197 protein-coding genes, 6 pseudogenes and 1 riboswitch (2 of these 204 running past the window's edge) are annotated in these 230686 nt (G+C 62.1%); of the genes and pseudogenes, 56 read left to right on the top strand and 147 right to left on the bottom strand.

The genetic code is table 11. The annotated features are described in order from the left end of the window. On the bottom strand, positions 1-2426 hold the 5' portion of the coding sequence (locus ACWGKN_RS10875) for a hybrid sensor histidine kinase/response regulator (protein WP_052160213.1). 337 nt of this gene lie to the left of the window's left edge; the window shows 2426 of its 2763 coding nt (coding positions 1-2426); its start codon is at positions 2424-2426; its stop codon lies beyond the left edge, outside the window. Between the two features lie 329 nt (positions 2427-2755). Here ACWGKN_RS10875 and ACWGKN_RS10880 point away from each other — a divergent pair, with 329 nt between their 5' ends. Together ACWGKN_RS10880 and ACWGKN_RS10885 are read left to right on the top strand one after the other, a co-directional pair. Continuing rightward, positions 2756-3094, top strand: a complete 339-nt coding sequence (locus ACWGKN_RS10880) for a tRNA-binding protein (RefSeq protein WP_424252802.1) — start codon at positions 2756-2758, stop codon at positions 3092-3094. Positions 3095-3127: 33 nt separating this feature from the next. Further along, positions 3128-3430: a Dabb family protein gene (locus ACWGKN_RS10885; RefSeq protein ID WP_035231964.1), complete on the top strand. Its 303-nt coding sequence runs from the start codon at positions 3128-3130 to the stop codon at positions 3428-3430. Between the two features lie 33 nt (positions 3431-3463). Here ACWGKN_RS10885 and ACWGKN_RS10890 read toward each other — a convergent pair whose 3' ends face one another. Continuing rightward, positions 3464-5827: a fatty acid cis/trans isomerase gene (locus ACWGKN_RS10890; RefSeq protein WP_424252804.1), complete on the bottom strand. Its 2364-nt coding sequence runs from the start codon at positions 5825-5827 to the stop codon at positions 3464-3466. A 153-nt stretch (positions 5828-5980) separates the two neighbouring features. Next, positions 5981-6589, bottom strand: a complete 609-nt coding sequence (locus ACWGKN_RS10895) for a hypothetical protein (RefSeq protein ID WP_035231959.1) — start codon at positions 6587-6589, stop codon at positions 5981-5983. Positions 6590-6776: 187 nt separating this feature from the next. On the opposite strand from ACWGKN_RS10895, the gene ACWGKN_RS10900 reads away from it, so the two are divergent. Beyond that, positions 6777-7223: an Hsp20/alpha crystallin family protein gene (locus ACWGKN_RS10900; protein WP_052160212.1), complete on the top strand. Its 447-nt coding sequence runs from the start codon at positions 6777-6779 to the stop codon at positions 7221-7223. A 58-nt stretch (positions 7224-7281) separates the two neighbouring features. Here the strand turns inward: ACWGKN_RS10900 and ACWGKN_RS10905 are convergent, their stop codons facing one another. The 4 genes from ACWGKN_RS10905 to ACWGKN_RS10920 all read right to left on the bottom strand — a co-directional run bounded on the left by ACWGKN_RS10905 (position 7282) and on the right by ACWGKN_RS10920 (position 12683). Continuing rightward, a complete protein-coding gene (locus ACWGKN_RS10905; RefSeq protein WP_424252807.1) occupies positions 7282-8493 on the bottom strand; it encodes an AI-2E family transporter in 1212 nt (403 codons plus the stop codon). Between the two features lie 174 nt (positions 8494-8667). Continuing rightward, on the bottom strand, positions 8668-9915 hold the full coding sequence (locus tag ACWGKN_RS10910; RefSeq protein ID WP_035231956.1) for a cation:proton antiporter: 1248 nt from the start codon (positions 9913-9915) through the stop codon (positions 8668-8670). Further along, positions 9908-10813 carry a universal stress protein gene (locus ACWGKN_RS10915; protein WP_035231954.1) on the bottom strand — a complete coding sequence of 302 codons (906 nt, stop codon included), beginning with the start codon at positions 10811-10813 and terminating at the stop codon, positions 9908-9910. The genes ACWGKN_RS10910 and ACWGKN_RS10915 overlap by 8 nt, the downstream gene beginning before the upstream one ends. A 163-nt stretch (positions 10814-10976) precedes the next feature. Beyond that, complete coding sequence (locus ACWGKN_RS10920; protein WP_452095188.1) at positions 10977-12683, bottom strand: vWA domain-containing protein; 1707 nt, start codon at positions 12681-12683, stop codon at positions 10977-10979. A gap of 103 nt (positions 12684-12786) precedes the next feature. Here ACWGKN_RS10920 and ACWGKN_RS10925 point away from each other — a divergent pair, with 103 nt between their 5' ends. Both ACWGKN_RS10925 and ACWGKN_RS10930 read left to right on the top strand, forming a co-directional pair. Beyond that, positions 12787-13668 carry a hypothetical protein gene (locus ACWGKN_RS10925; protein ID WP_452095189.1) on the top strand — a complete coding sequence of 294 codons (882 nt, stop codon included), beginning with the start codon at positions 12787-12789 and terminating at the stop codon, positions 13666-13668. Positions 13669-13747: 79 nt separating this feature from the next. Then, positions 13748-14734: a hypothetical protein gene (locus ACWGKN_RS10930; protein WP_452095190.1), complete on the top strand. Its 987-nt coding sequence runs from the start codon at positions 13748-13750 to the stop codon at positions 14732-14734. A 45-nt stretch (positions 14735-14779) separates the two neighbouring features. On the opposite strand, the gene ACWGKN_RS10935 is transcribed toward ACWGKN_RS10930, so the two are convergent. The 6 genes from ACWGKN_RS10935 to ACWGKN_RS10960 all read right to left on the bottom strand — a co-directional run bounded on the left by ACWGKN_RS10935 (position 14780) and on the right by ACWGKN_RS10960 (position 23094). Further along, a complete protein-coding gene (locus ACWGKN_RS10935) occupies positions 14780-15577 on the bottom strand; it encodes a 4Fe-4S binding protein (RefSeq protein WP_452095191.1) in 798 nt (265 codons plus the stop codon). A gap of 246 nt (positions 15578-15823) precedes the next feature. Continuing rightward, a complete protein-coding gene (locus ACWGKN_RS10940; protein WP_424254120.1) occupies positions 15824-17632 on the bottom strand; it encodes an IS1634 family transposase in 1809 nt (602 codons plus the stop codon). Between the two features lie 1256 nt (positions 17633-18888). Further along, positions 18889-19131, bottom strand: a complete 243-nt coding sequence (locus ACWGKN_RS10945; protein ID WP_452095192.1) for a hypothetical protein — start codon at positions 19129-19131, stop codon at positions 18889-18891. Positions 19132-19153: 22 nt separating this feature from the next. Next, entirely contained in the window at positions 19154-19327 is a 174-nt protein-coding gene (locus tag ACWGKN_RS10950; RefSeq protein ID WP_452095193.1) for a hypothetical protein, read from the bottom strand. Between the two features lie 395 nt (positions 19328-19722). Next, positions 19723-22563 carry an ATP-binding protein gene (locus ACWGKN_RS10955; protein ID WP_452095194.1) on the bottom strand — a complete coding sequence of 947 codons (2841 nt, stop codon included), beginning with the start codon at positions 22561-22563 and terminating at the stop codon, positions 19723-19725. A 42-nt stretch (positions 22564-22605) separates the two neighbouring features. Beyond that, the gene (locus ACWGKN_RS10960; RefSeq protein ID WP_452095195.1) at positions 22606-23094 is read right to left on the bottom strand and encodes a hypothetical protein; all 489 of its coding nucleotides are present in this window, start codon (positions 23092-23094) and stop codon (positions 22606-22608) included. A 212-nt stretch (positions 23095-23306) separates the two neighbouring features. Between ACWGKN_RS10960 and ACWGKN_RS10965 the strand changes: the two genes are divergently transcribed. Further along, the gene (locus ACWGKN_RS10965) at positions 23307-24557 is read left to right on the top strand and encodes an IS701 family transposase (RefSeq protein WP_452095196.1); all 1251 of its coding nucleotides are present in this window, start codon (positions 23307-23309) and stop codon (positions 24555-24557) included. Here ACWGKN_RS10965 and ACWGKN_RS10970 read toward each other — a convergent pair. From ACWGKN_RS10970 to ACWGKN_RS11025, 12 genes and pseudogenes are all read right to left on the bottom strand, one after another. Then, positions 24527-24847, bottom strand: a complete 321-nt coding sequence (locus ACWGKN_RS10970) for a hypothetical protein (protein WP_452095197.1) — start codon at positions 24845-24847, stop codon at positions 24527-24529. The two genes, ACWGKN_RS10965 and ACWGKN_RS10970, sit on opposite strands and share 31 nt — an antisense overlap. A 2-nt stretch (positions 24848-24849) precedes the next feature. Beyond that, positions 24850-27759, bottom strand: a complete 2910-nt coding sequence (locus ACWGKN_RS10975) for a DUF1156 domain-containing protein (RefSeq protein WP_452095198.1) — start codon at positions 27757-27759, stop codon at positions 24850-24852. Then, complete coding sequence (locus ACWGKN_RS10980; RefSeq protein ID WP_452095199.1) at positions 27725-28357, bottom strand: hypothetical protein; 633 nt, start codon at positions 28355-28357, stop codon at positions 27725-27727. Before ACWGKN_RS10980 ends, ACWGKN_RS10975 begins: the two co-directional genes overlap by 35 nt. Before the next feature lie 149 nt (positions 28358-28506). Next, complete coding sequence (locus tag ACWGKN_RS10985) at positions 28507-29067, bottom strand: retron system putative HNH endonuclease (RefSeq protein ID WP_452095200.1); 561 nt, start codon at positions 29065-29067, stop codon at positions 28507-28509. Next, on the bottom strand, positions 29064-30485 hold the full coding sequence (locus ACWGKN_RS10990; RefSeq protein WP_452095201.1) for an AAA family ATPase: 1422 nt from the start codon (positions 30483-30485) through the stop codon (positions 29064-29066). The genes ACWGKN_RS10985 and ACWGKN_RS10990 overlap by 4 nt, the downstream gene beginning before the upstream one ends. A 172-nt stretch (positions 30486-30657) precedes the next feature. Continuing rightward, positions 30658-34170: a helicase-related protein gene (locus tag ACWGKN_RS10995; RefSeq protein WP_452095202.1), complete on the bottom strand. Its 3513-nt coding sequence runs from the start codon at positions 34168-34170 to the stop codon at positions 30658-30660. Between the two features lie 358 nt (positions 34171-34528). Further along, positions 34529-35968, bottom strand: coding sequence for an IS66 family transposase (gene tnpC / locus ACWGKN_RS11000; protein ID WP_452095203.1), 1440 nt, complete (start codon positions 35966-35968; stop codon positions 34529-34531). Positions 35969-37055: 1087 nt separating this feature from the next. Next, positions 37056-37319 (bottom strand): hypothetical protein, encoded by a 264-nt coding sequence (locus ACWGKN_RS11005; RefSeq protein WP_452095204.1) that lies wholly within the window; start codon positions 37317-37319, stop codon positions 37056-37058. A 150-nt stretch (positions 37320-37469) separates the two neighbouring features. Beyond that, a complete protein-coding gene (locus ACWGKN_RS11010; protein WP_035225835.1) occupies positions 37470-38264 on the bottom strand; it encodes an ABC transporter ATP-binding protein in 795 nt (264 codons plus the stop codon). Positions 38265-38296: 32 nt separating this feature from the next. After that, a pseudogene (locus ACWGKN_RS11015) lies at positions 38297-38875 on the bottom strand (ABC transporter permease); the annotation flags it as partial. Between the two features lie 12 nt (positions 38876-38887). After that, complete coding sequence (locus tag ACWGKN_RS11020; RefSeq protein ID WP_452095205.1) at positions 38888-39850, bottom strand: ABC transporter substrate-binding protein; 963 nt, start codon at positions 39848-39850, stop codon at positions 38888-38890. 200 nt (positions 39851-40050) lie between these two features. Then, positions 40051-40497 carry a periplasmic heavy metal sensor gene (locus ACWGKN_RS11025; RefSeq protein ID WP_452095206.1) on the bottom strand — a complete coding sequence of 149 codons (447 nt, stop codon included), beginning with the start codon at positions 40495-40497 and terminating at the stop codon, positions 40051-40053. Positions 40498-40941: 444 nt separating this feature from the next. Between ACWGKN_RS11025 and ACWGKN_RS11030 the strand changes: the two genes are divergently transcribed. Next, positions 40942-41769: a GGDEF domain-containing protein gene (locus tag ACWGKN_RS11030; protein ID WP_452095207.1), complete on the top strand. Its 828-nt coding sequence runs from the start codon at positions 40942-40944 to the stop codon at positions 41767-41769. Positions 41770-41790: 21 nt separating this feature from the next. Here ACWGKN_RS11030 and ACWGKN_RS11035 read toward each other — a convergent pair whose 3' ends face one another. Then, entirely contained in the window at positions 41791-42240 is a 450-nt protein-coding gene (locus ACWGKN_RS11035; protein ID WP_424253518.1) for a RapZ C-terminal domain-containing protein, read from the bottom strand. A gap of 118 nt (positions 42241-42358) precedes the next feature. Here ACWGKN_RS11035 and ACWGKN_RS11040 point away from each other — a divergent pair, with 118 nt between their 5' ends. Next, complete coding sequence (locus ACWGKN_RS11040; protein ID WP_052159575.1) at positions 42359-43765, top strand: MATE family efflux transporter; 1407 nt, start codon at positions 42359-42361, stop codon at positions 43763-43765. Positions 43766-43776: 11 nt separating this feature from the next. Here ACWGKN_RS11040 and ACWGKN_RS11045 read toward each other — a convergent pair whose 3' ends face one another. Further along, positions 43777-44928: an MFS transporter gene (locus ACWGKN_RS11045; RefSeq protein WP_452095208.1), complete on the bottom strand. Its 1152-nt coding sequence runs from the start codon at positions 44926-44928 to the stop codon at positions 43777-43779. 184 nt (positions 44929-45112) lie between these two features. Then, positions 45113-45502, bottom strand: a complete 390-nt coding sequence (locus ACWGKN_RS11050; RefSeq protein ID WP_035234024.1) for a response regulator — start codon at positions 45500-45502, stop codon at positions 45113-45115. Positions 45503-45682: 180 nt separating this feature from the next. Between ACWGKN_RS11050 and ACWGKN_RS11055 the strand changes: the two genes are divergently transcribed. After that, on the top strand, positions 45683-46483 hold the full coding sequence (locus tag ACWGKN_RS11055) for a spermine/spermidine synthase domain-containing protein (protein WP_035234026.1): 801 nt from the start codon (positions 45683-45685) through the stop codon (positions 46481-46483). 21 nt (positions 46484-46504) lie between these two features. Here ACWGKN_RS11055 and ACWGKN_RS11060 read toward each other — a convergent pair whose 3' ends face one another. Beyond that, positions 46505-47512, bottom strand: a complete 1008-nt coding sequence (locus ACWGKN_RS11060; protein WP_035234029.1) for a serine/threonine protein kinase — start codon at positions 47510-47512, stop codon at positions 46505-46507. A 146-nt stretch (positions 47513-47658) separates the two neighbouring features. Between ACWGKN_RS11060 and ACWGKN_RS11065 the strand changes: the two genes are divergently transcribed. The 5 genes from ACWGKN_RS11065 to ACWGKN_RS11085 all read left to right on the top strand — a co-directional run bounded on the left by ACWGKN_RS11065 (position 47659) and on the right by ACWGKN_RS11085 (position 53722). Continuing rightward, complete coding sequence (locus ACWGKN_RS11065) at positions 47659-48447, top strand: hypothetical protein (RefSeq protein ID WP_052160344.1); 789 nt, start codon at positions 47659-47661, stop codon at positions 48445-48447. Continuing rightward, positions 48428-49075 carry an RluA family pseudouridine synthase gene (locus ACWGKN_RS11070; RefSeq protein ID WP_035234031.1) on the top strand — a complete coding sequence of 216 codons (648 nt, stop codon included), beginning with the start codon at positions 48428-48430 and terminating at the stop codon, positions 49073-49075. The genes ACWGKN_RS11065 and ACWGKN_RS11070 overlap by 20 nt, the downstream gene beginning before the upstream one ends. A gap of 73 nt (positions 49076-49148) precedes the next feature. Continuing rightward, complete coding sequence (locus ACWGKN_RS11075; RefSeq protein ID WP_452095209.1) at positions 49149-50783, top strand: ABC-F family ATP-binding cassette domain-containing protein; 1635 nt, start codon at positions 49149-49151, stop codon at positions 50781-50783. Positions 50784-50858: 75 nt separating this feature from the next. Beyond that, positions 50859-52487, top strand: coding sequence for an ABC-F family ATP-binding cassette domain-containing protein (locus ACWGKN_RS11080; RefSeq protein WP_452095210.1), 1629 nt, complete (start codon positions 50859-50861; stop codon positions 52485-52487). Positions 52488-52765: 278 nt separating this feature from the next. Continuing rightward, positions 52766-53722, top strand: a complete 957-nt coding sequence (locus ACWGKN_RS11085) for a hypothetical protein (RefSeq protein WP_452095211.1) — start codon at positions 52766-52768, stop codon at positions 53720-53722. 121 nt (positions 53723-53843) lie between these two features. On the opposite strand, the gene ric is transcribed toward ACWGKN_RS11085, so the two are convergent. The 11 genes and pseudogenes from ric to ACWGKN_RS11140 all read right to left on the bottom strand — a co-directional run. Further along, entirely contained in the window at positions 53844-54560 is a 717-nt protein-coding gene (gene ric / locus ACWGKN_RS11090; RefSeq protein WP_452095212.1) for an iron-sulfur cluster repair di-iron protein, read from the bottom strand. An 87-nt stretch (positions 54561-54647) separates the two neighbouring features. Next, a complete protein-coding gene (locus tag ACWGKN_RS11095) occupies positions 54648-54839 on the bottom strand; it encodes a ferredoxin (protein WP_035234038.1) in 192 nt (63 codons plus the stop codon). A gap of 107 nt (positions 54840-54946) precedes the next feature. Further along, on the bottom strand, positions 54947-56608 hold the full coding sequence (hcp, locus tag ACWGKN_RS11100) for a hydroxylamine reductase (protein ID WP_452095213.1): 1662 nt from the start codon (positions 56606-56608) through the stop codon (positions 54947-54949). A gap of 107 nt (positions 56609-56715) precedes the next feature. Further along, complete coding sequence (locus tag ACWGKN_RS11105) at positions 56716-57444, bottom strand: type 1 glutamine amidotransferase (protein ID WP_035234050.1); 729 nt, start codon at positions 57442-57444, stop codon at positions 56716-56718. Positions 57445-57638: 194 nt separating this feature from the next. After that, positions 57639-59204 carry an ammonia-forming cytochrome c nitrite reductase subunit c552 gene (locus ACWGKN_RS11110; protein WP_424254404.1) on the bottom strand — a complete coding sequence of 522 codons (1566 nt, stop codon included), beginning with the start codon at positions 59202-59204 and terminating at the stop codon, positions 57639-57641. Continuing rightward, positions 59197-59673: a cytochrome c3 family protein gene (locus tag ACWGKN_RS11115; RefSeq protein WP_035234055.1), complete on the bottom strand. Its 477-nt coding sequence runs from the start codon at positions 59671-59673 to the stop codon at positions 59197-59199. The genes ACWGKN_RS11110 and ACWGKN_RS11115 overlap by 8 nt, the downstream gene beginning before the upstream one ends. 292 nt (positions 59674-59965) lie before the next feature. Continuing rightward, the gene (locus ACWGKN_RS11120; protein ID WP_452095214.1) at positions 59966-60535 is read right to left on the bottom strand and encodes a TorD/DmsD family molecular chaperone; all 570 of its coding nucleotides are present in this window, start codon (positions 60533-60535) and stop codon (positions 59966-59968) included. Beyond that, positions 60532-61761, bottom strand: a complete 1230-nt coding sequence (gene nrfD, locus ACWGKN_RS11125; protein ID WP_452095215.1) for an NrfD/PsrC family molybdoenzyme membrane anchor subunit — start codon at positions 61759-61761, stop codon at positions 60532-60534. Before nrfD ends, ACWGKN_RS11120 begins: the two co-directional genes overlap by 4 nt. A 2-nt stretch (positions 61762-61763) precedes the next feature. Continuing rightward, positions 61764-62437 (bottom strand): annotated as a pseudogene (locus ACWGKN_RS11130) (4Fe-4S dicluster domain-containing protein). Then, the gene (locus ACWGKN_RS11135) at positions 62434-63660 is read right to left on the bottom strand and encodes a molybdopterin dinucleotide binding domain-containing protein (protein ID WP_452095216.1); all 1227 of its coding nucleotides are present in this window, start codon (positions 63658-63660) and stop codon (positions 62434-62436) included. Before ACWGKN_RS11135 ends, ACWGKN_RS11130 begins: the two are co-directional and overlap by 4 nt. An 89-nt stretch (positions 63661-63749) precedes the next feature. Then, a pseudogene (locus ACWGKN_RS11140) lies at positions 63750-64421 on the bottom strand (molybdopterin-dependent oxidoreductase); the annotation flags it as partial. Between the two features lie 194 nt (positions 64422-64615). Here ACWGKN_RS11140 and ACWGKN_RS11145 point away from each other — a divergent pair. From ACWGKN_RS11145 to ACWGKN_RS11195, 11 genes are all read left to right on the top strand, one after another. After that, positions 64616-65218, top strand: coding sequence for a CBS domain-containing protein (locus tag ACWGKN_RS11145; protein ID WP_452095217.1), 603 nt, complete (start codon positions 64616-64618; stop codon positions 65216-65218). Between the two features lie 11 nt (positions 65219-65229). Next, positions 65230-65766 (top strand): HPP family protein, encoded by a 537-nt coding sequence (locus ACWGKN_RS11150; protein ID WP_452095218.1) that lies wholly within the window; start codon positions 65230-65232, stop codon positions 65764-65766. 129 nt (positions 65767-65895) lie between these two features. Next, positions 65896-65992: riboswitch (TPP riboswitch) on the top strand. 80 nt (positions 65993-66072) lie between these two features. Next, a complete protein-coding gene (thiS, locus tag ACWGKN_RS11155) occupies positions 66073-66270 on the top strand; it encodes a sulfur carrier protein ThiS (protein WP_035228849.1) in 198 nt (65 codons plus the stop codon). Between the two features lie 2 nt (positions 66271-66272). Continuing rightward, positions 66273-67043 (top strand): thiazole synthase, encoded by a 771-nt coding sequence (locus tag ACWGKN_RS11160; protein WP_452095219.1) that lies wholly within the window; start codon positions 66273-66275, stop codon positions 67041-67043. Positions 67044-67087: 44 nt separating this feature from the next. Then, positions 67088-68197 carry a 2-iminoacetate synthase ThiH gene (gene thiH / locus ACWGKN_RS11165; RefSeq protein ID WP_452095220.1) on the top strand — a complete coding sequence of 370 codons (1110 nt, stop codon included), beginning with the start codon at positions 67088-67090 and terminating at the stop codon, positions 68195-68197. After that, a complete protein-coding gene (thiF, locus tag ACWGKN_RS11170; protein ID WP_035228850.1) occupies positions 68194-68736 on the top strand; it encodes a sulfur carrier protein ThiS adenylyltransferase ThiF in 543 nt (180 codons plus the stop codon). The genes thiH and thiF overlap by 4 nt, the downstream gene beginning before the upstream one ends. Beyond that, complete coding sequence (gene thiE / locus ACWGKN_RS11175) at positions 68723-69397, top strand: thiamine phosphate synthase (protein WP_424253497.1); 675 nt, start codon at positions 68723-68725, stop codon at positions 69395-69397. Before thiF ends, thiE begins: the two co-directional genes overlap by 14 nt. Positions 69398-69432: 35 nt before the next feature. Continuing rightward, positions 69433-70719: a phosphomethylpyrimidine synthase ThiC gene (gene thiC / locus ACWGKN_RS11180; RefSeq protein ID WP_035228853.1), complete on the top strand. Its 1287-nt coding sequence runs from the start codon at positions 69433-69435 to the stop codon at positions 70717-70719. Between the two features lie 112 nt (positions 70720-70831). Further along, positions 70832-72475 carry a DUF2868 domain-containing protein gene (locus ACWGKN_RS11185; RefSeq protein WP_452095221.1) on the top strand — a complete coding sequence of 548 codons (1644 nt, stop codon included), beginning with the start codon at positions 70832-70834 and terminating at the stop codon, positions 72473-72475. Next, complete coding sequence (locus ACWGKN_RS11190; protein ID WP_424253501.1) at positions 72465-73874, top strand: GTPase/DUF3482 domain-containing protein; 1410 nt, start codon at positions 72465-72467, stop codon at positions 73872-73874. Before ACWGKN_RS11185 ends, ACWGKN_RS11190 begins: the two co-directional genes overlap by 11 nt. A 52-nt stretch (positions 73875-73926) precedes the next feature. After that, on the top strand, positions 73927-75102 hold the full coding sequence (locus ACWGKN_RS11195; protein WP_452095222.1) for an RtcB family protein: 1176 nt from the start codon (positions 73927-73929) through the stop codon (positions 75100-75102). 16 nt (positions 75103-75118) lie between these two features. On the opposite strand, the gene pdxH is transcribed toward ACWGKN_RS11195, so the two are convergent. From pdxH to ACWGKN_RS11210, 3 genes are all read right to left on the bottom strand, one after another. Further along, on the bottom strand, positions 75119-75808 hold the full coding sequence (pdxH, locus tag ACWGKN_RS11200) for a pyridoxamine 5'-phosphate oxidase (protein ID WP_452095326.1): 690 nt from the start codon (positions 75806-75808) through the stop codon (positions 75119-75121). Between the two features lie 5 nt (positions 75809-75813). Then, on the bottom strand, positions 75814-76737 hold the full coding sequence (locus tag ACWGKN_RS11205) for a Tim44 domain-containing protein (protein ID WP_035228859.1): 924 nt from the start codon (positions 76735-76737) through the stop codon (positions 75814-75816). 168 nt (positions 76738-76905) lie between these two features. Continuing rightward, positions 76906-77121 (bottom strand): response regulator, encoded by a 216-nt coding sequence (locus ACWGKN_RS11210; RefSeq protein WP_035228861.1) that lies wholly within the window; start codon positions 77119-77121, stop codon positions 76906-76908. A 345-nt stretch (positions 77122-77466) separates the two neighbouring features. Between ACWGKN_RS11210 and ACWGKN_RS11215 the strand changes: the two genes are divergently transcribed. Next, positions 77467-78996, top strand: coding sequence for a B12-binding domain-containing radical SAM protein (locus ACWGKN_RS11215; protein WP_452095223.1), 1530 nt, complete (start codon positions 77467-77469; stop codon positions 78994-78996). Here ACWGKN_RS11215 and ACWGKN_RS11220 read toward each other — a convergent pair. Beyond that, positions 78993-79421 carry an FKBP-type peptidyl-prolyl cis-trans isomerase gene (locus tag ACWGKN_RS11220; RefSeq protein WP_035228865.1) on the bottom strand — a complete coding sequence of 143 codons (429 nt, stop codon included), beginning with the start codon at positions 79419-79421 and terminating at the stop codon, positions 78993-78995. The genes ACWGKN_RS11215 and ACWGKN_RS11220 overlap by 4 nt on opposite strands. A gap of 325 nt (positions 79422-79746) precedes the next feature. On the opposite strand from ACWGKN_RS11220, the gene pyk reads away from it, so the two are divergent. Then, positions 79747-81489, top strand: a complete 1743-nt coding sequence (gene pyk / locus ACWGKN_RS11225) for a pyruvate kinase (protein ID WP_424255440.1) — start codon at positions 79747-79749, stop codon at positions 81487-81489. After that, positions 81486-82721 (top strand): BaiN/RdsA family NAD(P)/FAD-dependent oxidoreductase, encoded by a 1236-nt coding sequence (locus ACWGKN_RS11230; RefSeq protein WP_424255438.1) that lies wholly within the window; start codon positions 81486-81488, stop codon positions 82719-82721. The genes pyk and ACWGKN_RS11230 overlap by 4 nt, the downstream gene beginning before the upstream one ends. A 45-nt stretch (positions 82722-82766) precedes the next feature. Here the strand turns inward: ACWGKN_RS11230 and ACWGKN_RS11235 are convergent, their stop codons facing one another. Further along, positions 82767-83906, bottom strand: a complete 1140-nt coding sequence (locus ACWGKN_RS11235) for a S1C family serine protease (RefSeq protein ID WP_452095224.1) — start codon at positions 83904-83906, stop codon at positions 82767-82769. Positions 83907-83949: 43 nt separating this feature from the next. Beyond that, a complete protein-coding gene (locus ACWGKN_RS11240; protein ID WP_452095225.1) occupies positions 83950-84441 on the bottom strand; it encodes a YbaK/EbsC family protein in 492 nt (163 codons plus the stop codon). Between the two features lie 134 nt (positions 84442-84575). Here ACWGKN_RS11240 and arfB point away from each other — a divergent pair, with 134 nt between their 5' ends. Beyond that, positions 84576-84992: an alternative ribosome rescue aminoacyl-tRNA hydrolase ArfB gene (gene arfB, locus ACWGKN_RS11245; RefSeq protein ID WP_035228869.1), complete on the top strand. Its 417-nt coding sequence runs from the start codon at positions 84576-84578 to the stop codon at positions 84990-84992. A gap of 137 nt (positions 84993-85129) precedes the next feature. Here arfB and ACWGKN_RS11250 read toward each other — a convergent pair whose 3' ends face one another. The 5 genes from ACWGKN_RS11250 to ACWGKN_RS11270 form a co-directional block, all read right to left on the bottom strand. Next, the gene (locus tag ACWGKN_RS11250; protein ID WP_452095327.1) at positions 85130-85621 is read right to left on the bottom strand and encodes a DUF4388 domain-containing protein; all 492 of its coding nucleotides are present in this window, start codon (positions 85619-85621) and stop codon (positions 85130-85132) included. Next, positions 85525-85809 carry a hypothetical protein gene (locus ACWGKN_RS11255; RefSeq protein ID WP_452095337.1) on the bottom strand — a complete coding sequence of 95 codons (285 nt, stop codon included), beginning with the start codon at positions 85807-85809 and terminating at the stop codon, positions 85525-85527. The genes ACWGKN_RS11250 and ACWGKN_RS11255 overlap by 97 nt, the downstream gene beginning before the upstream one ends. Continuing rightward, a complete protein-coding gene (locus tag ACWGKN_RS11260; protein WP_452095226.1) occupies positions 85806-86054 on the bottom strand; it encodes a response regulator in 249 nt (82 codons plus the stop codon). The genes ACWGKN_RS11255 and ACWGKN_RS11260 overlap by 4 nt, the downstream gene beginning before the upstream one ends. 185 nt (positions 86055-86239) lie before the next feature. Next, positions 86240-87580 (bottom strand): sigma-54-dependent transcriptional regulator, encoded by a 1341-nt coding sequence (locus ACWGKN_RS11265; RefSeq protein WP_424254642.1) that lies wholly within the window; start codon positions 87578-87580, stop codon positions 86240-86242. Next, positions 87561-88472: a sensor histidine kinase gene (locus ACWGKN_RS11270; protein ID WP_035228872.1), complete on the bottom strand. Its 912-nt coding sequence runs from the start codon at positions 88470-88472 to the stop codon at positions 87561-87563. Before ACWGKN_RS11270 ends, ACWGKN_RS11265 begins: the two co-directional genes overlap by 20 nt. 342 nt (positions 88473-88814) lie before the next feature. On the opposite strand from ACWGKN_RS11270, the gene ACWGKN_RS11275 reads away from it, so the two are divergent. Together ACWGKN_RS11275 and ACWGKN_RS11280 are read left to right on the top strand one after the other, a co-directional pair. Beyond that, the gene (locus tag ACWGKN_RS11275; RefSeq protein WP_424254646.1) at positions 88815-90611 is read left to right on the top strand and encodes a DEAD/DEAH box helicase; all 1797 of its coding nucleotides are present in this window, start codon (positions 88815-88817) and stop codon (positions 90609-90611) included. A 17-nt stretch (positions 90612-90628) separates the two neighbouring features. Beyond that, positions 90629-91465: a ribonuclease H-like domain-containing protein gene (locus ACWGKN_RS11280; protein ID WP_452095227.1), complete on the top strand. Its 837-nt coding sequence runs from the start codon at positions 90629-90631 to the stop codon at positions 91463-91465. Between the two features lie 78 nt (positions 91466-91543). Here the strand turns inward: ACWGKN_RS11280 and hisA are convergent, their stop codons facing one another. The 4 genes from hisA to ACWGKN_RS11300 form a co-directional block, all read right to left on the bottom strand. Further along, positions 91544-92302 (bottom strand): phosphoribosylformimino-5-aminoimidazole carboxamide ribotide isomerase, encoded by a 759-nt coding sequence (hisA, locus tag ACWGKN_RS11285; protein WP_424254650.1) that lies wholly within the window; start codon positions 92300-92302, stop codon positions 91544-91546. Positions 92303-92404: 102 nt separating this feature from the next. Next, a complete protein-coding gene (locus ACWGKN_RS11290; protein ID WP_424254652.1) occupies positions 92405-93085 on the bottom strand; it encodes a P-loop NTPase family protein in 681 nt (226 codons plus the stop codon). Positions 93086-93205: 120 nt separating this feature from the next. Then, on the bottom strand, positions 93206-95290 hold the full coding sequence (fusA, locus tag ACWGKN_RS11295; protein WP_035228876.1) for an elongation factor G: 2085 nt from the start codon (positions 95288-95290) through the stop codon (positions 93206-93208). A gap of 170 nt (positions 95291-95460) precedes the next feature. Further along, positions 95461-95757 carry a hypothetical protein gene (locus ACWGKN_RS11300; RefSeq protein WP_452095228.1) on the bottom strand — a complete coding sequence of 99 codons (297 nt, stop codon included), beginning with the start codon at positions 95755-95757 and terminating at the stop codon, positions 95461-95463. Between the two features lie 89 nt (positions 95758-95846). Here ACWGKN_RS11300 and ACWGKN_RS11305 point away from each other — a divergent pair, with 89 nt between their 5' ends. After that, positions 95847-98816: a PEP/pyruvate-binding domain-containing protein gene (locus ACWGKN_RS11305; protein WP_452095229.1), complete on the top strand. Its 2970-nt coding sequence runs from the start codon at positions 95847-95849 to the stop codon at positions 98814-98816. Between the two features lie 104 nt (positions 98817-98920). On the opposite strand, the gene gdhA is transcribed toward ACWGKN_RS11305, so the two are convergent. From gdhA to ACWGKN_RS11345, 8 genes are all read right to left on the bottom strand, one after another. Then, a complete protein-coding gene (gdhA, locus tag ACWGKN_RS11310) occupies positions 98921-100267 on the bottom strand; it encodes an NADP-specific glutamate dehydrogenase (protein ID WP_035228879.1) in 1347 nt (448 codons plus the stop codon). 347 nt (positions 100268-100614) lie between these two features. Continuing rightward, positions 100615-100872: a hypothetical protein gene (locus ACWGKN_RS11315; protein ID WP_035228880.1), complete on the bottom strand. Its 258-nt coding sequence runs from the start codon at positions 100870-100872 to the stop codon at positions 100615-100617. A 53-nt stretch (positions 100873-100925) separates the two neighbouring features. Continuing rightward, positions 100926-101108: a CooT family nickel-binding protein gene (locus ACWGKN_RS11320; protein WP_424253904.1), complete on the bottom strand. Its 183-nt coding sequence runs from the start codon at positions 101106-101108 to the stop codon at positions 100926-100928. 60 nt (positions 101109-101168) lie between these two features. Beyond that, positions 101169-102101, bottom strand: a complete 933-nt coding sequence (locus ACWGKN_RS11325; RefSeq protein WP_035228882.1) for a methylenetetrahydrofolate reductase — start codon at positions 102099-102101, stop codon at positions 101169-101171. Positions 102102-102103: 2 nt separating this feature from the next. Then, entirely contained in the window at positions 102104-102766 is a 663-nt protein-coding gene (locus tag ACWGKN_RS11330) for a methylenetetrahydrofolate reductase C-terminal domain-containing protein (RefSeq protein ID WP_424253901.1), read from the bottom strand. Positions 102767-102826: 60 nt separating this feature from the next. Then, positions 102827-103336, bottom strand: a complete 510-nt coding sequence (locus ACWGKN_RS11335) for a hydrogenase iron-sulfur subunit (protein ID WP_424253899.1) — start codon at positions 103334-103336, stop codon at positions 102827-102829. Between the two features lie 23 nt (positions 103337-103359). Continuing rightward, complete coding sequence (locus tag ACWGKN_RS11340) at positions 103360-106395, bottom strand: FAD-dependent oxidoreductase (RefSeq protein WP_052159877.1); 3036 nt, start codon at positions 106393-106395, stop codon at positions 103360-103362. Positions 106396-106704: 309 nt separating this feature from the next. Continuing rightward, positions 106705-107514 carry a DUF3786 domain-containing protein gene (locus tag ACWGKN_RS11345; RefSeq protein WP_035228888.1) on the bottom strand — a complete coding sequence of 270 codons (810 nt, stop codon included), beginning with the start codon at positions 107512-107514 and terminating at the stop codon, positions 106705-106707. 215 nt (positions 107515-107729) lie between these two features. Here ACWGKN_RS11345 and ACWGKN_RS11350 point away from each other — a divergent pair, with 215 nt between their 5' ends. Then, on the top strand, positions 107730-107921 hold the full coding sequence (locus ACWGKN_RS11350; RefSeq protein WP_035228889.1) for a ferredoxin: 192 nt from the start codon (positions 107730-107732) through the stop codon (positions 107919-107921). A 21-nt stretch (positions 107922-107942) separates the two neighbouring features. After that, positions 107943-108515, top strand: a complete 573-nt coding sequence (rbr, locus tag ACWGKN_RS11355; protein WP_035228891.1) for a rubrerythrin — start codon at positions 107943-107945, stop codon at positions 108513-108515. A 56-nt stretch (positions 108516-108571) separates the two neighbouring features. Here the strand turns inward: rbr and dfsP are convergent, their stop codons facing one another. From dfsP to ACWGKN_RS11380, 5 genes are all read right to left on the bottom strand, one after another. Then, on the bottom strand, positions 108572-109225 hold the full coding sequence (gene dfsP, locus ACWGKN_RS11360) for a DUF166 family (seleno)protein DfsP (RefSeq protein ID WP_424253911.1): 654 nt from the start codon (positions 109223-109225) through the stop codon (positions 108572-108574). Positions 109226-109248: 23 nt separating this feature from the next. Beyond that, positions 109249-109644, bottom strand: coding sequence for a hypothetical protein (locus ACWGKN_RS11365; protein ID WP_424253896.1), 396 nt, complete (start codon positions 109642-109644; stop codon positions 109249-109251). A gap of 165 nt (positions 109645-109809) precedes the next feature. Continuing rightward, complete coding sequence (gene fdhF, locus ACWGKN_RS11370) at positions 109810-112500, bottom strand: formate dehydrogenase subunit alpha (RefSeq protein ID WP_424253894.1); 2691 nt, start codon at positions 112498-112500, stop codon at positions 109810-109812. Between the two features lie 3 nt (positions 112501-112503). Further along, on the bottom strand, positions 112504-114255 hold the full coding sequence (gene nuoF / locus ACWGKN_RS11375; protein ID WP_035228919.1) for an NADH-quinone oxidoreductase subunit NuoF: 1752 nt from the start codon (positions 114253-114255) through the stop codon (positions 112504-112506). A gap of 34 nt (positions 114256-114289) precedes the next feature. Next, entirely contained in the window at positions 114290-114757 is a 468-nt protein-coding gene (locus ACWGKN_RS11380) for an NADH-quinone oxidoreductase subunit NuoE family protein (RefSeq protein WP_424253892.1), read from the bottom strand. Positions 114758-115769: 1012 nt separating this feature from the next. On the opposite strand from ACWGKN_RS11380, the gene ACWGKN_RS11385 reads away from it, so the two are divergent. From ACWGKN_RS11385 to ACWGKN_RS11400, 4 genes are all read left to right on the top strand, one after another. Beyond that, entirely contained in the window at positions 115770-117488 is a 1719-nt protein-coding gene (locus tag ACWGKN_RS11385) for a 4Fe-4S dicluster domain-containing protein (RefSeq protein WP_035228895.1), read from the top strand. Further along, positions 117485-118411, top strand: a complete 927-nt coding sequence (locus ACWGKN_RS11390; RefSeq protein WP_052159879.1) for a CoB--CoM heterodisulfide reductase iron-sulfur subunit B family protein — start codon at positions 117485-117487, stop codon at positions 118409-118411. Before ACWGKN_RS11385 ends, ACWGKN_RS11390 begins: the two co-directional genes overlap by 4 nt. 234 nt (positions 118412-118645) lie before the next feature. Further along, entirely contained in the window at positions 118646-119404 is a 759-nt protein-coding gene (locus ACWGKN_RS11395) for an ATP-binding protein (RefSeq protein ID WP_035228898.1), read from the top strand. 247 nt (positions 119405-119651) lie between these two features. Beyond that, positions 119652-120359 (top strand): HD domain-containing protein, encoded by a 708-nt coding sequence (locus ACWGKN_RS11400; RefSeq protein WP_452095230.1) that lies wholly within the window; start codon positions 119652-119654, stop codon positions 120357-120359. Positions 120360-120584: 225 nt separating this feature from the next. Here ACWGKN_RS11400 and ACWGKN_RS11405 read toward each other — a convergent pair whose 3' ends face one another. The 30 genes and pseudogenes from ACWGKN_RS11405 to ACWGKN_RS11550 form a co-directional block, all read right to left on the bottom strand. Then, positions 120585-122669: a molybdopterin-dependent oxidoreductase gene (locus ACWGKN_RS11405; RefSeq protein WP_035228901.1), complete on the bottom strand. Its 2085-nt coding sequence runs from the start codon at positions 122667-122669 to the stop codon at positions 120585-120587. A gap of 35 nt (positions 122670-122704) precedes the next feature. Beyond that, positions 122705-123490, bottom strand: coding sequence for a 2Fe-2S iron-sulfur cluster-binding protein (locus tag ACWGKN_RS11410; RefSeq protein ID WP_035228902.1), 786 nt, complete (start codon positions 123488-123490; stop codon positions 122705-122707). A 9-nt stretch (positions 123491-123499) separates the two neighbouring features. After that, a complete protein-coding gene (locus ACWGKN_RS11415) occupies positions 123500-123946 on the bottom strand; it encodes a CBS domain-containing protein (RefSeq protein ID WP_035228904.1) in 447 nt (148 codons plus the stop codon). 112 nt (positions 123947-124058) lie between these two features. Next, entirely contained in the window at positions 124059-124268 is a 210-nt protein-coding gene (locus ACWGKN_RS11420; RefSeq protein WP_035228906.1) for a hypothetical protein, read from the bottom strand. A gap of 26 nt (positions 124269-124294) precedes the next feature. Next, positions 124295-126460 carry an FAD-dependent oxidoreductase gene (locus tag ACWGKN_RS11425; RefSeq protein ID WP_035228908.1) on the bottom strand — a complete coding sequence of 722 codons (2166 nt, stop codon included), beginning with the start codon at positions 126458-126460 and terminating at the stop codon, positions 124295-124297. A gap of 154 nt (positions 126461-126614) precedes the next feature. Next, positions 126615-127130 carry a 4Fe-4S dicluster domain-containing protein gene (locus tag ACWGKN_RS11430; protein WP_035228909.1) on the bottom strand — a complete coding sequence of 172 codons (516 nt, stop codon included), beginning with the start codon at positions 127128-127130 and terminating at the stop codon, positions 126615-126617. A 328-nt stretch (positions 127131-127458) separates the two neighbouring features. After that, a complete protein-coding gene (locus tag ACWGKN_RS11435) occupies positions 127459-127926 on the bottom strand; it encodes a ferritin-like domain-containing protein (RefSeq protein ID WP_035228911.1) in 468 nt (155 codons plus the stop codon). Between the two features lie 207 nt (positions 127927-128133). Further along, a pseudogene (locus ACWGKN_RS11440) lies at positions 128134-129840 on the bottom strand (sulfite exporter TauE/SafE family protein). 15 nt (positions 129841-129855) lie between these two features. Continuing rightward, positions 129856-131571: a GAF domain-containing protein gene (locus ACWGKN_RS11445; protein ID WP_452095231.1), complete on the bottom strand. Its 1716-nt coding sequence runs from the start codon at positions 131569-131571 to the stop codon at positions 129856-129858. Further along, positions 131558-131932, bottom strand: a complete 375-nt coding sequence (locus ACWGKN_RS11450; protein ID WP_035230185.1) for a response regulator — start codon at positions 131930-131932, stop codon at positions 131558-131560. Before ACWGKN_RS11450 ends, ACWGKN_RS11445 begins: the two co-directional genes overlap by 14 nt. Positions 131933-131958: 26 nt before the next feature. After that, positions 131959-133539: a two-component system sensor histidine kinase NtrB gene (locus ACWGKN_RS11455; protein ID WP_424253875.1), complete on the bottom strand. Its 1581-nt coding sequence runs from the start codon at positions 133537-133539 to the stop codon at positions 131959-131961. Beyond that, positions 133536-133979: a hypothetical protein gene (locus tag ACWGKN_RS11460; RefSeq protein ID WP_424253873.1), complete on the bottom strand. Its 444-nt coding sequence runs from the start codon at positions 133977-133979 to the stop codon at positions 133536-133538. Before ACWGKN_RS11460 ends, ACWGKN_RS11455 begins: the two co-directional genes overlap by 4 nt. Positions 133980-134392: 413 nt before the next feature. Next, the gene (locus tag ACWGKN_RS11465; protein ID WP_035230189.1) at positions 134393-135826 is read right to left on the bottom strand and encodes a sigma-54-dependent transcriptional regulator; all 1434 of its coding nucleotides are present in this window, start codon (positions 135824-135826) and stop codon (positions 134393-134395) included. A 54-nt stretch (positions 135827-135880) separates the two neighbouring features. Further along, positions 135881-136486 carry a DUF3786 domain-containing protein gene (locus ACWGKN_RS11470; protein WP_052160019.1) on the bottom strand — a complete coding sequence of 202 codons (606 nt, stop codon included), beginning with the start codon at positions 136484-136486 and terminating at the stop codon, positions 135881-135883. A 2-nt stretch (positions 136487-136488) separates the two neighbouring features. After that, a complete protein-coding gene (locus ACWGKN_RS11475; RefSeq protein WP_452095232.1) occupies positions 136489-136686 on the bottom strand; it encodes a hypothetical protein in 198 nt (65 codons plus the stop codon). Further along, a complete protein-coding gene (locus ACWGKN_RS11480; RefSeq protein ID WP_424253868.1) occupies positions 136679-137128 on the bottom strand; it encodes a hypothetical protein in 450 nt (149 codons plus the stop codon). The genes ACWGKN_RS11475 and ACWGKN_RS11480 overlap by 8 nt, the downstream gene beginning before the upstream one ends. Before the next feature lie 118 nt (positions 137129-137246). Then, entirely contained in the window at positions 137247-139208 is a 1962-nt protein-coding gene (cooS, locus tag ACWGKN_RS11485) for an anaerobic carbon-monoxide dehydrogenase catalytic subunit (RefSeq protein WP_424253866.1), read from the bottom strand. A gap of 287 nt (positions 139209-139495) precedes the next feature. After that, entirely contained in the window at positions 139496-140275 is a 780-nt protein-coding gene (locus ACWGKN_RS11490) for an ATP-binding protein (RefSeq protein WP_035230197.1), read from the bottom strand. 60 nt (positions 140276-140335) lie between these two features. Further along, entirely contained in the window at positions 140336-140677 is a 342-nt protein-coding gene (locus tag ACWGKN_RS11495) for a DUF3110 domain-containing protein (RefSeq protein WP_452095233.1), read from the bottom strand. 57 nt (positions 140678-140734) lie between these two features. After that, complete coding sequence (locus tag ACWGKN_RS11500; protein WP_452095234.1) at positions 140735-141625, bottom strand: dihydropteroate synthase; 891 nt, start codon at positions 141623-141625, stop codon at positions 140735-140737. A gap of 144 nt (positions 141626-141769) precedes the next feature. Next, positions 141770-143113, bottom strand: a complete 1344-nt coding sequence (gene acsC / locus ACWGKN_RS11505; RefSeq protein WP_452095235.1) for an acetyl-CoA decarbonylase/synthase complex subunit gamma — start codon at positions 143111-143113, stop codon at positions 141770-141772. 87 nt (positions 143114-143200) lie between these two features. Then, on the bottom strand, positions 143201-145414 hold the full coding sequence (gene acsB / locus ACWGKN_RS11510; protein ID WP_452095236.1) for an acetyl-CoA decarbonylase/synthase complex subunit alpha/beta: 2214 nt from the start codon (positions 145412-145414) through the stop codon (positions 143201-143203). Between the two features lie 57 nt (positions 145415-145471). After that, positions 145472-147502 (bottom strand): anaerobic carbon-monoxide dehydrogenase catalytic subunit, encoded by a 2031-nt coding sequence (cooS, locus tag ACWGKN_RS11515; protein WP_452095237.1) that lies wholly within the window; start codon positions 147500-147502, stop codon positions 145472-145474. 68 nt (positions 147503-147570) lie between these two features. After that, positions 147571-149124 carry an acetyl-CoA decarbonylase/synthase complex subunit delta gene (locus ACWGKN_RS11520; RefSeq protein WP_452095238.1) on the bottom strand — a complete coding sequence of 518 codons (1554 nt, stop codon included), beginning with the start codon at positions 149122-149124 and terminating at the stop codon, positions 147571-147573. Between the two features lie 211 nt (positions 149125-149335). Then, positions 149336-151279, bottom strand: coding sequence for an ASKHA domain-containing protein (locus ACWGKN_RS11525; protein ID WP_452095239.1), 1944 nt, complete (start codon positions 151277-151279; stop codon positions 149336-149338). A gap of 328 nt (positions 151280-151607) precedes the next feature. After that, entirely contained in the window at positions 151608-152402 is a 795-nt protein-coding gene (locus tag ACWGKN_RS11530; RefSeq protein ID WP_452095240.1) for a cytidylate kinase-like family protein, read from the bottom strand. Positions 152403-152446: 44 nt separating this feature from the next. After that, positions 152447-152629: a hypothetical protein gene (locus ACWGKN_RS11535; protein ID WP_035230214.1), complete on the bottom strand. Its 183-nt coding sequence runs from the start codon at positions 152627-152629 to the stop codon at positions 152447-152449. Positions 152630-152729: 100 nt separating this feature from the next. Next, positions 152730-152873, bottom strand: coding sequence for a hypothetical protein (locus tag ACWGKN_RS11540; RefSeq protein WP_424253854.1), 144 nt, complete (start codon positions 152871-152873; stop codon positions 152730-152732). A gap of 69 nt (positions 152874-152942) precedes the next feature. Beyond that, positions 152943-153833: a bifunctional methylenetetrahydrofolate dehydrogenase/methenyltetrahydrofolate cyclohydrolase FolD gene (folD, locus tag ACWGKN_RS11545; RefSeq protein ID WP_035230218.1), complete on the bottom strand. Its 891-nt coding sequence runs from the start codon at positions 153831-153833 to the stop codon at positions 152943-152945. Positions 153834-153925: 92 nt separating this feature from the next. Beyond that, positions 153926-155698: a formate--tetrahydrofolate ligase gene (locus tag ACWGKN_RS11550; protein ID WP_035230220.1), complete on the bottom strand. Its 1773-nt coding sequence runs from the start codon at positions 155696-155698 to the stop codon at positions 153926-153928. 428 nt (positions 155699-156126) lie between these two features. On the opposite strand from ACWGKN_RS11550, the gene ACWGKN_RS11555 reads away from it, so the two are divergent. Then, a complete protein-coding gene (locus ACWGKN_RS11555) occupies positions 156127-158052 on the top strand; it encodes an ASKHA domain-containing protein (RefSeq protein ID WP_452095241.1) in 1926 nt (641 codons plus the stop codon). A 37-nt stretch (positions 158053-158089) separates the two neighbouring features. Here the strand turns inward: ACWGKN_RS11555 and ACWGKN_RS11560 are convergent, their stop codons facing one another. The 13 genes and pseudogenes from ACWGKN_RS11560 to ACWGKN_RS11620 form a co-directional block, all read right to left on the bottom strand. Beyond that, positions 158090-159595, bottom strand: coding sequence for a sensor histidine kinase (locus tag ACWGKN_RS11560; protein ID WP_052160022.1), 1506 nt, complete (start codon positions 159593-159595; stop codon positions 158090-158092). A gap of 82 nt (positions 159596-159677) precedes the next feature. Continuing rightward, a complete protein-coding gene (locus ACWGKN_RS11565; RefSeq protein WP_035230225.1) occupies positions 159678-160064 on the bottom strand; it encodes a response regulator in 387 nt (128 codons plus the stop codon). 48 nt (positions 160065-160112) lie between these two features. Beyond that, complete coding sequence (locus tag ACWGKN_RS11570) at positions 160113-161039, bottom strand: methylenetetrahydrofolate reductase (protein ID WP_035230227.1); 927 nt, start codon at positions 161037-161039, stop codon at positions 160113-160115. Continuing rightward, positions 161039-161704: a methylenetetrahydrofolate reductase C-terminal domain-containing protein gene (locus ACWGKN_RS11575; protein ID WP_035230231.1), complete on the bottom strand. Its 666-nt coding sequence runs from the start codon at positions 161702-161704 to the stop codon at positions 161039-161041. Before ACWGKN_RS11575 ends, ACWGKN_RS11570 begins: the two co-directional genes overlap by 1 nt. A gap of 20 nt (positions 161705-161724) precedes the next feature. Further along, positions 161725-162153: a hydrogenase iron-sulfur subunit gene (locus tag ACWGKN_RS11580; RefSeq protein WP_424253909.1), complete on the bottom strand. Its 429-nt coding sequence runs from the start codon at positions 162151-162153 to the stop codon at positions 161725-161727. A gap of 97 nt (positions 162154-162250) precedes the next feature. Further along, positions 162251-165880 (bottom strand): annotated as a pseudogene (locus ACWGKN_RS11585) (FAD-dependent oxidoreductase); the annotation flags it as partial. Continuing rightward, positions 165877-166743: a CoB--CoM heterodisulfide reductase iron-sulfur subunit B family protein gene (locus tag ACWGKN_RS11590; protein WP_052160026.1), complete on the bottom strand. Its 867-nt coding sequence runs from the start codon at positions 166741-166743 to the stop codon at positions 165877-165879. The gene ACWGKN_RS11590 and the pseudogene ACWGKN_RS11585, both read right to left, overlap by 4 nt. Next, positions 166740-167303, bottom strand: a complete 564-nt coding sequence (locus ACWGKN_RS11595; RefSeq protein ID WP_035230235.1) for a 4Fe-4S dicluster domain-containing protein — start codon at positions 167301-167303, stop codon at positions 166740-166742. Before ACWGKN_RS11595 ends, ACWGKN_RS11590 begins: the two co-directional genes overlap by 4 nt. Then, entirely contained in the window at positions 167293-168840 is a 1548-nt protein-coding gene (locus ACWGKN_RS11600) for an ATP-binding protein (RefSeq protein WP_452095242.1), read from the bottom strand. Before ACWGKN_RS11600 ends, ACWGKN_RS11595 begins: the two co-directional genes overlap by 11 nt. Before the next feature lie 14 nt (positions 168841-168854). Then, positions 168855-169742, bottom strand: a complete 888-nt coding sequence (locus tag ACWGKN_RS11605; protein WP_052160028.1) for a methylenetetrahydrofolate reductase — start codon at positions 169740-169742, stop codon at positions 168855-168857. A gap of 669 nt (positions 169743-170411) precedes the next feature. After that, positions 170412-172205, bottom strand: a complete 1794-nt coding sequence (locus ACWGKN_RS11610) for an NAD-dependent malic enzyme (RefSeq protein ID WP_424253848.1) — start codon at positions 172203-172205, stop codon at positions 170412-170414. 838 nt (positions 172206-173043) lie between these two features. Continuing rightward, complete coding sequence (locus tag ACWGKN_RS11615; protein WP_452095243.1) at positions 173044-173580, bottom strand: rhodanese-like domain-containing protein; 537 nt, start codon at positions 173578-173580, stop codon at positions 173044-173046. 23 nt (positions 173581-173603) lie between these two features. Next, complete coding sequence (locus ACWGKN_RS11620; RefSeq protein ID WP_424253844.1) at positions 173604-174158, bottom strand: MauE/DoxX family redox-associated membrane protein; 555 nt, start codon at positions 174156-174158, stop codon at positions 173604-173606. 286 nt (positions 174159-174444) lie between these two features. On the opposite strand from ACWGKN_RS11620, the gene ACWGKN_RS11625 reads away from it, so the two are divergent. Genes ACWGKN_RS11625 through ACWGKN_RS11645 form a run of 5 tightly spaced genes read left to right on the top strand, consistent with a single transcriptional unit; the run spans position 174445 to position 178997 of the window. After that, entirely contained in the window at positions 174445-175596 is a 1152-nt protein-coding gene (locus tag ACWGKN_RS11625) for an ABC transporter substrate-binding protein (protein ID WP_452095244.1), read from the top strand. A gap of 57 nt (positions 175597-175653) precedes the next feature. Continuing rightward, positions 175654-176571: a branched-chain amino acid ABC transporter permease gene (locus tag ACWGKN_RS11630; protein ID WP_452095245.1), complete on the top strand. Its 918-nt coding sequence runs from the start codon at positions 175654-175656 to the stop codon at positions 176569-176571. Further along, entirely contained in the window at positions 176568-177554 is a 987-nt protein-coding gene (locus tag ACWGKN_RS11635; protein WP_452095246.1) for a branched-chain amino acid ABC transporter permease, read from the top strand. The genes ACWGKN_RS11630 and ACWGKN_RS11635 overlap by 4 nt, the downstream gene beginning before the upstream one ends. Beyond that, complete coding sequence (locus tag ACWGKN_RS11640) at positions 177547-178293, top strand: ABC transporter ATP-binding protein (protein WP_452095247.1); 747 nt, start codon at positions 177547-177549, stop codon at positions 178291-178293. Before ACWGKN_RS11635 ends, ACWGKN_RS11640 begins: the two co-directional genes overlap by 8 nt. Before the next feature lie 2 nt (positions 178294-178295). Continuing rightward, positions 178296-178997 (top strand): ABC transporter ATP-binding protein, encoded by a 702-nt coding sequence (locus tag ACWGKN_RS11645; protein WP_452095248.1) that lies wholly within the window; start codon positions 178296-178298, stop codon positions 178995-178997. Positions 178998-179030: 33 nt separating this feature from the next. Here the strand turns inward: ACWGKN_RS11645 and ACWGKN_RS11650 are convergent, their stop codons facing one another. The 11 genes from ACWGKN_RS11650 to ACWGKN_RS11700 all read right to left on the bottom strand — a co-directional run bounded on the left by ACWGKN_RS11650 (position 179031) and on the right by ACWGKN_RS11700 (position 188909). Further along, positions 179031-179720, bottom strand: coding sequence for a TIGR04282 family arsenosugar biosynthesis glycosyltransferase (locus tag ACWGKN_RS11650; RefSeq protein ID WP_052159893.1), 690 nt, complete (start codon positions 179718-179720; stop codon positions 179031-179033). Continuing rightward, positions 179717-180841, bottom strand: a complete 1125-nt coding sequence (locus tag ACWGKN_RS11655; protein WP_452095249.1) for a TIGR04283 family arsenosugar biosynthesis glycosyltransferase — start codon at positions 180839-180841, stop codon at positions 179717-179719. Before ACWGKN_RS11655 ends, ACWGKN_RS11650 begins: the two co-directional genes overlap by 4 nt. Further along, the gene (locus tag ACWGKN_RS11660) at positions 180826-181611 is read right to left on the bottom strand and encodes an ABC transporter ATP-binding protein (protein WP_452095250.1); all 786 of its coding nucleotides are present in this window, start codon (positions 181609-181611) and stop codon (positions 180826-180828) included. The genes ACWGKN_RS11655 and ACWGKN_RS11660 overlap by 16 nt, the downstream gene beginning before the upstream one ends. Then, complete coding sequence (locus tag ACWGKN_RS11665; protein WP_452095251.1) at positions 181608-182402, bottom strand: ABC transporter permease; 795 nt, start codon at positions 182400-182402, stop codon at positions 181608-181610. The genes ACWGKN_RS11660 and ACWGKN_RS11665 overlap by 4 nt, the downstream gene beginning before the upstream one ends. A gap of 56 nt (positions 182403-182458) precedes the next feature. Beyond that, entirely contained in the window at positions 182459-183415 is a 957-nt protein-coding gene (locus ACWGKN_RS11670; RefSeq protein ID WP_452095252.1) for an ABC transporter substrate-binding protein, read from the bottom strand. Continuing rightward, positions 183412-184461 (bottom strand): radical SAM protein, encoded by a 1050-nt coding sequence (locus ACWGKN_RS11675; protein WP_452095253.1) that lies wholly within the window; start codon positions 184459-184461, stop codon positions 183412-183414. The genes ACWGKN_RS11670 and ACWGKN_RS11675 overlap by 4 nt, the downstream gene beginning before the upstream one ends. Before the next feature lie 52 nt (positions 184462-184513). Beyond that, positions 184514-185209: a TVP38/TMEM64 family protein gene (locus ACWGKN_RS11680; RefSeq protein WP_035229018.1), complete on the bottom strand. Its 696-nt coding sequence runs from the start codon at positions 185207-185209 to the stop codon at positions 184514-184516. Further along, the gene (locus ACWGKN_RS11685) at positions 185206-186018 is read right to left on the bottom strand and encodes a sterol desaturase family protein (protein ID WP_452095254.1); all 813 of its coding nucleotides are present in this window, start codon (positions 186016-186018) and stop codon (positions 185206-185208) included. The genes ACWGKN_RS11680 and ACWGKN_RS11685 overlap by 4 nt, the downstream gene beginning before the upstream one ends. Next, the gene (locus tag ACWGKN_RS11690) at positions 186019-187542 is read right to left on the bottom strand and encodes a mercuric reductase (RefSeq protein ID WP_035229017.1); all 1524 of its coding nucleotides are present in this window, start codon (positions 187540-187542) and stop codon (positions 186019-186021) included. Between the two features lie 198 nt (positions 187543-187740). Continuing rightward, complete coding sequence (locus tag ACWGKN_RS11695; protein WP_424255791.1) at positions 187741-188478, bottom strand: DUF3047 domain-containing protein; 738 nt, start codon at positions 188476-188478, stop codon at positions 187741-187743. 2 nt (positions 188479-188480) lie between these two features. Continuing rightward, on the bottom strand, positions 188481-188909 hold the full coding sequence (locus ACWGKN_RS11700; RefSeq protein WP_052159890.1) for a hotdog fold thioesterase: 429 nt from the start codon (positions 188907-188909) through the stop codon (positions 188481-188483). A gap of 189 nt (positions 188910-189098) precedes the next feature. Here ACWGKN_RS11700 and ACWGKN_RS11705 point away from each other — a divergent pair, with 189 nt between their 5' ends. Then, complete coding sequence (locus tag ACWGKN_RS11705; protein WP_035229016.1) at positions 189099-189899, top strand: sugar phosphate isomerase/epimerase family protein; 801 nt, start codon at positions 189099-189101, stop codon at positions 189897-189899. Between the two features lie 4 nt (positions 189900-189903). Continuing rightward, positions 189904-190137 (top strand): acyl carrier protein, encoded by a 234-nt coding sequence (locus ACWGKN_RS11710; RefSeq protein ID WP_035229015.1) that lies wholly within the window; start codon positions 189904-189906, stop codon positions 190135-190137. A 16-nt stretch (positions 190138-190153) separates the two neighbouring features. Here the strand turns inward: ACWGKN_RS11710 and treY are convergent, their stop codons facing one another. The 5 genes from treY to ACWGKN_RS11735 all read right to left on the bottom strand — a co-directional run bounded on the left by treY (position 190154) and on the right by ACWGKN_RS11735 (position 202108). Next, a complete protein-coding gene (treY, locus tag ACWGKN_RS11715; protein ID WP_452095255.1) occupies positions 190154-195334 on the bottom strand; it encodes a malto-oligosyltrehalose synthase in 5181 nt (1726 codons plus the stop codon). After that, a complete protein-coding gene (treZ, locus tag ACWGKN_RS11720) occupies positions 195324-197195 on the bottom strand; it encodes a malto-oligosyltrehalose trehalohydrolase (RefSeq protein ID WP_035229034.1) in 1872 nt (623 codons plus the stop codon). Before treZ ends, treY begins: the two co-directional genes overlap by 11 nt. Positions 197196-197263: 68 nt before the next feature. After that, complete coding sequence (locus ACWGKN_RS11725) at positions 197264-198499, bottom strand: glycosyltransferase (RefSeq protein ID WP_452095256.1); 1236 nt, start codon at positions 198497-198499, stop codon at positions 197264-197266. After that, a complete protein-coding gene (locus tag ACWGKN_RS11730) occupies positions 198496-199164 on the bottom strand; it encodes a DUF5752 family protein (RefSeq protein ID WP_035229013.1) in 669 nt (222 codons plus the stop codon). The genes ACWGKN_RS11725 and ACWGKN_RS11730 overlap by 4 nt, the downstream gene beginning before the upstream one ends. 250 nt (positions 199165-199414) lie before the next feature. Further along, complete coding sequence (locus tag ACWGKN_RS11735) at positions 199415-202108, bottom strand: bifunctional acetate--CoA ligase family protein/GNAT family N-acetyltransferase (RefSeq protein WP_452095257.1); 2694 nt, start codon at positions 202106-202108, stop codon at positions 199415-199417. Between the two features lie 157 nt (positions 202109-202265). Between ACWGKN_RS11735 and ACWGKN_RS11740 the strand changes: the two genes are divergently transcribed. The 6 genes from ACWGKN_RS11740 (at position 202266) to ACWGKN_RS11765 (ending at position 207944) form a co-directional block, all read left to right on the top strand. Continuing rightward, positions 202266-202754 (top strand): MlaD family protein, encoded by a 489-nt coding sequence (locus ACWGKN_RS11740; RefSeq protein WP_452095258.1) that lies wholly within the window; start codon positions 202266-202268, stop codon positions 202752-202754. 83 nt (positions 202755-202837) lie between these two features. After that, entirely contained in the window at positions 202838-203263 is a 426-nt protein-coding gene (locus ACWGKN_RS11745; RefSeq protein WP_052159888.1) for a CAP domain-containing protein, read from the top strand. Between the two features lie 16 nt (positions 203264-203279). Beyond that, a complete protein-coding gene (locus ACWGKN_RS11750) occupies positions 203280-203747 on the top strand; it encodes a flavodoxin family protein (RefSeq protein ID WP_035229007.1) in 468 nt (155 codons plus the stop codon). 75 nt (positions 203748-203822) lie between these two features. Then, entirely contained in the window at positions 203823-204785 is a 963-nt protein-coding gene (locus ACWGKN_RS11755; RefSeq protein ID WP_452095259.1) for an amidohydrolase family protein, read from the top strand. After that, positions 204764-207397: a sigma 54-interacting transcriptional regulator gene (locus ACWGKN_RS11760; protein WP_452095260.1), complete on the top strand. Its 2634-nt coding sequence runs from the start codon at positions 204764-204766 to the stop codon at positions 207395-207397. Before ACWGKN_RS11755 ends, ACWGKN_RS11760 begins: the two co-directional genes overlap by 22 nt. 238 nt (positions 207398-207635) lie before the next feature. Beyond that, positions 207636-207944, top strand: coding sequence for a hypothetical protein (locus ACWGKN_RS11765; protein WP_035229004.1), 309 nt, complete (start codon positions 207636-207638; stop codon positions 207942-207944). Between the two features lie 153 nt (positions 207945-208097). Here ACWGKN_RS11765 and ACWGKN_RS11770 read toward each other — a convergent pair whose 3' ends face one another. Beyond that, entirely contained in the window at positions 208098-208421 is a 324-nt protein-coding gene (locus ACWGKN_RS11770; protein ID WP_452095261.1) for a hypothetical protein, read from the bottom strand. A 98-nt stretch (positions 208422-208519) separates the two neighbouring features. Between ACWGKN_RS11770 and ACWGKN_RS11775 the strand changes: the two genes are divergently transcribed. Both ACWGKN_RS11775 and ACWGKN_RS11780 read left to right on the top strand, forming a co-directional pair. Continuing rightward, complete coding sequence (locus tag ACWGKN_RS11775) at positions 208520-208810, top strand: hypothetical protein (protein ID WP_424254581.1); 291 nt, start codon at positions 208520-208522, stop codon at positions 208808-208810. A 17-nt stretch (positions 208811-208827) separates the two neighbouring features. Further along, positions 208828-209994 carry a nucleotidyltransferase family protein gene (locus ACWGKN_RS11780; RefSeq protein WP_452095262.1) on the top strand — a complete coding sequence of 389 codons (1167 nt, stop codon included), beginning with the start codon at positions 208828-208830 and terminating at the stop codon, positions 209992-209994. A gap of 89 nt (positions 209995-210083) precedes the next feature. Here ACWGKN_RS11780 and ACWGKN_RS11785 read toward each other — a convergent pair whose 3' ends face one another. From ACWGKN_RS11785 to ACWGKN_RS11800, 4 genes are all read right to left on the bottom strand, one after another. After that, positions 210084-210539 (bottom strand): YaiI/YqxD family protein, encoded by a 456-nt coding sequence (locus ACWGKN_RS11785; RefSeq protein WP_452095263.1) that lies wholly within the window; start codon positions 210537-210539, stop codon positions 210084-210086. A 69-nt stretch (positions 210540-210608) separates the two neighbouring features. Continuing rightward, the gene (locus ACWGKN_RS11790) at positions 210609-211049 is read right to left on the bottom strand and encodes an RNA recognition motif domain-containing protein (protein WP_452095264.1); all 441 of its coding nucleotides are present in this window, start codon (positions 211047-211049) and stop codon (positions 210609-210611) included. 353 nt (positions 211050-211402) lie between these two features. Further along, a complete protein-coding gene (locus tag ACWGKN_RS11795) occupies positions 211403-211828 on the bottom strand; it encodes a universal stress protein (protein WP_035228997.1) in 426 nt (141 codons plus the stop codon). A gap of 11 nt (positions 211829-211839) precedes the next feature. Continuing rightward, entirely contained in the window at positions 211840-212580 is a 741-nt protein-coding gene (locus ACWGKN_RS11800; protein WP_035228995.1) for a TerC family protein, read from the bottom strand. Positions 212581-212935: 355 nt separating this feature from the next. On the opposite strand from ACWGKN_RS11800, the gene ACWGKN_RS11805 reads away from it, so the two are divergent. Beyond that, positions 212936-214057, top strand: coding sequence for a S1C family serine protease (locus tag ACWGKN_RS11805; protein WP_452095265.1), 1122 nt, complete (start codon positions 212936-212938; stop codon positions 214055-214057). Positions 214058-214076: 19 nt separating this feature from the next. On the opposite strand, the gene ACWGKN_RS11810 is transcribed toward ACWGKN_RS11805, so the two are convergent. Then, on the bottom strand, positions 214077-216572 hold the full coding sequence (locus tag ACWGKN_RS11810; RefSeq protein WP_452095266.1) for a hypothetical protein: 2496 nt from the start codon (positions 216570-216572) through the stop codon (positions 214077-214079). Between the two features lie 349 nt (positions 216573-216921). After that, positions 216922-217422, bottom strand: coding sequence for a hypothetical protein (locus ACWGKN_RS11815; RefSeq protein WP_035228990.1), 501 nt, complete (start codon positions 217420-217422; stop codon positions 216922-216924). 411 nt (positions 217423-217833) lie between these two features. Here ACWGKN_RS11815 and ACWGKN_RS11820 point away from each other — a divergent pair, with 411 nt between their 5' ends. Next, complete coding sequence (locus tag ACWGKN_RS11820; RefSeq protein ID WP_424254592.1) at positions 217834-218304, top strand: hypothetical protein; 471 nt, start codon at positions 217834-217836, stop codon at positions 218302-218304. On the opposite strand, the gene ACWGKN_RS11825 is transcribed toward ACWGKN_RS11820, so the two are convergent. The 13 genes and pseudogenes from ACWGKN_RS11825 to ACWGKN_RS11885 form a co-directional block, all read right to left on the bottom strand. Then, positions 218257-218877, bottom strand: coding sequence for a sulfotransferase family protein (locus tag ACWGKN_RS11825; RefSeq protein ID WP_424254570.1), 621 nt, complete (start codon positions 218875-218877; stop codon positions 218257-218259). The two genes, ACWGKN_RS11820 and ACWGKN_RS11825, sit on opposite strands and share 48 nt — an antisense overlap. 96 nt (positions 218878-218973) lie before the next feature. Further along, positions 218974-220005, bottom strand: a complete 1032-nt coding sequence (locus tag ACWGKN_RS11830; protein ID WP_035228986.1) for an NAD-dependent epimerase/dehydratase family protein — start codon at positions 220003-220005, stop codon at positions 218974-218976. 706 nt (positions 220006-220711) lie between these two features. Beyond that, positions 220712-222139: an MBL fold metallo-hydrolase RNA specificity domain-containing protein gene (locus ACWGKN_RS11835; RefSeq protein WP_452095267.1), complete on the bottom strand. Its 1428-nt coding sequence runs from the start codon at positions 222137-222139 to the stop codon at positions 220712-220714. 231 nt (positions 222140-222370) lie between these two features. Continuing rightward, positions 222371-223426: a radical SAM protein gene (locus tag ACWGKN_RS11840; protein ID WP_035228983.1), complete on the bottom strand. Its 1056-nt coding sequence runs from the start codon at positions 223424-223426 to the stop codon at positions 222371-222373. Between the two features lie 971 nt (positions 223427-224397). Further along, positions 224398-225840 carry a hypothetical protein gene (locus ACWGKN_RS11845; protein ID WP_035233493.1) on the bottom strand — a complete coding sequence of 481 codons (1443 nt, stop codon included), beginning with the start codon at positions 225838-225840 and terminating at the stop codon, positions 224398-224400. Beyond that, positions 225837-227135, bottom strand: coding sequence for a ParA family protein (locus tag ACWGKN_RS11850; RefSeq protein WP_035233497.1), 1299 nt, complete (start codon positions 227133-227135; stop codon positions 225837-225839). The genes ACWGKN_RS11845 and ACWGKN_RS11850 overlap by 4 nt, the downstream gene beginning before the upstream one ends. After that, complete coding sequence (locus ACWGKN_RS11855) at positions 227132-227698, bottom strand: SAM-dependent methyltransferase (protein WP_452095268.1); 567 nt, start codon at positions 227696-227698, stop codon at positions 227132-227134. Before ACWGKN_RS11855 ends, ACWGKN_RS11850 begins: the two co-directional genes overlap by 4 nt. A 782-nt stretch (positions 227699-228480) precedes the next feature. Next, a complete protein-coding gene (locus ACWGKN_RS11860) occupies positions 228481-228693 on the bottom strand; it encodes a sugar transferase (protein WP_452095269.1) in 213 nt (70 codons plus the stop codon). A 32-nt stretch (positions 228694-228725) separates the two neighbouring features. Continuing rightward, positions 228726-228974 (bottom strand): WbuC family cupin fold metalloprotein, encoded by a 249-nt coding sequence (locus ACWGKN_RS11865; protein ID WP_052160181.1) that lies wholly within the window; start codon positions 228972-228974, stop codon positions 228726-228728. A 35-nt stretch (positions 228975-229009) separates the two neighbouring features. After that, on the bottom strand, positions 229010-229471 hold the full coding sequence (locus ACWGKN_RS11870; protein ID WP_424255560.1) for a protein-export chaperone SecB: 462 nt from the start codon (positions 229469-229471) through the stop codon (positions 229010-229012). Next, entirely contained in the window at positions 229468-229878 is a 411-nt protein-coding gene (locus ACWGKN_RS11875) for a helix-turn-helix domain-containing protein (RefSeq protein WP_035231684.1), read from the bottom strand. Before ACWGKN_RS11875 ends, ACWGKN_RS11870 begins: the two co-directional genes overlap by 4 nt. After that, complete coding sequence (locus ACWGKN_RS11880) at positions 229875-230306, bottom strand: hypothetical protein (protein WP_424255562.1); 432 nt, start codon at positions 230304-230306, stop codon at positions 229875-229877. Before ACWGKN_RS11880 ends, ACWGKN_RS11875 begins: the two co-directional genes overlap by 4 nt. Before the next feature lie 84 nt (positions 230307-230390). Then, positions 230391-230686, bottom strand: a pseudogene (locus ACWGKN_RS11885) (DegT/DnrJ/EryC1/StrS family aminotransferase); its annotated part runs 345 nt beyond the window's last position; the annotation flags it as partial.

A 230686-nucleotide genomic window follows, 5' to 3' on the forward strand; every position in this document is an offset into this window, starting at 1 on the left:
TGGGCCCGGTTCCAGTACGAAGCCCGGGGGACCGGGGCCTCCGCACCGATATCGTCCGCAATGCCGGCATCGATGGAGACGCCGAGCCAGGGAAAGAGCCTCTCCGCCAGGACCTCGGGCTTGATCGGCTTGGTGATGAAATCATCCATCCCGATGGCGAGGCACTTGCGGCGTGTGGTCTCCATGGCGTTGGCGGTCATGGCAATGATCACCACCCGATCGCGGCCTTCCTCCTGCTCGCGCTTGCGGATGATCTCGGTTGCCTCGTAACCGCTCATCTCCGGCATCTGGATATCCATCAGGACCAGGGAGTAATCACCGCCCTGCACCATCCGCACCGCCTCCCAGCCGTTGCCGGCCACCTCGGTCTCCAGACCGAATTTCTGGAGGATGGCCTCGGCCACCTTCTGATTGATCGGTTCGTCATCAACGAGCAGGACCTTGCCATGGAGACGCAGTTCCCTCTTCTCCTTCTCCTCGCTTCGTTTCAGCGAATACCAGCGGCCGGAGATGACCGAGACCAGAATATCATAGAGCTGGAGCTGACGGATGGGTTTGTAGATGATCGACCTGATTCCCGCCTCGACCGCTTTGTCCCTGGGAACACTGCCCGAACTCAGCAGGATCATCTCCGCCACCCGGTCGGCATGGTGTTCCCGGATTCGGCCGGCCAGCACCAGGCCGTCGCCTCCCGGCATGTGGTAGTCGAGCAGGGCGACATCGACCGACTCACCCCTCTCCCGCATGGTTTCCAGCACAGCGAGTGCGGACTCGGCATCGCTGCAGGACAGGATCTCGACCTGGCAGACATGGAGATAGTGTTCGATGAGCGTCCGGTTGGTGACACTGTCGTCGACGACAAGGAAGCGTTTCTTCTTGAACTTGGCGCAGGGAACGAACGGGATCGAATCCTCCACCGCCTCGAAGGCAAGGGTAAACCAGAAGGTCGAGCCCTGCCCCAGTACGCTCTCGACTCCGATCTCGCCGCCCTGCATCTCGACCAGCTGCTTGCAGACACTCAACCCGAGACCGGTTCCGCCATACTTTCTGGTGGTCGAGCCATCCGCCTGGGTGAACTTGTCGAACAGCCTGTCAATGACGGTGGAGGCAATGCCGATACCGGTGTCCTGGACGGAAAAACGCAGCGTCTGCCGGTCTCCGTCCCGGCCGGCCTGCTCGACCCTGAGGACGACCTCGCCCTGTTCGGTGAATTTCACCGCGTTGCTGACCATGTTGGTCAGGATCTGCCGCAGCCGGGTCGGGTCGCCCTTGATCCGGCAGTTGATGTCGAGCGGGACGAAACAGACAAGTTCGAGATTCTTCGCATTGACCGCATCGATAAACAGTTCCGAGGTCTCCTCCATCAGTTCCCGGAGATCAAGCGTGATCGATTCGAAGTCGATCCGGCCGGCATCGATCTTCGTGAAATCAAGAATATCGTTGATGATCAGCAGCAGCGAATCGGCCGAACGGGTGGCGCTTTCGAGCAGCCGGCGGAATTCCTCGGCCAGCGGCGCATCCCGCAGGAGCGAGAGAACCCCGATGATGCCGTTCATCGGCGTGCGGATCTCGTGGCTCATATTGGCGAGGAATTCACTCTTGGCCTTGGCCGCAGCAAGGGCCTCATCCCTCTTCATCCGCAATTCCTCGGTCCGCTCCTGGACCAGGAGCTCGAGATTCTTGCGGTGTTCCTTCAGTTCGGCCTCCCGCAACTCGACCGCCTCGACCATATTATTGAAATCATCGATCAGTTCACCGATCTCGTCATTGTACTTGCGGGACACCCGGATCGTATAGTCACCCTCCTCGGAGATCCGGCGTGCCATTTTGGCCAGCGAATAAATCGGTTTGGTCATCAGCTGCTGCAGGCTCGACGAGATCAGCTGGGTCACCAGCAGGACCACTACCAGGCTGGAAAACAGCAGCAGGGCCGAATCCCAGATCTGGTCCGTCTCCCTGTTGGTATTGGCAAGGATATAGACGGTGCCGAGACGGCGGCCGTCGGAAACGATGGGGTGAAAAAGCCGGAGCTTGACATTGCCGCCGCTGAAGATGAAATCATGCCCGGAATCCATGAGCCGGTCAGGCACCATCGAAGCCGGCGCGTACCCGGGCGGGATGAAACGGGCCAGCGGCTCCCCCGCTGCTCCATAGATTATCGCCATCTCGATTTCCGGATCGGCCTGTAGGCCGGCCAGGATTTTCTCCATCTGGCCGGCCGATCCGGCGGCGACCGCGGGAGCGCTGAGATTCGATACCGATTCGGCGAGGATCGTGAGATTGTCGAGCATCGACTGGCGCAGCAACCAGATCTGGTTGATCGAGGAGAGTCCGGCGAACAGCAGCAGGGCCAACGTGGTAATGACCAGGATCAGGATCGTCAGCTTGCGTTTGATCGGCAGGCTGTGAAAAAACGGTTTAAGCATGCTGGTCCCCTGCCCTGTACCCTGTCATTTCCCCCTCCCGATGCCACTGTTTACCAGCCCATCGTCCGCGCGCTCCCATTCGTATCAGTTGTATCGCAAAAGCAATTTCTGTTTCAAGGCAAATCCTGCCGGCCGGCCCCGATGCATCCGATGTCCCGGGCGCCGGGAGATCAGGCATAACGGACCTGGTTGTCAACAGTGGCCATCCGCGACGGTATCTCACCCCCCGGCCGGCGCTAAAATGAGTCGGCTGTGCAGATCGGCATTGCCCGGCGGTACGACTGCGGCTAAGATGGTGGTTCCGTCATCATCAAACAGCGAGGAGAGGCATGGACACCATCACCTGGCAGGATTTCACCGCCGTTGAACTGCGCGTCGGCACCATCCTCACCGTCGAGGATTTTCCCCAGGCGCGCAATCCCGCCTATATCATCACGGTCGACTTCGGCGACGAATTAGGGATCAGGAAAACCAGCGCCCAGATCACGGCCCTCTACGGCAAGGACGACCTCGTCGGCCGGCAGATCGTCGGGGTCGTCAATTTCCCGGCCAAACAGGTCGGTCCGGTCAGGTCGGAATTCCTCCTGACCGGCTTCTACGCCGATGACCGGGAAGTGGTGATCGCCATCCCGGAACGACCGGTGCCGAACGGGGCCAAGCTCCTCTGAACCATTCTCCCCTCTCACGCCGAGGAACATGCCATGATCAAGCACATCGTCTGCTGGAAACTCATCGATCGCACAACCCCGCTGGAAGAAAACAGGGACGCCATCGCGATTCGCGAGGCGCTGCATGGGCTGCGGGGCCGGATACCGGGTCTGCTCCACCTCGAAGTCGGGTTCGATTTCAGTGCCGATCAATCATCGGGTGACATCGTCCTCTACTCGGAGTTTGCGAACAGGGAGGACCTGGCCGGCTACCAGCATCATCCCCTTCATGTCGAGGCCGGGACGATCATCCGCCCGCGCACCTGCGAGAGACGGATGATCGATTACGAGGTCTGACCGGCCTGCTGCCGGTGATCGGGATCGCCCCGGTCAGATGGCAGGGCGGGCGTAGCTGTTCAGGTCGATGCTGCCGGGGCGGCCGCCGCCGCTTTCGGCGAATCGTTGTTGAAACCAGTCGTAGATCTCCCAGAACCGCTCTTCACCGCCATCCACCCGGTACTTCGCCAGGCGTTCGTCAGCCCCCGGCGAGGCCTGATAGGAGCGGAGGACCTCGAGGAATGCCGGCAGCTCGTCGACATCGACATCGTAGAAATGGTTCGGTGATGAACCGATGAAGCCGGCAAAGAACCCGACCCGGTTGCGGGAAGGATTGAGGCGCCGTTCCTGGCGCAGGACCGTGACATCATCGTGCCAGCGGTGCAGCACCAGCGAAACGACCGCATCCCCCCGTTCCGCCCCATTGATCCTGATATAGGCCAGGCTGTCCTGGCGGTCCTCACCATCGGCGAAATACGAAGGCCCCGGCGCCGCCGCCGCCCGCAGGCCCAGCAGAAATTCGTCGATGTTCCGGTATTGCGGCAGCGGCTCCGGATACTGCTCGCCATCTTCGAGATAGTTGTCATCGAAATCGATCCCGGTCTCGACCAGGAAATGATGATGCACCAGGTACTCGACAAACTCCCGCTTGGCGTCATCGGTGGCAAATTCGATCCGGGCAGGCAGGGACGAGGGGGAGGCATCCAGCTCCTGCAGGTCCATGCCGCCGTACCAGTACTGCAGTGAATTACGCCGCTGCTCCTGCGGCAGGAAATCGAGGAACTGGGTCTCCGCCTCCTGGCGCAGCCCGTCCATCCGCACCCGTGCCGCCATCCGCCGCTCCGCCGGTCCGTAAGGAGAATACCCCGTCACCATCGTGGCGCAGATCCTCTCGAGGAGGGGATAATCGAGGACCCACATGGTCTTCGGCAGATCCCCCAGGCCACCCTTGTGCACCGACGCAGTGGCGGCATGGCGGAAGACCGTCAGCAACGGCGCATCCTCCGCCCGGGACCCCCGCCAGATTTTTTCATAACCCCGGCCCTGATAACGATAGAAGATGTCGTACAACTGGCTGCGCTTGCGGGCGAAGTGGGCCGTATCCCGCCGCAGCTGCCTGTTGGAATCCGGCGGCGCCGTCCCCTCGACCGCCCGGACGGTTCTCTGGGGCCCGAGCAGCCCCTCGTTGTCGATCAGGAATCCGGGCAGCCGGACACTGAGGTCGTATTCCGGATCGAGGAACATGACCCAGAACTGGTCGTCAAGGACGTCGAGGGTCGCCGCCGCGGAGGCGGCCGGTCCCTCGAAACAGCTCTGGAGGATAGGCAGGGCGTTGTCGAGCAGGAAGCGGTAGCGCGATTCCGGCGGGATCTGCTCGAAGGTGCTGAATGGGTTGGCGGCGAACCGCGGCGCATACCCGACCCGATGCGGCGGCATCAACCAGTCGGGACGGATGAAGAGATCATGGACCCTTTTCAACTGCTCCCCGCCGAGATTGAAGACGACGCGGCCGGTGGCGGCGGTGGCGGCATATATCCGCCGGAAACGATAGAAAAACAGACCTCCGGGGTCGTCATAGGGCAGGACGGTCGGCACCGGCACGACCGGCTCACCCGGAGCGGTACGGGAGCGGACCAGCTCGTAGAAGGCCCCGGTCCCGGTGGCGAAGGTGGTATGGGTGGCAAAGATATGCTCATAGATGTAGCGGGACGTCATCACATGCTTGGGATCCTGGCGATTGAGGAAATCCTCCCAGTCGCCGACACTCGAGAGATCCCGGGCCGGGATGGCGGTGAGACCGTCCATCTCCTCCGGATCAGGGCCCTTGGCCCCGGCCGCCAGCCAGTCGACGATGATCCGATGTTCCTCCGCCGTGACCGGCGGGAACCCGGGGGGCATGCGATGATCAGGATGGGCGGCAAGAAAGGTCTCCATCTCCCCCGTGCCGAAGGCGCAGGCAGAGCCGTCGGCCGCCGGCGGTCCCTCCCCGGCGGCGGCAGATCCCTGCGGCCGGCGGGAGAGCAGTTGCACCAGCGTTGCCTCCTCCGGCCCGGTCTCGGCACCGCTGCCGATGATCGGGACGAAACCTTTTTGCCGCCATCCTTCAGCCGTCTGGGCATCGACCATGAGCCTGGCCGGCTCGATTTCCGCCTGCCGCCGGCGATCGAGTACCGTCTGGGGACTGCCGCCCCGCTCCAGCCCGGCAAAGGATCCCAGATCGATCTGGCAGGGGGCGGCGGAGCCGCTGTGGCAGGCGACGCAGCGTCTGCCGAGAATCGGCTGCACCTCTTTCAGATAATCGATCTCTTTCGCCGTTGGCGCTGTGGCAACCTGATCCGGACGAGTCGCCCCAGGTCCGGTGGTGCAGCCGGAGAGCGCGAGACAGAGCGACAGCAGCAGACTGCAAAGACAGCGCATGAAAAGGCCTCCGCGACAAGAAAGACGGGTTGCACGGCACCCCGGGATACACGTCCGGCGCCGCAATGAAAACATTGTCGCAGTATACGAAATACCGGTTTCTTTTCAATGGCTTTTCGGTTTGAGAGATCGATAGGCTCCTCCCGGCCTGCCTCAGCCATTCACGCCCTGATTCGCGAAATCCTCCATCCTGCGCCCCCGGTCGACGCACTCCTCGACCGCGGCGCAGCAGCCATCAACGGTCTTCAGCATCGCCAGCAGCTGCTGAAACACCGGATCGTCGCGGCCGAGTTCGCTCTCCGCCCGCCGCACCATCGCCGCGCTCCGCGCCAGATGCTCTTTCAATTCAACGAGAAACTCCTTGCGGCGTTCGTGCTTCTCCCGCTCCCGGCGGATGAGCGGCAGGATCCGTTCGATCGAAACCTCCACCAGCACATCCCGGGGCGTATTGTAGCTGGTCGAGATCTTTTCGAGATTCTCCAGGGTCCGGCGGGAGATGACATAGGTCTTGGCCACGCGCGGTTCAGCGGTCCCGGCCGGTCCGCCCCCCTCGGCGATGACGCGGAGGGTCTGGACATCATCGACCAGATAATCGAACAACGATTTCTGGCGGATGCCCATCTGGGAGGCAAGGATGCTCAGGGCATGAATCGACCGCGGCGACAGCTTGAAGGTGGTCCTGACCGATTGCCGCCCCCGCAGATCGCGCACCGAATCTTCACGAATTTCAAGATGAATCAATGATTTGATCTGGTCTTCCATATCTTCCCCCGTGACTCATGCACCGCATTGTAAATTACTTTTTTATATATAGCATAAAAAGTAATATTTCTATTCTTGACTTTACTGATTGAATTATTACCATTCTGAGTGAAGAGATAAAGAGTGAATTCCACTCGAGGAAAAATAACCGGCAGCATCCAGCACATCATTCAAAGGAGGAAACACCATGGAACTTGCACGCTACATGCCCCGTCAGTCTCTGATCAATCGGCCGGATACGTTCTCCAGCATCGTCGATGAGTTCTTCACCCCGTTCTTCAACTTCGAGCGGCGGCCCGCCGTCGTCAGCACCGGCGGCCTGCGGGTCGACATCTACGAGAAGGACGACCGGATCATGGTCGATGCCGAACTTCCGGGCATCGACAAGAAGGACATCACCGTCGACATCAAAGGCAGACTGCTGACCATCGGCGGCGAGCGCCGGATGAACGAGGAGATCAAGGAGGAAAACAGCTACCGCCGCGAGTGCCGCTACGGCAAGGTCGAGCGGACCTTCAGCCTGCCCTTCGAGATCGATTCGGAGGGCGTCGTCGCCAGATACGAAAACGGCATCCTCCATCTGGAGGTAGCCAAACCGGCGGAACTGACACCGAAGCAGATCGAAATTCAGTAACAGCAGAGTCCGCCCGGGCGTTGCCGCACCGGCGGCGAAGTGAGGGGACGGGACGGCCTCAGGCCGTCCCGTTTTTTTGTTCAGGATCGGCAGACGGCTTCGTCTCTGCCCCGGCCGGGGGCTCCGGCGCGGGGAGGTCCTGATCTTCTTGCAGCAGCAGCCCATCCTCGTCGCCGCCATCGGCCGGCTCTTCCTTCATCCGCCGCAGCACCACCCCGACATCGGGGAGGTGGTCGCGGAAGGCGTCGCCGTAGATCTCCCACACGGTGATGAACAGGGCGGCGACGATCGGGCCGATGATGATGCCGAGCAGGCCGAACATTGCAATCCCGCCGAGGGTGCCGAAGAGGACGAAGAGATCGTGCATCTCGGTATCCTTGCCCACCAGCCGCGGCCGGATCAGGTTGTCGAGGTTGCCGGCGATCGCGCCGCAGACCACGCCGAGGATCACCGCCCCGACGAACTGCCCCTTGAGGACGAGGATGATCAGCGCCGGCACCCAGACGATCGCCGTGCCGAAGGCCGGGATGATCGACATCACCGCCATCACCGTGCCCCAGAAGACCGGCCCCTCGATGCCGGCCAGGGCGAAGGCGAGGCCGCAGATCGCCCCCTGGATGATACCGATGATCAGGGTGCCCTTGATCGTCGCCCGCGCCACCGAGGTGAAGCGGCGCAGCAGCAGCTGTTCGTCGCGGTCGTGGAGCGGGAGGAAGTACAGGATCTTCATCAGCAGCCTGTCGCCCATGGTGAGGAAATAGAACATGACGTAGAGCATGATGATCGAGCCGAACACCGCCTGCATCGTCATCTTGGTCACCGAGGAGAGGGAGTCGATGAGGAAGGTCGAGATCGAACCGACGATCTGGCCGATCTTTTCGAGGATAACGTCGCGGTAGGGCAGGATCTGGTCGTAATAGGGGATCTTTTCGAGATAGAGGGTCATCTCGGTCGGTTGACTGACAAATTCCTGGATCCAGGGGGTGACCGACTGGCCGACATGGATGGCCTGGGCGACCACCACCCCGACCAGGATCGACAGCGGCCCGAGAACGAGGACGACGATGCCGATGATGGTCAGGATCGAGGCGATGTTCTCCCGCCCGCCGAGCCGGCGGCTGAGCCAGTGGTGGGCCGGGCTGACCATCGCCGAGAACAGCCCGGCCATGAACAGCGGCATCAGGAACTGGTGGATCATCACCAGAAAGACCGCCGAGATGCAGCCGACGATCACCAGCAGAACAGCCTTGTTGACGATACCGCGCTTCATGTTCCCTCCCCGGGACAGACTCAGACGAACGACCCGCACCGATGGCGCCACCGCAACGACGGCAGGTTGCCGGACATATCGTGCAACCGGGCGCCCGGCCGGCACTGGCCCTATCCTAGAGTATCCCGTGTGCCGCGACAAGCCCTTTTCGCCGGACCGATTTCCGCAACGCCGCTATTTTTTCCGGTCGAGGAAGAGCCGTATCAGCGGGGCACTGGTGATGCTGGTGACCAGGGCCATGACGATCAGGGCGACGAAGACCTGGCGATTGATCAGCCCGGCCTCGAAGGCCAGGCTGCCGAGAATGATCTCCATCGCCCCGCGGGCGTTGAGCCCGAAGGCGACGGCCATCGCCTTATTGGGCGGCATGCCGCCCAGACGGGCGCCGGCCCCGGCGCCGAGCACCTTGCCGGCGAAGGCCAGCACGAGGACCAGGCCGACGATCACCGGGTCGAAGTGCTCGACGAAGTCGACCTTCAGGCCGATGGAGACAAAAAACAGCGGCGCGAAGAAATTGGTGACGAACTGGTGCATGATGCTCCTCGCCTCTTCCCGCAGGTGAACGGAATCGCCGATGGCCTGGCCGGCGATGAACGCCCCGAGGATGGCATTGATATGGATATACTCGGTAAAGGCGGCGCAGAGGAGACAGAAGCCGAGGCTGAGCGACAGGACGCCGCCCGGCCATGACAGCCGGGTCTGGATCCAGGGGAGGATGCGGTTGAGCAGGAACCGGCTGAACAGCAGCATGCAGACGGCAAAGGCGATGATGGCAATGATCGGCCGGACGATGCCGACATCGCCGTTTCCCTGCCCGACCATCGACAGGATGAAGGAGAAGACGAACCAGCCGACGATGTCGTTGAATACCGCCGAGGCGATGATGATCGCCCCGACATCGGTCTTCAGCAGCTTCATGTCGAGCAGGATCCGGGCGATGACCGGCAGGGCCGAGATCGACATGGCGGTGCCGAGAAAGAGGGCGAAGAGCAGGTGCGTAGACCCGCCCGCCGCAACCGAAAACCAGGCAGGGAAATACCAGGCGAGGGCAAAACCGGAGACGAAGGGCAGGACCATGCTGCCGATGCCGGTGGTGAGGGCCACCACCCCGTATTCGAGAAACAGCGAAAACCGCAGTTCCAGGCCGGCGACAAAGAGCAGCAGGATCACCGACAGTGAGAAGATCGTCTCCAGCGAACGGGCGAAATTGGCATTGTCGGCAAACGGAAAAATGGTGTCATAGACCCCGGGAAGGAGTGTCCCCAGCAGCGTCGGCCCGAGCGCGACCCCGACCAGCAGCTCCCCCATGACCATCGGCAGACCGAATTTGCGGCCGATCTCCGAGGCGATGCGGGACAGGATCAGCATCGTGCTGATCGCCAGTAGCAGGATGACGAGATCGTTCGGCGCAAAATCAGCCATCCGTACGCCTCGCATCAGGCCCTGCGGCGGGCCGCGAATGGACGATGAGGATATTGCAGGGGAGATGCTCGAGGATATGCTCCATGCCGTGGGTGAAGATCCGGTCGATGATGCCGTAACGGCCGTCCGGCGAGTTGACGGCGAGCAGGTCGGCCCCGCAGTCCTCGGCATAGCGGCGAATGGCGAAACCCGGCCGGCCGCTGAGCACCAGCCGTTCGCCCCGAAGGCCGTCATCTTCCAGACCGATGGCCAGCTGCCCCAGTTTCGCCTCTTCGTCGCGCAGCAGTTGTTCCCGGATCCGGGCGGTCTCGACCGTCGTGCTGTCGCCGGACATCGACATCGCCAGGCCGGCCTGGTCCATCTCCCAGGCCAGGCGGAGGTCGGTGCAGCCTGTGCCGGCGGCGAGGTAGCGGACCGTCTCCACGGTATGCGCCGTCTTGCCGTGGTCGACGCAGCTCACCACGATCCGCCGGAACGGGGTGCCGGTGATGGCAGGTTCGATCAGCAGCAGCAGGGAGCACTTGGCGCGGCGGCTCATCCTCCGGGCCACCGAACCGAGGTAATAACGGAGGATGTTTTCCCGGCGGAGGGCGCCGAGGATGAGGAGATCGACCATGTTGGTCTTGCAGGCCTCGAGCAGGGAATCGACCGCATCCCCCTCCAGCCAGATGATCCGGACCGCCGCGCCGGCCCCCAGCCGGCCGTGGATCTCGTCGAGCATCACCTCCTTGGCGGCGGTCCGCCTGCCGACATGGATCAGCAGCAGCTCGGCGCCGAAGATGGCGGCCAGCCGGACGGCCTCGGCCACCATCGCCTCCAGCCGCGGCGAGAAGGCGATCGCCGCGGCGATGACGGCAAAGGGGAAGGGTGGACGCCCCTTCAGACGACTGTCGTCCATCGGCATGCTCCGGGTCGGTGATCATGCCGGGGAGGCTGCGGCTTCCCCGGTCCTCGGCTCTTCTCCACAGTCACCAGCCTAGCCGATTTGGCCGGTCCCGACAACAGGGATGATCCCGCCCCCGCACTCCGGCATCTTTCCGGCCAGAATGCCGCCGTCCCGCTCAGTTCGCCAGCATCTCGCTCATCTCCACCAGTTTGACGAACTCCGCCCGCCAGCCGTCGCGGTCCTCACCCCTGGCCCCCCGCGCCAGGGTGATGATATCGTCGTAGGAATAGCCGTTGAGATATTCGGAATCGCCGAGCCGCATGCCGAAGGCGGCCACCGCCGCGGCGAAACGGAAATCGGCGCTCACCTCCGTCAGGCTTTTCGTCTCCCGGCCGAGGCTCCGCTCGATCGTGGTCGAGACCGTCTGCTGCAGCGGTTTGTAACGGACCTTGACCGTCAGCAGTTCGTCACCGGCTCCGGCCGTCCGCGCCGGCTGCTGGTACCTGAGCGGATCGACCGACACCGGAACCTCGCCGCCGGCAGGGACGACCTCGTAAAGGGCGGTCACCCGGTGGCCGACCCCGATCTCCCCGGCATCCTTGCGGTCGTCGTTGAACTCCTCGTCGGCCAGGGCCCGATTCTCGTAGCCGATCAGCCGGTAGGCGGCAACCCGCGCCGGGTTGAACTCGACCTGGACCTTGACGTCGCCGGCCAGGGCGAACATCGTCCCGCTCATCTCCCTCACCAGCACCTTTCTGGCCTCGAGCAGCGAGTCGATATAGGCGTAGTTGCCGTTGCCGCGGTCGGCGAGGATCTCCATCGTGTCGTCGTGGTAGTTGCCCTCGCCGAACCCGAGCAGGGTCAGGTAGACCCCCGACTGCCGCTCCCTTTCGATCAGTTTCTCGAGGTCACCGCGGCTGGTCAGGCCGACGTTGAAATCGCCGTCCGAGGCCAGAATCACCCGGTTGTTGCCGCCGGGCATGAAGGTCTGGCGGGCCAGCTCATAGGCGGTGACGATGCCCTGCGAGGCATGGGTCGATCCCCCCGATTCGAGGGTATCGATCGCCGCCAGCAACGTCTTTCTGTCACTCCCCGCGGTCGGCGGCAGCACCAACCGGTCGCAGCCGGCATAGGCGACGATCGCCACCCGGTCGCGGCCGTCGAGCTGGTCGACCAGCAGGGCCATCGCCCGCTGCAGCAGCGGCAGCTTGTCGGGGGCGCTCATCGAGCCGGAGACGTCGATGAGGAAGACCAGGTTCGACGGCGGCAGGTTCTTTTTATCGATGTCTTTCGCCTGCAGACCGATACGGACCAGACGGCGTTGCGGCTGCCAGGGACAGGGGCCGCCTTCGAGGGTCAGCGACAACGGCCCCTGGTCGGGCTGCGGATAGTCGTAGTCAAAGTAGTTGATCATCTCCTCGATGCGGACGGATCCGGCCGGCGGCAGGCTGCCCTGGCCGATGAACCGCCGGATATTGCTGTACGAGGCAGTATCGACGTCGATCGAAAACGTCGACAGCGGGTCGTTGCCGACGGCGACAAAACCGCTTTCCCTGTTCGGGGAATAAGACTCGGTGGTCATCGGCGGCGGCTGATACAGGACCTGATCGGCGGCCACCATCGGCGATGCCATGCCCGTCCTCATCGGCAGGACCGGGCGGCCCGGCGCCGCCGGTGCCGCCGGGACGGCCGCCTTTTCCTCCCGGCTGCCGGCAACGATCGCTCTCCGACGCCGCTCTTGGCCCTGGTCCCCGGCCACAACCCGTCCCTGTTCCGCCGGTGGCCGACCCGGGGTCGCATCGGTCTGGGGCTCAGTCTGCCGGATGCAGCCGGCAAGCAGGCAGAGTACGGCCAGCAGCAGATGCCATTTTCCTCTCTTCATCCTCTTTCCTCCGTTATGGTTAAGGTTGATGGGACCGCGATCGCGCCGTCCCTTCCTACCCTGACGGACCCGATGGTCGAATGTGTCGCAAAAATACGTTTCTATGAGTATCTTCAGCGCATCCGACGGCACGGCCGTCATACCATCGACCATCGCCCCAGAGACCATCGCCCCAGAGACCATCGGCATGCAGGACAAGGACAGGGTGTTAGCCGAACTCGGCACGATCAGCCGCCTCGCGACGCGGCGCTTCACCAGCCCGGCCCTGGCCGGGGAGGCCGTACTCCATGTCCTCGACGCCCTGGAGAAGGACAACTGGCAGCGGGTCAGGGATCATGCCGGGCCGGGCCCCTTCGCCATCTATCTCGCCTCGCTGTCCTGGCGCCTTATGGAAGACTTCGCCCGCCGCCGGTTCGGCCGCAGGCGGCCGCCGCTGTGGATCCGCGCCCTGGGCGGCATCCATGCCCTGCTCTTCCGCCTGCTCTGCCTCGAACGGCTGGACCTGAACGCGGCGGTCGAACTCGTCGCCCAGCGGCAGGAACTCCCCGACCGGGACGAGATCGAGACGGCGGCCTGGACCATCCTCGACCGGATCATCGACTGCCGCGCCCACCAGGCCCTCGAGGTCGACATCGCCGAGGCCGACGACTGCCGTCAGGATCACAGTGCCTTCAATCGCTTCGAGGACGACGACCGGGACTGTTTCCTCGAGACCCTCTTTTCCGGGGTGTTCGACCGCAGCGATACAGCGCGGCGTAACCGTACCCATACCGCGCTGCGCCGCCTGCGCCTCGAACTCAGCGCCGAGGAACGGCTGCTGCTGCAGCTGTGCTATCGGGACAATCTCAGTGTCACCAGGGCCGGCGAACTCCTCGACCTCAACCGGCACCAGGTGCACGGCCGCCTGCGCCGGCTCCTTGCCCGGTTGCGGCAGGGGCTGGAGCAGGCCGGACTCGCCGCCGAATTGCGGGAACTGCTTGACTGAGGCCGAAGATGGGACACAATGCGATGTCGGGGCCGCCAATGAAATATAAACTTCCAACCCTTGCTGTTGCGTGAGCGCCATGGCCGAAGATCAGATTGCCGAAAAATCGGCAGCCCGGAAAAGAACAGCTTTGCTGGGACTGGCAACGGAAACGAAGGCGGGGGCGGGCGAATGCCTGAACCCGGAGGCGATGGCCGCCTTTGTGTCCGGGTACTGCACCGCTGAAGAAAAGCAGGAGGCGCTGCGCCATATCAGTCTCTGCCGGCGCTGCTACGGGGAATGGCTGGTTTTGATGGAACTGCGGCTGGATAGCGGGCGGCGGCAACGGCGGGCGGAGAAGATCCCCTTCTATCTGAAACCGGCCAACCTCGCCGCCCTGGTGTCGGCGATGGCGGCGGTGATCTGCGTCGGCCTGTTCCTCGACATCAACCCCTTCGGCTACCGGATCGACGGCGAGCCGGTGCCGGTTGCGACGATGCAGCAGAAATCGGCAACGGCCCCCGCCGCCAGCGATCAGGCCGAGGGCACCACCGAAGCCCCGTCCCGGTCCCGGCAGGCCGACAAGGCGACCCGATCGGAGCAGATCCCGAGCGCCAGTGACCGGAAGACCGCAACGGGGACCATGGACCGGAATGCCGTGGAACCATCCTCGCCGGCGTTGAAAAGTGCCGCCCCGGCCCCGGCTGTCCCCCGACCCGAGGCCGCGCCTCCCCCGCCGGCAGAGAGCGACCTGCAGGCCGAACCGGCGGCACCGACGGAGGAACGGGAGTCGGCCGGAGGCCGGGACCCGATGCCCCTGCCCCTGTCGTTGCGGCAATGGCACCAGGAATTGACGGCGGTCTGCCGCGACCGGGAAGGTCAACGTGCTGGGCGGATGGGTCTCGACGATCTCTTCCGTGCAGGCAAGAGGGCGCTCCCCGCCTGGCGCCGGCAATCGCCGTCATCGCCGGCGGACCGCAGCCTGCAGCAACGGCTGCTGCCCCTGCTGGATCAGTTCCAAGACATGGAGCAGCTGCTCGCCCGCTGCCCGGAGATCCTGGCGGCAGGCGGCACGACCGCGGAATAGCCGCTTTTCCCCGACTCCGGCCACCCGGGGCAAAACCGGCGATCGTCAGAGATACAGTTGCGGTTCCCGCCGCGCCGTGCAATGCTCATGGAGCCACTGCCGTACCTGCCGGACGGGAGCGGCGTCGATGACCAGGGCCTCCTCCGGGCACGATTTGATGCAGGCGCAGCAGAAGATGCAGCGCTCGACGTCGATTGCGATTTTTTCCTGCAGCGTGATCGCCTCGTTGGGACAGACGGTGAGGCAGATTCCACACTTGGTGCAGGCCGCCTCGACCAGCGCCGGTGTAAGCGGCAACGGCGGCGCCCCTTCCCGATAGGGGACGTTGCCGGGCAGATCCGGACAGCAGGCGGCATCCAGGGTCTCCAGCGCTGCCAGTCGCGCCCCGATTCTCGCCCCGAACGCCTCGGCGATGGCCAGATCCGGGCCATCCGGCCGGCCCGCCGCGATCGGGGTCTCTGCGCCGGAAAAGGAATGTTCGCCGATGAAGGCGCCGGCGGCCAGCGGTACGAAGGACGCCTGGCGGGCGATATCCCGCAGCTCGACCAGGGCGTCTTCGAAATCGCGGTTGCCATAGGTGGCGACGATGACCGCCGGGGTACGGTCGCCCTGCAGGGTTTGCAGTCGCTCGACGGCCAGCGGCGCCACCCGGCCCGCATACACCGGCACCCCGATAATGACCAGCTCGTCCGGCCCGAAGCGCCGCCGCCCGACCCCGGCGGCATAGGTCAGATCGCATTCTTCACTCGGAATACCCGTCATCGCCGCAGCGATGGCGGTGATTACCTTTCTCGAGCTCCCGGTCGGGGAGAAGGGAACCAGCCATATCTTGCTTATTTTCATTGCAATCCACTCCGTTCAGTCTGGAATTGGTCTTCCGCTGTCAGCGGCATCGCGCCGAAAATCCGGCCCGTTAACATCCACCAATGGTGAAAGTCGATGTCGCCCCAAAATTGGGGGCACTCAATCCAAATCTTGATTCAGTGATTGCGCCAACCCATGTTTAACACCAGGAATTATTTCTCTCGCCAAAACAGCCAGATAGTCGGCAGAAAATTTCCCAGTGGCACTACATCCACGTCGTTGACCTCACACCACCATCTTCCTGACGCCAACCGGAGAGGCTGAGAGGCCCAGCGCTTCGTAGAGCTGTTGCAGTTTCGGTTCGGCGACGGTGGTCTTGCGGACATGCAGCGTTCTACCGTCCTTCTGTCTGAAGGTCGCAGTGATCCGGCGCTGTCCTGCAAAGATCCGTCGCAGGGTCGACCAGCTCTCCTGGAAGCCTTGATCCTTCAGGCGGCGACGCAGCGCCTGTACCGCCTGATAGGCCAGGACGGTGATGAACAGGTGCCCCTCCGCCCGATCCTCCCGGTGATGGTAGATCGGCCGCAGACCCAACTCCGACTTGAGGCTGCGGAAGACCGCCTCCAGATCGGTGAGCATGGTATAGGTGCGCCACAGGGTGTCCTCATCCCAGCTCAACTCGTTGGTGCGCAGGCAGTAGACCCCGGGGTGGGTCACCATCGTCCCGGCAACCGGCTGCTTTTCCCAGTTCAAGGCCACGATCTTGTCGCCGGCGGCATCCGGCGTCAGTTCGATCCGGTAATGCTGGGCGATGCCGTGGCTCTTCTCCTGCAGCCGGCCGAGTCGCTGCAGGATTTTGTCGCGACGTTTGTCGCCGCGCGGGGTTTGCAGGGCGGCGGCAAGCTTTGCCAGGCCGCGCTCGAATCGCTCGCTGAACCGCTGCGTTATCGCGGTTTCCTTGTTCTCTCGCTGGCCGGAGTGGCAGTAGAGGCGCAACTCGGTACCATCCTCGCTCAAGACCCGTTGAATCCGCACCGTATTCTTTGCAGCCGTAGTCACCGCGATCGCCTGCTCGGCGGCGAATTGCCGTTTTCTCTCGCGGCTGACCACCAGATAGCGATAGTGCTGGCCCGTCAGCCAGGCAATATTGGCCTCGGTGGCTATCCCCCGGTCCATGATTACCAGGGCCCCTGCCGGGGCCGCCAGCCCGGTCAGCATCTGTTCGAGGGTGGCGGCCTCGATGGCGTTGCCCTCGAACATCCGCGAGCGCCGAACAAACCCACTGCCATCGAGGACCAGGCCGAGGGTCACCAGCGGACAATCGGACCGTTTTTCCTTGGAATGGCCCCGTCTGGCCTTGCCGTTACCGGCCATCGCCCCCTCGAAATAGGTATTGGTCAGATCATACAGCGTTACCGTGGCCGGCAGCGAAAACAGGTCACTGATCCGGGAGAACAACCGTGCTTCGATGGCCTGGCGGTGTCGGACCAGCAGATCCGAGGTTCGATACAGCCGTATCAACGGCATCGCCTCGTAGTCGACATCGAGCAATTCCCCCAGCCCGCTCTGTCCGGTCAGCCAGGCATAGGTCGCCAGCTCGCTCCCCGGCTCGGCCATCCGGCCGATGATACTGCCGAGCGTGGCCGCCTGCTGCACCCCGTTCAAACCGACCTCCGCCAGGATCCGCGGCAACTGAAGCTCCGCCAAAGCCGCCAGCCCGGCATGCTCCACGCCGATGGAGCGGGGACGGACCAGTTCCAGGGAATCAATGTCGACCTCCTGATAATCGACGGTCTCCCGGACCTCGCCCCTCTCCTCCTTCGGGCCGCTCATGACCAGGCGGGCGGCGTAGCGCTGCGCCAGCTTCTCTACCGCAGGGGCTCCGGGGATCAGGCTCAGCTGACCGGCCAGAATCTGTTCGATTCTGGTACAGAGTTGCGGCCAGAGCTCCTTGGCAAGATCGAAATTTTTGCCCAGATTGAGCAGGGTCTGTTGCCGCACCTTGCCGCCGGTCCGTACCGAGGCGACCAGGCGGAAGGTGCTGTAGGTTTCCCCGGTCGGGCTGCTGCTGGTTTTGGTTTGTCGAATATACATGGCCACAGCATAGCCATATCCGGGGGCAAAAGTCAATCCCCTTGAATAATATTATGGCACTACAAAGTGACCCTAACAATTATCACGCAGAAATACCAATAGTTACCGGTTACGATGGAGCGGTTATAACGGCTACATGGAGCGGATGCGTTAAGCTTGGGCCAGGAGGACTCCGTAAATCTGCGGAGCCAACCAACGTAAAATTGCTCCGCTCAAAACTGAGCCAAGCCGAAAATTCGGCCCATTAACTTCCACCATTGGTGGTTGTTGGACTCGCCCCGGTTTCCGGGTGGTCGAGGACTCCCCGATTTTGGGGAATCAAATTCCCCGCCATTGGCGGGTAATTCAATCGTGGTCGCCAGGCGATAAATTTTGCTCGCCAGAACCAGAAAAGGCCGGGTAGATCGTTCTGCCCGACCCGTCCTGCCGTCAATCGTCAATCCCCGCGTCCTGTGGCCGGGGTCCTCTGCTCCGCTACTGGGGCCTTTCTCTTTGCCGGTGGTCCCGGTTCATCGATGATAGATCGAGGGTGACGGTCTCTGTATCGTCGGCAGGGTGAAGGCTGGGCCTCGGTGTGGCCGTGGTGACTTCTTGCCTGAAGGGATGAACGATTCGTTCACCCGGTCGGCCTTCTGCCCAAGGTGATTTTTAACTTCCTCAATTTGATGGAGTTGTCGAACGTGTTGATTTTATTAAATTCTCCCAAAGAGGCGAAAGCTGGTATCCACTCGGGTATCCACCAAAGAGCTGTGAAAAAGAGATCGTAGCTGTCAACGGGACCAGTTTTGGGTTGGTCGAATACAAGGTACATCGGGTGCGTGGGTGCATCCATCGCCAGGGGTTGGAAAAATGTTCACATCTTTTTCATCGTCATAGCGCCGAAATGACGATACAGCCCGAGAACATAAATTCCCGCCGCACCACCAACCCGGCAACAGGATTGTCTTCAGCGATGTCCGCACCTTATTGCCCTCATTTTTGAGTTGGTGCGCAGTGAGGTGCGCACCAATGAGGCCGCTTGATTTGGTTCACAGCGAAGTTTGCACCCTTTGGTCCGCACTTTGGTTCGCACCCCGGTACGCACCCCTAAGGGGGGGGTGAGAACTTGCGGACAAGGTGGGGTATCCCGGGACTACTCATGGATGGTTGCGGGGGTAACTGAAGGTGTAACTATCAGCCCCCCTCAACGTGGCGATGTGCTTTCAGGCATCGGGGTAGACGTGACAGTCAACCCGCACCATTCCGCCGATCTTTGCTCACCCTTTAGGGGGAGCAAACAGGATCCGTGTCTTCGAGGTCGCTGTCGTTGCGGATGAAGACGACTCGCTTTCCGAAAACTGTTGCAAGAGATTGGGCGGCACAGGCACCATCCTCCGCCGCCTGAACAGGTGTAATTCTGCCGGTGGCTGGGTCTCCCACTCTTCTTTCGGGATCTCGCCGCTCTCGTATTTTCTCAAGAACTCGTTGAAGAATTCTTCCATCTCTTTGAGATTGCTCATCTGTGGCTTCTCCGGAATGCTGCTATGCCGTTTCTTGATCCGTGGAAGAAGATTCTTGGTTCTCCGGTTTCTGGACGAAGTCGCCATACTTGTCGAGCATCGCCAATTGCTCCGGTGTCAGCTCCGGCAGGCATCCGAGATGCCTCCTGATCTTCTCGTCCAGAATCTTTTTCTCTTCCGCCGTCAATTTCTTCATTTTCCCAGTCTCCGAACCATGCCTTGAACGCCGGTGTCCTGGCCTGCACCCATTTCTCGGTCAACAGTGTCGGCTTTTGGGGGGGCATAAATACAGTATGGGTTCTGGCAGCTGATTGATATGGTCCCAGAATGATATGGAAAAGGTTGAACGATACTTCGCCGTCTTCGATCTAATTCGCTCGTTGTAATCCTGCCCCCTTTTGCCTCACCCCCAAATCCTCTGATTGTCCATTATATGGCCCCCCGCGCATCGATCAGTATTGACACCTGCAGTTGGAAATACGACACCTGAATAGGGCTTGGCTGCGCATACGATCGAGAAGATCGAGGCGCCGTTCTCAAATTTGAGGGCTCGACCCAATAATACTGCGGACAGTTCTGCCGAATGCAAAATCAATCCCATTCGGCAATTTTAAGCCCAAGGGTACGGGAGTTTTCTGATACCGCTCTTTTAACTTGGTCAGAGGCCCCGCTTGGGAACTCCACCTCAATCTCCAAACTCACTTTGATTGTGGCATTGGGGTCAGCAACGAGGACTGTAATGATCTCTTCGGCCACTTGAAGTAGGCGCATTTTGGCAGTCGCCGCAGGGATCTCAGCCATGCCATGAAATGATGTCGATTTGGGCACAACTGATTGTACAGGTATAGCAGGAGTTGCCACTGGCGTTGAGATACCTGTTTGGAGTGGCACTGCCGAACCAAGTTCAGCTGTCATGCATTGCCCTGTATCGTTAGGAGCCGGTACTATAGGTTTAGGCCGATTTGCCTCTTCATAGATCTTTGCAGCTCCTGGCTCAATTAAAAGCAAGGTGTCATCCAGTTGCACATTGGCATTACCCAGTGAAAAACCTGTAAAGGTGTCCTCATGGCTGCCATAGGCGGTGCCGAAAAAATCACGACTGCCTGCTCCCTTGATGATGGCCTGGGCCAGAACCTCACGAGCTTTAAGTCGGGGGAGGTAGATATACCGCAATGTATCTTCCCAGAACGTTATTGCACTTACAGCTGACCGGTCAGTTTTCCAATATAAGGTTTGTAACGACTCCCGCAGATGCACCGGCGACCAGATATTGATCACCAGTTCATTGTCTACGCACACCCTCTCGATTTCACTCCCCAGCCCTGAGCCTCCCGTATTGAGGGGAAAGAATTCAACCTCAATTTTTGGGTCACTGGGTGTATGTTGACTAGGGCATAGCAGCCACTTATAGCACTCACGAGCCACCCGAGGAAGAACCTCCTCGGCACCCTGCAACTCTTTTTCTGCCTGTTTCTTCTGCAGGAGATCGATGTTCAGCCGTCCTTCTTTCACATCATCAACAATGGAACTCCAGGCAAGCGCAACCCTGATAGCATCCTTCAGTCGCCCTGCAGAACCTTGGTCCGGTGCCAGGAAAAGAAGGCGATTGCCGCGATAACGTGGTTTTGCGCCGTTGTTCCGCACGAAATCCAATACCTCATCTACGGCCAGACGCATCTCCTGGCGGAGGAAGAAATGTTCAATATCAAGGATCACCAGCCGCAGGGCAGAATCGTCCGGGACGTCGGCATGGGGTGTGAAGATGTGGATACCGTCAAAGAAAGCGATGCCGGAAGTGAGCCTCTTCATGACAGTAGCCAGCTTGGTACGCACATCACTCCGTTCGTCAAAGCGATTCTTCCTCTCCTCCATCTCCCGGCGCAGATTAGCCCGGGTGTCAAACCAGAACCGAGTTGTATCCTGGGTCTTGTCGCCGGAGCTGTTCAGGTAATGTAACCGGTCTGCCAGGCGGCCAAGTGCGTCGGCATAGATCGATGAGGTCTGGCCAGGCTGCAGACAGCCCAAAAGTATCCTGCCGCGGTCAAGTCCACGGATACCTGCCTTGGTTGCCACCGATGAAGGCGCGCTCCCTAAAAAAATAGTCCGGGCCACTCGCCGTGCGGCATTGACTGCCCCGAAACGCGGTTCCTTGTTTTCCAGCTCCGTGGTCTCAGCCCGTTCTCCATCGATATCCTTTTCCACGACCGGGTCCCAGCCCGGCCCAAGGTGATAGGTCAATTCATTGCGACTGGCGCCATCGTACAATGGCAGACTACCGGGCAGGATCATCAGATCCTTGTTATCATCCTTCCACAGCCGGTAGATCACATTGGCCATCAGCTTCAAGACGCCTCGGGTGCGCTGGAAGCCATCAATGGTGGTCCAATCTTCATACAGACGATCAAAAACTTCCGGGTGGATAGGGTAGGCCTGCAACAGGCGGTCAAAGTAACGACTCTCCTGAGTTTCACCTGGGAGCCTCTCCCCTTCACTCAGATAGGAATCCGCAAAAGCACGGCAGACAGTCTCACGGGCCTTGCCGTCCCGGACTTCATCAAAGAGACGCCGTCTGACAATCTCGAAGGCCTCCTCAGTGGCTACCGGTTTCCACAAGGCCTGCACCCTGCCAAAGGTCTTTTCCAACGCCCGCAGGGTTGAAATCCCGCGTTGACTGCCTGATTCCACTTCAGATTCCGGCAGGGAGCCCAATACAATGGCGTTGGGCACCAGTTTTACCGCCTCGGTCAGGGCCTGAAGAAAGGATAAATTGCTATCGAAGCTGCCGCCGGAGAGCACCTGCCCCTCTGGAAACTGGCGAATATAAGCAACAAGTTCATCGATCAACACCACGCAAGGCGCGTAGCGCTCCAGCAATGCCTTCAACACCTCCTTTCCGGGGGAGGTGCCGGTGTTGTCTGCCTCTCGCACCAGAGCAAAGGCCTCTTCACGACCAAGCTGCCAAGCCAGTTCGCCCCACAGGGTTTTTACGGTCTGCGTACCGTGCCACCAAGGTTGGCCGGGGGCGTGCTCATGACCGTCCAGAACGGCAACTGAGGCCTGAGGCGCATCCATGAGCCCGGCTTGGTCGATCAAAGCCGGGATACCCGGCATCTCACTCAAGGGACAACTACGAGTGGCCAGATGATACACCGCCAGCATGGTGTGAGTCTTGCCGCCGCCAAAGGCAGTCTGAAGCTGAATTACCGGCTCACCTCCCTTGCCGTTCAATCGCTGTGTCACCTGAATCAGCAACCGCCTCATCCCCTCTGTTATGAAGGTACGCTGGAAGAAAGCAGCTGCGTCCTGATACTCGCGCGTTGCCTGCCCATTGCGGACTGCAGTGATATCAGCGGCAAACTCTGATTGCTGAAAGGTGCCTTCCAGTACATCGGGATGAGGGACAACGATTTCGCGCCAGGGTTTTAAAGTCATATATTCACCTTCTATCCTACTGAAGCAAATGCGGTATCTTCCTTAATCCAGAATCCCCACGATCTCACGCCCGATTCCATAAAATTCAGATTTGGCAAAGTCTTCGTTTAGATCTTGAGGGTTTGCTAAAATTTTTTCCAGATAAGCCCCAGCACTCAGATATGAAAAAATTCCAAGCCGCCACGGTTGAGGCTCAATTAGGGCATATTCTCTGAGAATGCTATTGGCCGCTGCTAATATACTCCAAAGACGACGAAAAAGTTCCCTGAGCAATCGAGCATCATCTACCGTCATCTTTGTGGAAACCAATGGATCTGCACCCTTAATTGTTGGGAAATCGTTATGGGCCTGCACCTTGTCACGGTGTTCTTTCAAAGATCTGAATTTCGCTCCGTTCCAGTCTCGACAAACAGCTGCGAAGTCTGCGGAAGTTTCGACCAGATCGGATTGATTTGAGCAAGGGCAAAATAATCTGCGGAAACTGAGGTTCTGGTTAGTATTATTTCTCCCGCTTTCCTTCGGGTCCATCATCCGTGCCAACCTGATCAGCACACATTCAATCAATGCTGATTGAACCCTACAACGCAATTTAATCAATTTTAACTTGATGTTTGTCAGGCCCTTCTGGTATGGTGAAATAAAAAAACCTACAAGGAGGTGGAGCCATGTTACCAGATATTCGACAATCGGACTATCTCTATCAAATACCTCAGTTTCAGTTGGATCGCGATGATATAGTAAATATGGCCTACGAACTCAAAGGGTTCCACGAGAACTTCGCAGAGTGTTTTCAGCGCAGCGAATCCCGTGACAATTTCTATCGGTACATGACCGGTCAATTCAGCCACCTCGAGCGCAAGTCAATCGAGCCGATTGCCATTGCTACGGAAGGCGGCAAAGTCCGAGCGATGCAACGTTTTGTTTCCGACGCGCCGTGGGATGATGCCAGGATCATAGATATCTATCGTAGTCTTGTTAACGACGACCCGGGGCATCCCGATGGAGCCATTATTTTCGACGAGAGCGGTTTCGTCAAAAAAGGCAACGACTCTATCGGCGTCGGCCGCCAATACTGCGGTACCATCGGCAAGGTCGACAATTGCCAGGTCGGCGTTTTCGCTGCCTATGCTTCGCGGCATGGCTACACTCTTATCGATAAACGGCTCTATGTTCCCGAGAAGTGGTTCTCCGATGCCTATCGTGCTAAACGGGACAAATGCAAACTACCGACCGACGTTCTCTTTCGCACCAAGCCACAGCTTGCTGTCGATATGCTCTCGGAGATCTCCGACCAAGGCATACTGCCGTTCCGTTATGTCCTTGCCGATTCCGTCTATGCCAACAGCAGCGAGTTCATAGACGCCATCGAGGCTCTGACCGGGGTCACATATCTCCTGCAAATACCGGAAGACACGTTATGCTGGCTCAAGCACCCGGTCGTAATTCGAAAGACCTATCAATACGGCGGGCAACAGCATACGAAAGAGCTGGTTTCCGACCAGGTCAAAGCATCGATTTCCGTTAAATCCTTTGCCGCGCGGATCAACGATTTCTTCTGGTACCGGCGAAAAGTCTCCGAGGGCACCAAGGGACCGATCGAGTATGAGTTCACCAAGCGACGGGTGACCCTCTCTCGGCATGGGATGCCGTGGAAAACAGTCTGGCTGTTAATTCGTAGGACGCTTGAGCCTGAACCGACGTATTCCTATTTTATTTCCAATGCACCGCTCAGTGTTCCTTTGGCCAAACTTGTATGGCTGAGCGGGCTGCGCTGGGCGATCGAGCAATGCTTCGAAGAAACCAAAACCGAACTTGGCATGGACCAGTATGAGGTGCGCAAATTTCCAGGCTGGCACCACCATATGCTGACATGCATGCTGAGTCATTACTTTCTCTGGCATCTCAAGATCCGGTTGGGAAAAAAAAGTACCAGTTATTACGCCATCGCAACTGAGGGTTTTACTCAAGGCAATATTGCCCTTGCGTGTGTTTGACATCGACATGGCAATTGCTCTGATACGATGGGTTCAGGTGCGGAACCACCGGTCTTACCTTTCGCATCGGAAAAAGCGGTTACGGATGTCGACGGAAAAATCATATGTGTCGTTGTAGGGTGAACAAGGGCAAAGAAATTGGGATCTGCTTTCTCCAGCAATTTCATTCTTCTCGGATCTATATGTTCAAAAAGACCCACATAAGCATAGAGATAGGCCCATACTGCCGTCATTTCTTGTATGAGAGCTTCAAGAAGCTCGGTTCTTTTATCCGGTATGTCCTCACCCATTTTCAAAATAATCTCCCCTGGGTAGGACTTGGCTGGCGTGCTTCTTGCGCTTTCTCTTCAATGCCGGACCAGGAAGTGATGAGTTCATTATAGGCACGGGCGTCTTCAGCCCACCCCTGGCGTTCGCAGAGGGTGTAAAGTCGGTAGGAGAGCTGACGGATAGCCTCGGTCTTGTTGGAAAGAACAGTGAGGAGCACCCCGGAAGCACTCTCGCCACCCTCTTTCAAGGCGCGGATCAACTGGTGCAGGGCCTCCCAGACCGGCAGACGGCTGTCGGTAGTCGGGTCCCAGTCGCTGGAATATTCGCTCCACTTGCGCAGCCGGACGATGCCTCCGCCGGATTCGATGACTCCGGCCTCACAAACCCCTGCGACAGAAGTTCCTTTGGCCCGTGACAGGATATCGGCATCGCCAAAGCTGCCCTCCTTCCAACCGTTCTGCTCGAACCAGTGCAGGCAGAACTGGGTGTCGGGATCGAAATCGTCTTCGGCGAGAAAACGATTGATCAGTTGCAGCGCCGTCTTGACGGACATGGGTGTGCCATCCGCTTCCAGTACGGCACTGTATTTGGAAAAAATCGCCATGCCCGGCCCGATGATGGCTTGTGAGAGATCCACCGGGGCCACGGGAGAATGATCGCCCTCCGCACCCCTTGTCATCTCATCCAGGGCCTCGGGGAGGATGGCATTTAACTCTCGCTGGAACTGGCGGCGGGAAATAGTTGGGGCATCGGCATGGCGTTTGTGACAGACGAGGACGATGGAGGAGGCGAGGGCGTTGGTGCCCATACTTACCATACGAAACTCCTGTTCACTGCGCAGTGGCCAGGTCCCAACAATTGAAAAACCGGCCAAGAGTACCGCCTCAAGAAAAGTTTCCCAGCCTGTTGAGGCTGTATTGCCGCTTTTGGTTTCTGCGGCTTTGAAGGCATAATAGATGGTGACCGGGAAGGCTGGGTGAGATTGTTCTGCCACCTTATGAATCGCATGGGTCATCCCATCGAGGAAAAAAGCCTCTGCTTTTTCTTTGCTGCCGTGACGATAAGGCGTTGCGACCAACTCCTCGGCCTTGGGTACAGCCAAAGTGGCAAAGAGCTCCGGATAAAGGTGTCGTAACGACCTACGCAGCCAAATATAGAAAAAATCCGACAAGTCCGCGTAACCAATATTGTCATAATAAGGCGGGTCGGTAGATACAACCTTATTGACAGAAGTTGTCTGAGTTTGAGCATCAAATTGGATGGAGAAACCTGCTTCGCTTGGAGACAGCTTCTTAATGCAAGAGGAGATATATTCTTTAACCTGACTAAAACCACCGACCGTATCTGCGAGTATATTGGCCTCGGGGTAGTCCCACGTCATGGCAATCGCCTGTTTGCCAAACAAGTTCATTACTTTTTGGTTTCCTGGCACCCACCTTGTAACCGAATTTGAAAAGTCAGCACAACGATTCACTGCAAACGCCAAATACACGCTCACCGCCTCAGCATAGGCAAGCGCACTGGTGCCGCCAGTATTCAGGCCTTTATTGTCATCAGTCAGGCCTGAGGCCAAAGCATCGTGGTGATTTTTTTCCCGCGCCTCGGCCACCAGATCACTGAAGGTGGTCAAGGCCATCAGTTGGCGTGGGGTGAAAAGATCGCCGTATGTCGTGAGGCCATAGATCGGCGGAGAGAACCACCGGGGATTTTCTGGCATGGCCAATTCCGGAATCCAGGTTAGATGTGTCTTGACAGCGATCTCTTCTATAACTGAGGTTGGATCAAGATAAACCCTGCCTCTCACGCCTTCGGCCACAACCGCCATTAGGCGTGTCCCCAGGCGTTTGGCTAACGCCTCGGCATAGATGTATTTCGGCTCAATCACTGTTCCGGAAACCAGACAAGAGAAGTTGGCTCCTCGCGCTAGTTTAGTTCCGCCTTTCGCCTCCTCCGCTGGGGCGCCGACCTTGATGGTGAAACGATAGCTGTCTCTTTCTACCACTGGCTGCACCCATGCCTCTTTCCCCTTCTTATTGGAAAGGATAAAAGTTGAAACCAGTGGCACATCGACATGTGAGAAGGCCGGGTTGGGGCTCTTCACTGTCCGTGCCCAGATCCAAGCAATGACGGTGAGTTTCTTGCCAACCAACTCTTGCAAATCGGGCCGCTCACTGGCCATCTCGCGGGTGACCTCAATCGGCGGATAAAGATGACCAATGCGCTTTTTCGCCTCTTCCCGCATCCATGCACCATAGCGACGCACATCCTCGGCCAGGCCTGTAGCTCCCGGCCAGGTCTTCTCGTAAAGACTCGCTTCAACCTTTTCACTTGGTGGCAATGGCCCCACCGGCGGTTGACCGGCAAACCTGGGCGGAATCTCAATCATCGCCTTGTTGATCAGCACTGCCACAGGGTTGAGGTCGGAAGCGTAGGCAACCAGGCCCAGACGCTGGGCCTCCAGCGGGATAGCGCCTCCACCGGCAAAAGGGTCATGAAAACCCGGCAGAATGTCCGGGTTGAATAGCTCAGCCGCTTGGGGATGATCCTGATTGAGTTTACAGACCTCCCACCAGGATTTTTTAATCTCTATACGTGCTTTTTCGAGCACCATCTCGTCAGTGGTGTTCTCCCATTGCACCAGATCTTCAATAATTTTGAATAAACGGTTCCGGCTGGCGGCCCATGAGGCTTTGAGGTTGCCCGGCGGTACCTGGCCCGGATGCTCCATCTCCCATTTCCATGAAGGGTCATTGACCATCTGGGAAAAAATCACCGCCCGCGCCGCTGCTAAGGGACGCCTAGCCCACCAAAGATGAATTCCGCGAGGATGAGCCCCAATACCAGGCATTTTTTCGTGAGCGCATGCCGTATTGATGATATCGAGCGGCAGAGCGACTTCAATAAGCTTCTTTGGACTTTTTACGCTTATCATTTTTCTTTTTGATATTCTCTTTGACCACCCGTTCAGCAATTTCAATTTCGCCAAACTCGGTGAATGTTTTCTCAATCATGCACAAGTTTTTGCATTCAGCCATCACAAACGGTTGCAAACAGGCAGCCCCAGATCCCGGCACCACCTTAATCAGTGCTTGGAAAAGTGGCAGGTAAAGTTGCCAGTAGGGGACGGATTGAACAAGTCTTCTGACCGGCGGCATTACACCGAGGGCAAGTATGTTCGATGACCAGGTTGGAACGATATCAAAATCTCTCAAAGCACCCTTGTTTTCAATGAGAAGGCAGTTTCCCAATGTGACTGTTTGAGCATCGAGATCAACTGTATCGAAGAATGTGTGCTCACAAGCATGTGCCCTCCATAGGACCGAAAGAAAAAAACGAGCAAGCCTGTTGTAATCATATTCCCCAAAATCCAAACCTTGGCTTGTAACAACTGAAGATTGAAGGAGAATCGTTGCAGCATAATTATCCCAAACGGCAAAGCGTTTTTCACAGTTCGGGCACACAAATGAACCATAGATTCCTGTTTGAGATCTCTGCTGTTGTTCTCCTTGATATGAAGACGCAATCTGCATAGGCCGGTCATCATGAGGAAGCAATTTATACATCCACTGCGGAATAACATGTGAGCATGGATGCAACGGCCCGATTGATCTGCAGAGTTTACAAGATATTGAAGCGGGCTTGATGTGCTTCCTGGAGACTTTGCCCGGCTTGGCCATCATCAGAGTCCTCGCAATGACCATCGGAAGGGTGATATTTTGAGAAAATCATCTACATCCTGTTTGCTGGACAAACAGCGCACAGTGTAGGCAAAACTTTTTCGTTGCCTGGCCAGAGCGGGAGTATTGAGACAGAGAATTTGAATGGTCTTCATGGCTCGCTCGGTGTCAGCCTGACTGAGTCCGGGGGTGGGGACAAGCTTTCCGTCCATTGCCATTAAATAAAAGAAGCGATTACAGTCAGGGCGAGGCTCCACAGGGAGCACTTGACTCTTTTTGTGATGGCCGCAATGGCGAGGACCATCACAGCTGTGGGCCAAGTTGTCATAGACAAAGGTGAGATGAGGATTAAGACCTTTCGATTTGATATGCTCTACATGACCCTCATTCTCGAGGAGTAGCATTTCGCAATAGATACAGAGACCTTCCTGCTCACGATTGAGTTGCCGACGAACAACGGGCCGAACCAATTCAAATGCCGGATCATCCCATGAACTTCCTGGATGAGCACTGCGGTAATCGCGCAGTTCAACCGGCTCGTGAAAGTGTTGTAGTTCAATCATTGATCACTGGCCTTTTTTTGATTCACCTTTCTGGTAAGGAAATCGAACAGGGCCTGATCTGCCTTGCTAAACTCATAGCCGGCAGCGTCGAGCCTTTTCTTGATGTCACGGGCCGCATCGGAATCAACCTGTCCAGCACGAGCCAGTTGCTCATAGGCATGAACATCCGACAGAATACCTGGAAGTTCAGGACGTGGATGAGTATCCATAATATAGGCCAATGCATCCCCTGATTCTTGCCCAAGAGGACTGATGGCTGGTTCTTCGGCCGTCCATTGCCCCTCTTCATCACAAGCCAAGATGCGAACATTCTCCTTGCGCAGAGTGGTCAACACCTGCGGACTGTGGGTGGTAACGATGAATTGAGTACAGGGGAAGGCGCGCATCAGATCGCCCAGTACCCGCTGTTGCCACGAGGGATGAAGATGGAGATCGATCTCATCCACCAACATGATAGCCGGAGCAAAAAGCGGCGGAGATTGCCAAATATTGGAATTATCAATGTCTCTTGAATAGATAATCTCCTTATTGGCCTCAATGATTGGCGCCATGTTGTTATGTTCGAGGTGGTCATTAGCCAGCGCCAGCCTGCGTGCAAAATCCATCGCCAAAGCCAACATGCTTTGGTAACCTTGGCTGAGTTGCGATATCTGGAGTACAGCCGGTCCTGTTCCCGACTCAATTACAAATTTATGCTGTCTATTAAAATGCGGATTTCTGTAAGTGCCTCCCAAGAGCGAGCTGATCGCATTCCGAACCGCTAATAGCGAAGAAAAATCCTCGTATTCTTCGGGGGTGCTTGTCTTGTTGGCCCGAGATTCTGCAGCATCCTCTTGATAAAACCAATTGACCAACTCTCTAAAATCGGTCAAGTCGTCAAGTGCTCCGTAAAGAGCCGCTGTAGGTTGAGTATAATCAACTTTTGATCCGCGTAATCTCTCTGGAATGACTATCCATCCCCTACGTGCGCCATAATAAGCAAAGACCGGCAACAGTTTTGGCTCTGAAGTTTTTAGACTGTCAAGCAGGCTGGATGCATAGGCAGCAAGACCACTCTGACCTATCTTGGTTTCAGGATGTTTCCCCTTAGTTGCAGCACGCCAGTTATCCCACCTAAGTCCGTTCGTGGTCTCTATTACGACTTGAGCATAATCACTCTTTGTTTCGCGTTTCTTCCCTTTGGCTACCGACATTGTCATAAGGCGAAAGTCAGTATCCTCAATACCAGGGCCGGAAAGTCGCTGGTTGGCTGACGACAGATAACGCAGCACAGGTGATAGGCCAATGGCAATACCATCAAGAATGGCAGTTTTACCGCCACCATTCTCCGCCACCAAGACTGTTAACTGTGGGTGAAGATCAATGTCTAGCTTCTCGAAACAACGGAAATTTTTCAGTGTGACTTTCTTGAGATGCATGATCCCCTCTACGTAAGTGCATTTTCATGACTTGGGTGCACATCCACATTTATCTGCCCAATATTATCGACTACTATCTATTTTGCAGGATAAACAAGCTATTAGCCTCACCGATGAGCATATCGTCGACCCAACGCCTCTGTAAAGCACAAGCCCCATAGGCATTTTTTTGTCAGTCTTTAGTAGATCTTCGCAACAATTCTCCCAAATCAAGATTGATGCTGCTCACCGCCCAATCGGGTTCTTGACTGAAAGGCTCCCGGATATAATACGGCCCCTCGGCCTTCTCTCCATCCACTATGACAATAGCCAAGATGAATTTATCTGCTTGATTCAAGGCATATAGTACTTCATTGCGGCTGACGGTAACAGTGGTTTGTCCTTTAGCCCGGCCTTTAACCTCGATGTGGCGGGCCAAAGGCTGCTTGCCGTTCACAGCAGGCGGATAAGAAGTAACATCCCATCCGCATTTCTGGGCCGAAACGTCAACCACTTGGCAGTTTTGCGCTTCTTCTGCTCGGCACACTGCGTCCATCGCTATCTTCTCGATACGGGCACGGGCAACAGGATCGGCAGCCAAGACCGCTTCAGTTGCGTCTTCCATTGACTCGCCGCGGAGGGTTTTCAAGAGACCTGCAGGGATGACCAGAGCTCCACTCAAAACCACCGGCGTGGCCGAAGTCACATGACGCATGGACTGGAGTTCTTTTTTTCGGCTTTCCAGGCGGGACTCAAGGTCGGTCAAGGTTCGACGGACATTTTCAAGATTCAGCCGGACATCTTTGCCTGCTGCCTGGTCTTCGCTGAGGCGGATATAACGGTCTGTCCAGAAATTGATTTCCGTGGTCAACCTTTCATGAACGGCATTTATGGTCTTATCCACATGGGCAATGCGGCGGCCGGCGACGTCATTGAAATGCTCCGGCACCAAGGTGGAAGCTGCCAGAGCCAATGCTCGGTGTTCAAGACCCGAGGACAGCCATGGTTGGGCCAGGGTATCGGTCAGGAGCGGAAAGTCGTCCGGCCGCAACGATTCAAGATCAAGATGAGGTGCCCAGCCCGCGAAACTGGCAGATCCGTCAGGGAAGACATGAACAAATTGCAGCCGCTTGGAAATGACCTGGCCGTCACCGGATTTAATTTCATGGGTTAAAAGAAAGAGAAGCGACGGTCTGTCGCCATCGTCAGCTGGATCCACCAAGATGGCACCCTGACGGAGCAAATTGGCATGTCGTTCCAGCACGACATCGGTTACAGCCAGCATAAGCGGGTGGCCAGGGTGAATCATGCTGGCAAAAACCATACCGGGCCGCTTAATCGGTCGCACCGCTTCTTTTGTGAAACAAACCCGTTCATAGCGACGTAAAACCGGAGCCAAATCACGACGGTTGCGGCCAGTGATAACACGGTCGCGCTCTCGTAATGCGGCAGGGACATGTGTGATTTCGTAACGTTCCAGCTCACGAGGGTAAATCGAGCCGTTCAAGGAAGCAAAGGCTTTCATGAAAAACGAACGGATGAAATACGGTTGCAATCTCCTGGCCTCGGCTTTTTCCATCTCCTCTTTGACGAGGAAGAGTCGCTCCGGCGTGATAGTCTCAGCAGCCAAGGCGTTACGTGCAAGGATATCCTTCAAATGCTCGTGATCGAGGGCATTTTCAATTTTGCGGCCAAGGCGGTCGCGGACCTCTTGCTGATCACCGTAGCGAATTGCTTGCATGAGTAAATCCTTGAGACTGGAATTCTCAAAGACTTCACCCAGGATGTCAAACACGCGACCGTTAAGAGCCTGGCTTTCAACTTCCAACTTCTTTAATAGCCGGTGGAAGACGTCGCCTTCTCGGGTTTCTTTGGCAACCAGGTTCCAGAGATGACAGACCTCAGCCTGCCCGATCCGGTGGATCCGGCCAAATCGCTGTTCGAGACGATTTGGATTCCATGGGAGGTCGTAGTTGACCATTAAATTTGCGTTTTGCAGGTTCACACCTTCCCCGGCGGCGTCGGTAGCGACCAAAACCCGGACATCAGGATCGGAACGGAACAGTGCTTGCGCCTTCCGACGGTCATCACGATGTGTACCGCCGTGAATCGTGATAATGGCTTCGTGGCCGCCCAAAACACCGGCAATCTTTTCATGCAGATAATTTAAGGTGTCACGGTGCTCACTGAAAATGATGATTTTACGTTGTCGGCCTCCAGCATCGTACATTTGCGGTTCATTCTGCAGGATACGGGAGAGTTCATCCCATTTACGGTCTTGGCCGGAGGCCACAAGTATTTTCGCCTGCTGTTCGAGGCCTTGGAGGATAACGATTTCTTGCTCCAGTTCGGCAATGGTTTGGGATGCCGTTGCCTTGTCGACCAGTGATTCTTCCAATAGTTCCTGCTCGTCCGCGTTTAAGTCGTCGTCATCCTCGGGTAGAGCATCAAGAGTCTCGGCCAGGATTCGTTGCCCACGGGCACCTACTTTTTCTTCGCGCAAACGGCGTTCAAGTCTTTCCCTGCGTCGTTTGAGAGATTGGAAGATAGCCTCAGGGCTAGAGGCGAGGCGTCGTTGTAGGGCGGTGAGCGCAAAGCCGATTGACCCTTTGCGTTGGCCATCCAGTTGGTCTGCTTTACCCATCTCAGTCTGCACGTAATGGGTAACCGCCTCGTAGAGCGCTGCTTCGAGGTCGGAGAGCTGATAATTCACTGTATAGGCACGACGCTCCGGAAACAGTGGCGTACCATCGAACTTCACCAGTTCTTCTTTCACCATCCGGCGCATGAGGTCCGATGTGTCCACCTTATGGACGCCATCTCGAAACTTGCCATAAAAACGGTCGGAGTCGAGCAACGACAGAAAGAGTTGGAAATCTTCCTCTTTGCCGTTATGCGGCGTGGCCGTCATGAGTAACAGGTGACGGGTCATCGCGCCAAGATTTTCGGCCAACCTGAAGCGACCAGTCTTTTCAAGTTTATTGCCATAAAAATGGGCTGCGAGTTTGTGGGCCTCGTCAAATATCACAAGGTCCCATCCAGCGGCGCAAAGCTTCTCCTGCAGGTCCTCACTGCGAGACATTTGGTCAAGTCTAACAATAAAATGATCGAGGTCTTCAAAAGGGTTACCGGATGGGGTGGCGGATTGGAGTTCCTTGGAGAAGACGCGAAATTCCAGACCGAACTTCTCAAACATCTCATCTCGCCACTGCTCGACCAAACCACCGGGAGCAACAATGACAATACGCCTGGCATCCGCCCTCATTATGAGCTCACGAACATAGAGACCAGCCATGATGGTCTTGCCTGCCCCAGGATCATCTGCCAAGATAAATCGCAAAGGTTGGCGGGGTAGCATGGATTCGTAGACCGCCGTTATCTGGTGCGGCAATGGGTCTACATTGGATGTGTGAACAGCCATCATCGGGTCAAAAAGAAATGCGAGATCGATACGTTTAGCCTCGACGGTGAGTTTGAAATCTTCGCCGTCGCCTTCAAATGACCATGGTCGCTCAACCGTAGCGGCGGAGATGTTTGTTTCATCGCCACGATTGAGTAACCTATCCTTAAGTGTACCATCAGCGGTCTTGTAGATGACTTGTACCGCACCTTCTCCGATAGGTATCACCGCAACAACGGTGCTAATGACCAAGGGTTCTAGGCCAACGAGGGATAGGCCCGGAGTGATTGATTCTAGAGTGATCATGCTGACTTTTTGATAGAAAGAAAATTCAGATATCTAATTATGACATAGCGGTTATTGGAAAAAGTAAGCGCTTTACCGGTTTCAAAGATAAATTTGAATTGTGATTGCAAGTTTACAACAATAGGCGCGATGAATAGAGTTCATAATAGTCTCCACGTTAAAAAAAATTAGACGGTATAAGATAGCGATTATTGTTTTGGGTATCAAGTCTACAAAATTCTTCAAATTCCATGTTCATTCCCACTATGCGGTTGTGTTCTAGATAAAAATCACGTTTCTCTCTGAGAGAAATAGCAATATTCAGTGGAATTTAATATGGATATCTGGTTTCTATATACTATAAAAAGAAATTTTGTATCTATTCAGCATCTAAATGAACATCCGAGGCAGCCATGAATGCCGGCCATTTACCCTCGAACAGCAGGCGCAATGCTTCAGTCGCAGTAACGCTCTGTTTTCTGCAGGTTGTCAAGTAACTGCGGATGCGACAAAATACCTTGGCGCCGTCCATCGATCGGAAGCAGCCCGACACCTTTTGTTGGACCTTGATCATGCGAAGATCATTCTCTGCCTGGTTGTTGGAAAAGGGGACGAGTGGGTCGACCATGAAGCGGAGCACGGCATCCTCAAATTTTCCGAGCCGCTCCAGGAGATTTCTCGCTTTTGATCTGGCAATTCTTCCCGGTTTCAGGTGGTATGCCTTTTTCTTCGGCTCAGGGCACTCGATTTCGGCTTCGGTCAACACTTCCCGGTATCGCTGCCGAAACAGCTCGGCGTCTGGCGGGTCGAGAGAACCACCGGCCTCATCCACCGCCCGGTTGATTTCCAGGAGGAGGTCACTCATCTGTTTGGCCCACTGCTGTCCATCCTGTTCGACGACCCTTTCCAGTTCCCGGAGATGATGGGCATTGCACAAGGCGTGGGCCGCACCATAGTTGAAGTAGGGCTTCCAGTGGTCATGGCAGAGTATGCCCTGGTAGCCGAAGAGGATGCCGATTTCATCAAGGGCTTCTCCGCCGCGTTTCTGATGCGGGTAAAAATAGCTGTAGCTGTCGGTCGAGGTGTTGTGAAGCCAATATCGGCTGCTGTTGACATTGACTCCGGTTTCATCAAGATGAACCACGGGGGCTTCGGCCAGCCGATTCTTGACCCGGGTATCGAACAATTCCAGCCGCTCGAAGGCATCCCTGTTGAAGTTGACGATGGAGCCGGCACTGATCGGGATCTGCAGCTGATCGGCGAATTGCTCCTCGATACGATTGTACGGAATCATCTGGTATTGTGACATGTAGACCGAGTTGATTTTGATTCCGATGCCATACTGAATCGGCCGCGTAACGCCTTCGGGGAAGGGTGCGACATGCTTCTTCCCGTTTTGATCGACAAGGATTTCCGCCTGCCATTCGGTGACAACGATGCTGATATCCAGATCGATAACCTGCCTGGCCTCATGGCCGCCACTCCTGTACTCCCCCGGCGGCAGGAGACTCCTGTCTATCGGGATGGGCTTGACGATATCGGGGTCGCTGAACTGTTGCAGGGTCTTGCCGACATGGCCATGCTGCCCGCCTGGTTTTCGTCCACCAGCGGTTTTCCGCTCTTTTTTCCGGAACGGATCCGACGCCGGCGGTTTGCTGCTGTTCCGACTGTTGAGTCCAAGACGGTTGACCAAGATGGAGATCAGTAAAAGCAAAACTTCAAGACTGCTCTTGAGTGCCGGGGAGAGATTTTTCTCCTCGGCGATCAAGGCCGTGACCCTTTTTACCGTATCATCCACATTGATATTGTCCACCGTCATGAAAAGCTCCCGTGTTAAGCGTTACCGTATTATAACACGGGTTTTTAAATCGAAATTTTTGTCTCCAGGATGCCCGTCACGGCATTTTCAAAAAATTTACACCCGGGGGTGCACACCATTGTCACAGTGCTGCAATAACAGTCCGCCTGGGTTGAATAAAGCAATAATCTGTGCGACATCGAAAACCGGTTGGATTTTGAAAAAATTCAACAAATAACCTGTCAAGAACTTTATTTGATTTGATTAAAATAATTTGTGCTGAATAGTTACGAAATTTTTTCCTTCAGCATATCCCAGCCAATAGGAAAAAATAGCAGTGTTACCTCGGTCAGTCACAGGTTGCTGTGATAAGTCTCGACCACCTTAGGGGCCGTTACGAAATAACCGTTACATTTTTCACCATTTCGTTACGGCCCCTTATGCCGGAAAGGTATTTCTGTGTAACGGTTATTGTTTGACGACGGCTTAGCCAGAGCGACCGCTCGGTTCAGTGTCGCCTCTACCGACATTCACCAACAGCGATCTTGAGGTAATCTTGGAAAAATCTGAAGCACCGGCCGTATTGGGTATGACGATGCTGACAGGACTTATCCTTGGCCGCAGCGATCAATTGTCCCAGGTAAGAGCCACATGGCCACCATGTAACCGCGCTAAGCTTCCACTACGGTCCTCCTAATCTCATGCGATTCCCCCCTCGACCATCCGATTGTGATCAAGTCAGCTGTAGGGGCCTTATTCCGGGTTTACTGGCTATTCATAGGCTACTGCTACTGCTACATTCGATACTCTTGCTACAGTTCGTCATTATTGAGGAGATTCAAGTGTAGCAACTGTAGTAGGAGTAGATGTAGCAACTGCTCGAAATTGAAAAAATGGAAATAAAACGATTGGTCGGTTTGCATTTTAACGAAAATGCCTAACTTATTCTCGGGTATCCGACAGCAGGTATCTATCGTGGTATCCATCAAAAGGGGTTACTTTCCGGCATTGTCAGCGGCGTCAATCAGCGACGTGCTGCCGGCACTCCGCCCGGTGGTTGTCCATCCCGGCCGGCAGATACGGCCGGGATGGACATTTCGGCGCGGTATCAGCTCAGGCCCCAGATGCCGTAATTGGGACCGAACAGTTCCCAGTTGCTGGTGTTGCGGTCCATGAACCAGGCCATGAACTGCAGGTCGGTTCGGACACCATGGAAAGGAAAACAGAGATAGAAACGGGCATTGCCGTGCCGGTCCGGCTTGCGGCTGAGCCGCATGTCGGGGTATTGGGTCCGGGCCTCGTCGAGGAGAACAATCGCCGTGTCGAGGTCCGCCAGCGGCACCGTCAGGTTGAAATTATATTCCTCTTTCATTACGCCCTCCTCGGTAAAAAGAAAGACAATTTCGGCAACCGGCCCTGCCGTTGTTCCTCCCCCGGCACCGGCACCTGCGCCGGTCGCCATCCTGCCGGATACGGCCTGTCACCGGCGGCGCGGCAGGCCGGAGACGTCAGGACGGGGGAATCAGCCGAGCAGCAGCGAGTCGAGGGCCAGTTCCTCCCCCTGGGACCGGTAGAACTGGGCCAGGAGATCGCTGACGGTCAGGTCCTGCTTGGCCTTGCCGCTGAGATCGAGGATGATCCGGCCCTGGTGGAGCATGATCAGGCGGTTGCCGAAGGCGATGGCATGTTTCATGTTGTGGGTGATCATCAGGGTGGTGAGCCCCTGCTGCGCGATGATATCCCGGGTCAACTGGAGGATCTGGCTGGCGGTCTTCGGATCGAGGGCGGCGATATGCTCGTCGAGCAGCAGGACCTCCGGCCGGACCATCGTCGCCATCAGCATGGTCAGGGCCTGCCGCTGCCCGCCGGACAGCAGGCCGACCTTGTCGAGCAGGCGATGCTCGAGCCCCAGCCCGAGCTGTTCGAGTTGGCGGCGGAACAGTGCCCGATCGGCAGGCTTCACCCCCCTGGCCAGGCCCCGTGTCCGGCCGCGGCGAATGGCCAGGGCCATGTTCTGCTCGATGGTGGCCGAGGGACAGGTGCCGAGCAGCGGGTCCTGGAAGACCCGGGCGATCAAACTGGCCCTCCTGTATTCCGGCCAGCGGGTAACGTCCTCGCCGGCGATCGCGATCGAGCCGGAATCAGGGAAGAAACCACCGGCGATGCAGTTCAACAGTGTCGACTTGCCGGCCCCGTTCGAACCGATGACCGTCACGAACTCGCCTTCGGCCACCCGCAGGCTGAGATCGTTGAGGGCGAAGACCTCGTTGACGCTGCCCCGATGAAAATATTTGATGATGCGTTCCAGCCGGATCACCGTTGTATCAGCCTCTTCTTGAGATTGGGGGTGATCAGGGCGTTGGAGAGGCCGACCCCGAGGATGATGATGGTGTGGGTATTGACGCCGAGGCTGGTGATCATCTGCGGGTTGTCGCCGGTGGCCAGGATCGCCTGGCCGAGCTCGGTGCCGAGGAACCAGATCATCAGCCCGACCACCAGGATCGCGAAGGCGCCGAAGATCATCAGGCCGGCGAAGTGGGGCGGGACGCCGAAGCCGGACACCGCATCGAAGACCGTCGCCGAGCCGAGCAGGGCGACATTGGGACCGGCCATGATGCGGATGTTGATCGAATAGAGGGCGATCATCGTCAGGATCGAGGCCAGCAGGTGGAGAATCCGGAACTTGGTGTTCAACACCGCCGTCACCATCCCGGCAACGAAGCCCCCGGCCAGGGCGAGGAGCAGGGACAGAAACGGATTGATCCCGTGGGTGATGGCCACCGCCGAGATCGAGGCCCCGAGCGGCAGACTGCCGTCCACCGTCAGGTCGGGGAAATCGAGGATGCGGAAGGTCAGGTAGACCCCGATAACCATGATGCCATAGACGAATCCCTGCTCTATGGCCCCGAGCGCCGCGTACAGTGTCATCGGCCCGATCCGTTAGCGATGAACCTTGGTCGCCTTCCGCAGCAGTTCGGCCGGCGGTTCGATCCCCATCAGCCTGGCATACTTGAGGTTGATGTCAAGCTGCAGGTCTTTCTGGAACTCCACCGGGATATCGGCCGGTTTCTCGCCCTTGAGGATCCGCTCGGCCATCGCCCCGGTCTGGTAGCCGTGGCGGTAGTAATCGAACCCCATCGCCGCCACCGCCCCGCGGGCAACCGAATCGACGTCGGCGGCAAACACCGGCAGTTTGTTCTCGACCCCGACCTTGAGCACCGACTCAAGCGCCGAGACGATGGTGTTGTCGGTCGGGATGAAGATCGCATCGGCCCGGCCGACCAGGCTCCGGGCGGCGGCAAAGACGTCGGCGGTCCTGGCGACGGTGGCCTCTACCACCGTAAAGCCCATCCTGCCGCTCAACTCCCCGATCCCGGCGACCACGGTCTTCGAGTTGGCCTCGCCGGCGTTGTAGAGCAGACCGAGACGCTTGATATCGGGCTTGAAGGTCAGCACCATCTTCATGTGCTCTTCGAGCGGCAGCAGGTCGGAGACGCCGGTGATATCGCCGCCCGGGTGCTGCAGGTCCTTGACCAGCCCGGCCGAGACCGGATCGGTGACGGCGGTGAACAGGAAGGGCCGCTTCATGTCGGCCGGGGCCTTGGCCAGGGCCTGGGCGCAGGCCTGAGCGCTGGGGGTGGCGATCGCCACCAGCAGATCGGCCTTCTCGCCCACCATCTGCTGGGCGATCTGGGTCGCGGTGCCCATGTTGGCCTGGGCGTTGTGGACGCGATAGTCGACCGCCACGCCCTTATCCTTCAGGTAGTCCTGGAGGCCTTTGAGCACCGCATCGAGGGCGGGATGCTCGACAAACTGGTTGACCGAGACCACCGCGGGCTGCGCCGCAACGCCCTGAACCATTGCCAGCACCAGCAACAGGGCGGCAATTCCTGATCTCCCCATGTCTTCCTCCGCGCAAAGTGAACCACTCCCTTACTCTCCGCTTCCTTACCGATCCAGTCGTACGGATGCGGGCCGTCTGTTCCACAAGACATCTAGCCCACTTTTCCCTTTTGGTCAACGAGGCGCAAATAAAAAACCCCCCAGACAGCAGGGCTGCCTGGGGGGTTCCGGGGTGGGGAGGAGGTGCCCCGAAATTGAAGTTACATCCTGCCGCCCATCATGCCGCGACCGCCATGGGGGCCCATGCCCATGCCCCCGCCCATGCCCATGCCCATGCCGCATCCACCGGCACCGATATACTGGGAAACCCCGGCGGCCTTGGCCTTGTCCTGGATGGTCGCCTGGAGGTCGAACAGCTCACCGCTGAGTTTCGAGGCGGCGGCCGGGTCGGCATTCTGGCTGGTCATCAGGGCCCGCATCGCCGCATGCTTCATGACGATCTGCTTGCGCAGGTCCTGGGTGTCACGATAGAAGCCGTCGATCTTGGTCCGGGTGGCCTCGTCGAGCTGCTGGTACTGGGCAATTCCCTGCGGGCAGCCCATGCCGGCCCCCGGACCCATGCCCATTCCCATGCCGCCCCGGGCCGAAGCGATACCGACGGTGGCCAGACTTAAGACGAGAACGACTGCTGCGATTTTCTTTTTCATGGTGTTTCTCCTTGTTCGATTGGTGATGAAGACCCGAAACCGAATTCTCCGGGTTTCTTCGCGTCGTGCTGAAGGTTGACGGCGACTGTCGCCATCACTCCAATTGCCTTGTGCCATAGTTGTAGCAACAACAATGCCAATGGTGATATATTTATGTATATATCTGTAATTTCAGTATTTAAAAGTTGTACCGCCCGGCCACATCCTCCACCAGCTGAAAAAATGTGGGTAAAAAATATCCACTTCCCGGAACAGGGTGGCACCCTTTTTCCTACCTCCCGACCGCCTGATCGCTGCACCGACCGCAAGGGGTAAAGCGCTTGTCTATTTGGATCGGGATTGCTATCATTTCAACGGTTGCGGATATCATGCCGATCTCTTCAGCCCGTCTGTCTGACGATGGCGGACGCAGAATCCGGCCCCACCGACGCCCCAGGAACCCTCATGGCACAAACGATCGAGACGCAGATCAAGGAATTCTGTACGGCGGCAGGCCAACCCTTCAGCTACGATATCTTCCGCAATGTCTATATCTGGTTCGGCATCCTCTGGGGTCTGCCCATCCCCCTGGTGACGACCAGCATGCACTACGCCTTCCTCGCCTCCCACAACATCCCTTCGCCGCTGACCACGGTCCTGACGACGCCCATCCAGTGGTTCTTCATGATCCATCCGCTGCTGTTCGGCACCCTGTTCGGGATCCTGGGCTGCGTCAGAAGGGAAAAGGAGCGCCAGGTAACGGCCCTGATCGATGAGCTGCAGGAACTGTCGACCCACGATCCCCTGACCGGCCTCAGCAACCGCCGCAACTTCACCCGGATCTTTGCCGACGAGCTGGCCCGCATCAGCAGGAGGAATGCCGACCTGTCGCTGATCTTCGCCGATCTCGATCACTTCAAGTTCATCAACGATACCCGCGGCCATCAGGTCGGCGATCAGGTGCTGAAGGCCACCGCCACCCACCTGCGGGCCTGCTGCCGCCCCTATGATACCCCGGCCCGGTGGGGCGGGGAGGAATTCGTCATCCTGTTGCCCGATACCGACGAACAGGCCGCCACGCTCTTTGCCGAACGCATCCGCACCAGCCTCCAGGCCGGCCTCAGTCCAGCGATCTCCTTTCCCATCACCATCTCGATCGGAGTCGCCCAGCATCTTGACGGCGAATCCCTGGATGGCCTGATCGAACGGGCTGACCGGGCCCTGTACCACGCCAAGCAGCAGGGCCGGAACCGGGTGCTGCGCTGGCGGTCGATTCCCCCGGCCTCCCGCTGAGGAGCGACGCCCCGGCGGCGGTTACCACCCCGGAGCCGGCTCAGCGGCCGCCGTCCCGGGGCAGTCGCGGTGGCGGACCACCAGGTCGACCGGCAGGTCGAGCAATCCCTGCCCCAGGGCCTCGACCACCGCCACCGACCGGTGCTGACCGCCGGTGCAGCCGATCGCCAGCCACATCTCCGGCCTGCCGGCGGCAAGGTTCTGCTCCACGAGAAAGGCCAGGAAGGGCCGGGCCAGATGAAGAAAGCGGCGGCCGGCGGGATTATCGAGGACATAGGCGGCAACCCGGGGATCAAGGCCGGTCAGATCCCGCATCTCCTCGACCCAATAGGGGTTGGGGAGAAAACGGACGTCCCACAGATGGCTCGCCGTAAGCGGCGGACCGTATTTGAATCCGAACGAGGAAAGGGTAAATTGCAGCCGGTCATCCATCGCCACCTCACCTCCATTGTCGCGGCTTGCCGCTCCCACGCCGTCGCCGACCGATGGCGCAAATACGTGCTACCAAATTGTCCGGTCTTCGGGTAAGAGGACATTCCGAACCTCCACCCAGCCCGACCGCAACTCCTGCCGAGACCATACCGCCCGCATGCTCCAACTGATCAGCCATTGGCGCCGTCGCAGCCGCTACCATGACGTCATCCGGGTCTGCCTGCCGCTGGTGGCGAGCATGTCGGCGACCACGGTAATGGAATTCACCGACCGCGCCTTTCTCGCCAACTACAACCTCGAGGCGATCTCCGCCGCCGCGCCGGCCGGCATCACCGCCTTCCTGTTCATGGCCTTCTTCGGCGGGGTCGGCAGCTACGCCGGGGTGTTCATCGCCCAGTACAGCGGCAGCGGCGCCCATCGCCAGATCGGCCGGGTGCTGTGGCAGGGGATCTATTTCACCCTGTTCTCCGGCCTGATCTTCTGGCTCCTTTCCCTGGTCGCCGGCGGGCCGCTGTTCCGCCTCGCCGGCCACAGCCCGGAGGTCCAGGCCCTGGAGCGGATCTATTTCGATATCCTCTGCCGCGGCGCCGTCCTCCATGTCGCCGTCGCCACGCTGTCGACCTTCTTCGCCGGCCGGGGGATGACCCGGCCGGTGATGCTCAGCACCCTGCTCGGCATGATCGTCAACATCCCGCTCGACTACGCCCTGATCTTCGGCCGCTGGGGTCTGCCGGAGATGGGGATCGCCGGAGCGGCGGTCGCCACGGTCTGCGCCTGGGCGGTCAGTTTCCTGCTGCTGAGCCTTTTGATCTTCACCCGCGATCACGACCGCCGTTTCGCCGTTCTCAGCCACCGCGCCTTCAGCGCCGAGATCTTCCTCCGCCTGATGCGCTACGGCGTCCCCGGTTCGCTGCAGTTCAGCATCGACATATTCGCCTTCACCATGTTCATCCTCCTGGTCGGCCGGATCGGCACCATCGAGCTGGCGGCGACCAACATCGTCCTGTCGATCAACGCCCTGGCCTTCATGCCGTCGATGGGCGTCTCCCAGGGCGTCAGCGTCCTCGTCGGCCAGGCCCTGGGCGCCAGGCAGCCGCAGCAGGCCCGGGCGGCGGTGTGGAGCGGCATCCATCTGCTGCTGGTCTATATCGCCATCGTCGACCTGCTGTTCATCCTCTTTCCCCAGGCCATCCTCGCCCCCTTCCTCGCCGCGGCCCGCAATCCCGCCGCCGCCGGGGCGGTGCTCGCCATGGCGGTGCCCATTCTCCGCATCGTCTCCGCCTATCTCTTCTTCGACGCCCTGTACATGGTGTTCAGCGGGGTACTCAAGGGGGCCGGCGACACCCGCTTCATCATGGTCAGCATCGGCCTCGCCTCGGTGCTCTGCCTGATCCTGCCGGTGGCGGTGGGAATCGCGGCGTTCGGCATGGGCATCATCGGCGCCTGGCTGTGCGTCCTGCTCTTCGTCTTCGTCCTCTTCCTGCTGGCGGCCGGCCGCTATCGCCACGGCCGGTGGCAGCGGATGCTGGTGATCGAGGCATCGGCGCGCAGGGAGCCATCCTGACCCCCGGCCGTTCAGGCCAGGTTGCTGACCGCACGGCTGAGCCGCTGCACGAACAGCAGGGCCAGGACCAGGACACAGAGCAGCGAGGCGAGAAAGACCTGCCAGCCGAACCGCTCGAAAAAGTAGCCCGGCAGAAACGACCCGATCGTCCCGCCCAGGTAGTAGAAGGAGATATAGACGCCGTTGGCGATGGCCTTGTTGTCCCGCGCCAGTTTGTTGACGAAGCCGGAAAGCAGCGAATGGGCAAGGAAGGAGCCGGTGCAGAAGACGAACATGGCGAGGAACATCACGCTGTAGCTCTCAATCATGAAGATCATCGTGCCGATGAAAAAGATGACGATGCCGGCGCTGATGGCGGTGGTCTCGCTGCCGAACAGGCGGATGATCCTGCGGCTGTTGAAGGAGACGAAGACGCCCATGGAGTAGCCGAGATAGAGCAGGCCGACCCCGGCCTCGCCGAACAGGGTCCCGACCTTGCGCAGTTCGAAGGGGAGGATGTTCATCAGGGCGGAAAAGACGAAGAACAGGCAGAAGATGGCGAGATAGAGCCACAGGAACTCGCCCTGCCTGAGCAGGCCGGTAATCTCGGCCAACCGGGGGCGGGCGTAGGTCATCTTGACATCGCGCTCGAGGCAGGACAGGAGATAGCTGGCGACCAGCAGCAGCAGGCCGAGAACGAAGAAGAAGACCCGCCAGCCGAACAGCTCGGTTAACAGGCCGGAGAAAAAACGGCCGAGGAAACCGCCCATGATGGTCGCCCCGACATACATGGCGATGGAGTGCTGCACCTCCTCCCGGGCCGAGGAATAGGAGATATAGCTCATCAGCGAGGTGAGGATGGCCGGGATGATCAGGCCCTGGACCGCCCGCAGGAACAGGAGGGTGAAGTAGTCGTTGGTTGCGGCGAACAGAAATTCCAGGATGCCGAGCAGGGCCAGGGCCCAGCGCACCAGCAGCTTGGCCGAAAAGGCCTCGAGGAGATAGCCGTAAAACAGCGGGGCGCAGCCCAGCGGGGCCATCATCAGGGTGGTGAACAGGATCGCCTGGAGGCTGCTGAGCTGGAATTCCCTCTGGAACACCGGTTGAATGGGCTGGGCGGCGTAGAGAGAACAGATCGTGACGATGGTGGCGAAATATATCAGGCGGATCGGTGTAACGGACAAGAGCGTTCTCCCCCGGGTTGGAAAATGGAATCGCACAACGGAGGCTCACCATACCAGACTTTTGCCGAATTGCCACCCATGCTCACGCCTGAAGCACCCGCCCCGGGGAAGGTTCAGCGTCGTTGCCGGCAGGGGCGACAACCGGCTCTGGTGAGGAAATCGCCGGCCGATTGCCGGCGGGAGATCAGAGGACAGCCTCGATGGCTGCCTTGAGGGACGCCAGATCGAACGGTTTTTCGATATGACCGCAGAACCCATACCTGCTGAAGTTGACCATGCCGGGATCGTTGGAATAGCCGCTGGAGACCAGGACCCTGGCCTGCGGATCAAGGGCGAGGAGTTCGAGCACGGCCTCCTTGCCGCCCATACCCTTCGGGATCGTCAAGTCCATGATGACCGCGGCGAAAGGGTCGCCCGCTTCAAGATGCTGCCTGTAGAGCGAGATCGCCTCCTCCCCGTCGAGCACATGCCGGGCCTCGTAGCCAAGAAAGGTGAGCATCTGACAGGCAATCTCGCCGATCATCTCCTCGTCATCCATGATCAGGATCTTCTTTTTTCGTGCTGCTGAAGCCACTCAAACCTCCTCGTTGATCTCAACCGCCCCCGGCCCCATCTCATTTGAAATGATGCCAGAATGGATCTGTCGCCGTCAAGCCAATTGCCCTGAAAAATCGCTGTTTTTTTGACAGGATAGTCAATTCGGGTATAATGGCGGAAGCACGATCCACTTTCAATTTTCAGGAGAATCCGTCCCATGGACACGATAAGCGGCGAACTCCTCCACCGGGAAGAATGGAATGGCGATCTGGTCGAAATCGTCGTCAACGACGGCCTCCGTTCCCTGTTCTTCGCCTCCCGCTTCCTCCAGAGCAGCATGTCCCCCGATCACCCGGAACGGCTGGAGTTGTCCTATACCCGGTACATGCTGCTCGGCCTGCCTGCCCTGGATTCGATCGAACGCATCCTGATCGTCGGCATCGGCGCCGGATCACTGGTCCGCTATTGCCACCATCATTTCCCGGAGAGCATCATCGATGCGGTCGACAATTCCCCCCTCGTCATCGCCCTCGCCCGCCGTTATTTCCTGCTGCCGGAAAATGATCGCGTCCGTATCCACTGCGAGGATGGTCTCGCCTTCCTCGCAGCGACCGCCGCCGACCGGCGCTACGACCTGATTCTGGTGGATGCCTTCGATCACCGGGGCATGGCGGCAAACATCTATTCAACCCCCTTTTTCATGCAGTGCGCGACAGTGCTGGCGGACGAGGGCATGCTGAGCTGCAACCTCTTCAGCGGCGACGCCGGCCGGCTCGACGCGATCAGGGAAAGCATCGCCTCCTGCCTCGACGGCCAGATCTTCGTGCCGGTGCCGGATCGCGGCAATGCCGTCATCCTCGCCTTCCGGCATCCGGTGCCGTGGGGCCGCTTCGATCGCAGCAGGGAGGAGTGGCTGGCAGTGGAGGAGCGGTTCAACCTGGAATTCCGCGCGATGCTCAAGGTAGTGAGGAGGCAGAGCCGCAGTCTGCTGCAGCGCCTGTTCCCGATCTTCTCCTGAGCCGTGCGGGTCGACTCCGGCTCAGAGCAGGTTGCCCCCTGCGGACGGGACGCGCCGGATCTCTTCCAACTGGTCCTGCAGGTCCTTGATCTCCCGCTGCCAGTACTCCGCCGAGCCGAAGTCATCGATGGCCCGGGTGTCGCCGTCGTCGCAGACCTGGTGCGCGCACCAGGCCATGTAATGGATGTAGCGCATGGCCCGCAGCGGTTCGATGAGCCTGAGGCTGCGGCGGTCGAAGGGACGGAAGGTCTCGTACCCTTCAAGGAAGAGGTCGACCTCGGCCATGGAATCCATCAGCCGGCCGGGCAACAGCATCCACAGGTCCTGGACCGGCGGGCCCATCGCCATGTCGTCGAAATCGATCAGGTACAGCGGTTCCCCGGGCCGTTGCAGCAGATTGGCGAAGTGGCAGTCGCCGTGGATCCGGATCCGCTCGCTGCCGACGAAGATCGGGCGGATCTCGTCGAGAATCGCCGCGCAGACCTCCTGCAGACGTCCCTTCAGCTCGCCGGGCACGATATCGCCGTCGAGCAGGGTGCGGAGATGGCGGGCGGTGGAGTGATCAGGGGCCATGACCAGCCGGTGGCGGGCGCTCCGCACCGCCCCGACGCTGTGAATGCGCCCGAGCAGACGGCCGATTTCGAGCCACTGGTCGTCGTTGTATTCGTCGTGGCTTCGCCCGCCGCGTTTGGGGAAGATGGCATAGCGCAGCCCTTTGGCGGTGCCCAGCGTCGCCCCCGATTTGAGTTTCAACGGCGGGACCACCGGGATTTCGCGCTCGACAAGTTCCAGTACGAAGGCATGCTCGTCGAGCAACGCCTTGTCGGTCCACCGTCCGGGACGGTAGAATTTGATGATCAGGCCGCCGCCCCGGCGCCGCTCGAGCTCATAGACCTTGTTGATATAACTGGTCATCGGCCGGAAAAGGTTGGTCAGTCGCAGACCAAGCTCTTCTTCTGCCAGGCCGAGCACCAGTTCAGGTTCCAGCTGGTGAAACAGGTGCGATTTCTTTCTGGTCGATGTGTTCATGGATCGGGGATATCCTCGCCTCTTGCCGGTTGGGTGCGGTCACGTCGTTCTTCCTTCTTTGTAGCCGATCGGGTAAAAAACTGCTCATGATTATCCGTCATCCAGACTGCACCGGCGAAAATGACCCGCCCGGACAGGGAACAAATTTGCCCCGGGACACCTGCCGACCCGACGCCCGGCCGGTGGCCTGCCGCGGTTTCTGCCGGGCCTGCGGTCGGGACCATCAGCTCCATGAAAACGGCGCCCGCCGCCACGGTCTCGAGCTGATGGAGCTCCTCCGCACCCGCCGCTCCCTCGATCTCGGCGCCGCCGCCACGGACTCCGCCCCCCGCCTCTCCACCGACTGGCTCTACGGCGAGGCCCGGGGCAAGATGTTCGGCGTCCTGGAATGCCTGGCCCCGGACGGCTCGACCCGGATCCTGCGAGCCTTTTCCGGCCAGTACAACGGCCTGTGGGAGATCGACGGCTGGGCCCCGCCGCTGTTCGACAGCCGGCAATTAGCGGCGATCACCGCCGCCACCGAGGCGGAAATCAAGGAGTTGGGGGCGGCGCTGGCGTACGCCGGCGATCCGGAGGACCGGAGGACGCTGCGGCGTCGCCGCCGCCAGCTGTCGCAGGACCTGATGCGGCGGATCCATGGCCTCTATCGCCTGACCAACTTCCACGGCCGCGAGGCCTCGCTCTTTGCCGCCGCAACGAACGGCAGCGGTATTCCCACCGGTACCGGCGACTGCTGCGCCCCGAAGCTGCTCAACCTCGCCGCCCGCTCCAACCTGGTGCCACTCGGCCTGGCCGAATTCTTCTGGGGCCGGAGCAACCGTTCCGGGACCAGGGAGGAGGGCCGGTTCTACCCCTCCTGCGCCGAAAAATGCGCAGCGATCCTCGGCTTCATGCTCTGCGGCGTGGAGGGCAGCCATGCCGGCCCCGCTGCCTGACCCCGTCGTCATTTATCGGGATGCGGCGCTGCTGGTGGTCGACAAGCCCGCCGGGCTGCTCGCCGTCCCCGGCCGCGGTCCCGACAAGCAGGACTGCGTGGTGGCCCGGCTCCGGCGGCTGGTGCCGGCGATGATCGCCCAGCCGGCGGTGCATCGGCTCGACATGGCCACCTCCGGCCTGATGCTCCTCGCCGTCACCGCCGAGGCCCACCGTCGCCTCAGCCGGCAGTTCGAGGCCCGCCAGGTAGAAAAACGCTACACCGCCCTGCTCGACGGCATCGTCGCGGAGCGGGAAGGCGGGATCCGCCTGCCCTTCCGGCTCGACCCCGACAACCGCCCCTGTCAGATCCATGACCCGGTCCGCGGCAAGCTGGGCATCACCTCCTGGCGCCGCCTCGCCATCGAGGGCAACCGGACCCGGATCGAATTCACCCCGTTGACCGGCCGCACCCACCAGCTCCGGGTCCATGCCGCCCACCGGCTCGGCCTCGGCATCCCCATCGTCGGCGACCGGCTCTATGGCCACGGCGGCGAGGGGGAGCGAATGATGCTCCACGCCTCCTTCCTCGCCCTCGCCCATCCCGCAAGCGGCGCCGCGCTGGCCTTCGCATCGCCGGCGCCGTTCTGAAGACCTGCCACATCGGGCTTGCGCCGCCTCCGCCGATGGAGTATATTACTTCTTTTTTCGCCGCAACCACGCCATGATCCACCTCACCAACATCAGCAAACAGCACGGGACCCGGGTCCTGTTCCGGGACGCCAGCCTCCAGATCCTGCCGGGCTGCCGCACCGGCCTGGTCGGCCCCAACGGCGCCGGCAAGACCACCATCTTCCGCCTGATCGTAGGCGAGGAGGAGGCCGACCGCGGCGAAATCAGCTGCGCCAAGAAGACCGTGATCGGTTATTTTTCCCAGGATGTCGGTGAGATGGCCTGCAGTTCGGTGTTGGCCGAAGTCATGTCGGCCGCCGGCGAGATCGTCGCGATGGGTCAACAGATGCGGGCGATGGAGGCGCAAATGGCCGAGCCGTTGAGCGACGACGAGATGGCCGAGCTGCTCGAACGCTACGGCGACATCGTCGAGGTCTTCGAACACCGCGGCGGCTACGATCTCGACGCCCGGGCCAAGGCGGTGCTGTCCGGCCTCGGTTTCGCCCCGGAGGATTTCGACCGGCCGGTGGAGCACTTCTCCGGCGGCTGGAAGATGCGGATCGCCCTGGCCAGGATCCTGACGATCAACCCCGACGTCCTGCTGCTCGACGAGCCGACCAACCACCTCGACCTCGAGTCGATCGTCTGGCTCGAGGAATGGCTGGCAAGCGACTTCAACGGCGCCCTGCTGATGACCTGCCACGACCGCGACTTCATGAACCGCATCGTCACCCGGATCATCGAGGTCGCCAACCGCGGGATCACCACCTACAGCGGCAACTACGATTTCTATCTGCAGGAGCGGGAGATCCGCCGCGACCAGCTGCTGGCCAGCTACCGGCGGCAGCAGGAGATGCTGGCCAAGGAGGAGGAGTTCATCGCCCGCTTCGCCGCCCGCGCCTCCCATGCCGCTCAGGTCCAGTCGCGGGTCAAGAAGCTGGAGAAGATCGAGCGGATCGAGGTGCCGCCGGAACAACGGAGCATCCGCTTCGCGTTCCCGACCCCGCCCCGCAGCGGCGACGACGTATTGCACCTGCACGAGCTCGGCAAGGCCTGGCGGCTGCCCGACGGCGGCGAGAGACCGGTGTTCAGCGGCCTGACCGGCACGATCCGGCGGCAGCAGAAGATCGCCGTGGTCGGGGTCAACGGCGCCGGCAAGTCGACCCTGCTCAAGATCATCAGCGGCAGCACCGAGCCGACCGGCGGCAGCCTGAGCCTCGGCGCGAATGTCACCTGCGGCTATTTCAGCCAGCACGCGATGGACGGCCTCCAGCCCCGGCAGACGGTATTCGAGGCGATCCAGGAAGCGGCGCCGCTCGAGAACATCGGCGTGCTGCGCAACCTCTGCGCCGCCTTCCTGTTCCGCGGCGACGCCATCGACAAGCGGGTCGGCCGGCTGTCCGGCGGCGAGAAGAGCCGGGTGGCCCTGGCCCGCCTGCTGATCCAGCCGCTCAACCTGCTGGTCCTCGACGAGCCGACCAACCACCTCGACATCCAGTCGCGCGAGGTCCTGCTCGAGGCCCTGCGCAAGTACGACGGCACGGTGATCCTGGTCAGCCACGACCGCCACTTCCTCCGCCATCTGGTCGACCGGGTGTTCGAGATCGACCATGGCGCACTGCGGATCTACGACGGCCACTACGACGATTACCAGCGCACGTCCCGGCAGACCGCAGCCACCCATTGAGACCGGCCGGCGGCCGGTAAAACCCCACTCCGCCCTCCCCGCTTCGGGCCGGCGGAACTACCCCATGGAAACCCAATGATCCACGCCTCCAACATCGCCCTGTCCTACGGCAAACGCGTCATCTTCAAGGACGTCAACATCAAGTTCACCCCCGGCAACTGCTACGGCCTGATCGGGGCCAACGGCGCCGGCAAATCGACCTTTCTCAAGATCCTCGCCGGCCAGCGCGATGCCGACCGCGGCGAGATCTTCGTCGGCTCGGGCCTGCGCATCGCCTATCTCAACCAGGACCAGTTCGCCTTCGACGACCAGACCGTCGCCCGCACCGTGCTGATGGGCCATCCCCGCCTGTGCGAGCTTATGGCCGAGCGCGAGGCCCTCTACGCCAAGAGCGAGTTCACCGAGGCCGACGGTATCAGGAGCGGCGAACTGGAGGCCGAATTCGCCGAGATGAACGGCTACGAGGCCGAGTCCGAGGCGGCGGTGCTGCTCAGCGGCCTCGGCATCCCGGAGGAGTTGCGGGAGCGGAAGATGAAGGAACTCGACGGCGGCGACAAGGTCCGGGTCCTGCTGGCCCAGGCCCTGTTCGGCAATCCCGACATCCTGCTGCTCGACGAGCCGACCAACAACCTCGATATCCGCTCGATCGCCTGGCTCGAGGGCTTTCTCGAACGCTTCGCCAACACCGTCATCATCGTCTCCCATGACCGCCACTTCCTCAACCAGGTGTGCACCCACATGGCCGACATCGACTTCGGCCGGATCCAGATCTACGTCGGCAACTACGACTTCTGGTACCAGGCCAGCCAGCTGGCCCAGCAGCAGCGCCAGGACGCCAACAAGAAGGCCGAGGCCAAGGCCAAGGACCTCAAGGAGTTCATCCAGCGCTTCTCCTCCAACGCCTCCAAGGCCCGCCAGGCCACGGCCCGCAAGAAGCTGCTCGACAAACTCGAAATCGACGACCTGCCGGCCTCGTCGCGCAAGTACCCCTTCATCCTGTTCAAACCCGGCCGGCCCTGCGGCGACGTGATCCTCGAGGTCGACGGGATCGGCAAGAGCATCGAGGGGGTGCAGCTGCTGAAGAACTTCACCCTGACCGTCAACCGCGGCGAGAAGATCGCCTTCGTCGGCACGGGCGCCCCGGCGATCACCGCCCTGTTCCAGATCCTGGCCGGCGAAGAGGCACCCGATTCCGGCACCTTCCGCTGGGGTCAGACGATGAGCACCGCCTACTTCCCGAAGGAGAACAGCGCCTTTTTTCAGAGCGAGATGACCCTGGTCGACTGGCTGCGCCAGTACACCCCGGTGACCGAGGGCGAGAGCTTCGCCCGCGGTTTCCTCGGCAAGATGCTGTTCTCCGGCGACGAGGCGCTGAAGAAGACTTCGGTGCTGTCCGGCGGCGAACGGGTCCGCTGCCTGCTGGCGAAGATGATGCTGAGCGACGCCAACGCCCTGATTCTCGACGAGCCGACCAACCACCTCGACCTCGAATCGATCACCGCCCTCAACAACGGCCTGCAGGCCTTCAGCGAGATCATCCTGTTCTCCTCCCACGACCACACCCTGGTCCAGACCGTGGCCAACCGGATCATCGAGATCCTGCCCGGCGGGGTGGTCGACAAGATGATCCCCTACGACGACTACCTCGCCGATCCGGAGATCCAGGCCTTACGCGAAGGCCTCGGGGCGCCGCGGCGGGTATGAGCTGGTGCGCCGGTAAACCACCATCCCGCGGGAGCCATCGGGCGTTTCGATTCCCAGCGGGATCGGGATGCCCGTCGCATTCCAGTTTGACATCCACCGCCCGCATCACATAGCATTGAAGCATGACGACCGAGGCGAGGCCTCGGTCGACCATCTTCACATCTCGACCATCATTCATTACCTGGAGGATCCTTCCCGCCCGCGGGGCCGCCGGAACAACCCATACCGCGCCTTCCCCGCATCTGTCCCCTTCCCACCCTGAACCACAGGAGGTCTTCATGAAGACCTCGATACCACCCGGTTTTTCGGACATGCTCTCCTTCCCGCTGATCGAGGCCCTGCTGGGGCGGCGTTCGCGGCGCTTCTTCGCCGGGGCCGAGATTCCCGACGGGGTGCTCGCCTATACCTCGACCAGGGAGCCGGTACCGCTCACCGAGGCCCACAACACCCGAGTGTTCAACAAGCCCTCCACCCTGGTTGTGATCCCGGTCGGCGACCTGTCCCAGCACGTCCTGCTCGCCCTCTGCTACATGCTGCAGAACGGCCTGGTACTGTACGACGACATCAACCGCCGGAGCATCCCGGGCCTCGGCCGATTCGCCGACATCGTCGATGTCGCCAATGTCTGGCCGATCACCTTTGTCGAGCAGTGGTCGCTGGCCGAGCTCACCGTCGAGCTGGCGGCCGGCTGCTATGCCGGGACCCTGATGCTGCAGGCAATGGGACTGGGGGGCTGGATGTTCAACGGCGTCGATCCCTTCGCAATGCTCGGCTGCAGCGGCGACCCGGCGATTCCGGGCCTGGGGTTCAGGTTCGAGACCGACGACCGGTGGCCGTATCCCGACCCCACCGGGCTGGAAGGGGTGATGGAGGGCTTCTGTCCACCCCATCACCCGGATATGCGAGCCGCCGTCGAAGCGCTGTGCGAGCGCAAGTTCGGTCCGGGCGGACCGTTCCATCCCGACACCCCCGGCCCGTGGAAGGACAGCCGCAAGGTGCGCTCCGCCGCCACGGTGCACGATGACCGGTTCCGGCAATGCGTCGCCCTCCAGGCCCAGTACCTGGTCGACACGTTCGGCAAGTTCCCGGCGACGGTGCCGTCGATGTTCCTGATCATGTATCTGCAGGCACACCACCTCGATCCGGATTTCTACGACGAGTTTTTCAAGCCGGGTTCCTACCTGCGGATCCATGCCGCCCACATGGACCGCTGGCACCGACCCGATGTCGAGTAGCCGGCCGCCGGCTCCCCCATCCATGCCGCAGGCGCATCGGCCAGGAGGGATGGGGCCCAGGTGAGGCGGCCGGTATCCGACGCGACACCGGCCCGGGATTCGGCGGATCGGCCGGCAGCGCCTATAGCAGCGCCGCCTTCGGGAAGAGGATGTTGTTTTCGAGGTGGACGTGGAGATGGAGATCTTCCTCGAACTCCTGGAGCTGGCGATAGGTGAGCAGGAAGGTGTTGCAGGCGTCGGCCGGCAGGGCATAGTCCCCGGCAAGACGACGGACGGTGTGGACCGCGTCGCCGATTTCCTCATGCTCGCGGCCCAGCCTGGCCAGCGAGGCCTCGACCACGGCGCGATCGGCGGCCGATGACGCCACCCCGGATTTTCGCGCCGCGGCCAGCCGTTTGACCGCCGGGAAGAACACCCCTTCCTCCTCCCGCAGATGGGCCTCCATGGCAACCGCGATCCTGTCGAAGATCCGGGCGATTTCAATCACCTCCGGGTGGTTGAGGCCATGGACGGCGGCGACCTTGGCGGCATGGGCGGCGATCGTTCCGTCATTCTCCCATAGGTAGGCATGATGGGTGTTGACGATATAGTCGGCCAGAAACGGCAGCTCCCAGGCGGCGAAATTGCGGTTGCGATCGACCGGCCCTCGCTGCACCGCCTCGATCTCCCGCAGCAGGGCGGCCGGATCAAGCCCTCGGTCCCGACAGACCGTGGCGAGGGGAACCTTGCCGCCGCAGCAGAAATCGATCCCATGGCGGTCGAACACCGCGGCGGTCCGGTAATCGCCGGCCACGATCTCGCCGATGGTCTTCCTCAAAATCGGGTCTTCGTTCCGCATGACTGCCTCCTGTACCAGTCCGATCGGTCCCTCCCCCCGGCCATGTGGTGGCCGGGGAGCGGCCAGCCGGGACACGACGCACCGCCTTCATTCGACCGTGATGCAGCTCACCGGGCATGAATCCACCGCCTCGTCGATGCACCCCTCGGTGCCGGTCATCGTCGCGCGGACCTCGGCCTTTTCGGTCGCGTCATTGAAGCTGAACACCTCCGGGCAGAGTTCGACGCAGGTCTGGCAGCCGATGCACTCTTCTTCGTCGATCGTCACTTTTTTCGCCATATCGTTCCTCCCTGTGCTGTTGTTCGGCCTTTCCGGCCGCCCCGGTCTTCACCCGGCCACCGGACATCCGTTCCTGGGGAGACCCGGTGGTCGGTCCAAGGGCGGGCCTAGCGGCCGGCCATCATCGCCGCGATATCCTCCTCGGCGGTGCCGATCGGTTTGATATCGAATCTGTCGACCAGCACCTTCGCCACCCCCGGCGACAGGAAGCCGGGCAGCGTCGGGCCGAGGCGCATGCCCTTGACCCCGAGGTACAGCAGGGCCAGCAGCACCGCCACCGCCTTCTGCTCGTACCAGGCGATGTCGAACGACAGCGGCAGCTGGTTGAGATCGTCGAGGCCGAACACTTCCTTGAGTTTCAGGGCGATGACGGCGAGGGAATAGGAATCGTTGCACTGGCCGGCATCGAGCACCCGCGGGATGCCGCCGATATCGCCGAGCTGGAGCTTGTTGTAGCGGAACTTGGCGCAACCGGCGGTGAGGATGATCGTATCCGGCGGCAGGTTGGCGGCCACATCGGTGAAATACTGCCGCGAGTTGTGACGGCCGTCGCAGCCGCCCATGACCACGAAGCGTTTGATCGCCCCGGACTTGACCGCCGCGACCACCTTGTCGGCCAGGGCCAGGACCTGGTGGTGGGCGAAGCCGCCGACGATGGTGCCGGTCTCGAGTTCGGTCGGAGGCGGGCAGGATCTGGCCCGGGCGATCAGCGCCGAAAAATCCTTGGCCCCGCCGGCCGGGCGGTCTTGGATATGGGTCGCGCCGTCGTAGCCGACCACCCCGGTGGTGTAGAGGCGGTCGAGGTAGGTGCTGCTCTTGCGCAGCGGTACCAGGCAGTTGGTGGTCAGCAGCACCGGGCCGTTGAACGACTCGAACTCGTCCGGCTGATGCCACCACGACCCGCCGTAATTGCCGACGAAATGGGAATATTTCTTGAACGCCGGGTAGGAGTTGGCCGGCAGCATCTCGCCGTGGGTATAGACATCGACCCCGGTGCCCTCGGTCTGGTGCAGCAGTTCCTCCAGGTCCTTGAGGTCATGGCCGCTGATCAGGATGCCGGGGTTGGTCCGCACCCCGATATTGACCTCGGTGATCTCGGGATGGCCGTAGGTCGTCGTATTGGCCTCGTCGAGCAGGGCCATGGTGGTCACCGAGGTCCGCCCGGCCTTCATCACCAGGGCGAGCATCTCGTCGATCGGCAGTTCCTGCGTCGCCGAGGCCAGGGCCTCGAACATGAAGTCGCCGATCTCATCCTTGCGGTAACCGAGGACCATGGCGTGCTCGGCATAGGCGGCGATCCCCTTGAGACCGATGATCAGCATCTCCTTCAGCGAGCGCACATCCTCGTTGGCGGTGCGCAGCACCCCGACTGTCCCGGCCTTGGCGGCGAAGTCGGCGGCGGTGCCGCTCCAGGTCGCCTCGTCGGGCAAAGAATCGCCGAAATCCTGGCCGTTTTTCGCCTTGTAGGCAGCGAGAAAGGCCGTCCGCAGGCTGTCGCGTCGCCTGAGCCCGTCCTCGATCATCGCCACGAAGCGGCTGTCGGCCCAGTTGGCGTTGGTGATGGTGGCGAACAGCCCCTTGAGGACGAACTCGTCGTGGCTGCGGTCGGGTTGGCCGAGCTGTCGCAGCCCGTCGCCGTAGACCGCCATGCCGCGCAGGACGAAGAGCAGCATGTCCTGCAGGTTGGCGGTCGCCTCCGGCTTGCCGCAGACCCCCTTGATCGTACAGCCGCTGTTCTTGGCCGTTTCCTGGCATTGAAAGCAAAACATCGTAGACCTCCCTTGGTGAATTTCCGTAATTTGACTGTCTTCATTCCCCGCCCATCCCGCCGCCTGGGATTGATCACGGCAGGATCGATGGATCGGTTGGCCGGGGTTTACCACTCCGGTCGGACAGACTCCCTTCCCCCGGCAATCCCGCGGGCGAGATAGTCGAGGAGGCCGTACATCAGGCCGTTGATCCGGGCAAAGCGCCGGGAATCGGCGGTCATGGCCGCAGCGCTCTGGATGAACGGTCCCGGCACGATCTCCCCGGCGCACATCGCGATCAACTGCCGGGCGCTGTCGCCGGTGGTCTCGAGGTGAAACTGCAGGCCGACGGTCCGCTCCCGGTAGACGAAGGCCTGATGGGCGCAGGCGGCGCTGCGGGCGATATGGTCGGCCCCCGGCGGCAGGTCGAAGGTGTCGCCATGCCAGTGGAAGACCTCGACCTCGGCGGGAAAGCCGGCAAAGAGCGGGCTGTCGGCGGCGGCGGGCAGCAGCTGCAGCGGCCACCAGCCGATTTCCCGTTCCGGGTTGGGATACACCTGCGCCCCGAGCGCCGCGGCGATGATCTGGGCCCCGAGACAGATGCCGAGGACCGCCAGGCCGCGATCGATGCAATCGCCGACAAAGCGTTTCTCGGCAACCAGCCATGGACAGCTCTCCTCGTCATGAACCCCCATCGGCCCGCCGAGGACGATCACCAGATCGATCCCGGCGACCGCCGGCAGCACCGGCGAGTCGAAGAACCGGGTAAACGAGACCTCGTCCCGGCGATCGGCCAGCCACCGTTCGATACTGCCGAGCCCTTCAAAAGGGACATGCTGCAATACGTGGACCTTCATAGCACTCCTTGCCTGGCCACCGCGACACCGGTCGACAGGCCCGGGCGGGACAACCGCCATCGCGGCGCCCCGCCTGGCAAAAACCGGCGGACAGCGTGTCCCCTCGCTGTCCGCTTCCTGGAATCATGGTTGATACTGCTGCACCGGAGTCCCGCCCATGCAGGACTCCGGCAGTGAACTGGCGGCGACTGCCGTCAGTTGGTCGTCGCCGCCGGCACCAGGCGCCGGTTCTCTTCCCACACCTTTTCGGCCTTCGGCGTCAACGGCAGGTACTTGAGCCAGACGTGGCTGGCCAGATGCTCCGGATCCATCTGCAGTTCGCGGCTGTGCTTCATGATCGGCGGCACGATCTTCTTGATGTCGCCGGCCAGGTCCTTGGCGGTGGTGAAGGCCGCCGCCTCGACGGCGATGTCGACCGCCTGCTGGCTGTAGCGTTGCGACTGAGCCAGGGTGTTGAGGGCCTTGGTCGGGTTGTGGAAGCCGACCGAGTTCTCGGCCGAGACCAGATCCCAGAAGAACTGGCCCTTGCGGCACATCTCCCGGGCATCGATCATCAGCTGGTCGTAGTTGGCCGGCTTGTCGCCGGTGTATTCGGCGGCCAGCCGGATCGCCTCGTGGGCCTTGACCGAGATCTCCTGGGCGATCAGCAGCTGTTCCCACACCTTGTTTTGGGTGAAGAGCACCCGCTCCCGCAGGTAATCCGGCGACTTGTCGGTATGGCACTGCCGGCAGGCCTTGAGATCCGGGTCCTTCAACGGCGAGGTCCAGTGATGGTTGGACATCTTCTTCTTGCCGTCCATCCGGACATAACTCATGTGACAATCGGCGCAGGTGACGCCGGCGGCGCCGTGGATGCCGTTCTGCCAGGTCTCGTATTCGGGATGCTGGGCCTTGAGCATCGGCGTCTTCGACACCGGGTGGACCCAGTCGACGAAGTTGCCCTCGAAGCCGGGGATCGTCGTATCGCCCTTGGTCTTGTAGTAGGTGTAGATCTGCTCCGGGTCCATGCCATTCGCCCACGGGAAGACCGGCTTCTTGGCCGGGCCGAAGCTCTTGTCCTGGAAATAGTACTCGACATGGCACTGACCGCAGACCAGGGCCCGCTGGTCGTTGCGCGGCAGGGTCTTGAAGTCCTTGCCCACCGATTTCAGGTAATCGTTGAGCGGCACCGAGTAGAGCCGCAGTTCCATGGTCGCCGGATCATGGCAGTTGGCGCAGCCGATGGTATCCTCGACCAGGTCGACCTGGTCGCGGTACTGGTTGAAGTCCTTGGCCCAGAAGCCATCGCCCTCAGCCTTGAGCCAGACGTTCATCTTCGCCGTCTTGCAGTTCATGCAGGTCGCCGGCAGACCGGCCTTCTCACCGTAGCGGTTGATCCGGTCGATGTTGAGGATGTCCTTCATCGCGTAGGTGTGACCGCGCGCCGCCCGATACTCGTAACTGAACGGGTAGCCGAGCCAGAGGTTCTTCAGGTAGGGCTGGGCATGATTGTAGCCTTCGGGCAGCGGGTTGACGTTATCATGCTTGTTGTAGGCCACGGAGCCGTTGTACTCGGTCATGATCTTCGATTCGTTGTTGCGCTCGTAGGTCTCGTAGTGCAACGGGAACTCGGCCTTGAAGGCGGAGTTGCGGATCTCGTCGGTGGCCAGTCCGGTCTTGAATTGCGGGGTCCGCGGCTCGGCCGGCTCGCTGGAACAGCCGGCCAGGATCAGGACCACAGTCATCGTCACAATCGCGGTTACGGTTCGCAGGTTACGCATCGGCGGCACTCCTCATGGCTACTGGCAGTTTGGAAGAATGGGGGACATGACGGTGGCAATCGGTGCAGTACTGCTTGCTCTGCATCACCACGCCGGCGGTGGTGGCGCTATGGCAGCGCCGGCAGTTGCCCTGGATCACCTGCCTGGTCTCTTCACCCGGATGGATGAGATCGGGGACGGAACTGGTCAGGGTGGCAACGACATCCCTCGTCCCCTCTTTCGCCTTGAACGGGATCTTGGCCAGCAGATTGTGTGGGGCGTGGCAGTCGTTGCAGGCCAGGGCGGCGTGGACCGACCGGCTGTGCGTCAGCTCGGCCGCATCCATCGAGTGGCAGCTGCCGCAGAACATCGCCTGATCGGTCGCGGTCATGGCGATCGCCACCCCGACGGTCAGCACGACCCCGGCGATAAGCGGCAGGAACAGCGATCGCGATCTTCGTCTTCCGGATTCATCGTTTCCCAGACGCATCCCTCCCTCCCTTGAGAAATGATTCCGCACTCATTCCGCCCGACGGCGGCAAGCCCCTTCCTGCTTTGATTTCCGATGAGTGCCTGACATGGCTGTTGTTCATGTGCCACCTTCAGTGTATAAAAAAGTGACGATCCAAGTCAAACCATAAAACCCGCCGATCCGCTTTCGGCTTGCATGGTTATGCCGCACAATGCCGCGCCGGAAGAGGACAGGCGCGCCGCCACGCGGAAGGCTGGACGGTGGCTCGGGGTCGTGGCGGCGGTGGGGAGGTCGAGGGGGATTTCCGCTATCAGTGAAGGAGCGTACCTGCCGTTCCGGGATCGTCCGTCCCACTGCCCGCGGCGGCGACGACGGACCGGCCGAAGGCGGCGGCCTGGCGGTAGATGCCGAGCTTATCATGGCGGTCGACGAGATCGAAGAAGGTGCCGACCCAGCTCTGCAGGTGATCAACGAAGAAGCGGCAGTCCGCCGCCGCCGAGGCATCATCGCCGACGAAGCGGTGCAGCAGGGCGAGGAACTCGCACTCGACGGCGATATGATCGGCCGCCTCCTCGCAGACCAGGCCGTACCTGCGATAGCGGGCGGCGAGCTCGACCGTCGTCCGGCCCATCACCGAGCCCTCGAGGTGGACCGAGCCGTAGGGCGGGCACGGCAGGGTCGGCATGGCGTCGATGAACAACCGGACATATTCGCCCTGCAGGACGACGGCGTCGACGGCGCGCATTCGGGCCAGCAGCGCCGCGGCCTGGGCGCCGCTTTCAGCCGGCGCCGGCAGCGAGGCCCAGGCGGCGTCGGGGTAGCTGAACAACAGCGACAGGCAGCGGAGATCGGCCGCGATCGCTGCGGCTCGGGGGCTCATGACCGCTCCCGGGAGAGAATCGGCAGCCGGGCGACCGCCAGCACGACCAGGAACACCGCATAGGCGCCGATGCCGAGGAGGATGACGATCTCGATTAGCGAGGGGAAGTAGCCATACTGGTCGAGGAAGGTGCTCATCCCCGGGAGCAACCGGCCCGAGGCGATCGGCAGGGACCAGTGGCTGTCCGGCAGGCCGAACGGGGCCATGGTCATCGGGATGGTGTTGTAGGCCGCCGGCATGATCAGGAAGCGGTGAACGAACACCCCGGCGATGAGCAGACCCGAGTTCAGCAGCAGCCGCGGCAGCGAACCGAGGATCTGCGGCCGCATCAGCAGCCAGGCGCCGAGCAGGGGCGCGGCGACCTCGAAGACATGGGCGAGGCCGAAATCGCCCCAGGCGACGGCCATGATCCGGTGGGTCTCGGCATTGCCGTACCAGGCATGAATCACCAGGTCGTTGGCCATCAGGAAGATATGGACGCAGGTGGCCATGAAGATGATCAAACCGAGCATGCGATACGCCTCCTGGTATTTTTCGCCGGTACCGTAGGCCAGGGCCGCCGCCACCAGGACGACGGTGGTGCCGACGGCGATGGCGACCGAGACGAAATCCGGGGCCATGACCGGTGAAAACCACCAGTCCCGCGCCCCTTGAGTCGAGAAGATCCAGGCCGTGACCACATGGATGCCGATGGCGAACAGCAGGGCCACCGGCGCCATCCGCCTGGCCCACCGGTCGGAGAAGGCCCGGGGGTCATCGACCGTGATCGCCAGCCAGGCCAGCCGGCCGGTCAGCTCGGGCAGCATCAGGATATAGAGATAGACCGCCGCGGCCAGGGCATAGAGGTTGAGGACGATGACGTCCCAGACCAGCGGCGACATCCAGTTGGGATGGAGCAGCAAGTTGTAGAGGCGGATCGGCCTACCGATGTCCGGCAGGACGATCAGCATCGCCGCGGTGACATTGGCGAAGGCGGTCAGGGCGCCGAGCTTGGCCAGCGGCTTGAGCTTCTTCACCCCGAACAGGTGGATCGACGAGGTCAGGACCAGGCCGCCGGCGGCATTGCCGACAAAGAAGGCCAGCCCCGAGATGTACAGCCCCCAGCTGTAGGAGTTCGGCAGGTTGGTGAGGATCAGGCCCTCCTTCAGCTGATAGATCCAGGCAGCGATGGCGACGAGAAAGAGCGCGCCGCTGAACATCAGGCCAATTCGCATTTTCAGAGACATGGTCATACCTCATTGGCCTTGGGCGGCAGGTAGAAGACGGTCGGTTTGGTGCCCTTTTCCGGCAGCAGGGTAAAGGCGTTGCGGCCCTTGATCATCCGGCTGACGTCGCTGTCGGGATCATGAAGATCGCCGACGAACCGGGCCTTGCCGGGGCAGCCCCGGACACAGGCCGGCAGCTCGCCGCGGTCGCGGTACTGGGCGCAGAAGGTGCATTTCTCGACAATACCCTTCGGCCGCAGCGGGCTGTAGACCAGACGCCCTTCATGGCGGTGGTCCTCGGGGTAGCCGTAATGGTACTGTTCCTGGTACTCCGACCGCTGATGGGCCTTGGCCGGATCTTCCCAGTTGAACTGGCGCACGCCGTAGAGGCAGACCGACATGCAGTAGCGGCAGCCGATGCAGCGCTCGTAGTCGATCAGCACCGCCCCGTCCGCGGCATGATACGTGGCCCCGACCGGGCAGACCTTCTCGCAGGGGGCGTTCTCGCAGTGCTGGCAGTGCACCGGCAGGAAGAACTCGACCCCACTTGCCGGTGGCGTCAGGTGGCGATGGCTGCCGGGGTGAAGACCCGGTTCCGCCAGGTCTGCGGCGGCTGGGCGTTGTGCTGTTTGCAGGCCACCATGCACGAGCGGCAGCCGATACATTTTTCCAGATCGATGACCATGCCCATTTTCATGCGCTCATCCTCCTCACGTCGACAAGACACTCGTTCCACACCGTGGTCGGCGACCACATGCCGGGGACGAAATAGACTTCGTGCAGCGGTTTGATCCAGGGGAAGGTCAGCGAGTTGTAGCCCTCGCCGGCCAGGTAGCGGGACCACCAGCCCTCCTCGAAGATCGCCGTGCCGGCGCTGCAGCCGGGATCGAGGATGGCATAGGCCCGGGTCTTGCCGCGATCGTTGTGGATCTGCACCAGATCGCCGTCCTTGATGCCGCGCGTAGCGGCATCGCCGGCGTTGAGGAAGACTTCGTACCAGGACGGGGCGGGAAAGACCACGTCGGACCACAGGCAGCTGGTGGTCATCCGGAAATCGGTCGTCATGATGAACTCCAGCTCGCCCGAGGCCGCCCGATCCTTGAGGATATTGCTCATGTTGTGCTGATCGAAGGGGTTGCCCCAGGCCCCGACCATCGCCTTGATGCCGTTCTGCGGATAGTTGGGACCTTTGCCCTGGAGGAAATGGAGATAGGCGACCCAGTTCAGTTTTCCGCCCTCCGGAAACCACCAGCTCCTGAGGTCAAAACGGATGCGGTACTGACCGGCATAGGTCGAGATGCCGGCCCCGCTCCTGCCGATGCTGCCGGTCAGAACCGGCAACAGCGACAGGGCCCGGCCCTTGAGATCGCCGTTGTACCACTGATAGTTGCTGGCCCCGTAGATGACATGCAGCGGCGTGTTGCCGGCGGCGTCGACCGCCACCCGCTCGATCTGCAGCGGATCGAGACCGGTGATCGCCGCCACCTTGTCGAGGTCATATTCAACCAGCAGCTTCTGCAGGGCGGTGAAGACCGTCTCCACCTTGACCGAACTGCCGTCGGCCAGGGTCACCTCGAACTCACCTTCCAGTTCGGCCCGGGTTGCGGCCAGGTTTTCCGGATCGAGGATGCGGAAGTCACCGCCGCTGCGGATCACAAAGAGGCGGCGATATTCGGGAATGGTTCTGCTCCCGGCCTCCGTCGCCAGCGCACCGACATCGCCGGCCAGCAGCCGCTTGCCGTTGTCCTGCCGGACGAGGATGGGGAAATCGGTGAAGTCGCGGAGAAAATCGGCATCGTAGAGTTTGCGTTCGATGATGATCCTGGCCATGCCGAGTGCCAGGGCGGCATCGGTATCGGCCTTGATCGGCAGCCACTCGTCGGCCTTGGCGGCGGTGCTGCAGAAATCGGGATCGACCACCACCACCCGGCCCCGGCCTTGGCCTCGAGCAGGTGATGGGCATCGGGCAGCCGGGACTGGATGACGTTGGAGCCGAAGATCATCGTGGTCCGGGCGTTGAGCCACTCGAGCGACTCCAGTTCCTCGCTCTGGACCCCGAAGATCATCGGCCAGAACATCGGCAGGTCGCCGTTCTGGTCGTAGCCGTGGTGCATGGTCCAGCGGGCCGGGCCGGCCAGGGCGACCAGCGCCCCCTTCTGGACGTAGCCGGTGCCGGGGACCTGGATGGTGGCGGCGATCGCCTCCGGCCCGTACTTGGCGGTGATCTCCTTCAGCCGGCCGGCCGCATGGTCGAGGGCCTCGTCCCAGCTGGCCCGCCGGAACTGGCCGCTGCCCCGCTCGCCGGTGCGGATCAGCGGGTACTTGAGCCGATCCCGGCCGTAGATCAGGTCCATCATCGACAGGCCGCGCAGGCAGCCGCGCGGATTGTACGAGTCCTCGGGATAGTCGGCGGCCTGGATCAGGGTGCTGATCCGGCCGTCCGTGACCCTGGCCTTGAAGCCGCAGGCCCCGGTGCAGTTGGGCGAACAGGTGGAGCGTACCAGCCGTTCGACCTCGGCGGCGCAGGCCTCTCCGGCATCGATGAAGCGGAAGAAATTCAATTCCAGGGCGAGGGCGCAACCGGCCCCGGCTGCCCCCGCAACAATTCCCGTCTGTCGATATGCATGCTGATTCCCCTCCCGTGAAGTGGTGACCGTTGCCAGACCTTTCTCCGCAACCAATCCGCTGCGTCGACCGCATCGTCTCTACATGGCCACGACGCAGACTGATGGATGCCGATGGCAGTATGTGCTGTCTTTTTTCCTTCTACCGGAGAAAATCGACAAAAAGATTGACCTAAGTCAAACCATAAAATTATTTTCATGATTGAATGAAATCATATCACAGATTGATATATCCAACCAAGGGAGCCACCATGACGAAACCTGATACAAGCTGCACCTCGATCGAGATCGCCGAGCCCGATGTCATTGCGGCGATGCGGCAGATCGAGGGCTACATCGACATCAGCCCGGGCGATTTTCGGGAGGTCTATCGCCTCGCCTTCGACCACGCGATGCAGCGGCTGCGGGACTCGGTCACGGCCGCCGATATCATGACCGCGCCGGTGCAGTGCATCGACGCCGACATGGACCTGCAGCAGGCGGCCCAGGAACTGGCCGACAAGGTCTATTCCGGGGCCCCGGTGGTCGACGGCGACGGCAGGATCGTCGGGGTGATCTCGGAAAAGGATTTCCTCGCCCGGATGGGGCTGGAACAGCCGGCCACCTTCCTCCGCATCATCGCCCACTGCCTCACCACCAAGGGCTGCATGGCCATCGCCCTGCGCAACCACGCAGTGCGGGAGATGATGACGGCCCCGCCCGTCACCGCCGGGCCGGAGATCACCGTCGGCGAGATCTCCCGGCTGTTCATCGACCGCAGGATCAACCGCCTGCCGATCATCGACCCGGACGGCCGCCCCTTGGGGATCGTCACCCGGACCGACCTTGTGCAATCCTATTGCATAACCCGCTAGAGGACCGAACCATGGAATATTTCACCAAGATGCGGGGCAATGGCCAGGCCCCGCCCCGCGTCAGTCTGGCCGAGGTGTGGTGGTCGTGGATCGGCAGCTTTCTCGGCATCACCGCCGTCGCCCTGCTCCATTACCGGCTGGTCGATCCCAGCGGTCTGGTCCTGCTGATCGGCTCGTTCGGGGCCTCGGCGGTGCTGATCTACGGCGCCATCCGCAGCCCCCTGGCCCAGCCGCGCAACCTGATCGGCGGCCATGTCCTCTCCGCCTTCCTCGGGGTGACGGCCTTCCAGTGGTTCGGCGACCAGACCTGGCTGGCGGCGGCGGTCGCCGTCTCCACCGCGATCGCCCTGATGCACCTGACCCGGACCCTCCATCCGCCGGGCGGCGCCACCGCCCTGATCGCGGTCATCGGCGGCGACAGCGTCCATCGGCTCGGCTACCTCTACGTCCTGATGCCGGCCGCCTCCGGTGCCCTGGTGATGCTGCTCGTGGCCCTGGCCATCAACAACATCCCGAAAAACCGGCGCTACCCCGAATTCTGGTTGTAGCCCGGAGTCGTTCCCTGGGCCGGGATCGCCCCCTCCGCCCCCTGTGTGACCGGAGGCCCGGAACGGGGGATAAATTGGCCCCGCCATCGGCATCCGCTTGACAAAGCCCGCTCTCCCGTCTTACACTGTATCCATCGCTAGGGGTGCACTCCGCTGAGAGGAATTTTTCCAACCCTATGAACCTGATCCGGGTAATACCGGCGAAGGGAAGCGGCCAGAAAAGGGATTGTCGTTTTCATCCTCAGTTTTTTTCGAGCCGTTTACCCCCCGCCGGGTGAACGGCTTTTTTTTTTGGGGAGCGGCAATATGGACATCGTGGTCAACGGCAGCCAGGAGAGCTGCGCCCCCGGCAGCGTCGCCGAACTGGTGGCGGCCAGGGGCCTGCCGCCGGAAGCATTGGTCGTCGAACTGAACGGGAAGATCATCCGCCAGGAACAGTGGTCGCAGGTCCGGCTCGGGGACGGCGACCGCCTCGAACTGCTGAGTTTCGTCGGGGGAGGCTGATCATGACTGACGATATCCTGCAACTCGGTCCCAAGGGCTTCACCAACCGCCTGTTCACCGGCACCGGCAAATTCGCCGCCAACGCCCTGATCGCGCCGATGCTGGCGGCCAGCGGCAGCCAGATGATCACCGTCGCCCTGCGGCGGATCGACTCCAGCGGTCGGTCGGAAAACATCCTCGATTTCATCCCCCCCGAGGTCACCCTGCTGCCCAACACCTCGGGCGCCCGAACCGCCGAGGAGGCGGTGCGGATCGCCCGGATCGCCCGGACGGCGGGCTGCGGCGACTTCATCAAGATCGAGGTGATCACCGACATGAAATACCTGATGCCCGACGCCATCGAGACCCTGAAGGCGACCGAGATCCTCGCCGGCGACGGCTTCGTCGTCCTGCCCTACATTCTCCCCGACCTGACCCTGGCCCGGCGGCTGGAAGCCGCCGGGGCGGCGGCGGTGATGCCGCTGGGAGCGCCGATCGGCTCCAACCTCGGCCTCGAGACCAAGGCCCTGATCGCCCAGCTGATAGACAACTGCCGGGTGCCGGTGATCGTCGACGCCGGCATCGGCCTGCCGTCGCAGGCGGCGGCGGCGATGGAGATGGGGGCGGCGGCGGTGCTGGTCAACACCGCGATCGCCACCGCCGCCGATCCGGTGGCCATGGGCTTCGCCTTCGACCTCGCCGTCAGGGCCGGGCGCAGCGCCTGGCTCGCCGGACCGGCGGGGACATCGAGTACCGCCAGGGCCTCGTCGCCGCTGACCGGCTTTCTGGAATAGCCGTCGCCCACCGGACCGCGGCCATCATCGGAGGATTGCAGGACATGTCGTTTTATTCGTTCATCGAGCGCTTCAGGGACTTCGACTTCACCGGCTTTTTCACCACGATCGACGAAGCGGCGGTGCGGCGCGTGCTCGCGCGCGACCGGCTCGACGAACTCGACCTGCTGACCCTGCTCAGTCCCGCCGCCAGCGTCTGCCTCGAGGCGATGGCGCAGAAGGCCCATCGCCTGACGGTCCAGCACTTCGGCCACACCATCCAGCTCTTCATCCCCCTCTACGTTTCCAATTTCTGCGCCAACCATTGCGCCTACTGCGGCTTCAACCGGACCACCTCCATCCACCGCCGCACCCTGAGCCTGGCCGAGATCGAGGCCGAGGCCAGGGCCATCGCCGCCACCGGGATGCAGCACATCCTCTTTCTCACCGGCGAAGCGCCGGCGGCGACGCCGATGGACTACCTGCTCGCCGTCGCCGCCTGCCTGAAACGCCATTTCGCCTCGGTGTCGCTCGAGATCTACCCGCTCGAGGAGGAAGCCTACCGCCGGCTGCGGCAGCAGGGGGTGGACGGCATGACCCTGTTCCAGGAGACCTATGACGAGGAGGTCTACCGCCGGGTCCATCTCGCCGGCCGCAAGACCGACTTCCGCTGGCGCCTCGACGCCCCGGAACGGGGGGCGCGGGCCGGGTTCCGGGCGGTCAACATCGGCGCCCTGCTGGGACTCGCCGAGCCGCGGCGGGACATCTTCTTCACCGCACTCCACGGCCGCTGGCTGGCCGACACCTTCCTCGACACCGAGGTGTCGTTCTCGCTGCCCCGCTTCAACCGCACCGGCACCGCCTTCGAGCCGACCGGCCTGGTCGACGACCGCACCTTCGTCCAGTTCCTGACCGCCCTGCGGCTGTTCCTGCCGCGGGCCGGCATCACCATCTCGACCCGGGAGAGCGCCCGCTTCCGCAACCAACTGCTGCATCTCGGCGCCACCCGCTACTCGGCCTACTCCAAGACCGGGGTCGGCGGCTACGCCGCGGCCGAGGACCCGGACAGCCGCCAGTTCGAGATCACCGACACCCGGACGGTCGATGAGGTGATCGCGGCGATCGTCGCCGGCGGCTGCCAGCCGGTATTCAAGGATTGGGACACGATCGGATGAGAATCGCCATCGCCGGGGCCGGCGGCATCGGCTCCAACGTCGCCGTCAACCTGGTGCGCAGCGGGGTGGCGTCCCTCAAAATCGTCGATTTCGACCGGGTCGAGGCCGGCAATCTCAACCGCCAGTTCTATTTCCACGACCAGATCGGCCGGCTCAAGGTCGAGGCGCTGGCGCTCAACCTCCGCCGCATCCGCCCCGACCTCGACATCGAGACCGTGGCGGTCCGGCTCGATGGCGCCAACTGCCTCGCGCTCCTCGGCGACTGCCGGCTGGTGGTGGAGGGGCTCGATCAGGCCGGGGCCAAGAAGATGCTGCTCGAGGCCCTGACCGCAAGTGGCCGGACCGTGGTCTCGGCCTGCGGCATCGCCGGCAGCGACCTCGACGGCATCCGGGTGCGGCGGCTCGGCAGCTGCCATATCGTCGGCGATTTCCGCTCCGACTGCGTCCGGCTGCCGCTCTTTGCCCACAAGGTGGCGGCAGTGGCCTGCCGCATGACCGAAATCATTCTGCGTGAAGGTGGCTATCATGGACAGCAATAAGCCCCGCCGGGTGCTCCCGCCCGGCATCTACGGCATCACCGCCGAGAAATACTCCCGCGGCCGCAGCACCATCGAGGTGGCGAAGGCGATGATCGCGGGCGGCATCGCCGTCCTCCAGTACCGCGAGAAACGCCCGGCCAAGAGCCAGCGGGCGATGCTCGATGAATGCCGGCAGCTCCGGGATCTGACCCGGGAAGCCGGCATCCCCTTCATCGTCAACGACCATGTCGATCTGGCGCTGCTGGTCGATGCCGACGGCGTCCATGTCGGCCAGGACGACCTGCCGGTGGCCGAGGTCCGCCGCCTGCTCGGTCCCGACCGGATCATCGGCCTCTCGACCCACAGCCCGGCCCAGGCCGCGGCCGCCGTCGGCGCCGGGGCCGATTACATCGGCGTCGGCCCGATCTTCGCCACCGCCACCAAGGAGGATGTCTGCGCCCCGGTCGGCCTGGCCTACCTCGACCATGTCGTCAGTTCCTGCCCCCTGCCCTTCGTCGCCATCGGCGGGATCAAGGAGCACAACCTTCCCGAGGTGGTGCGCCACGGGGCGACAACCGTCTGTCTGGTGACCGCCATCGTCGGGGCGACCGACATCGCCGCCGCCGTCCGCGGCCTGCGCGCCATCCTGGAGCAGGCCGGCCCCCTCGCCACCCAACCCTGAACCCCGATCATTCTTTCCCTACAGGAGATTTGCCCATGACCACCCCCACCCAGATGGCCGCCGCCCGCCAGGGCCTTGTCACCAAAGAGATGCGGCAGGTGCTGGCCGACGAACCGATCGGCGAGGCCGAGCTGCTCGAACGGGTCGCGGCCGGGACCATCGCCATCCCCGCCAACCGCAATCATACCAATCTGCGGGCCAGGGCCATCGGTGCCGGGCTCTCCACCAAGGTCAACGTCAACCTCGGGGTCTCGGAGGACTGCTGCGACATCGAGGCGGAGATGGCCAAGGTCCGCCTCGCCCTCGACCTCAAGACCGACGCCCTGATGGATCTCAGCACCTGTGGCGACACCCGGGGCTTCAGGCGGCGGCTGATCGCCGCCAGTCCGATGATGATCGGCACGGTCCCGGTCTACGATGCGGTGGCCCGGTACGGCAAGGACGTCGGCCGCATCTCGGTGAACGACTTCTTCGACGTGGTCCGCATCCATGCCGAAGACGGGGTCGATTTCATGACCATCCACGCCGGCCTGACCAGCGACGCCATTGCCCGCCTGCGCCGCAACCCCCGCCTGACCCACATCGTCAGCCGCGGCGGCTCGCTATTGCTGCAGTGGATGACCGAAAACAATCAGGAAAATCCGTTCCTCACCCACTACGACCGGCTGCTTACGCTGTGCCGCGAATTCGACATCACGTTGAGCCTCGGCGACGGTCTGCGGCCCGGCAGCCTCCACGACGCCACCGATGCCGCCCAGATCCAGGAACTGATCGTCCTCGGCGAGCTGACCCGGCGGGCCTGGCAGGCCGATGTCCAGGTCATGGTCGAGGGGCCCGGCCATGTGCCGCTCAACGAGGTCGTCACCAACATGCAGCTGCAGAAGAAACTGTGCCACGGCGCCCCGTTCTACGTCCTCGGCCCGCTGGTGACCGATGTCGCCCCCGGCTACGATCACATCACCTCGGCCATCGGCGGGGCCCTGGCCGCCGCCCACGGCGCCGATTTCCTCTGTTACGTGACCCCGGCCGAGCACCTGCGGCTGCCGGACATGAACGACATGAAGGAGGGAATCATCGCCGCGCGGATCGCCGCCCATGCCGCCGACGTCGCCAAGGGGCTGCCCGGCGCCATAAACTGGGACAACGAGATGAGCCGGGCCCGCAAGGACCTCGACTGGCAGCGGATGTTCGACCTGGCCATCGACCCCGACAAGGCCCGGGCCTACCGGGCCTCGTCGCAGCCCGGCGACCAGGAGGTCTGCACCATGTGCGGCGACCTCTGCGCGGTCAGGAAGAGCCGGATGATCCTCGAAGGAAAGTAGGGAGGCGAACTCCGGCGGCTCTGTTGCCCCGCAGGCGGCAAGGGCGTGGAAAATCTTCGGGGTCGGTGAATAACAGGGGAAAGGGCATATTCCATTTGGTATAGTTGCCATCATGAAACCCCTATGGAACTACAAGGATATCTTCGATCTCGAGTTTTTTTTCCACAAGGACTCGACCATGCGGAACGGATCTTTGGTTCAGCGGGATCGTGATATCTTCCTCCGCCATATTGAACCGACCCTGGCGACGACGGCAACCGGCCAGAACTCCGGCCGGCTCCTCCATCTCTGGCTGGAGCACCGGCGGCGGACGGAATTCGGCGCCCGGGGCAGCCTCAGCCCCGGCGCCCTGTTCATCGAGGCCCACCGGACCCTGAGGCTGGTCATCCTGGTCGCCGGTCTGTTTTTCGGCTCGATGATCGGTCTCGGCTTTTTCAACTACGCCGGCACGACCCCGGTGAACATCTTTTCCTTCCTTGTCTTCTTCATCTTCACCCAGGTCCTCGTCCTCGTCGCCCTTCTCCTGTCGGCCGGCCTGCGCTCGCTGCTGCGGCATCGAAGAATCTCGCCGCCGCTGGCGATTCGCCTGATGGCCGACCTGGTCATCAGGACCATCCTCTGGGGCCACCGCAACCTCCTCGGCCGGATGTGGGCCGATTCGCGGGACAGTCTCGCCGCCTCCCTCGGTCTGCTCAAGAGTGCGCAACGGATCTACGGCTCGCTCTTCTTCTGGCCGTTGTTCGCCCTCCTCCAGATGCTGGCCATCGCCATGAACACCGGTCTGCTGGCGGCGACGCTGTTCCGGATCCTGACCTCCGACATCGCCTTCGGCTGGCAGTCCACCGTCCAGTTCAGCGCCCAGGCCCTGCATCGGCTCGTCGCCCTGATCTCGCTGCCCTGGTCGTGGTGTTGTCCCGAGAACACCGGCTACCCGAGCCTGGCCGCCATCGAGGGCAGCCGGATCATCCTCAAGGATGGCATTTCGGCCCTCGCCACCAGCGACCTGGTCTCCTGGTGGCCCTTTCTCGTTCTCTGCCTGCTCGTCTACGGCCTGCTCCCCCGCATCATCCTCTATGCCGCCGCCCTGATCATCCAGCGCCGCTGCCTCAACCGCCTCAGCTTTCGCCATCCTCCCTGCCTCAACCTGCTGCAGCGGATGCAGACCCCCACGGTCTCCACCCAGGCCGCCCCCGAGCCGGGACCGCCGGCCGCGGAACCCGTATCGGAGACGGTCGCCGCCGACGAGATGCCGGCGCAATCGATGCGAGACCGGCGGATGGTGGTGCTGATTCCCGAAGATCTCGCCCCCGCCTTCGCGGCGGCCGAGCCCCTCCGTCTTCTCGACCAGCACGGCTTCAGCCATGGCGGGACCATCAGGTTCATGGAGAATTACGACAAGGACCGGGAGGTGCTGAACGACCTGCGGCAGCGCGACTGGACAGGCGACGGCGGCATCCTTATACTGATGGAATCCTGGATGCCGCCGCTGATTGCCTTCCTCTCCTTCCTCGGCGAGATCCGGCAGGCCATCGGCCCGAACGTCCCGATCCTCATCGAACTCCTCGGACGCCCGGACACGGCCGCCGCCACCCCGGTGATCCCCGAGGGGGACTGGCTGGTCTGGACCAGGAAGATCTCCGCCCTCGGCGATCCGTTCCTCGACATCGCCCCCGTTCACCACCGGCCGGCGACAGGGAGCCTCTCTCCGGCACCGTCTCCTGCCTCAACCTCCGCTACGGGAACCGATGACACCTGAGATCGCCATCATGGGCCACCCCAACGAGGGCAAGTCCTCGGTCCTGTCGACCCTTGCCGAGGATGATTCGGTACGGGTCAGCCCGACTCCCGGCGAGACTACCCGCTGCCGGACCTTCCCGGTCGTCATCGACGGCCGCGAGGTCCTCCGCTTCACCGACACCCCCGGGTTCCAGAACCCCGCCAGGGTCCTCAGCATGCTGCAGGGGATGGCCGGCGACAGCGGCAATATCATCCGCCGGTTCCGGGAACAGGTAAAAAACATCCCCGAACTGAGCGACGACCGGGAACTGCTGCTGCCGGTCGAACGCGGGGCCGGCATCATCTACGTGGTCGACGGCTCCCGCCCGGTCCGCAACGTCGACCGCGAGGAGATGGAGATCCTGCGCCTCACCGGTCGGCCGCGGATGGCGATCATCAACTGCAAGGACCAGGGCGAGCGGTACCTGCAGGAGTGGAAGGACGAATTCCGCAAGGCCTTCAACTCCAACCGGGTATTCAATGCCCATCGGGCCACCTATGCCGAACGGATCCTGCTGCTCACCGCCCTGCAGTCGATCGACCAGGACTGGCAGCCGGTGCTCGGCCAGGTGATCACCGCCTTTCAGCGCGACTGGACGGCGCGCAACCGCGCCACCGCCGACCACATCATCGCCATGCTCAACGACTGCCTCCGCTACCGCCTGACCGTCGATGCCGGCGACCAATCCGCCGCCGGCCGCCGGGAGGAGGAACTGGTCCGCCAATTCAACCAGAACCTGGCGGAGATCGAAAAGAGGACCCACCAGCAGATCAGATCGCTCTACCGCCACCATATCTTCGACTACCGTCTTCCCCCCCGTTCGATCCTGCGCGAGGACCTGTTCAACGATCGGACCTGGCAGGTCCTCGGCCTCTCGAAAAAGCAGCTGGCGATCATCGGCGGCATTGGCGGGGCTGCCGTCGGCGTCGGTCTCGATGCCGCTCATGCCGGTCTCAGCATGGGCGTCTACGCCGCGCTGGGCGGGGCCATCGGCGCCCTCGGGGCGCTACTGGGCGGCGAGACCATCTCGGCCAACGCCTCCATCATGGGGATCAAATTGGGGGGACAGCAGCTGCAGATCGGCCCGGTCAACTCGATCAACCTGCTGTTCGTCCTGCTCAACCGGGCCCTGCTGTTCTACTCCCATACCATCAACTGGGCCCATGGCCGCCGGGATTACGACACGGGGGGGGCCGCAGAGGGACCGGCGCCGGACCAGATGGGCTTCACCAGGAACTGGTCGCCGGGTCGGATCAGGATCTGCACTGCCTATTTCCGGGGCCTGCAGCAGGACGGGGGGAACGATGCGCTGCGGAGAGAGAGTGATCTGCGGCAGTTGCTGGAAGAGGTCCTGCTGGAGATCTCGCAACGGGAATAGCCTCTGCCGGGGACCGTCCACCCGGCGACCACCGCCATCGGGAGCTACGATCATGGAACGCAGCATCACCACCGAGAAACACCCGATCAAGCTCTGGCTCAAGGATATCGACGAGGACACCCTGACCCAGGCGCGCAACCTCGCCGCCCTGCCTTTCATCCACAGCCATATCGCCATCATGGCCGATGCCCACGTCGGCTTCGGCATGCCGATCGGCGGTGTCGCCGCGACCAGGGACGTCGTCATCCCGAACGCCGTCGGCGTCGATATCGGCTGCGGGGTCTGCGCCGTCCGGACCTCGCTCACCGCGATCGACCGGAAGACCCTCAAGTCGATCCTCGGCGCCATCCGCCTGGCGATTCCGGTCGGCTTCTCCCATCACCGCAACAAACAGAGTGTCAGGCGGATGCCCGAACCGCCGCCGGGGATCGATATCGCGGCGCTGCCGATCGTCAGCAGGGAGTACGACAATGCCCTGACCCAGATCGGCACCCTCGGCGGCGGCAATCACTTCATCGAGATCCAGCAGGCGGACGACCGCCATATCTGGATCATGATCCATTCCGGCAGCCGCAACATCGGGTTCTGGGTGGCCAATCATTACAACGAACTGGCGATCGAGCTGAACCGCAAAAAGGGGAGCGCCTTCGCCGCCGAGCGACAGCTGGCCTTCCTGCCGCTCGACCTCCCGGTGGCCTTGCGCTACCTCCAGGAGATGCGCTACTGCGTCGATTTCGCCCGGGCCAACCGGCGACTGATGATGGAGCGGGTCGAGGACATCCTGCAGCACTACTGCGCCCCGGTGTCCTTCGCCCCGCCGGTCGACGTGGCCCACAACTACGCCGCCGCCGAGACCCACTTCGGCCGCGAGGTCCTGGTGCATCGCAAGGGGGCGACCAGGGCCGGCCGCGGCGAGACCGGGATCGTCCCCGGCTCCCAGGGGACGGCCAGCTATATCGTCCGGGGACTGGGCAACGTCGACAGCTTTTCATCCTGCTCGCACGGCGCCGGCCGCCGCCTCGGCCGCAAGCAGGCGCAGCGGCAGCTCGATCTCAAGGCGGAGATCCAGCGACTGGAGGAACGGCAGATCCTCCACGCCATCCGGGGACGAAGGGACCTGGAGGAGGCCGCCGGGGCCTACAAGGATATCGAGGTGGTGATGGCCAACCAGCTGGACCTGGTTGAGATCGTCACCCGCCTGCAGCCGCTGGCGGTGATCAAGGGATGAGGAGATACGGGACAGGTTACGGGGCCAGGCGTTCGATCTTCCAGCCGTCGCCGCCGTCGTTGCGGGTGTAGAGGAAGCGGTCGTGCAGCCGGTTCTTCCGGCCCTGCCAGAACTCGACCTCCTCCGGCCGCACCCGGTATCCGCCCCAGAAAGAGGGGAGCGGCACCTTGCCCTCGCCGATCTTCCGCTTCATTTCCTGAAACTTCTGCAGCAGCATCCGCCGCGACGACAGGGGATGGCTCTGGCTCGACACCCAGGCCGCAACCTGGCTGTCCTTGGGCCGCGACATGAAATACCTGGCCGACTCGGCTACCGAAATCCGGCTGGCGATGCCGTTGATCCGGATCTGGCGCTCCAGTTCGAGCCAGAGGAAGTGGAGGCTGACCCGGGGATTGATCGCCATCTCCCGGGCCTTGCGGCTGTCGTAGTTGGTGAAGAAGACCAGCCCGCTGTCGTCGTAGTATTTCAGCAACACCGCCCGCTGGCTGGGCTGGCCGTCGGCATCGACGGTCGCCAGGACCATGGCGGTGGGTTCGGCGATATCGGTGGCCCGGGCCTGTTCGAACCAGGCGGTGAACTGACGGACCGGATCGGGGGCGAGGCTCGAGCGCGACAGCCCGCCCTTCAGGTAATCACGGCGAAACCGACTCAGATCCACATCCCGCCCCGTCCTGTTCTGTCCCGCCTTTTCCGCCAGGTCCTGCATCGGGGTCAACCGTTGACCACCTTGATCCCCTCGAGACGCCATTCCTGGGTACCGGTGGGGCGCGCCCAGGTCCACTCCTCCTCGAATTTGACCGGTGTGGTCATGCTGCCGGCCACCACCTCGCTGGTCTTCTCATCGACCGTGTAATCGAGGAGGTTGGCGAGGAAGTGGACGGTGACGAAGTCCTCCCGGCCGTCGCTGCCGGCGGCGGTGATCTCCACCCGGCGGATGGCGATGCTCTCGAGCTTGTTGATGTGGCCGAGACGGCGCATCTCGGCGAATTCCTGTTCGTACTCACCGGCCAGCTGGGTACCCAGGAGATGGCGATAGGAATCGAGATCGCGTCGCATCCAGCCGGCCTGGACCTGGAAGAAGACATCCGAGGCAACCTCGGTGAAATGCTTGGGATCAAAGTTCCGGTCGCTCCTCCTGATCTCGGCCAGGCCGTCATCGAGGTCCGCCACCGATCCCGGCGGCGGTGGAGGGGGGGCGGACGGCATCGGGAAGCCGCCACCACCGACTGGACCGACCGGACCGCGCTGCCCGCCCGGAAATACACCCGACGACGAGTTTCCGGAGCGCGAGGCCGACATTTTGCGATAGAGAAAATAGGCGATACCGGCCAGCAGCAGGATCGGCAGGATGCCCATGCCGCTGCCCGGGGCGCCGAACATCGAGCCGAACAGCAGGCCGCCCAGGGCCCCGCCGACCAGCCCTCCCATCAGGCCCCGGCTGAAGCTGCCGCTCCGGTTGGTCGTCGCCCCCGGCTGGGTATTCTGGACCGGGGCCTTTCTCGGGGCCGTGCTGAACGATCTGCCGCCACCCCGGGATCGGGCATCGGCCGTGTCGACGACCAATCCGGTTTCGATCAGCGAAACGGCAAAGAAGACAAGCAGCACCGGCAGAATTTTTATCCATACGGAATTCATAGCAATATCCTTTCATTCAGGTTGGCTGGATGTCGCGACAGGCGACCTTCAGTACAGGCAGTCAGTGTAACAGGAGACCGTCGATTTGTCATGCCAAAACGGGAATGGCCGCCGGGGCCGGGCGGTGCGGAACGAAGCCGGAGGGACGGATATTCAAGGACGGAGGGATCAGGCGCTGTTGAGGACCCGGCGGATCGTCAGGGCAAGATGAGTCATCGACAGCGGCTTCATCATGAATTCGCGGATGCCGATCCGCTTCGCCTCGCGGCCGTTGACGGAGGCGGAGTAACCGGTATAGAGGATGACCGGGATGTTCGGCCGCACGGCCAGGATCTTGCGGGCCAGCTCGAGCCCCTGTTCAATGGCATGTTTGAGGATCGACATGTCATTGATCGACCACCCGATAGTCGTAATCCTCGAGATAGGCATGGATGCTCCGACGGATAACGGCCTCATCGTCGATGGTGAGGATGGTTGTCTGCCTGATTGGTTTCATTTCGTTCCGATGCCGACTTCCCGGTCACAGCCGCCTGCCTTTGCCGGCCTCAGTCCGGAGGGAGACCGCACAGCACGCTGGTCTTTTGCCGGTGCCCAGTATATAGTGACCCATTTCACGATGTCAATTTCTATCCAGGAGATCGAAGCGCAGCCGGCCGCATCGTCGCCATGGCCGGAATCACCGCCTGACGCTGGTCCGGCTGCTCTCTTCGTCCCGACAGGTCACTGCCGATGCTGCTCCTTCACCCCCCCGCCGCCAAGCCCGGCGAACCGCCGGCCGCCCTTGCCCACCTGGCCGCCGCGCTGCGGGGCGGCAATCACCCCTGCCGGGTCTGCGATCTCAATCTCGAGGCGATGCTCCATGTCCTCGGCTCCGCCCCGCCGGCCTCCGACGCCTGGAGCCGGCGGGCCGGCCGGAACCTCGCCGCCAATATCACGGCCCTGCAGGGCCCGGATCTCTACCACACACCGGCCCGATACCAGCGGGCGGTCAGAGACTGCAACCGGGTGCTGGAAACCGCCGGCGGGGTACAGGGGCTGCACCTGTCGTTTGCCAACTACCACGACGGAGCCCTCTCGCCAGCGGTCAGCGACGACCTGATCAAAGCGGCCCGGAGTTACCGGGGGAATATATTCTTCCCGCATTTTTCGAGACGCCTGACGCAATTGCTGGAGGACGAGACGCCGCCGCTCATCGGCCTGTCGCTCAATTATCTCGGCCAGGCCCTCACCACCTTCGCCATCATCGGCTTTCTGCGGGCGCAGGCGCCGGCGATTCCAATCGTCCTCGGCGGCGGCCTGGTGACCACCTGGCTGCGCAACCCATCCTGGCGCAACCCGTTCACCGGCCTGGTCGATCATCTCGTCGCCGGGCCCGGGGAGGGGCCGCTGCTCGCCCTGCTCGGCGTGGAACCATCTTGTCGCAAGGAGATCCCCGACTACAGCGGGCTCGTCGACCTTCCCTATCTCGCCCCCGGCTTCATCCTCCCCTACGCCGCCGCATCCGGGTGCTACTGGCGAAAATGCTCCTTCTGCCCGGAGACCAGCGAGGCCAACCCCTATCTCCCCCTCACCCCGCCGACGGTTATGGACGAACTCGCCGGCCTGGTCACGGCCTATAAGCCACGCCTGCTGCACTTTCTCGACAACGCCGTCAGTCCGGCGGTGCTGCGGGCCCTGATCGACCGTCCGCCGGGAGTCCCTTGGTACGGCTTCGCCCGCGTCAACGATCGCCTGGCCGATCCCGACTACTGCCGGGAGCTGCGACAGGCCGGGTGCGTCATGCTCAAGCTCGGCATCGAGTCGGGATCACAGCAGGTGCTGGACGGCATGAACAAGGGGATCGATGTCCGGCAGGTATCGAAAGCGCTCGAGGCCCTGGCCGGAGCCGGTATTGCGACCTACGTCTACCTCCTGTTCGGCACCCCCGGCGAATCGATCGAAGAGGCGAGGGAGACGCTGGCCTTCGTCGCCGGTCACCACCAACTGATCACCTTCCTCAACCTCGCGATCTTCAACCTGCCGGTCGGCAGCGGGGAGGTGTCGGAACTGGAGATCACCACCCGGCACCAGGGCGACCTCACGCTCTACCATGACTTTCGCCACCCGCGAGGCTGGGGACGGCGGGAGATCCGTCGCTTTCTCGACCGCGAGTTCAAGCGCCGGCCGGCGATCCGGGCCATCCTTCAGCGTGACCCGCCGTTCTTCACCTCCAACCACGCCGCATTCTTCGTCGGTCCGAACGGCGGGCCCCGGATCTAGCCGATCGCCACCAACTCGATCTCGAAGGTCAGGGCCTTGCCGGCCAGCGGCGGATTGGCGTCAAGGGTGATCTGGCTGTCGGTGATCTCGGTGACGACCACCCGGATCAATTCACCGTTGGCGCCGCCCATCTCCAGGCGCATGCCCAGCTCCGGATCCAGGCCCGGCGGCACATGCTCGAGCGGAGCGGTGATCACCATCTCTTCGTTGCGGGCGCCGTAGGCCTTGTCGACCGGAATATGGACGGTCTTCGACTGCCCGGTCGCCATGCCGACGACCGCCTCGTCGAAGCCGGCGATGACCTGGCCGCTGCCGACGGTGAATTCGAGCGGATCCTTGCCGTTGGAGCTGTCGAAGACCGTCCCGTCCTCCAGCCTGCCGGTGTAATGGACCTTCACATTATCGCCTTTTCTCGCTTCCGTCATTTCTATGTCCCTCGGTTCCGCAGGTTGTTCAAATGTTCTTTCAGGTTGTTGCCGAATTGAAGGGACCCAATATAGCACAGCAGCGGGGTGAAAGATACCTCTAACGTTTTTGCCGCAACCGCCGCTCGCCGCCGGCAGCGCCGTTCCCCCGCCGCCGATGGGTCGCCGGACCCCGCGCCGATCCTCCACCGCTGTTTTTGTTCTTTTTCTTTCCGGCAGGTTGTAGTAATTTTTACCCGGTACGGTGATTCCCCGCCCCCGGCCAGCAACCATCCGGATCGGCATTTTCCGCCCGATCCCTCCTGTCATCAGGAATACAGAGACCATGAACAAGACCAAGATCGTCGCCACCCTCGGTCCCCGCAGCCAGACGGAGGACGAGGTCTTCGCCTTCATCGATGCCGGCATGAATGTCGCCAGGATCAATCTCTCCCACGGCGACCGGCAGACCCACGGACGACTCATCGACCTGGTGAAGAAGGCCCGACGCCGGGCCGATACCGACACCGCCATCCTCCTCGACACCCGCGGTCCCGAGATCCGGGTCGGCGACCTGAAGGCCGACCTGATCCTTCAAGACGGCCAGGAGCTGACCATCACCTCGGATCCGGCTACCTGCTCGGAGACCCGCATCGCCGTCAATTATCCGGAATTCGCCGCCCAGGCGCAGGAAGGCCATTCGATTCTTCTCGACGACGGCAAGCTCGCCCTCACCGTCATCCGGATCGAGGGCGGCGACGTCATCACCCGGGTGGTCGCCGGCGGCCGCCTGATGAGCCGGAAACGGGTCAGCCTGCCCGACACCGTCATCGATCTGCCGTCCCTGACCGATGAGGATATCGACGATATCGCCTTCGGGATCGCCAAAAATGTCGATTTCATCGCTGCCTCGTTCGTCCGCAGCGCCGGCGATGTCTGGGAAGTCCGCAGGATCATCGAGGAACACGGCGGCCGCCAGGCGATCATCGCCAAGATCGAAAACCGCCAGGGCGTCGACAATCTCGACGAAATCCTCGAGGCGGCGGAGGGCCTGATGGTCGCCCGGGGCGACCTGGGGGTCGAGATGCCGGCGGAAGAGGTGCCGATCATCCAGAAGCGGATCATTCACCATGCCAATCTCGCCGGCAAACCGGTGATCACCGCCACCCAGATGCTCGAATCGATGATCACCAGCCCCACCCCGACCAGGGCCGAGGCCAGCGACGTGACGAACGCGATCTTCGACGGCACCGACGCGGTGATGCTCTCGGCCGAAACGGCAACCGGACGCTACCCCGTCGAGGCCATCCGCTTCCTCACCCGCTGTGCCAGGATCTCGGAACTCGCCCTCGATTATGACGCCATCCTGGCGTCAGGACTGCGCCACCGCCGCCAGGTGGTCACCGACTCGATCTCCTATGCCTGCTGCGCCACCGCCGCCGATCTCGATGCCGCGGCGATCATCACCGCCACCACCTCCGGTTCCACCGCCAGGATGGTCGCCCGGCACCGGCCCAAGGCCCCGATCATCGCCGTCAGCCCGCAACTGGAGACGATCCGCCAACTCCAACTGGTCCGGGGAGTGGTGCCGCTGTACTGCGCTTCGGCCTCGACGATGGACGAACAGCTCGACCGGGCCATCCATATCGCCACCCAGGCCCAGCTCATCACCAATGGCGACCTGGTCGTGATCACCGCCGGCATGCCGCTGCAGACGCCGGGAACCACCAACATGCTCAAAGTCCACACCGTCGCCGACATCTGCTTCTCCGGCCAGGGGATCGGCTCGACCACCGCCCACGGCCTGGTGCGGATCATCGAGACCGACAGCGACTGGAACAACCTGCCGGAGGAGGTCATCGTCGTTGTCTCGTCAACCAACCAGGCGATGCTCGAACAGCTCGGCCGGGTCAAGGGGATCATCGCCGAACAGCCGGGTCTCACCTCGCATGCCGCGATCGTCGGGCGGGAACTCGGAATCCCGGTGGTCTGCAACGTCCACAACGCCACATCACTCTTCGAAAACGGGCAATTGATCACGATCAACGGCACCACCGGTCATATCTGCTATGGGTCTTCCTGCTCATGAACCGCCACCGGGTGATCGTCATCGGCGGCGGACCCGCCGGGCTGATGGCTGCCGGCGAGGCCGCCGCAGCCGGCAGGCCGGTGCTGCTGCTCGAAAAGATGGCCAAGCCGGGACGCAAGCTCGGCATCACCGGCAAGGGCCGCTGCAACCTCACCAATATCGCCGAAATTTCCGATTTCATAAAACATTTTGGCAGCAATGGCCGTTTTCTGCACCAGGCCTTCGCCCGATTTTTCTCACCGGAGCTGATCACTTTTTTTGAAGGTCGGGGGCTGGCGCTGAGTACCGAACGGGGCGGGCGGGTGTTTCCCACCTGCGGCAAGGCCCTCGAGGTATTGAAGGTCCTGCGGCAATGGGCCGAGCGGCAGGGCGTCGAGATCCGCTGCTCGGCCCCGGTCGAGTCGCTGGTCATCGACAACGGCCGAATCCACGGGGTGGTCAGCAAGGGGGCGCCGATCGAGGGCGGCAAGGTGATCCTCGCCACCGGCGGCGCCTCCTATCCCCGCACCGGTTCGACCGGGGACGGCTATCGGCTGGCGGGACAGGCGGGCCACAGCATCGTGGCGATCCGCCCCGCCCTGGTGCCGCTGGAGTCGGAGGGGGCCTTGGCGAAGAGGTTGGCCGGGCTCAGCCTCAAAAATATCGAGGCCCGGGTCTTCATCGACGGCAAACGGCAGTACCAGGATTTCGGCGAGCTCTGCTTCACCGGCTTCGGGGTGAACGGCCCGCTCGTCCTGTCGTTCAGCCATCTGGTCGTCGACAGTCTGCGTCAAGGCAGAAAGGTGGCCCTCGCCATCGACCTCAAACCGGCGTTGTCCGAGGCCCAGCTCGATCTGCGGCTGCAGCGGGACTTCACCGGCCGCAGCGGCGAACCGGCCGCCAGCGTCCTCAGGGCGCTGCTGCCCCGGGAAATGGTGCCGATCTGCCTCGAACAGAACGGGCTCGAGGCGAAAAAAACGGCCGGCACGATCAGCAATGACGAGAGGAAAAGGCTGATCGCCTGGCTGAAGAATTTCCGTCTGCCCATCACCGGCCACCGTTCCTTCGACGAGGCCATCATCACCGCCGGCGGGGTCGATCTGCGGGAAATCGATCCGCGGACCATGGAATCCCGGTTGACCAGGGGACTCTTCATCGTCGGCGAACTGCTCGATCTCCATGCCGATACCGGCGGCTACAACCTCCAGGCCGCCTTCTCCACCGGTTGGCTGGCCGGCCAGGAAGGCGACTGAGAGTTCATTGCCCGGCAATTACCCGTGGCACCGTTACCCCCGGGTTCAGCGCAGCAGGGAGATGAATTCCTCGAATACCACCCCGATCGGGATGGCGAAGCCGATACCTTCGGTGTCCCTGAGGATCATCGTATTGACCCCGAAGACATAGCCCTTCTCATCGATCAGCGGCCCGCCGCTGTTGCCGGGATTGATCGCGGCGTCGGTCTGCAGCAGGACCCCGCCGTCGTCGGTTCGCACCCGGTAACCGGAAAAGATCCCCGAGGTCACGGTATGACGCAGGCCGACGGGACTGCCGATCGTGTAGACCTTTTCGCCCTGCTGCAGCCGGCGATCAAGCGGGGCTCTCCGCAGATACGGGTTGTCGACGGTGTGCAAGGCCAGCAGCGCCAGGTCATGCCGGGTGCTGAGCTGAACAAAATCGGCCGTCAACTCCCGGCCGTCGGCGAGGATGACCTTGATATCGGAGGCGGAGGTCCCCCTTTCCATCGCCGCGACCTGAGCCTCGCCCGCTTCGAGCTGCGGCACGATCCGGGCCAATTCGGCCTCGCGGGTCTCGAGGATCAGGGCCAACTGCTGCCGCGACGGCCCATCCGGCAGCCGCCCCATCTCCTGCCGCAACTGCTCCAGTTTCTCCTGTTCCAACTCGACGAGCCGGCGAAAGGTTTCCACCTTCGACCTGGTCTCGGCCAGTCCCTGCTGGTCGACCTCGACCACGTGGCGGTTGGTGACGATATAGTTCTTGGTGACGAAAAAACCCGAACCGGTCCCCCACGGGGTCTCGAGCGAAACCGTGGCATTGCGGGCCTCCTCGATCGAGCTGCCGCGTGCTGCAACCGCCTCGCCGCCGGCCGCAACCGTTGGCGGCGGCGGTGTCTTCTCCTCTGCCACCGACTGCTCCGGGACTGCGGCGTGGTGCCGGATGGGTGGTGCCGGCGGCTCCGGCTCTTCTCCCGCCGGCCGAACCAGATAGTACGTCAATCCGGCGGTCGTTAGCACCAGCAGGACAATGCCTCCCAGTTTCAGACCGGTGGCGGAACCCTTGCCGGCGGCGGCTTGCTCCTTGTCCTGCTGCCGGGCCAGGTGTTGCCGATAGCGGGCGAAAATAAGCCCGCATGCGCCACATTCAACCGTGTTGGTCTGCTCATGGGAGCATTTCGGACACCGAATCGTTGTATTTCCCATTTTTTTCCTCCGATTATCCTGCTCGGCGCCGGACCCCCATCCTTCAGCCGCGATCCTCGGCGAGTTCGACCCATCTGCCACCGGTCATCGCTTCAAGCTGACACGGATCGACGGCGAAGACGGCGAACGGGGTCCCCGCCGCCGCCCAGACGACCTCGTGATCTCTCAGATCCGGGTCGAGCAGGGTCACCAGGGCCGTGTCATGGCCGGCCGGTGGGATGCCGCCGATGGCGAAGCCGACCTTGGCCTTGACGAATCGACCGTCTGCCCGCCCGAGCCGCAGACCCGTCGCCCGCTCGATCTTGTGCAGGTCGACGCGATTTTCGCCGGAAGCGACGACGAGTATGGCCTCACCGGATGAGGCCTCCGCAAATACCAGGGATTTGGCGATCTGGGCGACACTGCAGCCGATGGTCGCGGCGGCCTCCTGCGCCGTCCGCGTCGATCCCGGCAGTTCCCTGACCTCGCAGGGGAATCCACGGGCGGTAAGAAAGGTCTGCACCCGCCGGGCGCTGTCGTGGAGTTGCGATGTCATCTGAACCCCGAGCGAAGGTTTTCCGTCTCCGGAAGACTTTCCCGGAGCATTGGTATAGAATGATCTGTCGCCGGCAACCCGGCAATGTCGTCTGCTATCAGGCCGTTGCAACCTTACCAGGAGAAGGATATACCATGCAACAGATACAAATTACCGACAGTCTCTTTCTGCCGGAACGGGAAATCGAGTTGACTTCGATCCGGGCCCAGGGGGCCGGCGGCCAGAACGTCAACAAGGTGTCGAACGCGGTCCACCTGCGGTTCGATATCCGCCGATCGTCACTGCCCGATCTCTACAAGCAGCGCCTGCTCGCCCTGCACGACCACCATATCACCGCCGACGGCATGATCATCATCAAGGCCCAGGAATACAGGAGTCTGGAAAAGAATCGCGAGGCGGCGATCGCCCGGCTGACCGAGCTTATCCGTCAGGCAGGGATGATCAGGAAGAACCGTCGGCCCACCCGGCCGACGCCGGCGGCGAAACAGAAACGGATCAAGGCGAAGATCAGGCGGGGTTTGACCAAATCGCTGAGGAAAAAACCCGACTGATCTTCGAAGAATGCACCGCCATGCAACGGAAGGAACGCCAGGGGATACACCGCGTTCCTCTCGTTTGCCCGCACACCGGCCGGGCGGCTCCACCGTGACCGAGGATGAACATCGATCACCGAAAGGCGGCCGCCGCTTCATGGATGACCGATTCCAGCTTGATCTTCGCCATCGCCAGATTGCCATCCTTGCTCAGGATCAGAACCATGTGCAGATGGGCCTTGCCCGCCGCGGTGACGGCAAAGTCCTCCGACTCGTTGAGGCACCTGGCGATGACATGGGCCTTGGGCGCATCCACACGGACCACCTGCCCGCGACCGACATTCATCAGGTCCGAGGCCTTCTGGGCCTTCGGCAACACGTCGTTGGCCAGGGCTCCGATCTCGGCGAGCTTGATGCCCGACACGTTGATGGAAAATCTGGCGGCGGACCTTTTTCGTCGGCGTCTTGCGAAATGTCAGCTTGACATTGTCCAGAGCCAGCATCCGGTACACCGCCTCTTCACCCTTGGCCTCCCTGGCGACAGCCGCGGTCAGGTCGCCGCCGTCGAAAAACATGAACCCCTCCTCACCTGAATCGGCCTGAATCTGGAGCAGGCGGGTTTTCTGCTCCATCGCCGGCAGCTGCATGAAACTGGCCAGCGAAATACCGACCATGGTGCCGTCCTTCGCCGATTGTTCGAGACCGTCGCCGATTGTTCGAGACCGTCGCCGATCGCCTCGGCCAGCCGGTCGAAATCGAGCGGCTTTTCCAGCAACACGAAGGACCCGGCGCTGCTTATCCGTTCTTCGATCTCCGGGGTGGCAAAGGCCGTCATGACGATGGTGGGCAGAAACGGATAGGTCTGGGAGATATGATATGGGCGAGCAGTTCGAAGCCGTCGACCTCCGGCATCCGCAGGTCGGTGACGACGAGATCGACCTGCTGGCCGGCGAGCACATCGATGGCCTCCCTGCCGTTCAAGGCCGTCAGGACGGAGAATTTGTCCTGACAGCTCTTCAGACCCGCCTGGATGCTCTGCAGCAACCTGGATTCGTCGTCGACTATGAGTATGCTCTTCATGGCTGACCTTTGCTGTTGATAAAGGAAGTCGGTATCCTTCTCCCATCAAATGCAATGCCAGATGCAGCTTTATTTTTTATAATGAATTATCAAACAGATACCTGACAGGATCAGGCAGAGAGTGGAGGTCGTCCCAGATTGACTGTACTGTTTTGCGACACCGTATCGATTTGCGACAGCTCGATTCAGGAAAACTGACTCAATTTTCGCAATAACGTTGAGCGAGAGATGCCCAGGAGTCGGGCGGCCTGGCTATGATTGTCCCGGCAATGGTCCAGAACGGACAGAATGTGCCTTTTCTCGACCTCGAACAGCGAGTCGATCGATGGCGCCGCAACCTCTTGCAGCGGTGCAACGGCAGGGAGCTCCAGCAGACGGGACGGATGGATGGCGCTGCCCCGGCGCAGGATGATCGACCGCTCCACCACGTTCTTCAACCCGCGCACGTTGCCGGGCCAATTGTAGGCCATGAGCCGGCCGACCTCCTCGTCCTCCAGATTCACGCTCCCGTCCCGGGTCGTCGTGCGCAGAAAGAAGCGGCACAGTTCAGGAATGTCCTGCCGCCGTTCACGCAGGGGCGGGAGATGGATCTTCATCAGCGCCAGGCGGTAATACAGGTCCTCCCGAAACCGCTTCTCCCTGATCGCCTGGCGCATATCGATATTGGTGGCGGCGATGATGCGGACATCGACCTTGCGCACCGTCTGACCGCCGATCCGCATCAACTGCTTGTCGTCGAGGACGCCGAGCAGCTTGGCCTGCAGATGGAGGGGCAGATCGCCGATCTCGTCGAGGAACAGGGTGCCGCCGTCGGCCATTTCGAAGATGCCCTTTCTCGTGGCCACCGCCCCGGTGAAGGCGCCTTTCTCGTGGCCGAACAGCTCCGATTCGATCAGATTCTCGGGCAGGGCCGCACAGTTGATGCCGACGAACGGCATGCTGTCCTTCTCCCGCAGGGCATGGATGGCCCTGGCGACCACGTTCTTGCCGGTGCCGGTTTCGCCGGTGATCAGCACCGACGCATCGTGGCCGGCCGACAACCTGACCAGTTCCGCCACCTCCCGCAACCCCCCTTCCGCCCCGATGAGCATGTATTCCCTGCTCTCCTGCCGGTTCTTGAAGGTCTGGATGCGCTCGACCCGTTCGAGTTCCTGGGTCCGGATGACCTTCTCGACCACCATCCCCAGTTCCTCGATCTCGATCGGTTTGGCGAGGTAATCACAGACTCCGCGCCGCAACGCCGCCAGAACGTTGTCAAAACTGGGATAGGCGGTGATGAAGACGATCTTGGCGAGATCGTTGATCTCAAGCAGGGTCGGGCAGAGATCGACGCCGTCGCCATCCGGCAGGTGCTGGTCGAGGAGCACCACGTCGATCCGCTCCTGTCGCCCCAGTCGCTCCCCTTCGGCCATCGTCTGGGCGGAGAGGACGTGGAGGTCCCGGCCGGCGAAATAGGACCGGACCAGATCGCAGAAAAAACGGTCATCATCGACTACCAACAGGACCTTACCGGCCAATCCGCTCATCGCCGTCCGCCTCCGGCGGCGCTACGGTGACCGTGGCGCCGCAGTTCTCGTAACTGGTGACGTTGATCCGTCCATCCATCTTGCGCACCATCTTCCTGACGATCACCAGTCCCAGGCCGGTACCGTGCTGCTTCGAGGTGAAGAACGGCCGGAAGAGATTCTTCTGGTCCGCCTCGCTGATCCCGCGGCCGTTGTCGTCGACCTTGATCTCCACCCATGGCCCCGATTTCATGGCACTGATGATGACCTTGCCGTCCGGCCGGTCTTCGACGGCATCGGCGGCATTGGTCAACAGGTTGAGGAGCACGTGATGCAGCGCCCGCGGATCGGCCATGGCCCAACCGGTATCGTCGGCACACATCACCCGCAGTTCGACCCGGCGCCGCTCGAATTCATCCCGAACCAGGGGAATGAAATTGCCGATGAAGTCATCCATCCGGATTCGCTGGATATCCGGACTTTCGAAGAGACTGTAGTTCTTCAGCGCCTTGAGCAGGTATTCGATCCGGGTGACCTCCATCAAGGAACGGTCGACAAATTCGGCGATGGTCGGCCGGTCGTAATGATCCAGGTTCTTCCGGAGGACATTGAGGGCGACCTTGATCGAATTGACCGGGTTGCCGATCTCGTGCCGGATGCCGGAGAAGACGTAGCCCAGCTTGTCGGTCAGGTTGGCCGCCTCGACCACCGATTCCATCTTCCTGACCTCGGTGACATCGGACAGCAGGAGGATCCTCCCGCCCTGCTCCCTCCCGATCGGCACCACCTGGACGAGGAGATGGCGATCATGGGTCCGCACCGGGACATACGCCTCCCCCTCTTCCTCGGCGTCGGTCCCGCCTTCGGCAAAAAGCGGGGAGATCTGGCCCCAGTTCGTCGGAGAGAATATCATTATCCGGTTACTTCTCCCGGCGAGGTGGAGTGAACGGACGCTCGGTAACGGGAGAATTCTGTTGATTGCCTGACGATATTCATTGTCCAATCGTTCCAAACCGGTTATAAGACAGAGTTCAACTCATGAGTGTCGGACCAGACAGCGATTCACTGCAGTAACGGATTTGAAACTGGACAGACACGCACCGGATCAGCGCCAGAGATATCGATTCTCACGGAGGTCGGCAGCCCAACAGGCCGAGACTTCCCTCTTTTGTTCATATCCCGCTCATCCTCACTCCGCAGCGGCACGGCCGTCATCGCCCGCTGCGGGTCTCCCAGTACCGCCAAAGGAATTCGCATGTCCGCAGACACCAACGCCACACCCCTGTTCTCCGACCTCCAACTCAGCAGCCCCCTGCTCAAGGCCCTCGAAGATGCCGGGTATGAAAGCCCGACACCGATCCAGAGCCGGATGATTCCCCATATGCTCGCCGGCCGCGACGTCGTCGGCCAGGCCCAGACCGGGACCGGCAAGACTGCCGCCTTCGCCCTGCCGCTGCTGATGCACCTCAAAGCCGAGAAGCCGGTTCACCCGCAGATCCTCGTCCTCGCCCCGACCCGGGAACTGGCCCTCCAGGTCTCCGACTCCTTCCAGCAGTACGGTCGCCATCTCGACAACTTCCGTTCCCTGGCGATCTTCGGGGGACAGGACTACGGGGTGCAGCTGAGCGCGCTCAAGCGCGGTGTCCAGGTGATTGTCGGCACCCCTGGCCGGGTGATGGATCACATCCGCCGCGGCAGCCTCAACCTTCAGCACATCCACAGCCTGGTCCTCGACGAGGCCGACGAGATGCTGAAGATGGGCTTCATCGACGATGTCGAATGGATCCTCGAGCAGACCCCGGCCACCCGCCAGATCGCCCTTTTTTCCGCCACCATGCCCCAGAGCATCCGGCGGATCGCCCAGAAACATCTGTCGTCGCCGGTCGAAATCACCATCGAGACCAAAACCGTCACCGCCCCGACGATCAACCAGCGCTATATCCCGGCCAACGGCTATGCCAAAAAACTCGAAGCGTTGCAGCGCCTGCTCGAGGTCGAGCCATTCGACGCCATGCTGATCTTCGTCCGGACCAAGCTGCAGACCATGGAGCTGGCGGAGGCCCTGGCCGACAAGGGCTATGCCTGCGCCCCTTTAAGCGGGGACATCCAGCAGGCCAACCGCCTGCGCACCATCGACCAGCTCAAGAGCGGCCGGATCGACATCCTCGTCGCCACCGACGTCGCCGCCCGCGGCCTCGATGTCGAGCGGATCAGTCACGTCGTCAACTTCGACATCCCCTTCGACGCCGAGGCCTATATCCACCGGGTCGGCCGCACCGGCCGGGCCGGGAGGAGCGGCGAGGCCATCCTCTTCGTCCACCCCCGCGAACAGCGGATGCTCGGCGCCATCGAAAAGCTGACGCGGCAGAAGATCGCGCCGATGGACATGCCCTCGGCCCGCGCGATCAACGAGCAGCGGATCAATAAATTCAAAGAGCGGATCAGCGGCGCCCTCGAGGCCGACAGCACCGTGTTCCAGACGATCATCCGCGATTACCAGCAGGAGCACGGCACCGACCCCCTGCTGCTGGCGTCCGCCCTGGCCCGCCTCGTGCATGGCGAACGCCCGTTCCTGATGGCTGAGACGGAACCGCGAAAAGAGAAAATGGCCACTACGGCCCCCAGGCGCGCCGAAAGGCCGTCGAGTCGCAAGGAGACCGGCCGCCCGGCCAGGACGCCGCTCACCCTTCCCGCCGACGAGGCGAAGGAGCGCTATCGCCTCGAGGTCGGCCTCCGTCACGGGGTCAAGCCCGGCAATATCGTCGGGGCCATCGCCAATGAGGCCGATATCGAGAGTCGCCATATCGGCCAGATCTCGATCTTCGATGACTACAGTACCGTCGACCTGCCCTATGGCATGCCCGCCGAGATCTTCCGCCTGCTGCAGAAGGTGCGGATCAACGAACGTCCGATGCACCTCAGCCGGATTGAATCTTCCGGGCAGACTGGGAAAAGAGGCGCCAGGCAGGGACTGACCGGCAGAAAAAACACCGGGGGGAAGACCTTCCACAGCCGCGCCAAGAACCCGGGACAGGGCCAGCAGCCGGCCTGAGCATCCGCCGCAGGCCCATGCTCGAACACACCTTCTGCCATATCCCCGGACTGGGACCGAAGACGGAGCGCCGGCTGTGGCAGGCCGGGATCAGCTGCTGGGACGAGTGGCGGGAACCGCCGCCGGTGTCGATGAAGACCGCCTGTCCGACCGAGATCCCGGCGCTCCTCGCCTCGTCGCGCCGGGCCCTGGCCGCCGATCCGGCATTTTTCACCGGCCGGCTGGCCGCCAGCGAACACTGGCGGATATTTCCCCACTACCGGGATGCCGTCGCCTACCTCGATATCGAGACCACCGGCCTCGCCGATGATGCCGAGGTCACCACCATCGCCGTCTACGACGGCGACGCGGTCACAACCTTCGTCAATGGCGAGGATCTCGATCGCTTTCCCGCCTTCATCGACCGCTTCCGGGTCCTCGTCACCTATAACGGCAAGGGCTTCGATGTCCCGTTCCTGGAACGGTTTTTCGGCATCCGCCTGGCCCAGGCGCAGATCGATCTGCGCTATGTCCTGGCCCGACTCGGGTTCAAGGGCGGCCTGAAGGGCTGCGAGCGAGGGTTGGGAATCAGCCGCGGCGCCCTGGACGGGGTGGACGGCTATTTTGCCGTCCTGCTGTGGAACGAGTACCGCCACACCGGCGACCGGCGAGCACTGCACACCCTGCTCGCCTACAATATCGAGGACACGGTCAACCTCGAACGCCTGGCGGTCGAGGCCTACAACCGGCAGGTGGCGACAACCCCGTTCGCCGCGGAGTTGAGCCTGGAGTGGCCCGCCCCGCCGCCCTTGCCCTATAGTCCCGATCTCGATGTGATCGACAGGGTACGGCGGAAATATCGGTTGGACTGGTAAGGGGAGGCCTTCCCGGCATCGCCGGGAAACTCTCTGGAGAGGAACCGGACATCGTCGCCGAACGGGCAACCCATCCAATCAGCCGCTGAAGGCCACGGCCTGGCGATAGGTCATCATCGTGCCGCCGAAGATGTCGAGGGCGCTGCCGATGGTGAAGTCGAGCCGCCCCCGCCCCTTCTCCCGCAGCAGCACCAGGTCATCGACATGGCGGATACCGCCGGCGTAGGTCGTCGGCACCGGGCTGGACGCGCCGAGCAGGTCGATCAGGCCGATCTCCATCCCGTTGCACCTGCCCTCGACATCGGCGGCATGGATCAGGAATTCGTCGCAGCTGCGGCCAAGGTCGTCGAGGACCGCGGCGGAGATGGCGACATCGGTGAATTTCCGCCACCGGTCGGTGACGATCAGGTAGTCGTCACCCCGCCGGCGGCAGCTGAGGTCAAGGACCAGTCGCTCCTTGCCGACCTTGCGCACCAGTGCGGCGAGACGGTCGCGGTTGACTGCCCCCTTGTCGAAGACGTAGGAGGTGACGATGACATGGGAGGCGCCGTGGTCGAGCCAGAAGCCGGCGTTGTCGGCGGTGATTCCGCCGCCGATCTGCATCCCCCCCGGCCAGGCGGTCAATGCGGACAACGCCGCCTCGTCGTTGCCCGGACCGAGCTTGATGATATGCCCCCCCGTCAACCGGTCGGCGCGGTACAGGGCGGCGAACCACGATGCCGGCCTGTCGGCGACGAAGTTGGTCTGCAGTCGGTCGGGATTGCCGTCGTCGAGACTGGAACCGACTATCTGCTTCACCCGGCCCTGGTGCAGATCGATACATGGCCTGAATCTCATCGCCGCATCCCCCATACGCAAAGAAAAAGCGGCTCACCTTAAGGGGTGGCCGCTTTTTTTGTCTTCATCCCATTCGGTCTGCAACCCGTCGGATGCTGCAGATCAGTTTTTCTGGATCAGCATCGTCGCCGGGTCGAGACCGAGACTGGTGCCCGGATGAACGGCGCAGTCGTCGCACTTGATGATGTCGAGCTTCATCGCCTCGCCCTCCGGCTTGATGAAGAGGACGATGTCGAACAGATCGTCGACCTCGTGGCACGGCGCCGGCACCCCGTTGGCGCTGACCCGCTTGTCCTCGCGGTGGCTGACCGCCGAGAACCAGATCATCTTCAGGCCGCGCTGTCCCATGAAACCGCGGAGTTCCTCCATCGAGGCATAGTCGTTGTGCTCGAAGTCATAGCCGTCGATGATCAGGCATGTCGGCTTGTAGATATCCTGCTTGACCAGATCGTCCAGCCGCTCCTCGAGCTTGGCCCGGGTAAAGGCACTCTCCTTGAAGGTCATGATCATCCGGTTGCGCATGATCTCGGGGATGGACTCGATCTTCTCCCCATCGGTCAGCATCGACAGGATATCGTCGTACCATTTGCGGGTCTTGTCGACACTCTGGCCGATGGAGACATGCAGCACCTTGTTGCCGAGCAGCATGCAGTCCAGGGCGAACTGGACCAGTATCGCGGTTTTGCCGAGCCCGGCGCGGGCAATGACCAGGCCCATGCTCTGCAGCCCCTCGCCGGCCGTGTTGTCCAGACCGAGGGCCCGGATCGGATTATTGACTTTCATAGAACTGTCACCCATACACTCACCTCATTCCTCTTCAATGTTGGACTGCCGCCGCCCACCGGGATTTTAGCCGGAACACCATCGTCGATGTTCTCTTTCTAGAATCTTCGGCAGCGCAGATCAACCGTTCTTTTTCTCTTCCTGGTATTTCTTTACCAGTTCCTCGCTGACGCCCCTCGGCACGGGCTTGAATGTTGCGAATTCCATCGTGAATTCCGCCTTGCCCTGCGTCAGGGAGCGCAGCGTCGTGCTGTAGCCGAACATCTCGGAAAGCGGCACCTCGGCCTCGACCACGGTATAGTTGCCCTCTTCCATCGACCCGATGATCATGCCGCGCCGCTGGTTGATGCTGCCCATGACCGCGCCCTGGAATTCCGACGGTCCCTCGACGGCGACCTTCATGATCGGCTCCATTATGACCGGCTTGGCCTTCATGTAGGCGTCCTTGAAGGCGCCGATGGCGGCCAGCTGGAAGGCGATGTCGGACGAGTCGACCGCATGGAAGGCGCCGTCGTTGATGACGCAGCGCACGCCGGTAATCGCCGCGCCGCAGAGCGCACCCTTCTCGACGCTCTTCCGGAAGCCCTTGTCGCAGGAGGGGATGAACTCACGGGGGATGACGCCGCCGACGATCTTGTCGACGAATTCATACTCACCCTCTTCCAGGGGCTCGATATAGCCGGCGACCCGGCCGAACTGGCCGGAACCACCGGTCTGCTTCTTGTGGGTGTAGTTGAAATCGGCCCGGTTGGTGATCGTCTCGCGGTAGGCGACCTGGGGCGCGCCGACCTCGACCTCGGCCTTGTACTCGCGCTTCATCCGCTCGATGTAGACCTCGAGGTGCAGTTCGCCCATACCGGAGATGATCGTCTCGCCGGTCTCGTGATCGACGAAGGTCTTGAAGGTCGGGTCTTCCTTGGTGAAACGGTTGAGGGCCTTGGACATGTTGATCTGGGCCTTGTTGTCGACCGGAATGACCGCCAGCGAGATGACCGGCTCGGGGATGTGCATCGAACTCATCGAGCACGAGATCTGGTCGCTGGTAAAGGTGTCGCCGGAGGCGCAGTCGATGCCGAAGAGGGCGACGATGTCGCCGGAACCGCACTCCTCGATCTCCTCCATCTCGTCGGCGTGCATGCGGACGAGGCGACCAACCTTGACCTTCTTGCCGGTCCGGCTGTTGTAGATGGTATCGCCCTTTCTGACCTGGCCCTGATAGGTCCGGACATAGGTCAGCTGGCCATAGCGCCCATCCTCGAGCTTGAAGGCCAGCATGACGAGCGGATCGGCGGGGTTGTTGGTGACCTTGAACTCGGCCTCGTTGTTCTTCAGATCGAGGGCGGTGTTCTCGACATCGATCGGGCAGGGCAGGAAGGCCTCGACGGCGTCGAGCAGCAGCTGGATGCCCTTGTTCTTGTACGCCGAGCCGACAAAGACCGGAGTGAACTCGAGATTGATGGTCCCCCTGCGAACGGCATCGTAGATCAGGGCGGGATCGATGTCACCGCCTTCGAGAACGACCTCCATCAGCTCATCCGAGAACATCGAGACCTCCTCGAGCAGCGCCTGACGCCGCTCCTCGGCCTCGGCCGCCATGGCGGCGGGAATGGCCTCGTAGCGCAGCTTTTCGCCATTTTCGCCATCGAAATAGACGGCCTGCATCTTCACCAGATCGACCATCCCGGTCAGATCGCCTTCCAGGCCGATCGGCATCTGCAACATGTGGGCGTTGAGGTTGAGTTTCTCCCGCAGCTGCCGGGTCACCCTCTCCGGGTTGGCGCCGGTCCGGTCGCACTTGTTGACGAAGGCGATGCGCGGCACCCGGTAGCGGGTCATCTGGCGGTTGACGGTGATCGATTGCGACTGGACCCCGCCGACCGAGCACAGTACCAGGATCGCCCCGTCGAGAACCCGCAGGGCCCGTTCGACCTCAACGGTGAAATCGACATGGCCGGGGGTATCGATGATATTGATATCGATATCCTTCCAGGAACAGAAGGTGGCCGCGGACTGGATGGTGATGCCCCGCTCCTTCTCCAGTTCCATCGAATCCATCTTCGCCCCGACGCCGTCCTTGCCGCGCACCTCGTGGATGGCATGAATCCTGTTGGTATAAAACAGGATACGTTCGGTCAGGGTCGTCTTCCCCGAATCGATATGGGCGCTGATGCCGATATTCCGTACTTTTGTTAAATCTTTATTCATGAGTATAGTCCTCTACCGCTTCTCGCAACCGGATCAGATTTGCCCCGCTGCCAACGGCTGCGGGGATGAAAACAAAAAGAGTCACAGCGTACTGCAACCCCTTCATCAACTGACAATGAGACACAACCAGATTCAGGAATGAAGATACTGTCTTTGGCCCCGACAGGGCTTCAGGGAGACGTACAGCCGGGATGATCCCCGCTCAGGCATTCCGCCAGAATCGGGCGAAATTCTTGGATATCTACAAAAACGCCAGATGGAACGCGCGATTGACCAACAGAACAACCAAGAATAAACTCAGAATTATATCCGGATTTGAAATGATTTGCCAATAATTTTTTACACCATTTTTGATTTTCTCTCCCCCCGGTCTGATCGGCCCCCGGTTGCGCCGGACAAACATTGACGACGAGCTCTTGGCCAATCTGCCGGCTGAGAGTATCATGGAAATGAGACGAACGAACCACATACTCCGTGGAGGCGGACCTCCCGCCGCTCCCGGCGGGAGGTCCGCCTCCACGCGGCAACCATACCGGCGACCACCCAAGGATCAGCGATGGCCGACACCAACGGCAAAAGACTCAGTTCACGGTTCAAACTCTTCCATGAACTGATGCCCACCAAGGTTCAGCACATCCTCCTCATCAGCACCTCCTACGAGGCCTGGATCATGGAGGAGGATGGCCGCCTGTCGGAGCAGATCGTCAACGAGTACCGCGGCCTCAACCTCAGCCGCCCTCCCCGCCTGACCTGGGTATCCTCGCTCGACGAGGCCATCGGGCGCCTCGTCGAACGCCCCTTCGATTTTGTCGTCACCTTCGCCCAGACCGTCGACGACAAGGCCCAGCAGACCGGGACGGCGATCAAGCGGGTCAAGCCGGGGATCCCGGTGGTCCTGCTGACCTACCAGGAAACCATCGCCGAATCGTCCCTCATCGGCCGCCAGGAGGTGCCGGACATCGACCGGATCTTTTTCTGGACCGGCCAGGCCGATATCCTGCTGGCGATCATCAAGTGCATCGAGGACGAGATCAACGCCGTCCCCGATACGACCACCGCCGGCGTCCGGGTCATCCTCTTCGTCGAGGATTCGCCCTACTACCTTTCCCAGTTTCTGCCGGTGCTGTACAAGGAACTGGTGGTCGAGACCCAGACCGTGATCGAGGACGGCCTCAATGAGGAACACCGGCTGTTGTCGATGCGGGCCCGGCCGAAGATCCTGGTGGCCCACTCCTTCGAGCGGGCGATGGAGCTCTACGAACAGTTCAAGCCCTTCGTCCTCGGGGTCATCTCCGACGTCCGTTTTCCAAAGAACGGCGTGCTTGACGGGTGCGCCGGCATCCGCCTGCTCCGTCACATCAGGCAGGACCGCTTCGATATCCCGCTGCTGCTGACCAGCTCCGAGCCCGGCAACGCCCGGCAGGCCGAGGCCATTCCGGCCTGCTTCGTCGACAAGAATGCCGCCGCCCTGAACGAGAAGATCCGGTCCTTTCTCACCGAGCACCTCGGCTTCGGCAACTTCGTCTTCCGCATGCCCGACGGCACCGCCTTCGATCAGGCCACCGATCTCTATTCACTCGAGAAAAAACTGGCCGAAATCCCGATTGAATCCTTCCTCTTCCACTGCCGGCACAACGATTTCTCGCGCTGGTTCTACACCCTGGCCGAGGTCGAACTGGCCTCCCGGGTCCGGCCGCTGCGCGATTCATCCTTCGCCACCGCCGAGGTCCACCGCCGGCGTCTGGTGCAGATGATCAGGGCCCAGCGGATCGAGCGGCAACGCGGCGTCATCGTCAACTTCGACCCCGATCACTACGAGCCGGATATCGAATTCGCCAAGATCGGCAACGGCTCCCTCGGCGGCAAGGCGAGGGGATTGGCCTTTTTTGCCGCCACCCTGTACCGCAACGCCGACCTCCTGGCCCCGTATCCGCTGATCGAGGTCTTCGTGCCCCAGACCCTGATCATCACCACCGACGCCTTCGATGCCTTCCTCCGCCTCAACGGCCTGCAGTCACCGGCCCTGGAAGACCTTACCGACGAGGCCATCGCCGAGCGGTTCCGCCGGACCCGGTTCCCCGAAACGCTCCGGGCCCAGCTCGCCGCCTTTCTCGATACGGCCCGCAAACCGCTGGCGGTGCGCTCATCGAGCCTGCTCGAGGATGCCCGGTTCAAGTCCTATGCCGGGCTCTACCACACCTGCATGCTGGCCAACGACCACCCCGACCCCGCCGTCCGCCTCGACCAGCTGCTCGACGCCGTCCGGATGGTCTACGCCTCGACGTTCTTCGAGGCCCCCAGGGCCTTCACCCGGCGGGTCGGCAACCGCATCGAACAGGAGCGGATGGCGGTGATCCTGCAGCAGGTCATCGGCAGCCGCTACGGTGACACCTACTACCCGGCGATCTCCGGCCTCGCCCAGTCGCTGAACTACTACCCCTTCGCCCGGATGGACAGCGGCGAAGGGGTCGCCAGCATCGCCCTCGGTCTCGGCAAGACGGTGATGGAGGGGGAGAAGATCCTCCGCTTTTCGCCGCGCTACCCCGAGATCCTCCCCCAGCGTGCCAGCGTCGGCGATATCCTCGACAACGCCCAGAAGCACTTCTACGCCCTGCGCCTGGGCCGGCCGGAGGCCCTCGTCGATCGCCATGCCGGCGGCGCCCTCTGCCGCCTGGAAATTGCCGAAGCGCAGGGAGACTTCCCGGTCCAGTTCCTGACCAGCTGCTATATCCCGGAAGAGCAGCGGATCCGCGACCAGAGCCCGGGATACGGCATCCCGGTGCTGACCTTTGCCGCCATCCTCAAACACCGGACCCATCCCCTGCCGCCGGTGATCGAGGCCCTGCTCGCCCTCGGCCGGCGGGAGATGGGCTGTCCGGTGGAGATCGAGTTCGCCGTCGACTTCCCCGGGGGCGCCGCGCAACCGGCCCGACTGGCGGTGCTGCAGATCAGGCCGATGAGCGCCCGCGAGGACATGCTCGAGGTCGAAATCGGTGCGGATGAGCTGCAGCAGGCCTTCTGCGTCTGCCACCAGTCCCTCGGCAACACCGACAACCGGAGCTTTCTCGACCTGGTCTTCATCCGGCCGGACACCTTCGATCCCGCCCGCACCGCCGAGATCGCCCGCGAACTGGCGAAGATCAACAGCACGCTGGTCAGAGAGGAGAGGAAGTATATCCTCATCGGCCCCGGCCGCTGGGGTTCGGCCGATCCCTGGCTCGGCATCCCGGTGACCTGGGCCGATATCGCCGGGGTCGGGGCGATCATCGAGACGACGCACCCGCAGGTTCATGCCGATCCCTCCCAGGGGTCGCACTTCTTTCACAATATCACGTCACTCGGCATCAACTACCTCAGCCTCGGCACCCATCCCGCCGACCGCCTCGACTGGCAGTGGCTCGCCGCCCAGCCGGTGCTCCAGGAGACCGCGCATGCCGCCCATGTCAGGCTGGCGCGGCCGTGCACGCTGAAGGTCGACGGCCGCCGGCGGATCGGCATTGTTTATGCGATGACCGCGGATCGATAGGAATAATCAGCAGCGAGGTGGAAAATCAGGCGTCGATCCGGCGGGGCGCCGGATCGGGGTTATGCAGCAACCGCCTGGGAGGGCGGGGAGGGGACCGATGCCGTTCAGACCACCCCCTGGTCGATCATCGAATCGACGACCTTGACAAACCCGGCGATGTTGGCACCCGTCATGTAATTGCCGGGTACGCCGTACCGCTCGGCCGTTTCCCTGCACATCCTGTGGATATCCTTCATGATGCCCTTGAGGCGCTTGTCGACTTCCTCGCGCGGCCAGTTGAGCCGCATGCTGTTCTGCGACATCTCGAGGCCGGAGACTGTGACCCCGCCGGCGTTGGCGGCCTTGCTGGGACCGTACAGGATGCCGCGGTCGATGAAGATGTTGATGCCGTCCGGCGTCGTCGGCATGTTGGCCCCCTCCGACACCAGGTAGACCCCGTTGTTCACCAGGTGCCGGGCGTCCTGATCGTTGATCTCGTTCTGGGTAGCGCCGGGGAAGGCACACTCGGCCTTGTGATCCCACAGGGGGTTGTACTCCCGCGCCGGGTCGACCGGGGTGAAGACCGCATCAGGGCAGAATTCGACATACTGCGATACCCGGCCGCGCTGCACGTTTTTCAGCCTCTTGAGGTAGTCCAGCTTGGGGCGGTCGATCCCGGCGGGATCGTAGATATACCCGGAGGAATCGGAGAAAGTGACCGGCCTGGCCCCCAGATCGATCAATTTTTCGAGCGTGAACTGGGCGACATTGCCGGCCCCGGAGATCAGGCAGGTCTTGCCTTCCAGGGTCTCGCCGCGGGTGGCCAGCATTTCGGCGGCAAAGTAGACATTGCCGTAGCCGGTGGCCTCCGGCCGGATCAGGCTGCCGCCCCAGTTCAGGCTCTTGCCGGTCAGCACCCCGGTGAATTCACGGGCCAGCCGCTTGTACATCCCGAACAGATAGCCGATCTCCCGCGCCCCGACCCCGATGTCACCGGCCGGCACGTCGGTGTCGGGACCGATATGGCGGAACAACTCGGTCATGAAACTCTGGCAGAACCGCATTACCTCATTGTCGGATTTGCCCTTGGGATCGAAGTCGGCACCGCCCTTGCCGCCGCCCATCGGCAACGAGGTCAGGGCATTCTTGAAGACCTGCTCGAAGGCGAGGAATTTGAGGATGCTCAGATTGACGGAAGGGTGGAACCGCAATCCGCCCTTGTAGGGACCGATCGCGCTGTTCATCTGGATGCGGAAACCGCGGTTGACCCGTACCTGCCCCTGGTCGTCGACCCAGGGCACACGAAAGATGAATACCCGCTCCGGCTCGACGAGGCGCTCGAGAATCGCCTCCCGACGGTAATGGATGTTCTTCTCCAGCACCGGCTGGATCGACTCCAGCACCTCACTGACGGCCTGGTGAAATTCCCGTTCGTACGGGTCCCGATCAATGACAAACTGGATACTGCTCATGATGTCTCCTTTTCGTGTACCGATCCTGTGAACAACCACTGTCGCCGGCAGTTGCCGGTCCGGATCGCGGGCCGGCAGCGCTCGGGCTGCACATCCATTTTATGTCCAAAAACCAGAGTACTCCAATGAAAAACGGCACTGTTGCCCCCCGCCTTGCCGTGGCCGCATCGACACAACGCCAATATTCTATCGATATTCAGCAGCTTGTATTGATCGGAAGAGATCGCCTGAGATCCACCCGGAAGCAGCACCGACTTGGCCGATGCAACGAAAAAGGCCCTGGCCGCCGCAGCGTTTGCCGCCGGCGCCAGGGCCCTGCCGTTCTCCGGTGGCCGCGGAGCGGCCTTTCAGTGATGATGGTGGTGATGATCGTTATGGTGGTGGTGACCGGAAGCCTCATCCCGGCCTCCGGCCTCTTCCAGCGCCTTGTCGAGATAGGCATTGACCTTCTGCATTTCGCCCACCGCCGCGCTGATATAGCCGGCGATCGGTGCCAGCCCGTCATCGACCAAGGTTTCCTGCCATCTCTCGTACTCGGCGGCATGCTCTTTGTTGTGATCAATCCAGTGCTGCAGCAGAATCCGTATTTTTTCCGTATTCTTCACCCGTTATCTCCGATCTGATTAGAATTTTACATGCTGTGTTGTATCTCCGCCCCTCAGCCGAGCGACAGGTAGACCTTGCCTGCCAGGAAATCAATATGGCGGAGGGCCGCCCCGTCGATCTCCCGCGAACCTTCAAACAGGGTGGCGACGGCGATCCCCTGCTCGAGCACCTCCAACCGCGTCACGTTCTCGACCATCACCTCTTCCTTCCCTTCCTTCTCAACAACTACACGCATCTGACACATTTCTCAACCTCGCCTGTGATGCCGCCCGCTTTCTGTCGGGCGACGGAACGTTCAATCGATGACCGGCCGCGGGAACAACCCGGACCGTTCGACAATTTCCGGCACCTTCTCCTCCCATTCGATGGCCATGATGTGGAAACCGGCCACACCCTTGACCTCCTTGAGCCGCTGGATGGTTTCGACGGCGATGGTAATGCCTTCGGCCGCCTGCTTCTCCTTTTCGACACCGGCCAGCCGATTGATCAACTCCTCCGGGACATCCATGCCCGGCACCGATTTGCGGAGGTACTTGGCCATACCGACGGAACGCATCGGGGTGATGCCGGCGAGGATGAAGACCTTCTCGTGAAGGCCGCGGTCACGCACGCCCTGCATCCACAGCTCGAACTTGTCGACATTGTAGATACACTGGGTCTGGATGAACTCGGCCCCGGCCGCCACCTTCTTGGCCAGGCGCGGCACCCTGATCTTGAACGGGTCGGCGAAGGGGTTGGCCGCCGCCCCGACGAACATGTTCGGCGGCACCTTGATCTCATCGCCGCTGAGGAACCGGCCCTCGTCGCGCATCCGTCGAACCGTCTGCACCAGCTGCATCGAGTCGATATCGAAGACATTCTGGGCCTGCGGGTTGTCGCCGAAACTCTGGTGGTCGCCGGACAGGCAGAGGACGTTGTTGATGCCGAAGGAGGCGGCGCCGAGGATATCGCTCTGCAGGGCGATGCGGTTGCGGTCGCGCACCACCATCTGCAGGACCGGGTCGAGCCCCTGCAGTTTCAGGTGGACGCAGGCGGCAAGGCTGCACAGCCGGGTTACCGAAGTCTGGTTGTCGGTGACGTTGATGACGTCGACATGGTTTTTGATCAGTTCGCCCTTCTTGATGATCCCTTCCGGGGCACTTGACCGGGGCGGACCGCACTCACTGGTGACGGCCAGCTGACCACTCTTCAAAACCTTTTCCAGTCTGCTGTTCGTTTTCAGGTCCACGGTTAAATGTCCTCCAGCTTGAATGACCGGGGTCCGCCGGCTCTGTCCTTCGACCAGTCCTTGAGAGGGGGGATCTTCTCGTAGTCGTCCAGGCGCCCCAGGGCCTCGAGACGGTCGACGATCAGCTGCCAGGCGCAGTCGATTTCCTTGGAGATCTCGCACTTGCCGTTCGACGAGCCGCCGCACGGACCGTTACTCAAACGCTTGCAGCAGCGGCTGACCGGACAGACGCCGCCGGTGAGCCCGAGGACGCAATCGCCGCAGGCCTGGCATTTCTCGGTAAAATGGCCGACAGCGATGACGTCGCCGAGGAAGGTGGTGTTCAGGGCCGGATAGACCGGCAGCATCTGATATTTCGTGGCTACAAACTGGACCCCGATGCCGCAGGCCAGGCTGAGGACCGCCTCCGATTTCGCCATCAGATCACGGACCGATTCAAAAAAATCATGCTCGCACTGGCGCTCGATGCCGCTGTCGACAATCTCGATATCCACCCCTTCCTGCACGGCCTTCATCCTCAGCAGCGAGGCGAGGATCCCGGCCTCCTTGTTGCCCCCCTGGTGGCACACGGCGACACAGGTGTTGCAGCCGAAGACCGTGAGCCGCTTATGCCTTTTAACCATCTCCCAGATTTCTTCGAGCGGTTTCTGTTCTCCAACTATCATGGCCTTTTGACTCCTTGTTCGTTAGGCACGCAGGATCGGCGGGCAGTCGATGACGGCACGCTACTCGTCATGCTTGTTTGTCTCCTTCTTTCTCTGCAGTGCCAGCCAGACGGGCGAAGGACCCAGATGAATGATCTTTTCGGTGAATTCATTGCAGATTTCGGCCCATCGCGGCCCCATGGCGGCCGAGAGGTTGTAGAAGTGCAGTCGTTCGGGATCGATGCCGACTGTGCTCAGCAATCCCTTCAGACGTTTGACCCGCTTGGCCGCATTGGTATTTCCTTCCAGGAAATGGCATTGGCCCTCGAGTCAGCCGGCGACGAACACCCCGTCGATGCCGCGCTCGAAGGCCCGCAGCACATAGATGTGGTCGAGCTTGCCGGTACAGGGCAGGCGGATCACCTTGGAGTTGGGAGAATAGGAAAGACGCATCACCCCGGCCAGATCGGCGGCGGCGAAGGCGCAGTAATGACAGGCGAAGGCAATGATGTTCGCCTTCCATCCCGCGGGGATCTCGCACGGTTTTTCCGGGCTCCGCCGTTCCTCGATCTTTTCTCCATCAGCTGTCATTGGTTGGTTCCTTCCTCTCTACGTTAGTCGTTACCGGTCACCGAATCGATCATCGCCAGGATCTGGTCGTCACGGAAGCAGTTGACCTGGAAGGCCTTGGCCGGACAGATGCCGGCACAGATTCCGCATCCGGTGCATTTCACCTCGTTGTGGCTCACCCGGCCATCCGCGTCGATGAAGGGTGACCCGAAGGGACAGGCCCGGAAGCAGGCCAGACAGGACATGCAGATATCGCGGTTATGCTTGGCGATGATCCCCGAGACCGTCAGGTTGTCGCGGGACAGCAGCGTCCCGGCCCGCCCGGCGGCGGCCAGCGACTGGCTGATGGTCTCCTCGAGGTTCTTCGGGGCATGGGCCAGGCCGGCGAGGAACAGGCCTTCGCTGGGGAAATCGACCGGCCGCAGCTTGACATGCGCCTCCATGAAGTAGCCGTCGCCGTTGCGGGTGACCTTGTAGGTCTGGGACAGCTGCTGGGCATCCTCCCGGGGCCGGAGGCCGGTGGAGAGGATGAGGTAATCGGCGTCGATCTCCATCTCCCCGCCCAGGACCTTGCCGTCGACCCGCACCTTGAAGCCGCTGCCGTCGGCGATGATCTCCGGTTTCCGCTCCGGCACATAGAGGAAGAACAGGACGCCGAGGTCGCGTGCCTTCCTGTAGTAATCCTCCTTCAGCCCGTAGGCCCGCAGATCGCGGTAGAGCACTACGACCCGGGCCCGAGGCTGCCGCTCCTTGATGGCGATACTGTTTTTCAGGGCATCCTGGCAGCAGATCCGGGAACAGTAATTAGCCGGCTCCTCGCGCGACCCGACGCACTGGATCATGACGAACCGGTCGCTCGCCTTCGGATCGCCGGCGGCCAGCCACGATTCGAGCTCGCGCTGGGTCATGACGTTCGGCGAAGTGCCGTAGCCGTACTCCGTCGGGACATACTCGGCGCCGCCGCTGGTGAGGAGGACGGCCCCGTGCTCGATGGCCGTCCCATCCGTCAGGCTGGTCTTGAAGTTGCCGACAAAACCCTCGGTGGCGGCGACGGTCGCCCCGAGATGGACGGTGATCCGCGCCTCCTGCTCGATTTTATTCCTGACATCGTCGAGATAGGCCTGGACGTCATCGCCCTCGAGATTGCGTCGGACCTTGTTCAGCAGACCGCCGAGGACAGTGTCCCGTTCCACCAGATGGACGCCGTACCCCTGCCCGGCCAGGGACAGCGAGGCGGTCATGCCGGCGATGCCGCCGCCGACGACCAGGGCCGCATGGGTCACGCCGACTGAATTCGACGTCACCGGATCGAGCAGGCGGGTCTTGGCCACGTTCATATTGACGATCTCGATGGCCTTGGCGGTCGCCTTTTCCTTGTCGTTCATGTGGCACCAGGAACACTGTTCCCGGATATCGGCCAGTTCGAAGAGGAACCTGTTCAGTCCCACCTCGCGGATGGTGTCCTGGAACAGCGGCGCGTGGGTGCGCGGGGTGCAGGAGGCGACGACGACCCGGTTGAGGCCTTTTTCCTTGATCAGATCGCGGATCTTCTGCTGGCCGTCCGGGGCGCAGGCATAGATGATGGTCTCGGCATGGGTCACACCGGGCTGGTGACTGGCGGCCTCGGCGACCTTCTGGACATCGACGGTGCCGGCGATATTGACGCCGCAGTGGCAGACGATGACCCCCACCCGCGGCTCTTCTCCGGTAATATCCCGTTCCTCCGGCAGCACCACCTCTTCGATCTCGCTGCCGCGGCTCTCGCCGAGCAGGGCCATGGCCTGGGCCGCCGAGCCGCTGCCCTGGATGACCGTTTCCGGGATATCCTTCGGCCCCTGGTAGGTGCCGGCGACATAGATGCCGGGACGGCTGGTGGCGACCGGCGCCAGTTTCGAGGTCCGGGCAAAACCGTACTGGTCGGTCTCGATGCCGAAGATCTTCGCGAATTCGGCGGCATCCGGCCGGGGTTCGAAGCCGATGGAGAGGATGACCATGTCGAACTCTTCGTTGACGAGCCGTCCCTCTTCATCGACCGAGTGGATCCGCAGGTTCTTCGTCACCGGGTCCTCGATGATCTCGGAGATCATCGCCCGCCGGTATTTGACCCCGCTGCCGAACTTGGCCTTGTCGATGTACTTGTCGAAGTCCTTGCCGAAGGCCCGCAGTTCCATGTAGAAGACGGTGGCCTCGACCTCCGGGTCGTGCTCCCTGGCGATGATCGACTGCTTGGCGGCATACATGCAACAGACCGAGGAGCACCACGGATTGGCATTGTGGGCGTTGCGGGAGCCGACGCACTGGACCCAGGCCAGCCGTTTGGGGTGGCCGCCGTCGGAGGGTCTGGTCACCACCCCGCCGAAAGGGCCGGAGGCCGACAACAGCCGCTCGAACTGCAGCGAGGTGACGACGTTTTTCAGCCGGCCATAGCCCAGTTCCTGGCGGATGGCGGGGTCGTAGGTCTTCAACCCGGGGGTGAGGATGATCGAACCGACCTGCAGCTCGTATTCCTTGTCAGTATCCTCGAAGTTGACGGCGTTGGCGTCGCACACCTTTTCGCACTTGCGGCAGACGCCGCGGGTGAGGAAGAGGCAGTGCTCGGCATCGATGGCCCGGGTGTTCGGCACGGCCTGGGGAAACAGGGCATAGATGGCCTTGCGCTTATCGAGGCCCTGGTTGAAGACGTTGGCGACCCTGGCCGGGCACTCGGCCTCGCAGGCCCCGCATCCGGTGCAGCGGTCGGCATCGACATACCTGGCCTTCTCGGCTACCGTCACCGTGAAGTCGCCCTCCTGGCCGGTGACCTTGACGGCCCGGGCCAGGGTATGCATCCTGACGTTAGGATGGCGGCTGCTTTCGACCATCCTGGGCGAAATCATGCACATCGCGCAGTCGCCGGTGGGGAAGGTCTTGTCCAGTCTGGACATCGTTCCCCCGATGGAGGGCTCATCGTTGAGCAGATGAACCATGAAGCCGCTTCCCGCCAGATCAAGGGCTGCCTGCATCCCGCCGATTCCGGCACCGGCAACCAGCACTGATCCGATCCTGTTTTTTGTGTCCTGTTTCTGGCTCTGTTCGGTCAAAACAAGTCCTCCTTCAGACCGGCCCCGACAGTTTCGCCACTGCCGTCATTGTGTGCTCGACCTGCGAGCGAGTATGTAAGGGGCGTAATCAGAGTACAACGGTGAGAAATACCATCGGTGGACGCTCTTCAGTTAAGAGTCATTATCATTGATATACCGCGCAATGACAATCTTTTTTATTTCCACCCATCACAAAAATGTGCGGTTGTTTAAAACACTGAAGATTTCACCGTTTTGCCTGCCGCAACCTCCGGCCTGAGGGCGGGAATATCGCCCATGCGGCCGAAAATACGGAAAAAATGAACTTAATCATGCGGCTGGAAGGATGATCCCATGCCGCAGGGCCAGCACCTCGAACATCCGCGCCATCCCCGTCCCCAGATTGAAGACGGCGCCGGCGTCGAGACACCTGTCCACGGCAGCATCGAAAAAGACGTTGAGCGACGAGGCCATCCCGTCGGCCGGTTTCCAGTAGCAGATCATCACCGGCACTTTCGGCAACGGTTTGAGGACGACCGAGATATCCGCGTCGAACTGTACCGGCAACCGCTCGCCGCTGAACAGATGGACAATGTCGTCGAACAGGTCGGGCCAGGTATCAGCCACCTGTTTCATCACCTCCTCGCACCGTTTCCGAAACAGCGGATAACGCTCCCTGCCGCCGGCGATCTCCCGGTAGGCTATCCACTCCCCGGCTGGCTGATCGCCGCGACACTGCACGAGGTAGGTGAGAAACGGCACGACGACCCAGTTGTTGACATGGATATCGGTGGTGAAATTGCCATCGGCGTCGATACCGAAATCCTTTCCCAGCACCTTGAGAACGATCCGGTTGCCGACCACCGTCCCGCCGGTGCGTGCCGCCGTCTCGACCGGATCGAGCCTGCCGACCTGGTCGAGCAGGGCGGCGAGAAGCGTGTCATCCCCTTCCGGTGGCGGTGATTTCTCGGTCCCATACCGGGCGCAGGTTGCGGGGTCGAGCCCGGGGCAGGCGGAAATGGGCTTGATCCCCCGGTAGACCGCCCCGGCAAAGGCCATACAGGTCTTTTCCCCGCATCGACGGCAGTTGCTTCTGTCGAGCAGGCTGAACACCTCCATTGCGTTGGCAAAACCGACCATAGCTATACCCTCCGGCATCCCGTTCCCGCACGGGTGGCCGACAGACGCATGAAACCGTGGGAACAGTCGGCGAGAGACCTGATATCCACGGCAGATAGATTTGATTTGACGGATGCCACTTGGACCGATAAGACTATTATTACAGGTGGTATTGTACAGGCAATGTTACCGGACTAACCGGGGCTATCACGATCAACCCGCACAAGGAGACGAACATGAAGGCTACGATCACCAAAGAATGCATGGGAGACAGAAACTGCAACAAACTCTGCCCCGAGGTCTTCGAGTATGACGAGGACCAGCTCCTCTCCATCGTCAAGTTCGATACCATCCCGGCTCACCTCGAGGACGTCGTCCGGCGGGCCGCCCGCGAGTGCGGGGCCGAGGCAATCATAGTCGAAGAATAATCACGACACCGGAAAAAGCCAATGTCTTTTCGTGACAGCAGAACGGCCAAAAACCTGCTTATCTCCTTTTCCGCCGAGGCCCAGGCCCGAACCCGTTATAATTTTTTCGCCGGCCGGGCCAGGGAGGAAGATTATATCCAGATCGCCCGGATTTTCGATGAGACTGCGGAACAGGAATACGAACACGCACTGCGCTTCTTCAAGTTCTTCAACGGCGGTGAAATGGAGATCCGCTGGCCATTTCCCGCCGGCGTCATCGAAGACACCCGTTCGAACCTGCTGTCTTCGGCCGAACTCGAGCTCTACGTCCATGGCACCATGTACCGGCTCTTTGCCGAGATCGCCCGCGAGGAAGGAATGACGCGGGCCGCCGAGACCCTCGACGCCATCAGTGTCGCCGAACGGCACCACGAGCAGATATTCCGGGAACTGGCGGAAAACATCACCGTCGGCAGGATATTCTCGCGTCCGGAGGAAACGGTCTGGAAATGCCTCGGCTGCGGTTACCTCCATTCCGGCACCGAACCGCCTGCCAAGTGCCCGGCCTGCGTCCGCCCCCGGGGATATTTCGAACTGCTCGGCAGGAACTGGTAGCCATCGGATCCGCCCCTCGGGCCGGAAATGCCCGGCGCTCCGCCCAGGGGGTACGCTCAGATCCCGGCCTGGCGTGCCAGCGCGTCCTTCATCGCCTTGCTGTGCACCTTGCCGGCGAAATGAACAGGACTCTGGCCGTAGATCGGATCCCACCCCGCCGGGTTGGCGGAACAGAAGTACTGGACCTCGAGACCAATGATCCGCTCGGCCTCCCCGGCCAGGGAACCGACCAGTTTTTTCGCGGCATCCCAGGTGGCCCCGCACGGGGCTCCCCGCACCACCGTCACCCGCACGATCCTGCCGTTTTCGACCTCGACCTCGAGTTCGGGAGCGCCGAACCGCTCACCATAGGGACCGAGACAATCCTGCCTCGGCAGCCCGCATCAGGTGGGCGGGATCATGACCTGCCGGCCGGTTCTCTTCTTGCCCGAGGAAACCACCGGAATCCCCTGCTCCACGCACATCAGGACCAGATCGTGGGAGAGGTCCTGATGCCGCAGATAATCGAGGACGAGGTCGGCGTCGATCCGGTCCGGGAGATAACTTCGAGCATCATCGATCACCGGCGGCAGGGCGCCATCGATCGCGACCGTCTCGATCCTGACGATATCGGCGCCATGCTCCCTGACCCCGGCTATCTTCCGTTCACCACTGCCATTCTGCTGAAAAACAACTACTTTTTGCACTGAGCCTCCACGGCTGTCATTAATACGTCAATCCCTTCAATCGGTTGTCAGATGTCCAGCCGGATCCACCGGGTACAGAAGCGGTAGGCCGCTTCGATCAGTCTTTTCCCGTCCTGTCCCTCGTGCATCAGCGCGTGAAACCGCCCCTCCGTATCCCGGTAGAGCGCCAGGCCGGCGACCAGTACCTCCGCTTCCCCTCGCACCGAAACACGCACACTGCCTTCCAGTGGTGCAATCTCGAGTTCGCCATCCTGAAACTGGAAATACGCCATCTGCGCCATCGTATGAAATTCATGCTTGGCATGGGCGGATGCCCCGACGGTCACCGTCGTGATATAGCCGGGCTCGGTGATGGCGATCTTCGGCACCAGGATGATGCTGCTGCAATCCGTGATCGTCTTCCCTCCACACTCCACAATAATGGATTCGATTCCCGTACTCACACTTCCTTCCCGATTCTTCGTTGGACTGAGTTGATCACGTAACCGGCCATCCTCCCGACACACTCATGCAGATTGGGCCGGTTGTCCAGCATATCGACGAAAAAAAGGGGACCGGTTCAATGAAGAACCAGTCCCCGGATTGTCAGCCTGTTATTCCCGACCGGATCAGGCTGCCTGTTTTTCAACCCGTACCGCGCAGACCTTGGCTTCCATGATCTTGCTGATCGGGTCGAGGGCGTCGCTCGTCAGCATATTCGCCGCCGCCTCTTTGTAGTGGAACGGGATGAAGACCACCTTGGCCGGAACGATATCCGAGACCCGCGCCTTCACCTTGATACTGCCGCGCCGCGAACTGACCGAGAGCAGTTCGGCGTTGCTGATCCCGAGCACCGCCGCATCGGCGGGGTTGATCTCGATAAACGGTTCGGGCGCTGCGGCGGCGATTCCGGTCGATTTTCTCGTCATCGTCCCGGTGTGATACTGGAGCAACTCCCTGCCTGTCGTCAGCAGGAAAGGATATTCGCTGTCGGGCAGCTCGTCCGACACAACGTACGGCACCTTGGTGAACAGGGCCTTGCCCCCCTCCCTGGGGAAGGCTCCCTGGAACAGATACGGCGTCCCGGGATGATCGGCCGTCGGGCAGGGCCATTGCAGGCCGTTGCCGTCGAGACGATCGTACCGCATCCCGGCAATCCCCGGCCACAGGGTGGCCACCTCGGCGAAGAGCTCGGCCGGGGCGACGTTGAAGGATGCCGCTGCCGGGTCGATCCGCTTGTACACCTCATGGATGATGGCAAGGTCGCCTCTGGCCTCGCCCGGTGAGGTGATGGCCGGCCGCACCCTCTGCACCCGGCGCTCCGAACTGGTGAAGGTGCCGTCCTTCTCGGCAAACGAGGCGCCGGGCAGGACCACGTCGGCCAACTCCGCCGTCTCGGTCAGGAAGATATCCTGGACCACCAGAAAATCGAGGGCCTTGAACGCCTTGATCGAATGCGACATGTTCGGATCGGACAGCGCCGGATTCTCACCGAAGATGTACATCGCCCTGAGACTGCCGGACAGCATCGCCCCGGTCATCTCGCTGGCGGTCAGGCCCGGCTGCGGCGACAGCGACTTGCCCCAGGCCTTCTCGAACTTGGCCTGTATCGCAGGATTGCTGACCTTCTGGTAGCCGGGATAGTCCGTCGGCAGACAGCCCATATCGCAGGCGCCCTGGACGTTGTTCTGGCCACGCAGCGGATTGACGCCGGCGGCGTCCTTGCCGAGGTTGCCGGTCACCATCGCCAGATTGCCGACCGCACAGACGTTGTTCGTCCCCATGGTATGCTGGGTGATGCCCATGGCGTAGTAGATTCCGGCGGTGCCGGCGCCGGCATAGATCCGCGCCGCCTTGCGGATATCGGCGGCGGCGACCCCGGTCACGCCCTCGGCGAACTCGGGGGTGAACGTCGCCAGGGACTCGACGAACTCGGCATAGCCCTCGGTCCGCTCGGCGATGAAGGTCTTGTCTTCAAGCCCTTCGGCCAGGATCACGTTCATTATCGCATTCAACAGGACGGAATCGGTCCCCGGCCTGTGCCGCAGCCACAGCGTCGCAAACTTGACCAGCGGAATCTTGCGCGGATCGGCGACGATCAGCTCGGCGCCGTTGGCCACCGCCTCCTTCATCCTGAGGCCGATGATCGGGTGATTCTCGGTGGTGTTGGAACCGATGACGAACAGGACATCGTTGCGGGAGATTCCCTCGACCGAATTGGTCATTGCGCCGGATCCGAACTTGGTGGCCAGACCGGCCACCGTCGCGCTGTGTCAGTATCGGGCGCAGTGATCGACATTGTTGGTGCCGACCCCCGCCCGCAGCAGTTTCTGAAAGAGATAATTTTCCTCGTTGGTGCAGCGGGCCGAGGCCAGACCGCCGATGGCGTCGGCGCCGTGCTGCTCCTTGACCGACTGCAGCCGCGAAGCGACCAGATCGAGGGCCTCGTCCCAGCCGGCCGGCTCGAGCGGGCCGCCTTTCCGGCGGCGGATCAGCGGGGTGGTCAGCCGCTCGGGGCTGTTGATGAACTCGTAACCGAACCGACCTTTGACACACAGCCAGCCGCGGTTATGGTTATCGGAGCGGGATGAGACCCGGGCGACCGTGTCGCCATGGGTGTGGAGGGTGATATTGCAGCCGCAGCCACAGTAGGTGCAGGTCGTCTCGGTGGGCTGGAGACCATCCAGACGGGGCTGGCCGACCCACATCTTGGCCGACAGGGCCCCGGTCGGGCAGACGGAAACACACTGGCCGCAGAACTCGCAGTCGAGCTGCTTCTTGAACGGCGGACAGATGTCCGACTCGAAACCGCGGTTGGCGTAGCCGATCGCCCCCACCCCCTGGACCTCGTCGCAGACCCTGACACAGAGGCCGCACAGGACGCACTTGTCCTGATCGCGGAGGATGAACGGATTATTGTCGACCCGTTTGTGCTGGCGGACCGCGCCGCTGAAGCGGTTGTCGCGGATGCCGTAGCGATAGGCCAGGTCCTGAAGGCTGCAATCCCCGGCCTGGATGCAGACCATGCAGTCGTTCGGGTGGTCGGAGAGCAGCAATTCCACCGTGGTCTTGCGCAGACGCTCCAGGCGCGGACTCGATGTCGTCACCACCATCCCTTCGGTGGCCGGGGTGGTGCAGGAGGTGACCGGCCGCGGCAACCCGGCAATATCCACAATGCAGAGCCGGCAGGCTCCGAATGGTTTCATCCGCGGGTCGTGGCAGAGGGTCGGGATATCAATCTTGGCCAGACGGGCTGCTTCCAGGACGGTCGCACCGTGCGGCGCCTCAATTTTCTTATCGTCAATCGTCAGGCTGATCATAGGTTAATCCTTTACAACAGCGTTGAATTTACAGACATCAAAGCATGATCCGCATTGGATGCAGAGGGCGTTGTCGATACTGTGCGGCTGTTTCAGCTCACCCGAGACCGCCTTCACCGAACAGGCCTTGGCGCACATGCCGCAGCCGACGCACTGGTCGGGGCGGATGAAGAAGGTCAGCAACTTGTTGCAGACCTTGGCCGGGCACTTCTTTCGGTTGATATGGGCCTCGTACTCATGGCGGAAATACTTGATGGTGCTGATGACGGGATTCGGTGCCGACATCCCGAGACCGCAGAGGCTCGAATCACGGACATCCTCGGCCAGTTCCTGCAGCAGTTCGATATCCCCCTTCTTGCCCTTGCCCTCGGTGATCCGGGTCAGGATCTCGAGCAGGCGCTTGGTGCCGATCCGGCAGGGGACGCACTTGCCGCAGGACTCCTCCTGGGTGAAGGTCAGGAAGAACTTGGCGATGTTGACCATGCAGTCGGTTTCATCGAGCACGACCATACCGCCGGAGCCCATCATCGAACCGACCGATTTCAGGCCCTCGTAATCGACCGGCAGATCGATGAACTGCTGCGGGATGCAGCCGCCGGAAGGCCCGCCGGTCTGGACCGCCTTGAACAGCTTGTCGCCCTCGATGCCGCCGCCGATCTTGAAGATGATGTCATTCAGCGGCATGCCCATCGGGATCTCGATGAGGCCGGTATTCCTGATCTTGCCGGTCAGGGCGATGACCTTGGTGCCCTTGCTCTTCTCCGAGCCGATCGAGGCGAACCACTCGGCCCCCTTGTTGATGATCGGCGGCAGATTGGCCAGCGTCTCGACGTTGTTGATGATCGTCGGCTTGCCCCACAACCCCTTGTTGGCGGGAAACGGCGGCTTGGCCCGCGGCATGCCGCGTTCACCCTCGATCGAGGCGATCAGCGCCGTTTCTTCGCCGCAGACGAAGGCCCCGGCGCCGAGTTTGATCTTGATATCGAATTCGAACGAACCGCCGAACAGCTTCTCGCCGAGGAAGCCTTTCTCCCGGGCCTGGTCCAGGGCGATGCGCAGCCGATGGACGGCCAGCGGGTATTCAGCACGGATATAGACGTAGCCGCGGGTGGCCCCGATCGCGTAGGCGGTGATGATCATGCCTTCGACCACCGCATGGGGGTTGCCTTCGACGACCGAGCGGTCCATGAACGCCCCGGGGTCGCCCTCGTCGGCGTTGCAGATGACATAGCGCTGGTCCGCCTCGTTGGCGGCGCACAGGCTCCACTTGAGCCCGGTCGGGAAACCGCCGCCGCCGCGGCCGCGCAGGCCGGAGTTCTTGACTTCGTTGATGACCTGCTCGGCGGTCATCGTCGTCAGGGCCTTCTTCGCCGCGGTGTAGCCGTCAACGCTGAGGTAATCGTCGATCGATTCCGGATTGATCTTGCCGAGATCGTGGAGGACGACCTTGGTCTGGTTGTCGTGGAAGACATGGTAGTCGTCTCCGGCCATCCATTCCTTGATCGGTTTGCCGCCGACGACATGATCCCTGACCAACCGTTTGACCATATCCTCCTGGATATACTGGTAGGTCGAGACCTCGCCGTTGACACTGATGTCGACCAGGACGTCCTTGGCGCAGAAGCCGCGGCAACCGACCTTGTGCAGCTTGCAGCGGTTCTGCACGGTGGCATTCTCGAGCCCGGCAGCGGCAAATTCATCCTGAAACGCCTTCATCACCATCTCAGCACCCGCCGCGATGCCGCCGGTGCCCATGCACACATTGACAATTATTTCGCCATTCACGGTGTTATTCCTTATAGGTTTTGAGGGTTTTGGAGATCTTCTCCGGATTCATCTTACCGAAGACCTTCTCGTTGACGACGACAACCGGGGCGATGCTGCAGGCCCCGACGCAGTTGACGTTTTCCAACGTAAACAGCATGTCCTTGGTGGTCGGTTTGTCTTCCGCGAGTTTCAGATCGTCACGGATCCGCGAGATGATCCTGGATGCCCCCTTGACGTGGCAGACCGTCCCCGAACAGACGGTGATGATGTTCTTGCCGCGAGGGGTCATGTGAAACTGGGAATAAAAGGTGATGACGCCGTAGAACTTCGAAGCCGGTATATTGGTTCTCGCCGAGAACCAGTTCACCGATTCCTCCTGGACATATCCGAACGCATTCTGGATCTCCTGCAGCACAGTGATTATATTATCTCCATGTACCACCGTTTTCTGGTAGATTCCTTCCAGCACTTCTTCCATCTGATTTTCCATATCCACATGCTCCAACTGAAGATTGATCAAAACCCGCTTCACCTCATCGAGGAAATCAAACCACCACACACCTCCCGGAAATAGGTATCGTGGATCAACAACCCCGTACGGCTAACAAGAGAAAGGATTCAACTATACATGCCACTGCATTCTCCCGTGCCATGCATACCTATGAAGATGTACTGACAAATGACGCAATAACCTGCAGCTGACAAGATCAACCGAGTACCGGATGTAATGATTTTCTCAACCCGTCCCGGCCGTTCCCAGACAAACTGTATCCCGTTCTTGTGCAAAGGTCGAGAAAGAAAACCGGCGGCAACGGAAAAACCTCACCCAACCCGAAGAACGCCCGCACCGGTGGGCTTGCCGATCATTTCTCCCTGGAAAAATCGTCCGGAACGCCTCCCGAGTCTGATTCGCAAAAAGAATGCGCCGGAGGTGCGGCGCACGTGTTTTATATTGTACAACCGTCCTTCTCCCGTTAAACTGAGAATGATACTTCATCTCTGCATTTCCTCTCTCTTGCACCAAAGGATCAGGCCATGGAAATCACGGTGGCCGGAAATTTGGTCGAATTCCCGCCGGAGAAGGAACAGAAGTGAACGCCTGCCGGAGAGCCGTTGTCAATTGCCTCATATTCAACAGAAAGCTCGTTCCCGGCCGGAGAAAATCTACCGGGGAACCCCAGAGTCGCCCGGTTCGCTATTGAGGACTGACCTCCCGGCAGCCTGCGCCCGCATTGTGCGCCCGCAATGATGAGGGAAGTCCTTCCCCGACTGCCGGGCCTTACGTTTCGACCGCCGACCCGGCGGCGAAGCAGTAATGAATGTTTCTCCCATTATCAACCTGTCGCCAGCCGGCGACGTGAAGCCACCGGCCGCAACCGCCGGTGCCACCATGAACGTTCAATGCGTCTCCGCCTACTGCCCGGTATCGCTCAAACATGGCCTGATACACCGCAACCATGTTCCGTTAACCAATAACACGATCGAGGATATTGAGATTTGTCATGAATTTCACACTGCTTCTGACGGTCGCCGTCTCTGTCTGTCTCATCGGCATTCTCCTGCGCCTGTATGTCTGGTTCTCGCAAGGAATCCACCCCCCCGCAGCAACCTTAACCCTGCCGCAGCGCCTGGCAGCTGCTGGAAAGGCCCTGGGGGGTGCATTGTTCGGCCCCAGGTCGATAACGGTCCTCAAATCCATATTCCTTGATCTGCTGTTCCAGCAACGGGTCTTCGACAAGAACACCCTCCGCTGGATCGCCCATGGTCTGATCTTCACCGGTTTTCTGCTGCTGTTCTTCCTTCATGCCCTTGATTCGCTGATCACCGAACGGCTTTTCAGCGACTATCAGTCGACCCTCGACCCCTATCTGTTCCTCCGCAACCTCTTCGGCCTCATGGTCCTTGCCGGCGTTGCCATCGCCGTCTACCGCCGGATCACCCTGCGGCCGCAGCGGCTCATGACCTATGCCGGCGACTGGGCGGCCCTGATCTTTGTCGGCGGCATCATCCTCTCGGGGATGCTGCTCGAAGGGGCGAAGATTTCGTCGTACTCGACCTTCCAGCGGATGCTTGACGACACCGGTATTACCGACGAACAGGAGATCCAGGCCCTCGCCGCCTACTGGATCGAAAAGAACGGTCTGGTGATCGCCCACAACCCACCGGCCATCACCCCCGAACTGGTGGCCCAGGGCCAGGAAATCAGCGCTGGCAGCTGCGGCGAGTGTCACGCCGCCAATTCCTCCGCCTTCGTCAGTTTCGGCCTGGCCAAGATCACCGGACCGCTGATGGCCTCCGGCGAAGCCGGTGCGGTCAGCTTCCTGTGGTACCTCCACATCCTCTTCTGCCTGACCTTTCTGGCCTGGTTGCCCTTCTCGAAGATGTTCCACATCATCTCCGCCCCGGTCAGTCTGATCATCACCCGGATCATGGGCAAGGAGAACGGCGAGCCGGCCAATGTTCTGACCCGGCAGATGATCGGCCTGTCGGCCTGCACCCACTGCGGCGCCTGCAGCCTGGAATGTTCGTCGAACATGTTTTTCGAGTCGTTCCACAACGACTTCATCCTGCCCTCGGAAAAGGTCCAGTTCCTCAAGCACATCGCCGCCGGCAAGGAGCTCGACAGCGCTACCCTGAAAAAGCTGCAGCAGGGGCTCTACATCTGTACCAGCTGCGACCGCTGCACCAATATCTGCCCCTCCGGAATCAACCTCAAGGAGCTCTTCGTCAGCTCGCGCTATGCCCTGCTTGACCGGGGCATTCCCGAGACCTCGATGCTCAGCCATTTCTCCTTCCCGCTGGCGCTGGCCCAGAGCTACACCGGCGATCATCTCAAGGCGTTGAAGGTCGTCGAGCAGCTGTTCCGCAAAAGCTTCACCGCCCTGGCCGACATGGTGCGACCGCTGACCCTCGAGAGGGGCGGGACATTTGCCAACCCCTCGTACCGGAGCTGCTATGCCTGCCAGCGCTGCACCAACATCTGCCCGGTCGTCCGCAGCTACGACAACCCGGGCGAGGCCCTGGGCATGCTGCCGCACCAGATCATATTCAGCCTCGGCATCGGCAAGGTCGACCTGGCGATGGGGGCGAAGATGATCTGGAGTTGTTCCACCTGCTATCTCTGTCAGGAGCACTGCCCGAATCAGGTTGAACTGTGCGATATCTTCTACGGCCTGAAAAACGCGGCCATTGCCAGGATCGAAGAGGGAGGCAGGTCATGAAATTTGCATTTTTCCAGGGATGCAACATCCCTGTAAGGGTAGAGCAGTACGCCGATTCGACCGAGGCGGTCCTGCAGACCTTCGGCATCGAACTGGTCAGGATTCCGGAATTCAACTGCTGCGGCTACCCGATGCGCAACGTCGACGAGAAGGCCTACATCATGCCTTCCGTACGGAATATGGCGATTGCCGAAAAGGCCGGCCTCGACATCCTGGTCATCTGCAACTGCTGCTTCGCCAGTCTGCAGAAGGCGAAATCCGTCGTAGACAAAGACCGCGCCCTGCGGGAGGAATTCAACACCCTGCTGGCCAAGGAGGGTCTGGCCTACTCCGGCACGGCCAGGATCAGGCACTACCTCACCGTTCTCCATGAGGATGTCGGCATCGAGACCATCAGGAACAAGCTGGTCAACACCTGCAAGGGCCTCAAGCTCTCGGTCATCCATGGCTGCCATATCCTGCGGCCCCGCGAAATTACGCAATTTGACGACTCCTTCGTGCCGCGGATAACCGAGGATCTCGTCGGGGTTACCGGGGCGACAAGCCTCGACTGGCGCGGCCGGATGGAGTGCTGCGGCGCCGCCCTGGCCGGCCTCAACGACGAGCTGTCACGCAAGCTGCTGCAGGAAAAGATCAGCGGCGCCAGGCAGGCGGGGGCGGACTACATCACCCCGATCTGCTCCTACTGCCACCTCCAGTTCGACACCACCCAGAGTAACATGGCCGCCGAGGCGCCGGGATCGGAGATCCTGCCGGTGCTCCTCTATCCCCAGCTTCTCGGCCTCTGCCTCGGCATCGACGAACGGCGGCTGGGCATGACCGGAAACCGGACCATCGCCACCAGCGACATCGATCACATCAAATCCCTTCTCGGCCCCCCGGTCGAAGAGAAAAAGAAGAAGGTCCGGCAGCAGGCGGCCTAGAATCCGCACCGCAGGCAAGGCAGGAGCAGGAACGGGCTGCTGCCTTGCCCGCATGCCATGTGCCGACATCACGGTCAATCGGTCTTTCCCCGAGTTCCCCCTCCATGCCACACCCGAACCGGCCCGGAAATCGTCCGGGGGCGACAGAATCCTGCTGGCAAACGGGAAAAAAGTACATATATTCATCGCAATACGTCAAATCACCCGCAATTCAATACTTCAGATGGAGAGTTTATGAGCAAGATCATTGCGTTCGCCGGCAAGGGCGGCGTCGGCAAGACCACCGTCGCAGCCCTGGTCATCCGTTATCTCTCAGCCACCGGCAAATCCCCGATCCTCGCGGTCGACGCCGACCCCAACAGCAACCTCGGCGAAACCCTGGGACTGGATGTGACCTCGACCATCGGCGACATCCGGGAGAATTACATGCGCGACCCCCAGGGTGTACCCTCGGGGATGGACAAGGTCAATTACATCGAGACGCTGGTGGAACAGGCCCTGATCGAGAAACCGGCCTTCGATCTCCTCGTCATGGGGAGGCAGGAAGGCCAGGGCTGCTACTGCATGGTCAACAATATCCTCAACAAGTTCACCGACAAGCTGGCCGCGAGCTATAAATACATGGTCGTCGACAACGAGGCCGGGATGGAGCACCTCAGCCGCCGCACCAGCGGCAAGGTCGACATGCTCTTTCTCGTCACCGATTACTCGTTGCGGGGGCTGAGGGCGGTCCGCCGCATCAACGAGATGCTGCCGGGACTGCATCTCGAGGTCAACAAGATCGGCCTGATCGTCACCCGCGGCCCGCAGCAGCTGAACGAGGTCTTCCTGCGCGAGGTCGAAGAAATCGGCATACCGCTGGTCGGGATCATCCCTGACGACCAGGCCCTTCTCAACTTCGACATGGAGAAGCGTTCCCTGATCGAACTCCCCGATGATTCCCCATCGGTCATGGCGGTCAACAAGCTGATTGCCGACAACTGCGCTTTCTGATCACCACGCTTCAGACCTCGCCCCGGGCCGGGAATAGCCTGATATCCCCGGCCTGTTTTTTTCCATATACTTGACCCATGTCAAGGTCCACCCGGTGGATCCGGTCTATGCTGTACAAAAGACCAGAGGGCGTCGCACAGACCGCGCCCTGTACGGGTTCTCTTCCACGCTTTCCGGGAAGCACATTTCCGGAATGTCATTGGATACACCACCAAGGAGTGCAGCCATGAAATGCCCGGGACAAGACATGCAATACTGGAACGAATCGGCCATCTATGAGGAAACCTGTCCCAAATGCGGCGGGACGGTCGAATTCTACAAGGATGACACCAATCGCAAATGCGGCCGGTGCGGCCACCGGATGGTCAATCCCCGCCTGGATTTCGGCTGTGCCGCCTACTGTCCGTTCGCCGAGCAGTGCCTCGGCACCCTGCCGGAGGAATTTGTCGGCAATCAGGACAACCTGTTGAAGGATCGGGTGGCGGTCGAGGTGAAACGCTATCTCAAGTCGGATTTCCGGCGGATCGGCCACATCATGCGGGTGGCCCAGCAGGCGGAGAAGATCGCCAGGGACGAGGGGGCCAACCTCGGAATCACCCTGTGCGCCGCCTATCTGCTGGAAATCGGTGAAATCGAGGCGGCCGCCAGATACGGCACCCCCACGGCGGACCAGATCATCGCCGAAGGACAGCGCCTCGCCGCCGCCATCCTCGGCCGGCTGGCGGCCAAGGAGCCGATAGTTCAAGGGGTCGGCACCCTGATCGAGGCCTACCATCGTCGGTCGGATCGTGATTCCCTGGAAATTCAGGTCCTCGCCGATGCGGCGGACCTGGCCCGGCTGGAAGAGATGCGCCGGGACGACCCGCTTCAGGTACGGGAATTCGGACTACCTATGGTAGAGAGGCTGCTGACCGCAAGCGCCCGCCAGTTGGCGCAGAAAATGATCGCTCTGTAGCCGGAAAGACGGAAAGGCGGACCCGGGGGTCCGCCTTTCCGTCTTTCTGCATCCAAACGTCGGCAATACATGCCCAGGCGATCAAGCACCGGCAGGTCCAGACTCCGGCGACGCGCTTCATAACCGGCCGGCCCCCCCCGTCCGGCAATCCGCATCATGCCTGACCGCCGAGTTGTGCCCGGATCAGGTCCCGACGCCCACGACGATCAGGGAACCGGCCTTAAATCAGGCCTTGCGCACCGAGACGAAATGCTCCTGGTAGGCGATGGCCCCGCCGGCCCGATCCCATTTGTCGAGGCCGCCGCGCATAAAATTCTGGTCGGCGATGCCCTTGCCGAAGGCCCGGCTCTCCACCGGGATCTTATGGCCGAAGCCGTGGATGATGAACACCGCCTCGGGGTGGATCAGGTCGGTGACCTTGGCCACCGTCGTTTCCGAGTAATCCCTCTGGCTCACCACCACCGTATCGCCGTTGCTGATCCCCAGTTTCGCCGCGGCCTTGGAGTTGATCCACAGGGGATTGATCGGCATCTGCTCGTACAGCAGCGGATTGTTGACCGTATGCCCCTGGGTATGGAGGGCGCAGCGGCCGAAGGTCAGGCGGAACATCCCCTCCGGCGGCGTTTCCGGGGCCTCGAAGGGCTTGAGCGATTGCAGCCCGGCCTTTTCCAGCTTGGCCGAGACGATCTCGAGCTTGCCGCTCGGGGTCTTGAATTTCAACTTGTCCATATCGCGGTAGATCGGCTTGGCGGCCAGGTTGACCATGCCGGTGGCGTTGAAATCAGCTATCGCCACGTCGGTGCCCTGGAGCTGGAAGTTCCAGACGTCCTCGACCGAGTCGAACACCAGTTCGGGCAGGCCCAGCCGCTTGGCCAGACCGCCGACGATCTGCCAGTCGGCCTTGGAGTCGTAACGCGGCTCGATCGCCCGGTGGCGCACGAAGAACTGGGGCTTCAGCGCGTTCTTGGTGGCGATGACGCTCTCCCGCTCCAGATAGGGCGACAGCGGCAGCACGACGTCGGAGAACCAGGCGGTGTCGGACCAGCTGAAGGTCACCGATACCAGGAGATCGAGGTTATTCAGCATCTCCTTGAGGCGGTCCGGGTCGGGGAAACCCATCAGCGGATCATGACGGTAGGCGATATAGGCCTTGACCGGATAGGGGTCGCCGCTGCCGATCGCCTCGTACATCAGGTGGGCCAGCCCCGGCCCCTCCTCGAAGTGGGTGTAGCGCCAGCCGAGGCCGTCGGCCCGCTTGTCCGCCGGTTTGGGGTAGAGATCGACAAAGGCCTTCAGATCGGCCCGCCCGACGTCACCGGGTTTGCTGACCAGCGGCATTCCGCCCTTGGCGCCGATGGAGCCGAGCAGGGCGTTGATGATATAGGCGGTGCGGCAGACGTAGAACGAGTCGCGATAGCGGGCCGCCATCCAGCCGGGATGCCAGATCACCGCCCCCTTGGCGGCGACCAGCTCGCGGACGAAGGCGCGCAGTTCGGCCGGGGCGATGCCGGTCTCCCCTTGGGCCCATTCCGGCGAGTAGGGTTCGACGAAGGCCTCGAGATCCCGCAGCCCCTCGATATAGCGGCCGGCGTATTTCTCGTCGTAGAGCCGCTTGTTCATCAGCTCATGGATCACCGCCAGGTTGAAGGCATAGTCGGAACCGGGCCGCACCTGGAAGTAGCGGGTCGCCTTGGAGGCGGTGACCGTGGCGCGGATGTCGATGACCGTCAGCTTGCAGCCGTTTTCCATCGCGTCCATCAGGTTGTTGACCTCCTGGACGTTGATCGCCTCGAAGATGTTGCGCAGCTGCAGCACCACATGCTTGGCGTTCTTGAGGTCATAGGCGACGCTCTTGCGGCCCATGCCGGTGACCGACAGGCTGGCGTGCTGGACGTTGCGGGCGCAGGAGGAGTCGTGGTTGCAGTAGTTGGGACTGCCGAGGCCGCGCAGCAGGGCCCGGTGCATATCGCGGAACGGGCCGCCGCGGTCGGTCAGAGCGATGCCCTTGGCCCCGTATGTGGCTTTCACTTCCTTGAGCTTGTCGGCAACGTAATCGAAGGCCTCGTCCCAGCTGACCTTATGCCATTTGCCCTCGCCCCGGGCGCCGACCCGGATCATCGGGCTCTGCGGTCGTTCAGGGTCGGTGATCAGGGCGTTGCCGGCAGCGCCGCGCGGGCAGACCGCTCCCTTCATCGCCGGAACATGGGGGTTTCCCTGAAGAAATGTTACCTGGCCGTCCTCGACCGTGACCTGGATCGGACATCTCACCGTACACATCCCGCATACACTGAATACTGATTTGGCAACCATGGATAGTTCTCCTTGCTATGAGCTGTACTGGCAGCCTATTGCTGCCGCTTGTTGTTGGTTGGTTGTCTCGGCGGTTGTTTTTCCATGACCTGCAGCCGATCGGAAAAGAGCTTGGCGCAATTGGCGCAGTAGCTGTGATGCTCCTTGACCTGGGGATGAGGTGCGGTACGTGCCTCCATCAACCGTATCTGCTTTTCGGTGGCGTAGTATTTGCCGCAGCCCTGGCAGCGCTGGAGCGGATGGCGGCCGAAGGCGATGTCGCGAATGGAGACGGTGCGCATCCCGCCGTCTTCCACCACCGTTATTGCCTGGGTCGGGCAGATATTGGCGCAGGTGCCGCAACCGATGCAGCGGTCGGGGTCGGGGAGCACCAGCTGCCGGCCGTCGATTTTCTCCATGCGCAGGGCTTCCTGACCGATAACCTCCTTGCACACCCGGATACAGAGGCGGCAGCGGATGCAGCCGTCCGGCGCCGGCGGCAGCTCGATCCCTTCCTTTTCGGCGAGATGGCGGATGCGCTCCGACATCGGGGCCATGGCGATCAATTTCAGCAGGGCCCTGGTCCGCGCCTGGCGCACTTCAGCCCCTTGGGTCCACAGTCTCATTCCCGGCTTGACCTTGAGCAGGCAGCTCAGCATGATCGTCCTGTCGCCGGTGACCTTTTCGACCGCCACTGCGCAGATCTTGCACGAGCCGGAGGGTTTCAGGGCCGGATGGTGGCAGAGTGTCGGGACCGTTATCCCATGGCTCCGTGCCGCCTGGAGGACCGTCGTCTCCGGTTCGGCGCCGACCGCCTGGTCGTTGATGTAGAGAGTAATCATCGTCTTCCTTCAGTCGTTGGGCGCGTCGTGCAGCGCGTCGATATAATTTTGCAGGTGCCGCACCTCGTCGTGCAGGAGGGCGTTTTCCGCCAGGAGCAGGCGACAGAGGGAAGCCACGACTATTCCCTGCGTCACCGCCACCGCCTGGTGATCGATGCCGGCCGCCGCCATCATTTCTATCGCTTTACCAACCGATTCTTCACCGGAAACGGTTGCCACGGGCTCGCCCAGTGCCGCCGTCACCGGGCCATGCCAGGCATCAGCCGGCGAGGCTGCCATGGTCAGACGGCGCAGAATGTCACCGGCCGTCAGGATCTCCCGGAACCGGTCGTTTTCCACAATTATCGCCGTCGCCTCGGCCTCCAGCATCGCCCGTGCCGCCTCGACCAGGCTGGCCTCCAAGGTGACGGTCACCGTTTTCACGCAGCATGTGTCGATTACTTCGGCCAGTCGCATTCAGCAGCCGTTCCGTAATGGAGTGTTTGTTTTCTGCATCCCGATGCGGCCCCCGATACCGTTTTCAGTACCTCTTTTCCGCAGGTTCCTGCCGGACGACGATCTCGACAGCCTACTCCAGCACCTCGAGGCAATCCTGGGGCAGCCGAAAGGTCCCCTTGTCCTCGAGACTGACCTCGATGAGAGAATCAGGGTCGTTGATCTGGGAATCCGGATCGGTGACCATGCCCCGACTCCCAACCAGTCCGTCCATGTACTCTTCCCAGCTTTCATCGCTGCTGCGGCGCCGTACCCGCACCATCTGACCTTTATGGAATACCATCGCTGTTCTCCTCCATTCACTTTTTTTCAGGTGGCAGCCATGACCGTGGAGCCGCCATGATGGCCCTTTTTCCGGGCACAAACGTCGCACTGCGGGCCGTCGCCGTTGTGCGGCGCCGGCGCCAGCGCCCCCAGGCGGCCACGGATAAACGCCAGGTAGCGTTCGGTACCGATGACCGCGCCGCAGTCGGCGCAAAACAGCAGGGGTTGCCGGCTGAGGACGGTACCGCACAGGGAAAGAATCCGCTCGTCACCGCGGTCCTCGATGCGCATCGCCCCGGTCGGGCAGTTGGCGGCACAGGCCCCGCAGCTGATGCAGCGCTGCTCGGTGCGGCGGAAATCGCTCTCATGGGGATGGTCGAACGACAGGTAGCCGAGGGCCAGGGCATCGACCCCCATCTTCTCCTTGCAGACCGTCACGCACTTGCCGCAGCGCCGGCAGATGTCGCAGCGCAGACAGCGGCGGGCCTCTTCCCGGGCCTGGTTTTCCGTGTAACCGAGTTCCACCTGCTGGAAGGTGGTACGGCGGCGGTCGATCCCGAGGAGCGGCATCTCCGGCCGTTTCAGCGCCATCTTGGTGTGGGCCGGGACATCGATGTAGGGAATGCGCTGCTGCCGCACCGGCACCGGCGGCAGTTTCGGCTGCGGAATGCCGCCCAGGTAGCGGTCGATGGCGATCGCCGCCCGTTTGCCGCCGCCGATGGCCTCGATCACGGTCGCCGGCCCGGTCACCGCGTCGCCGGCGGCGAAGATGCCCGGCAGACTGGTTTCCATGGTGATGGTGTTGACGCGGATGGTGTCGCGATGGGTCCAGGTAAGCCCCGGCATGTGCGCGAACCACTGCTGTTCGACCCGCTGGCCGATGGCGCTGATGACCGCATCGGCGGGCAGATGGTAGTCGCTGCCTTCGATGGGCTTGGGCGACTGGCGGTTCGAGCCGGTTACCGTCACCAGTTTGGCCTTGAGGCAATGCAGGGCCCGGACCTGCCCGTGATCACCGGTCACCGCCATGGGCACGGTGAGCATTTCGAAGTGCACCCCTTCCTCTTCCGCCTGCTCCACCTCTTCATGGTCGGCAGGCATCTCCTTGCGGGTCCGGCGGTAGGCGATGGTGACCTGCTCGCTGCCGAGGCGCAGGCAGGTGCGGGCGGCGTCGATGGCGACGTTGCCGCCGCCGATGACCACGACGTTCTTACCGGGGCAACGGCGTTCGCCGAGCGCCACCCGCTGGAGGAAATCGACCGCTCCATGGACCTGGGGAAAATCGTTTTCGCCGGCGATGCCGAGGTTGAACGAGGCGTGGGCGCCGACGGCAAAGAAGAAGGCCTCGAAACCCTCGGCCCGCAGCGACTCCAGGTCGACGTCCTTGCCGAAACGGGTGTTGAAGGAGAACTCGACTCCCAGCTCTTCGATCTTGGCGACCTCGCGGTCGATGATGTCCGACGGCAGGCGATAGCGCGGGATCCCGACCAGGATCATGCCGCCGGCCCGGGGCAGGGCCTCGACGACCCGCACCGCATGGCCGTGCAGGGCCAGGTAATAGGCGGCGCTGAGCCCCCCCGGCCCGGCGCCGATGACGCAGACCTTGCGGCCGGTGGCCGCCGCCTTCGGCGGATTGTGGTAGCGGCCCCAGGACATCGCCCGTTCGGCGGCGAAGGCCTTGAGAAATTTGATCGACACCGGGGTGTCGATCCGCGCCCGGACGCACATCAGCTCGCAGGGCCGGGTACAGACCAGGCCGCACACCCAGGGCAGGGGATTGTCGCGGCGAATGACCTCGATCGCCTCGTCGTCACGACCGAGGGCAATGAGCGACACATAGGTGGGGACGTCGATACCGGCCGGACAGGCCATCTGGCAGGGGGCCGGGGTGAGATGGTCGCAGACCGAGGCGGCGCAGTTGCGGTCCAGGGCATGGCTGCGAAAGACCTCCTGGTATTCGGTAAGCCGTTCCTTGAGCCATTCACCGGTGTCAACGCCTGCCGGGTCATCGGTGAAGGCACACACTTCGGCCACCAGCGCGTCAATGCTCGGCAGATGATCGGCTCCGGCCCGGGCGGCAACGATATCCTGGATCAGGGTGGCGATTTCCTCGAAGAGGCGACGGCTGCGCGGATGGATTATCCGACGTTCGGCCGGGATCTTTTGCAACTCCAGCAAGGTCTCATGGACCGGGCACTGACTTGGGTTCATGGCAGGCTCTCACAGCGAACAAGGTGCAGGGAGGGCAAAGCCGCCGCAAGCGGCGAGCCTTGTCCTGCGGACAGAGGTCCGACCCCCCCGCAAGGGGGGAGAAATATCTTCACGTACTACTTTCTCAACACGCAGGAGATGAATTTCCAACGCCCTAAAACGAGCTGTTTTCAAAGGATGTGACCGACTCGGCATGGCGTTTTCGTTTCTTCTCCGTCATCGCCTGCCCTTCCCCGAATTCGAGACACTGGGTGGTGCAGCCGGTGACGCAGGCCGGTCTCAGACCCTGGTCCAGCCGGTCCTTGCAATAATCGCATTTGACCACCTTGCCGATTTCCGGCTGCCACTGCGGCGCTCCCCAGGGACAGGCGGCGATACAGGTCTTGCAGCCGACGCAGAGGTCGTGGTCGACAAAGACGATGCCGTCGCCGGCGCGCTGCTGCATGGCGCCGGTGGGACAGGCGGCGACGCACCAGGGGTTCTCGCAATGGAAGCAGGGCATGAAGACGAAGGCGGTGCGCGGCAGACCGCCGATCAGTTTTGGCCCGACCTCGACGATCTGGCACAGACGGGGGCCCGACGGCAGGCTCTTATTGGCCTTGCACTGGATTTCGCAGGCATGGCAGCCAATGCATTTGCGGGTATCCTGGGTGAGATGGTACCGGCTCATGAAAATTCTCCTTTAGGCAAAAGTTCAACACAACGGGGGAACACGTCCCCATGAAATCTGGTCGGCGGATCAGCGGATTCCGTACCGGGCGGTTTCCCCGGGGAGGTCATCCGCGTGCCGCCGATCCGGGAAAAGAGCAACGCGCCCGGAGCAAACGAGCTGCGGGCGGCAGCCTCCCCGTATCCGGGGAGGGGCAGGTTTCGGCAGGAATATCGTTGCCTGCCGCCGGCGCGCCATCGGCTTTTCGTTCGCACTCACGTGAATGGGCAAGTCTCTACATGCGGTTCAAATAAAATTTCAGCCCGGGACAGTTCATCTGCCGCTGTCCTCAGTCTCCCATTTCTGCCATATAGGCGTCAAGGGTGCCCTCGAGGGCGAGCTTGTGCTTCGCCTCTTCCTGGCACAGCATCTTGAACACCTTGCGCGCCCCCTCGTCCTCGGCCTTGGCGAGCAGAAGATTATAGAGCGCCAGCGCCTTCTCCTCCCGTTGGGCGGCGAGCATCAGGATCTCGCGGTACGACATGCCCGGGTGGTAGTCGATCTCCGCCACGTAGTTGCTGCGCTTGATGTCGACGATCCAGGTGAAGCGGTACTCGTCGAGGACGCCGCCTCCGCCGCCGCCTTTGAGATCCTCGAGCAGCCGGCGGTGCCTGTCTTCTTCCTCGGCGAAGCGGAAAAAGAGGTCCTTGGTCCCTTCCCGGGCCTCCTTGTCGCCAACCCGGCGATAAAAGTCGGCCGACTCCCGCTCCTGGGAGATGGCGAAATCGATGATGGCGGTCAGGTTGTTAAAGTCCATAGGTCGTCTTCACAGTCAGTAGGCAATTTTCGTGGTACCGGGCGGTCGCCCTTATCCAATGGTTCAGGGCTCCTTTCCCGACATCGACATGACCATCGTTTCCGCCCCTGCCGGCACGAACCGCGATCTGCTCGCGGCCCACCGGCTGAGGCCGATGGCATGAAACCCGTTTCATGCCATCGGCGCCGGGGCTCCGCCGGGGACGGATCAATATACCCCCAACAGGTTGAGGGCCAGCAGCAACAGCCCGGCCACGGCAACGCGCTTGACCACCAGCGGGCTGACCCGTTTGGCGATCTGCGGCCCGATATAGCCGCCGAGCAGCGCCGCCGGGAACATGGAGAGGAAGAAGATCAGATCGAAGTTGCCGAACTGGTAGTGACGCATCGTGCTGACCGTGGTGTTGAAGAAGATGGCCAGCAGCGAGCTGCCGACGACGAGATACATCGGCAGACGGAGGAAGACCGTCATCAGCGGCACCATGAAGGGACCGCCGCCGAACCCGAACATCGACGACATGATGGCGATGAGAAAACCGCCGATGCAGCCGACCACCATGTTGACCTTAAATTCCTGACCCCAGAATTCGACTTTCATATGCTTTGCCTCCCTTGAGAGCGATTATTTACCTGTGGATGCCTGTTCAGCGCGTTTCTTGAATTCCTTGAGAATGGCCTGTTCCTTCTTGTTCTTCTCGAGATAGCCCGGCGTCGTCTGCCAGAACATCAGGCCGGCAAGGACGATGAGGATCCAGCCGAAGGCGAACTTGAACTGGTCAAGGGTGATCATCTCGGTCAGCTTGGGGCCGATGAAGCCGCCGAGCAGCATGGCACAACCAATGCTGGCACCGAGCTTCCAGTTGATGAACTTGATCTTCGAATAGTTGTAGATACCGCTGCCCTGGGAGAAGAGCACGGTCGGCGTAACGGTGCCGGCAACGATGGTGTGCGGCAGGGCCGGGAACAGGGTGACCAGCAGCGGGTTCATGATGAAGCCGCCGCCGGCACCCATCAGCACGCCGAAGATGGCGACAACCAGGGTCAGCACGAAGGGGTAGATCAGGTTCATGCTGGTGCCGGCGTTATCCATGTAGACGGTCGGGAAGGAGATCTTGTTCTCGAACACCGCCGGCTCGCTCTTGACCTGCTTGTCGACCACGGCGACAATTTTATATTTGCCCGGGGCCAGGCCGCTGCGGATATTCAGGTCGGCGGTATAGGAGCCATCCGGCTGGACGTCGATGACCGCGCCGAACACCTTGTCGATGCTGCGGAAGCGGGCCTTGACCAGCTGCATCGACCGTTTTTTGGTCTCCTTCTCGTCCATGACCGGCAGCTGTTTGCCGCGGCTGCCGACGATGCTGGCCATCAGGGTCGATTGAAAATGGTCGATCTTGATCTTGGCGGGGACAGAGTAGGCAACATCGGCACCGAGATCCTTGAGCAGGGCCGAATAGCTCCACTTGTTGCCGGCTTTCTTGGCCTCGTCGATCGTCGGCTGCAGGTCTTTCTGCACAAAGATCTTGTAGTAAGCCGGCATCTCGCCGGACATGTAGAAGATATACGGCCGCTTGCCGGTCTCCTTGTCCTTTTCGCTATCGAAGCGGCTGGCCCGCACATCATGATCCTCGGACCAGACCTCGAGATAGACCGCTTTGCCGGGTTCGGCCTGGCCGCTGACCTTGATCGTGCCGCCGTTTTTCAGCTCCGTCTTGTCGATCGCGATCGTCGGCGCCGTCGTTGCCGCCATCTCTGCCGGTGCCGCTGCCGGTGCCGCCGTCGCATCGCCGCTCTCGACCGCATGTCCCGTCCTGGCGCCAAGCAACATCACCATCGCCAGGCCAAGCCATGGCAGGATTCTGAATCTGCTTTTCATCATTCCTTCTCCTTGTTGAACAATCGTTTGATTTTTCATTCGCACCCCGTCTCCCTAGAGATTGACGATGCGCGTTTCCCCAACGTAATCACGGCTCGAATACCCGGTCATGATCGTCATCTTCGCCGTCAATTCACTGATTGTTTTCAGGTTCCGCACCACGGTCCCGATATCCTCCTCCAGCTCGCCGCCGGCCAGGTCGCCCTCCAGCATCTGGGCGGTGCCGAGGGCGGCAAAGAGCGGCGAATTGATCTCATGGGCCACGGCGCCGGCCATCTCGATCACCCCCGCCAGCTTGCTCCGTTCCGCCTGCTCCGCCTCGAGACGGCGCTGGGCGGTGATATCGCGGATGATCTCGATGACGAACTCGACCTCCCCCGAATCACCGGTCATCGGCGTCGCCGTCCGTTCGTACCACCGCGTGCCGTCCTCGGCCTGCACCTGCTGAACCGAGACAGCCATCCGCCCGGTCACCAGGACCTGCCGCACCGGACAGGGCGGATCCTCCGCGGCCGCCTGGCACAGGCGGCCGTACTCCATCCCCAGCACCTCGGCCTCCTGCCGGCCGTTGGTCTCGAGGAAGGCGCGATTGGCCATCACCGCCCGGCCCTGCCGGTCGACCACCAGCAACTGCGGCCGGATGCAGTCGAGGATGTTGGCCAGGAAGCGCTCGTGCTCCTCGATCTGGTTGAACAGCAGGGTGATCTTGCGGTAGGTCCGGGCGTTGGTGATCGCCGATCCCCCGGCCTCGGCCACGGCCAGGGAGAAATCGATCTCGGCCTCGCTGAAGGTCCTCGATTCCCGAGCCAGAACCCTGATGATGCCGATGACCTCGTCCATCACCTTGATCGGCACCGCCAGCAGCGAGCGAATCCCCTCCTTCTCCATGTGCTCGTGATACAGCACCCGATCGTCCCGGGCCACATCCTGGATGGCCACCGCCTGGCCCCGCAGGGCCTGGATGGTGTTCTTCTCGTCGACCACCTCGCCCCGGTCGAGATACTCCCGCGACAACCCGGCCGCGGCCGCCAGGACCAGCTCCTTCGCCGGCGGGGTCAGCAGGCGGATGGTGCACCCCTGGGCCCGCAGGCTGCGCGGCAGCAGCTCGACGATGGTCTGCAGGACCATGTCGAGATCAAGGGTCGAGTTGACCAGCTGCGAGATCGACTGCAGTTCGTGCAGAAAATCGACCTGCTGCTCCAACTGCCTGAACATCCGGCCATTGGAGATGGCGATACCCACCTGCTCGGCCAGGGCCACCGAGAACAGGATCTCATCCTCGGCAAATACCCGTGGTGTCCGGGTGAGCAGGCGCATGATGCCGATCACCCGTTCCTGGAAGGCGATCGGCAGGGTCAGCACCGACTCGATACCCTCCCGCAGGGCCGCCTCGCGGAACGGCCGATGGGGACTGTCGGCCACCACGCTCAACGCCACCGGATGGCCCGAGGCCACCATCGCGATGGTCTCCCGCGAATCGACGTCCGGCCGGGCCAGGTATTCCGGCGACAGGCCGGCGGCGGCGCCGAGGACGAAGGTGCCGCTGGCCTGGTCCAGCAGCCTGATGGTGCAGGCGTCGATGGCGAGGAGCTCCGGCAGGCTGTGGACGATATTGGTCATGACCTGGCGGGGGTCGCGGACCATCGAGATCATCCGCGTCACCTGATGGAAGACCTGGAGATACCGGTACTCCCTGCCGTGGTCCATCATCGTCCTCTCCGTGCCGTCATCCGCCGCCGCATCGACCGTTGCCCTCTCAGATCCGGCCACTCCGGCCCTCGAGGATCTTGGCGACCTTGTCTTCCAGTTCCTGCTTGTCAATCGGCTTGACGCAGTATTCATCGGCGCCGAGATTCACCGCTTCCCGCGCCGTCTCGACCGTCGGGTACCCGGTCAGCATGATCGCATGCATGTCGGGAACAGCCTGTTTCATCAGCCTCAGGACCTCAATGCCGCTCATCTTCTGCAGCTTGATATCGAGGATGGCGAGATCGACCGGATGGGTCCGGACAAAATCCAGAGCCGCATCCTCCTCGGTGAAGGTATGGACCACATGCCCCTTCCTGGTCAGGATCTTGCCGACCAGCACCGTCGCATCGAGAACATCGTCAAGGACAAGTATTTCCGCCATTGTATTCTCCATTGTCGTAGCAATTGTCAGGCCCGGGCGCCGGACATGTCGGTCATTTGCCGGCGATCGGCACCGCTGCGCGGCAACCGGATGCGAAAGAGGGTCCCGGGCAGCGCCCCCTGCTGCTGATCGAGCACCGGGCTTTCCACTTCAATCGTGCCGCCGTGCTCATGGATGATGCCGTAGGAGACGGAGAGGCCGAGTCCCGTCCCCTGGCCGACCGGCTTGGTGGTGAAAAAAGGATCGAATATCCTGGCCAGGTACCTCTCGGGAATGCCATGGCCGCTGTCGCGGACCTCCACCATCACATCGCCATTGTCAATCCGGGTCCGCAGCAGCAGCTCGCCGCCGCCCTGAGCCAGCATCGCGTGGTGGGCGTTGTTGACCAGGTTGACGAAGACCTGCCGCAATTTTTCCGGATCGCCGTCGACCCCCGGCAGGTCGTTGGCCATTTGGCGATGGATGGCGATATTGCTGAGACCGAGGGTGTGCTCGGTCACCGCCACCACGTCGGCCAGGATCTCGTTGAGATCGACCTCTTCCCGAGTGCTGCCGGACTGCCGCGAAAACTTCAGCAGATCGGCGACAATCTTGCGGCTGGCCTTGGTCTGCCGCTCGATCACCTTGAGACTCTGATAGGCATCGCTGTCCTCCTGGACATCATCCATCAACAGCTGGGAATAGCCGAGGATGATGCCGAGCGGGGTGTTGATCTCATGGGCGACCCCTGCCGCAATCTGGCCGACCGAGGCCATTTTTTCGCTCGATGCCAGCTGTTCCATCATCGTCTTGAGTCGGGTCAGATCCTTGGCAATGACCTCGGAACCCTGGACCTCCCCTCTCTCGCCGATGATCGCCGTCGCCGACAGCAGCACCGAAACGATCTTGCCGTCCCGCCGGGCCAGATCGACGTTCAGATCCTTGATGTAACCATCCCGGGACAGCCGTGTGATGAAGGTATCGATCTCATCCGGGTTGAGAAAAATATCGGCGAGTTGCAGCGTCGAGGTCTCCTCCCGGCAGTAACCGAGCATCTCGAAGCCGGAATCGTTCATATCGACCACCCGGTTGCCGGCATCGCTGAAAAAGACCATGTCCTTCGAGGCCGAAAAGAGATGGCGAAACTTCTTTTCCGACTGCGACAGCTCCTCGGTCCGCTCCTCGACCTTCTGTTCCAGGGTCTGGTTCAGATCGCGCAGTTGGACGGCGGCGGCGGCGAGTTCGCGGTTGGCGTTCTTCAGCTTGCCCGCCTCGTGTTCAAGGGCCTCGTAGGCCTGGACCCCTTTGTGATAGAAGATCATCACCGCCGCCACCGAGATCATGAACAGCGTGTTGAAACCGCCGGAGTACGGTGAAATCTCTCTCCATAAATCGGCCTGGCCGGCGATCAACAGAAACTGCTTGATCAGGTGGCCGACTGCCCGGGATATGGTGAACGCGGCGATGGCGAAGGTGACATAGAAGAGATACCCCCAGACGAAGTTATCGGGCTGCCGTCTGGACAACAGCAGGGCATAGCGCCAGGACAGGAAGGCCAGGACGATATTGGCGGCCGAACCGATGATATCGAGGAGAATCGCCGGCAACAGCGGGACACCGGCGATCATCGTCGGTCCTCCGCCTGTTCCGCTGCAACGGCCCGGTACAGAGAGCGCATGGCGAGAAAGAGCAGGATGAGCGCCGGGGTGATGAACAGATGGTCGAAGGCGGTGACATAATAGACCCACCGGCCGAAAGTCTCCGGCAGCAGCAGGGCCGAGAGGTAGCCGTCGTCGGTGGATATCGCCGTATCCGACAGGCCCATCTGGGCGAAGTGACCGATGAAGGCGATGCCGTTCCAGATCATCATCATCCAGCAGAACCACTGGAGATAGCGCCAGCCGACCCCGGCAAAGCCGCTGCGGCGGATGTCCCACAGGAGATAGCCGAGGGCGCCGAGATACTGGACATGGGCGGCCTGATGGACGACCACGCCTTCCATGCCGCCATGGGTCTGCAGGGCCCAGGCATCCTGACAGAACAGCATGACGGTCACAAGCGGCGTCAAGGCGAGTATGCGCAAGCAGGCTGGTATCATTCGTCCAGTTGTGAAGTGCAACGTTCATGTTGCAGGCCGGGGTCAACAGGACCGGACTGCGTGAATCATGGAGAACGGCTGATCAGGCCGAGGAAGGCAGACGGGTTCCTCCGGGCAATGCCTTGCTCAGCCGGACTCCATTGCCCCTTGTATTGCAGAATCGATACCAGAGGAACGATGAGGACGAGAAAAACCGAAATTGATAATAATATATCGATATTTATATATTATTTACAACGTGCCGCCACTCCCCGGCATAACCACCGACGGCTGTTGCCCGCAACCGGATTGAAGCAGTGCAACATTTTTATTGCGGCATCGGGGAACGGCAGGAGATCGTGGTGTTGGGGGTGGCGGCGTCTCTGCGGCGATGACGGTGCAGCCTATGATCGAAAATCGCTGATCGCAATCTGGTAGCGCCGCAGCAGGCGCTGCAGGGCCTGGCGCTCCATGCCGCAGTTTTTGGCGGCAAGGGATATATTGCCCTTGGTGCGACCCAGGGCGGCCCGCAGGTAGCTGGCGGTAAATTCCTTCAGCACCGCCTCCTTGGCGCCGGCATAGTCGAGATGCTGCACCTGGTCGAAGCACAGGTCGGGATGCGCATTGGTCGAACCCTGGGCCTGGACATCCAGCCTCAGATCCTTTTTGTCGAGCGTCGGCCCGGCCCCGAGCAGCACCGCTCGATTGATGGTGTTCTGGAGTTCACGGACGTTGCCCCGCCATGGACGGCGCAGCAGCAGCTGGATCGCCTCTTCGGAAAACTCGTGTTCGGGCCGCTCGTATTCGGTCCGGTATTTTCCGAGAAAATGATGGATGAGGAGGGGGATGTCGGAACGGATCTCCTCGAGGCTCGGCATCCTCACGGTCACCACGTTGAGACGGTAGAACAGGTCTTCGCGGAATTCTCCCCGGGCGATCTTGGCCTCGATGTCCTGATTGGTCGATGCCACCACCCGCACATCGACCGGGATGGTCCTGGTCTGGCCGAGGGGCTGTATCTCCTTTTCCTGAAGGACTCGCAGCAGCTTGGTCTGGATCGATACCGGGATGTCGGCGATCTCATCGAGGAGAATGGTCGATCGGTGGGCCTCAACGAACAGGCCGACCTTGTCACGATCGGCGCCGGTAAAGGCCCCCTTGCAATAACCGAACAGCTCGCTCTCGAGGATATTTTCCGGCAGGGCCGGACAGTTGACCGTCACCATCCTCCGACCGGCCCGGCCCGACATCGCGTGCAGGGCCCTGGCCGCCACTTCCTTGCCGGTCCCCGACTCGCCGCGGATCAGCACGGTCATGTCGCTGGGGGCGAGCCGCCGGAGCAGATCCTCGACCTCCAGCAGCCGCGGCGCATTGCCGATAAACCCAAAAAAATCCCCACGCTCGGGATTTTGCTGTAGTTCGTGAAACCGCCGGTTTTCACGCAGCAGCCAGGTCCTCTCCATCGCCCTCGCCACCGCATGGAGGATCTGGTCATTATCGAAGGGTTTCTGGAAGAAATCGTAGACCCCGGTCTTCAACGCCTCCACCGCCATCTCCACCGTGCCGTAGCCGGTCATGATGATGGTGCTGATCGTCGGATCGACCTCCTTCAGGCGCCGGAAGAATTCCACCCCATCCATCCCCGGCATCTTGACGTCGGTGAGGACCACATCGGGCAGCCATTCCCTGACAATCACCAGGCCGACGGCGCCCGAGTCGGCTTCAAGAACCTCGTATCCCCCTTTCTTGACCAGGAGCCTCGCCAGGAGTCTCCGCATGTCCGGCTCATCGTCAACGATGAGAACCCGCCTGGAACTGTTTCCAGTCAGTTCGTTCATGGTGATTCAACCGGTTTGTCGTTCATGCACGCCTCGACGGCAACCGTCCTCGGATCACGGCCGGATCAGTCTTCCAGCCAGCAAGGTGCCGGTGATGGCCAGACTTTCCATGTCGAGGAAGACTTCGGCCGAGGCCCGGTAGAGAACAGAGGCGGAGGCGGCAAAGAGGTCGTCCCGGTCGTTGAAATTGAGCAGCACCGGTATCCGCGGCAGGGCCGCGAATTGCAGCGACAGATCATGGGTGGTCGAGTCGAGCCTCACCCCGCCCAGCCGTTCGGCCCGTTGCAGCAGCAGGGGAATCTGACCGGCGAAGGTCGTCTCGATAATCTTGTTGGTGTTGGCGGTGAAATAGGACACCAGCGGACCGGCGTCTTTGAACTCGCGATAGGTCACCAGGCGCTCGGAGAGCGGCGGCAGCTCGTCAGGGCAGGTCAGCAGGTACCGGCACAGCACCACCCGCACCGCAGGCGTGGCCTCAGCGCCGGTCGGATCGGTTATTCCGTCGTACGACACATGGTACTGACGGCCGTACAGCGGGACCCGCAGGATTCCCTCTTCTCTGCCGACCCCGAGGAGTTCGGCCCTGGCGAATATGTCGATTTCGCGGAGTTTGACAAGATACCGTTGGTACGTCTCCTCAAAAACAGGGGCCTGCTGCATGCTCATGCTCCTCGCAACCGTTCGATTCTCTCGAGCACGAGGTCGCGTTCATCTTCAAGGGCCAGAAGATCCATCATCACCGGCGGTTTGACGGAGTGGGCCGGAAGACGGCGCTTGGTTTCAGCAATCTGTCCCTCGAGTTCCAGGAGCCGTTCCTTCAGCTTCCGCTTCTCTTCCGTCATCGCATCCATCTCATCCATCCCGTTTCGCCCCTGCCGGTTCCTTCCACCGCGCCAGGGCCGCCAGTTCCTTTTCAATCAAATGCACCTCGCCGGCGGTGGCCCGCCGTTTTTCGACGCTGTAGAGGGAGGCATCGGCGAGGTGGCCGCTCTTTTTGAAGACCACGATTTCATAACGGTCGGGTTCCTGAAGCAGGTCCTCGACCCACAAGACCTTCTCGATATCGAGGGAAAACCGGCGGCATATCTCACGGGCGAATTTTTCCGGGTGGGCCGAGATCGACAGCCCGTCTCCCGTTCTGGCATAAACGCAGAGAAACGGTTTGAGGTGGCGAACCCGTCCCTTGTCTCCATCGGGCAAGGCCACGATCTTCAGATCATAGGTCCCGGGAAACCAGGCGATGGGATCATGGTCGTCATGTTTTTTGCCATCCCAGCTGAACTTGCCGTCAAAGATCTTCATGGTTGTAATGTATTGCAGCCGTAGCGAGAAATCCAGCATAAAGAAAGGCCGTTCGCCGGCGGCCCGGGCCGTGGCGAGCCCGGGCGAGCCGAGGAACGGCCTCAATCAGCCCGATCGATCAGGCCATGGCGTCAAGGACACGCCGGTCAGCCATATCCATCAGGACCCTCTCCCTCGCCTTGTCGATCCCGAGGGCATGACGTTTCTTGTCGATGTGAGCGATCATCAGCCGGGCCATCTCCAACGGGTCGTCGGCGAAGCCCCACTTGCCGAAGCCCTTGGTCTCGAGTTCCTCGAACAGGTGCTTCTCGAACTTGGTGCCGTTGGTCATCGGGAAGGTGTGGCCGAATATGGTATATATCCCCGAGGCCACGAAATACTGGCCGATCGCGATGGCCTTTTCACTCATCCATTCCGGGGCGCAGCCGGCCGCCGGCAGATCGGCGATCGAATCGCCCAGACCGCCGGTCCGCACCATTTCCGAGGCGGCGATGAGGATCCGGCTATTGTCGACACAGGAACCGAGCCCCAAAACCGGCGGCATCCCGACCGTCTCGCAGACCTCGGCCAGACCGGGCCCGGCCAATGCCGCGGCTCCCGGCCCGGTAAGTCCGGCCTTGGCCAGGGCGAGCTGCGAGCAGCCGGTCTGCAGGACCAGGACATCGTTGCGGATCAGTTCCTTGACCAGTTCGACGTGAGAGAAATCCTGTTTCGAGCGGGGATTGGTGCAACCCACCACCCCGGCCACCCCACGGATACGACCGTTGATAATGTTGTCGTTGAGCGGCTTGTAGCTGCCCCTAAACGATCCGCCCAGCATGTAATTGATATACTCATAACTGAAGCCGTGGACCCCGCGTCCGGTTATTCGTGGAATCTGGATTGTTTTGCCGCGGGTCTTGAAGCGGGTGATGGCCTTGATGACGATCTCTTCCGTGCATTTGAGCGGCTCATGCTCATCGAGCTGGATATGCAGGGCGCCCTCGATTTTCGCCCGATAATTGGTGGTGATGAAGGGGGTGTCATAACAGTCGGCGACCCGTTTCATATCCTGTTTGATGCACTGGACATCGACGCACATCGCATCGACGGCCCCGGTGACCAGGACGGCCTCGGTCGAGGAAAAGTTACCGGCATGGGGCAGACCGTGCCGTGACAGGGCATCGAGACCGGAGCAGCACATGCCGATCAGATTGATCCCCTTCGCCCCGGCATCGATCGCCATCTGTTTGAGTTCCGGATCGGCGGCGGAGATGATCATCGCCTCGAGGAGAATGGGTTCGTGCCCGTGGACGATGATGTTGACCTTGTCCTCCTTGAGAACACCCATCCCCACCTCGACCTCGACCGGTGTCGGCGTCCCGAACAGGATGTCGGTGATGTCGGTCGAGACCATCGAGCCGCCCCAGCCATCGGCCAGAGCCGTCCGCGAAATCTGCTTGGTCAGGTTCTCGTAATCCTGGTCGACGCCGATGGCGGTCCGGTGCATCATTTCCATGATCTCCCGCATTGCACCGCGCGGCACGATCCCTTCCTTGCGCCACAACTCCAGGGTCTTCGGCGGAACCCTTTTCATCATCGGGATCTCGCCATCGACCTGGGTATAGGTCTTCTCCAGTTCAGTATAGAGATCGAGGGCAATCTCCTTCAATTCCCGCCCCTCGGTGACGATGTCGAGTGCCTTGGCCACCTCCAGCAATTTTAACGGATCCTGAATCTTGAATTCCGTGTTCTTGCCGTTGACGACGTCACGAAAAAGCTCCAGCATCCCCATGCCGTGATCGGTGTGCGCTGCCGTTCCGGCAGCGACCATCCTCCCGAAATTCCTGGCCACAATGGTATCGATGGTGGCGCCGCATACTCCCACACGGTCATAGGGGGAATTAACATTCATCCGGCAGGGACCCATTGAACAGTGCTTGCAGCAGGCCGACTCGGAACCGATCGGACATGGCTTCATGTTGCTGGCCCGGTCGAAGAATAATTCCACCCCATCCTTCCGGGCTTTGGTGATCATCTGTGCTGTCGCATCGCAGGTTGTAAGATCTTCAACCCTTATGAGTTCCTGTAATTTGGCCATGGCACTTCTCCTGGTCTGATATGAAAAAGAGACACCCGCGTGGCTTCCCCTCCGGCAATGGGTGCATCACGATGGCGCGATCCCGCCTCTATGCCAAGTATGCAAACGGCTGGCGGTAACATTGAGAATAATTCCCAACCTAATGATACACTACGATGTAGTATTGTCAAGCCGCCACGGAAAAATCACGACGAATCTTTTTGAACTGCAGGATGCCGGGATGGGCGATGATATGGAAATTTAAAGAAAAGGGTGGAGTACAAGGACGGGAGACAAGCTCCCGTCTTTTATCTTTTCAAGGCAAGGAGCCGGTCGACGATGGTGGAAAGTTCGCTCGGGGCGGTATTGAGGTCTTCGTGCGGCCGCCGTCCTTCCCGGTCGGCGGTAACGATTTCCTGGTCCTCGGGAAGAAACCCGAGGATCTCGAACCCCGGCAGTGACTGGCGGATGAGTTCCTCGTCCTCCGGCCCACTGACTCGGTTGCCAAGAACGATGATTTTCTTGATGCCGATATCCCGGCCGAGCTTGCGGATTTTTTCGGCGGCGGCCCGGCTCCTCGCCCCGGGATTGACGACGATGACCAGGGCGTCGACGGACGAGGAGGTGGCCCGGCCGAGATGTTCGATTCCGGCCTCCATGTCCATGATGACGATATCGTCGCGATAGAGGACCAGATGGGTCATCAGCGCCTTGAGGACCGTGCTCTCCGGACAGATGCAGCCGGAACCGCCGGTCTGGACCGTGCCCATGACCAGCAGTTTGACCCCGTCGCGCTCCAGCGAGAACCGGTCGGGGATATCGTCGACCTTCGGGTTGAGGGTGAAAAAGCCGCCCATCGTCCCGGGTTTGGCGCCGGTTCTTTCGGCGATCAGATCGGACAGTTCGGAGACTGGACGGATCGGCTGGTCCTCGGGGATGCCGAGACCGGCAGCGAGGTTGGCAACAGGGTCGGCATCGATGGCGATGACCGTGTTGCGGGTATCGGCGGCCAGCGAGCGGGCGAGCAAGGCGGTAACGGTAGTCTTGCCGACCCCGCCCTTGCCGCCGATGGCGATTTTCAGGCTCATGGTTGAATTCCTCCTGATCCTTTATGGCGGATCAATATGTACTGCCGGATAATCCGTACATCATTTGATAATATGACCATCCTTATCGACCATCGCCACCACGAATCCGTTTTTTTCTGCGATTTCTTTCAATTCATCGATATGTACCGCCTGGACCTCATATTTCCGGCCCCTCTCCCGGGGCAGGGTCAGGAGACAATCAGCCGCATCCTCTCTGGAATTGAAGGCCGGAATAAAATCCACATCCTGTTCCTTGTCGTGCAGGCCGAAAAAATGCTCGCCCGGGCCCGGATCGCAGACCACGGCATAAATCCAATCAGCCCGATTCTTCTTGTCTTCCATAATCATTGTTCCTCTCAGAGCTTTACCCGCACAGTTCGGTGTCTCGGCCGATCGACGCACAAAAGCCCCATTCGCACAGCAATGGGGCTTTCTTTTGCGATATCGAAATCCAAAGGATCAGATTTCGAGATACGAATCGGAGAACAGGGTTTCACCCATGATGACCTTGACGGTCTTGACATAGTCGCCCAGTTCCTTCGGCAACGTGCTTGGATCCGGAGCGGCGCCGTCCATCGCCTTGTGGACGACGTCGACGATATCCGGCCGCTGGCCCTTGGCCACCGCGGTCAGGTTGGTGTCGAGCGGATCGGAAATAACCGCTTTCATGCCATAGCGCTCGAGCATGATCATGTAGGTGGTGTTGAGGATCGGCCGCAGATGGACCGGCGGACCATTGGAGATATTGGACAGACCGCAGGTGCTCTTGGCCCCGGGAGCGATGTCCTCGAGCATCATCTGGAAGTTGAGCAGGCTTACACTCTGGGCCTGCTGGATATTTACCGGGGTGACGATGCCGTCGACCCAGATCTTCTCGTTCGGGATGCCGGCCTCGTTGGCGGCATAGAGCAGTTCGACGCAGAGCGCGGCCCGCTCGTTCTCGTCCCGCGGCAGCCCATCCGGTCCCCACATCAGGGCCACGATATCGGCCCCATACTTGGCAGCCATCGGCAGCATGACCGTATACCGCTCGGGACGGGCCATGATCGAGTTGATGATGTGCGGTTTGCTGGCCGGCTTGAGCACCTTCAGGCCTTCCTCGATCGCGGCGATATTGGAGGTGTCGAGGAGCAGGGGAATTTCCGGCACCACCTCCTGGACCACCTGGCAGACCCACGGCATCAACTCGTGGCCGTCCTTTTTCGCCGGTCCGAGATTGATGTCGATATAGTCCATGCCCTTCTCCTTCTGCTCGAGAGCTTCGGCCTGAATGGGCTTGGGATCGCGTTCTTTATAGGCCTTGCCGATCACCTTGGAGATTACATTCAGGCTTTCGCCGAATAGGATCATAGTCTTCCTCCTTTACCGAATTGAATAAAAAAAATCGTTTTCTTGGAGCCGGAAACATTGCAGAGACCACCGGGAATGCAGATTGCCAGTGGTCTCTGTATTATGCTGTAAATACAATATAAACATCAAACAAAAACTGCCTGCCTACTGTCTGGCCTTGAGGAACCCGGCGATATGGGCTGCCTCGCGCGGGCCGACGGTGACGGTCCAGCCGCTCAGTTCTTCCTCGACGTCTCCGGCAATGGCCGCCGCATACCCGGGAATGATGAGTTCACGGGTCTTGACCTTGTCGGCGATGCCGCTTTTCTTGACGAAGGCGCCGACATCATCGCCGCCGAATTTGCCGGCAGCCCAGGCGGTGAGTACCGAAAGCCCTTCCGAATCCTTGATCAGAAGCCACGCCGGAACACGGCTGGCCTCGATCTCTCCGGATACGATGAAGTAGGTCAGAGCGAAGTTGGTCGTCACCAGCACCGGCGAGTTCTCATCCGGATTGCCGATTTCGAAGATGCCCTCGGTAACCGTCATCGGCCGCTGCGGGTCGGTGAAGATATTGAGCCGTTCCAGGAGCAGCGGGAACATCACCTCGGTCGTCAGGTCGGACAGGACGACGATGCTGCCGTATTTGGCGATGAACATGGCCGCGATGAGCCCTTCCATCTCAAGATTCGAGGCCATCTCGCAGGGGAAGACGATGGTCGGGAAGCCGACCGATCGATTGCCGTCTTTGAGGGCCGAACGTCGCATGCCGACCAGATCGGCCAGGGCCGGCTTCAGATCCCTCGCGCCGCTGTCGATGACCAGATCCTTCAGTCCCATCGCCGTCAGTTTCTCGGTGAGGGCGATAACGCCGTCAATCGAATCGGCCTTGACCGCCAGGGGCAGATCATTGTCCTTGGCGAGTTTGCCCATCGCATCGGCATTGGCCTCGGTGGCGGCATAGAGCAGCGGCCGTTTGAACCCGCAGGCCTCGACCGCAGCAGCCATCACCGCGGCATCCTCGGTCATCAGCACCAGGTTGAATTCCGAGGTCTCGGCAACCTGTTTGGCCAGCGCCGCAAAGGCGGCCTTGTCGCCGTTGACATCCTTCAAAGCGACCAGTTCCGGCCGCAGGTTGAGGCCGACGCGCTCGAACTGGATTGCGTTCCAGACCTTGAGTTTGGCCTCGGCATCGACGACAGAGATGTCCGAGGGCAAGAGGCCGGCGAAGGCGGTAGGATTGAAAAAGGTCTTCTCGTGACGATAGAGCACCGTCTCGCCGCCGACCGTCAACTTACGCACACCCTTGCCGATCACCACCGGTCGAATCGGCGGTGCGGCGGCTTCGGCCAGTTGTTCCCTGGCCTCATCCGATACGTACGGGCAGGAGTCGAGTTCCGCCTTGCTCGAAGCAAGGTTCATCGCAAAGGCCAGACAGGTCGGGACACCGCATTCCTTGCAGTTGGTCTTGGGCAGAAGTTTGAATATCTGTATACCTGTTAACGCCATTTCTATAATCTCCTTATATGTGTTCGGAGCAGTCGCTATCGTGCCCGGCCGGATGATAATGCATCCGGCCGGACCTTCTCTATCTGACTAGCCGATGAGAGGTTCCATGCTCAGAGCCGGATGGCCTTTCTCCTGGAGGAAGGGCATGATCTCTTCTTCGGTGATGCCGACAGTCTCGTCGGCAATCTTATCGACAAAATTGTCGACACCCATTTCCTTGCCCCGGGCGTTGATCTTGTCATGCAACTCTTCCTTCAGCATCTTCGGCATCCAGACCATGCGCAGGAGACCGCCGTCACCAAGGATGAACTTCTTCTGGGTAATATTGAACTTCGAATGACCGACGAAGCCCGGGGAAGATGCGCCACCGCCCATGACGCCGGCAAGGGTGGTAAACTTCATGCCGGAAGGCGTATCACCAGTGTAATCACGGCCGACGGTCATGATACCGTTGCAGGAGGGCAGCATGGCGGCGATGCACTCGCAGCAGCCGCAGGTGGTCATCGGTGCATGAACCATCGAGTAGAAGTTATACGTGTCGATTGCTCCCTTCGAGGCTTTCTTGATGAATTCATCGACACCTTCGAAACGGCCGAGCTTCGGGTCGAGAACCTTGCCCTTCAGTACCGGCTGGTTCGGCCCGGTGGGGTTGATCTCGAAGGAGGCCTTGCAGTCCATCCAGTTATAGGCGCCGCAGAGTCCGGTCCGCTCGGGGCTGACCGTACAGACATGACTCGGGGCGAAGGACTGGCAGAGGGTGCAGGAGTAGAAGGTGTCGACATCCTCGTCGGTCATCTTGTCGACGCGCTCGTCGCGAACCTTGTACTCGGCCCGGGCACGGGCGGTCAGTTTGTCGACATCTTCCTTGTTGGTGAACAGGGTCACCTGAACTTTATCGACGATCTTCTTGAAATCCTGGTGGAATTTCGCATGCAGCACAACGCCGATATCCTTCAGGGTGAAACCCTTCTCGATGGCCGCCTTGCTCACCCGTACCCAGGAGATATCCCTCTGACCGATGTGCATGATACCCTGGATATAGTTGATCAGATGGTGGATCTGCCGTTCCATGATCGGCTCGAAATCGGTCTGGAACTCACGGCCGGCGATCTGGATATAGATGCCGAGCGGCAGTGTCTCGCCTTCCTTCATGTCACCGATATCCTTGCCGACGATGACGACTTTGCCGTCTTCGATCTCGCTCATCTCCGCCATCTTGACGAGTTCGGTGCACTGGGTCTTGCCGCCGCCCATCTGGCAGTAGAGGTCACCGCCGCGGACGCGCTCACCCTCGAAGGCCGGACCGAAGGCGCAGGGGATGTCGATCTCGGTGATATTGATCTTGAGCCCGCGCACTTCGACCGACTTCTGGCAGATCTCGTTGTGGGGAACGTTGGCGACGACATGCTCGTAGGTACAGATACCGGTCGGCAAAATCTCCGGGATATCGGTATCGGCCAGGGTCGGGAAGCCCCAGTTGACGCAACCGGCAGCGGCCAAGGCCCATTCGGTGCCGACATCGCCGAGGGCGTTGACGAACGCGAAGATACGGTTCTTGTTGTACATCAGTATCTTGCGATAATCGCCCGGCTCGACACCGCCGAAGGCCATCGCGGCCCGGTTGGCAAAACCGAGGGCAAAAACGGCCGAGGAGATATCCGGCCCGAAGGGGACGATACGGGTGCTCCAACCGACCTGCATCCCGGCCTCGAGACACTGCTCGGTAACGGTCTTGCCGTTGTGGTTGGCGGCGCAGAAGATGTACAGACTCTTCTTCTGGTAATCCTCGACGATCATCTTCGCGGTGGCCGCATCCGGAGCGGCACCGACGATGGCGGCAAAACCCGGGGCCGAGCCGTCGACGAACTCGACACCACGCTTACGCAGGATGGTGTCATCGGCAGGACCGACCCAGATCTTACCGGCCTCGATATCAGGATCCTCGCCTACAACATAGAAATCCGGCTCACGCAGAATGCGCAGGGCCTCTTTGATCTCATAGGCGAAGATGCCGGCCATGCCGGCATCGAGCAGCGGACCGAGGTAGGGGAGATGGTTGGCGCCCTTGACATGCGGCGGCAGCAGGCCGCGGGCGAAGGCCATCGGTTTTTTGAGGTCCTCGAGGGTCTCGCACTTCATGCCGGTGAGTGAATAAATGACCGGCAGATAGTAGGCCGTGTTTGGAAAACCAATTTTGGTGTTGGCATCGTAGGTCTGAAGGGCTTTTTCGAGTTCGCCTTCCACCTGGGAAACAACTTTATAGCCACCCTGTATCGCGGCAAATGCAACTAATTTTGACATGCTTTCCTCCTTCTTTGAGGATCGATCGAACAGTTACGGTAAGATTGCCTACCAGAATTATTCCATTCCAAGTTTCTGTCTGTCGGCCATATCCATCAGGACGCGGTCGCGGGCCTTGTCGATACCCAGTTCTTTACGTTTTTTATCGATATGGGCAATCATCTTATGGGCATGCTTGATCGGGTCGGCCTCGCAGTCCCACATGCCGCCATAGAGTCCCTCCATATCCTTGTAGAGATGATTCTTGAAGACCGGAGCGCCCTCGAGCGGCAGGGAATAACCGAAGACGGTATAAAATCCTGAGGCGACAAAGTACTGGCCGATGGAAATGGCCTTCTCACTCATCCATTCGGGGGCGGATCCGGCTACCGGCAGGTCGCAGATATCCTTGCCGAGGCCGCCGGCCTTGACAACCTCGGTGGCGGCCAGCAGGATGCGGCTGTTGTCGACGCAGGAACCGAGATGAAGGACCGGGGGGATACCGACCGTCTCGCAGACCTCGGCCAGGCCGGGACCGCAGTAAACCGCGGCGGCGCCCGGGGTCAGCAGACCGTGGATACCGGCGGCGATAGCGCTGCAACCGGTGGTAAGAACGATGACATCGTTCTTGATCAGTTCCTTGATGATCGTGATATGCTCTTCGTTATGCTTGGTCCTGGCGTTGTTGCAACCAACCACGCCGGCGATACCGCGGATCCGGCCATTGATGATATTATCATTCAACGTGTAATAACTACCGCGGAAGGACCCGCCAAGATGGTACTGGATCGATTCGACACCGAAGCCGGCAATCTGGGTGGTCTTATGCTGCGGAATCATTACCTCGGCGCCACGGTTCTGGAAGTTCTCGACAGCCATTTTGACGATACGCATCGCATCCTGCATCGCATAGTGCTCGTCGAACTCGATGTGGATGACATTTTCCTGCTCCATCCTGGCGATGGGGTGAGTCGTGATCAGTTTGGTGTGGAAGCATTTGGCGACATTGGCCAGATTCTGGAAGATGCACTGGACATCGACGACCATTGCATCGCAGGCCCCGGTGATGATCGCCAGTTCCTGCTGCAGGAAGGTCCCTGCCGGCGGGATACCGTGACGCTGTAACAGTTCGTTGGCGGTACAGCAGATACCGCTGAGCTGGATACCCTTGGCACCAACCTGTTTGGCCAGATCGATCATCTCCTGGGATTGGGAGGCGGCAACGATCATCTCGGAGAGCAGCGGCTCATGGCCGTGAACGATGATGTTGACGTGATCGGCCTTCATGACGCCAAGATTGGCCTCGGCCTGCAGAGGAGTGGGTGTGCCGAACATGACATCCTGCAGGTCGGTACCGATCATCGATCCACCCCAGCCATCGGCCAACGAGGCTCGGGCGCCCTGCTTCAGCAGGTTCTTGTAATCCTGATCGACACCCATGTGGGTCCGGTGCATGATTTCAACAATTTCCCGATCAATATTACGGGGCTTTACTCCCTGCTTTTCCCATTTATCCTGCAATGGTTGCGGCGCTCTTTTCAGATAGCTGAGGAATCCGTCAGTTTTTCCCCATTCGGCCACGGCAGCCTCAGCGACCCCCAAGGCGATCTCGTCGATATCTCGATCCAGCTTTTTGCCATCGACCTCGACCGTCGTCGCGACACCAAAATACGGAGCAATCGAAATCAGCTTGGCCGGATCCTTGATGGTATAATCCTTGGTCTCCTTGCGAGCGACGGAGAGAAAAGTCAAAGCGACGCCACGGCCGTGATCGGAGTGGGCGGCGGCACCGCCGGCTATCATCCTGATCCAGTTACGAGCGGCGATGGTGTTCGGGGTGGCCCCGCACAATCCTTTTCTGGTGTCCTCACCTTGCACTCCGCCCTTCGGCAACGGCAGACGGCAGGGGCCCATTGCGCAGTTCTTGCAGCAGATACCCTGCATGCCTATGGCGCAGGGTTTCATGGTTACGGCACGATCAAAAACGGTTTCTATCTGGAGCTTTTGGGCACGTCGTATCATCTCCTGGGTCGACACTTCGATGGAAGCCTCCATCGGGTCTGCCTGTTGCGGGGCTTTTACGGCACTCACTTTTGTTTCTTCTGCCATGAGAAGTTCCTCCTCGAATAATAATCAAATAACCAATGTATCTTTTGCCATAACGAACCGCAGTCGGATCACTGCACTCGTTTGTGGAACCTGTTGAGCATTGCCAGGATCTTCTCCTGCTCGGTCAACTGCAGCGTTGCCGCCGTCATGGTAACCGGGCCCGATACTGCAACGTGCGCAGCCGAGCTCTTGCGCTCTTTTGCCCTCTTCTCCTGCAGGGCCTTTTCTTCCGCCTCCCGGGCCTGTCGTGCTGCGGCTACCGCATCCGCTTCCGCCTTGGCCTTGGCTTCCGCCTCAGCCTTGACTGCCGCCTCGGCATCAGCTTTCGCCTTGGCTGCTGCTGCCGCCTTGGCCGCTGCATCGGCCTCCGCCTTCGCCTTGGCATCGGCTTCAGCCCTGGCCTTGGCTTCCGCGTCGGCCTTGGCTGCGGCGGCTGCATCTACAGCCGGAGCGGCCGGGGCCGCTGCCTTGGCTTCAGCCTTCGGGGCCGGGGCAGCCGCTGCCGCCGGGGCGGCCTTTGGTGCTGCGGCCTTGGCGGCCGGGGCAGCCGGGGCAGCCGGTGCCGCTTTTTTCTTTTCTTCTTCGATGGTCAGATCAAGTTTCGGGGCCAGAGCCGCAAAATCGACTTTCACATCGCCCAGTTTCTTGGTGATGGGGGCCGTCTCCTTGGCTGAGCCGCCATCGGCGAGGATCTTGATGAAATCTTTGGCCAGCCGGATCGATTCCGGATGGCGCATGATGAGCATGCTCGACCCGGCCATCAGATAGGAAACGGCACCGATAGCCTCCATCATGATACCGCGCTTCTCGGGATCACCGAGGAGGGGGGCATCGTCGACAACCTGTTTCGCTTCCTTGCACTTCCATACCTCGTTGCCGAGATTGTTGATCATCGGAAACTGAAGTTTCTCATCGCCCTGGGCCATCGCTGCCAGTGTCAACCGCTCCATGACCGAATACGAGTACTCAAGTCCATACCCGAGTCCGCCGGTAGTGGGATCGACCAGCACTCTGTCCATCGGCATGCCGAAGTTCTCGAGCAGGATGTTGATCTGCTTGGCCAGGTTGACATCGATCGGCGAAGAGGCGATGACACTGTGGCCATATCCCATCGCTGCGGCGGCGATGCCTTTGTAGTTCTTCTCCTCAACCGGCCCAAGCATGAGGTTTCCATTCTGGCAGACCTCGCAGACAACCTTGAAGACCTCTTCGTCCTTGGCCGGGTTGGCGCATCCCCACACGATCAACGGGACATTGATCGCATCCATGACCTTCTTGACCGTCGCCGCCGCCGCATCGGCCTTGGCATCCTTGTCATTCGGGTCGATACTTTTCAACTGCAGAACGATGGCTTCAGCGCCAAATTGTTCGACACATTTTTTAGCCCATGCTACCGGATCAGCTGTCACGTCCTTGAAATAGGCAAGAGCCGGTTCCGCCCAATCTTCCGGTTCCATGTCCCAAATTTCCATGGCAATAAGCGGCTTGTTAGGCATCTCGCCTTCGAACGTATAAAAGGGATAGCAACTCTGGCCGCCAACTTTCCTGGCTGCGTCGCCCTTGCCAATGGATATCTCCTTTATGCCTCCGGTATAGGATTCCTTCTTCATTTCAAATCCCACGACTACCTCCTTGCATCTGAGTGTTGTACTCCTCAAGGTTCCTGTGCCATAAGCCAGCCTTGTCTGCTGTTATTCGGCTGCCTATAACGCCAACCTCCCCTTTTACTTCTAAATCAGCTACTCCAACTGCCAAACATCACTTCCAGTATGTCGAAACGGTCTTCTGGGTGAACTCCCCGGTACAGCGGGCAATCCCTCTCCAGATCGACTGTTATTGTCTTCCGCGCCCCTCGATACGTTGCTTTGTCCGCGGGAATTTCTCAATCTCCGTATGCGGCAGGAACATCGCCGCCACATAGTTGCTCATATAGGAAGGTGTTTCGGACAATTCAAAATTTGTCATTTTCTTCGTCACTTCCACCACATCCTTACGAATCCTTTTGGTCAGCGAGCTCATTCGAGCACCCAACAGCGATCCGTTACCGATAAATGTCACCCGGTCTGCCTCGATCTCCGGCAGAAGGCCTATGGTCATTGCCCGGTCGAGGTCGATATAGCTGCCGAAGCCGCCGGCCAGGATAATGTGTTCTATCATGTCCATCGTCAGGCCGACCTCTTCCAGTAGCGTCATGCAGCCACTGTAAATCGCCCCCTTCGCCCTGATCAGATTATCGATATCCGGTTCGGACAGGGAAATATCACGGTCGATCTGCGTCTCCTCGCGCCAGGCAAGGACGTATTCCCAGATTCCATTGTTGCTGCGGATGCGAGGGGTGTTGAGATCGCGGTTGAAATGTCCCCGGTTGTTGATAACCCCCATCTCCAGCATCTCAGCGGTCATGTTGATCAGCCCTGAGCCGCAGATCCCTTTCGGCCGGATATTGCCGATGGTCAAAAGCATCGGTTCAAACGTTACCGGATCGAGCGAAAAATCCTCGATCGCTCCCTTGGAGGCCCGCATCCCGAATTCGATGCCGCCGCCCTCGAATGCCGGCCCGGCGGAACAGGCGGTGCACGCCAGCCAGTCCCTGTTGCCGATAACTATTTCGGCATTGGTCCCTATGTCGAGGTACAGCGTCAGCTTCTCGCTCCGGTACAACCCTGACCCCATGACTCCGGCGACAATATCGCCACCGACATAACTCGACACCACCGGGTAGAGCAGAGCGATGACCTTGGGATTGATATCGATGCCGATAGTCGCGGCGCTGAATGGGGGATAGAGCGACGAGGCCGGAACATAGGGAGCCCTTCTGAGGTAACGGGGCTCAATATCCACCAATAATTGGGTCATGGTGGTATTGCCGGCCAGGGTGATGGTCGCGATGTTGTCACCATCGACCTTGGCCTGGCGGAGTATCTCCCCGATGACCTTGTTGATCGTAGCGACGACGACTTCCTGCAGCTTTTTTCGTCCCTCAGGTTTTTCGGCATAGATGATACGACTGATGACATCCTCGCCGTAACTGATCTGACCATTAAATTCGCCGTATTCACCAAGGCACTCACCACTGCTCAGATCGATCAGCTGACCGTAAACGGTCGTCGTACCGATATCCATCGCGATCGCGTAATTCGCCGCCGTGGTGTCACCGGGCTGGACATCGATAATCAGGGTTTTGCCATCGTCACGAACAGGGCGAACCAAAGTAACGGTAATCCTGAAGTCGTTATGGCGAAGGACATCCGGTAATTTTCTGATGACCGCCAGTGTCAGTTCCAGCTTGTGCTCATCGCCCTTCAGCTTGAGATATTCGATCAATCTCGTGACATCCGGCATATTGTTCTGCACGTCCGGCGGCGGCAGTTCGAGGTATATTTTTTCAACCGGAGGAATAAACAACCCCTGCTCTTTCAGACTGTTGAAATCAACATGCTTGATTGTGGCCTTGCGCCGCGTAGACGCCTGCTTGTTGAGCACACTGACATCGATCGAGGACTCGACCGGAATGCGGACCACCACATCGGCGATAACCTCGGATAGGCAGGCGAGACGGTAGCCTTTTGCTACATCTTCAGCACTGAGCCTCTCCGAAACGCCGCCGGCAACCTCTCCCTCTTCGATCAGGACCCGGCATTTACCGCAGACACCTTCACCTCCGCAGGAAGCGTTGATATGGACCCCGGCATTGAGAGCGGCCCGGATCAGGCTCTCCCCGGCAGGCACTTTTATTTCCCTGCCATGAGGCAGGAATGTCACCTTGTTCATTTGCATGTGTCGATCCAACACGGGTAACCGGACCGCTCGAAGCTGAACCGAAAATTATCAAAGACGGGAGACAAAGAATAATGAGAGAGAAATATCATAGTAGAGATTTTTGGCGTCATGGCAGGAAGGGAAAGGATTTGCTTAAATATACACGAGTTCTCAGATAAACAATCATTCTTTTTGTTCGAGTATATCATCATTTGTGTTGATAAGAACCTTTCCTATCTCCTGATGACCTGAATAAAGCCCATTCTCGGTTTCTTCGACAAAAAAGCAACAATCGCCGATCAAACATCATCTAACTATCTATCATATCATTCGATTCAACAACCGCTCAATAGTAGGGAGCTATCCTGATCTCCAGCGATCCCATACCTTCCATGCCGGCAAGGGCCTTTTCAATTCTTGTGACGATCGCCGGTGACTGTTCTTCGGGGGCCTTGACATGGACATGAACCCGACCTTCGTCGACAAAGACACCGGCGGTCGGGAAATCAAACAGTGCGGCCCTGACCTCGGCGGTGAGCGCCAGATCTCTTATCCGCCGAACAGAGGCATCGGTCGGGAGGTAGCACGGAAAACTGACCGCCTTGATGATCAACTCAACAGCGTTATCGACGCTCATGGCACTGATGTTGAGCACCATGTCATACAGCCCCGGATCGACGATATCGATACCGTACAGCAATAACGCCCACTTGCGTCGCTCCTCATCGTCGATCCGCAACTGCCTTCGCGCCTCATCACGGGATATCTTCGCCCGTTCCGCCTCATCCGCGACCCGCTCTTCCATGTCGGCAATGATGCGTACCTTCAGGACGTGAGCGACGTCACGGAGAAAGAACTGGCCGGCCACCCCATGATAGACATACATGTCATTTTTGAGGTGCTTCAAAATCGACGCGGAGATGAAGTTGACAAAACGCTCCCGACCGAAGGATTGTCGTTCAAGGATCTGGACTGCATATTGGAAATTATGCATGATCTTCAGTTCAGGGATATCGTACTCCTTGCTCGACTCAAGTATCGTATCCCTCGAAATGCATGCATATCCCAGGTCCGCGGCTACTTTAAGCGCAACTTCCTTGCCCCGGTAATAGCTGCCCCGGGATATGCTGATGATCGACATTGCCCTCTCCTTGCCTCAGGTGATTGTCATCCCGAGAAAAGCCTTTATTGCCCCGATACTTTGCAGCTTTTTGGATCGAAGGTCGCCTTGCATTTGGGGCATGTAGCCTTTTTATCGATCTCATCGGAAAACATCTCCATCTCCGCCTTGCAGGCAGGACAGGCGACTTTGATCGCACTCAACGACTTGTTGCTCTCAAAACCCGGACAATGCTGTTGATCTGTCATGACAATTCTCCTTCTTCATTCAATTCATCCAACGGATGCACCATCTCATCATTACCTTCCCCTTGTCGTTGATATAAGGGAGCGACCGGAATCATCAGGGTCATTCATTCTCCCGACGTTCTTTTTTCCGTCGCTCCTTCTCCTTGAAGTGGATGGCACAGGATGAGCGGTACTTGCAGTAAAAAGCCGCATCGTTGCAGAAAAGGCAGGCATCACAGAGATAGTATTTATGTTTGAGACACATATGGGACGTCTCTACGTCCGGGTGATTCCTGCATTTTCCCATTACACCATCTGTCGGCCCCCACCGCGCCTATGCGAGGCGCAGCCAGGCCGATTTCACCGTATTCTTCATCAGCATTGCGATCGTCATCGGGCCGACACCACCAGGTACTGGCGTGATCTTGCCGGCAATTTTCTTCGCCGCCTCAAAATCGACGTCGCCCTTGAGGATCGCCTTACCCGTTGTTTCGTTGACCCCGACCCGGTTGACACCGACATCGATAACCGTAGCGCCGGGTTTGATCCACTCGGGTTTGACGAGATCAGGCACGCCGGCGGCAACGATGAGGATATCGGCCCGCTTGCAGTGGGCGGCGAGATCCTTGGTCCGGGTATGAACGATGGTCACCGTGCTGTTGGCACCCGCTCCTTTCTGGGCCATCATCATCGCGATCGGCTTGCCGACGATGTTCGAGCGGCCGACAACGACCACCTCGGCTCCCGAAGTTTCGGTGCCGGAGCGGACGATCAGTTCCTGAATGCCCGCCGGGGTACAGGGCGGGTACTTGACCTCGCTGCCGCCGATCATCAGACGGCCGACGTTGACCGGGTGGAAGCCGTCGACATCCTTGTCCGGATCAATGGCGTTGAGGACCTTCTTCTCATCGATATGCTTGGGGATAGGCAGCTGAACGAGGATGCCGTCGATGGTCGGGTCATTGTTGTATTTGTCGATCAGGGCGAGGAGGTCGGCCTCGGAGATGTCCACCGGCTGGCTGTCCTGTACCTCATGGAAACCGAGTTCCTCGGCTGTCTTGATCTTCAGGGTCACGTAGCTGATCGAGGCCGGATTCTCGCCGACCAGGATAGTGACCAGCCCCGGGCCCCTGCCATGTTTGGCCTTCATCTGCCTGACTTCTTCGGACAACTCCGCAAGGATCTCCTTGCGGATCTGGGTTCCGCTGATAAGCTCTGCAGTCATGCTGTTCTCCTTCAGGTTGAAAATACTAAAAAACCTTCTGTTACCGGCGGGTTGACGGTAAATTGGTCCGCCCGCCGGTCATACCTGATCGATTAGAACACACCCTTGACCTTGCCGGTCTCGACATCGACATCGACCCGCTTGAAGGCCGGGTTGGAACTGGTCCCAGGCATCAGGCTGATGGCCCCGGCCACCGGCACGATGAAACCGGCGCCGCCATAGGTCAGGACCTCGCGGATGGTCAGCCGCCAATTCTTCGGCACACCCTTGATTGACGGATTATCGGAGAGCGACAGGTGGGTCTTGACCATGCAGATACCCATTTTGGACAGTTTCGGATCGGCCTGGAGCCTCTCGACGGATTTGGCGGCCGCCGGAGAGAAATCAACGCCATCGGCGCCGTAGACCTCCTTGGCGATCAGTTCGATACGGTCCTTGATCGGCATATCGAGATCGTAGAGGAATTTGAAATCATTCTTGTCTTCGCAGGCCTCGACCACGGTCTTGGCGAACTCGATGGCACCTTCGCCACCATATTCCCAATGCCTGGAGAGGGCGACCCTGGCGCCTTCGGCCTCGCACAGCTCACGGACCTTGGCGATCTCGGCATCGGTGTCGGTAAAGAAGGCATTGATACAGACGACCGGGCTGATGCCGGCCTTGCGGACGTTGCGGATGTGGTGGATGAGGTTGGCACAGCCCTTGGCCACCCACTCGACGTTCTCGGTCTTATACTCTACCGGCATGGCCTTGCCGGGGACCGGCACCGGAGCGCCGCCATGGCACTTGAGGGCGCGAATGGTGGCGACGACAACGGCGCAGTCCGGTTTGAGGCCGGAATAGCGGCACTTGAGGTTCCAGAATTTCTCGAAGCCGATGTCGGCACCGAAACCGGATTCGGTTACATGGTAGTCGGCCAGCTTGAGGCCGATGCGATCGGCGATGATCGAGCTCTGGCCGATGGCGATGTTGGCAAACGGGCCGGCATGGACGATGACCGGCTGCCCCTCCAGAGTCTGCATCAGGGACGGATTGATGGCCTCGACCATCCAGGCGGTCATCGCCCCGGCGACCTGCAGGTCCTCGGTGGTCACCGGTTTGCCGGTCTTCGAGTAGGCGACGACGATCTTGCCCATTCTCTCCCGCATATCCTTGAGGTCGGTGGCCAACGACAGGATGGCCATGACCTCGGAGGAGACGGCGATGCCGAACTTCGATTTCATCATGAAGCCGTCGGTCTTGCCGTTGACGCCGTCGATGCCGATGATGATGTTGCGCAGGGACTGGCAGCAGAAATCCATGATGAAGCCCATCTCGACGTTGGTCGGGTCGATGTCGAGCCGCTTCATGCCGGACAGCCGCTCCAGCTGCTCGTCATTATAATTCCTTTCATGCTGCAGCCTGGAGGTCAAAGCGACCATGGCCAGGTTGTGGGCGTTCATGATGGCGTTGATGTCGCCGGTGAAGCCGAGGGAGAACGGAGTCAGCGGGATACACTGGGCGAGACCGCCGCCGGCTGCCGAACCTTTGATGTTCATCGTCGGCCCACCGGAAGGCTGACGGATGGCGGCACAGACCTTCTTGCCTATTTTGCCCAAACCCTGAACAAGACCCATGGAGGATGTCGATTTGCCTTCGCCAAGCGGCGTCGGGGTGATGGCGGTAACGTCGATGTACTTGCCGTTCGGCTTGTCTTTCAAGCGTTCAAGCACCCTACGGAAATCAATCTTGGCGATGTAATGCCCGTGGGGAAGCAATTCATCCTTGGTGAGGCCCAACTGCTCGCCGATCTCGTAGATCGTCTTCATCGTTTTTTCAGCGTCTTCAGCAATTTCCCAGTCCTGGTGTTTTGTTGGATCTAACATATGGAATTCCTTTCACGTTGTTTCGACCCACGGGATGGCCAAAATTGATTGATGAAGTTCTGCATCAGAATGTTGGGCACAATTCGCCCAACCTGCAACATTCCCACACTGCTTTCCCCCGGATAATCGCCATTCTCGCTGCCCGAGGCCCCCGACCGCCTCAGATCAGCCCTCATTCCGGAGACATACCCTTCCCTTATCGCCAGAAAACATTAAAAAACGGGCAACCACGCAATCCATTGAGTTGTAAAGTTTAATTGAAAGAAGTTGTAGCTTAACGACCACGTCAAAGCAACTCATTTCTTCATGGGAAACAGCATTCTTACTGATAAATAAATGTGATATATATATTCAGACATATTAATCGACCGCACCTATTTTCCCTGGTATTCTTGTCATATGCAAGTATTTTTTCGATGAGGTTGAAAATGACTCACCGGATCCGGTTTCTCCCTGAAAATGTCTCTATCGATGTGGAGACTGACGAGAGTATCCTGACGGCCGCTGCCGCCGCCGGTATTTATATACACGCCGCCTGCGGCGGCGAGGGTGTCTGCGGCAAGTGCAGGATTCAACTGGAGCGGGGGGACGTCAGGAACACCCACGGGACTGGTCTGACCGAAAAGGAATATGGTGAGGGCATCAGGCTGGCCTGCACCTCCAGAGTCGTTTCCGACCTGGTCGTTCGCATCCCGGATACCGTCGGCGCGGATGGCAGATCCCTCGCCTGCCGGCCGAAGACCACGCGGCCCTTATCGGCCCGATCCCTCGAGACGCTGGTCGGCACATGGGAAACAGCGCCTCCGGTCCGCAAGATCGCCCTCCAGCTGCCGCCGCCGACCCTGGACGACAACATCTCCGACATGCAGCGCCTGCTGCGCGGCATCCGCCAGACGCTGCCCGATAGCCCCGAACCGTATTACGACCACACCGAACTGCTGAAGGAACTTCCTTTCATGCTGCGCGAGGCGAACTGGCACGTCACCGTCATCCTCCTGCACGGCAAACACGCCGAAGATCCCGAGACCATCATCGCCGTCGAGGAGGGCGACACCACCGACCGGCTGTACGGGCTGGCCTGCGACATCGGCACCACCACCGTCTGCGGGCAGCTCATCGACCTCAACACCGGCGCAACGATCGCCGAGTCCTCGAGCTACAACGCCCAGGTGTCCTGCGGCGCCGACATTATCTCACGCATCATCTATTCGCTGAAGGATCACGGCCTCAAGACCCTGCAGAACAAGGTCGTCTCCACCATCAATACCGTGATCGAGGATGTCTGCCGCAAGGCCACCATCTACCCCAGCGACATCAGCTACATCATGACGGCCGGCAATACCGTCATGGCCCACCTCCTCCTCGGCATCAGCCCGAGGTTCATCCGCGAGGCGCCCTATGTGCCGGGGATCAGCATCTTCCCGCTGACCAGGGCGGCCGAGCTCGGGATCATGGCCCACCCCTCGGTACGGATCTACCTCTACCCCTGCGTCTCCTCCTATGTCGGCGGCGACATCGTCGCCGGGGTGCACGCCTGCCGGATGCATGACAGCGATGAGATCAGCCTCTTCATCGACATCGGCACCAACGGCGAGATCGTCGTCGGCAACCGCGAGTGGCTGATCTGCGCTGCCTGTTCGGCCGGTCCGGCCTTTGAGGGCGGGGGCATCAAGTACGGAATGCGGGCCAGTCCCGGGGCCATCGAGAACTGCCACATCCACCCCGAAACCCTTGACCCGATGATCGTCACCGTCGGCAACACCCTGCCGCGCGGCATCTGCGGCTCGGGGTTGATCGCCATCGTCGCCGAAATGCTGGCTACCGGCATCATCGACCAACGCGGCAAATTCAGCCGCTCTCTGAAGCACCCGCGAATCAGACAGGGGACGGACGGATGGGAATTCGTGCTGGTCTGGTCGCGCGATTCTCTGACCGGGGAGGACATCGTCCTGACCGAAATCGACCTCGACAACCTGATCCGGGCCAAAGGGGCCCTGTTCGCCGGCTACCAGACCCTGCTCGAATCGGTGGGGCTCAGTTTCGACAATCTCGACCGGGTCATCCTCGCCGGCAATTTCGGCGCCCATATCGATCTCGAACGGGCCATCGCCATCGGTCTGCTCCCCGACCTCGACCGCAACCGATTCTTCTACCTCGGCAACGCCTCACTGCTCGGCTGCCGGATCAGCCTCACCGACCAACGCCGCTTCATGGAGCGGGCACAGGTACGGTCATTGATGACCAACATGGAACTCTCCGACAATCCCGGCTTCATGAACCATTATGTCGCGGCGCTGTTTCTGCCGCACACCGACCTGAGGCTTTTCCCGACCGCCGGCAGGAACCGGGCCTGACCCCGCCCGGCCGTCACCGGGACAGCTTGAGAGATGCTCACTCGACGACGGCCATCTTCTCCATCGCCGCCACATCCACTTCGGCCAGCGGGAAATGGAGGGAGAAGGCGGTGCCGACTCCCGGTTCCGACTGCACGTCGATATAGCCGTTGTGGGCCTCGACCACGCTCTTGACAAGCGCGAGCCCCAGGCCGGAACCGGTGATGTGGCGGGTCGCCTTGCCCTTGACCCGGAAGAAGCGGTCGAAGATATGCGGCAGGTCCTCCTTGCCGATCCCGATCCCGGAGTCCCGGACGACGAGACAGGCCTGGCCCCCGGCCAGGGAAGTGGCGATCTCTATCCGCCCCCCTTCCGGCGTGTACTTGATCGCATTGGAGATGATGTTGAGGAAGGCGGTACGGAGGTGATCGTAATCGACATTGATCCACCAGTCCTGCCGGCAGGGTTTGTATTCCAGCTGCAATCCCTTGCCCTGCGCCTGCGGAGTGACGATGTCGATGATATCGGCAAGGATTTCGTGCCCCCGCACCGGTTCCAACCGGAAGATCACGGTGCCGCTCTCGAGCTTGGACAGGTTGAGGAGGTTTTCGATCAGCTGCAGCAGATCCCGGGTACGGACGATCATCCGTTTGTGCAGGGCGTTGCAGGAGTGCAACGCCTCATACTGACAGTCGACCTGGAGGGCGTAGATCATCTGCTCGATCGAAGCGAGCGGCGATTTCAGTTCGTGGGCCACCATCGCCACGAAATCCGATTTCATCCGGTCGATTTCCTTGTGGGTGCTGATATCCTCGAATACCGTCACCGATCCGAGGATCCCGCCACCGCTGGACCGTACCGGCGAACAGTGGGCCCGGAGGAAACGACGGGAGATCGATCCGGGAGCGAACTCCCGGGTCACCACCTGCGAGCCGTCGATGGCCTCGCAGACCATTTCCACCGCCGCCCCGTCCCTGATCGACGCCGCCAGCGGCTTGCCGACGACCGGATCGGTCTGGATCTCGAGGATGTTGATGGCCGCCGGGTTGTGGTGGACCACTACCCCTTCGCGATCGGTGATGATCACCGCCTCGGCCATACAGCCGAAGACCGTCTTCAACCGGCTCTGTTCCTGGTTGATCGCCGCCAGGCTGAGGGTGCGCTCCTCGCGGAGCTGTTCCGCCTCGGCCTGCAGCCGCAGCTTGTCGACCGCCTTGCCGACGACGATCCTGATATAATCGGGGGTGAAGGGTTTGCCGACGAAGTCGAAGGCCCCCTGCTTCATCGCCGAAACCGCCTTCGACACCGTCGCGAAGCCGGTGATGACGATAACCTCGATTTCCGGTCGGTTCTCCTTGACCCAGTTGAGCACGGCGAAGCCGTCGATGCCCGGCATCATCAGATCGAGCAGGAGGATGTCGCACCTCCCGGCCCCGATCATCTCGATGCCCCGTTCACCGCTTTCAGCCTTGGTGATGACATAGTCCTTTCCCGCCAGGGCCCGTTCAACCCCGTCGCGGATTACCTTCTCATCGTCTACGATCAGGATGCGGATTGCGTCCATAGCTCTCTCCGGCCGGCGAGTAACGTTCACCGAAGCGCCCCCGGTTCCCTCCCGGGCCAGCGAAGGGAACCGGAAAACCGGATCACTTCAGCCAGTGTTTGATAAGATTGAGAAGCTCCGTCGGTTCGACCGGTTTCGGCATGTAATCCTCGGCCTGACTCTCCAGCATGTCACGGTGGGTGTAGGTGCTGGTCGTGACCCGGTCGGCCACCGCCGTCAGCAGGATGATCGGTATCTTCGCCGTTTGCGGATCGGCCTTGAGCTTGGCGCAGGCCTCGTGTCCGTTCATCACCGGCATCATCACATCGAGGACAATCAGATCGGGTTTCTCCTCGGCCACGGCCTCGAGCCCCTCGGCCCCGTCATAGGCCACCCGGACATCGTAGCCCCCGTTCGCGACTATGACCTTGACCGCCTCGACAAAATCAGGATCATCATCCACCAACAGTACCTTTTTCTTGTCAGCCATATCTCTCCTCCATTGGTCGTACAGCGTTATCTTGCGGCTTCTTTTGTCTCAGTCTACAACCGGCCGGGGCAGTAATCCAGCCCCACCGATGATTTCCTGCAGTTTTTCCTCCCATTCGATCGCCATCACATGGACCCCGGCGATCCCCTCCATCTCCTTGAGCTGATGGATGAGTTCGATGCACATCTCAATGCCCTTGGCGGACTGCTTCTCCTTCGGTTCGTCGGCAATGCGCTTGATCACCGCGTCGGGGATGTCCATGCCGGCGACCATCTTCTTCATGAACTTGGCCATCCCGGCCGACTTGAGCGGAGTCACCCCGGCCAGGATCTTGACCTTCTCGTGCAGCCCCTGGCGTTTGGCATCCTCCAGGTAGACCTTGAACTTGTCGAGATTGTAGATGCACTGGGTCTGGACGAAATCGGCACCGGCCATCATCTTCATCTTCAACCGGGGCACCCTGATCTCGAACGGGTCGGCGAAGGGGTTGACCGCGCAGCCGATGAAAAACTTCGGCGCCCCATCGAGCTTCTGGCCGGACGGGAAGGTTCCCTCGTCGCGCATCGTCTTGACCAGATGGATCAGCTGCATCGAGTCGATGTCGAAGACGTTCTTGGCCTGGGGATCGTCGCCGAATTTCTGGTGATCGCCGGACAGGCAGAGCATGTTGCGCACCCCCAGCGCCGAGGCCCCGAGCAGGTCGGACTGCAGGGCGATGCGGTTGCGGTCGCGCACCACCATCTGCAGCAGGGGCTCGATCCCCATCTCCTTGAGCAGCATGCAGCCGGCGACCGAGCTCATCCGCACCACCGAGGTCTGGTTGTCGGTGACGTTGCAGGCGTCGACGTTGCCCTTGACATAGGCCGCCTTCTTCCGCACGATCTCCGGATCGGCGCCGCGGGGCGGACCGCATTCGGCCGTCACGGCGAAATGGCCGGCGGCGAGGACCTTTTCCAGATTGCTTCCCGCTTTCATCAGATCATATCCTCCCTGACAATGCGGCGAGGGCCGCCATCTCTTGAGGTGTTCCATCCCTTGTAGGGTTTCAGCCTGGTGTAGTTGTCCATCTGGTCCAGCGCCTTGAGCCGGTCGATGATCAGCTGCCAGCCGCAGGGGGTGTCCTTGCCGACCTCGCAGTGCCCCTGTACCGATCCGCCGCAGGGCCCATGGAACAGCGACTTGGCGCAACGGGTCACCGGGCAGATCCCCCCGGTCAGGTGCAGCACGCAGTCGCCGCAGCCCTGGCAGCGCTCGGCCCACTCGCCCTGGCGTTCGGTGACACCGAGGAAACCGGTGTTGATCCCCGGCAAGAGCGGCGTGGAGGTGTACTTTTCGGCCAGGAACTGGATGCCGGCGCCGCAGGCGATCGACAGCACCGCCTGGTAGTCATGGACATAGGAGCGCATCTGTTCGATATACTCGGGATCGCACTGGCGCTCGAGACAGACCTCCTTGATCGTTATCTTCTTTCCCGCGGTCTCCCGCGCCAGGCGCAGGGTCGAGGACAGCACCTGGACCTCCTTCTCCCCGCCCACCCGGCACACCGTCACGCAGCCATAGCAGCCGGCAACGACAATCCGGTCATAGGGATCGACCATCTCCAGAATCTCCTCGATGGGTTTCGGCGTTCCTGTGATCATTGCACTCCTCCTGAGGCCGGTCAGGCCGCGTTCTTCCGGACGATATTGATGGAACTGGGGCCCAGTTCCCGGATCCGCCCGACGAATTCATTGACATAGGCGGCGAATTTCGCCCCTTCGCCGGCACTGAGATTGAACATCCGGATCCGGTCGCCGCCGATGCGGATGCTCTCGAGAATCTTTGCCACCCGGGCGACCCGGGCCCGGGCCCGGATATTGCCGGCAAGATAGTGGCAATCCCCCTCCAGGCAGCCGATGACCATCACCCCGTCGGCGCCGTTCTCGAAGGCCTCGAGCATCAGCGTCTCCTCGATCCTCCCGGTGCACGGCAGCATGACGATGCTGGTCGACGCCGGGTACCGCCTTCTTTCCGAACCTGCCAGGTCCGCAGCGGTGTACGCTCAATGACGACAGGCAAAGATGATGACGTTGGCGGTGAACTCATCCATCATGCGACTCCTCCACGGTAATGGCTTCCGGCTTCGCCTGGGCGTAGGACCGGATCTTGGCCTTGAGATTGATATCCTGGTAGCGTCCGAGGGTGATGGCCTTGGCCGGGCACTCGGCGACACAGATGCCGCAGCCCTGGCACAGGGCCGGATTGATCTCGGCGGTATGCTCGGCGTTGATGAACGGCACGCCGTAGGGGCAGGCCCGGACGCAGGTCAGGCAGACGGCGCAGTGGGTCGGATCGACCCGCGACACGACGCCGGACAGCCGCAGGTTCTTCTTCGACAGCAGGATCGCGGCCCGGGCCACCGCCGCCTGGGCCTGGGCGATGGTCTCCGATACGTCCTTCGGGGCATGTACCGTCCCGGCCATGAACAGCCCTTCGCTCGGCAGGTCGACCGGCCGGAGCTTGGCATGGGCCTCGATGAAGAAACCGTTGCTGTTGCGCGGCACCCGCAGCATCGAGGCCAGTTCCTCGGTATCGCGGGGCTTCATGCCGGTGGAGAGCACCAGCAGGTCGGGGGCCAGCGACACCTTGCGGCCGATCGACGGATCGCGGACGGCAACCCGGATCTCCCGGTCCTCGACCTCGATCTCCGGCGGATTCTCCTCCGGGTCGAAACGGATGAAATTAATCCCGAGCCGCCGCGCCTTTTGATAGTGGAGTTCACCGAGACCGTAGGTGCGCATGTCGCGGTAGAGGATGTCGATGCGCGCCGTCGGGTTGATCTCCTTCAGGTGCAGGGCGTTCTTGACCGCCTGGTTGCAGCAGACCCGCGAACAGTACGGCAGGTGGGCCTGGGTTCCGGCTGTCGTTGCCGACGTATCGCAGGGCGTGCCGGTATCGGGCTCGCTGTAGGAGGCCTGCTGCACCGTGGCCCTGGAACCGGCGCACTGCAGCATCACCACATGGCCGGGAACCATGTCCCGGCCCCCGAGCAGACGGGCCTCGAAATCGGTCTGGGTCATGACCCGGTCGGCGGTGCCGAGACCGTGGAGATCGGGCCGCGCCTCCTCCGCCCCGGTGGCGACGATGATCGCCCCGTGGGCGATGGTGCGCAGCGCCCCGGTGGGGGTCATGATATCGGTCGAGAAGGCGCCGACGAAGCCGGAGTGTTCGACAACCTCGGAGTTGAGGAAGACCCTGATCCGTTCATTGCTCTCGACCTGTTCCTTCAGCTCCAGCAGATAGCGCGAGAAATCCTGGCCGCCCCAGGACCTGCCGAGGTGCTGCACCTGGCCGCCGAGGGTCGGCTGCCGCTCGATGAGAGAGACAGTGAAACCCTGCCGCGCGGCCTCGACCGCCGCGGTCATCCCCGCCACCCCGCCGCCGATGACCAGCAGGCCGGGATTGACATCGAACTCCAGTTCGGCCAGCGGTTCGGCCTGGCTGGCGTTGGCCACCGCCATCCGCACCAGCCGCCGGGACTTCTCGGTGGCCATCGCCGGGTCGTTGGGGTGGACCCAGCTGCACTGGTCGCGGATATTGGCCATATCGAAGAAATATTTGTTGATCCCGGCCTGCCGCAGGGTCGACATGAACAGCGGTTCATGGGTGCTCGGCGAGCAGGCGGCGACCACCAGCCGGTTGAGACGATGCTCGCTGATGATGGCCCGGATCGATTCCTGTGAATCCTGGGAACAGGTATAGAGCGGATGGCCGGCGTAGACAACGCCGGGCAGGCTCTTGGCATATTCGGCCACGGCGGCGACATCGACCACCGAGGCGATGTTGGTGCCGCAGTGACAGACGAAGACCCCGATCCTCAAGTCCTCCCCCGCCTCCGGCACCCGTTCCGCCGGCAGGGCCTCGACCGTCACCTCGGTCCCGCGCGCCGGCGCCAGACCGGCCGAGGCCGCCTGGGCCGCACCCGAGGCCTCGATCACCGTCTCGGGGATATCCTTCGGCCCGTTGATCACGCCGCTGACATAGATGCCGGGCCGCGATGCGGCCAGCGGGGTAAAGTCCTGCGACACGGCAAAACCATAGCGGTCGAGCTCGATGCCGAGCGTGGTCGCCAGTTCCCTGGTCCTGGCGGCGATCTGCACCCCGACCGACAGCACCACCATGTCGAAGTTCTCGGTCACCCGCCAGCCGGAGCCGTCGACGTAGCGCAGTTCGAGATCGCCGGTCTGGGGATCCTCGAAGACCCGGCTGACCATGGCCCGGACGAAGCGGATGTTCCGCTCCTTGGCCCGCTCGACGTAGGCATCGAAGTTCTTGCCGAAGGAGCGCATGTCGATATAGAAGATCGTCGGTTCGATGGCGCTGTCGTGCTCGCGGGCGATGTAGGCCTCCTTGGTGGCGTACATGCAGCAGACCGAGGAACAGTAGTCGCGGTCGCAGCTGTGGTCGCGGGAACCGACGCACTGGATCCAGGCGATCTTCTTCGGGTGCCTGCCGTCACCGGGCCGCTGCACCGTCCCCGAGGTCGGCCCGGAGGCCGACAGCAGGCGTTCGAACTCGATGCTGGTGACGACGTTTTTATAGTGGCCGTAGCCGAATTCGCCGCGCCTCTTGGCATCGAAGACCTCGAAGCCTGGGGCGAAGACGACCGAGCCGACCCGGACCTCGCGTTCACCGCCCTTGAGACCGTAATCGATGGCCCCCGGGCCGCAGACCGACCGGCAGATGCCGCAGGCCCCGGTATTGAGGTGGACGCAGCTGGCCTCGTCGATCACCGGCACCCGCGGCACGGCCTGGGGATAGAGGATATTGACGGGATGGCGCAGGTTCAGCCCCTCGTTGAAGGTGTTGTAGAGCGGCTGCGGCGTCCTGTTGGTGACCTGATCGATGGCCAGGAAGGAGACCGGACAGACCGAGACGCAGGCGCCGCAGACCTGGCAGGTGTCGAGGCTGGCCTCGATGCCCTCCGCCACCATCTTCAGGGCCCCGATCCGCATGACCTTCCTGCAGGTCATGGCGCAGAGGCCGCAGCGGATGCAGTTGCGCTCGTCGCGTCCGGCCATTTCCTTCTTCAGCGCCTCGGAACGGGCGACGATGGCGGCGCCCAGGCCCTTGTCGATCTCCGGCGCATCCGCGATCGTGACCGCCGAGAACTTCTCCGGGCAGGCGACGAAGCAGGCACCGCACCCGGTACATTTGTCGGCGATGACGCCGGCGACCCCGCCCTTCTCCCACTTGATCGCCCCGTGCAGGCAGGCCCGGAAGCAGCTGCCGCACTTGCTGCACTTCTCCGCCGCGACCTCGAAGGTCCAGGGGTGGAGGCGTTGCGGCAGCGGCGACCCCGGCCCGCGGATGGTCCGTTTTTCCCGGCTCCCCTTTTTCTTTTCCCCTTCCGGGAGCTCCTGCGGGAAATAGGAGATCTGGGTCACCGGGCAGGCCAGTTCGCAGGCGCCGCAGCCGGTGCACTTGCCGATATCGACATAGCGGGCGTGGCTCTTGATGGTGGCGGTGAAATTGCCGGCCTCGCCGGTCAGTCCGGTCACCTCGCTCCAGGTCAGCAACTCGATGTTGAGATGCCGCCCGACTTCGACCAGCTTGGGCGAGACGATGCACATCGAGCAGTCGTTGGTCGGGAAGGTCTTGTCCAGCTGGGCCATCTTGCCGCCGATGGCCGGCGAGCTCTCCACCAGGTAGACCTTGAAGCCGGCATTGGCGAGATCGAGGGCCGACTGCATGCCGCTGATGCCGCCGCCGATGACCATCACCGCCCCCGACAGGGGCGACGTGGGTCCAGATTGCTGCGAGTGTTCCCTGTTCATCGTGGGCCCTCCCCGGCGGGTGCAGCCTGGTTGAAGTAGCGGTTGAGGAGGGTGGGGTCGATCAGGTGGACTTTCTGCTGGGCGGCGGGATACGTGCCGCTGATGGCCGCCGTCACGAGCTCCGTCGCGAAAAAGACCGGCAGCGCCGCCTCCCCCTGGCCCAGATCGAGCTGTCGGCTCTCGACGTTCGCCTGGCACATCGGACAGTCGGTGACGATCGCCTTCGCCCCCGCCCGGCGCGCCGCCTGCACGATATCTCCGACCAGCCTGACGGCGATGTCCGGCCGGGTCAGGGTCAGGCTGCCGGAGCAGCACTCGGTGCGGTGCGACCAGGATACCGGTGCGGCGCCGACCGCCCGGACGATCTGCTCCAGGCTGCTGGGCATCTCCCAGTCCGTGACCCCGGTGACCCGGGGATTGCGCAGCGACAGACAGCCGTAATAGCAGGCCAGCGGCAGGCCCTGCAGCGGCCGGGGCACCTTTTCCCGGACCCGTGCCAGCAGGTCGGCCCTGGCCATCAGCGTGCTGATGTGGACAATCGCCGGCGGCGACGCGTAGTCCTCGACGTCCCAATAACCAGGGTCGGTCCGCAATGCCTGGTCGGCCGCCTTGAGCCGTTGGAAGCAGGCGGCGCAGGGCACCAGGATGTCGAGGCCGACCTGCTGCGCCAGCAGGAGGTTGCGGATCGGCAGGCGCATGCCGACCTCATGGTCGGTCATATGGGCCGACGAGGCGCCGCAGCAGTTCCAATCCGGGATCTCGACCAGCCAGATCCCCAAATCCCGACAGAATTGCCGCACCGAGTGGTCGTAATCCCGCGCCGACCCTTCAAGAGAACATCCGGGATAGTATGCGAATTTCATCGGTCATACTCCTTTCCCTTGCCGGAGAAGATCTGCCGCACTTCGGCCTTGCCCTTGATCCCCTGCGGTACCAGTTTGAGCTTGCCCTTGGTAAACATCTGCAGGCCGAGTTTGAGGTCGCCCATGAGATCACCCGAGCGCAGTTTGTACCCGGCGAGCATGCCGATCTCGTAGGTCCGCCCCCAATGTTTGACTGAATCGAGGAAGGACCGGTGCAGCATCGGCACCCGCGGCTCGGCCGGAGTGATCCCCTTCTTCAGGGCCAGCGACCGGAGGACATCCATCAGGCCGGCGATCTCGATCTCGTTGGGGCAGCGGGTGGCGCAGGTCTCGCAGGCGGCGCAGAGCCAGATAGTCTTGCTCTGCAGGAGGACATCCTCGGCGCCGTAGGATGCCAGACGGACGACCTCCATGACCTGGAGGTCGAAAAAATCACCGATCGGGCAGCCGGACGAGCAGCGCCCGCACTGGAAACAGGCGTGGACATCGATCCCCATCGCCTCGAGTTTGTTGAGAAATTTCTGGCTACCTGCTTCCGTAGGAATCAATTCACTGTTCATGGTCTCCTCCAGTGAGGTTTTCCATTACCGCCGGGAACCTGAGGGAAAAGACAGCGCCGCCTCCGGGCTGCGAGGTGACCCTGATAATCCCCTTGTGTTCCTTGACGATCGCATACGACACCGACAGACCGAGGCCCGTGCCCTCGCCCGGGTCCTTGGTGGTGTAGAAAGGATCGAAGATCTTCTCGAGCCTGTCCTCCTCGATCCCCGGACCGGTATCGGAGACGACGATCTCGACGATGTCCCTGCTGGCCCGCGTCCGGCTCACGATCCTGATGGTCCCGTGACCTGCCATGGCCTGGGCGGCATTGACGACGATATTCATCACCACCTGGTTGAGCCGGATCGAGTTGCCGAAGATCGGCAGCAGACCCTCCTCGAGGTCGAGCTGCATCTCTATGTTCTGGAAAAGCGGCTGATTCTTCAGGACCCCGATGGTCTTGCGGACGATGTCGTTGAGATCGACCAGGGCCATGTCATAGGTAGTCTGGTGCGAGAACTCGAGCAGGTCGGCGACGATCACCTTGCACCGCTCGGCCTCGTGGATGATGACGTCGAGGTCCTCGCCGCTGGGATGCCCGTCGCCAAGCGCCTCCTTGACCAGATTGGCGTAGAGCATGATGCCCGACATCGGGTTGTTGATCTCGTGGGCGACACCGGCGGCCAGGCGGCCCAGTCCGGCCATCTTTTCCGACTGCATCAGCATGTTGTGGGTCTGTTCGAGGTCCTCCTCGATCTTCTGCATCGCCCGCAGATCGGTGAAGATGCCGAAGGTGGCGATCTCCTGCCCCCGGTCGTAAATAATGCCGCCGGAGAACCGCACCGGGATCATCTGCTCGTCCCGGTTCTTGACCATCAGCTCGTGGTGCAGCAGTCTGCCCTTGCCGCCGTAGTCGTCGCTGCGCATCCGCTTGATCAGCTCATAGGCGACCCCCTCGTTATAGAGGCCGGTCACGTGGAGACCGGCGAACGCCTCTTCTTCGGTATAGCCGAGCAGGGCCTGCGCCCCCTGGTTGAACAGGATCAGCCGGCCCTTCATGTCGGCGGCGATGATGCCGTCGACCGAAGAATCGATCAGGTTGTGGAAGAAGGCGTTGCGCCGCCGCAGTTCCGCCTCCAGTTTTTTCCGTGCCGTGATATCGATCAGATAGAGAAGATAGTAATCCGGTCGGGCCGGGGGATAGACCAGAACGACGTCGATCTCGGTGTGCTGTCCGTCTTCCCTCTTGATCTCGATCTCGTGCCGGAACTGTGACATCTTCCGGCCGGCCGGGGAGTCGAGGAAATCGGCGATCAGCCTGAACAGGCCGGCATTTTCGACGTCGAGGACCTCGGCAATGGAGGCATCGACGATGTCCTCACAGGGCATGTCGAGGAAATGGCAGGCCGCCGGGTTGGCATAGATGACCTGATGCCCGATGCTTACCACCATCACCCCGTTCGGGGTCTCCTCCAGGATCTGGTAGAGGTAAAGATTCGACCCGAAGTCCCTGGTCATTCCCGCCAGGACTTTTTCCGCCTGCGACTGACCGCCCATACCCTGTGACCCCTTCAGCGGCCGAGGAGGTCGAGGATGTCGGGCAGCCGGTCTTTCCAGCCAATGGCGAGGATGACGATCCCGTTGGCGATCGGAGCGATTTCTCTGATGAAATCGGCGCCGATGGTCAGCCCGGCATCCTGCTTGACCGGGGCGTCCATCATTTTCTTCAGGTACTCCTGGGGGATCGAGGGTACCCCCTTGAGGTTGTTGAGGTAGCGGATCATCGTCACCGATTTGAGCAGCATCACCGAAAGGTAGAGGTTGATCCCCGTCTCCTCGGCCACCGGCAGGAACTGTTCGATGATATTGATGTCGTAGGTCGGCCCGAGACAGACCGAAGACACCCCGAACTCCTGCATTCGGCGGATATGGTCGATCTGGTCGCGGTTACGGCTGGCGTCGTCGGACAACTCGAGCGAAACCCCGATGCGGAGCGACGTCGCACCGTCGAGCTTCTCGCCCCCGAGATCACGGCCGGCGTTCAACGACGAGGCGCATTTGAGCATCGTCGGCAGATCGAGGTCACCGCTGGTTCTCGCGACCGGCTGGTCACCCTCCGCCGGGTCGTGCCCCTCCTTGATCACAATATCGGTAATGCCGAGCGCCGAGGCCCCGAGCAGATCGCCCTGGAACGAGATCCGGTTGCGGTCCCGCCCATTGACCACCATCACCGGCTCGAGACCTTTCTCCTTCAGGGCCAGACAGGGGGCGAGCGGCGACATCCGCATGATGGCGTGTTCGCTGTCGGTCACGCGGATCGAATCGACCCTGCCCCTGAGGCTCAGCGCCGATTCGACAAAACCTTCGAGATTGGTCCCTTTCGGTGGATCAATTTCGGCAGCAAGGTAATACGGTTTATCGCTCTTGCGGCCTGTGTCCGATCGATGTGCAGCTTCCATTGAACCTCCTGTACAGTGAGCATACAATGCCCGACGGGCCTTCTGCCGGATGTCATGATGCGGCCGTGCTTTTCCGATCGATCCGGAAGGTCATGGCACGGCGCTCCTCGCCGACCAATCAATCATTTTTATTGGACGTAGATTTCAATAATATTCATTAATATTACTCGCGCCGATCACTTCAATCGCCCTCAGGCTATGCCGGGAAGGCCAGATACCGGCAAATTCAGGATGTGCCCGGCCCGCGCCCGCACGCGTGCGAGCCAGTAGTCAACGAAAAATTAGAGTGCCACCTGAACAGGTTCTACCAACCTCCTCGTCCGGAAACGGCTGGACACAGGAGGCTTCTACCGGTCTATCAAAAAACCATGCAGTATATTTGATCCTCCGCCCCCGAGTTCAGGGCAGTACCTACGGATAGAGCCTATAGTGAAAAACATAATGAAAAAGGAAAATTACATGATAAACACAATTAAATCGACCTACCATGCAGCTGAATTGTACCCGTAAAAAAAAGAAAATACCACTACAATGGTATTTTTTTCTACACGTTGGAAAAAGAGCTTTCCCGGTACTTCGATTGAAGGCCGCAAACGACAATGGGCCCTCCTTCAGGGAGGGCCCATTATCCAGGTATTAGTCGAAAATGATGGAAGAATTCAATCCCGGCTAGACATAGGGCTGATATTCGGGTTCATACATCAGGCTGATGATATAGCCTTCGAGGTCCTCCGGTCGCTGCCGGGAGGCCAGGCCTTTGGTGTAGGCGAGATCGGCGACCGCGACGGCGATCGCCTGGGATACCTCCCTGATCCGCGGCAGCGGCGGGTAGACCCGCCCGACCCGGAGGTCGGTCTCCGAGACCTCGGCCGCCAGGGTCCGGGCGGCGACCAGGAACATCTCGTCGGTGACACTGGTGGCCCAGCTGGCCATGACCCCCATCCCCACCCCGGGGAAGATGTAGACGTTATTCCCCTGGCCCGGCCTGAACCTCTTGCCGTTGACCACGACATCGTCAAACGGGCTGCCGCTGGCGAAGATGGCCCGGCCCTCGGTCCAGGTATAGGCCTCCTCGGCCGTGCATTCCGTTTTCGAAGTCGGATTGGAGAGGGAAAAGATGATCGGTCGCTCGTTGATCCGGGCCATGGCCTCGACGACCTCGCGGTTGAATCTCTTCGATTGCCCGGAAACGCCGATGATCGCCGTCGGCCGCAGGGACTCGACCGCCGCCAGAAAATCGGTACAGAACTCATGATCGTGGGCATAGGTAAGCTTATGGCCGATGAGATCGGCACGGCTCCTGACGATAAGTCCCTTGGAATCGACAAACCAGCAGCGGCGGCGGGCCTCCTCCAGCGACAGGCCGGCATCGACCATCGCCGAGACCATCAGATCGCCGGTGCCGATACCGGCCTCCCCGGCCCCGAGGAAGAGGAGTTTCTGGTCCGTCAGGTTGCCGCCGGTGATGCGCAGGGCCGAGAAGATGCCGGCGACGGTCACCGAGGCGGTGCCCTGGATATCGTCGTTGAAGCAGCAGACCTCATCGCGATATTTCTGCAGCAGCCGGAAGGCGTTGCGATTGGCGAAGTCCTCGAACTGGATCATCGCCCCGGGATACAGCTGCTGAACGGCGAGGACGAATTCCTCGATCAGATCATCATAATCCTCGCCCCGGACGCGCGGATGCCGGCAGCCGATATAGAGGGGATCCTTGAGCAGCACCTCGTTGTTGGTGCCGACATCGATGGTCACCGGCAGGCTCAACGACGGCTGGATACCGCCGCAGGCGGTATAGAGGGCCAGTTTGCCGACCGGGATGCCCATGCCGTCGGCCCCGAGATCACCGAGCCCGAGGATACGCTCGCCGTCGGTGACGACGATGATGCGGATATCCTTGCGGTGCCAGTTGCCGAGGATTTCGGCGACTCGCCCCTTGTCTTCGATCGTCAGGTAAATGCCGCGCGGCCGGCGGAAGATATGGCCGTACTGGAGACAGGCGAGACCGACCGTGGGGGTATAGACGATGGGCATCAGGTCTTCGATATTGTCGAGCAGCACCCGGTAGAACAGGGTCTTGTTCCGATCCTGCAGGCTGGTGAGGAAGATATAGCGCTCGAGGTCGGTTGGCTTCTTGCGAAGATTCCACAGTACCCGTTCCACCTGTTCGTCGATGGTGTGGACCCGCGGCGGCAGCAGCCCCCTCAGCCCCAGGGCTTCACGCTCCTCGATGGTAAAGGCCGTCCCCTTGTTCATGGCCGGATCGCGGATCAGATCGAAGCCGGTCGGAAAATTGCCCAACCGGTTTTTCATCCTCATCCTCGCCGCCGCGCCGGAGGCGCTCCCCTTCTTCAACATCGACTGAAGGCTGATGCGTCCGAGAAATCTGGACATGGTTTCCTGGTCGATCAGATCCTTCTCGAAACGAAGAACCACATCATTGTCTTCATAGATAATCTTGTACATTTCCAGTCCTCGTCTTCTCGAAACGGTTGCATATTCCCTGCAGGTCGCAGGATAGCCTTGAGGTTCCAACCCTGGGAGGAGAGAGATCCCTCCCAGGTGCGGGATCCAGCTGACCCTACCCTTCCCTCCTGGCCATTGCAATCCTCATTTTTGGCGCCGCCGGCCGTGTTTTTTCCGGTGCCACGGCAGGATCAAATATGCTCAACGATTTTCAGTTGTTAAAAACAGCGATGACAGGCAGGGCGGTTTATAAGTAATTCTAATATCGGAACGGAAAATTATTGCAATAGATGGTATCCATTGGACAAAGAAGGAGGGACGGAGACGATTGAACGTTTAATTGTTCGAGCGTTTAAGCGTTTAAACGTTCGACCATTTAATCGTTCGTGCGTTTGAGCATTTCATCGTTCACTAGTTTAAAAGCTAAAGCGTTTAAACGTTTGACCATCATCCGCGGTTTCAACGGGAAACGGTTGACAGAGGAAAACGGTGCCCTGGCGACCGGGAGATTACGGCCAAAGGCGACCAGTGGCCGAAACAGCAGATCGAGGATTGATGGTCGGGGGCACGCGGTTCCGTCTAACGCTGCAACCGGCGCCGCAGGTGACGAGCGTTGGCGCAAGGGAGCCGCAGACCGGTTCGGAACAGGCTGGAGAGCGATTGACTCGAGATCCATGATCAGTGATTGACACAGGTGACCTGCAGACGGCGCCCGCCGCCGGCTGCAGAGCGCGTGGGAGACGAATCCGGGGGGATGATCGGGATCGGAAGAGGCCTGGGCAATGCGAGCGACCACCGCTGGAGAGGGTTCCCCCTCCCCGGCGGCATTCCGTAACGATCACTTGACGGTATCGACCGGATATCCGGCGCCCTTCCAGGCGAAGATGCCGCCCGGATGGCGGAACACGTTGGTATAGCCGAGTTTTCTGGCCCACACGGCACCGTTATGACTGCGCGTGCATTTGACGAAACCGCAGTAGATCACGATCGTCCGGCTCAGGTCGGGCCCCAGCAGCGCCTTGAAATCGTCGATACTCTTGCCGTCGGTCTGCTTGGCGTCCCATTCCTTCATGTCCGGGATCGGGAACAGAAACTGCTTCGCCCCGGGAATGTGGTTCTTCCTGTACGAATCCTCATAGGGCATGGTGTCGACGATCAGCACATCGTTTCCGGCATCGATCATCCCCTTCAGCTCGGTGGTGGTGACTATGCCGTAGCCGCCCTGCTGCACCTCCCGGGTCAGCTTCACCGCCTCCTGTTCCCTGGTGATCTCTTCCTTGAATTTGTCGGTGCCGAAGGCGAAGGCCGAGACACTCAGGCCGAAGACCACCAGACCGACCACCACTCCCTGCAACATTCCTTTTTTCTGCTTCATCAGAATTTCCTTCATGCAAACGGTTATCGTATAAGACGACCGGCCCGCAATCGGAACCGGCCGCGACTCCAATAGATGAATGCCACCGCCGCCATCATCGCCGCATCCCTGGCCAGGGCGCTCCTGAGACTCTTGTAGGCCTGTTCCGGGTCTTCGGGACCGAAACAGCCGCAGTCGATATCGAGGCCCAGATGGATCCCGTAGCCGAGAACGGCGATGAACAGCACCAGCATGGCGGTGATGGCCGAGAGGCTGCCGGGAATGGCGAAAACGAGGCCGACCCCGGCGACCAGCTCTGCAAACGGCAGGAGTATCGCCACCGGTGCCACCAGGGCGTCGGGCAGCAGCCCAAAACCGGCAATGATCTCGGCGAATGTCGCCGGGTCGAGGAGTTTGATCGCCCCGGAATAGATGAAGATGCCGGCAAGGACCAGCCGCACGCCGCGTTCCAGCACCAGGAGGGGCAATCCGGCCATCCCCGGTCGGCGCCCATCGCTCTCTTCCGTCATCACCATCCGTCCCCCCTTTTCCGCTCGCTTCCCACCCGTGGCATCGACATCGATGGCGCCTATTTTCACCAAAGAATTTCCATATTGTCAAATAGTAAAATCCGATAAAAACTGACGTAACCGATAGATATATTTTTTATTTTATCGGCAAGAGAAGATCGCTTTCAGGATATCCCCAGTCACCGGCGGTCGCGGTCCCGGCAACTTTTCTGTTGCAACTTTACCGTGCATTATCTAGGTTGCGATTTTCCGTCGGGTCAGGCGTGGTCGCCTCTCGACAAGGACTGCGGCCCGTGCAGTGTCGGCGGACCGTTACCGCTTACCAAGGGGGAAAGCGTGATGAAAAAAACTGCTGATGGCCCTGATTCCCGCCGGCCTTCTCGCCGCATCGCTGGCGATGGCCGCTGAACCCGTCAAGATCGGCATGGTCACGACCCTGTCGACCAAGGCCGGCTATCTCGGCGAGGAGATCCTCGACGGCTTCAAGCTGGCCATCGCCCAGGAGAACGGCACCCTCGGCGGGGTCCCGGTGGAACTGATCGTCGAGGACGACGAGGCCAAACCGGAGAAGGGCAAGCAACTCGCCGACCGGCTGGTCAAAAAGGACGGAGTCAAGATCATGACCGGCATCGTCTTTTCGAATGTGGCGATGGCCGTCGTGCCGAAGGTGATCCGGGAGGACGTCGTCTTCCTCAGCGCCAACGCCGCCCCGTCGCAGCTCGCCGGCAAGGGCTGCCACCCCAATTACTTCAGCGTCGCCTACCAGAACGACAACCCCGACGAGGTCGTCGGCCAGTACGTCACCGAGGCCGGGCACAAGACCACCTACCTGCTGGCCCCGAACTACCCGGCCGGCAAGGACCACCTCGCCGGGTTCAAGCGCTACTACAAGGGTCAGATCGCCGCCGAGGTCTACACCAAGCTCGACCAGTCCGACTATGCCGCCGAGATCGCCGCGATCCGCGCCGCCAAGCCGGAGGCGGTCTACTTCTTCCTGCCCGGCGGCATGGGCATCAACTTCGTCAAGCAGTACAGCCAGGCGGGGCTGATCGGCACCATCCCGCTGTACGGTCCGGCCTTCTCCTTCGACGAGCGGATCCTCAAGGCGGTCGGCGCCGCCGCCCTCGGGGTCAAAAACGGTTCCCACTGGGCCCACGATCTCGACAACCCGGCCAACAGGCAGTTCGTCGCGGCCTACCGCCAGGTCTACGGCAACACCCCGACGCTGTATGCCAGCCAGGGTTACGATACGGCCCGGCTGCTGGCCGGCGCCCTCAAGGCGGTGGGCGGCGATCTCACCAGGATCGACGAGTTCCGGGCGGCACTGAAGAAGGCCGAGTTCGAGTCGACCCGCGGCAACTTCGCCTTCGGCAACAACCAGCACCCGATCCACGACATGTACATCCGCGAGGTCATCAAGACCCCGAGCGGCGACTACACGAACAAGACCGTCAAGAAGGTCTTCACCAACCACGTCGATGCCTTCGCCGGCGAATGCGCGATGTGATCTGATCCTCCGCCGGGTCCGGGATCGTCCCTGGGCCCGGCCTTTCCGTGCTCTTTCATGCTTCTGGTCATCGAACAGATCCTCAACGGGCTCCAACTCGGCATCACCCTGTTCCTGATGTCGGCCGGACTGACCCTGGTCTTCGGCATCATGCAGGTGATCAACCTTGCCCACGGTTCGTTCTACATGATCGGGGCCTACGTCGGGGCGACGGTCGCCGCCCGCACCGGCTCCTTTCTCCTCGGCGTCGCCGCCGCCCTCGCCGGTGCCGCCATCGCCGGGATGATCGTCGAGGTCATCGTCCTCAGGCGTCTGTACCGGCGGGAGCACCTCGATCAGGTCCTCGCCACCTTCGGCCTGATCCTCTTCTTCAACGAGCTGACCCGCATCGTCTGGGGCCGGCAGCCGCTGATGATGGACGTCCCCGCCTGGCTCGGGGGCAGCGTCGAACTCCTGCCCGGCCTGCCGTATCCGGTCTACCGCCTGGCGGTCATCGCCGTCGGCATCGCCGTCGCCCTGGGGCTGTGGCTGCTCTTTTCCCGCATCCGGCTCGGCATGCAGATCCGCGCCGGGGCCTCGAACCGGGAGATGATCGCCGCCCTCGGCGTCAATATCCGCCCGCTCTACACCCTCGTCTTCGGCCTCGGCACCCTGCTCGCCGGGCTGGCCGGGGTCATGGCCGGGCCGATCCTCGCCGTCGAATCGGGCATGGGCGAGAGCATCCTGATCCTGACCTTCGTGGTGATCGTCATCGGCGGCATCGGTTCAGTCCGTGGCGCCGTCGTCGGGGCCCTGCTGGTCGGGCTGGTCGATACCCTCGGCCGGGCCTTTCTGCCGGTCCTGCTCCGGCTGTTCCTGGCGAGCGCCGCCGCCGACAGCATCGCCGCCTCGATCGCCTCGATGGCGATCTACATCCTGATGGCGGCCATCCTGGTGTGGCGACCGCGCGGCCTGTTCCCGGCCCACTCGTCATGAGCCGATCCGGCACCAGGACAGCGGCCATCGTCGCCGCCGGCGGATTGTTCTTCGTCCTCCTGCCGCCGGTCGCAACCTTCGCCGGCGAGGATTATCCGATCTCGCTGTTTACGCGGATCCTGATCTACGCCATCACCGCCGTCAGCCTCGACCTTCTCATCGGCTACGGCGGCATGATCAGCCTCGGCCACGCCGCCTTCGTCGGCCTCGGCGCCTACGTCGTCGGCATCCTCCATCAGCACGGCACCGACGGCCAACCGCTGCTCGGCCTGCTGCCGGGGAGCGACAACGCCCTTCTCGTCTGGCCGCTGGCGGTCCTCATCGCCGCGTTGTCGGCCCTGGTGATCGGCTCGCTGTCGCTGCGGACCAGCGGCATGCACTTCATCATGATCACCCTCGCCTTCGCCCAGATGCTGTATTATTTCTTCATCGGCCTGGAAAAGTACGGCGGCGATGACGGGCTGTCGATCTACTCGCGCAACCGGCTGCCCGGCCTCGACCTGGGCAACGACCTCCATTTTTACTATCTCTGCCTGTCCCTGCTCGCCGCCTATCTGGTCTTCGTCCACCGTCTCGTCCAATCCCGGTTCGGTCTGGTCATCCGTGGCGCCAGCAGCAACAGCCGGCGGATCGAGGCCATCGGCATCCACTCCTACCGCTACCGCCTGGTCTGCTTCGCCATCGCCGGCGCCGGCGGCGGCCTCGCCGGGGCCCTGCTCGCCAACCAGACCGAGTTCGTCAGCCCCGGGCTGCTGAACTGGACCCTGTCGGGCGAGCTGATGGTGATGGTGCTGCTCGGCGGCCTCGGCTCCCTCTTCGGCCCGGTCCTCGGGGCGACGATTTTCCTCCTGCTCGAAGAGGTGCTGGCGATGTACACCGAACACTGGATGGTCTTCCTCGGGCCCTTCCTCGTCATCGTCGTCATCTTCCTCAAGCGCGGCCTGTTCGGCCTGCTGACCGGGACGGGGCAACGACATGAGTGACCGTATCCTCGAGGTGCGCGACCTGACCAAGTCCTACGGCGCGATCATGGCGAGCCGGAGGCTGTGTCTCGATATCGACCGGGGGGAGGTCCATGCCCTGATCGGACCGAACGGGGCCGGCAAGACCACCGCCATCAACCAGCTCAGCGGCGATATCCTGCCGGATTCCGGCAGCATCGTGTTCGACGGGGTCGAAATCAGCCGGATGCCGCCGCACCGGCGGGCCCGGCTCGGCCTCGCCCGGTCCTTCCAGATCACCTCGATCTTCGACGACCTGACCGTCGAGGAGAACCTCGCCCTCGCCATCATCGCCCATGCCGGCCACAACTTCCGGTTCTGGCGCAACTGCCTGAAGACGCCCCTGGTGCAGCGGGAACTGCCCGCCGCGCTGGAGCGGGTCGACCTTGACCGCCAGGCCGGGACCATCGCCAGATCCCTGTCGCACGGGGAAAAACGGCAGCTCGAGGTGGGAATGGCCCTGACCGGCAGGCCGAAGCTGCTGCTGTTCGACGAGCCGATGGCGGGGATGGGGCCCGGCGGCACCGTCGAGATGGCGAAGCTGATCGGCCGCCTCAGGGGCGAGATCACCATCCTCCTCGTCGAGCACGACATGGACGCGGTCTTTGCCCTGGCCGACCGGATCACCGTCCTGGTTTACGGCGAATGCGTCGCCTGCGGCACCGTCGCCGAGATCCGCCACCATCCCACCGTCCGCGCCGCCTATCTCGGGGAGGACTGACCATGCTGCACGTCCGGACCATCGATACCTTCTACGGCACCAGCCAGACCCTGTTCGGGGTGTCGCTGACGGTCGCCGACGGCGAGGTCGTCACCCTGCTCGGCCGCAACGGCATGGGCAAGAGCACGACGATCAAGTCGATCATCGGTCTCACCCCGCCGCGCCACGGCGCCATCTTCTTCGCCGGCAGGGCCATCGAGAAGGCCGAAAGCCATGTGATCGCCAGGATGGGCATCGGCCTCGTGCCGGAAGGCCGGCAGATCTTCCCCAACCTCACCGTCCACGAAAATCTCGTCGCCACTGCCGCCAATCCCCGCCGGATCGACCGGCCCTACGCGCTGGACGACATTTTCGCCCTGTTCCCGCGGCTGGCCGAGCGACGGCGGCATTTCGGCAACCAGCTGTCGGGCGGGGAACAGCAGATGCTGGCGATCGGCCGGGCGCTGATGATCAATCCCCGGCTGCTGCTGCTCGACGAGGCAACCGAGGGCCTCGCCCCGCTCGTCCGGCGCGAGATCTGGCGCGCCCTCGCCATCCTCAAGGACAAAGGCCTCGCCATCCTGGTGATCGACAAGAACCTCGATGCCCTGCTGGAGATCGCCCGGCGCCACTACATCATGGAGAAGGGACGGATCGTGTGGACCGGCACCACCGCCGACCTTCGGCCCGACCGCGACCTCCAGGCCCGCTATATCGGCGTCTGAGACCGGTCACCGAGGCCGCCGCACCGCCTTCCTTCACGACCTGACCCATTCCTTGACGATCTCCCGCAGCGCCCGATTGGTGGCAACCGCCTGCGGTACCGGATGATCGGCGTATTTCCTGAGATCATCGACCGTATCGATATCGCCCAGGGTCGGCAGCAGCCGGACATCGAGATCATGGCGGCCGCAGAGCTGCAGCGTCTCGGCCAGCACCCGGCCGCTGCTCCACGGCACCTCCCTGAAGATCTCCGAACGATACCGGTCCCGGCGCAGGGCGATCAGGCAGTAACCGCCGTCGAAGGTCGGCGCCAGGACGACATCATGGGCCGCCTGGGCCCCGGCCGCCGCCCCCAGCATGGCTGCGTCGAGGGCGGGGATATCGCTGCCGACCAGCATCGCCTGGTCGATGCCCTCGGCAAAGCAGACGGCGAATGCTGCCGCCATCCGCTCGCCGATGTCACCGCCGCTCTGGGGAAACACCCGGACGGCGGCCTCCACCCAGGCGGCCGGCAGGGCCCCGTCGCCCCGGTCGTCGTGGAACAGGAAGAGGGGCAGGCCGCTGGCGCGGATCGCCGCGAGGACATCGGCGACCATCGCCTGGTACAGGGCGCAGGCCTGCCGCTCGCCGATGGCGGCGGCGAGCCGGGTCTTGACCCGGCCGGGAATCGGCACCCGGACGAACAGGGCGACGACGGACTGTGAGGCGTGATCTACGGTCGTCATTTTCGGTCGTTCCTTAACAGATTGAAGATTGGTGTTTCCGTCAACCGGAACCACAAGGTCAGCACCCCCATATACCAGACGAAACAGCCGAGGCCGACCACGGCGTCGACCGGCCGGCAGGCCAGGATGGGAGCGATATAGCGGTCATGCAGGGTGAGCAGGGGATGGCGGGACGCGCCGAGGAGCGGCTGCCGCCAGACATCAACGAAAAAGAACGGCTGCCAGGCATTCTGCCGGATATAACGACCGAGGCGAAAGAAGACCCGCGGCGTCCCGGCCCAGCCCCAGTCGCGGCGGATCATCGACCAGAGCAGCGCGAAGAACGGCGACAGCCGCAGGTGGCCGGTGTCCCGCTGCAGCCGGTAGATGCCGGGGGCGCGAATAATAAAATCCTGGCTGCCGACACTGTGCATCCCCATGATGATCCCCATCAGCAGATAGCGGCGATGAAAGCCCTCCGTCTCGAACCGCCGGGCCGAGGTGCCGAGTCTCCCCGGCAGGGTCAGCCACACCCCCCGGCGGCGGATCTCCTCGGCGAGGCGCTGGTCCTCGAGGAAGGGCAGACTGTCGTCGAAGCCGCCGAGTTCGTCGAAAAACAGCCGGGACAGCAGCAGCCCCTGGTCGCCGCTGGTGGTGTTGACCCGGTTGAGGGCGGACTTGGCCTCGAGGAAGCGGTAGGCCAGGTCGTGGCCGGGCCGTGTGCGGATGAAGCGCAGCGGGAAATGACCGGCAACGTGGGCGTCGGCTTCGGCCGCCCGCTGCAGGGCGGCAACGGCTCCGGCCAGCAGGTCGGGTTCCGCCAGCCGCGAATCGGCGTGGAGGAAGAGCAGGTACTCGCCGCGGGCCGTCGCGACGGCCGCATTCATCTGCGCCCCCCGCCCCCGTCGGGCGGCGACGAAGCGGGCGCCCGCCGCCTCCACCACCTCGCGAGTAGCGTCGATCGAGCCGCCGTCACCGACGATGATCTCGAAGGTTGGTCCCTGCTGCCGACCAAGATCGGCCAGCAGTGGCGGCAGGGTCCGGGCCTCGTTGACGGTCGGGATGATGACCGACAGCCGCGGCGTCGTTGCCGCCATCGGCCCGCCGGCTGCCGCCCCGGTCCGGCTCATGTCCGCAGCCATTGGCGCAACCGCGCGCAGCAGGCCTGGAACCGCACATCACCGCGGTCGCGGGGGCGGTCCAGGTCGATCGCCAGTTCCTTGCGGATCCGCCCGCCGTCCTTCTCCAGCACCAGGACCCGGTCGGCGATGACCACCGCCTCCTGGACGTCATGGGTGACGAAGAGGATGGTCTGCCGCCGCTGGCGCACCAGCTGCAGCAGCAGCTCCTGCATCTCCTCCCGCGCCTGGGCGTCGAGCGCCCCGAACGGTTCGTCCATCAGCAGCAGCCGGGGGGAGCGGATCAGCACCCGGGCCAGGGCCACCCGCTGTTTCATGCCGCCGGACAGGGCCCGGGGCAGATAGTCGCCGTAGCCCTGCAGGCCGACCAGATCGAGGATGCGGTCGACCTCCTGCTGCCGCTGTCGGCGCGGCCATTGCCGGCCGGCCAGGCCGAAGCCGATATTCTCGCGCACCGTCAGCCAGGGAAAGAGGGCGTCCTCCTGGAAGACGACGCCCCGATCCGGCCCCGGCCGCCCGATCGGCCGGCCATCGAGGCGGCACCGGCCAGTGGCGGGGGTCAGAAATCCGGCGACGATCTTCAGCAGGGTCGATTTGCCGCAGCCGCTGCGGCCGATCAGGCAGACCAGTTCGCCGCAGCGCACCGCCAGCGACAGGTCGTGCAGCACCGGCACGGTTGTGCCGTCATGGACAAAATGATGACCGAGCCCCTCGATTTCGAGGATGGCGGGGCCTCCGGCCGTCGCCCTGTCGCCACTCGCCGCCGGGGTCATCGCTGGCGCCTCGCGCTCTTGAACGACAGCTCCAGCGCCGTCACCAGCAGGCGGTCGCAGAGCCGGCCGATCACGGCGATGACGATGATGCCGACGAGGATGATGTCGGTCTGGCCGAGCATCCGGGCGTCCATGATCACCGCCCCCAGGCCGTCCGGCACCCCGGTCAGCTCGCCCAGCACCAGGTAGGCCCAGGAGATGCCCATCCCCAGGCGCAGGCCGGTGATGATATTGGGCATGGCCATCGGCAGGAGGATGGCGAAGACCCCGCGCAGCCGCGATACGCCGAGCATGGCCCCGGCCTGGTAATAGATCGGAGCCACCAGCCGGGCGCCGGTCAGGGCATTCTGGTAGATCGGGAAAAAGGCGGCCAGGGCGACGAGAAACACCGTGGTCCCGATGCCGATCCCGAACCAGATCAGGGCCAGCGGCAGCCAGCAGATGCCGGGCACCGCCCGCAGGCCGCCGATCGAATGGGCGATCAGCCGGTTGACCAGGGCCAGACGGCCGGAACAGATGCCCAGCGGCACCCCGAGGCCGGCGGCGATGGCGAAACCGAGCAGTACCCGGACCAGGGAGGCGGCAAGATCACCGGCGAAGCGTCCGGCATAGGGGCCGGCGCCGGGGGCGCCGAAGATGTAGTCGAGGCCGGAGTGGAGCACTGTCGGCGGCGACGGCAGGAGATAGCCGGGCACCAGGCCGGTGGCGCTCAGCCCGAACCACAGGGCCAGGGCCGCCAGCGGCAGCAGCAGGGGTTGCAGCATATCCCTGGCCATCTTCGCCCCCTTCACCCGGCTTCTCCTTGCCGCATCACCGTTCCTCGCCTCCCCCGGGCCCGCCCTGCCGCCTATTCCGCCGGCGACCGCAGATCGACATGGCCGACAAAGCGCAGGTCGAAGAGCCGGTCGTAGTCGGGCTGGCGGTCGATGACTCCCAGCGCCTGCATCCGCTCGCCCAGGGCCCGGGCCCGGCCGATGAAGGCCGCATCCATCGCCCAGGCCAGCTCGATATTGCCCGCCGCCTGCTCCAGCACCGGTCGCGGCGTGCCGAAGGACTGGGCCCGCTCCAGCCAGCGGTTTCGGTCGCGGCGCAGCGCCTCGGTGGCCCGGGCATGGGCGTCGACCAGCCGCTGTACCGCCGCCGGATGCTGCTCGATCATCGCTCGGGTGACCAGCAGGGCGGCGTTGATCGTCCCCACCGCCCCGTCGTAATAAGGATAGGCGAGGATCCGGCCGTAGCCCCGGGCCACCGCCACCGAGGGAAAGGGCTCGCCCGAGAGAAAGGCGTCGATCGCCCCCTGGGCCAGGGCCGTCGCCATATCGAAGAAGTCCACCCGCACCAGGGTGACGTCGGTGGTCGGCGACAGGCCGGCCGCCGCCAGGGTCTCGCGCAGCAGGATCTCGTGCATCGTCCCCGGGACATGGCCGATCCTCCGCCCCCGGAGGTCGGCGACGGTCCGCACCGGGCCGTCGCTCCGGACCACCAGGGCCGAGGCCTTGTGGCACAGGGCGGCAACCACCACCACCGGCTGGCCCATGACCGCCGACTGGATCGCGTGGGCCAGGGTGGTGCCGGTGATGTCGAGGCTGCCGGCGAGCAGGGCGGTCTTCTGGTCGGCCGGGTTGGTGAAGGCGAAGACCTCGGCGGTGTCGCCCGCGGGGAGGAACTCCTGATAGAAAAACGGCTGGATGGTCTGGGCGGTCTTCCAGGTGCCGACCCGGAAATGTTGCGCCACTGCCGCATGGCCGTGGGTGAGGACGATGCAGGCGGTCAGGACCGCGACGGCCAATCGGAGCGCACTCATCGCCTCGCCTCCGCGGTCGGCGCTGCACCGTTTTCCAGCGCTGCCTGCCGGAAACAGTTGGAAGGCAATTCCGGCCGCCACTCCATCTCCCGGAGCATGGCGGCGCAGCGGGAAAGCGACCGGCCCCGGCCGCGACCGGTGTCGGCCATGCCGTCGCGGGGGCTGGAACCGACCTCGGGAAACAACAGGTTGGCCCCGGCCGTCAGCGACAGGCTGTGCGGCTCGTGGGTGCAGTGGGCCCGGACCGTGTCGCCCATCACCAGCCGGCTGACCGCCACCATCTGGGCCATCCGCCGTTCGCTGATCATCCCCAGCGGCTCCTTGGGCGAGCCGGGGAAGTTGATCCGCCGCATGATGCCGCTGTAGGTCGCCTTTTCCCGCCGCGCCAGCAGCATCAGGTCGACGATCTCCGCCGCCGTGTGCTCCGGCCCCACCGGTTCGACGCAGTTCATCCACCGCAGGCCGACGTCGTGCAGCACCCGGATGGTCTGCAGCCGCCGCGCCGGATCGAAGGGGGTGTCCCGGCCCTCGCCGAGGCGGATGGCGTGGTAGAAGCCGACAAAGCCGGCATCGAGCAGCTGCTCCCCCTCGGCATGGTTGATGTCGCGGGCGTTGGCGACCAGCGGTACTTCCACCTCCCGCTTCAGCCGGCGGCCGATCTCGAGCAGCCGGGAAAAGGAAAAGGTGCCGGTGGTCATCAGGTTGAGGGCGTCGGCCCCTTCCGCTTCCCCCTGCCGGGCCCAGGCCAGGATCTCGTCGAGGGAAAACTCGATCTTGTCGGTAAAAATCCCGGCCTGCCGGGTCAGCGAGCAGAAACTGCAGTCCATCGGACAGGGCTCGACGTTAAGGCCGATGTGGAAGTGCAGTTCCCCCTTGGCGCCGAAGCAGGCGCGAGAGAGATGATCGGCGCTCTCCATCAGGGCATAATTCTCCCGGCTGTTGAGGTCGAGGTACAGCAGCACCAGGGCCTCGTCACCGGAGATGCCGGCCCCCGCCCTGCCCTTGCCCAGGATTTCCGCCACGACCGGGTCGATCCGCCAACTCATGCGCTCACTCCTTCCCTTCTGATGTGTACCCAAAGCCACTCACTGTCGCTGTTCATTGGTTGCCGCCTTTTCCCCGCCCCTTCCACCTGCTGCAGATTACCGGCACCAGGGCGAACAGACCGAGCAGGACGAAGGAGCCGAGGACCCGCGGCGAGGCGACAGCCGCCGGCGAGTCGACGGTGGCCAGGCTGGCCCCGGCGTTGACGTAGACGAAGCCGCCGGGGATGATCCCCACGGTCGTCGCCAGGACGAAGGTGCGCAGCGGCAGCCGGGTCAGGCCGGCGGCGAGGTTGATCAGGAAAAACGGGAAGACCGGCACCAGCCGCAGAAACAGCAGGTAATTGAAGCCGCGCTGCTCCAGTTCACGGTTGATCCCCTCGAGCCGGCCGCCGAACCGGCTCAGCACCGCGTCCCGCAGCAGGTAGCGGGTGACGAGAAAGGCGGCGGTGGCGCCGATGGTGGCGGCGATCACGGCGTAGACCGTGCCCGCGATCGCCCCGAACAGGGCCCCGGCCGCCAGCGACAGGATCGCCGCGCCGGGCAGGGAGAGGGCGGTCTGGACGATATAGAGCGTCATGAACCCGGCGACGGTCAGCAGCCGGTGGGCATGGTGAAAATCGACCAGGGCCTGGTGGTTGGCCTTCAGCGCCGCCAGGGTCAGGAACCGCCCCAGGTCGAAGACGAAGAACAGGGCGATGGCGGCAACGGCCAGCACCAGCAGCACGATCTTTTGCGGTTGCACTGTCATTGACCCGGTACCTTACGGAGAAAGGGGATCTGCAGCAGCGACCACAGCCCGAGGTCGGCCTGGTGCCGCCATTCCCGCAGACCGATGGTCATGCCGATGTGGCCGTCGCCGGGCTGGGCCCGGTAGCTGCCGAACAACCGGTCCCACCATGGCAGGTTGAAGCCGTAGTTGCTGTTGGTCTCCCGCACGATCATCGAGTGATGCACCCGGTGCATGTCGGGCGTGACCACCACCAGGCGCAGCCACCGGTCGACCGTCGGCGGCAGACGGAGGTTGGCGTGGCTGAACATCGAGGTGGCGTTGAGGACGATCTCGAACAGGACCACCGCCAGCGGCGAGGAACCGAGCACGACGATGACCGCCAGCTTGATCGCCAGCGACAGCACGATCTCCACCGGATGGAAGCGGGTGCCGCTGGTGACGTCGAGGTCGAGATCGGTATGGTGCATGCGGTGGATCCGCCACAACAGCGGCAGGTGGTGGAACAGGCGGTGCTGGGCGTAGATCGTCAGGTCGAGCAGCAGCACACTGGCGATGATCTCCGCCGGACCGGAGAGGGAAAGCACGTTGAACAGACCCCAGCCCCGGTCCTGCAGCACCGCCGCCAGGGCGAAGGGGGCAAGGGGCAGGACCAGGCGGACGACCACGGAGTCGAGGGCGACGATGGCCAGGTTGATCCGCCAGCGCACGGCCCGGGCCACGGTCAGCGGCCGGCACGGCCACAGCCGCTCGCCCAGCGCCAGCAGCACCAGCAATCCGAGGAAGGCCGCCAGCCGGGCGGTATCGGGATGGAAGGGCAGCGGCTCCACTCAGCGTCTTCTCCACTGCAGCCACCCGCCCAGCAAACGCTGCAGCCACGGCGTCAGCCGGTTGCGGTTCCAGGCGTCGGCCAGCTTCCTGATCGCCTCGGCCTGGGTCGGGTAGGGATGGATGGTGCGGCCGATGGCCGCCAGCCCGAGGCCGCCGGTGATGGCCAGGGTCAGCTCGCCGAGCATCTCCCCGGCATGGCGGGCGACAACCGTGGCGCCGAGGATCTGGTCGCTGCCGCGGCGCAGGTGGACCCGGGCGAACCCCTCGGTCTCACCGTCGATGACGGCGCGATCGACGGACGCCAGCGGCACCGTCATGGTGGTGATTTTGATCCCCTTCCGCTCCGCCTCCCGCTCGGAGAGACCGACATGGGCGATCTCCGGGTCGGTATAGGTGCACCAGGGGACAACCAGCGCCGAGGCCTTCTGCCGCCCCGGGAACAGGGCGTTGGCGATCAGGATCCGGGCCTGGGCGTCGGCGGTGTGGGTGAACTTGAACGGCGAGCAGATGTCGCCGGCGGCATAGACGCGGGGATTGCTGGTCCGGAGCCGGTCGTCGACCCGGACCCCGGACCGGTCGTAGATGATGCCGCCCCGCTCCAGTTTCAGCCCTTCGAGGTTCGGCGACCGGCCAACCCCGACGAGGATGGCGTCGACCCGGAGCTCAACGATCCCTTCGCCACGCTCGACACGGACAATCCTGTCCTCCTCCTCCGTCACCACCTCGAGGACCTTCGCCCCCAGCAGGAGGTCGACCCCTTCCCGGCCGAAGACCGTCTCGATGATCGCGGCGGCGTCGGCGTCCTCCCGGCCGAGCAGCTGCGGCCCGTGCTGAATCAGGCTGACCCGGCTGCCGAAGCGGGCGAAGGCCTGGGCCAGCTCGCAGCCGATGGGGCCGCCGCCGATGACCGCCAGCCGCGGCGGCAGGGCGGTGAGGGAGAAAACGGTCTCGTTGGTGAGATAGCCGGCCTCGGCCAGCCCGGGGATCGGCGGCGCCGCGGCCCGGGCCCCGGTGCAGACGGCCGCCCGGGCGAAGAGCAGCTGCCGGCCGTCGACCTCGATGGCCTGCGGCCCGACGAAGCGGCCCTCGCCGATGAAGACATCGACCCCCAGTTCGTCCTGGAAGCGGCGGGCCGAATCGTGGCGGCTGAGATCGGCGCGCAGGCGGCGCATCCGGGCCATGATCCGAGGAAAATCGACGCTCGACTGCTCGCCGCCGACCACCCCGAATTCTCCGCCGTGCCGGGCGTCATGACAGGCGCGGGAGGCGCGGATGAGGGCCTTGGAGGGGACGCAGCCGACGTTGAGGCAATCGCCGCCCATCAGGTGACGTTCGATCAATGCCACCCGGGCGCCCAGCCCGGCCGCCCCGGCGGCGCAGACCAGGCCGGCGGTGCCGGCGCCGATCACCACCAGGTTGTAACGACCGGCCGACCGGGGGTTGACCCAGTCACGCGGATGGACGTTGGCCTCCAGGGTCTCATTGTGGGAGTCTGCTGGGGTGAGGTGCGGGGGAAATGCCATGCCTTGCCTCGCTGAAGGGGGGGATATGCAGTGGCCGCCTCGCCACCCGGAAGGGGGGCGGCCACTCCCGTTCACGGCCCACGACTGTACCACCTGGACGGCGATTTGAACAGGCCTGCGTCGCCGTCGGCCCATTTTTACCGCTCCGGATCTCCCGGTTGCAAACGATCCGATCGATCGGCCCGGCCGATACGACGGTTACGGTGCCCGAAATAGCCGGATATACCGGATCCAGGCCGTGGCCGACTCGCCGGTATCGTCGGAATCGATCATCACCGCCAGGCTGGCGGTCCTCGGCGGATCCTCGCCGAAGGCCAGCCGGTAATCGCGGACGATGTCGACCTCGTACTCCTGCCAGGTGCCGACCTTGTCCGCCCCGGCGCTGACCGGGATCATCCGCGCCGCGGCGGTGTAGGCGTTGACGATGAACGGCGCCCCGGTCACCCGGTTGTCCCAGATGTAGCTGATGGTGCTGTCGGGCGGGTACTTGCCGTAGACGGTCCTGGCCAGCCGGTACTTCAATCGCTTGCCCATCGTGGCCCGGTCCGGGTCGTAGGCGAACGTGACGTAGAGCCGGGCCGGATAGTCATCCCCGGCTTTGGTGCGGCTGTCGCCCTGGCGGTAGACGGTGCCGACCTTCCAGCGCCAGGCCAGCCGGGGGTAGTCATAGACATTGAACGACCGGCGGAGGACCAGCGCCGACGCCGCATCGTCGCTCTCCATCCGCAGGCAGGGCTCGCCGTCGCAGCGGTCCACCGAATACCTCGAATGGCGGGATATCTTGGGGAACGTCAGCGGCCGCCAGCGGTCCAGCGACTTGAAGCGCTCGTCGAGCAGGACCGGCCCGGCCGCCGCCACCCCGGTCGGAACCGCAGCCGCCAGGAGGGCGCCCAGCAGCACGGCGGCGACCATCATCCTTGCCTTCACCGCCGCCATGGTCAGCTCGCGGCAGGCGGGGTGTCCCCCGCATCGATTCGGGTTTTCTTGCGGTACACCACGCCGGTGAAGCGGGCGACGATCTCTCCCCCTTCGGCGGTGACCAGGACATCGTAGGCGCCGATCCGTTTCGGCTCAGCCACCTCCGTCGCCACGGCGTAGAGGGTCCCGGTCGATTCGCCGCGCAGAAACGAGATGTTGGCGTTGATCGCCAGGGCCAGCTGGCCGTGGCTGTTGGAGGCAACGGCGAAGGCCAGGTCGGCGAGGGTGAAGATCGCCCCGCCCTGGATGACATTGGCGGCATTGAGGTGCCGCTCCTCGATGACCAGGCGGGCCGTGCAGTAACCCTTGCCGGCCTCGACGATCTCGACGCCGGCCAGGGCGGCGAACCGGTCGCGGGCAAAAATCCTCCTTGCTTTTTCCGTATCCATATCCATACTGTTTCGAAGTTGTTTGAGATTGCGGCGGAATGAACGGGCCGTGCCGCGTTCCGGGGTGGAAGCACTCACCCTCTCTATCAATACCAGCATCCGGCGGCCGGCACCAGACAAACCTGACCGCGTCGGCGACAAGGTGAAGACGGAACAACCTGCAACTGACATCGTGCCTTGAGGAGAACGATGCACTACGGTGCCATGAATTTTCCGGTTCTACCGGTACTCGAAGAGATTGATCTGGTCGCCGCGATGGGCTTCGATTATCTGGAGCTGGCCATGGACGCCCCCATGGCCCACCACGGCATCATTGCCGCCAACAGGACGGCGATCGTCCACGCCCTGCAGGCCAACGGCCTGGGACTGATCTGCCACATGCCGACCTTCGTCTCCACCGCCGATCTGACGGAGAGCATCCGCCTGGCGTCGGTGACCGAGATGCGGCGGTCGCTGGAGGTGGCGTTCGACCTGGGGGCCGCCAAGATCGTCCTGCACCCGAGCATGGCCGCCGGCCTGGGGGCCTTCGTCGGCGGCAGGATCAAGGCCTACGCCCACGACTTCCTGGCCGAAATGGTCGAGGCCGCCCAGCAGATGCGGCTCACCATCTGCCTGGAAAACATGTTCCCCCGCTATATGCTGGGCGTCCAGCCGGCCGACCTGGAGGAGATTTTCACCTCCTTCCCGTCGCTCAAGCTGACCCTGGACACCGGCCACGCCCATATCGACGACCGGGGGGAGGGGCGGATGCTGCAGCTGGTGGAGCAGTTCGGCAGCCGCATCGCCCATCTGCATTTCAGCGACAATCACGGCCGGCGGGACGAGCACCTGGCAGTGGGCAGGGGGACGGTCGATTTCACCGGCCTGGTGCGCAGGCTGCAGGCGATCGGCTACGACGACACGATCACCCTCGAGGTGTTCGAACCGGACCGGCAGCTGCTGATCGACAGCCGGGACCGGATCAGGGCGATGTTTTCAGACGGGGAGTGACATCATGACCAGCACGGAGATCAAGGCGATGGTCCTCCAGGCCATTCACCGCATCGCCCCGGAGGCGGACCCGGACCAACTCGACCCGGATGTCCCCTTCCGCGACCAGATCGATTTCGACTCGGTGGACTTTGTCACCCTGATGGAGCAGCTCCAGGCGGCCCTGGACCGCAGGATTCCGGAAATCGACTACCCGCAGCTGACGACCCTCAACGGCTGTCTCGCCTACCTGGGCTGACCGGCCGCCATCGCCATCACCGCTCCGGCGCCAGGTCCCGGGGCCCGGCCAGCAGGGCGACCGGGAAATGACGGAACAGCTCGGCCGCCGCCAGGCCGCGGCCGTCGCCCGCCCCGACGACGCTATCCTCGCCGCTCATGATATTGGTCAAGCGACAGCCCTTGAAGCGGGCGGGCAGGTGCAGCGCCGTTCGGCCCCACACCTCCGGCCCCAGCGGCAGACGGTCGGCATTGCCGTGCAGCAGCCGGGCGACGAGCCGGGGCACGGCGGCGATCACGACCCGGTCGCCATCGATCCGGGCAAAGGCGCAGAGGTGACCCCTGGCGGCGCCGACCGCATGGAGCGGCTGATAGGCGCCATGCATGAAGATCGCCGGGTGCTCCCGCCGCAGGGTCAGTGTTCTCCACAGCACATACATCTTGATCCGGCCGTCGGCGCCATGGCGCAGCAGCTCCTGCAGCCGGGAGGCCAGCGGCGCCGAATCGTCCTCGACCAGTCGTTGCAGGCCGGCCAGCATTTCCCGCCGGGCGGCGAAATCGACGGGACGCCGGTTGTCGGGGTCGACCAGGCAGAACTGCCAGGTCTCGTTGCCCTGGTAGGTGTCGGGGATGCCGGGGGCAGTCAGCTTGAGCAGCAGCTGAGCCAGGCTGTTGACCATGCCGAAGCGGGCGATGCGGTGCTGGAAGGCGATGAAATCGACGACAAAGGGATGGTCCTCGCCGACGAGCAGCCGGGCGATAAAATCGGTCAGCGCCTGCTCGTAAACCTGGTTCTGATTGAGCCAGCTGGTGTGGACCTTGGCCTCGCGCGCCGCCTTCAGCATATAGGCGGTGAAACGGGCGCAGAATCCCGCCCTCTCCTCCCCGGTCATCGGCTCGAGCGGCCAGACCCCCAGCAGATTCTGATAGAGGGCGTACTCGTCGTTGGTCGATGGCGCCCAATCCCGGCCGACGGCGGTCTTGCCGCCGCGGTTCATCTCGTGCCAGCGCTCGACCGCCTCCCGCCACTGCCCCGGCATCTCCGCCAGGACATTGATCCGCGCCCTGACATCCTCGCTGCGCTTGCTGTCATGGGTCGAGGTGGTGAGCATCGCCTGCGGCCAGCGTTCGGCCCGGGCCCGGTTGCCGGCATGGAACCGCTCCACCGTCACCCCGAACCGGCTGGGGTCGTCCCCCACCTCGTTGAGCGAGACCAGGCGGTGGTAGATGTAGAAGGCGGTGTCCTCCAGCCCCTTGGCCATGACCGGCCCGGTGTACTGCTGGAATTTTTTGACGAAATCGACGACTGCTGTATCCTGCGGACTCCCTGACGGCGAGGTCGCCTCGAGCAGCAGCACCGAGCGGATGAAGTCGTAGATGCTGGTGTCCTCGACCTGCCAGCGGGCCTTGGCCCGCTTCACCGCCTCCTCCACATGGCGCCGGTCGACGCCGTCGAGGCGGTCGCTGGTGCAGTAGGTGCGGTAGACCGGGAAACAGGCGACGATCTCGGTCAGCGCCTCGCGCAGGCCGTTCAGGGTGTAGTCCTGGGTGTAGCGGTTGCGTTTGGCCAGCCGATGCAGCTGATTGCTCAGGACATTGCTCTCGCCGGCCATCGCGGTCCGGATGATCAGCCGCCGGCAGTCATGGGCCAGCTCGGCGAAATCGATCTCCCGGCCGATGAAGCGGTGGTAGATGGCGGTCATCTCCGGCTCCGCCGCCCGGTCGACGAAAATGCCGTTGACCAGGGAGGAAAAATCATAGCCGGTGGTGCCGTGGACCAGCCAGTTGGCGGGCAGCTGTTCGAAATCGGCGAGAATCTTTTCCACCACGACATAAAGGGGCGGCGCCGTCCGTTTCCGGAGGGACAGCCCGGCCGGGGGGGACAGCGGCTCCGCCGCCACGCCGCTGACCGCCGCCTGCAGGGTGCGGAAATAGTGGGCCGGATTATAGAGGCCGTCGGGGTGATCGATGCGCAGGCCGTCGATCCGCCCGGTGGCGATCAGGTCGAGGACCAGGCGGTGGGTCCGGTCGAACACCTCCCGCCGGTCCATGCGCAGCCCGGCCAGGTCGTTGATGTCGAAGAAGCGGCGATAGTTGATCTCGTCCGAGGCGACGCGCCAGAACGCCAGCCGGTACGCCTGCTGGGCCAGCAGCTGTTCCAGGAGGTTGAAGCTGTCGGGCCGTCCCGGTTCGCCGTTGAACAGGAGGACGTTTTCCTCGATGAAGACCGCGACCTCGTGCACCTCGCGGCACAGCCGCGCCAGCAGCCGCTTCAGCACCTCCTTGTTGCGGTTGCGCATCTCCACCTGGTCCGGGTCGGGTTCCTCCCGGGTCGGCAGGGCGGCAAAGGAGGTGACGAGGTTCTGCAGCTCGAGGAATCCTTCATGGCGGCTGCCGAGCCGGGTCTCCAGGCGCGGCAGGTCATGGCCGACCATCAGGGGGTAGGAGCGCGGGGCGACCGGAAACCGGTGCTCGTAGTAGGCGATCTCAAACGAGCCGTGGTCCGGCAGGAACACCAGGCGCAATCCGCCCTCCTCGAGGACCCGGCCGAAATAATCGCCCAGCACCGGCAGGAGAATGCGGTTCTTCAGCTCCTCCTCCTGGGACTGCCAGTTGATGTCGAAGAAGGCCGCGTAGGCCGAGGCCTGGCCGTTCTCCAGCACATCCAGCCACCACCGGTTGTCGGTGCCGACCCCCATGTGATTGGGGACCATGTCGAGGATCTGGGCCAGACCGTTGTGGTCGAGGGCGGCGACGAAGGCCTCGTAGTCCTCGCGCGAGCCGATCTCCGGATTGAGCCGGCTGTGATCGATGATGTCGTAGCCATGGGTGCTGCCGGGCCGGGCCTGGAGATAGGGCGAGGCGTAGCAGTGGCTGATGCCGAGGTCGCGCAGGTAGGGGAGATGGGCCGCCGTGGCGCGGAAGGTGCAGTCGCGGTTGAACTGGATCCGGTAAAAGGCCCGCGGCAGGGCCTGGCCGGGATGGCGGCGGCGGTCGGCCAGCGGGACCGACGGCCGGACCACCCCGACCGAGCGCTCGAGGCAGTACTCGCGGAACAGCCGGCGCAGACCCTCGTCCTCGGCCAGGATTTCCAGCTCGACCGCCAGCCTGGGACGGACAACGGCCGGCGGCAATGGCGGCGTCATCTTTTCCAGGCTCGACAGGGCAATGAGGTCGGGCACCTGGACCAGCAGAATCCGGGCCGGGGTGCGGGCGAGAAAGGCGTAGACGGCACGGATCAGGGCCGGGGGCAGGTCGGGGATGCCGGCCGGGTCGAGGTCGTGGTCCGGCGGCAGCAGGCCCTCGTGCCGGAGCGCCACCAGCAGCCGGGCCCGGTCCGAGGCCCGGGCGACGATCGCCGCCTCCCTGTTCCTGTCGTCGAAACCGGGACAGCGGCTCGCCAGCAGGGCGATATCGCTGCCGCGCCAGAAGCCGTCGAGCGTGCACAGCTCGTAGCGGCTCGGGGTCACCACCGCCTGCTGCGGATAGCCGGCCGGGGCCAGCCACTCGCCCCCGGGATCGCGGGCAAAGGCGCCGGGGCGGCTGACCAGGATGCCGCGGCGCTCGAGGGCCGCGGCAAAATCGGGGGACAGCGGCCCGTGATGCTCGCCGATCACCAGGCAGCGATTGCGCTGGCTCTCCAGGGCAATGATCGCCAGCAGGTCGTCACCGGCCGGGGCGACGCCGACCGACGGGCCATCGCCGGCGTCGTCAAACCGCCAGCATTGCCGCTCGAGCAGGTCGATGGCGTTGAACCGCAGGGCCCCGGCAGAGTGCATATTGGCGCGGAGCATGGCGATGAACGGTGCATAGGCGGCAGCCGCCAGCCGGGAGGCGAGGAGCGGCGGGCCGTAGGGAAAACAATCGGCCTCGCCGGGGCAGTGGCAGAGCTGCAGCGGCACCCCGAACAGCGCCGGTTGCTCCCAGACCGCAAAGCCCTTCGGATCGACCCCGGCGGGGAGGGTCAGGGTCATCCCGACCTTCAGCCCGAGCTCCATCGAGCGCTGCCCGGCGGCCGCCAGCTGCAGCTCGAGCTGCCACTGGAGATACTGGTGGAACTCGATCCGTTCGCGCTGACTGGCGGCGAAGGCGGCCACCGCCGGCGAGGTCCGGTCGCACCACGGCTCGGCCCGGGCCTCCGGCGCCGCCGCTGCCGCCGCCACGGTGCGGAGATGGCCGCGCAGGGCCTCGTAGAGGGCGAAGGCATACAGCCGCTCTCCCCCCTGCTCCTGGAACCGGCGGTAGCCCCAGCCCCGTTCGGTTTCCGGGTTGAGATGGTTGAGCTGGAAATGGCGCCACAGTACCTCGGCGACCTCCGTCTTCAGCGCCGTCACCTCCGGCCAGGCCACCTCCCTGGCCTCGCGCAGCTGGGCCAGCCGCACCTGGAAGGCGGGGAGAGCGACCAGGGCTCGGGCCTCGCCGCTCTCGTGAAAATCGGCGACCGCCTCGAGGTCGAGGAAGATCGGGTCGGGGAAACAGCGATCGGACGGCAGGGCCTGCGGCGACCGGCCATCTTCGGCCAGCCGCCGGCTCAGCAGCGACGAGACGGCCACGGTCCCGGCCCCGCTTTCGGCGGCCCAGCCGAGCAGGGCCTGGAGGTCGGTCAGATCGCCGCAGCCCCAGTTGCGGCGGGAGCGGACGTTTTCAAGCGCACAGCCCAGGCCCCAGATCCTGCCCTTGCGCAGCAGGCCGGGCGAGATATAGCAGGTGGCCGGGGCGACGATCAGCAGGCACTCGCCGCTCGGGCTGAGGGCGGGGTCGTCGCCGCAGCCGACCGTAAGCCGGTGATACCCTGCCGGCAGTTGGAACGCAAGCGTCAGCCGCAGGGCGGTATAGCGTTCGCCCTCCAGCTGCGCCGTGTCCAGCGCTTCCAGTGCTCCCGGCTGCACCGTGCCCTCGCGGCGGGCGCCGCTCTCCTCGACCAGCTGCCAGTGGAGCGGCTCGGCCAGCCGCCGGCCGGGCAGGCGCACCGGCACGGCCAGCGGGGCGGCATCCTCGCCGAGCACCAGGGCCGGCGGCAGCAGCCGGTGCCAGTGCGCCCGCAGCAGTCCCTCGAGCACCTGGCCGGTCGAGCCGCCCTCGGGGGCAACGAGGCCCCAGGCGGCGAGCAGGGTCTGCCGCTCCGCCTCTCCGGGCAGCGGCGCCGCTTCGTCGCCCACCGGGGCCACGAAATCGATTCCGGCCAGATCGCAGATCCACCGGAAGGTGTCATCCTTCATCGGCATCAACCTCCTCGGGCACGAGCCGCCACACAATGCTCCACGGCCGCAGTTCGGCCAGGTTGCCGCCGCCGTCGAGCGCCGGCAGGGCATACAGCACCCGGCCCCGGCCCTCGCCGGCCCGGGGCAGCGGCCGGGCGGAAAAATTGACCATTACCTCGAGCCAGCCCGCCGCCAGGGGCCAGCGGACCTGGAGCCCGCCGCCGCCGAACCGGGCATAGCCGGCCCCGCCCGGGCGCAGGCCGCCGAGCCGGGGAACGATCTCGCGGCGGCGGATCTCGAGCAGCCGGCGGTAGAACCGCAGCGTCCGCCGCCCTGCGTCACTCTCCGCCTGGCGCCAGTCAAGGCAGGAGCGGCGGAAGGTCTCGAGATCGTTGGGGTCGGGGATCAGTTCCCGCGCCCCGGCCTCGGCAAAGCGGGGGAACCGGCCGAACTCCCGTCGCCGCCCGTCCCGCACCTGATCGGCCAGGTCGGGGCCGAAATCGCAGAAATAAAGAAACGGCGTGGTCGCCCCGAACTCCTCGCCCATGAACAGCAGCGGCGGCGCCGGCGCCAGCAGCACCAGGGCGGCGGCAAGCAGCCGCAGCGGCTCCGGGGCCAGCAGCCCCAGCCGGTCGCCGAAGGCGCGGTTGCCGATCTGGTCGTGATTCTGGAGGAAGGAGACGAAGGCGGTCGGCGCCAGGTCCCGGCTGGGCTCGCCGCGGGGACGGCCGCCGCGGTACCGGGAAGTCTCGCCCTGGTAGGCGAAGCCTTCGGCGAGGCAGCGCCCCAGGAGATCAAGGGGCCGGGCGGCGTAGTCCGCGTAGTAGCCCTCGGTCTCGCCGGTAAAGAGGACGTGGCAGCAGTGATGGAGATCGTCGTTCCACTGGGCGTCGTAGAGCCGGCAGGCATCGGTCGGGTCGCGGCGCAGGTAGCGGGCCTCGTTGCCGTCGTTCTCCAGCACCAGGTGGATGGGGCGGTCACGGCCGGGGCCGTGGCGGACCGCATGGGCGATCTCCTCGAGGATATGGGGGCTGGAATCGTCGAGGATGGCATGGACCGCATCGAGGCGGAGGCCGTCGACATGGAATTCCTCCAGCCAGTAGAGGGCGTTGTCGACGAAGAAGCGGCGGACCGTGGCGCTCAGCGCGCCGTCGAAATTGATCGCCGCCCCCCAGGGGGTATGCCGGGACTCGTCGAAGAAGGCGTCCCGGGCATAGACGTGGAGGTAGTTGCCCTCCGGGCCGAAGTGGTTGTAGACCACGTCGAGAAGGACCATCAGGCCCCGGGCATGGGCCGCCTGGACCAGCGCCTTGAGGTCGTCGGGGGCGCCGTAGGTGCGATCGGGGGCAAAGAGCAGGGCGCCGTCGTAGCCCCAGTTGCGGCCGCCGGGAAAATCGGCCACCGGCATCAGCTCGATCGCGGTGACCCCGAGTCCGGCCAGGTAATCGAGCCGGTCGATCACCCCGGCAAAGCGGCCGTCCGGGGCGAAGGCGCCGGGATGGAGCTCGTAGATCACCGCCTCCTCCCAGGGCCGCCCCGGCCACGAGCCGTCGCGCCAGGGGAACGACCGCGGGTCGACCACCAGGCTCGGGCCGTGGACATCGGTCAGCTGGCAGCGCGACACCGGGTCGGGGACCAGCAGGCCGCCGTCGATGCGGAAGCGGTAGAGGGAGCCGGGTCCGGCCCGGGGCGCCAGCAGCCGGTACCAGCCGTCGCCGTTGGCGTCCATCGGCGCCAGGAGGCAGCCGCCGTCGCCCTGTTCCAGGGCCAGGTCGACACTGTGGGCCCCGGGGGCCCACAGCCGGAACAGGACCCCGTCCGGTCGGATCTCGGTCCCAAACGGCATCGCATGGGCCCGGCGGGTGGTGGTTGCCTCCATGGCCATCGCCTCGTTGCCGGCGGCACAGCAGGGGCAGGGGCAGTGCCGGCCGGCGGTCGGTCACCCTTCTACATCTCGATCCGTTCCACCCCCTTCTGCATGGTGGCGATCATCAGGGTGAGATATTCGCGCAGGTGCCGGGTGACGAGGAAGTTCTGGTGCACGAATTCGTTGGCCTTGCGGCCCATCTCCTCGAGCTTGTCCCGGTTCTTGAGGAGGTAGCGGATGCGCAGGGCCGCTCCCTCGGGGGTGTTGACCAGGAAGCCGGTGTGGTGGTTGATGACCTGCAGCCGGATGCCGCCGGTATCGCCGCCGATCACCGGCCGGCCCTTCCACATCGCCTCGGTCACGGTCAGGCCGAAGCCCTCCCGGGTCGATTTCTGCACGCAGATGGTCGAGGCCCGCTGCAGGGCGTTGATCTCCCGATGGGCATCGGAGGGCAGCAGCAGGACATGGATATCGGGGTCGTCGCCGGCGGCCGCCCGCACCTCCCGCAGGACCTCCTCCCCCTCCGGGTCGTCACTGGCCCCGCCGCCGGCCAGCACCAGCTGCACCGGGGTGAACTCCTTCACCAGCCGAAAGGCATGGATCACCCCCAGCGGGTCCTTGAACCGATCGAACCGCGACACCTGGGTGATCAGCGGCAGCTCGGGATTCATGGCGTAGCGGGCGAAGACCCCGTGGACCTCGTCCGGGTACAGGGCGATGTTTTTCTGGCTCAGCGGGTCGATGCTGGGGGCGATCAGGTAGAGGGGGTGGGGCAGCGGCTGGGCGAAATCGGCGAGCGACCAGATGCTGGCGTCATAGCCGACCACGAAATTGCGCAGATATTTCCACACCGCCCGATACGGGTGGCTCAAATCGATATGGCAGCGCCACACCCACTTGCCCCGGCGGCCGGGGCACAGCTGCAGCAACGGCGCCGGCTGCGGGTCGTGGATGAAGACGAAGTCGGCCTCCTCCAGCTTGGTCCGCATCCGTTCGGCATTGTCCTGGTTGGCCTTTTCATAGGCCTTCAGCAGCGCCGGGGGGATCAGCACCGGATTGCCCTGCAGTCCGTTATGGAAGCTCTTGGTGCACTGGTAAAAGTCGCGGTCGCCGCTGACGACCTCCCACTCGGCCTCCAGCCCCAGTTCGTTCTTGAACGGGATCAGCCAGTTGAGGATCTCCGCCACCCCGCCGCCCTCCCGGGTCGAGTTGACGTGCACGACCTTCATCCCCTGCAGCGGCCGGGCCAGCTGTTTCAATTGATCGATAACCACAGCGCCGACGATCTCGGCATAATCGTCCAGTAAGTTGGTCATGGTCGTTCCTCCTCGGACTGACATTCCTGGAAGGCGGTCTCGAGTTCCTGCCGCAATGCGGCCAGCGTGGTGAAGTACGGGTCGATCCGGTTGATCCGGCCGATCAGCTCCTCGCAGGCTTCCTCCTCAAAGTCGTAGAACCACTCGACGAAATCGCTTTTCCCCTGGCTGGTCCGGCGGCGGGCGTCGATGAAGTGATAGAAGATCGAGCCCAGCGACATCCTGGCGATGCGGTCGGCCATTTCCCGGGGGTGGGCGATGCGGATGCCGGTATCGAAGACGACGATCTGCGACCGGGTAAATTTAAAGCGTTGCCCGGAGCGGGCCCAGGGCACGTATTCACTCTCCGACAGCCGCTCGTCGATCACATCGATCAGTTCCTGTCGCAATCCCTCGATATCCTGCTGATGATGGCTGGGGTCGACGATCGCCAGCCGCTCCGCCAGGCGGCTGTCGTGGAGGCTGCGCCAGGCCCAGGCGGCAAAGTCGTTCTGGTATTCCGGCTCATCGAAGGCGGAGCGCAGCATGCCGCCCCAGAAATGGTAATAGATGCAGCCGGGATGGATGGTCTTGACCCGATCGCTCAGTTCACGCAGGTTCTGGGCTTCCTCCCCGGTGGCGATGGAAATGAGGGTGCAATCCTTGACAACAAACGGAGTCGCCATACGTTCCTCGTTTTGTTTTGCGATTCAGAATGGTCCCAGCGGATGGTCCGGGCATCAGGCGGGCTCAATGACAGACGGCGGGACTGTGGGCCGCGGTCCGGCCTCGTCCTCGCGGTGTCGTAGCGGGCTCCGCTTCAGTGATGATTATATCGCAACGGCGGCCCGCTGCAAAGCCTATCGCCCGAAAACTCCTGTCGCCCGGCCGGAGTCGGTCTCCCCGAAGGCGCCATGCGGTTCGGGCCGCCCGCCGTCACAGGCCGAGGGAGACATACATGACCCCCGGATCCTCCCGCTCCGCCTTGACCGAAAAACCAAAGGCCCGGCAGAGTTTGAGCATGGGCTTGTTGTCGGCCAGCACCTCGCCGAAGATCTCGCCGATCCCCCGGCCGCGGCCATAATCGATGATCCGGCGCATGAGCATCGGCCCCAGCCCCAGGCCGGTCTTGTCATGGCGCAGCAGGATCGCGAACTCGGCCCGCTCATGGTCCGGGTCGGCGCTGATCCGCACCCCGCCGTACAGCTCGGCGCCGCCCTCCCGATCCCGGCCCTCGACCACCAGGGCCATCTCGCGGTCATAGTCGATCTGGGTCAACCGGGCCGCCTGGTCGTGGGGCAGGACATTCATCATATGGAGAAAGCGCAGCCGGATCTCCTCCGGCGACAGGCTGGCGAAGATCTGCTGGAAACCGGGCTCATCCTCCGGGCGGACCGGCCGGATCAGGAGATTGCGGCCGTCCGGCAGGACCAGGCGCTCCTCCAGTTCCCGGGGATAGGGCAGAATCGCCAGCCGCTCCATCGCCGGACCTTCGGCCCTGGCCACCCGGATGCGGGCGTCGAGCGCCATCACCCCGTGCTCGTCGGCGATGAGGGGGTTGATGTCGAGCTCGGCGATCTCGGCCAGATCGCAGACCAGCTGCGACACCTTCACCAGGGTCAGGGCGACAGCGTCGAGGTCGGCCGCCGGGGTCCCCCGGTAGCCCTGGAGCAGGCCGTAGACCCGGGTCCGGGTCATCATCTCGCGGGCCAGGTGCATGTTGAGCGGCGGCAGGGCCAGGGCCTTGTCGCCGATGACCTCGACGGCGACGCCGCCATGGCCGAAGAGGAGCACCGGGCCGAAGTGGCTGTCGTCGATCATGCCGACGATCAGCTCATGGGCCTGGGGGCGATGGACCATCGGCTGCACCGTAAAGCCGTCGAGTCGGGCATCGGGGCGCAGGCCGCGCACCCGTTCGAGCATCGCCGCGGCATTGGCGCGGACCACCGCCGGGGTCTCGAGGCTGAGGCTGACCCCGCTGACCTCGGACTTGTGGACGATGTCCGGCGACAGGATCTTCAGGGCCACCGCGCCGCCGATACCGGCCGCCACCGCCGCGGCCTCCTCCGGCGTGGCGCAGACATGGCTGGGGACGACCGGGATGGCGTAGGCGGCCAGCACCGCCTTGGCCTCGACCTCGGTCAGCCAGTCCCGACCGGCCGCCAGGGCCGCGGCGACGATCCGCCGGGCGGCGGCGGGGTCCGGGGTGAAGGCCTCGGGAACCGTCGGCGGGGTCTCCATCAGCATCGCCTGACTGTTGCGGTACCGCACCATCTGCATGAAACCGCGCACCGCCTGGGTCGGGGTCTCGTAGGTCGGAATCCGATTCTCGGTCAGCAGCCGCCGGGCCTCGAGGGCCGACCCATCCCCGAGCCAGCAGGTCAGCACCGCCTTGCGGTTGTAGAGCGACATCCGGTCCTTGAGCGTGGCGATCACCGCCCGGGCGGCGTCGGCGGCCGAGGCCACCGCCGTCGGGCAGTTGATGACGAGCACGGCATCGCTTTGGTCGTCGCCCACCAGCGCCTCGAGGGCGGCGGCATAGCGGCTGCCGGGGGCGTCGCCGATGATGTCGACCGGATTGCCGTGCGACCAGGTGGGCGGCAGGACCGCGTCGAGGCGGTCGACGGTGGCCGGCGCCAGATCCGCCAGGCGGCCGCCCCTTTCGATCAGGGTGTCGGTGGCCATCACCCCCATGCCGCCGCCGTTGGTCAGGATCGCCAGGCGGTCGCCGGGGACCTGGCGGACCATCGCCAGGGTCTGGACCGCATCGAACAGGGCCTGCATATCCTTGACCCGCAGCATCCCGGCCCGGGCGAAGGCGGCGTCGTAGACCGCGTCGGCCCCGGCCAGGGCCCCGGTATGGGAGGCGGCGGCCCGGGCCCCCTCGGCGTAGCGGCCGGCCTTGACGACGATCACCGGCTTGATCCGGGCCGCGGCCCGGGCGGCGGACATGAACTTGCGGGGGTGGGTGACCGCCTCGATGTAGAGCAGGATCGCCCGGGTGGCGATGTCGGCCGCCAGGTAGTCGAGCATGTCGCCGAAATCGACATCGACCATGTCGCCGAGGGAGACGCAGTGCGAAAAACCGATCCGCCGCGAGGTGGCCCAGTCGAGCACCGCCGTCAACACCGCCCCGGACTGGGCGACGAAGGCGAGGTTGCCGGCCAGGGGCGGGACATGGGCGAAACTGGCGTTGAGGGCGACCCCCGGGACCATCACCCCCAGGCAGTTGGGGCCGATGATGCGCAGCAGGTGGGGCCGGGCCGCGGCCAGCATCGCCTCGGTGCGGGCCCGGCCGGCGGCCGAGCCGCCTTCGCCGAACCCGGCGGTGATGACCACCGCCGCCTTGCAGCCCCGCCGACCGAGCTCGTCGACCAGGCCGGGGACGGTATCCGGCGGGGTGGCGATGACCGCCAGATCCGGGGTCCGCGGCAGGGAGGCGACGTCCGGATAGGCGGTCAGCCCGGCGATGACGGGGTATTTGGGGTTGACCGGAAAGATCTCCCCGGCGAAGCCGGCGCCGAACAGGTTGCCGGCCAGCACGCCGCCCACCGTCCCCGGTTTGTCGTTGGCGCCGATCAGGGCCACCGAGGCCGGGGCGAAGATATGGTTGAGATTTCTCACCGTCATGATTGCCTCACTGGTGTTGGTTGGGGAGGGAACAGATTCATGGTATTGGAGCGCTCCCCGCTTGTCAAGGCCGGCCCCCGCCGACACTACCGTCAATCCCGCTCTTGACGGCAGGCCTCTTCCTTGGGTACCTTGAAATAAATAGCGGAGAACCGACATGAAAAAGATCTGGCTCGTACTGCTCGCGGTGGCCGTGCTCGGCGGCGCCGGCTTTGGCCTGTGGCAGCTGTACCAGCGCAACAACAGCGTCACCGTCGTCTTTGCCGACGCCGGCGGGATCACCCCGGGCACCGGGGTATGGATGGCCGGGATAAAGGTCGGTCGGGTCCTGGGACTGCAGGTCGCCGGCGACGGCGTCGAGATAAGGCTCTTCCTCGGCAAAGAGGTGCGGCAGCAACTGACGGAGACCGCCCTGTTCGTCATCGATCCCGGCCCCGCCCAGGGAGGGCGGCCGGTGCTGCGGGTCAAGGCCGGCGCCGGGGGCACCCCCCCGCTGGCGGCCAACTCCCGCCTGCGGGGGGTCAACTCCTTCGCCCTGTGGCAGCTGGACGATTACTCGCAGAAGGTGCTGGAGTTCATGAACGAACCGCAACTGCAGGAGGGGATCAAACGCCTGGAGCAGTTCGGCAACGAGTTGAGGAAATAACGTTTAAACGTTTAAACGTTTAAACGTTTAAACGCCTAAACGCCTAACCGCCTAAACGCCTGAACGTTCCAAGAGGTTGGAAAATGAGATCGGCCACCGTCTTGCTCATCCTGCTGGCGCTGACCGCCTGCGCGGCGCCGCCGGTCCCGGTCCCGGCCGAGGACAGCGGCTACAGCCGGGCCCTGCTCGAGCGGATCAACCTCTACCGCCTCGAGCACGGGCTCAACCCGCTGCGGCCCGACACCGGACTGGCCCGGCTGGCCAGGGGGCACTGCACCGAGATGTTCCAGCGGCAGAAGATGAATCACCGCCACTTCAAGGATCGTCTGGCACAGGCCGGCAGCCGTCTCTGCATCGAGAACGTCGGCTGGAACTTCGTCTCGCCGCTGCAGATGTTCGACGGCTGGCGGGAGTCGCGGGGCCACAACCGCAATCTGCTCGAGGACAGGGTCAACCGGGTCGGCATCGCCGAGATCGGCCGCTATGTGACCTATTTCGCCTGCGACTAGCCTCAGGAAACGGAACATGGAGACAAAAAAGAAATCGATTCTGGTGATCTACCACTCCCGGGGCGGCACCATGGAACGCATGGCGCACCGCTTCGCCCGCGGCGCCGCCAGGGAGGAAGCCATCACGGTGATCCTCAAAAGAGCGGCCGATGCCGGTATCGACGACCTGCTGCACTGCAGCGCCATCGCCATCGGCACGCCGGAATATTTCGGGACGATGGCCGGGATGATCAAGGATTTTTTCGACCGGACCTACGAGGCCGCCCGGGAGCGGACCATCGGCCTGCCGTTCGTGATCTTCGTCTGTGCCGGCAACGACGGCCGGGGGGCGATCACCCAGATCGAACGGCTGGCCGCCGGCTACAAATGGCACAAAGTCCAGGAGCACTTCCGGGTAGTGGGCGCCCCGACCGAACCGCAGTTGGCCGACCTCGAGGAGCTGGGCCAGACCCTGGCCGCCGGGGTCGATTTCGGTATCTTCTGACGCCCGTTCCGGCCGATACGGTGATGATGACCCTGCCGCCTGCGGCGCCACCCTCAACCTTTTGACATTGCCGCCATGATGCTCCATCCGAACATGCCGTCGCTTCATGACCGGGAAGAGGCGAGTGTTCCCCCCGATCTCCCCGCCGTCATCGACGCCCATGTCCACATCTTTCCCGACGCCCTTTTTGCGGCGGTCCGCAACTGGTTCGATCAGCATGGCTGGCGCATCCGCTACCGGCTGGGATCGGCCGAGATCATCGAGTTCCTGCTGTCGCGCGGCGTCGGCCATGTCATCGCCTTGCAGTATGCCCATAAACCCGGCATCGCCACCCAGCTGAACGACCACATGGCGGCGATCTGCCGCCGCTACGCCGGCCGGGTCACCGGGATGGCCACCGTCTTCCCCGGCGAGGAGGGTGCCGAGGAGTTGCTGCAGCAGGCCTTCGCCGCCGGTCTGGGCGGGCTCAAACTGCACGCCCATGTCCAGTGCTTCGACATGAACGGCGCGGCAATGCAGCCGCTCTACGACTGCTGCCGGCGCAACGGCAAACCGGTGGTGATGCATGTCGGCCGGGAACCGAAGAGCGAGGCCTACCGCTGCGACCCGTACGTGCTGTGCCGTGCGCGCAAGCTGGAACGGGTGCTGCAGGAGTTCCCGGGTCTCAAGGTCTGCGTGCCCCACCTGGGCCTCGATGAAATCGCCGCCTACCGGGAGCTGATCGAGAAGTACGACCATCTCTGGCTCGACACGACGATGGCCCTGGCCGGCTACTTCCCGCTTCAGGAGGACATCGATATCGGCCGCTACCGCTCCGACCGGGTCATGTACGGTTCCGATTTTCCCAACATCCCCTATGCCTGGGACCGGGAACTGCAACGGCTGCAGGCCGCCCGACTCCCACCCCGGGCCCTGGCGGCCCTGCTGCATGGCAATGCGATCGATTTCTTCGGCCTGCCGGGGACAGCCGGCACCGCCGGAACCGGGGAACAACGTATGGAAATGGTGGGTGGCCCATGCCCGAACAGGATGACCTGATACGGAACCTGCAGAGGTCCGCCCTCTTCCAGGACGTCGACCCCGCCGAGGTGGAACGGCTCATCGCCGCCGGGCAATGGCGGACCGTCGAACAGGGCCGGTACGTCTATCGCCAGGGTGAAAGCGACTGCCGTTTCCATATCATCGCCGACGGCGAGGCCGAGCTGACGATGGATGTCGACGGCGGCGACCAGTTCCTCGTCAGCCGCATCGGCCCCGGCGGCCACTTCGGCGAGACCGCCCTGCTGACCAACAGCACCCACAGCATCGATGTCCGGGCCCTGACCGCCCTCTCCCTGCTGTGCTTCGACGCCGAGGCCTTCAACCACGAGCTGCTCGCCAACCAGGTCATCCAGCGTCGGCTCTGCATCGGCCTGGCCCGACGGCTGCGGGTATCGTACCATGACCACGCCGGCGCCCTGGCGAAGAGCAGATACCCCCGCCGCAGTTCCGAGCACAACCTCGACCCGACCTTCTTTTCGGGACCGACATCGACGGCGGGAGCGGCGAGAGGGATGGCGGCGGGGCAGCCGCCGGAATCGACCATCGCCCGGCAGATCATGGCCGCGGCGAAAAAATTCAGCTCCTCCCTTGCCCCGGTGCTGATCACCGGCGAGAGCGGCACCGGCCGCCGCATGGCGGCCTATGAGATCCACCGGGCCAGCGCCCACGGGGCCGGGCCGTATTTCGAGGTCGATGTCCGCGATTTCGATTCCGCCCAGCTGGAGATGGAACTGTTCGGCAACGAGCGGGAATCCTTCGCCTTCTCGCTGATCGACCGGCTCGGCGTGTTCGAGCGGTCGCAGGAAGGCACGGTCGTCCTCTACAACGCCGAATTGCTGGAGCCCGACTTCCAGCGCGAGTTGGCGGGCATCATCAAGCGCGGCTTCTTCACCAAGGTCGCCGGCGACGTCCGGATCCCCCTCCGCTCCCGGATCATCCTGATCTGCAACGATACACCGCGGATGGAGGATGGTCACAACCGGCTGCTGCCCACGCTCTACGCCCTGGTGGCCAACCGCCATTTCCGGATGGCCCCGCTGCGCGCCCACCGCCGCGATATCCCGCGGCTGATCCAGTACTACCTCCAACGCTACAGCCTGCAGTACGGCAAGACCGTCACCCGGGTGGACGACCGGACCCTCGGGACATTCATGAACTACGACTGGCCGGGCAACCTGGCCGAAATGGCCAGCGTCCTGCAACGGGCGGTCATCCTCGGCCGCAGCAACGAAGCCCTGAGCAATCAGGTCCTGCTCGGCATGCCGAAGACCGAAGGCAAATGGGAGTTCAACCTGCTGCGGCTGCGGGCGGTGCGTTCGTTCGTCACCAGCCGCTTCTACCCGCTGCTGCCGAAGGCGCTGGTGGGACTCTGTTTTGCCCTGGTACTGGTCGCGCTCGTGTTCGGTCCGGCGGCACCGGAAAAGAATATCGGCCTCACCCTCAGCTGGGTGGTGGGATGGCCGCTGATGATCTTTTCCTTCTTTTTCCTGGCCCGCACCTGGTGCAGCGTCTGCGGCCTGTCGGTGCCCGGCTGGCTGGCGCAGTCGGTGTTCAAGCCGGAGAGGCCGACCCCGGCGTTCATCCGCAGGTATTCCGGGTGGATCATGGCCGGGCTCTGCACCCTGCTGTTCTGGATCGAGATCACCTGGAACGCCTACCAGTCGCCGCGCCTCACCGCCGCGATCATCACCGCCATCACCCTGGGTGCCCTGGTGTTCAGCATCTTCTTCAAACGCCGGGTGTGGTGCCGCTACCTCTGCCCGCTCGGGGCGATCAACGCCATCTTTTCGATGCCGTCGACCCTCGAGCTGCGCGCCAACTCCCACATGTGCATGAACCGCTGCACCGACCATGTCTGTTATACCGGCAACGACACGTCCCCCGGCTGCCCGATGTTCCGCCACCCGTTCCTGGTCGACAACAACCGCGATTGCATCCTCTGCGGCCAATGCATCAAGAACTGCCGGCTGGACTCGATCCATCTCAACCTCCGCCTCGCCCCCCAGGAACTGTGGAACATGCAGGCGCCGCGCCTCGAGGACAGCATCCTGGTGATCGTCCTGGCCGCGGTCTTCTTCCCCTTCGCCGTCAACCTGAAATACCCCGGCCTGGTCGCCGGCTGGGCCGCAACCGGGAACGGCTTCGGACTCCCCCTCAGCCCGGTGCCGGTGTCGAGCATCTTCTTCTTCGGCTGCATCCTGATCTACCTCGGCGGCGCGGCGCTCCTGTCGCAGATCATGGCCCGGCTCACCGGCAACAGCTGGAAGGCGACCGCCTCGATCATCGGCTACGGCATGATCCCGCTGGTGCTCAGCGCCTTCATGGCGGCCCACCTGGAGATCTTCGTCGGCGGCCTCGGGCTGCTGCCGGCCAACATCCTCGATCTCGCCGGCAGCGGCGGCAATTACGGCGCCCCCCGGATCATGAGCCCCGACGCCGCGTTCGTCCTCCAGGCGATCACCGTGGCCGGCGGCCTGATCGCCGCCCTCTACGCCTCCCACCGCATCATCAAACGGCTGTTGATCGCCCGCCGCTATTCCCTGAAGATGTTCGCCGTGCCGGCCTTCTGTCTCTGCCTGTACGCCGTTGTCAGTCTCCGGCTCGTCTGATCCGGGGCCGAGCACCGCTGCAGCCGCCGTCGCCGCCCCAATTTCTGCAGTGATCAGGAAGAGATATTCCGCCAGGCAGCCAACCGGGTGAGGTTGCGGTGATGCATCGACGAAAACAACAAAAAAGAGTGAAAATTCCATTTTTGTCCGTTATCATGGGAACGAGATACATTCTCAATACGATGATTTGGCGAACACCCAACCAGCAAAATTTTTGACACCGGTCCCGTATCCCCAGATGACTCGACGACAGAATCTCTCCTCGGCTGCCGAGCCGCCGATATCGTGCGGACCGCACTCCCCCGACTCCGCTGCCGGGGAGTACAACGCCGGCGATCCCCGGCCCGAAAACCCTCCGGGTCTGCCGGTCGTGCTTGACGACTTCGACGCCGAGGCGATGGCGCGGCGCAGGCTGCTGAAGCTCGCCGCCTACACCGTCCCGATCGTCGTCGGATCACTCCTTCTGCCCCAGGCGGCCGCGGCAAGTTCGATCTGTATTCCGAACGAAAACTGCAGCCCGAACGACCCGGACTGCAATCCGAAATAACTCCGCCTCCACCGAAAGTCAGCCGCGTGCATCCCTCATCGCCGACGACGCCCCTCCGGGATCGGCCAGCCCCCCCGTCCCTGCCGCCGACGACCAGCCGCCGGTGTGGTTTGTCGGCCCGGGCGGCGCTTTCTTCGCCTCCCACCGTCCAGATCATCTCATCTTTTTTGACGCCGGTGACGCAGTTGTGCTCGAGCTCCACGGCGACCTCGCCGACCAGCTGGCGGAATGCGGCCGGCAGGGGCGGCCGCCATCGCCGATGCGGCACGACTCGGCTTCAGGCAGGTGCAGCCGACCGGCGGCGATCCGCTGCTCTGCCCTTTCCTGCTCGAGGTGGTGGCGACGGCGCACGCCGCCGGTCTCGAGGTCGAGGTCTTCACCAACGGCCTGCTCCTCGGTCCGGCCCTGCTCGACTCGCTCCTCGCCTATGACGTCCGGTTTGCCTTCAGCCTCTACGGCGCCGATGCCGCGACCCATGACCGCGTCTCCCGGCCCCCCGCGAGGACCTCGTCGCCGCCGGCTTCACCATCACCGATACCCAATGGGTCTGCGGCGACGGCCGAATCATCGGGTCGTTGCGCCTTTCGCCCCCTCCGGCCCTGGCCTGGAACAGCCTGGCCCCGCCCCGGCTCGACCATTGCCTGTTTCTCGAACGCGGGCCGCTGGCCATCGAGCCCCTCAGCCCCGGTCAGGCCCTGCTCCGTCTCTGGCCGCAGCGGGTGCGACGGAGCGACGGCCGTGAACCGTGGGAGCCGGGGGCGCTCGCCGTCCGGCTGGCGGGGGTGTCGTTCGCCGTGCTGCGCACCGCGCGCATCGACCAGCTCGCCCCGGCGGTCGCGACGTGGTTGCGGGAGAACAGAACATGACCGGGATGAGACCGAATATGGATCCGGGTGCCGCCCTGCCCCCGCTCAAAAGGGCGCTGGCGGTGGCATTGATGGGTGATATCAGCGAAGAGGCCCGCCGCGCGGTCCTGGCCGGGGTGACCGACGCCGATGCCGTCCGCATCGCCGTCGAAGAGGAAGATGTCCTGCCGCTGCTCGCCTGGCGGATCGAGCGGCTCGGCCTCCTCGATGCCGGGTCCTGGCGGCCGCTGCGGCACCGCCTGCAGATCGCGATGGCGGTGGCGCGGGCGGAGGCCGACTGGCGCCGGCGCTGCGTGTCCCATGTGCTCGGCGCGCTCCGCACCGCCGGCATCGCTGCCGTGCCGATCAAGGGGATCTGGCTGGCCGAGCGGCTGTATCCCGAACCGTGGTGCCGCCGGATGGGGGATGCCGATATGGTCGTCGCCGGCGAACCACGGACGATCCTCGACCGGCTGGCCGGGCACGGGATAGGGCCGAAGAGCGACGACCCGGCGATCCTCGCCCATGCCTGCAGCGAAGGCGACGAAATCACCGTCTACGCCCGCTGGCCGGGGGCCTCGGCCATCGATCTCCATTTCCGGCTCTACCCCGATATGCCGCTGACCGCCGCCGCCGAGATCATCGCCCGGGCCGAGCCCGATGCCTGCCTCGGGATCGAGGTCCTGGCCCCCGCCCCGGCCGACCACCTCATCGTGGTGGCCCACCACCTGATCCTGGGGACGGCGAAACCTCCGTGGCGCTGGTGGCTCGACGTGGACCTGGCGGCCCGTGCGGTCACGGACTGGCACACCGTGGCCTCCCGCTCGATCGGCTGGGGCAACCCGGCCATCGTGCTTATCGCCCTCGCCGGGGCGCACCAACTCTTCGACACACCGCTACCGGACTGGATCTGGGGAGCGCTGGCCGAGGCGCTGACCCCGAACGAGCGCCCGGTGGTCGCCGCCGCCCTGGCGCACGGGGCCTGGCAGGCGGACCGCGACGCGCTGCTGGTCTGTCAATGGCGGGAACGGGGGCTCGGCTGGCGCGACCGTTCCCTGACCCGATTGCTCTGGCCGCATCCCGGCTTCGTCGCCCGCCGCCTCAAGGTCTCATCGACCGCGCCCGGCTTCTGGGTCAAACGCCTCGGCTTCGCCGCCGGCCGCTTCACCCGGGCCGCCCGGGCAGTGGCGCTGTCGAAGTGGTGACCTCGCCACCACGCTGAAAAAGGGGAAGGAACGAACGGTATCGGTACCACGACGACCGGGGCGGCGCTGATTTGCCGCCGCCCCCGCCATCACCGGTTTCGGGCCTGGGCCGTCAGCCAGGCATCGAGCCGGTTGGCGAAGGCCTGGCGGTCGCTCTGCACGAAGGCCGCCGGGCCGCCGGTCTCGACCCCGGTGGACCGCAGGTCGTCGAGAAAATTGCGGATGCTGAGTCTGGCGCCGATGCTTTCGGAGGAATAGATCTCACCGCGCGGATCGAGGGCATGACCGCCCCGCTCGAGGACCGCCGCGGCGAGCGGGATATCGGCGGTGATCACCAGGTCGCCGGGGGCGAGCCGCCGGACGATCTCCTGGTCCGCCACATCCTGACCACTGGCCACGCGGAGGAAGGAGACATGGGCCGTGCGGGGGATCCGGACCAGGCGGTTGGCGACAAACACGGTCTCCACCTTCGCCCGCTCCGCCGCCCGCAACAGGATATCCCGGATCGGCCGGGGACAGGCGTCGGCATCGACCCAGATCCGCATGTTCACTCTCCGCCTGTCAACAGGGGGCGGCGCTCTGCCGTCGCCGCCCGCCGAGGGAAAACGCCGGGATCAGCGATCGCCGCCGCGCCCGCCGCGCCCGCCGCTGTAGCCGCCTTTGCCGCCTTTGCCGCCACCGCTGCCATAACCGCCTTTGCCGCCACTGCCACGGCCGCCGCCATAGCCGCCCCCCTCACCGCCGCGGCCGAAGCCGCCGCCGCCAGGTCCTCCCTTGCCGCCGCCGTAACCGCCCCGATCGTCGCTCCTCTTTTCCGGCGGCCGGGCCTCATTGACCACGAGCGCCCGACCTTTGAGGTCCTTGCCGTTGAGGCCGTCGATAGCGGCCTGGCCCTGTTCCTTGGTGGCCATCTCGACAAAGCCGAACCCCTTGGACCGGCCGCTGAACTTGTCGGTGATGATGGCGACCGATTCCACCTGGCCGAATTGACTGAAGGCCTGCCGCAGGTCTTCCTCCTGCACCTCGTAAGACATATTCCCTACATAGATCTTCATTTCATGCTCCTTTTTAAGTGACGTGGTTGTCCAGCGTTTAACTCCAAGATACGTACCGCCATGAAGCTATCAAGGAATTCTGTCTTCATTCCGTTTATCGTGTGCCATCTCGTGGTTGGAGCCCTCCCCCACGTTCGGTTTGAGATCTCTCCCTCCGGTCGAGATGACACTTCCCTCCCTGTCATTTCGAGCGTAATTCCTGTCATTTCGAGCGCCAGCGAGAAATCTCGTCCTTCCTGGGATATCCCGCCTCGGTCCTGATGACCATCGCGGGAGATCTCTCCCTCCGGTCGAGATGACAGCGGGGGGATGTCGAGATGACAAAAACATGGTCGAGGCGACCATCCCCCTTGTCATTTGACCAGCAGCACCGGGACAGTGGCGTCCCTCAGCACCTCGCGGGCCACCGAGCCCATCAGGACCTCGAGCAGCCCGCCGCGCCCGTGGGTCCCCATGACGATCTTGTCGACCCCGCGTTCCCGGGCGAAGCGAATGATGGTCTCGGCCACGCGGCCGACGGCGATGTGATGGGTGCAGGGCAGCCCGGCGCCATCGAGCAGCGCCCGGGCGCCGGCCAGGGCCGCCAGGCCTTCTTCGCGGTGATAGGCATCGACGTCATCCTGAGTGACGAACATCCGCGCATGCCCGGAGGCAATGGGAAGCTGGACGTTGATGAGGAAGATTTCCAGCGCCGCCCCGCTGGCGGCCAGGTCGAGCACCTGTTTCACCGCCCGTTGGGAGTGGTCCGAACCATCCACCGGGATCAGGATTTTCAGCATAGTCGCCTCCGTTATGGGTTATCGGCAGGATTCGATGGCGAGCCCTTCACCGCCAGATCCGCCAGGGGCACCGCCACAACGGCCCGGCGCCGGGCCAGCAGCGTGCCCACGGCCACCACCAGCAGCGCCCCGGCCGCCGAGACCGCATAGTGCAGCCAGTCCGGGGTCCCGACCAGCCGGGGTTGGACCTTGACGTCGGTGACGATCATGCCGCCGGCGATCCACCCCAGCAGCGCGCCGCCCAGGGTGATGACCGCCGGAAAGCGATCCATCAGCCGCAAGACCAGCTTGCTGCCCCAGACGATGATGGGGATGCTGATCGCGATGCCGGCGATCACCAGGCCCAGGTGGCCCTTGGCGGCGCCGGCGACGGCGATGACGTTGTCGAGGCTCATCACGGCGTCGGCGACGATGATGGTCCTGATCGCTCCCAGCAGGTTGGTGCTGCCCTCGATCCCGGCATGGGCGCCCTCCTCTTCCGGCTGCAGCAGATTGACGCCGATCCACAGCAGCAGGAGCGCGCCGACCACCTTGAGGTACGGCAGCGCCAGCAGCTGCAGGGCGAAGAAGATGAGGACGATGCGCAGGGCAATGGCCCCGACCACCCCCCAGGCGATGCCCTTTTTGCGCTGGTGGGGGGGGAGTTTGCGGCAGGCCAGGGCGATCACCACGGCATTGTCGCCGCCGAGCAGGATGTCGATGGCGATAATCTGCGGCACCGCAAGCCAGAATTGGGAATCCATCACGTCCATCAAATATCCTCAAGGGGACGATGCAGCGGCGACCGGGTGGATCGCTCGGGTCTCTTCACCATATTCTATCTTATTTTCCAACCTTTTTTGAAGTGCCATTCGCCACTCCCGGGCGGCGGCGTCCCGACGGCCCCGCAGTTCCCGCCGGACCGGCCGCATTCCCCACGACGCCATGGTAAAAATTGACACGCTAAGCACTCATCCCGCCGATGGCCAGTGGCGAAAGTCGAGGCTGGATGCATTTTTCCGTTTTCAGCGCAGAAATCCATCCCCATTTCGGTATTGGCCTTTTATATGGTACTGTCGCAGACACCCTTTTCCATCACCCACGACAATCGACCACGAGCCTGACCCCATGATCAGCCATCCGACCCTTCGCCCGCTCCTGCCCGCCCTCCTCTGTCTCCTGCTCGCCCTCCTGCCGGACCCGGGCCTGGGCGCCGAGGCCGCCGCCAACCGGATCGCGACGCTCGCCGCGACCGCCGAGGCCTTCAACGCCGTGGCCGCACAGGCCGGGCCGGCGGTGGTCTACATCCATGTCAAGAAGGTGACGGCGGCAGCGGGCCGGGATGCGGCAGCGGCCGACGACTTCCTCGACGACCCGGCCCTGCGGCGCTTTTTCGGCGAATCAGCGGCCGCCGACGGCCGGGACCGCGACGGCCGCAACACCAGCTACGGCCATGGCTCGGGCTTCATCATCGACGACCGCGGCGCCATCCTCACCAACGCCCACGTCATCGACCAGGCCGTGGAGATCACGGTGCGCCTCGGCGACCGGCGCGAATTCACGGCGAAGGTGGTCGGCCTGGACAAGCAGTCGGATGTCGCCCTGATCCGGATCGCGGCGAGCGGCCTGCCGGTCCTGGCCCTCGGCGACTCCGCGGCACTCAAGGTCGGGGAGTGGGCCCTGGCCATCGGCTCCCCCTTCGAGGGGGTCCAGACCGTCACCGCCGGCATCATCAGCGCCACCGGCCGCAGCAGCGTCGGGATCAGCGAGTACGAGGACTTCATCCAGACCGACGCGGCCATCAACCCCGGCAACTCGGGCGGCCCGCTGGTCGATATCCACGGCCGGGCGATCGGCATCAACACCGCCTACCTCACCCAGACCGGCGGCTACATGGGGGTCGGCTTCGCCATCCCGATCAACATGGCCAGGACCATCGCCCAACGGCTGGAGCAGGACGGCCGCATGACCCGGGCCTGGCTCGGGGTGGGGCTCCAGGACCTGCCCCCCGACCGGCAGCCGACCGCCGCGGGCGCCGCCCTGGTCAGCCGGATCGACGCCGGGGCGCCGGCCGCCCGGTCCGGTCTGCGGCCGGGCGACCTGATCGTGTCGATCAACGGCAGCGCGGTCACCGGGGCCGCCGATCTCCGCAACCGGATCGCCCTCAGCCCCCCGGGTTCGACGGTCACCCTGGTCATTCTCCGCGACGGCCGGCAACGCTCGATCGCCGTGGTGCTGGGCGAGAAATAGCCCGGCGCCGCCGCCGGCCTCACCGGGCCGATCGCTGCAGGACCTTGACCTCGAGGGGCTGGAAATCGAGTTGGAGGGATGAGCCCACGGCTATCGATAGGCCCTGGTCGTAGACCTCCTCCCACAGGGCATTGCGGCCGCCCGGCACCGTGACCGCCGCCCTGGTGTACGTCGGGATGGTGTTGACGCAGAGCAGCATCCGTTCCGCCCCCCTCTCCTTCACGGCGCAATGGACCGCCGGCCGGCCCTGCGGATCGACCCGGTTGACCGACAGCATCTCCACCGCCGCCGGGCCGGGCCGGTTCTCCTGCTCCAGCCACGGCATGATCCGCCCCAGGCGCGCCACCACCCGGCGGAAGTCCTCACGGCCCCGGCGGTCGGCGGTGATGCTCGGGAAGGTGTAGAAGTAAAGGCCCCGGCTGCCGTGGATCACCGCCAGGAAGGCCAGACAGTTCATCTCGGCAAACGTCGGCAGCCGCGGCCAGCCGGCATCGCTCCACTCGCGGCCGCCGAAGGCCTGGACCACCGCCTGCAGCCGGTTGCGGCCGACGACGGCGGCCGCCTGGTCCATCGAGTCCGACAGCCAGGTCAGCGGCATGTGCGGCACCGGGTACTGGTCGAGCATGAAATAGCGGGCGCTGCCGGCGTAATCGCCGATGTTCTGCGGCCGCACCACCGCCATCGCGGTCGCCGTGCCGGGATGGCGGTCGGCCAGGACCAGGGCGATGTCCCGCGCCTGCCAGCGGGGAAAGGAGTGGATCTCCGGCTCGTCGTTGACATAGAAGGCGAAGCGGCCCCGATCGAGGCTGTCGGTCACCGGCGGCAGCGCGAGCAGCAGCTGTTCGGGGTCGCGCGGTACCGCCAGCAGGCAGTGGAGATCGTGGTCGATGCAGGCGGCGGTCGCCGCCGCCGTCAGCGGCAGGACGGCACTGTTGAGCCCGATCTCCTTGATCTGCGGCAGGGTGGCGAGCGTGGCGCCGTAAGCGCCGAGGGGAAAGAACGAGGTATCGGCCGGCACCGCCTTCTCCTGCGGTCCGGCCGCCGCTTCCACCAACTCGGGGTCGCGCAGCCAGAAGGTCGAGCCGGCGACGGAATTGAGAAAGGCGAAGGTGCGGTCCCCCTCGCCCGGCCCGGCCGGGCACTCCGCCGTCACCCGCAGGCGCTGGAAGCGGCCGGCGAGCCGATGGGTGTTGAGGAGGTACTCCCGGCCCCAGATCGCAACCGCCGGATACCCGCCACGCTGCAGGTCGTCACGGAAGAAATCGCCGCTGAAGGCATAGCTCCGGCCCGGAGCGCAGGCGGGGAGCGCCGCCCGCCAGGCCCCCTGGCGATCGAGGCCGGCGGTGATCCCGATGGCCCCGCTCCCGGCGGCGGTTCCCGCCCGGAGCAGGAACTTCGTGTCCCGGACCAGGCCGCCGCTGCCCTGGTGCCAGGACGGGAGGACCGGACGATCCCCGCCGGCCGGGACCGCGAACCCCGGATTGGGGAGGAGGTTGGCCCGGGCCCGGAATCCGGCCAGCGCCGGCCACATCCCTTCCTGCATCCCGGCCTGGCTATAGACCAGAAGCCCCGGCGCCCCGGCGGCGGCGACCGCCGCCACCACCCGGCTGAAGTCGGCGGCGGTAGCCGCATCGCCCTGGACGATCGGCCACACCGGTCCGCCGGTCATGTCGGCGAAATAGGCGGCGATCTCGCCGGTCCAGGCCGCCGGCCGGTCGACCATCCGGTGATAGGCCATCGGCGACACGACATCGACGTAGCGCCCGATCTGCGCCGCATCCTGGGCCAGGCGGAAGGTCACCGCCCCCTGCCGCTCCCCTTTGGTCCAGGGGACGAGGAAGACGCCGAGGCGGCAGCGCTCCCCTGGCCGGGCCTTGTCGATCACCGCCCGCACGTCGCGGACGAAGGAGGTGATCTGCTCCTTCTTCCACCGCAGCCATTGCGCCTCGGCGTGATCATGGATCCAGGCCGCGGCCGCCGCGGTTTTCAGGCCGTCCGGCATCCTGACCCCCTTCTCGACCTGGAACAGCGCCAGGCAGCGGGGGCAGAAGCAGGTGTCGGGGATCTCCGGCCGGCTGCTCTCCCAGCGGCCGGGATAACGGGCAAAATCAAGCCACAGGCCGTCGATGCCGGCGCCGAACTGCCGCAGCCAGGCGGCGGCAAGGGCCAATCGCTCCTCGCGCCAGGTGAAATGGGTCGGGCAGACGCCGCCGAACCGGGCCGGGACCGGCGTACCCGCGGCGGTGATCGGCACCGCGTCCGGAAAGCGCTCCCAGGCGGCGGTGCCGCCGAAGACGTTGAGGGTCAGGAACACCCGGAAGCCCTCCCGCTTCAGCCGGGTGATGATCGCCTGGTCGGGCGGGGCGAAGACATGGGTCACCCCCGCCGGCCGCAGCATCGCGATCGTCCGGTTAAGATCGGCGCCGGAGACGCCGTACATCCCGCGCACCGTCCCGGCCTGGTCGGCCGCCACCGGCCGGGCCAGGAATAGCAGATGAAGAAGCAGAAGGATCAAGGAACACAGGGAGGGAGGTCTTGTCCCCCCGGGGGTCGGAATCCCCACCCTGTTATCCGAGCCTCTTGCACAATGAACAGCTGCAGGTCCTGTCATTTCGACCGAAGATCTCAAACAGGGCGTGGAATGGACTCCGGCAAAGGAACAAGAGATTTCTCGCTTCGCTTCGAAATGACAGCGGAGAAAGCATCCCGGCCTTCGCCCTGGCGGGAACAACGAGATTTCTCGCTTCGCTTCGAAATGACAACATGCATTATCTCGGGACAACATACATTCTCTCGGCCATTCGAGATGGGAGGGGGACGTACTATGTGATTTTGTCATTCTGCACAAGGTTCATCCGTGTCAATTACCACCTGGCGCCGCAATCACCGCGACAATCGCGATTGATGGTCCCCGGAGGACAGGGGCGGTTATGCTGGTAGTCCCAACGGCTGCAGTCGGGGACCCGATCGTAGCGGTAGCGGTAGCCGTCGCGGCGCCGGTCATCATAACCGTCGCGGCGCCGGTCATCATAATAATCACGCCGATCATCACGGTTGTCCCAACGGTCGTACCTGTCGCGATAGCCGTCGCGGCCGCCGTACCCCCGACCGCCGCAGGGGATATTGCTCTGGCAGGTGCGGAACCGTCCGCCCGAGGCGTCGTCGCAGTAGGTCGCAAACCGTTGGCCGGGCAGGCACACCGCCCGATGGGTGTCCAGTCCCATCGCGGCGCAGACCCCACCGGTGCCGGGAGTATAATACCGATTGACCTGCCAGGCGCCCGAACAGTCGGCCGCCGATGCCGCCGAAGCCATCACCGTCAGGACGGCCGCCAGGGTGAGACCGAAAAACACTGCCTTTTTCATGAGATTCCTCCTCCCGTATCGCTACGGTTGTTGATCACGGCGGGAATCCGCCGGATCGTTGTCTGTTGGATCATTTTACGATTTCACGGTAGCCAATGAAAGGGACTGCCCTCTCTTTTGTTCAATCTATACCCACTCGGACGAAACCAACCAAGAGGACATCAGGCGAAACGGGGTCCGGAACCGCCTGATATAGCTGCCATGTCGGGTTCATGTCGGGTCCATGTCGGGTTCCAGAACCGGGGGCCGGACGAAAAAAATCATTTTCCAGCGGGTAGACAGACCCTGCCCCTCTTCCCGCTTTTGAAATTCATCGGATCACTCAGGACCGTGTAACCGGGGATCCTCTCAATATTTCGTGTAATACAGAGAGTCGCCGCGAAAAACAGGATCACAAAAACGAACAGATTCATGGAACCGACCTTCGCGCCGACCAGCGTCAGAATCACATTTCCCGCGGTGTATGAAACAAGTGACGATGTTCCAAGGGGCAAAATATTCGTTCATGAACCCGAACATGAACATAAAGAGCGGCGTGGCCATCCGAGTGAATTGCCGTATGAGCAGGGCATCCGAGCCGAGCTGCTGAAAAAATCCGGTGGCGGCAAAAACATGGGAAAGCAATGCCAACAAGATCGCGTATGTGCGGGCAACGTCAATGAAAGTCAATCTATTCTGATGAGAAGAGGACATGACTTTCCCCGGCAACTGTTTCACACTACCTGTAATGAAGTACGGGGCGAGGAATACGGCGGTTGGGCCACCGCCCGGGGGCATGCGATCATCCGTTTATCCATACCCGTCACCGATCGCCGACTCGGCCGAACGCCCGCTTCAATTCCCCACAAGACTCAACAGTCTGTTGGACAGGAATCTCCATAGGCGATTCGGATGATCACTCTTTTTATTCGCATGGGGCAAGGGAACAGCCGGGACCTCCCGCCCCAGAAAATTGCACAGTTTTTCAAAGCCGTCGCCGTTTTCCCAGCATATTTCGAGAAAGTCCCGGTCACGGTCCTTGAAGTAGGCGCGAACGTTGTCGTTGTGCCTCCTATACAACTCCAGGTGTTCCTGCTCGTGGCCGTGGGGAAAATTATAGCCGTACGCAAGCTTGCGGCAATGTTGCAGGGGTGGCGTCCGCAGCGAATGGCTCTTGAGGCTGTCGAGCCATACATTCTCATTCTTCCGGATTGTAAGGATAAACCTGCTCCCGGGATACATCCGATCGAGGTCTTTATAGATCAAAGGCCAGGGCCAGTCCTCGAAGAGGTCGAAGCGCTCGACCGTTTGTCCGATACGGGCAAAATCGTTTCTCAGGACTACATCTTCAAGAAGACCCCGGTCGCATTCCGTGTAACGATACCCCAGGATCTTGCCGCATCGGCCCAGGGTGGTGGTCCCGGTCTTATTGAGACCAATGCCGAATATCTTTAAACTGTTTGTGTTTTCAGTCATTTACTGTTAACGCATATCCTGTGGAGTTGATTATCGAACATGATGAACGGGAGGCGGAACGGTTTCTCTTCATAACACTCCATCCGCCCCGTTTTGTCACCCCAGTTTCTTCCAGTACCAGCCGGCGATCCGGTCCAGCCCGGCCTGCACCGAGAACTGCGGTTCGTAGCCGAGGAGTTCCCGCGCCTTGGCAATGGCCGCCAGCGAGTGCCGCACATCGCCCCGGCGGAAATCCCGGTACTGCGGTTCCGTCGCCCCGGCCTTTTTATCGAACCCGGCCACCCGGTCGCGGATCAGGGCAAACAGCTCGTTGAGCGAGGTCCGGGCCCCGACGGCGACGTTGTACACCTGGTTCAGCGCCGCCTCATCCTCGGCCACCGCCGCCAGCAGGTTGGCCTGGACGCAGTTGTCGACAAAGCAGAAATCCCGGCTGGTCTCGCCATCGCCGTTGATGAAGACGGTTTCGCCCTGGATCAGGGCGGCGAACCATTTGGGGATCACCGCGGCATAGGCGCCGTCGGGGTCCTGCCGCTGGCCGAAGATGTTGAAATAGCGCAGGCCGATCGCCTTGAAATCGTAGGTCCGGGCAAAGACGTCGGCATAGAGCTCGTTGACCAGCTTGGTCACCGCGTAGGGCGACAGCGGCCGGCCGATCCGGTCTTCCTGCTTCGGCAGATCGGGGTGGTCGCCATAGGTGGAACTCGACGCGGCGTACACCATCCGCCGCACCTTCGCATCCCGCGCCGCCACCAGCATGTTGAGAAAGCCGCTGATATTGTTGGCGTTGGTCAGGCACGGGTCCTCGATCGAGCGCGGCACCGAGCCCAGGGCCGCCTCGTGCAGGACATAGTCGACATCGCGGCAGGCGCGGCGGCAGTCGTCGAGGTTGCGGATATCGCCCTCGATGAAGGTGAACCGGCGCCACTGGTCGGCCGTCACCAGCGACTCGACCTCGTCGAGGTTGTGGCGGTAGCCGGTCGAGAAATTATCGAGGCCGACCACCTCCTGATCAAGCCGCAGCAGGTTCTCCAGCAGATGGGAACCGATGAAACCGGCGACCCCGGTCACCAGCCAGGTGTGTTTTTCCGTCAACAGGCGGCGGAGGAGGGCGTCGTATCGCGTGGTCATGATGTTGTCCAATGTAGAGTGTGGTGGTCAAAAGAACAAGGTTATGGCGACCTGCAAAATAACTGGAATATTGAAGGGTGACAATGGAGGAGATGCTGGTTGTCGTGATTTCGGGCTCCAGCTGGAAATCTCGTCTTTACGTTTAGATCTGGGCCTGCAAAGATCTCTCCCTGCGGTCGAGATGACAGCGGGGGTAGGTCGCGATGACAACAGAGGTAGAAAGAGGCGACAGCGGGGGCAGGTCGCGATGACAACAGAGGTAGAAAGAGGCGACAGCGGGGGCAGGCCGCGATGACAACAGAGGTAAAAAGAGGCGACAGTGGGGGCAGGCCGCGATGACAGCTGGGGTAGGTCGCAATGGCAGCGGGGCAGACCGAGATGACAGTGCTCGTTGTTCCCGGTAGGGTGAAGGACGTGATGCCGCCCCCGCTGTCATTTCGAAGCGAAGCGAGAAATCTCTTGATGCCCAGGATGCTCTTCCTGGGGTGGATGATCGCTGCATGAGATCTCTCCCTGCGGTCGAGATGGCAGCGGGGGCAGGCCGCGATGACAGTGCTCGTTGTTCCCGGTAGGGTGAAGGACGTGATGCCGCCCCCGCTGTCATTTCGAAGCGAAGCGAGAAATCTCGTTTTTCCCCGCTGGAAAACCAGTCGAAACAACCGGGCCATAGAAGTCGGTCCCAGGGCACAAGAATCAAGCCACAGCCCTATCTTCCCGCCGGTACAACCACCCCGCTGCCGGCCTGCGCCAGGGCGAGGCGCAGCGCCTCCCTGGCCTCGACCTCGCCGTGCACCAGGCGGATGACCTCGGGCGGGCGGCGCATCCGGGTGGCGAAGCGGACCAGGCCGGCCTGATCGGCATGGGCCGAATAGCCGCCGATGGTCGCGATCGAGGTGCGGATGACGACCTTCTCGCCGTCGAGAAAGACATAGCCGCCCTTCGGCCCGTAGGTCAGGATATCCCGCCCCGGCGTTCCCGCCGCCTGGTAGCCGACGAACAGCACGCAGTGGCGGCGGTCGCCCAGCATCGCCTTGAGGTAGTTGACGATCCGCCCGCCGGTGCACATGCCGCTGCCGGCAACGACGACCGCCGGCCGCCCGGTGCGGCGCAGCTCCTCCACCAGCTCCAGGTGGTCCTCGTGGCCGCTGACGGTCCGCAGCTGCGGGAAATGAAGGGGATTGCGTCCGCCGGCCAGCCGCCGCTGCGCCTCCTTGTCCCACCACGGCTGGAGATGGGAGTAGGCGTCGGTGATCCGGTCGGCCAGTGGCGAATCGAGGATGACCTCGAAGTCGGGGACCGTCCCCCGCCCGAGCATCTCCTCCAGTTCGTAGAGGATCTCCTGGGTCCGGCCGATGCTGAAGGCCGGGATCAGCACGGAGCCGCGGTCGGCCATGGCCCGGACGATGGCCTGCCGCAGCCGCTCCCGCCGGGCCCTCCGGTCCTCGTGCAGCCGGTCGCCGTAGGTGCTCTCCAGCACCAGCAGATCGGCGCGATAGGGCGGCCGGGGGGCGGCCAGCAGCGGCGCCCACGGCGCGCCGAGGTCGCCGGAGAAGACGATGCGCTTCTCCACCCCGGTCCGGCGGTCGAGCAGATCGCATTCGACATAGGCCGAGCCGAGGATATGGCCGGCCGGCTGCAGCCGGATGCGCACCCGGCGCTCGGCGGTGTCGAGCAGGGTGTGCGGGGTCTTGTAGGCCAGCGGCACGAGCCGGCCTTTGACCATCCGCAGGTAGTTGTCGACCACGTCCCGGCGGGTGGTGACCGCCAGGCGGAAGGCATCCTCCAGCATCAGCGGCAGCAGCTCCGCCGACGGCTCGGAGCAGATGATCGGCCCCTGATACCCCGCCGCCAGCAGCCAGGGGATCCGCCCCACATGATCGATATGGACATGGGTGACCACCAGGGCGACGATGTCCGCCACCGGGAAGGTGACCCGGTGGCGGTCGTCGTCATCGCCCCCGGCCTCGGCGGTCTCCGCCCCCTGGAACAGGCCGCAGTCGACGAGCAGGCTCTTGCGGCCGTCGAGCAGCAGCTGATGGCAGGAGCCGGTCACCCCGTCATGGCCGCCGTGGTGGCGCAGCTGCACCACCATCCTGTCCCGGTCGCCCAGGGCAATCCCCTCGTATTCCTGCATCGCTCACCTTTTTTTGTCACATCTTCGCTTGCAATCGGGCCGGTGCACCGCTGAGCCGAGTGCAGCCAACCGATCCCTGACCCGCAGCCTCCTCCCCGCCCGTTCACCGCCCGACTCGACATCACAATTCATATACCGACGAATCACGACATATCCCTTACCATCGGTCCAAACCGGGGAGGTTGTCCTCCGCCCGCCAGGGGGCAAGGCGGTACCGGTCATCCAGCCGCCTCACCACCGGGGGCGCGATCGCCCGGGTTGCCGGCCGAAGCTCAGACCGAGGCGAATCCGTTCCAGGACCTTGTCCTTGTCGGCCGGGAACTGATAGCCTTCATAGTCGTGGGTGAAGACCAGATCGCCGTCAGGTGTCCGCCAGGAGTTGCCGGCATGGTCGAAGCAGACCTTGGACGTGACGTCCAGGGCCGATACCATGAGCTCGATCTCCCGCAGTTGTTCCTCCGGTGTCTGCAAGGTCAATTCCCCGGCCCGATACTGATCATACATCGGCGTGCCGGGGATCGGCCGGAAGGGCCGGGAGCGGATATAGTGGGGATTGATCGCATTGAGGGCCCGGGCCGTGTTGCGGGCATGCTGTTCCGACATATCCCTACCGCCCAGGCCCGGCATCCAGTATTCCGAAACCTGGAACCCGGCCGCCATGGCCTTCCGGCCCCCGCTTATGAGCCCATCGGCATCCACCCCCTTTCTGACCTGCCTGAGCAGCTCGTCATCACCGCTTTCCAGTCCCAGGTGCAGCCGGTCCAGTCCCGTCGCCCGGACGGCCTGCAGATCTTCGAGGGACCGCTGGGCCAGGGTCCTGGCCCGGGCATAGGTGGTAATCCTGGTGATGGAGGGCAGCTTGGCTTTCAAATAGGTCAGGGCCTGGATCAGATCGCCGGGGGGCATGATCAGGGAATTGCCATCCTGAAGAAAGGCGGTTCTGCCCCCGGAAAGCAGCCATTCGATCAGCATGTGCGCCCCCTGGTGCTCGATGAGTCCGGGGACGCGGCCGAACAAGGCCCGGATGACCTCGCCGTTGATCCGACCGTCTTGACCGAGGCGAACCGATTCCGCTGCCAGGTCACCTGCCAGGGCCGCCATGGCATCGATGTCGGCCTTGATCTCCTCGAGGCTCCGCAGCTGGAACTTTTCCGTTTTGTACATGGCGCAGAACGTACATTGGTTCCAGGGGCAGTTGCGGGTAAAGCGGACGAGAAGGGAAGAACTCCCTCCTTCGCTGGGGGGGCGGTACATCCCGGTTTCAAAAGTATAGTCGTGGATCGTCATGGGTTCTCTCCTGGAATTTCGTGAACGGATCATTGCCGTTTTTCACTATACGAAGGAATCTCGATAAATAAAGGCTCGGCTGGCCCCGGGCGCCGGCAGGGGATCCATCACCGCCGCGGTTGTTGTCAAAAACTGTAATGAATTCGAGCACATACTCAATCGCACACAGTGGCGTTCTTCGCAAGACGAGATTTCTCGCTTCGCTTCGAAATGACAGCGGGGGAGGCATCTCGACCTTCGCCCTAACCCTACAACGGCACTTATGAACATGCGTACCACATGCTGTAGGTCGCTTCGGAGTACGAATACTGCATATTGTTTCTATATTGACATGTTGCGTTGTAGGGCTAACGAGAACAACGAGATTTCACCCCTCCCCCACCTTTTCGCCTTTTCTTCCGCTGTCATCTCGACCTACCCCCGCTGTCATCTCAGACCTACCCCCGCTGTCATCTCGACCTTCCCCCGCTGTCATCTCGACCTTCCCCCGCTGTCATCGCGACCTTCCCCCGCTGTCATCGCGACCTTCCCCCGCTGTCATCTCGACCTTCCCCCTCTGTCATCGCGACCTACCCCCGCTGTCATCTCAGACCTACCCCCGCTGTCATCTCAGACCTACCCCCGCTGTCATCTCAGACCTACCCCCGCTGTCATCTCGACCTTCCCCCGCTGTCATCTCGACCTTCCCCCGCTGTCATCTCGACCGCAGGGAGAGATCTCAAACAGGGCTTGGAATGGGCTCCGGCAAAGGAACAACAAGATTTCTCGCTCCGCTTCGAAATGACAGCGGGGGGAGCATCCAGTACTTCGCCCTGACGGGAACATCAAAATTTCTCGCTGCGCTGGCGTTCGAAATGACAGCGGGGGGAGCATCGCGGCCTTCGCTCTATCGGGAACAACCAGATTTCTCGCTTCGCTCGAAACAACAAGGATGAGGGGGTCGAAATGACAGGAAAAGATCGATTTTACCGTTATTTCCGGCTCATGGGTTTAACGCCGCCGCGGCGGCCCAATCCGAAACCGACACGGTAAAGATCCGGCATGTTGATGCGGGAGTCTTTCATTCTTTCGAAGAGGCCCAAGCGTTCCAGGTCTTCGAGAATTCCCGCCCAGCCACGTTCCAGGTGTTGAGGGGGAAGACGGTCGTAAACACCGGTTTTCAATCCTTTTGGAAAACGATGGTCCCATCGGTCTTGGATGATGGCAAATTCACATGGGACGGTGAGGCCTTGTAATGCACCAAGCATATTTGTTGCCCATGGGTAATCTTCTGCCAACTCGTCAATACGGATCGAAGAAGCTTTCTGTACGCCGCGCTTGATGCTCTCGTAATGCAATGACCAAGGATGCTCGGGATACTTATCCCGGGAGTCCTCGGCGGCTTCCCGAACAGCGGCTAAAAACGAGCGGGGTGATGTCCGTCCTTTTCCGTCCGCCAGGTGGCTTACCGTCCAGATGTATGGAACCCCGCGTCGCCGATCCTTACCCATCCACCTGCCGGCAAGAGCTTCAAATAGCTCGCGTTGTTGTCGACTTTCCCGACGCGCCTCGTCGGTCAGCGACCATATCTCCTTGTTTTGTATCGGTGTTTTGCCGATTACGTCCTTGTATATGGTGCGTAAAAGTTCGCCTTGTCCATTAGGGGCATTACATAGCAATTGCCAGAGCAGACCGTGCAGATCGTGTGGCTGCCAGGTAAGTTCCGCCTTGGTTGCCAATAGTTTGGAAGCGTCGGGAAAATCGGTGACGGTGCGCGAAAATTGGTCTTCTCGCAAAAACACCTTGGCGTGGATGTGTGGGTAGGATTTCATCCACAACGCCACTTTGAGAAGATCTCGAACGATGGTGTCCATAGTTTGCCAATCGTTGCTCGAGCGGTCGAGAGCATCGAACAGTATCAACCCCTTTACATTTTGGGATAAAAGGAAGTTGTTGGCGTTTTGCGAAAGTCTTGCCAGTAGTTCAGGGTTGGACTTTACCCAGGTTGCGGTCGCCGACCAGGTCTCCGTGGGGATAGTATCCTTCGTGATAGTGGCCAGCCAGCGCACGATAACCGCCCGCCAGATTTCGTAAGGTGTAAAACCTTTGCGAATAAGCTCGGCAATGACTTCCGGCGTTGGGTAAGCATCAATATTTTCATTGCCGGCAAAACCGATGCGAATAACCCGAGTGTTTTCTAAATCTCGAACGGAAACGCCAAGCATTGCTCTTAAATACGGAGTATTGAGAGCGGCAGTCCAGAATGATTTGCCGACTCCCCGCGATCCGATGACCACGTTCGATTCAAGTCGCAATGCTTTCAGGTGTGCCGGGGGAACATAGACAAATCTCGGATCGGGAGATTCACCATAGTTTGATGTCCTGTAGGGGATGGCGTCGATGATTGCCTGCCGAATTGCGCCGACTTCGGTCATGATGGTTCCTCAGTCTCGCTGATTGTTTGTAATCCGTGAACCAAGGGGCCAAAAATCGTATTGACCTCGTTGAGGTCTATATGCTGAACACGTGAATGAATGGATCGTACAGCAGCGAAACCGCGGTGCCATTTGATGGCCCAGGGATAGTGTGGGGCGTATTCGTCATGTTTGTCATAACTGAAACGATCGCCTGTATTTTCCCCGGCAGGTATTTCATCATAAATCTCTTCCGTAAAGAGATTCCAGGCATGTTCGCACAATTCATCCCTATAATTTAATCCTTCAATTTCCGGGATCATTGCGCCGACGAATTGCAAGCGTTCACGGATGTCAAGGACTACGCCGGTTCGACGCCAATGTTGGAACAGGATGCGATAGCCTTCCCAGGTCTGTTCACTGTCCAGTGCAAACAAGAGGATTGATTTAGCGCCAAGATCGGTGATGCAGGCAGAAGCCACCTCGTCGATGCCCGCACGGCAGTCGATCATAATCACATTGGGTTGCCAGCGTTCCTGGAGCTGATCGAGTAAACGGTTCAGCCGGCAGGACCAGCGTTCGTATGATCCGTCTTCTTTTACCTTGGGCATCCATACCCTGCCAAGTTTGGCAACGTATTCTCCCGGGTTGTTTCCGTGCGCGGGAACAACCAGGATCTCGCCGTCATGGGATAGGTTGCTGATGGCAACCATGTCCTCGAATATGGATGCGGTGTTATCCAGCAGATCCTCAACAAGCCAGTCTGTTATACCGTAGGCGGGGCGGATCTCTCCGGGGAGCAGGGAACTGGACAGGCCGGGTGATTCCAGATCGAGATCCAGGACCATCACTCTTTTCCCAGCTTGTGCCAGGGACCAGGCTGCCACGGCAAGTGCTGTGGAACGGCCGACACCACCTTTGATCGAGAAGAAAACGATTCGAGGGCCAAGAGTACTGGCGGGAGAGATGTTGGACCAATCGGTTTCGGTTGCCAAGCGGTCGACCACGGTGACGTCGGGGAGATCCTCGAGGATGTATCTTGGAGCGTTTTGCAGCACCGCTTCGAATGAAGGCTCGAACAACACCATGTTCTCAGGGGGGAAACAATGCAGTCCAAGACGGCTTGAGAGTGCCTGTACAAGCGTCGCTATCGCCGATTTCGTTTCAGCATTATCGGGTAGTGTGTTACTGAGAACCAGTCTGATACGGCCATTGAGGTCGCGATTGATTATCACGGAACCCAACTTTGCCAGCTGGTGAATATGTTCATTGAGTACTTCTCTGACGGTCGGCAGGACTTGATCGAAGGTGCTCATGGGATAAGACCCTCAAAAATGGCTTTTTTGATCAATGACAGAACTACGTGTGCGCCTTGACGATGGGCTTCAGCGCGAGCTTGGTCAAAACTACTTCGGTGCGCATAACGATCGGAGATATCCCAATCCGCAAAAGGATTATTCGTTGAAAGTTGATACGCCGCCCCCTGCCTATGACCGGACCGATACGCTTCATAACGAGACCAGGCCTGTCGGGCATGGATTCGGTCCTCTCTCTGCATGGGCGCACTGGAGGTCGAATCTAGAGGCATACCAAAAGCCATCATCAATCGCTTCAAACCACACTCAGCGGAAATACCGTAAAGGTGATCGGCATTGGCCCATCGGCAGTTATCGAAAAGATACCCCGCGTCTTCCCAGTGATGGAGGTGTGCATCGAGAAAATCGGCCTGCATGAATAGTCCCGTCTCCCTACTTCCAAAATCCTGCAATACGTTTTCATGCGGGATTAATGTGCGATTTTTACTGTATAGTAGACTAGTATTTACTGACAAGGGGAAAGTACCGATAAAATTAGCGTCGATTTTCACGCCCACCTTCATCGCGACCTGCCCCCGCTGTCATCTCGACCTACCCCGCTGTCATCTCGACCTGCCCCCGCTGTCATCTCGACCTCCCCCGCTGTCATCTCGACCTGCCCCCGCTGTCATCTCGACCTGCCCCCGCTGTCATCTCGACCTGCCCCCGCTGTCATCGCGACCTTCCCCCGCTGTCATCTCGACCGCAGGGAGAGATCTCAACAGGATCAGATCTCAGCGGAAACACAAGATTTCTCGCTTCGCTTCGAAATGACAGCGGGGGAAGCATCTCGGCCTTCACCCTGGCGGGAACAACGAGTACTGCCGCCTCGACCTGCCCCCGCTGTCATCTCGACCTCCCCCGCTGTCATCTCGACCTGCCCCCGCTGTCATCTCGACCTGCCCCCGCTGTCATCTCGACCGCAGGGAGAGATCGCTGCAGGATCAGATCTCAGCGGAAACACAAGATTTCTCGCTTCGCTTCGAAATGACAGCGGGGGAAGCATCTCGGCCTTCACCCTGGCGGGAACAACGAGTACTGCCGCCTCGACCTGCCCCCGCTGTCATCGCGACCTACCCCCGCTGTCATCTCGACCTGCCCCCGCTGTCATCTCGACCGTAGGGAGAGATCGCTGCAGGATCAGATCTCAGCGGAAAGACAAGATTTCTCGCTGCGCTTCGAAATGACAGCGGGGGAGGCATCCCGGCCTTCGCCCTGGCGGAAACAATGAGATTTCTCGCTATCGCTCGAAATGACAAGGATAAAAGGAAATGACAAAGGATAAGACAATACGCCGGCAACAAAATCAGTACGAAACCCCATCCCGCAAGATCACCTTCAAAGCAGTGCGCCCAATGATTTTCAGATCCAGCAACATCGACCGGTTCAGCAGATAATACTGATCAAACTCCACCTTCACCGGGATAGGCAGTTCATCCCGGCCGTTGATCTGCGCCCACCCCGTCAGGCCCGGTTCGAGGCTGACCACGGTATGCCAGACGACTGCAGGCAGATCCACCCCGCAGGTCGCTTCCCGGGGTCCGAAGACAATCACACCACCTTCCCCTGCCGATCGAAAATGATTGCGGCCAAACGCCCGCGCACCCCGACGAACCCTTCCTGCTTCGGCGGCGTCAGATGCCGATGCGGCCGGATGTACGATCCCGGCTCCATGGCGTTCAGCAGCCGCTGGCAGGGATCGTCGAGACTGGAATGCAGATTGTAGTTCTGCCGCAAGCGCGGATTGGTGCGGGCCTGCGCCGAAAGATCGGCCAATAGTCGATTATCGAGAATCTTCATATCATCCCTGCAACTGTACGACGCAACCCTACCCCCTACTTTTCTTTAGCGATCTTCTTTTTCTCCTTGCTTACATTGGTTGGTTTTACCAATTCTTCGCTTTCAGCTGGAGACGGTAGGAAAGAAATTGTTGGCAGGAAAAATGGAGCCCAGGGACCACGAGAAGTGATCGTTATGAGAAATTCCCTGGCAGCGCTATACAGAATCGATGCCCCGGCAACTTTGAGCAATTGAACAGGATCCTCTATTTTATCGCTTACAGTGAATAAACCTACCACGACAAGGTGTATCGCGTACGGAGTCTTTTTCTTTTCATTCTCCGGCAGTGCTGTAATTTCCAGGATAACCTGGTAGAGGCCGTTTTCAGGATTATGATCTACGCCAACCTTCGTTTCGAAATCGATCTGTTCGGCTGGATCCCCCGGGGTAAATTCCGGATCGGCAGAAACCTGAACAAAAGGGAAAAAATATTCTTTTACTGTTAACGGCGGTTTCATGATGCAAGTTGCTCCATCAATATCCCTTGGTAATTTTGAGAATAGCTATTTTCGTAATCATCAGGCCGCCACCACCGAGGAACTACTTTCTTCTTTCCCTCTATTGCTCGATACCATCGAGGATTCTTCTCTTCTTCACTGGTAACATGAATATTCACACGACCGCCGATTGCCTTAGACAGCTTTGTCATTGTGGCGATGGTAAAGTTGGCCTTTCCTTTGAAAACTTTTGTTATATAGGCCTGTGATGTACCGATTGCCTCGGCAAGATCCTTTTTCGAAATGCCCTTTCGCTCCATGAGCTGTTGGAGTTGAAGCGTAAATTCAAGAATGTTCTTTTCGACAAGGAATAATTCATCATTTTCCAGGTCACTCCAAAGTTCGGAAAAAGAAGTATATTCAGTCATATTTTTTCACCCTCCTCGTCAAAATATCCAATTTGCCCCGCTTCGTATGCTTTCGCGAAGTCCTTTTTTATTTTGATGATACGAGAAACCTCTTGTTTATTTGCCTTCTTGCCTTTCTTTATGTGCTGGCAACTGCAAATTATGATTTTGTTCTGAAATTGGGAATAAAACCAAAAAAGTCGGAGGTCGCCAGCGATGAACTCGTAAATGCTGTCGTTCTTGTTGACCTCGTGTGAAATCTCATCAGAAAGTCGGGTAGGCCCATGAGGGGTTTCGGCAACCTGACGAATGATTGCAAAAAGTCTTCTGATTGAGCCGCTATATTTCTTATTCAGCTCATTGTGCCATGCAAGCAGCGGGGATTTTCCGTCATCGTTGCAGACCTCATAAACGGTCCACACTCCCTTTCTGACAGATCGTAAGTTCATTCCTGATTAACCTAGAGGTTAAGTGAGAACTGGGGTAATGTCAATATAGATATTATAGCGGTCGGCTTACACATTGGTCATTTCTTATACAGCCAACCCCATAACCTCCCCAACCACCTCAATCGTCCGCCCAATCTCCCCCTCGCCAATCCCCGGATGCACCAGAAACATCAAACTCGTCTCCCCCAGTTCCCGGGCCACCGTCAATCGCTCCTGCGGCCGCCAACTCGTGCCGTCGAAGGCCTTCTCCAGATACACCTCGGAACACGAGCCGGAACAGCAGGGAACACCCCGAACAACGATTTCGCCCATGACCCGGTCGCGGTCCCAGCCGGCTTCAGCGCCGCCGGTTCGACAAAGACATAGCACTTGTAGGCGGC

It is taken from the genome of Desulfoprunum sp. (genome assembly GCF_053613775.1).

Bases quoted from the DNA above. Each gene is read 5' to 3' on its own strand.
- ACWGKN_RS10880 (WP_424252802.1), top strand. From the start codon at position 2,756: ATGGACACCATCACCTGGCAGGATTTCACCGCCGTTGAACTGCGCGTC.
- ACWGKN_RS10885 (WP_035231964.1), top strand. From the start codon at position 3,128: ATGATCAAGCACATCGTCTGCTGGAAACTCATCGATCGCACAACCCCG.
- ACWGKN_RS10890 (WP_424252804.1), bottom strand. From the start codon at position 5,827: ATGCGCTGTCTTTGCAGTCTGCTGCTGTCGCTCTGTCTCGCGCTCTCC.
- ACWGKN_RS10895 (WP_035231959.1), bottom strand. From the start codon at position 6,589: ATGGAAGACCAGATCAAATCATTGATTCATCTTGAAATTCGTGAAGAT.
- ACWGKN_RS10900 (WP_052160212.1), top strand. From the start codon at position 6,777: ATGGAACTTGCACGCTACATGCCCCGTCAGTCTCTGATCAATCGGCCG.
- ACWGKN_RS10905 (WP_424252807.1), bottom strand. From the start codon at position 8,493: ATGAAGCGCGGTATCGTCAACAAGGCTGTTCTGCTGGTGATCGTCGGC.
- ACWGKN_RS10910 (WP_035231956.1), bottom strand. From the start codon at position 9,915: ATGGCTGATTTTGCGCCGAACGATCTCGTCATCCTGCTACTGGCGATC.
- ACWGKN_RS10915 (WP_035231954.1), bottom strand. From the start codon at position 10,813: ATGGACGACAGTCGTCTGAAGGGGCGTCCACCCTTCCCCTTTGCCGTC.
- ACWGKN_RS10920 (WP_452095188.1), bottom strand. From the start codon at position 12,683: ATGAAGAGAGGAAAATGGCATCTGCTGCTGGCCGTACTCTGCCTGCTT.
- ACWGKN_RS10925 (WP_452095189.1), top strand. From the start codon at position 12,787: ATGAGTATCTTCAGCGCATCCGACGGCACGGCCGTCATACCATCGACC.
- ACWGKN_RS10930 (WP_452095190.1), top strand. From the start codon at position 13,748: ATGGCCGAAGATCAGATTGCCGAAAAATCGGCAGCCCGGAAAAGAACA.
- ACWGKN_RS10935 (WP_452095191.1), bottom strand. From the start codon at position 15,577: ATGAAAATAAGCAAGATATGGCTGGTTCCCTTCTCCCCGACCGGGAGC.
- ACWGKN_RS10940 (WP_424254120.1), bottom strand. From the start codon at position 17,632: ATGTATATTCGACAAACCAAAACCAGCAGCAGCCCGACCGGGGAAACC.
- ACWGKN_RS10945 (WP_452095192.1), bottom strand. From the start codon at position 19,131: ATGAGCAATCTCAAAGAGATGGAAGAATTCTTCAACGAGTTCTTGAGA.
- ACWGKN_RS10950 (WP_452095193.1), bottom strand. From the start codon at position 19,327: ATGAAGAAATTGACGGCGGAAGAGAAAAAGATTCTGGACGAGAAGATC.
- ACWGKN_RS10955 (WP_452095194.1), bottom strand. From the start codon at position 22,563: ATGACTTTAAAACCCTGGCGCGAAATCGTTGTCCCTCATCCCGATGTA.
- ACWGKN_RS10960 (WP_452095195.1), bottom strand. From the start codon at position 23,094: ATGATGGACCCGAAGGAAAGCGGGAGAAATAATACTAACCAGAACCTC.
- ACWGKN_RS10965 (WP_452095196.1), top strand. From the start codon at position 23,307: ATGGCCTACGAACTCAAAGGGTTCCACGAGAACTTCGCAGAGTGTTTT.
- ACWGKN_RS10970 (WP_452095197.1), bottom strand. From the start codon at position 24,847: ATGGGTGAGGACATACCGGATAAAAGAACCGAGCTTCTTGAAGCTCTC.
- ACWGKN_RS10975 (WP_452095198.1), bottom strand. From the start codon at position 27,759: ATGATAAGCGTAAAAAGTCCAAAGAAGCTTATTGAAGTCGCTCTGCCG.
- ACWGKN_RS10980 (WP_452095199.1), bottom strand. From the start codon at position 28,357: ATGCAGATTGCGTCTTCATATCAAGGAGAACAACAGCAGAGATCTCAA.
- ACWGKN_RS10985 (WP_452095200.1), bottom strand. From the start codon at position 29,067: ATGATTGAACTACAACACTTTCACGAGCCGGTTGAACTGCGCGATTAC.
- ACWGKN_RS10990 (WP_452095201.1), bottom strand. From the start codon at position 30,485: ATGCATCTCAAGAAAGTCACACTGAAAAATTTCCGTTGTTTCGAGAAG.
- ACWGKN_RS10995 (WP_452095202.1), bottom strand. From the start codon at position 34,170: ATGATCACTCTAGAATCAATCACTCCGGGCCTATCCCTCGTTGGCCTA.
- tnpC (WP_452095203.1), bottom strand. From the start codon at position 35,968: ATGACGGTGGACAATATCAATGTGGATGATACGGTAAAAAGGGTCACG.
- ACWGKN_RS11005 (WP_452095204.1), bottom strand. From the start codon at position 37,319: ATGAAAGAGGAATATAATTTCAACCTGACGGTGCCGCTGGCGGACCTC.
- ACWGKN_RS11020 (WP_452095205.1), bottom strand. From the start codon at position 39,850: ATGGGGAGATCAGGAATTGCCGCCCTGTTGCTGGTGCTGGCAATGGTT.
- ACWGKN_RS11025 (WP_452095206.1), bottom strand. From the start codon at position 40,497: ATGAAAAAGAAAATCGCAGCAGTCGTTCTCGTCTTAAGTCTGGCCACC.
- ACWGKN_RS11030 (WP_452095207.1), top strand. From the start codon at position 40,942: ATGGCACAAACGATCGAGACGCAGATCAAGGAATTCTGTACGGCGGCA.
- ACWGKN_RS11040 (WP_052159575.1), top strand. From the start codon at position 42,359: ATGCTCCAACTGATCAGCCATTGGCGCCGTCGCAGCCGCTACCATGAC.
- ACWGKN_RS11055 (WP_035234026.1), top strand. From the start codon at position 45,683: ATGGACACGATAAGCGGCGAACTCCTCCACCGGGAAGAATGGAATGGC.
- ACWGKN_RS11060 (WP_035234029.1), bottom strand. From the start codon at position 47,512: ATGAACACATCGACCAGAAAGAAATCGCACCTGTTTCACCAGCTGGAA.
- ACWGKN_RS11070 (WP_035234031.1), top strand. From the start codon at position 48,428: ATGCCGGCCCCGCTGCCTGACCCCGTCGTCATTTATCGGGATGCGGCG.
- ACWGKN_RS11075 (WP_452095209.1), top strand. From the start codon at position 49,149: ATGATCCACCTCACCAACATCAGCAAACAGCACGGGACCCGGGTCCTG.
- ACWGKN_RS11080 (WP_452095210.1), top strand. From the start codon at position 50,859: ATGATCCACGCCTCCAACATCGCCCTGTCCTACGGCAAACGCGTCATC.
- ACWGKN_RS11085 (WP_452095211.1), top strand. From the start codon at position 52,766: ATGAAGACCTCGATACCACCCGGTTTTTCGGACATGCTCTCCTTCCCG.
- ric (WP_452095212.1), bottom strand. From the start codon at position 54,560: ATGCGGAACGAAGACCCGATTTTGAGGAAGACCATCGGCGAGATCGTG.
- ACWGKN_RS11095 (WP_035234038.1), bottom strand. From the start codon at position 54,839: ATGGCGAAAAAAGTGACGATCGACGAAGAAGAGTGCATCGGCTGCCAG.
- hcp (WP_452095213.1), bottom strand. From the start codon at position 56,608: ATGTTTTGCTTTCAATGCCAGGAAACGGCCAAGAACAGCGGCTGTACG.
- ACWGKN_RS11105 (WP_035234050.1), bottom strand. From the start codon at position 57,444: ATGAAGGTCCACGTATTGCAGCATGTCCCTTTTGAAGGGCTCGGCAGT.
- ACWGKN_RS11110 (WP_424254404.1), bottom strand. From the start codon at position 59,204: ATGCGTAACCTGCGAACCGTAACCGCGATTGTGACGATGACTGTGGTC.
- ACWGKN_RS11115 (WP_035234055.1), bottom strand. From the start codon at position 59,673: ATGCGTCTGGGAAACGATGAATCCGGAAGACGAAGATCGCGATCGCTG.
- ACWGKN_RS11120 (WP_452095214.1), bottom strand. From the start codon at position 60,535: ATGAGCCCCCGAGCCGCAGCGATCGCGGCCGATCTCCGCTGCCTGTCG.
- nrfD (WP_452095215.1), bottom strand. From the start codon at position 61,761: ATGTCTCTGAAAATGCGAATTGGCCTGATGTTCAGCGGCGCGCTCTTT.
- ACWGKN_RS11145 (WP_452095217.1), top strand. From the start codon at position 64,616: ATGACGAAACCTGATACAAGCTGCACCTCGATCGAGATCGCCGAGCCC.
- ACWGKN_RS11150 (WP_452095218.1), top strand. From the start codon at position 65,230: ATGGAATATTTCACCAAGATGCGGGGCAATGGCCAGGCCCCGCCCCGC.
- thiS (WP_035228849.1), top strand. From the start codon at position 66,073: ATGGACATCGTGGTCAACGGCAGCCAGGAGAGCTGCGCCCCCGGCAGC.
- ACWGKN_RS11160 (WP_452095219.1), top strand. From the start codon at position 66,273: ATGACTGACGATATCCTGCAACTCGGTCCCAAGGGCTTCACCAACCGC.
- thiH (WP_452095220.1), top strand. From the start codon at position 67,088: ATGTCGTTTTATTCGTTCATCGAGCGCTTCAGGGACTTCGACTTCACC.
- thiF (WP_035228850.1), top strand. From the start codon at position 68,194: ATGAGAATCGCCATCGCCGGGGCCGGCGGCATCGGCTCCAACGTCGCC.
- thiE (WP_424253497.1), top strand. From the start codon at position 68,723: ATGGACAGCAATAAGCCCCGCCGGGTGCTCCCGCCCGGCATCTACGGC.
- thiC (WP_035228853.1), top strand. From the start codon at position 69,433: ATGACCACCCCCACCCAGATGGCCGCCGCCCGCCAGGGCCTTGTCACC.
- ACWGKN_RS11185 (WP_452095221.1), top strand. From the start codon at position 70,832: ATGAAACCCCTATGGAACTACAAGGATATCTTCGATCTCGAGTTTTTT.
- ACWGKN_RS11190 (WP_424253501.1), top strand. From the start codon at position 72,465: ATGACACCTGAGATCGCCATCATGGGCCACCCCAACGAGGGCAAGTCC.
- ACWGKN_RS11195 (WP_452095222.1), top strand. From the start codon at position 73,927: ATGGAACGCAGCATCACCACCGAGAAACACCCGATCAAGCTCTGGCTC.
- pdxH (WP_452095326.1), bottom strand. From the start codon at position 75,808: ATGCAGGACCTGGCGGAAAAGGCGGGACAGAACAGGACGGGGCGGGAT.
- ACWGKN_RS11205 (WP_035228859.1), bottom strand. From the start codon at position 76,737: ATGAATTCCGTATGGATAAAAATTCTGCCGGTGCTGCTTGTCTTCTTT.
- ACWGKN_RS11210 (WP_035228861.1), bottom strand. From the start codon at position 77,121: ATGTCGATCCTCAAACATGCCATTGAACAGGGGCTCGAGCTGGCCCGC.
- ACWGKN_RS11215 (WP_452095223.1), top strand. From the start codon at position 77,467: ATGCTGCTCCTTCACCCCCCCGCCGCCAAGCCCGGCGAACCGCCGGCC.
- ACWGKN_RS11220 (WP_035228865.1), bottom strand. From the start codon at position 79,421: ATGACGGAAGCGAGAAAAGGCGATAATGTGAAGGTCCATTACACCGGC.
- pyk (WP_424255440.1), top strand. From the start codon at position 79,747: ATGAACAAGACCAAGATCGTCGCCACCCTCGGTCCCCGCAGCCAGACG.
- ACWGKN_RS11230 (WP_424255438.1), top strand. From the start codon at position 81,486: ATGAACCGCCACCGGGTGATCGTCATCGGCGGCGGACCCGCCGGGCTG.
- ACWGKN_RS11235 (WP_452095224.1), bottom strand. From the start codon at position 83,906: ATGGGAAATACAACGATTCGGTGTCCGAAATGCTCCCATGAGCAGACC.
- ACWGKN_RS11240 (WP_452095225.1), bottom strand. From the start codon at position 84,441: ATGACATCGCAACTCCACGACAGCGCCCGGCGGGTGCAGACCTTTCTT.
- arfB (WP_035228869.1), top strand. From the start codon at position 84,576: ATGCAACAGATACAAATTACCGACAGTCTCTTTCTGCCGGAACGGGAA.
- ACWGKN_RS11250 (WP_452095327.1), bottom strand. From the start codon at position 85,621: ATGCAGCTGCCGGCGATGGAGCAGAAAACCCGCCTGCTCCAGATTCAG.
- ACWGKN_RS11255 (WP_452095337.1), bottom strand. From the start codon at position 85,809: ATGACGGCCTTTGCCACCCCGGAGATCGAAGAACGGATAAGCAGCGCC.
- ACWGKN_RS11260 (WP_452095226.1), bottom strand. From the start codon at position 86,054: ATGAAGAGCATACTCATAGTCGACGACGAATCCAGGTTGCTGCAGAGC.
- ACWGKN_RS11265 (WP_424254642.1), bottom strand. From the start codon at position 87,580: ATGAGCGGATTGGCCGGTAAGGTCCTGTTGGTAGTCGATGATGACCGT.
- ACWGKN_RS11270 (WP_035228872.1), bottom strand. From the start codon at position 88,472: ATGATATTCTCTCCGACGAACTGGGGCCAGATCTCCCCGCTTTTTGCC.
- ACWGKN_RS11275 (WP_424254646.1), top strand. From the start codon at position 88,815: ATGTCCGCAGACACCAACGCCACACCCCTGTTCTCCGACCTCCAACTC.
- ACWGKN_RS11280 (WP_452095227.1), top strand. From the start codon at position 90,629: ATGCTCGAACACACCTTCTGCCATATCCCCGGACTGGGACCGAAGACG.
- hisA (WP_424254650.1), bottom strand. From the start codon at position 92,302: ATGAGATTCAGGCCATGTATCGATCTGCACCAGGGCCGGGTGAAGCAG.
- ACWGKN_RS11290 (WP_424254652.1), bottom strand. From the start codon at position 93,085: ATGAAAGTCAATAATCCGATCCGGGCCCTCGGTCTGGACAACACGGCC.
- fusA (WP_035228876.1), bottom strand. From the start codon at position 95,290: ATGAATAAAGATTTAACAAAAGTACGGAATATCGGCATCAGCGCCCAT.
- ACWGKN_RS11305 (WP_452095229.1), top strand. From the start codon at position 95,847: ATGGCCGACACCAACGGCAAAAGACTCAGTTCACGGTTCAAACTCTTC.
- gdhA (WP_035228879.1), bottom strand. From the start codon at position 100,267: ATGAGCAGTATCCAGTTTGTCATTGATCGGGACCCGTACGAACGGGAA.
- ACWGKN_RS11320 (WP_424253904.1), bottom strand. From the start codon at position 101,108: ATGCGTGTAGTTGTTGAGAAGGAAGGGAAGGAAGAGGTGATGGTCGAG.
- ACWGKN_RS11330 (WP_424253901.1), bottom strand. From the start codon at position 102,766: ATGATAGTTGGAGAACAGAAACCGCTCGAAGAAATCTGGGAGATGGTT.
- ACWGKN_RS11345 (WP_035228888.1), bottom strand. From the start codon at position 107,514: ATGGTCGGTTTTGCCAACGCAATGGAGGTGTTCAGCCTGCTCGACAGA.
- ACWGKN_RS11350 (WP_035228889.1), top strand. From the start codon at position 107,730: ATGAAGGCTACGATCACCAAAGAATGCATGGGAGACAGAAACTGCAAC.
- rbr (WP_035228891.1), top strand. From the start codon at position 107,943: ATGTCTTTTCGTGACAGCAGAACGGCCAAAAACCTGCTTATCTCCTTT.
- nuoF (WP_035228919.1), bottom strand. From the start codon at position 114,255: ATGGGCACCGGCGGCATCGCGGCGGGTGCTGAGATGGTGATGAAGGCG.
- ACWGKN_RS11380 (WP_424253892.1), bottom strand. From the start codon at position 114,757: ATGGAAAATCAGATGGAAGAAGTGCTGGAAGGAATCTACCAGAAAACG.
- ACWGKN_RS11385 (WP_035228895.1), top strand. From the start codon at position 115,770: ATGAATTTCACACTGCTTCTGACGGTCGCCGTCTCTGTCTGTCTCATC.
- ACWGKN_RS11390 (WP_052159879.1), top strand. From the start codon at position 117,485: ATGAAATTTGCATTTTTCCAGGGATGCAACATCCCTGTAAGGGTAGAG.
- ACWGKN_RS11395 (WP_035228898.1), top strand. From the start codon at position 118,646: ATGAGCAAGATCATTGCGTTCGCCGGCAAGGGCGGCGTCGGCAAGACC.
- ACWGKN_RS11400 (WP_452095230.1), top strand. From the start codon at position 119,652: ATGCAATACTGGAACGAATCGGCCATCTATGAGGAAACCTGTCCCAAA.
- ACWGKN_RS11405 (WP_035228901.1), bottom strand. From the start codon at position 122,669: ATGGTTGCCAAATCAGTATTCAGTGTATGCGGGATGTGTACGGTGAGA.
- ACWGKN_RS11410 (WP_035228902.1), bottom strand. From the start codon at position 123,490: ATGATTACTCTCTACATCAACGACCAGGCGGTCGGCGCCGAACCGGAG.
- ACWGKN_RS11415 (WP_035228904.1), bottom strand. From the start codon at position 123,946: ATGCGACTGGCCGAAGTAATCGACACATGCTGCGTGAAAACGGTGACC.
- ACWGKN_RS11420 (WP_035228906.1), bottom strand. From the start codon at position 124,268: ATGGTATTCCATAAAGGTCAGATGGTGCGGGTACGGCGCCGCAGCAGC.
- ACWGKN_RS11425 (WP_035228908.1), bottom strand. From the start codon at position 126,460: ATGAACCCAAGTCAGTGCCCGGTCCATGAGACCTTGCTGGAGTTGCAA.
- ACWGKN_RS11430 (WP_035228909.1), bottom strand. From the start codon at position 127,130: ATGAGCCGGTACCATCTCACCCAGGATACCCGCAAATGCATTGGCTGC.
- ACWGKN_RS11435 (WP_035228911.1), bottom strand. From the start codon at position 127,926: ATGGACTTTAACAACCTGACCGCCATCATCGATTTCGCCATCTCCCAG.
- ACWGKN_RS11450 (WP_035230185.1), bottom strand. From the start codon at position 131,932: ATGGCGGAAATACTTGTCCTTGACGATGTTCTCGATGCGACGGTGCTG.
- ACWGKN_RS11455 (WP_424253875.1), bottom strand. From the start codon at position 133,539: ATGATCGCCGGTGTCCCGCTGTTGCCGGCGATTCTCCTCGATATCATC.
- ACWGKN_RS11465 (WP_035230189.1), bottom strand. From the start codon at position 135,826: ATGAACGAACTGACTGGAAACAGTTCCAGGCGGGTTCTCATCGTTGAC.
- ACWGKN_RS11470 (WP_052160019.1), bottom strand. From the start codon at position 136,486: ATGCAGCAGGCCCCTGTTTTTGAGGAGACGTACCAACGGTATCTTGTC.
- ACWGKN_RS11475 (WP_452095232.1), bottom strand. From the start codon at position 136,686: ATGGATGAGATGGATGCGATGACGGAAGAGAAGCGGAAGCTGAAGGAA.
- ACWGKN_RS11480 (WP_424253868.1), bottom strand. From the start codon at position 137,128: ATGAAGATCTTTGACGGCAAGTTCAGCTGGGATGGCAAAAAACATGAC.
- cooS (WP_424253866.1), bottom strand. From the start codon at position 139,208: ATGGCCAAATTACAGGAACTCATAAGGGTTGAAGATCTTACAACCTGC.
- ACWGKN_RS11490 (WP_035230197.1), bottom strand. From the start codon at position 140,275: ATGAGCCTGAAAATCGCCATCGGCGGCAAGGGCGGGGTCGGCAAGACT.
- ACWGKN_RS11500 (WP_452095234.1), bottom strand. From the start codon at position 141,625: ATGATCCTATTCGGCGAAAGCCTGAATGTAATCTCCAAGGTGATCGGC.
- acsC (WP_452095235.1), bottom strand. From the start codon at position 143,113: ATGGCGTTAACAGGTATACAGATATTCAAACTTCTGCCCAAGACCAAC.
- acsB (WP_452095236.1), bottom strand. From the start codon at position 145,414: ATGTCAAAATTAGTTGCATTTGCCGCGATACAGGGTGGCTATAAAGTT.
- cooS (WP_452095237.1), bottom strand. From the start codon at position 147,502: ATGGCAGAAGAAACAAAAGTGAGTGCCGTAAAAGCCCCGCAACAGGCA.
- ACWGKN_RS11525 (WP_452095239.1), bottom strand. From the start codon at position 151,279: ATGCAAATGAACAAGGTGACATTCCTGCCTCATGGCAGGGAAATAAAA.
- ACWGKN_RS11530 (WP_452095240.1), bottom strand. From the start codon at position 152,402: ATGTCGATCATCAGCATATCCCGGGGCAGCTATTACCGGGGCAAGGAA.
- ACWGKN_RS11535 (WP_035230214.1), bottom strand. From the start codon at position 152,629: ATGACAGATCAACAGCATTGTCCGGGTTTTGAGAGCAACAAGTCGTTG.
- ACWGKN_RS11540 (WP_424253854.1), bottom strand. From the start codon at position 152,873: ATGTGTCTCAAACATAAATACTATCTCTGTGATGCCTGCCTTTTCTGC.
- folD (WP_035230218.1), bottom strand. From the start codon at position 153,833: ATGACTGCAGAGCTTATCAGCGGAACCCAGATCCGCAAGGAGATCCTT.
- ACWGKN_RS11550 (WP_035230220.1), bottom strand. From the start codon at position 155,698: ATGTTAGATCCAACAAAACACCAGGACTGGGAAATTGCTGAAGACGCT.
- ACWGKN_RS11555 (WP_452095241.1), top strand. From the start codon at position 156,127: ATGACTCACCGGATCCGGTTTCTCCCTGAAAATGTCTCTATCGATGTG.
- ACWGKN_RS11560 (WP_052160022.1), bottom strand. From the start codon at position 159,595: ATGGACGCAATCCGCATCCTGATCGTAGACGATGAGAAGGTAATCCGC.
- ACWGKN_RS11565 (WP_035230225.1), bottom strand. From the start codon at position 160,064: ATGGCTGACAAGAAAAAGGTACTGTTGGTGGATGATGATCCTGATTTT.
- ACWGKN_RS11570 (WP_035230227.1), bottom strand. From the start codon at position 161,039: ATGAAAGCGGGAAGCAATCTGGAAAAGGTCCTCGCCGCCGGCCATTTC.
- ACWGKN_RS11575 (WP_035230231.1), bottom strand. From the start codon at position 161,704: ATGATCACAGGAACGCCGAAACCCATCGAGGAGATTCTGGAGATGGTC.
- ACWGKN_RS11590 (WP_052160026.1), bottom strand. From the start codon at position 166,743: ATGAAATTCGCATACTATCCCGGATGTTCTCTTGAAGGGTCGGCGCGG.
- ACWGKN_RS11595 (WP_035230235.1), bottom strand. From the start codon at position 167,303: ATGAACAGTGAATTGATTCCTACGGAAGCAGGTAGCCAGAAATTTCTC.
- ACWGKN_RS11600 (WP_452095242.1), bottom strand. From the start codon at position 168,840: ATGGGCGGTCAGTCGCAGGCGGAAAAAGTCCTGGCGGGAATGACCAGG.
- ACWGKN_RS11605 (WP_052160028.1), bottom strand. From the start codon at position 169,742: ATGGAAGCTGCACATCGATCGGACACAGGCCGCAAGAGCGATAAACCG.
- ACWGKN_RS11610 (WP_424253848.1), bottom strand. From the start codon at position 172,205: ATGTACAAGATTATCTATGAAGACAATGATGTGGTTCTTCGTTTCGAG.
- ACWGKN_RS11615 (WP_452095243.1), bottom strand. From the start codon at position 173,580: ATGAAGCAGAAAAAAGGAATGTTGCAGGGAGTGGTGGTCGGTCTGGTG.
- ACWGKN_RS11625 (WP_452095244.1), top strand. From the start codon at position 174,445: ATGGCCCTGATTCCCGCCGGCCTTCTCGCCGCATCGCTGGCGATGGCC.
- ACWGKN_RS11630 (WP_452095245.1), top strand. From the start codon at position 175,654: ATGCTTCTGGTCATCGAACAGATCCTCAACGGGCTCCAACTCGGCATC.
- ACWGKN_RS11635 (WP_452095246.1), top strand. From the start codon at position 176,568: ATGAGCCGATCCGGCACCAGGACAGCGGCCATCGTCGCCGCCGGCGGA.
- ACWGKN_RS11640 (WP_452095247.1), top strand. From the start codon at position 177,547: ATGAGTGACCGTATCCTCGAGGTGCGCGACCTGACCAAGTCCTACGGC.
- ACWGKN_RS11645 (WP_452095248.1), top strand. From the start codon at position 178,296: ATGCTGCACGTCCGGACCATCGATACCTTCTACGGCACCAGCCAGACC.
- ACWGKN_RS11650 (WP_052159893.1), bottom strand. From the start codon at position 179,720: ATGACGACCGTAGATCACGCCTCACAGTCCGTCGTCGCCCTGTTCGTC.
- ACWGKN_RS11655 (WP_452095249.1), bottom strand. From the start codon at position 180,841: ATGGCTGCGGACATGAGCCGGACCGGGGCGGCAGCCGGCGGGCCGATG.
- ACWGKN_RS11660 (WP_452095250.1), bottom strand. From the start codon at position 181,611: ATGACCCCGGCGGCGAGTGGCGACAGGGCGACGGCCGGAGGCCCCGCC.
- ACWGKN_RS11670 (WP_452095252.1), bottom strand. From the start codon at position 183,415: ATGAGTGCGCTCCGATTGGCCGTCGCGGTCCTGACCGCCTGCATCGTC.
- ACWGKN_RS11675 (WP_452095253.1), bottom strand. From the start codon at position 184,461: ATGAGTTGGCGGATCGACCCGGTCGTGGCGGAAATCCTGGGCAAGGGC.
- ACWGKN_RS11680 (WP_035229018.1), bottom strand. From the start codon at position 185,209: ATGACAGTGCAACCGCAAAAGATCGTGCTGCTGGTGCTGGCCGTTGCC.
- ACWGKN_RS11690 (WP_035229017.1), bottom strand. From the start codon at position 187,542: ATGGCATTTCCCCCGCACCTCACCCCAGCAGACTCCCACAATGAGACC.
- ACWGKN_RS11695 (WP_424255791.1), bottom strand. From the start codon at position 188,478: ATGGCGGCGGTGAAGGCAAGGATGATGGTCGCCGCCGTGCTGCTGGGC.
- ACWGKN_RS11700 (WP_052159890.1), bottom strand. From the start codon at position 188,909: ATGGATACGGAAAAAGCAAGGAGGATTTTTGCCCGCGACCGGTTCGCC.
- ACWGKN_RS11705 (WP_035229016.1), top strand. From the start codon at position 189,099: ATGCACTACGGTGCCATGAATTTTCCGGTTCTACCGGTACTCGAAGAG.
- ACWGKN_RS11710 (WP_035229015.1), top strand. From the start codon at position 189,904: ATGACCAGCACGGAGATCAAGGCGATGGTCCTCCAGGCCATTCACCGC.
- treY (WP_452095255.1), bottom strand. From the start codon at position 195,334: ATGAAGGATGACACCTTCCGGTGGATCTGCGATCTGGCCGGAATCGAT.
- treZ (WP_035229034.1), bottom strand. From the start codon at position 197,195: ATGGAGGCAACCACCACCCGCCGGGCCCATGCGATGCCGTTTGGGACC.
- ACWGKN_RS11725 (WP_452095256.1), bottom strand. From the start codon at position 198,499: ATGACCAACTTACTGGACGATTATGCCGAGATCGTCGGCGCTGTGGTT.
- ACWGKN_RS11730 (WP_035229013.1), bottom strand. From the start codon at position 199,164: ATGGCGACTCCGTTTGTTGTCAAGGATTGCACCCTCATTTCCATCGCC.
- ACWGKN_RS11735 (WP_452095257.1), bottom strand. From the start codon at position 202,108: ATGACGGTGAGAAATCTCAACCATATCTTCGCCCCGGCCTCGGTGGCC.
- ACWGKN_RS11740 (WP_452095258.1), top strand. From the start codon at position 202,266: ATGAAAAAGATCTGGCTCGTACTGCTCGCGGTGGCCGTGCTCGGCGGC.
- ACWGKN_RS11745 (WP_052159888.1), top strand. From the start codon at position 202,838: ATGAGATCGGCCACCGTCTTGCTCATCCTGCTGGCGCTGACCGCCTGC.
- ACWGKN_RS11750 (WP_035229007.1), top strand. From the start codon at position 203,280: ATGGAGACAAAAAAGAAATCGATTCTGGTGATCTACCACTCCCGGGGC.
- ACWGKN_RS11755 (WP_452095259.1), top strand. From the start codon at position 203,823: ATGATGCTCCATCCGAACATGCCGTCGCTTCATGACCGGGAAGAGGCG.
- ACWGKN_RS11760 (WP_452095260.1), top strand. From the start codon at position 204,764: ATGCCCGAACAGGATGACCTGATACGGAACCTGCAGAGGTCCGCCCTC.
- ACWGKN_RS11765 (WP_035229004.1), top strand. From the start codon at position 207,636: ATGACTCGACGACAGAATCTCTCCTCGGCTGCCGAGCCGCCGATATCG.
- ACWGKN_RS11770 (WP_452095261.1), bottom strand. From the start codon at position 208,421: ATGGGTCGCGGCATCGGCGCCGTAGAGGCTGAAGGCAAACCGGACGTC.
- ACWGKN_RS11780 (WP_452095262.1), top strand. From the start codon at position 208,828: ATGGATCCGGGTGCCGCCCTGCCCCCGCTCAAAAGGGCGCTGGCGGTG.
- ACWGKN_RS11785 (WP_452095263.1), bottom strand. From the start codon at position 210,539: ATGCGGATCTGGGTCGATGCCGACGCCTGTCCCCGGCCGATCCGGGAT.
- ACWGKN_RS11790 (WP_452095264.1), bottom strand. From the start codon at position 211,049: ATGAAGATCTATGTAGGGAATATGTCTTACGAGGTGCAGGAGGAAGAC.
- ACWGKN_RS11795 (WP_035228997.1), bottom strand. From the start codon at position 211,828: ATGCTGAAAATCCTGATCCCGGTGGATGGTTCGGACCACTCCCAACGG.
- ACWGKN_RS11800 (WP_035228995.1), bottom strand. From the start codon at position 212,580: ATGGACGTGATGGATTCCCAATTCTGGCTTGCGGTGCCGCAGATTATC.
- ACWGKN_RS11805 (WP_452095265.1), top strand. From the start codon at position 212,936: ATGATCAGCCATCCGACCCTTCGCCCGCTCCTGCCCGCCCTCCTCTGT.
- ACWGKN_RS11815 (WP_035228990.1), bottom strand. From the start codon at position 217,422: ATGAAAAAGGCAGTGTTTTTCGGTCTCACCCTGGCGGCCGTCCTGACG.
- ACWGKN_RS11820 (WP_424254592.1), top strand. From the start codon at position 217,834: ATGGAACCGACCTTCGCGCCGACCAGCGTCAGAATCACATTTCCCGCG.
- ACWGKN_RS11825 (WP_424254570.1), bottom strand. From the start codon at position 218,877: ATGACTGAAAACACAAACAGTTTAAAGATATTCGGCATTGGTCTCAAT.
- ACWGKN_RS11830 (WP_035228986.1), bottom strand. From the start codon at position 220,005: ATGACCACGCGATACGACGCCCTCCTCCGCCGCCTGTTGACGGAAAAA.
- ACWGKN_RS11835 (WP_452095267.1), bottom strand. From the start codon at position 222,139: ATGCAGGAATACGAGGGGATTGCCCTGGGCGACCGGGACAGGATGGTG.
- ACWGKN_RS11840 (WP_035228983.1), bottom strand. From the start codon at position 223,426: ATGACGATCCACGACTATACTTTTGAAACCGGGATGTACCGCCCCCCC.
- ACWGKN_RS11845 (WP_035233493.1), bottom strand. From the start codon at position 225,840: ATGACCGAAGTCGGCGCAATTCGGCAGGCAATCATCGACGCCATCCCC.
- ACWGKN_RS11850 (WP_035233497.1), bottom strand. From the start codon at position 227,135: ATGAGCACCTTCGATCAAGTCCTGCCGACCGTCAGAGAAGTACTCAAT.
- ACWGKN_RS11855 (WP_452095268.1), bottom strand. From the start codon at position 227,698: ATGAAGGTGGGCGTGAAAATCGACGCTAATTTTATCGGTACTTTCCCC.
- ACWGKN_RS11865 (WP_052160181.1), bottom strand. From the start codon at position 228,974: ATGAAGATTCTCGATAATCGACTATTGGCCGATCTTTCGGCGCAGGCC.
- ACWGKN_RS11870 (WP_424255560.1), bottom strand. From the start codon at position 229,471: ATGAAACCGCCGTTAACAGTAAAAGAATATTTTTTCCCTTTTGTTCAG.
- ACWGKN_RS11875 (WP_035231684.1), bottom strand. From the start codon at position 229,878: ATGACTGAATATACTTCTTTTTCCGAACTTTGGAGTGACCTGGAAAAT.
- ACWGKN_RS11880 (WP_424255562.1), bottom strand. From the start codon at position 230,306: ATGAACTTACGATCTGTCAGAAAGGGAGTGTGGACCGTTTATGAGGTC.